This is a genomic window from Eubacterium ventriosum (assembly GCF_025150745.1).
Classification (GTDB): Bacteria; Bacillota; Clostridia; order Lachnospirales; family Lachnospiraceae; genus Eubacterium_G; species Eubacterium_G ventriosum.
On record NZ_CP102282.1, the window covers coordinates 1949285 to 2179970 of the forward strand.

Annotated in this window: 192 protein-coding genes, 4 tRNA genes, 2 other RNA genes, 3 pseudogenes and 1 other annotated feature (2 of these 202 cut by a window edge); of the genes and pseudogenes, 28 read left to right on the top strand and 173 right to left on the bottom strand. The window is 34.3% G+C overall.

Features of this window, described 5'->3' with window-relative positions; translation table 11 throughout:
- The 37 genes from NQ558_RS08795 to rsxC form a co-directional block, all read right to left on the bottom strand.
- Positions 1 to 346: the 5' portion of a RidA family protein gene (locus NQ558_RS08795; RefSeq protein WP_005358504.1), read on the bottom strand. The gene continues 26 nt to the left of window position 1, outside the view; only the first 346 of its 372 coding nucleotides appear in the window; its start codon is at positions 344 to 346; its stop codon lies off the left edge, out of view.
- A 135-nt stretch (positions 347 to 481) separates the two neighbouring features.
- A complete protein-coding gene (locus tag NQ558_RS08800) occupies positions 482 to 1288 on the bottom strand; it encodes a M23 family metallopeptidase (protein ID WP_005358507.1) in 807 nt (268 codons plus the stop codon).
- A gap of 113 nt (positions 1289 to 1401) precedes the next feature.
- Positions 1402 to 3327 (bottom strand): ABC transporter ATP-binding protein, encoded by a 1926-nt coding sequence (locus NQ558_RS08805; protein WP_005358508.1) that lies wholly within the window; start codon positions 3325 to 3327, stop codon positions 1402 to 1404.
- On the bottom strand, positions 3327 to 5093 hold the full coding sequence (locus tag NQ558_RS08810) for an ABC transporter ATP-binding protein (protein ID WP_005358510.1): 1767 nt from the start codon (positions 5091 to 5093) through the stop codon (positions 3327 to 3329). Before NQ558_RS08810 ends, NQ558_RS08805 begins: the two co-directional genes overlap by 1 nt.
- Positions 5086 to 5565: a MarR family winged helix-turn-helix transcriptional regulator gene (locus NQ558_RS08815; protein ID WP_005358512.1), complete on the bottom strand. Its 480-nt coding sequence runs from the start codon at positions 5563 to 5565 to the stop codon at positions 5086 to 5088. Before NQ558_RS08815 ends, NQ558_RS08810 begins: the two co-directional genes overlap by 8 nt.
- A gap of 119 nt (positions 5566 to 5684) precedes the next feature.
- Positions 5685 to 6263 (bottom strand): dephospho-CoA kinase, encoded by a 579-nt coding sequence (gene coaE, locus NQ558_RS08820; RefSeq protein WP_005358514.1) that lies wholly within the window; start codon positions 6261 to 6263, stop codon positions 5685 to 5687.
- A gap of 15 nt (positions 6264 to 6278) precedes the next feature.
- On the bottom strand, positions 6279 to 8912 hold the full coding sequence (polA, locus tag NQ558_RS08825) for a DNA polymerase I (protein WP_005358516.1): 2634 nt from the start codon (positions 8910 to 8912) through the stop codon (positions 6279 to 6281).
- A gap of 31 nt (positions 8913 to 8943) precedes the next feature.
- Positions 8944 to 9297, bottom strand: coding sequence for a hypothetical protein (locus tag NQ558_RS08830; RefSeq protein WP_005358518.1), 354 nt, complete (start codon positions 9295 to 9297; stop codon positions 8944 to 8946).
- A gap of 21 nt (positions 9298 to 9318) precedes the next feature.
- Entirely contained in the window at positions 9319 to 11901 is a 2583-nt protein-coding gene (locus NQ558_RS08835; RefSeq protein WP_005358519.1) for a heavy metal translocating P-type ATPase, read from the bottom strand.
- A gap of 235 nt (positions 11902 to 12136) precedes the next feature.
- Complete coding sequence (locus tag NQ558_RS08840) at positions 12137 to 12439, bottom strand: metal-sensing transcriptional repressor (protein ID WP_005358521.1); 303 nt, start codon at positions 12437 to 12439, stop codon at positions 12137 to 12139.
- Positions 12440 to 12634: 195 nt separating this feature from the next.
- Positions 12635 to 12850 (bottom strand): hypothetical protein, encoded by a 216-nt coding sequence (locus tag NQ558_RS08845; protein ID WP_005358523.1) that lies wholly within the window; start codon positions 12848 to 12850, stop codon positions 12635 to 12637.
- A gap of 307 nt (positions 12851 to 13157) precedes the next feature.
- On the bottom strand, positions 13158 to 14213 hold the full coding sequence (locus tag NQ558_RS08850) for a DUF5692 family protein (RefSeq protein WP_005358525.1): 1056 nt from the start codon (positions 14211 to 14213) through the stop codon (positions 13158 to 13160).
- Positions 14214 to 14254: 41 nt separating this feature from the next.
- On the bottom strand, positions 14255 to 14602 hold the full coding sequence (locus tag NQ558_RS08855; protein ID WP_005358527.1) for a hydrogenase maturation nickel metallochaperone HypA: 348 nt from the start codon (positions 14600 to 14602) through the stop codon (positions 14255 to 14257).
- A 99-nt stretch (positions 14603 to 14701) separates the two neighbouring features.
- Positions 14702 to 17470 (bottom strand): FAD-dependent oxidoreductase, encoded by a 2769-nt coding sequence (locus NQ558_RS08860; RefSeq protein WP_005358529.1) that lies wholly within the window; start codon positions 17468 to 17470, stop codon positions 14702 to 14704.
- An 18-nt stretch (positions 17471 to 17488) separates the two neighbouring features.
- On the bottom strand, positions 17489 to 18160 hold the full coding sequence (gene hypB, locus NQ558_RS08865; protein ID WP_005358531.1) for a hydrogenase nickel incorporation protein HypB: 672 nt from the start codon (positions 18158 to 18160) through the stop codon (positions 17489 to 17491).
- Positions 18161 to 18208: 48 nt separating this feature from the next.
- Complete coding sequence (locus NQ558_RS08870) at positions 18209 to 18844, bottom strand: DUF5052 family protein (RefSeq protein ID WP_117970083.1); 636 nt, start codon at positions 18842 to 18844, stop codon at positions 18209 to 18211.
- 80 nt (positions 18845 to 18924) lie between these two features.
- A tRNA-Leu gene (locus NQ558_RS08875) sits at positions 18925 to 19006 on the bottom strand.
- Between the two features lie 102 nt (positions 19007 to 19108).
- Complete coding sequence (locus NQ558_RS08880) at positions 19109 to 19480, bottom strand: hypothetical protein (protein WP_040445751.1); 372 nt, start codon at positions 19478 to 19480, stop codon at positions 19109 to 19111.
- Positions 19481 to 19609: 129 nt separating this feature from the next.
- Complete coding sequence (locus NQ558_RS08885; RefSeq protein ID WP_005358537.1) at positions 19610 to 21241, bottom strand: chitobiase/beta-hexosaminidase C-terminal domain-containing protein; 1632 nt, start codon at positions 21239 to 21241, stop codon at positions 19610 to 19612.
- Between the two features lie 150 nt (positions 21242 to 21391).
- Positions 21392 to 22006: an epoxyqueuosine reductase QueH gene (locus tag NQ558_RS08890; RefSeq protein ID WP_005358540.1), complete on the bottom strand. Its 615-nt coding sequence runs from the start codon at positions 22004 to 22006 to the stop codon at positions 21392 to 21394.
- 44 nt (positions 22007 to 22050) lie between these two features.
- On the bottom strand, positions 22051 to 22491 hold the full coding sequence (locus NQ558_RS08895) for an NUDIX hydrolase (RefSeq protein ID WP_005358541.1): 441 nt from the start codon (positions 22489 to 22491) through the stop codon (positions 22051 to 22053).
- A gap of 138 nt (positions 22492 to 22629) precedes the next feature.
- Entirely contained in the window at positions 22630 to 24141 is a 1512-nt protein-coding gene (locus NQ558_RS08900; protein ID WP_040445753.1) for a peptidoglycan D,D-transpeptidase FtsI family protein, read from the bottom strand.
- The gene (locus tag NQ558_RS08905; protein ID WP_005358546.1) at positions 24050 to 25498 is read right to left on the bottom strand and encodes an FtsW/RodA/SpoVE family cell cycle protein; all 1449 of its coding nucleotides are present in this window, start codon (positions 25496 to 25498) and stop codon (positions 24050 to 24052) included. The genes NQ558_RS08900 and NQ558_RS08905 overlap by 92 nt, the downstream gene beginning before the upstream one ends.
- A gap of 18 nt (positions 25499 to 25516) precedes the next feature.
- A complete protein-coding gene (locus tag NQ558_RS08910; protein WP_005358549.1) occupies positions 25517 to 27721 on the bottom strand; it encodes a peptidase U32 family protein in 2205 nt (734 codons plus the stop codon).
- Between the two features lie 83 nt (positions 27722 to 27804).
- The gene (locus NQ558_RS08915; protein WP_207738897.1) at positions 27805 to 28203 is read right to left on the bottom strand and encodes a cell division protein ZapA; all 399 of its coding nucleotides are present in this window, start codon (positions 28201 to 28203) and stop codon (positions 27805 to 27807) included.
- A 75-nt stretch (positions 28204 to 28278) separates the two neighbouring features.
- Positions 28279 to 29280 carry a Holliday junction branch migration DNA helicase RuvB gene (gene ruvB, locus NQ558_RS08920; protein WP_005358561.1) on the bottom strand — a complete coding sequence of 334 codons (1002 nt, stop codon included), beginning with the start codon at positions 29278 to 29280 and terminating at the stop codon, positions 28279 to 28281.
- Between the two features lie 9 nt (positions 29281 to 29289).
- Positions 29290 to 29883 (bottom strand): Holliday junction branch migration protein RuvA, encoded by a 594-nt coding sequence (gene ruvA, locus NQ558_RS08925; RefSeq protein WP_005358563.1) that lies wholly within the window; start codon positions 29881 to 29883, stop codon positions 29290 to 29292.
- A gap of 30 nt (positions 29884 to 29913) precedes the next feature.
- A complete protein-coding gene (locus NQ558_RS08930; protein WP_242652071.1) occupies positions 29914 to 30384 on the bottom strand; it encodes a Gx transporter family protein in 471 nt (156 codons plus the stop codon).
- 65 nt (positions 30385 to 30449) lie between these two features.
- A complete protein-coding gene (locus tag NQ558_RS08935) occupies positions 30450 to 30824 on the bottom strand; it encodes a NusG domain II-containing protein (protein ID WP_005358566.1) in 375 nt (124 codons plus the stop codon).
- 296 nt (positions 30825 to 31120) lie between these two features.
- Positions 31121 to 32242, bottom strand: a complete 1122-nt coding sequence (locus tag NQ558_RS08940; RefSeq protein WP_005358568.1) for a DUF6273 domain-containing protein — start codon at positions 32240 to 32242, stop codon at positions 31121 to 31123.
- 110 nt (positions 32243 to 32352) lie between these two features.
- The gene (locus tag NQ558_RS08945; RefSeq protein WP_005358571.1) at positions 32353 to 33813 is read right to left on the bottom strand and encodes a spore germination protein; all 1461 of its coding nucleotides are present in this window, start codon (positions 33811 to 33813) and stop codon (positions 32353 to 32355) included.
- A 245-nt stretch (positions 33814 to 34058) separates the two neighbouring features.
- Complete coding sequence (locus tag NQ558_RS08950; protein ID WP_005358577.1) at positions 34059 to 34877, bottom strand: RnfABCDGE type electron transport complex subunit B; 819 nt, start codon at positions 34875 to 34877, stop codon at positions 34059 to 34061.
- An 11-nt stretch (positions 34878 to 34888) separates the two neighbouring features.
- Positions 34889 to 35464, bottom strand: coding sequence for an electron transport complex protein RnfA (locus NQ558_RS08955; RefSeq protein WP_005358598.1), 576 nt, complete (start codon positions 35462 to 35464; stop codon positions 34889 to 34891).
- Positions 35465 to 36154 carry an electron transport complex subunit RsxE gene (gene rsxE / locus NQ558_RS08960; protein WP_005358599.1) on the bottom strand — a complete coding sequence of 230 codons (690 nt, stop codon included), beginning with the start codon at positions 36152 to 36154 and terminating at the stop codon, positions 35465 to 35467.
- Positions 36154 to 36789, bottom strand: coding sequence for an RnfABCDGE type electron transport complex subunit G (locus NQ558_RS08965; protein ID WP_005358600.1), 636 nt, complete (start codon positions 36787 to 36789; stop codon positions 36154 to 36156). The genes rsxE and NQ558_RS08965 overlap by 1 nt, the downstream gene beginning before the upstream one ends.
- Position 36790: 1 nt before the next feature.
- Complete coding sequence (locus NQ558_RS08970) at positions 36791 to 37768, bottom strand: RnfABCDGE type electron transport complex subunit D (RefSeq protein WP_040445756.1); 978 nt, start codon at positions 37766 to 37768, stop codon at positions 36791 to 36793.
- Between the two features lie 13 nt (positions 37769 to 37781).
- Positions 37782 to 39095 carry an electron transport complex subunit RsxC gene (gene rsxC / locus NQ558_RS08975; protein WP_005358602.1) on the bottom strand — a complete coding sequence of 438 codons (1314 nt, stop codon included), beginning with the start codon at positions 39093 to 39095 and terminating at the stop codon, positions 37782 to 37784.
- Between the two features lie 198 nt (positions 39096 to 39293).
- Between rsxC and NQ558_RS08980 the strand changes: the two genes are divergently transcribed.
- On the top strand, positions 39294 to 40403 hold the full coding sequence (locus NQ558_RS08980; protein WP_005358603.1) for a ribonuclease H-like domain-containing protein: 1110 nt from the start codon (positions 39294 to 39296) through the stop codon (positions 40401 to 40403).
- 153 nt (positions 40404 to 40556) lie between these two features.
- The gene (locus NQ558_RS08985; RefSeq protein WP_005358604.1) at positions 40557 to 40757 is read left to right on the top strand and encodes an alpha/beta-type small acid-soluble spore protein; all 201 of its coding nucleotides are present in this window, start codon (positions 40557 to 40559) and stop codon (positions 40755 to 40757) included.
- A gap of 127 nt (positions 40758 to 40884) precedes the next feature.
- On the opposite strand, the gene NQ558_RS08990 is transcribed toward NQ558_RS08985, so the two are convergent.
- The 8 genes from NQ558_RS08990 to NQ558_RS09025 form a co-directional block, all read right to left on the bottom strand.
- Positions 40885 to 42243, bottom strand: coding sequence for a UDP-N-acetylmuramoyl-tripeptide--D-alanyl-D-alanine ligase (locus tag NQ558_RS08990; RefSeq protein WP_005358605.1), 1359 nt, complete (start codon positions 42241 to 42243; stop codon positions 40885 to 40887).
- A gap of 48 nt (positions 42244 to 42291) precedes the next feature.
- Complete coding sequence (locus NQ558_RS08995; protein WP_040445758.1) at positions 42292 to 43311, bottom strand: D-alanine--D-alanine ligase family protein; 1020 nt, start codon at positions 43309 to 43311, stop codon at positions 42292 to 42294.
- 40 nt (positions 43312 to 43351) lie between these two features.
- Entirely contained in the window at positions 43352 to 45376 is a 2025-nt protein-coding gene (gene recG / locus NQ558_RS09000) for an ATP-dependent DNA helicase RecG (RefSeq protein ID WP_005358617.1), read from the bottom strand.
- A gap of 153 nt (positions 45377 to 45529) precedes the next feature.
- The gene (locus NQ558_RS09005; RefSeq protein WP_050750922.1) at positions 45530 to 48109 is read right to left on the bottom strand and encodes a hypothetical protein; all 2580 of its coding nucleotides are present in this window, start codon (positions 48107 to 48109) and stop codon (positions 45530 to 45532) included.
- Between the two features lie 320 nt (positions 48110 to 48429).
- Complete coding sequence (groL, locus tag NQ558_RS09010) at positions 48430 to 50049, bottom strand: chaperonin GroEL (protein ID WP_005358621.1); 1620 nt, start codon at positions 50047 to 50049, stop codon at positions 48430 to 48432.
- A 49-nt stretch (positions 50050 to 50098) separates the two neighbouring features.
- Positions 50099 to 50386 carry a co-chaperone GroES gene (locus NQ558_RS09015; RefSeq protein ID WP_005358622.1) on the bottom strand — a complete coding sequence of 96 codons (288 nt, stop codon included), beginning with the start codon at positions 50384 to 50386 and terminating at the stop codon, positions 50099 to 50101.
- 189 nt (positions 50387 to 50575) lie between these two features.
- Positions 50576 to 51496 carry a DNA-3-methyladenine glycosylase family protein gene (locus tag NQ558_RS09020; RefSeq protein ID WP_005358624.1) on the bottom strand — a complete coding sequence of 307 codons (921 nt, stop codon included), beginning with the start codon at positions 51494 to 51496 and terminating at the stop codon, positions 50576 to 50578.
- A 26-nt stretch (positions 51497 to 51522) separates the two neighbouring features.
- Positions 51523 to 52314 carry a Cof-type HAD-IIB family hydrolase gene (locus NQ558_RS09025; RefSeq protein WP_005358625.1) on the bottom strand — a complete coding sequence of 264 codons (792 nt, stop codon included), beginning with the start codon at positions 52312 to 52314 and terminating at the stop codon, positions 51523 to 51525.
- Positions 52315 to 52590: 276 nt separating this feature from the next.
- On the opposite strand from NQ558_RS09025, the gene NQ558_RS09030 reads away from it, so the two are divergent.
- Positions 52591 to 53190: a hypothetical protein gene (locus tag NQ558_RS09030; protein ID WP_040445759.1), complete on the top strand. Its 600-nt coding sequence runs from the start codon at positions 52591 to 52593 to the stop codon at positions 53188 to 53190.
- Positions 53191 to 53350: 160 nt separating this feature from the next.
- On the opposite strand, the gene NQ558_RS09035 is transcribed toward NQ558_RS09030, so the two are convergent.
- The 5 genes from NQ558_RS09035 to NQ558_RS09055 all read right to left on the bottom strand — a co-directional run bounded on the left by NQ558_RS09035 (position 53351) and on the right by NQ558_RS09055 (position 61271).
- Positions 53351 to 55024: a glutamine--tRNA ligase/YqeY domain fusion protein gene (locus NQ558_RS09035; protein WP_005358629.1), complete on the bottom strand. Its 1674-nt coding sequence runs from the start codon at positions 55022 to 55024 to the stop codon at positions 53351 to 53353.
- A 226-nt stretch (positions 55025 to 55250) separates the two neighbouring features.
- The gene (locus NQ558_RS09040; protein ID WP_005358632.1) at positions 55251 to 55979 is read right to left on the bottom strand and encodes a 3D domain-containing protein; all 729 of its coding nucleotides are present in this window, start codon (positions 55977 to 55979) and stop codon (positions 55251 to 55253) included.
- A 140-nt stretch (positions 55980 to 56119) separates the two neighbouring features.
- The gene (locus NQ558_RS09045) at positions 56120 to 56419 is read right to left on the bottom strand and encodes a hypothetical protein (RefSeq protein WP_005358634.1); all 300 of its coding nucleotides are present in this window, start codon (positions 56417 to 56419) and stop codon (positions 56120 to 56122) included.
- Between the two features lie 108 nt (positions 56420 to 56527).
- Positions 56528 to 59602, bottom strand: a complete 3075-nt coding sequence (locus tag NQ558_RS09050; protein ID WP_050750923.1) for a gamma-glutamyl-gamma-aminobutyrate hydrolase family protein — start codon at positions 59600 to 59602, stop codon at positions 56528 to 56530.
- Positions 59603 to 59723: 121 nt separating this feature from the next.
- Positions 59724 to 61271, bottom strand: a complete 1548-nt coding sequence (locus tag NQ558_RS09055) for an LCP family protein (RefSeq protein WP_198006722.1) — start codon at positions 61269 to 61271, stop codon at positions 59724 to 59726.
- 160 nt (positions 61272 to 61431) lie between these two features.
- On the opposite strand from NQ558_RS09055, the gene NQ558_RS09060 reads away from it, so the two are divergent.
- The 3 genes from NQ558_RS09060 to asnB are packed head-to-tail and all read left to right on the top strand — an operon-like array spanning position 61432 to position 64818.
- Positions 61432 to 62262, top strand: a complete 831-nt coding sequence (locus NQ558_RS09060; RefSeq protein WP_005358640.1) for an NAD(P)-dependent oxidoreductase — start codon at positions 61432 to 61434, stop codon at positions 62260 to 62262.
- A complete protein-coding gene (locus NQ558_RS09065; RefSeq protein ID WP_005358642.1) occupies positions 62246 to 62851 on the top strand; it encodes a dipicolinate synthase subunit B in 606 nt (201 codons plus the stop codon). The genes NQ558_RS09060 and NQ558_RS09065 overlap by 17 nt, the downstream gene beginning before the upstream one ends.
- A gap of 50 nt (positions 62852 to 62901) precedes the next feature.
- Entirely contained in the window at positions 62902 to 64818 is a 1917-nt protein-coding gene (gene asnB, locus NQ558_RS09070) for an asparagine synthase (glutamine-hydrolyzing) (RefSeq protein WP_005358644.1), read from the top strand.
- Between the two features lie 76 nt (positions 64819 to 64894).
- Here the strand turns inward: asnB and NQ558_RS09075 are convergent, their stop codons facing one another.
- The 7 genes from NQ558_RS09075 to NQ558_RS09105 all read right to left on the bottom strand — a co-directional run bounded on the left by NQ558_RS09075 (position 64895) and on the right by NQ558_RS09105 (position 83237).
- Positions 64895 to 67480 carry a translation factor GTPase family protein gene (locus NQ558_RS09075; RefSeq protein ID WP_005358645.1) on the bottom strand — a complete coding sequence of 862 codons (2586 nt, stop codon included), beginning with the start codon at positions 67478 to 67480 and terminating at the stop codon, positions 64895 to 64897.
- 428 nt (positions 67481 to 67908) lie between these two features.
- On the bottom strand, positions 67909 to 69402 hold the full coding sequence (locus NQ558_RS09080) for an ISLre2 family transposase (protein ID WP_005359497.1): 1494 nt from the start codon (positions 69400 to 69402) through the stop codon (positions 67909 to 67911).
- A 176-nt stretch (positions 69403 to 69578) separates the two neighbouring features.
- Complete coding sequence (locus NQ558_RS09085) at positions 69579 to 69710, bottom strand: hypothetical protein (protein ID WP_005361622.1); 132 nt, start codon at positions 69708 to 69710, stop codon at positions 69579 to 69581.
- A 145-nt stretch (positions 69711 to 69855) separates the two neighbouring features.
- Positions 69856 to 70590 (bottom strand): diacylglycerol/lipid kinase family protein, encoded by a 735-nt coding sequence (locus NQ558_RS09090; RefSeq protein ID WP_084812555.1) that lies wholly within the window; start codon positions 70588 to 70590, stop codon positions 69856 to 69858.
- 347 nt (positions 70591 to 70937) lie between these two features.
- Positions 70938 to 75092, bottom strand: a complete 4155-nt coding sequence (locus tag NQ558_RS09095; protein WP_005361619.1) for a glycoside hydrolase family 76 protein — start codon at positions 75090 to 75092, stop codon at positions 70938 to 70940.
- A 325-nt stretch (positions 75093 to 75417) separates the two neighbouring features.
- Positions 75418 to 81651 carry a GH92 family glycosyl hydrolase gene (locus tag NQ558_RS09100; RefSeq protein WP_005361618.1) on the bottom strand — a complete coding sequence of 2078 codons (6234 nt, stop codon included), beginning with the start codon at positions 81649 to 81651 and terminating at the stop codon, positions 75418 to 75420.
- A gap of 269 nt (positions 81652 to 81920) precedes the next feature.
- Entirely contained in the window at positions 81921 to 83237 is a 1317-nt protein-coding gene (locus NQ558_RS09105) for an ISLre2 family transposase (RefSeq protein ID WP_259907415.1), read from the bottom strand.
- A 284-nt stretch (positions 83238 to 83521) separates the two neighbouring features.
- Here NQ558_RS09105 and NQ558_RS09110 point away from each other — a divergent pair, with 284 nt between their 5' ends.
- Positions 83522 to 83713 (top strand): helix-turn-helix domain-containing protein, encoded by a 192-nt coding sequence (locus NQ558_RS09110; RefSeq protein ID WP_242652082.1) that lies wholly within the window; start codon positions 83522 to 83524, stop codon positions 83711 to 83713.
- A gap of 52 nt (positions 83714 to 83765) precedes the next feature.
- Here the strand turns inward: NQ558_RS09110 and NQ558_RS09115 are convergent, their stop codons facing one another.
- From NQ558_RS09115 to NQ558_RS09180, 14 genes are all read right to left on the bottom strand, one after another.
- Complete coding sequence (locus NQ558_RS09115) at positions 83766 to 83909, bottom strand: hypothetical protein (protein ID WP_156774943.1); 144 nt, start codon at positions 83907 to 83909, stop codon at positions 83766 to 83768.
- A 316-nt stretch (positions 83910 to 84225) separates the two neighbouring features.
- On the bottom strand, positions 84226 to 87774 hold the full coding sequence (locus NQ558_RS09120) for a cellulase family glycosylhydrolase (RefSeq protein ID WP_005359492.1): 3549 nt from the start codon (positions 87772 to 87774) through the stop codon (positions 84226 to 84228).
- Positions 87775 to 88077: 303 nt separating this feature from the next.
- Positions 88078 to 89613 carry a YfhO family protein gene (locus NQ558_RS09125; RefSeq protein ID WP_278183932.1) on the bottom strand — a complete coding sequence of 512 codons (1536 nt, stop codon included), beginning with the start codon at positions 89611 to 89613 and terminating at the stop codon, positions 88078 to 88080.
- 33 nt (positions 89614 to 89646) lie between these two features.
- On the bottom strand, positions 89647 to 90657 hold the full coding sequence (locus NQ558_RS09130; protein ID WP_005359488.1) for a GGGtGRT protein: 1011 nt from the start codon (positions 90655 to 90657) through the stop codon (positions 89647 to 89649).
- A gap of 12 nt (positions 90658 to 90669) precedes the next feature.
- Positions 90670 to 91362 carry an iron-sulfur cluster assembly scaffold protein gene (locus tag NQ558_RS09135; RefSeq protein WP_005359486.1) on the bottom strand — a complete coding sequence of 231 codons (693 nt, stop codon included), beginning with the start codon at positions 91360 to 91362 and terminating at the stop codon, positions 90670 to 90672.
- A gap of 203 nt (positions 91363 to 91565) precedes the next feature.
- The gene (locus NQ558_RS09140) at positions 91566 to 92645 is read right to left on the bottom strand and encodes a C39 family peptidase (RefSeq protein WP_005359481.1); all 1080 of its coding nucleotides are present in this window, start codon (positions 92643 to 92645) and stop codon (positions 91566 to 91568) included.
- Between the two features lie 230 nt (positions 92646 to 92875).
- Positions 92876 to 95098, bottom strand: a complete 2223-nt coding sequence (locus NQ558_RS09145) for a beta-propeller domain-containing protein (protein WP_259907420.1) — start codon at positions 95096 to 95098, stop codon at positions 92876 to 92878.
- Positions 95098 to 95634: an RNA polymerase sigma factor gene (locus NQ558_RS09150; RefSeq protein WP_005359477.1), complete on the bottom strand. Its 537-nt coding sequence runs from the start codon at positions 95632 to 95634 to the stop codon at positions 95098 to 95100. The genes NQ558_RS09145 and NQ558_RS09150 overlap by 1 nt, the downstream gene beginning before the upstream one ends.
- A 160-nt stretch (positions 95635 to 95794) precedes the next feature.
- A complete protein-coding gene (locus NQ558_RS09155) occupies positions 95795 to 97297 on the bottom strand; it encodes a PH domain-containing protein (protein ID WP_040446039.1) in 1503 nt (500 codons plus the stop codon).
- 5 nt (positions 97298 to 97302) lie between these two features.
- Complete coding sequence (locus tag NQ558_RS09160) at positions 97303 to 97839, bottom strand: PH domain-containing protein (protein ID WP_005359474.1); 537 nt, start codon at positions 97837 to 97839, stop codon at positions 97303 to 97305.
- A 97-nt stretch (positions 97840 to 97936) separates the two neighbouring features.
- Positions 97937 to 99031, bottom strand: a complete 1095-nt coding sequence (gene asd / locus NQ558_RS09165) for an aspartate-semialdehyde dehydrogenase (RefSeq protein ID WP_005359472.1) — start codon at positions 99029 to 99031, stop codon at positions 97937 to 97939.
- Between the two features lie 54 nt (positions 99032 to 99085).
- Positions 99086 to 99622 carry a hypothetical protein gene (locus tag NQ558_RS09170; protein ID WP_005359470.1) on the bottom strand — a complete coding sequence of 179 codons (537 nt, stop codon included), beginning with the start codon at positions 99620 to 99622 and terminating at the stop codon, positions 99086 to 99088.
- A gap of 1 nt (position 99623) precedes the next feature.
- On the bottom strand, positions 99624 to 100199 hold the full coding sequence (locus NQ558_RS09175; protein WP_005359468.1) for a hypothetical protein: 576 nt from the start codon (positions 100197 to 100199) through the stop codon (positions 99624 to 99626).
- A 79-nt stretch (positions 100200 to 100278) separates the two neighbouring features.
- A tRNA-Thr gene (locus tag NQ558_RS09180) sits at positions 100279 to 100351 on the bottom strand.
- A 112-nt stretch (positions 100352 to 100463) separates the two neighbouring features.
- On the opposite strand from NQ558_RS09180, the gene NQ558_RS09185 reads away from it, so the two are divergent.
- Complete coding sequence (locus tag NQ558_RS09185) at positions 100464 to 100955, top strand: DUF5721 family protein (RefSeq protein ID WP_005359466.1); 492 nt, start codon at positions 100464 to 100466, stop codon at positions 100953 to 100955.
- A gap of 131 nt (positions 100956 to 101086) precedes the next feature.
- Positions 101087 to 103084: a molecular chaperone HtpG gene (htpG, locus tag NQ558_RS09190; protein ID WP_040446037.1), complete on the top strand. Its 1998-nt coding sequence runs from the start codon at positions 101087 to 101089 to the stop codon at positions 103082 to 103084.
- 240 nt (positions 103085 to 103324) lie between these two features.
- On the opposite strand, the gene NQ558_RS09195 is transcribed toward htpG, so the two are convergent.
- Positions 103325 to 104305, bottom strand: coding sequence for a tRNA dihydrouridine synthase (locus NQ558_RS09195; RefSeq protein WP_005359460.1), 981 nt, complete (start codon positions 104303 to 104305; stop codon positions 103325 to 103327).
- 160 nt (positions 104306 to 104465) lie between these two features.
- Between NQ558_RS09195 and argH the strand changes: the two genes are divergently transcribed.
- Positions 104466 to 105836 carry an argininosuccinate lyase gene (gene argH, locus NQ558_RS09200; RefSeq protein WP_040446035.1) on the top strand — a complete coding sequence of 457 codons (1371 nt, stop codon included), beginning with the start codon at positions 104466 to 104468 and terminating at the stop codon, positions 105834 to 105836.
- A gap of 159 nt (positions 105837 to 105995) precedes the next feature.
- Here argH and NQ558_RS09205 read toward each other — a convergent pair whose 3' ends face one another.
- The 10 genes from NQ558_RS09205 to tgt form a co-directional block, all read right to left on the bottom strand.
- The gene (locus tag NQ558_RS09205) at positions 105996 to 107156 is read right to left on the bottom strand and encodes a DNA/RNA non-specific endonuclease (protein WP_242652080.1); all 1161 of its coding nucleotides are present in this window, start codon (positions 107154 to 107156) and stop codon (positions 105996 to 105998) included.
- 16 nt (positions 107157 to 107172) lie between these two features.
- Positions 107173 to 107568 carry a hypothetical protein gene (locus NQ558_RS09210; RefSeq protein ID WP_005359456.1) on the bottom strand — a complete coding sequence of 132 codons (396 nt, stop codon included), beginning with the start codon at positions 107566 to 107568 and terminating at the stop codon, positions 107173 to 107175.
- A gap of 17 nt (positions 107569 to 107585) precedes the next feature.
- Positions 107586 to 108470, bottom strand: coding sequence for a mechanosensitive ion channel family protein (locus NQ558_RS09215; protein ID WP_005359453.1), 885 nt, complete (start codon positions 108468 to 108470; stop codon positions 107586 to 107588).
- Between the two features lie 224 nt (positions 108471 to 108694).
- Positions 108695 to 109858: a phosphoglycerate dehydrogenase gene (locus NQ558_RS09220; RefSeq protein WP_005359451.1), complete on the bottom strand. Its 1164-nt coding sequence runs from the start codon at positions 109856 to 109858 to the stop codon at positions 108695 to 108697.
- A 65-nt stretch (positions 109859 to 109923) separates the two neighbouring features.
- Positions 109924 to 111006 (bottom strand): 3-phosphoserine/phosphohydroxythreonine transaminase, encoded by a 1083-nt coding sequence (gene serC, locus NQ558_RS09225; protein WP_040446032.1) that lies wholly within the window; start codon positions 111004 to 111006, stop codon positions 109924 to 109926.
- Between the two features lie 83 nt (positions 111007 to 111089).
- A complete protein-coding gene (gene ilvB / locus NQ558_RS09230) occupies positions 111090 to 112781 on the bottom strand; it encodes a biosynthetic-type acetolactate synthase large subunit (protein ID WP_005359445.1) in 1692 nt (563 codons plus the stop codon).
- Positions 112782 to 112802: 21 nt separating this feature from the next.
- Positions 112803 to 114470, bottom strand: a complete 1668-nt coding sequence (gene ilvD, locus NQ558_RS09235) for a dihydroxy-acid dehydratase (protein ID WP_005359444.1) — start codon at positions 114468 to 114470, stop codon at positions 112803 to 112805.
- Between the two features lie 69 nt (positions 114471 to 114539).
- On the bottom strand, positions 114540 to 115622 hold the full coding sequence (leuB, locus tag NQ558_RS09240; RefSeq protein WP_040446029.1) for a 3-isopropylmalate dehydrogenase: 1083 nt from the start codon (positions 115620 to 115622) through the stop codon (positions 114540 to 114542).
- Positions 115623 to 116099: 477 nt separating this feature from the next.
- Complete coding sequence (gene yajC / locus NQ558_RS09245; protein ID WP_005359440.1) at positions 116100 to 116399, bottom strand: preprotein translocase subunit YajC; 300 nt, start codon at positions 116397 to 116399, stop codon at positions 116100 to 116102.
- Between the two features lie 12 nt (positions 116400 to 116411).
- Positions 116412 to 117548: a tRNA guanosine(34) transglycosylase Tgt gene (gene tgt, locus NQ558_RS09250; protein WP_005359438.1), complete on the bottom strand. Its 1137-nt coding sequence runs from the start codon at positions 117546 to 117548 to the stop codon at positions 116412 to 116414.
- Positions 117549 to 117706: 158 nt separating this feature from the next.
- Here tgt and aroC point away from each other — a divergent pair, with 158 nt between their 5' ends.
- The gene (gene aroC / locus NQ558_RS09255) at positions 117707 to 118804 is read left to right on the top strand and encodes a chorismate synthase (protein WP_005359435.1); all 1098 of its coding nucleotides are present in this window, start codon (positions 117707 to 117709) and stop codon (positions 118802 to 118804) included.
- Between the two features lie 76 nt (positions 118805 to 118880).
- Here the strand turns inward: aroC and NQ558_RS09260 are convergent, their stop codons facing one another.
- Both NQ558_RS09260 and NQ558_RS09265 read right to left on the bottom strand, forming a co-directional pair.
- Positions 118881 to 119282 carry a putative ABC transporter permease gene (locus NQ558_RS09260; protein WP_005359432.1) on the bottom strand — a complete coding sequence of 134 codons (402 nt, stop codon included), beginning with the start codon at positions 119280 to 119282 and terminating at the stop codon, positions 118881 to 118883.
- Positions 119283 to 119466: 184 nt separating this feature from the next.
- Positions 119467 to 120708, bottom strand: coding sequence for a serine hydroxymethyltransferase (locus tag NQ558_RS09265; RefSeq protein WP_005359429.1), 1242 nt, complete (start codon positions 120706 to 120708; stop codon positions 119467 to 119469).
- Positions 120709 to 120989: 281 nt separating this feature from the next.
- On the opposite strand from NQ558_RS09265, the gene NQ558_RS09270 reads away from it, so the two are divergent.
- Entirely contained in the window at positions 120990 to 121643 is a 654-nt protein-coding gene (locus NQ558_RS09270; RefSeq protein WP_005359426.1) for an HAD family hydrolase, read from the top strand.
- Between the two features lie 158 nt (positions 121644 to 121801).
- A complete protein-coding gene (locus tag NQ558_RS09275; RefSeq protein WP_005359423.1) occupies positions 121802 to 122623 on the top strand; it encodes a hypothetical protein in 822 nt (273 codons plus the stop codon).
- A 116-nt stretch (positions 122624 to 122739) separates the two neighbouring features.
- Here NQ558_RS09275 and aspS read toward each other — a convergent pair whose 3' ends face one another.
- From aspS to pyrB, 14 genes are all read right to left on the bottom strand, one after another.
- Complete coding sequence (gene aspS, locus NQ558_RS09280) at positions 122740 to 124530, bottom strand: aspartate--tRNA ligase (protein ID WP_005359420.1); 1791 nt, start codon at positions 124528 to 124530, stop codon at positions 122740 to 122742.
- Between the two features lie 40 nt (positions 124531 to 124570).
- Entirely contained in the window at positions 124571 to 125830 is a 1260-nt protein-coding gene (hisS, locus tag NQ558_RS09285) for a histidine--tRNA ligase (protein WP_005359417.1), read from the bottom strand.
- A 59-nt stretch (positions 125831 to 125889) separates the two neighbouring features.
- Complete coding sequence (hemZ, locus tag NQ558_RS09290; RefSeq protein WP_005359415.1) at positions 125890 to 127371, bottom strand: coproporphyrinogen dehydrogenase HemZ; 1482 nt, start codon at positions 127369 to 127371, stop codon at positions 125890 to 125892.
- Entirely contained in the window at positions 127371 to 127994 is a 624-nt protein-coding gene (locus tag NQ558_RS09295; RefSeq protein WP_005359413.1) for an MBL fold metallo-hydrolase, read from the bottom strand. The genes hemZ and NQ558_RS09295 overlap by 1 nt, the downstream gene beginning before the upstream one ends.
- Positions 127995 to 128050: 56 nt before the next feature.
- Entirely contained in the window at positions 128051 to 130330 is a 2280-nt protein-coding gene (locus NQ558_RS09300) for a RelA/SpoT family protein (RefSeq protein ID WP_005359411.1), read from the bottom strand.
- Positions 130331 to 130350: 20 nt separating this feature from the next.
- Positions 130351 to 130875: an adenine phosphoribosyltransferase gene (locus NQ558_RS09305; protein ID WP_005359408.1), complete on the bottom strand. Its 525-nt coding sequence runs from the start codon at positions 130873 to 130875 to the stop codon at positions 130351 to 130353.
- Between the two features lie 98 nt (positions 130876 to 130973).
- The gene (gene recJ, locus NQ558_RS09310) at positions 130974 to 132728 is read right to left on the bottom strand and encodes a single-stranded-DNA-specific exonuclease RecJ (RefSeq protein ID WP_005359407.1); all 1755 of its coding nucleotides are present in this window, start codon (positions 132726 to 132728) and stop codon (positions 130974 to 130976) included.
- Between the two features lie 67 nt (positions 132729 to 132795).
- The gene (gene secD, locus NQ558_RS09315) at positions 132796 to 135030 is read right to left on the bottom strand and encodes a protein translocase subunit SecD (RefSeq protein WP_242652078.1); all 2235 of its coding nucleotides are present in this window, start codon (positions 135028 to 135030) and stop codon (positions 132796 to 132798) included.
- A 4-nt stretch (positions 135031 to 135034) separates the two neighbouring features.
- Positions 135035 to 136408 carry a thioether cross-link-forming SCIFF peptide maturase gene (gene scfB, locus NQ558_RS09320; RefSeq protein ID WP_040446026.1) on the bottom strand — a complete coding sequence of 458 codons (1374 nt, stop codon included), beginning with the start codon at positions 136406 to 136408 and terminating at the stop codon, positions 135035 to 135037.
- Between the two features lie 74 nt (positions 136409 to 136482).
- Entirely contained in the window at positions 136483 to 136623 is a 141-nt protein-coding gene (scfA, locus tag NQ558_RS09325; RefSeq protein ID WP_040446024.1) for a six-cysteine ranthipeptide SCIFF, read from the bottom strand.
- A gap of 125 nt (positions 136624 to 136748) precedes the next feature.
- Entirely contained in the window at positions 136749 to 137105 is a 357-nt protein-coding gene (locus tag NQ558_RS09330; RefSeq protein WP_005359394.1) for a TIGR04086 family membrane protein, read from the bottom strand.
- A gap of 178 nt (positions 137106 to 137283) precedes the next feature.
- A complete protein-coding gene (locus NQ558_RS09335) occupies positions 137284 to 138594 on the bottom strand; it encodes an HlyC/CorC family transporter (RefSeq protein WP_040446022.1) in 1311 nt (436 codons plus the stop codon).
- Positions 138595 to 138810: 216 nt separating this feature from the next.
- Positions 138811 to 139251, bottom strand: coding sequence for an aspartate carbamoyltransferase regulatory subunit (locus NQ558_RS09340; protein ID WP_005359391.1), 441 nt, complete (start codon positions 139249 to 139251; stop codon positions 138811 to 138813).
- A complete protein-coding gene (gene pyrB, locus NQ558_RS09345) occupies positions 139248 to 140162 on the bottom strand; it encodes an aspartate carbamoyltransferase (RefSeq protein WP_040446019.1) in 915 nt (304 codons plus the stop codon). Before pyrB ends, NQ558_RS09340 begins: the two co-directional genes overlap by 4 nt.
- Before the next feature lie 311 nt (positions 140163 to 140473).
- Between pyrB and NQ558_RS09350 the strand changes: the two genes are divergently transcribed.
- Entirely contained in the window at positions 140474 to 141322 is an 849-nt protein-coding gene (locus tag NQ558_RS09350) for a purine-nucleoside phosphorylase (RefSeq protein WP_005359388.1), read from the top strand.
- Positions 141323 to 142343: 1021 nt separating this feature from the next.
- Here NQ558_RS09350 and pdxT read toward each other — a convergent pair.
- The 8 genes from pdxT to NQ558_RS09390 form a co-directional block, all read right to left on the bottom strand.
- Complete coding sequence (gene pdxT, locus NQ558_RS09355) at positions 142344 to 142910, bottom strand: pyridoxal 5'-phosphate synthase glutaminase subunit PdxT (RefSeq protein WP_005359386.1); 567 nt, start codon at positions 142908 to 142910, stop codon at positions 142344 to 142346.
- A gap of 1 nt (position 142911) precedes the next feature.
- The gene (pdxS, locus tag NQ558_RS09360; protein ID WP_005359385.1) at positions 142912 to 143787 is read right to left on the bottom strand and encodes a pyridoxal 5'-phosphate synthase lyase subunit PdxS; all 876 of its coding nucleotides are present in this window, start codon (positions 143785 to 143787) and stop codon (positions 142912 to 142914) included.
- 149 nt (positions 143788 to 143936) lie between these two features.
- Complete coding sequence (locus NQ558_RS09365) at positions 143937 to 144143, bottom strand: DUF1858 domain-containing protein (RefSeq protein WP_005359383.1); 207 nt, start codon at positions 144141 to 144143, stop codon at positions 143937 to 143939.
- A 64-nt stretch (positions 144144 to 144207) separates the two neighbouring features.
- An RNA gene (gene rnpB, locus NQ558_RS09370) (RNase P RNA component class A) lies at positions 144208 to 144554 on the bottom strand.
- Between the two features lie 116 nt (positions 144555 to 144670).
- Entirely contained in the window at positions 144671 to 146329 is a 1659-nt protein-coding gene (locus NQ558_RS09375) for a nucleoside kinase (protein WP_005359379.1), read from the bottom strand.
- Positions 146322 to 147014 (bottom strand): tRNA (adenine(22)-N(1))-methyltransferase, encoded by a 693-nt coding sequence (locus NQ558_RS09380; protein WP_005359377.1) that lies wholly within the window; start codon positions 147012 to 147014, stop codon positions 146322 to 146324. Before NQ558_RS09380 ends, NQ558_RS09375 begins: the two co-directional genes overlap by 8 nt.
- Positions 147015 to 147040: 26 nt before the next feature.
- Complete coding sequence (gene dnaG / locus NQ558_RS09385) at positions 147041 to 148804, bottom strand: DNA primase (RefSeq protein WP_005359375.1); 1764 nt, start codon at positions 148802 to 148804, stop codon at positions 147041 to 147043.
- A 26-nt stretch (positions 148805 to 148830) separates the two neighbouring features.
- On the bottom strand, positions 148831 to 149841 hold the full coding sequence (locus tag NQ558_RS09390) for a deoxyguanosinetriphosphate triphosphohydrolase (protein ID WP_005359373.1): 1011 nt from the start codon (positions 149839 to 149841) through the stop codon (positions 148831 to 148833).
- 427 nt (positions 149842 to 150268) lie between these two features.
- Here NQ558_RS09390 and NQ558_RS09395 point away from each other — a divergent pair.
- Together NQ558_RS09395 and NQ558_RS09400 are read left to right on the top strand one after the other, a co-directional pair.
- A tRNA-Leu gene (locus NQ558_RS09395) sits at positions 150269 to 150352 on the top strand.
- A gap of 147 nt (positions 150353 to 150499) precedes the next feature.
- Positions 150500 to 150584, top strand: a tRNA-Leu gene (locus NQ558_RS09400).
- A gap of 167 nt (positions 150585 to 150751) precedes the next feature.
- Here NQ558_RS09400 and NQ558_RS09405 read toward each other — a convergent pair.
- The 29 genes and pseudogenes from NQ558_RS09405 to NQ558_RS09545 form a co-directional block, all read right to left on the bottom strand.
- On the bottom strand, positions 150752 to 151393 hold the full coding sequence (locus tag NQ558_RS09405) for a DUF4340 domain-containing protein (RefSeq protein WP_005359370.1): 642 nt from the start codon (positions 151391 to 151393) through the stop codon (positions 150752 to 150754).
- The gene (locus NQ558_RS09410) at positions 151393 to 153639 is read right to left on the bottom strand and encodes a Gldg family protein (RefSeq protein WP_005359368.1); all 2247 of its coding nucleotides are present in this window, start codon (positions 153637 to 153639) and stop codon (positions 151393 to 151395) included. The genes NQ558_RS09405 and NQ558_RS09410 overlap by 1 nt, the downstream gene beginning before the upstream one ends.
- On the bottom strand, positions 153623 to 154639 hold the full coding sequence (locus NQ558_RS09415; RefSeq protein ID WP_005359366.1) for an ABC transporter ATP-binding protein: 1017 nt from the start codon (positions 154637 to 154639) through the stop codon (positions 153623 to 153625). Before NQ558_RS09415 ends, NQ558_RS09410 begins: the two co-directional genes overlap by 17 nt.
- A 290-nt stretch (positions 154640 to 154929) precedes the next feature.
- Positions 154930 to 156303, bottom strand: a complete 1374-nt coding sequence (locus NQ558_RS09420; RefSeq protein ID WP_040446017.1) for a sodium-dependent transporter — start codon at positions 156301 to 156303, stop codon at positions 154930 to 154932.
- 76 nt (positions 156304 to 156379) lie between these two features.
- Positions 156380 to 156736: a 50S ribosomal protein L20 gene (rplT, locus tag NQ558_RS09425; RefSeq protein WP_005359363.1), complete on the bottom strand. Its 357-nt coding sequence runs from the start codon at positions 156734 to 156736 to the stop codon at positions 156380 to 156382.
- Positions 156737 to 156758: 22 nt separating this feature from the next.
- Positions 156759 to 156956: a 50S ribosomal protein L35 gene (gene rpmI / locus NQ558_RS09430; RefSeq protein WP_005359362.1), complete on the bottom strand. Its 198-nt coding sequence runs from the start codon at positions 156954 to 156956 to the stop codon at positions 156759 to 156761.
- A gap of 30 nt (positions 156957 to 156986) precedes the next feature.
- On the bottom strand, positions 156987 to 157481 hold the full coding sequence (gene infC / locus NQ558_RS09435; RefSeq protein ID WP_005359358.1) for a translation initiation factor IF-3: 495 nt from the start codon (positions 157479 to 157481) through the stop codon (positions 156987 to 156989).
- Between the two features lie 403 nt (positions 157482 to 157884).
- A complete protein-coding gene (locus NQ558_RS09440; RefSeq protein ID WP_005359355.1) occupies positions 157885 to 158214 on the bottom strand; it encodes a DUF1540 domain-containing protein in 330 nt (109 codons plus the stop codon).
- Between the two features lie 134 nt (positions 158215 to 158348).
- Positions 158349 to 160310 carry a threonine--tRNA ligase gene (gene thrS, locus NQ558_RS09445; protein WP_040446015.1) on the bottom strand — a complete coding sequence of 654 codons (1962 nt, stop codon included), beginning with the start codon at positions 160308 to 160310 and terminating at the stop codon, positions 158349 to 158351.
- Positions 160311 to 160407: 97 nt separating this feature from the next.
- Positions 160408 to 160618 (bottom strand) — a binding site (T-box leader).
- A 39-nt stretch (positions 160619 to 160657) separates the two neighbouring features.
- Positions 160658 to 161896: a trigger factor gene (locus NQ558_RS09450; protein WP_005359352.1), complete on the bottom strand. Its 1239-nt coding sequence runs from the start codon at positions 161894 to 161896 to the stop codon at positions 160658 to 160660.
- 199 nt (positions 161897 to 162095) lie between these two features.
- Complete coding sequence (guaB, locus tag NQ558_RS09455) at positions 162096 to 163550, bottom strand: IMP dehydrogenase (protein ID WP_005359350.1); 1455 nt, start codon at positions 163548 to 163550, stop codon at positions 162096 to 162098.
- A gap of 223 nt (positions 163551 to 163773) precedes the next feature.
- Positions 163774 to 164268 (bottom strand): DUF6106 family protein, encoded by a 495-nt coding sequence (locus NQ558_RS09460; RefSeq protein ID WP_005359349.1) that lies wholly within the window; start codon positions 164266 to 164268, stop codon positions 163774 to 163776.
- Positions 164269 to 164283: 15 nt separating this feature from the next.
- Positions 164284 to 165933, bottom strand: a complete 1650-nt coding sequence (locus NQ558_RS09465; RefSeq protein WP_005359347.1) for a DAK2 domain-containing protein — start codon at positions 165931 to 165933, stop codon at positions 164284 to 164286.
- A gap of 26 nt (positions 165934 to 165959) precedes the next feature.
- Complete coding sequence (locus NQ558_RS09470) at positions 165960 to 166319, bottom strand: Asp23/Gls24 family envelope stress response protein (RefSeq protein ID WP_005359345.1); 360 nt, start codon at positions 166317 to 166319, stop codon at positions 165960 to 165962.
- A gap of 140 nt (positions 166320 to 166459) precedes the next feature.
- On the bottom strand, positions 166460 to 166645 hold the full coding sequence (gene rpmB / locus NQ558_RS09475) for a 50S ribosomal protein L28 (protein ID WP_005361840.1): 186 nt from the start codon (positions 166643 to 166645) through the stop codon (positions 166460 to 166462).
- Positions 166646 to 166843: 198 nt separating this feature from the next.
- The gene (locus tag NQ558_RS09480) at positions 166844 to 171940 is read right to left on the bottom strand and encodes a discoidin domain-containing protein (RefSeq protein ID WP_040446840.1); all 5097 of its coding nucleotides are present in this window, start codon (positions 171938 to 171940) and stop codon (positions 166844 to 166846) included.
- A gap of 278 nt (positions 171941 to 172218) precedes the next feature.
- A pseudogene (locus NQ558_RS09485) lies at positions 172219 to 173010 on the bottom strand (discoidin domain-containing protein); the annotation flags it as partial.
- 22 nt (positions 173011 to 173032) lie between these two features.
- Complete coding sequence (locus tag NQ558_RS09490) at positions 173033 to 173653, bottom strand: glycosyl hydrolase family 28-related protein (protein WP_005361838.1); 621 nt, start codon at positions 173651 to 173653, stop codon at positions 173033 to 173035.
- Complete coding sequence (locus NQ558_RS09495; protein WP_005361837.1) at positions 173653 to 173916, bottom strand: hypothetical protein; 264 nt, start codon at positions 173914 to 173916, stop codon at positions 173653 to 173655. The genes NQ558_RS09490 and NQ558_RS09495 overlap by 1 nt, the downstream gene beginning before the upstream one ends.
- Positions 173917 to 173957: 41 nt before the next feature.
- Entirely contained in the window at positions 173958 to 174389 is a 432-nt protein-coding gene (locus tag NQ558_RS09500; RefSeq protein ID WP_005361831.1) for a glycosyl hydrolase family 28-related protein, read from the bottom strand.
- Between the two features lie 115 nt (positions 174390 to 174504).
- Positions 174505 to 176925 carry a homocysteine S-methyltransferase family protein gene (locus NQ558_RS09505; RefSeq protein ID WP_040446852.1) on the bottom strand — a complete coding sequence of 807 codons (2421 nt, stop codon included), beginning with the start codon at positions 176923 to 176925 and terminating at the stop codon, positions 174505 to 174507.
- Positions 176903 to 177580: a hypothetical protein gene (locus NQ558_RS09510; protein WP_005361829.1), complete on the bottom strand. Its 678-nt coding sequence runs from the start codon at positions 177578 to 177580 to the stop codon at positions 176903 to 176905. The genes NQ558_RS09505 and NQ558_RS09510 overlap by 23 nt, the downstream gene beginning before the upstream one ends.
- A 1-nt stretch (position 177581) precedes the next feature.
- Entirely contained in the window at positions 177582 to 178460 is an 879-nt protein-coding gene (metF, locus tag NQ558_RS09515; RefSeq protein ID WP_005361827.1) for a methylenetetrahydrofolate reductase [NAD(P)H], read from the bottom strand.
- A gap of 223 nt (positions 178461 to 178683) precedes the next feature.
- On the bottom strand, positions 178684 to 179061 hold the full coding sequence (locus NQ558_RS09520) for a GerW family sporulation protein (RefSeq protein WP_005361824.1): 378 nt from the start codon (positions 179059 to 179061) through the stop codon (positions 178684 to 178686).
- 12 nt (positions 179062 to 179073) lie between these two features.
- Positions 179074 to 179760 (bottom strand): DUF2953 domain-containing protein, encoded by a 687-nt coding sequence (locus NQ558_RS09525; protein WP_198006742.1) that lies wholly within the window; start codon positions 179758 to 179760, stop codon positions 179074 to 179076.
- Between the two features lie 345 nt (positions 179761 to 180105).
- Positions 180106 to 180447: a hypothetical protein gene (locus NQ558_RS09530; protein ID WP_005361818.1), complete on the bottom strand. Its 342-nt coding sequence runs from the start codon at positions 180445 to 180447 to the stop codon at positions 180106 to 180108.
- A gap of 41 nt (positions 180448 to 180488) precedes the next feature.
- The gene (locus NQ558_RS09535) at positions 180489 to 181877 is read right to left on the bottom strand and encodes a hypothetical protein (protein WP_040446833.1); all 1389 of its coding nucleotides are present in this window, start codon (positions 181875 to 181877) and stop codon (positions 180489 to 180491) included.
- Between the two features lie 49 nt (positions 181878 to 181926).
- The gene (locus NQ558_RS09540; protein ID WP_005361811.1) at positions 181927 to 183183 is read right to left on the bottom strand and encodes a diaminopimelate decarboxylase; all 1257 of its coding nucleotides are present in this window, start codon (positions 183181 to 183183) and stop codon (positions 181927 to 181929) included.
- Positions 183184 to 183235: 52 nt separating this feature from the next.
- Positions 183236 to 184135, bottom strand: coding sequence for a rhomboid family intramembrane serine protease (locus tag NQ558_RS09545; RefSeq protein WP_005361810.1), 900 nt, complete (start codon positions 184133 to 184135; stop codon positions 183236 to 183238).
- A 435-nt stretch (positions 184136 to 184570) separates the two neighbouring features.
- Between NQ558_RS09545 and NQ558_RS09550 the strand changes: the two genes are divergently transcribed.
- The gene (locus NQ558_RS09550; protein ID WP_005361807.1) at positions 184571 to 188806 is read left to right on the top strand and encodes a 2-hydroxyacyl-CoA dehydratase; all 4236 of its coding nucleotides are present in this window, start codon (positions 184571 to 184573) and stop codon (positions 188804 to 188806) included.
- 88 nt (positions 188807 to 188894) lie between these two features.
- On the opposite strand, the pseudogene NQ558_RS09555 reads toward NQ558_RS09550, so the two are convergent.
- From NQ558_RS09555 to gloA2, 15 genes and pseudogenes are all read right to left on the bottom strand, one after another.
- Positions 188895 to 189104: pseudogene (locus NQ558_RS09555) on the bottom strand (P-loop NTPase family protein); the annotation flags it as partial.
- 47 nt (positions 189105 to 189151) lie between these two features.
- Positions 189152 to 189826: a uracil-DNA glycosylase gene (locus NQ558_RS09560; protein ID WP_040446831.1), complete on the bottom strand. Its 675-nt coding sequence runs from the start codon at positions 189824 to 189826 to the stop codon at positions 189152 to 189154.
- A 113-nt stretch (positions 189827 to 189939) separates the two neighbouring features.
- Positions 189940 to 190818, bottom strand: a complete 879-nt coding sequence (locus NQ558_RS09565; protein ID WP_005361799.1) for a diacylglycerol/lipid kinase family protein — start codon at positions 190816 to 190818, stop codon at positions 189940 to 189942.
- An 18-nt stretch (positions 190819 to 190836) separates the two neighbouring features.
- On the bottom strand, positions 190837 to 191598 hold the full coding sequence (gene hisF / locus NQ558_RS09570) for an imidazole glycerol phosphate synthase subunit HisF (protein WP_005361796.1): 762 nt from the start codon (positions 191596 to 191598) through the stop codon (positions 190837 to 190839).
- 20 nt (positions 191599 to 191618) lie between these two features.
- Positions 191619 to 192224, bottom strand: a complete 606-nt coding sequence (gene hisH / locus NQ558_RS09575; RefSeq protein WP_005361795.1) for an imidazole glycerol phosphate synthase subunit HisH — start codon at positions 192222 to 192224, stop codon at positions 191619 to 191621.
- Positions 192225 to 193745, bottom strand: a complete 1521-nt coding sequence (locus NQ558_RS09580; protein ID WP_005361794.1) for a sensor histidine kinase — start codon at positions 193743 to 193745, stop codon at positions 192225 to 192227. It lies immediately after the preceding gene.
- Positions 193745 to 194422: a response regulator transcription factor gene (locus NQ558_RS09585; protein WP_040446829.1), complete on the bottom strand. Its 678-nt coding sequence runs from the start codon at positions 194420 to 194422 to the stop codon at positions 193745 to 193747. Before NQ558_RS09585 ends, NQ558_RS09580 begins: the two co-directional genes overlap by 1 nt.
- A gap of 177 nt (positions 194423 to 194599) precedes the next feature.
- Positions 194600 to 195520: a hypothetical protein gene (locus NQ558_RS09590; RefSeq protein ID WP_005361792.1), complete on the bottom strand. Its 921-nt coding sequence runs from the start codon at positions 195518 to 195520 to the stop codon at positions 194600 to 194602.
- The gene (locus tag NQ558_RS09595) at positions 195487 to 195636 is read right to left on the bottom strand and encodes a hypothetical protein (protein ID WP_259907474.1); all 150 of its coding nucleotides are present in this window, start codon (positions 195634 to 195636) and stop codon (positions 195487 to 195489) included. Before NQ558_RS09595 ends, NQ558_RS09590 begins: the two co-directional genes overlap by 34 nt.
- Positions 195637 to 195829: 193 nt before the next feature.
- Complete coding sequence (locus NQ558_RS09600; RefSeq protein WP_242652132.1) at positions 195830 to 196072, bottom strand: type II toxin-antitoxin system PemK/MazF family toxin; 243 nt, start codon at positions 196070 to 196072, stop codon at positions 195830 to 195832.
- Between the two features lie 78 nt (positions 196073 to 196150).
- On the bottom strand, positions 196151 to 196453 hold the full coding sequence (locus NQ558_RS09605) for an AbrB/MazE/SpoVT family DNA-binding domain-containing protein (RefSeq protein WP_005361787.1): 303 nt from the start codon (positions 196451 to 196453) through the stop codon (positions 196151 to 196153).
- Between the two features lie 216 nt (positions 196454 to 196669).
- On the bottom strand, positions 196670 to 196894 hold the full coding sequence (locus NQ558_RS09610; protein ID WP_156774976.1) for a hypothetical protein: 225 nt from the start codon (positions 196892 to 196894) through the stop codon (positions 196670 to 196672).
- Positions 196895 to 196900: 6 nt separating this feature from the next.
- On the bottom strand, positions 196901 to 199228 hold the full coding sequence (locus NQ558_RS09615) for a transglutaminase-like domain-containing protein (protein WP_005361785.1): 2328 nt from the start codon (positions 199226 to 199228) through the stop codon (positions 196901 to 196903).
- Between the two features lie 146 nt (positions 199229 to 199374).
- On the bottom strand, positions 199375 to 199638 hold the full coding sequence (locus NQ558_RS09620; protein ID WP_040446827.1) for a hypothetical protein: 264 nt from the start codon (positions 199636 to 199638) through the stop codon (positions 199375 to 199377).
- Between the two features lie 91 nt (positions 199639 to 199729).
- The gene (gloA2, locus tag NQ558_RS09625; protein WP_005361784.1) at positions 199730 to 200107 is read right to left on the bottom strand and encodes an SMU1112c/YaeR family gloxylase I-like metalloprotein; all 378 of its coding nucleotides are present in this window, start codon (positions 200105 to 200107) and stop codon (positions 199730 to 199732) included.
- A 124-nt stretch (positions 200108 to 200231) separates the two neighbouring features.
- Here gloA2 and NQ558_RS09630 point away from each other — a divergent pair, with 124 nt between their 5' ends.
- Positions 200232 to 200318 (top strand): ATP-binding protein, encoded by an 87-nt coding sequence (locus tag NQ558_RS09630; protein WP_278183938.1) that lies wholly within the window; start codon positions 200232 to 200234, stop codon positions 200316 to 200318.
- 210 nt (positions 200319 to 200528) lie between these two features.
- On the opposite strand, the gene NQ558_RS09635 is transcribed toward NQ558_RS09630, so the two are convergent.
- The 3 genes from NQ558_RS09635 to NQ558_RS09645 all read right to left on the bottom strand — a co-directional run bounded on the left by NQ558_RS09635 (position 200529) and on the right by NQ558_RS09645 (position 201845).
- Complete coding sequence (locus tag NQ558_RS09635) at positions 200529 to 200732, bottom strand: hypothetical protein (protein WP_005361778.1); 204 nt, start codon at positions 200730 to 200732, stop codon at positions 200529 to 200531.
- A gap of 244 nt (positions 200733 to 200976) precedes the next feature.
- Positions 200977 to 201102 carry a hypothetical protein gene (locus NQ558_RS09640; protein ID WP_259907481.1) on the bottom strand — a complete coding sequence of 42 codons (126 nt, stop codon included), beginning with the start codon at positions 201100 to 201102 and terminating at the stop codon, positions 200977 to 200979.
- A 218-nt stretch (positions 201103 to 201320) separates the two neighbouring features.
- Positions 201321 to 201845, bottom strand: a complete 525-nt coding sequence (locus tag NQ558_RS09645; protein WP_040446824.1) for a hypothetical protein — start codon at positions 201843 to 201845, stop codon at positions 201321 to 201323.
- A 266-nt stretch (positions 201846 to 202111) separates the two neighbouring features.
- Between NQ558_RS09645 and NQ558_RS09650 the strand changes: the two genes are divergently transcribed.
- On the top strand, positions 202112 to 202231 hold the full coding sequence (locus tag NQ558_RS09650) for an IS3 family transposase (RefSeq protein WP_412098420.1): 120 nt from the start codon (positions 202112 to 202114) through the stop codon (positions 202229 to 202231).
- Positions 202232 to 202498: 267 nt separating this feature from the next.
- Here the strand turns inward: NQ558_RS09650 and NQ558_RS09655 are convergent.
- The 4 genes and pseudogenes from NQ558_RS09655 to NQ558_RS09670 all read right to left on the bottom strand — a co-directional run.
- Positions 202499 to 202717: pseudogene (locus NQ558_RS09655) on the bottom strand (radical SAM mobile pair protein B); the annotation flags it as partial.
- 41 nt (positions 202718 to 202758) lie between these two features.
- Positions 202759 to 203391: an ABC-2 transporter permease gene (locus NQ558_RS09660; protein WP_005360922.1), complete on the bottom strand. Its 633-nt coding sequence runs from the start codon at positions 203389 to 203391 to the stop codon at positions 202759 to 202761.
- Positions 203379 to 204242, bottom strand: coding sequence for an ABC transporter ATP-binding protein (locus NQ558_RS09665; RefSeq protein ID WP_005360920.1), 864 nt, complete (start codon positions 204240 to 204242; stop codon positions 203379 to 203381). Before NQ558_RS09665 ends, NQ558_RS09660 begins: the two co-directional genes overlap by 13 nt.
- A gap of 15 nt (positions 204243 to 204257) precedes the next feature.
- Positions 204258 to 204629 (bottom strand): GntR family transcriptional regulator, encoded by a 372-nt coding sequence (locus NQ558_RS09670; RefSeq protein ID WP_040446415.1) that lies wholly within the window; start codon positions 204627 to 204629, stop codon positions 204258 to 204260.
- A gap of 541 nt (positions 204630 to 205170) precedes the next feature.
- Between NQ558_RS09670 and NQ558_RS09675 the strand changes: the two genes are divergently transcribed.
- From NQ558_RS09675 to NQ558_RS09700, 6 genes are all read left to right on the top strand, one after another.
- Positions 205171 to 205551 (top strand): TnpV protein, encoded by a 381-nt coding sequence (locus NQ558_RS09675; RefSeq protein WP_005360916.1) that lies wholly within the window; start codon positions 205171 to 205173, stop codon positions 205549 to 205551.
- 324 nt (positions 205552 to 205875) lie between these two features.
- A complete protein-coding gene (locus NQ558_RS09680) occupies positions 205876 to 206604 on the top strand; it encodes a MerR family transcriptional regulator (protein ID WP_005360914.1) in 729 nt (242 codons plus the stop codon).
- Positions 206601 to 206801 (top strand): PLDc N-terminal domain-containing protein, encoded by a 201-nt coding sequence (locus NQ558_RS09685; protein ID WP_005360913.1) that lies wholly within the window; start codon positions 206601 to 206603, stop codon positions 206799 to 206801. The genes NQ558_RS09680 and NQ558_RS09685 overlap by 4 nt, the downstream gene beginning before the upstream one ends.
- 1 nt (position 206802) lies before the next feature.
- Positions 206803 to 207699 (top strand): ABC transporter ATP-binding protein, encoded by an 897-nt coding sequence (locus NQ558_RS09690; protein WP_005360910.1) that lies wholly within the window; start codon positions 206803 to 206805, stop codon positions 207697 to 207699.
- A complete protein-coding gene (locus NQ558_RS09695) occupies positions 207696 to 208466 on the top strand; it encodes an ABC transporter permease subunit (RefSeq protein ID WP_005360908.1) in 771 nt (256 codons plus the stop codon). The genes NQ558_RS09690 and NQ558_RS09695 overlap by 4 nt, the downstream gene beginning before the upstream one ends.
- A 57-nt stretch (positions 208467 to 208523) precedes the next feature.
- Positions 208524 to 208637 carry a cysteine-rich KTR domain-containing protein gene (locus NQ558_RS09700; RefSeq protein ID WP_228775907.1) on the top strand — a complete coding sequence of 38 codons (114 nt, stop codon included), beginning with the start codon at positions 208524 to 208526 and terminating at the stop codon, positions 208635 to 208637.
- A gap of 50 nt (positions 208638 to 208687) precedes the next feature.
- On the opposite strand, the gene NQ558_RS09705 is transcribed toward NQ558_RS09700, so the two are convergent.
- A complete protein-coding gene (locus NQ558_RS09705) occupies positions 208688 to 210124 on the bottom strand; it encodes a MobA/MobL family protein (protein ID WP_005360905.1) in 1437 nt (478 codons plus the stop codon).
- A 248-nt stretch (positions 210125 to 210372) separates the two neighbouring features.
- Complete coding sequence (locus NQ558_RS09710) at positions 210373 to 210588, bottom strand: helix-turn-helix domain-containing protein (protein ID WP_004612412.1); 216 nt, start codon at positions 210586 to 210588, stop codon at positions 210373 to 210375.
- A gap of 171 nt (positions 210589 to 210759) precedes the next feature.
- Here NQ558_RS09710 and NQ558_RS09715 point away from each other — a divergent pair, with 171 nt between their 5' ends.
- Together NQ558_RS09715 and NQ558_RS09720 are read left to right on the top strand one after the other, a co-directional pair.
- The gene (locus tag NQ558_RS09715; protein WP_434470676.1) at positions 210760 to 211455 is read left to right on the top strand and encodes a helix-turn-helix domain-containing protein; all 696 of its coding nucleotides are present in this window, start codon (positions 210760 to 210762) and stop codon (positions 211453 to 211455) included.
- 87 nt (positions 211456 to 211542) lie between these two features.
- On the top strand, positions 211543 to 212841 hold the full coding sequence (locus tag NQ558_RS09720) for a tyrosine-type recombinase/integrase (protein WP_005360896.1): 1299 nt from the start codon (positions 211543 to 211545) through the stop codon (positions 212839 to 212841).
- Positions 212842 to 212965: 124 nt separating this feature from the next.
- Here the strand turns inward: NQ558_RS09720 and NQ558_RS09725 are convergent, their stop codons facing one another.
- The 6 genes from NQ558_RS09725 to ssrA form a co-directional block, all read right to left on the bottom strand.
- Positions 212966 to 213178 carry a PF20097 family protein gene (locus tag NQ558_RS09725; protein WP_005360889.1) on the bottom strand — a complete coding sequence of 71 codons (213 nt, stop codon included), beginning with the start codon at positions 213176 to 213178 and terminating at the stop codon, positions 212966 to 212968.
- 93 nt (positions 213179 to 213271) lie between these two features.
- Entirely contained in the window at positions 213272 to 214180 is a 909-nt protein-coding gene (locus tag NQ558_RS09730; RefSeq protein WP_005360881.1) for a radical SAM mobile pair protein B, read from the bottom strand.
- Positions 214168 to 214857: a radical SAM mobile pair protein A gene (locus NQ558_RS09735; protein WP_040446408.1), complete on the bottom strand. Its 690-nt coding sequence runs from the start codon at positions 214855 to 214857 to the stop codon at positions 214168 to 214170. The genes NQ558_RS09730 and NQ558_RS09735 overlap by 13 nt, the downstream gene beginning before the upstream one ends.
- A complete protein-coding gene (locus NQ558_RS09740) occupies positions 214854 to 215291 on the bottom strand; it encodes a radical SAM mobile pair system MarR family transcriptional regulator (protein WP_259907491.1) in 438 nt (145 codons plus the stop codon). The genes NQ558_RS09735 and NQ558_RS09740 overlap by 4 nt, the downstream gene beginning before the upstream one ends.
- Positions 215292 to 215434: 143 nt before the next feature.
- Complete coding sequence (locus NQ558_RS09745) at positions 215435 to 215785, bottom strand: hypothetical protein (RefSeq protein WP_005360878.1); 351 nt, start codon at positions 215783 to 215785, stop codon at positions 215435 to 215437.
- Between the two features lie 216 nt (positions 215786 to 216001).
- Positions 216002 to 216345: a transfer-messenger RNA gene (gene ssrA, locus NQ558_RS09750) on the bottom strand.
- Positions 216346 to 216658: 313 nt separating this feature from the next.
- Here ssrA and NQ558_RS09755 point away from each other — a divergent pair.
- Positions 216659 to 217165, top strand: coding sequence for a DUF6512 family protein (locus NQ558_RS09755; RefSeq protein WP_005360872.1), 507 nt, complete (start codon positions 216659 to 216661; stop codon positions 217163 to 217165).
- On the opposite strand, the gene NQ558_RS09760 is transcribed toward NQ558_RS09755, so the two are convergent.
- The 8 genes from NQ558_RS09760 to NQ558_RS13160 form a co-directional block, all read right to left on the bottom strand.
- Complete coding sequence (locus NQ558_RS09760; protein ID WP_005360869.1) at positions 217162 to 217956, bottom strand: formate/nitrite transporter family protein; 795 nt, start codon at positions 217954 to 217956, stop codon at positions 217162 to 217164. The genes NQ558_RS09755 and NQ558_RS09760 overlap by 4 nt on opposite strands.
- A gap of 110 nt (positions 217957 to 218066) precedes the next feature.
- Positions 218067 to 219002 (bottom strand): thioredoxin-disulfide reductase, encoded by a 936-nt coding sequence (gene trxB, locus NQ558_RS09765; RefSeq protein ID WP_005360867.1) that lies wholly within the window; start codon positions 219000 to 219002, stop codon positions 218067 to 218069.
- A gap of 33 nt (positions 219003 to 219035) precedes the next feature.
- Positions 219036 to 219344 carry a thioredoxin gene (gene trxA, locus NQ558_RS09770; protein WP_005360864.1) on the bottom strand — a complete coding sequence of 103 codons (309 nt, stop codon included), beginning with the start codon at positions 219342 to 219344 and terminating at the stop codon, positions 219036 to 219038.
- 503 nt (positions 219345 to 219847) lie between these two features.
- Positions 219848 to 222511 (bottom strand): cation-translocating P-type ATPase, encoded by a 2664-nt coding sequence (locus tag NQ558_RS09775; RefSeq protein ID WP_040446405.1) that lies wholly within the window; start codon positions 222509 to 222511, stop codon positions 219848 to 219850.
- Positions 222512 to 222812: 301 nt separating this feature from the next.
- A complete protein-coding gene (locus NQ558_RS09780; protein ID WP_005360849.1) occupies positions 222813 to 226772 on the bottom strand; it encodes an efflux RND transporter permease subunit in 3960 nt (1319 codons plus the stop codon).
- Between the two features lie 132 nt (positions 226773 to 226904).
- Positions 226905 to 228647, bottom strand: a complete 1743-nt coding sequence (locus tag NQ558_RS09785) for a vWA domain-containing protein (protein WP_259907494.1) — start codon at positions 228645 to 228647, stop codon at positions 226905 to 226907.
- A 114-nt stretch (positions 228648 to 228761) separates the two neighbouring features.
- Entirely contained in the window at positions 228762 to 229712 is a 951-nt protein-coding gene (locus tag NQ558_RS09790; protein WP_005360845.1) for an AAA family ATPase, read from the bottom strand.
- A 120-nt stretch (positions 229713 to 229832) separates the two neighbouring features.
- Positions 229833 to 230686, bottom strand: the 3' portion of a protein-coding gene (locus NQ558_RS13160; protein ID WP_040446402.1) for a S8 family peptidase. The gene runs 949 nt beyond the window's last position; only the last 854 of its 1803 coding nucleotides appear in the window; its start codon lies beyond the right edge, outside the window — the gene reads right to left on this strand; its stop codon occupies positions 229833 to 229835.

Below are 230686 nucleotides of genomic sequence, written 5' to 3' on the forward strand. Positions count from 1 at the left end.
CGCATAAAACATTCTTTGGAAGTTCTTTAACAGCTACGCAGCTTCTTGCCGGTTTTTCTGTGAAATATTTTCCATATACTTCATTAAATGCTCCAAAGTCTCCCATGTCAGCAAGGAAGCATACTGTCTTAATTGTTTTTTCATAGCTTGAACCTGCTTCTTCAAGGATTGCTCCCAAATTTTTCATAACCTGTTCAGCCTGTTCTTCAATAGTTGAGCCAACAATTTCTCCTGTTGCAGGATCTAATGCAATCTGTCCGGATGAGAATAATGTATTGTTTACAACAACTCCCTGTGAATATGGTCCGATTGCTGCAGGTGCTTTTTCTGTACTAATCTTTTTCATGTCAAATACCTCACTTGTTTCTAAATTTATTTTCTCCGTTTTATTTTACTCCTTTGCCTAAGTTATGGCAAGTTTCTATTTTATTAATTGCTAATTAATTATTGATTTATAGCCCACTAATTACTGCTTTTATTTTTAATAACTTGCAAGTATTACATTGTTTTCCAAATATTTTAAAATACAATATGGGTTATAACTTAGCTCATAATAATTTTTAGTCTTAGCATATATGCCAAAATGAAGATGAACGTCAAAGCAACCGGTTGTACCCTCAGTCCCATATCCTGTGTTACCCATGTAACCTAAAAGAGTTCCGGCTTTAATTTTGTCACCTTTTTTTATGTCCGAATAACTGCTTAAATGAGCATAATAAAAATAGCCCCCTTGACTACTTCTTATGCCAACACGATAACCACCTTTTTCAAGCCAGCCTATATTTTCAACTGTTCCGTCAGACACACTTACAATGGGATAATAACCACTTACATTATTTTCAGCCATAATATCACAACCTTCGTGAGGATAACTTCCATTGTAATTTCTCTCAGCGCCAAAAGAATCTTCATAAGAAACCCACTTGCCACTGGTTGTGCTTTTTGCAACAGGAAAATAAACAATGTCGTCAAAAATGGCAGCAATGTTTTTTGATACATTATTATATTCATTAGCACTTTTCTTTTTGTAACAACCTTTTAAATCAGAATAGCGCTCCCTTGTATAATTTACTTTAGTTAAGTTTAAATTGCTGTTCAAAAACATTACCGATAATAAATCTGAAAAGTCACACTTATCTTTTGAGGATATTTTATTTATAGTCTGCAAACATTCAGGCTTGATATTTAAGGTGCGGTAATCATAGCTTTCCACAATGTTTTTTTTGATTTTATATTTGTGATAATCGATTTCTTCGGTAATTTTTATTGTAACTGTTGAAAAGAACATTAAAGCCAGGATATAAATAAATTTTTTAATAAAAAACACCTCTTTAGATGAATATAGTTAAGTATATTCTTCCGAAGAGATGTTTATAATAAAGAGATTTAATATTTAAATTCTTAGTTAGGTGAACTTCCTGTTTGAAGACGATAGTAAGTTCCTTTCTGTTTCATCAAGTCGTCGTGATTTCCACGTTCAATAATTCGTCCCTGCTCAAGAACCATAATACAGTCACTATTTCTGATAGTTGATAATCTATGAGCAATTACAAAAGTTGTTCTGCCCTTCATTAAAGCATCCATACCTTCCTGAACAAGTCTTTCAGTTCTTGTATCAATTGAAGATGTTGCTTCATCCAAAATAAGTGCCGGTGGATTTGCAACTGCTGCTCTGGCAATTGAAAGCAACTGTCTCTGTCCCTGACTTAAGTTACCGCCGTTTCCTGTTAACATAGTGTTATAACCGTCAGGAAGTCTTCTAATAAAACTGTCAGCATTGGCAAGCTTAGCTGCTGCAATAACTTCTTCATCTGTAGCATCCAATTTACCATATCTGATATTTTCCATTACTGTAGCTGAGAAAAGATTTGTTTCCTGTAAAACTATACCAAGAGAACGTCTAAGGTCAGCCTTTTTAATCTTATTAATATTAATACCATCATATCGGATTTTTCCATCCTGAATGTCATAGAAACGGTTAATAAGGTTTGTAATAGTAGTTTTTCCTGCACCTGTTGAGCCAACGAAAGCAAGCTTTTCGCCCGGATTAGCGTAAAGTTTTACATCATGTAAAACAATCTTGTCATCAGTATATCCGAAGTCAACACCGTTAAATACGATTTCGCCCTTCATTTCAACATAAGTAGTTGTATCTGTATCCTTGTGGTAATGTTTCCAAGCCCACATTCCTGTTCTGTTTTCACATTCAACAATATTACCGTCAACCTTTTTAGCTCTTACAAGTGTAACATATCCGTCGTCAACTTCAGGTTTCTCATCTAATAATTTGAAGATTCGCTCGCCACCTGCAATAGCCATAACAATACTGTTCATCTGCATTGTAATCTGGTTAATTGGCTGTGCAAACTGTTTATTATAAGTTAAGAAACTAATTAAACTTCCCGGTGTCATTGTAAAACCGGCAATACCTTTAATGGCAATAATGGCACCAATGCAGGCACAAAGAACGTAACTTACATTACCAACCTGTGCATTAAAAGGTCCCATAACATTGGCAAATTTGTTAGCATTATTAGCTGATTCAAAAAGGTGGTCGTTTAACTTGTTAAATTCTTCCATTGATTTTTCTTCGTGACAGAATACTTTAACAACTTTCTGACCTTCCATCATTTCTTCAATGTAACCGTTAACAGCACCAATATCTTTCTGCTGAGCAATAAAGTACTTACCTGATAAAAATGTAAGTTTCTTTGAACCTAGTGTAATTACACCAATCATAATTAAAGTTAAAAGTGTAAGGGGGATGCTTAAAGCAACCATACATGCAAATACACTGACAATAGTCATTGCACTATTAAACATCTGAGGCATTGACTGGCTTATCATCTGTCTTAATGTATCAATATCATTAGTGTACATAGACATAATATCGCCATGAGAATGTGTGTCAAAATACTTAATTGGAAGGCCCTGCATATGATTAAACATATCATCTCTTAAATGCTTTAAAGTTCCCTGAGTAACAAAAACCATGATTTCAGCCTGAATCAATGAAGCAATAACACCTGCTCCATAGAAACCGCCTACTCGAATCATTGCTTTAAGAAGTGGTCCGAAATCATTACTGCCTTCTTTAATCATTGGTAAAATATATTCGTCAACTAATGCCTTCATGAACCATGTTCCGTTAACACTGGCAAATACATTGGCAATAATACATAAAACTACAATAACCATATGTATGCCATAATATTTTCCCATATACTTAATAAGACGTGAAAGAGTTTTTAATGGATTATTAAGTCTTGGTCTTGGTCCCATATTACGTCTGTTTCCCGGACCTTTTACTGTTTTAGCTTTTTCCATTACTGTTCTCCTCCTTTCTTATCAAAGTCAGCATTATCATTCATCTGCTGATTATATACTTCTCTATAAATGCTATTGTTTTTAAGTAATTCTTCATGTGTTCCAACGCCATCTATCTTACCGTCATCAAATACAATAATTCTGTCAGCGTCCTTAACACTGGAAATTCTCTGTGCAATAATAATTTTTGTAGTATCAGGAATTTCTTCTCTGAAAGCTTTCCTAATTTTTGCATCAGTTACTGTATCTACGGCACTTGTACTATCATCAAGAATAAGAATCTTAGGTTTTTTAAGTAATGCTCTTGCAATACATAATCGCTGTTTCTGTCCACCTGATACGTTAGAACCACCCTGTTCAATATATGTATTATATTTGTCAGGCATTCTTTCAATAAATTCATCAGCACAGGCAAGCTTACATGCTCTAATACATTCTTCATCAGTTGCGTTTTCATCTCCCCAACGAAGGTTTTCAAGAATTGTTCCTGAGAACAATACGTTCTTCTGAAGAACAACGCTAACTTCTTTTCTTAATACATCAAGGTCGTATTCTCTAACATCCTTTCCACCAACAATTACTCTGCCCTTTTCTACATCATAAAGTCGACTTAAAAGATTAACAAAACTTGATTTTGCACTACCGGTACCACCCATAATACCGATTGTTTCACCTGATTTAATTGAAATATTAATATTTTCGAGAACAGGTTTTTCGCTTGTCTTGTTATACCTGAAATCAACATTTTCAAAACGAATGCTTCCGTTGGCAACTTCATATTCAGGGTTTTCAGGATTAGTAATATCAGCTTTTTCATTTATAACTTCAGCAATTCTCTCAGCACTTGCCATACTCATTGTAACCATAACGAATACCATTGAAAGCATCATGAGGCTCATAAGAATATTCATACAATATGCAAGAAGTGAAGTTAAGTTACCTGTTGTAAGACCTACGGCAGGATTATTTCCGCTGGCAATAATCATATGTGCACTAAGCCAGCTTATAAATAAAATACAACTGTATATGGCAAGCATCATTGAAGGTGCATTTAATGAAACAATACCTTCTGCCTTAATAAACATCTTGTAAATATTGTAACTTGCCTTTCCAAATTTACCACGTTCGTAATCTTCACGAACATAAGCCTTAACTACTCGCATTGCACTTACATTTTCCTGTACGCTTTCATTAAGTTTATCGTATTTCTTAAATACCTGTGTAAAATACTTATGGGCATTAAGTGTAATAATTGCAAGTACAATTCCAAGAATAATAACAGTTATTAAATATACACTTGCAACTCTTGGTGAAACTGAGAATGCCATAATCATTGCAACAAGTAAACTGAAAGGTGCTCTTACGCACATTCTAAGAATCATCTGATATGCGTTTTGAATATTAGTAACGTCTGTTGTTAAACGTGTAACAAGTCCTGCTGTGCTAAATTTGTCAATGTTTGAAAATGAAAATGTCTGAATATTTTCATACATTGCCTTTCTTAAGTTTCTTGCAAAACCTGTAGAAGCCTTAGCTCCCCATACACCACCCATATATCCGGCAATTAAACCTGACAATGCAAGTAAAAGCATTATAAAGGATGTTTTGTAAATTGTACTTAAGTCATTTTTTCCAATTGAATCAATTATAACGGCCATTTGAAGTGGAATAAAGTTTTCAACAATTACTTCCGCCAACATACCTAAAGGTGTAAGCAAAGAAACAAGTTTAAATTCTTTAACCTGACCTAATAATGTTTTAATCATTTTCCATAAATCTCCTCTCTATTAAGTCTTTCTCTTCCGGTGATAATGAAGAATCGTTTAATAAGTTATGAAAAACCTTAAATAATGTTTTTTCAAAGTATTCTTTTTCATCAGGTGTAAAGTCCTTTATTATAACAGATTCCGTATACTCACGATATGCTGAGGCTTTATCCTGAAGACTTTTAGCTTTTTCCGTAAGGAATATATTTTTAAATTTCTTATTGTCAGGATTTGGTCTTATTTCAAGAAGATCTTTTTCAACCATTCTTTGAAGTATGCCTGCCATTGTAGAATGCTTCACATTAAAAGCTTCAGATAATTGTTTCTGGGTTACATTTCTTTCAGTGTGATGTTCCATATAACATAATACATTCATCTGTGCCGTTGTAATGCCAAGATTCTCAAGATTCTTATCCATACGGCTTCTAAACTGTCTGTCAATAAGCTTGATTTTGTGACCTAAATGTCCCATAATTCCTCCTTTCAAAAAAATCTAAACACAAAAAGAACCACAATATGTAGCGTGCTACCTATTGTAGTTCTTTTTAAAAATATTGTCAATACGATTTTAGTAAAAAATCATTTTATTTTTTAGCATTCTTTGTTGCTTAAAATCATATCTATTTGTTCTCTTGTTTTTTCCACACTAAAAGTATTGTCAATAAACTCATCTGCAAAGTGGTTATATTCTTCATCACTTGGTTGATTAGAAATAATCTCCTCAGACTTTTCTACTGAATAGCCTCTGTTTTCAACAAGACGGTTTACTCTCTCATTATGTTCACAGTATACATACCATAATTCATCACAATGGGATTCAAGGCCTGAACCTAAAAGTAAGGCTGATTCCACAACAATAATTGAATTATTACTTTGCTCTATTCTATTAAGAATTTCTTCTATTGTTCCCGGATGAGTAATGGAATTAAGAGTGTCAAGCTTATCCTTATCATTAAAAACTATTGAGGCAAGCTTCTTGCTGTTAATCTTTCCATTTTCAATAACTTCTGGAAAAGCTTTTGAAAGTTTATCAAAAACCTTAAAGCCGGGAGTCATGATTTCCTTTGCCACATGGTCTGACTGAATAATATATGCGCCATAATTTTCTTCTAAATAATCAAGTACTGTAGACTTTCCGCTGCCTACGCCACCCATTAATCCTATAACCATAATAACACCGCCTTTTTAATGTGCTTCATCCCAGTTATTTCCGACCTGAACATCAACATCCAAAGGAACATTAAGATGAGCTGCCTGTTCCATGTTGCGTTTCAGAATATCCTTAACCTGTTCAACTTCATTTTCGTACGCTTCAATTAAAAGTTCATCGTGTACCTGCAAAACAATTTTAGATTTTAAATCTTTCTCTTTTAACTCTTTTGCAACATTAATCATTGCTATTTTCATAATATCTGCAGCAGAACCCTGAATAGGAGAGTTCATTGCCACACGTTCACCGAACTGTCTTTGCATAAAGTTGCCTGATGTTAATTCAGGGATAGGTCTTCTTCTGCCAAACATTGTAACAGAGTATCCTTTTTCCTTAGCTTCTTTTACTGAATTATCAAGATAATTCTTAATACCCGGATAACTGATAAAATAATCCTTTATATACTGTTCAGCTTCCTTTCTGCTAATCGAAAGGTCATTACTTAAACCAAATGAACTGATTCCGTATACGATTCCAAAGTTTACAGCCTTGGCATTACTTCTCTGTTCCTTAGTAACCTCTTCAAGTGGAACATGGAAAACCAAAGAAGCTGTTGCAGCATGAATATCTTTAGAATGATTATATGCATCAATTAAATTCTTGTCATCAGACATATGAGCTAAAATTCTTAATTCAATCTGAGAATAATCTGCATCAATAAACACACAACCTTCTTTTGGAATAAAGACTTTCCTAATCTCTCTTCCAAGAGGCATACGTACAGGAATATTCTGAAGGTTTGGCTCAGTACTGCTTATTCTGCCTGTTGCGGTAATTGTTTGGTTAAACTTACCGTGTATTCTGTTATCTTCGCCTATATAAACAGCCAATCCATCAGCGTATGTTGACTTTAATTTTGCAAGCTGCCTGTACTCTAATATCTTACTTACAAAAGGATAATCAGGTTCAAGTTTCTCTAATACAGAAGCAGATGTTGAATATCCTGTTTTAGTTTTTTTGCCACCGGGAAGCTGCATTTCACCAAATAAAATCTCGCCTAACTGCTTAGGTGAATTAATATTAAATTCGTGACCTGCTTCAGCAAAAATATCTTTCTCTAATGCATCAATGCCAGTTTTAAGTCTTTCACCATATTCTTTAAGCTTGTCGCCTGCAACCATAATTCCTGCCTGCTCCATATCATATAAAGCATAAGTTAAAGGAATTTCCACATTGTTGTAAATATCAAGCATTTCTGTTTCTTTTAACTTTTCAGTTAAAGCATCTTTTGCCTTGTAAGCCACATAAGCATTATAGCAGGCATATTTTAATATGTTTTCAGGTATTTCATCTGATGGAGTTTCGTTTTTCTTAGTTTTTGGGAAAATCTCATCAAAAGCCGGCACATTCATTCCTAAATATTCTCTTGCAATATCGTCATAATCGTAAGTATTCTGCAATGGATTTAATAGATATGCAGCAATAGAAATATCGAAAATACTTTCCGCGTCATCATTTTCCAAAATATCATTATTTTCTTTAATATTTAAAATTGTAAGTTCAGCCTTGGCATTTACAAGGTCTCTAACTTTTTCGATTATATAATCTTCTGTTACAAAACCTTCTTTTCCAATGTAATAAACATTGTCATTGTTAAAACACAAAGAAACACCAAAATTGTCTTTGTTTCTATAAATAAAAACACCTATATTGTCAGCATTTTTAGCCTGCTCAAAAATAGGATCAGCATCAAAAGGATTATTAATATACTTAAATCCTCCCTCACAATCATTAGTTGAAGTAACTGAGCCGAATCTTTGAATCATACTTTTAAATTCCAAACGTTTAATCATTTCAAGAGCATCTTCTGTGTAAATATCTTCTAACTTACACTGTTCAGGTGTTACTTCTACAGGTGACTGAATATTAATTGTGGCAAGAGTTTTACTCATCTGTGCCATTTCGTAATTATTTAAAAGTGCATTTCTGTTACGTGTATTGGAAATTTCTTCTGCGTGATCGTAGGCATTTTCAATTGAACCAAACTGAGAAATAATGGCTGTTGCACCTTTCTCTCCAATTCCCGGAACCCCCGGAATATTGTCAGATGAGTCACCCATTAAAGCTTTAACATCAATAAACTCAGTTGGGGTAACTTTATATAATTTCCTAACACCTTCTGTATTGTATTCTTCAACTGTAGTCTGACCTTTTTTAGTTTTTGGAATACAGATTGTAATATGGTCACTTGCAAGCTGAAGTAAATCTCTGTCACCTGAAATAACATCTACTTCCATGCCTGCTTTTTCACCTTTCTTAGACAAAGTACCAATAACATCGTCTGCTTCGTATCCCGGCAATTCTACAGTTGTAATGTTCATTTTCTGCAATAATTCCTTAATTACAGGCACCTGTTCCCTTAATTCTTCCATCATAGGCTTTCTTGTACCTTTGTAATCCTTAAACATTTCGTGTCTGAATGTAGGCTGATGAACGTCAAAAGCAACAGCCATGTAATCCGGCTGTTTTGAATCTATTATTTTAAACATAATATTCAGAAAACCAAAAACAGCATTTGTATGTAGTCCCTCACTGTTAGTAAAAATAGGAACTCCATAAAATGCTCTGTTTAAAATACTATGTCCGTCTATTAACACAAATTTACTCATTAAAATATAGTCCTTTCCAAAGTAATACACTTTATATAATACCAATGGTATTTAAATATAAACATACAATTACAAATATAATCATTAACATTGCTATTATAACAGAAATAATGGCTGCTTTCTTTCTTTTTCTTTGTTTTTCAAAATATTCATCATAAAAATTAATAATATTTTCCAATTCCTGTGTAGCATCAACACTTTCCTCACTGCCATCAGGGGCCTTGACATCGCCAAGTCCCCTTCTGATAGTGTAGTAAAGTTCTAATTCTTCTCCACAGTTTTTGCATGTTTTTGCGTGATTCAAAAATTCCTTTAAATCTTCAGAATATTCAATTTTGTCGAAAATAAAATCATTTATTAATTTTTGAAAATCCTTACATTCCATACTTAACACCTAAATAATAAACTAACCGATAATATCGTTTACTGTGTAATCCTTATCTTCTACTGTTTTCTTAAGAACATCATTTGAGATGTCGCTGTTTAATTTTACAACAGCTGTTCCTTCTTCATGACTTACAATTGCCTCGTCAACCTGTTCTAATGCTTCTAAAGCCTTCTTAACAGTTGCTTCACAATGTCCACACATCATACCTGTTATTTTCATTGTCTTTTCCATAGTGTTAGTCTCCTTTTCTGATTCTTTATTGTCTAAATTATTTGATAAGTCATTATTTCCTATTACTTCTGTAATGCTATTTTTAATCTTTCTGTCTTTCTTGTTATTATAAATATTTACAAGATTTAATCTTAATGCATTAGTTACAACGCAGAAACTTGATAAGCTCATGGCTGCTGCACCAAACATCGGATTTAGTTTCCAGCCAAATATAGGATACCATATTCCGGCTGCAAGTGGAATGCCTATTATGTTGTAAATAAATGCCCAGAAAAGATTTTCGTGAATGTTTCGAAGAACTGCCTTACTTAATCTGATTGCAGCAGGAACATCCTTTAAATTACTTTTCATAAGAACCACGTCAGCGGCATCAATTGCCACATCAGTTCCGGCGCCGATTGCCATTCCTATATTAGCTCTTGTAAGTGCAGGAGCATCGTTTATTCCATCACCTACCATAACAGTGTTACCGTATTCAGTTAGTTCTCTGATAGTAGATTCCTTCCCCTGTGGAAGCACTCCGGCAATAACCTGATCAACACCTGCTTTATTGCCAATGGCTTTGGCAGTTTTCTCGTTATCTCCTGTAAGCATTATAACTTTTATTCCCATATTTTCAAGTTCAAAAATAGCTTCCCTGCTGTCCTCTTTAATAACATCGGCAACAGCAATTATGCCAAGAACCTTATTATCTTTGGTAAAAAACAAAGGTGTCATACCTTTTTCTGATAACTTCTCAGTTTTATTAATTAAATTAGTTGAAATAGTACAGTTCTTTTCAATAAACTTTCTATTTCCCGTAAAAACTTTTGAGCCATTATATTCGCCAACTAAACCATTACCAACTTCTGACTTAAAATTAACAATTTCATATGGCTTAATGTTGTTTTCTTTTGCATAAATGGTAATTGCTTTTGCAAGAGGATGTTCGCTTTTACTTTCAAGACCTATTGCAATTCCAAGCAATTCTTTTTCATCTGTTTCTTTTTCAGTAATAATAGCAGTAACCTTAGGCTTTCCAACTGTAATAGTTCCTGTTTTATCAAGTGCAACAATCTGGGTTTTACCTGTAGTTTCAAGGGATGTTGCATTCTTAAAAAGAATACCTTTTTTTGCCCCTACTCCGTTACCAACCATAATTGCAACAGGTGTGGCAAGTCCTAATGCACAAGGGCAACTGATTACAAGAACTGAAATGCCTCTTGCTAAGGCAAAACCAACTGTTTCACCTGCAATAAGCCAGGCAAAAATAGTTACAAGTGCAATACATATTACAACAGGAACAAATATTCCTGAAACCTTATCTGCAACCTTTGCTATTGGTGCTTTTGTGGCAGATGCATCACTAACCATCTGAATAATCTGAGCTAAAGTTGTATCTTCACCAACTCTTGTGGCCTTACATTTTAAGTAACCTGACTGGTTAACGCCTGCTGATGAAACCTTAGATCCTATAGTCTTATCAACCGGAATACTTTCTCCTGTAATAGCAGATTCATCAACTGCACCGAAGCCATCTATAACTATACCATCTACCGGTATATTTTCGCCCGGTTTTACAACAAATACATCATTTATATTTATATCTTCAATGGAAACTATTTTTTCCTTTTCGTTTCCGGTTAAATCCTTTTCGATAATTGTAGCAGTCTTTGGAACCATCTTCATAAGACTTTTTAGTGCATCTGTTGTCTTGCCCTTAGAATAAGATTCAAGCATCTTTCCTAATGTAATAAGAGTTACAATCATTGCAGCAGATTCAAAATAAAAATCATGCATGTATTCCATAACCTTATCACTATTGCCCGAAACCTGAGCATCTGTCATTGCAAATAAAACATAAGTACTATATGCAAAAGCCGCACCTGCTCCCATTGCCACCAAAGTATCCATATTAGGTGCCTTATTTAAAACACCTTTAATACCACTAATAAAGAACTTCTGATTAATTACAAGAATAGCAATTGTAAAAAGCATCTGAATTAATCCCATTGCGATGTGGTTGCCGATTAAAAACGCCGGTAAAGGCCAATCCCACATCATATGTCCCATGGAAATATACATAAGTGGAATTAATAATACTAAAGACACAATTAAACGTTTTCTTAAAATAGGTGTCTGAGTATCCTTTAACTGGTCTTCCTCCATTGATGCTGTATCTTTCTTAGAACCTCCGGCTGTTTTTGCACCATAACCTGCCTTCTCCACAGTCTGAATTATTTCACTGTCGCTGGCGGAGCCTTCAACCTGCATGCTGTTAGTCAACAGACTTACAACTGCTGAATCAACATTTGGCAGGGCGTTAACTGCTTTTTCTACACGGCTTTGACAGGCGGCACAACTCATGCCGGAAATTGTGTATTTTTTCATTTTAAAGTCTCCTTTACTTTTTAGTCTCCCCTGCGCCCTGAAAAATTTCCAGTACAAACACGTTGATTTTTTTATTTTGCTCCGTCGTCTATTGTAAAGCGAAAACTTAAACTCGCCTTACGGCTCAGACAGAAAGTTTTGCGCTTTACACTATACTCGCAAAATTGCAAAAATCTGCCTATTGTTTGTTACTGGAGATTTTTCAGGGCGCAAGGTAGTAAAATGTTGTGTTTTTTTATTTCATTGACTTCTTTAGCATTGTTATTAGTTCGTCTACTACTTCGTCGTTGCCTTCTCTTATGTTGTCGACTACGCATGTCTTGATGTGGTTGGATAGTAGGACTTTGTTGAAGCTGTTTAGTGCAGCAGCTACAGCTGATGCCTGTGTAATGATGTCCATGCAGTAGGCATCGTTTTCAACCATGTTTTTTACGCCTCGCACTTGTCCTTCTATTCTGTTTAGTCTGTTTATCAGGTCTTTGTATTCTTTTTCTGTTCGTTCTTTCTTTTTGGCACAGTGTGCACATTTATATTCCATATATTTTTGCTCCTTTTTGTTTATTACAGTTGGTATTATATACCCTATGGGGGTATATTTCAATAGTGTTTTATATTATTATGAATTTATTATTTTGTTTGTTTTATGTAATTATGCATTTGTGGGAGATTAATTTGGTTTTGGAATCAAAAAAGAAGCTATACGATTTTGTACAGCCTCTTTTAAAATTAAAGTTTATTTAATTTTGTTTAAAATCTTTCTTGCATAGTAAGTTATATATGCAATTAGCATTGGAAAACCTATTAATAATAATTCTTCGGTATTTTCGCCTTCAGTCATTTGATTTGGAAATATTATGTAACTTAATGCGATTAACACAGCTAGAAATATAATTCCCATTGCAAATGCAAGTAAAACTTCCTTAATTATGTTTGAACTATTTTTGTTCATAAACTTCCTCCCTATCTAATCATTAAGATGTTATCAATAATTATATACACATAAGACTTTTTTTCAACAATGTTAAATATTATTTTTTGGTTATTTAAACAAATTTTTTAACCACTTATATATGTGAAAATACAAAGTATATTCCTTTCCACACGTGTTAAATAAATTGTTCGAACACCATATATAATACTTTTTTATTTATATAAGAAAATAGAAATTGCAAATTCGGGAGAAAATCCGCATAATAGGGCAAAAAAAGACTAGCCATTTCTGACTAGCCCATTTCTTTATAGATATTTTAATGTCTTTATTCTGCTCTTTCCATTGCTTCAACGAAGTCTTTTGTTCCTGCAAAGATTTCTTCTTTGTATGGATTCTTCTTCTGTTCAATGGCACGCTTAATTATTACTGAAAGACATACAACATTGGCTGCAAGTGCAAGTATTGCACATACTCCCATTGCTGTTGTGTTTGGTGTAATTGTAGACATTGTTGCGCTGTCAATTGCAGCAAGGTCAAGACCTGTTTTTGCACCTGTTACGTTGTTGTAAAGTGATGGTATTACTGAGAATACACCACTAATCTGGAATAATGGTAATACCTGTGCGAACATACACCATGTTGCAAGTGTGTTGGCACGATTCTGAATCCATCCACCTTTGTTCCATAATGCGTTAGCAAATGTTGGAGCCAAAAGTAAAGCTACACCACAGTACCAGCTATGTGTTGGTAAATTACAGTATGTGTATGTAAAGTTCCAAATATCATATGCTACGATAAACCATATTGTCATATCAGGCCACAACATATCCTGATGATTTTTGTCTTTTGATGAGTAAATTCCCCACCAGCCTGTCATACAGAAAATATTAAGGATTCCGGCAATACCGTTTACCCAGTTCCACCAGCCACCGTTAAGCCATACTTTTTCATTTGAGAACCACCAGCCGTTAACGGCATCAGCACCTTTGATTGCTGATTCAAAGTCTGAACCTACTGCAATAAGAATGTTAATTGCTACAATTATGAATGGGAAACATTTAAACCACTGTTTGTTACCAAGACCTGTTTTGTACTTTAATAACATGAAACCGATACATCCGGCAACTGCAGCATAAAGTTTTGCATAATGAAACCAACCATTCATATATTTATAAGTCTGGCTGTTTAATGCCCATGATGCTCCTATGTTTGCACCAATCTGAATAGCTACAAAGTATACTGTTAATGCTGCTAAAACTATTCCAAAGAAAAAGATACCGCCTTTCTTAGTACGACGTTCAATTTCATTTGTAATAATTAATCCGGCAAATACTAAAACCCAGCCTAATATCTGCCACATACTGTTAATTTGAAATAACATAATTTTACCTCCGTGTATTTTATTAATTTGCTATGCAAATTTTAACATCCCTCAATTTCCTTTATGTTAAACTCGTTACCCTGTAAAAGATAAGTATGAGTGCTGTTACATTTAGGACAAGTTTTGCCATATGTGACAGTCTCATATTTGTTTCCACAGTCCTGACAATAGGTAATTGCAGGAATTTTTTCAACGTGTAATTTACAATTATGCATAATGTCTGATTTCTTTTCTACAGACCACTTCCAGCAGTTCTGAAGATATGATTCTATAACTGTTGAAACTTCTCCAATTTCCACAGTTACACTTTCTATTTCAGTAAGATTATTTTCCTTGGCTACTTCTTCTACGATTTTTATAGCCTGAAAAACAACACCTAATTCATGCATAATTTTCCCCTTTTATCTTATTAGTTGTTTAATAAATTTATAACTTAATAGTTTTAATTAAAATTTCTAATAAATAGTCTTAACAAATATTTTTAATAATTATTTTTTCTTAGAAAATTTAATTTTAATTGCCTGTTTTGCACCGTTTGGCAAAATGTATTTAAGCTTGTCTTCACTCTTTCTCATAACACTTGCACCCGGCAAGTCTCTTTCTAAGTGAATTGCTTCAAACTCACATTTAGTTGTACAAATACCGCAACCGATACATTTGTTTTCGTCAACGATTGTTGCACCACATCCAAGACAACGGGCTGTTTCCTTTTTAACCTGTTCTTCGGTAAAAGGAAGTTTGGCATCTCTGAAAGGATTATTTTTGCTAATGTTTTCATCCTTCATTGGAACCTGTCTGCTTGAATTGTCATAGTTTTCAATGTTTATGTCATCCTTATTAAGTTCAACGAAATAATGAGGATCACGTCCAATTGTAAGACTGCTGTGTGGCTGTACAAATCTGTGAATTGAAATAGCCCCCTGCTTTCCTGCAGCTATGGCATCAATGGCAAATTTTGGACCTGTATAAACATCGCCACCAACAAATACATCAGGTTCGTCAGTCTGGAATGTAAATGAGTCAGCGATTGCTCTGTTGCCTCTATCTAGTTTTACATTTAAGCCATCTAAAAGGTTGTCCCAAACAATAGCCTGTCCTACTGACAATACTACGTGCTTGCAAGACAATGTAATTGTTTCATTTTCATCATATGTTGGGTTAAATCTTCCATCATAGTCCATAACAGAAAGGCATTTCTTAAGAACAATGCCATCAACTTTTCCGTCTCTGACAATGATTTCCTTTGGTCCCCAACCACAATTAATTTTAATTCCTTCTTCTGTGGCTTCTTCAATTTCTTCTTCCGAAGCAGGCATGTGCTCTCTGTCTTCAAGACAGAACATTGATACATTAACATCACCACAACGTTTGCTATTTCTTGCTACGTCAATGGCTACGTTACCACCACCGATTACAACAACGTCTCCTTCAATAGGATATTCTTCCTTGTCATTTACTTCTCTTAAGAAATCTACGGCTGTCATTACACCTTCTGCATCTTCTCCAGGAATACCGGCTTTTCTTCCACCCTGACATCCGATTGCAATGTAGAATGCTTTGTAGCCCTGTTTTCTTAATTCTTCAATTGTTATGTCCTTACCTACTTCAACGCCTGTTTTAATAGTAACACCCATAGCTTTTATTACATCAATCTCAGCCTGAACTACATCTTTTTCTAACTTGTATGATGGGATTCCGTATACAAGCATTCCTCCGGCATTTTCATGTTTTTCAAAAACTGTAGGTGCATATCCTTTTTCTGCCAAATAGAATGCACAGGATAAACCGGCAGGCCCACCACCAATTATGGCAATCTTTTCGTCAAACTGTCCCTTAAGTGATGGAACAACTTTCTTTGGAATGTAACGTGTTTCTGCTTCCAAATCTTTAGCAGCAATAAACTTCTTTACTTCATCAATTGCCACTGCCTGATCAATATTTCCTCTTGTGCAGGCATCTTCACATCTTCTGTTACAAATATGTCCGCAAACTGCAGGGAATGGATTTTCCTTCTTAATCAACGCAAGAGCTTCCTTATATCTTCCCTGTGAAGCCATTTTCAAATATCCCTGAACTGCTATATGTGCAGGGCAGGCTGTTTTACAAGGTGCGGTTCCTGTTTTATGAGTATTAATACGGTTTTTGTCTCTGTAATCCTCAGTCCACATTTCAGGTCCCCACTTCTTTTCAGAAGGTAAAGGCATCTTTGGATATTCAACCTGACTTCCATCTTTTTTGCAAAGTTTCTGACCAAGCTTCACGGCTCCGGCAGGACAGAACTCAACGCAACGTCCACAGGCAACACATTTATCCTTTTCAACATGGGCAACATAAGCCGAACGAGACATGTTTGGTGTATTAAATAACTGTGATGTACGAAGTGCATAACATACGTTAACATTACAGTTACATATTGCAAAAATCTTATTTTCACCGTCAATGTTTGTAATCTGGTGAACAAAACCGTTTTCTTCTGCCTGTTCAAGGATTTCGTATACTTCTTCTCTTGTTATGTAACGTCCACCTTTGTTAGTTTCAACAACATAATCTGCCATATCACCTACAGCAATACACCAGCCTTCAGGATCATCGGCACAGCCTTCGTCATATGTAACTCTTGAGCGACGGCACGAACAAGGACTTGCAGCATATTTTCCTTCATACTTATCAAGCCAATGTGAAATATGTTCAACTGAAACTGAATGGTTTTCCATTTCAATTGCTTTCTCTACAGGAATAACATGCATTCCGATTCCTGCTCCGCCAAGTGGAACCATTGGTGTAACCTTTTCAAGCGGAAGACGACTCATTCTTTCAAAAAATCTACCCATTTCAGGATGATCTCTTAAAACATCTGCATTCATATTGGTAAATTCTGCACTTCCAGGAACATACATAGGTAAAACGTACTGTTTCTCGTGCTGTGGATTCTCCCAATTGTATTCAATTAAACCATTGTTAGACATTTCGTCTAACTGCTTTTGCAAATATTCATCGTCATTAATCTTTGTTAATTTCTTAATCTGTGCAAAAGTTCTAGGTTTTCTCTTTCCCATTTTTATGGCAATAAGAGCCTGTTCGTCAGTACATATAGGTGCAAGGCCCCAGTACTCAGGTGACTCTTTTGTAATTTTTTCTTTGCCAAGCATAACTTCCATTCTGTCGGAAATCATTTTGCCTAAACGCGCAATGGGCTCACGGATAGGTTCATCGTTTTTTACGGTATCCGGTACATAACCTCCTAATGGATCTGCCATAAAACTTCCTCCTTAGCATTATTTAGAATATATTTTTAATTCGTTTTTCAACCAATCTGTCCACTGTTCAAAGCCTTCTCCTGTCTTTGCAGACACAAAGAATACCTTAGCATTTGGATTTAAATTATGTATTCTTTCCTCAACGTCTTTCTTTGAAAAATCGTCAAAAACGCTTAATGTATCACACTTGTTAATTAATACTACATCGCTTATTGTAAACATAAGCGGATATTTAAGGGGTTTGTCATCTCCTTCAGGAACTGACAAAATCATTGCATTCTTAGTACTGCCTGTATCAAATTCCGCAGGGCAAACAAGATTGCCTACGTTTTCTAAAAATACAAGGTCTAAATCCTTTGTTCCAAATTCGTTAATTCCCTGTCTTGTCATGTCAGCATCTAAGTGACACATTCCACCTGTATGAATCTGAATGGCTCTAACACCTGTATCAGTTATTGCCTGTGCATCTACATCCGAATCAATATCTGCTTCCATAACACCAATGTTTATTTCGTCTTTAAGCATATTAATTGTTCTCTTTAATGTTGTTGTCTTTCCGGCACCCGGTGAAGACATTAAATTAAGCAGAAATGTTCCCTCTGACTTTAACTGTTCTCTTAGTCTGTCAGCGTCTGCATTATTGTCTTCAAAAATACTTCTTTTAACTTCAATAACTTTAAAATCTTTCATATATAGCCTTTGTATTTATAACCCTTTCATAATATTCTTAAGTTAATTTTAGTCAATAAGTGCTTTGTCAATTATCTGGAAGTTAGCTCTGTGAATATACAATGCCTTTCCATCAATCATAAGCTTAGTTGTCTTAGGCAAGTCGTCTCTTACTTCCCAATAAACCTTTTCACCGCTGTAAGCACAAATAGGTACACCAAGCTGACTCTGAATTACTACTACCTGGGCTTTTCCAAATGCATTTTTATATTTATTAATAACATTTGAAACAATAGCATTCTCGCTTAGTTTTCCTGTGGATTTGCTGTTAATATCTTCTGTTGTAAACTCAGCATCAGGCTGCAAACCTGTCTGTTCAAAGATAATTGTATCACCACAGCTTTCTAACTGCTTTCCGTCAATGTTTAATGTAATGATAGATGACAAACCATAACTCTTGCTATATGTACCGTCATCTGAATCAACATGACCTTCTTCCACAACGTTGCTTGTAAGCCCTATTTTGTCTCCTTTTGCAGTCATAAATTTGTTTCCACTGTTGTCATAAAAATAGCATGAATATGAATTACCTGTAAGCTTACCTTTAATGTCATTAACTCCACTACTAAAAAGGGCGCAACCGGTAAATATACCTATGCTTGTAATAACAGCAATAGCCAAAAATACTTTCTTTAGTTTTTTCATTTTAATCTCCTTTTTCTTTATTTTACAGTAAAAAAAATGCACCTTCAAGGTGCAGTATCTACAAAATGCAAAAAAAATAGTGCGGATGGCGGGACTTGAACCCGCACGCTTTGAGGGCGGCAGATTTTGAGTCTGCTGCGTCTGCCATTCCGCCACATCCGCATAACAACGATATGTTATCATTTTTCTTTACAAATGTCAAATCCTTTTTCGATTTTATTTGTATTTATATTACTATTACATTTATCAGGTTAATCTGTTTTCTTAGTTTCTTGCTATGTACCTGTAATATTCTGTTTTGGTTGCTACTTCTATTTTTACAATGTCCCCTGCATATTCTCTTATAGTAAATAATAAATCATTATCATCATTATATGCCATAAAGACTCCTTCGGCGCTACCTTTTGGAATTGTATAACATGGTTTAAAGTAACCATACTTGTATAATGATAAATGTTTAATACTATTTTCGCCCTTTGCATTTTCCATTTTTGTCACTTCAATATATTGACACCCGGTTGCATCATAAAAAGAATATCTGACATAATTCTCTCTTGTCATAAATAAAAAAGATATAACCACAACAATTAGAATTATAACAATTGTTGCAAAGATTCTGCTTTTCCTGTCACTCACCGTATCCCCTCTTTCCTGTTTAGTCTATATTTATTATAACGTTTTTATTGCAAAAAACAAGAAAAACTCCTACTTTTGTTTACACATTGGTAATAAATGTGCAAACAAAAGTAGGAGTTTTCTTATTAATTAGTCATCGTTTGATGTTGATATTGAATAATTTCCATCAGAACCATAACTAGCCTTGTAACATATTGCATCATCACATGATACAGCATATGTTGTTGACTTAGTTTTGTTTTTCTTAGTTGTCATTTCACAGGAAATAATATAGTAATACTTGTCACTTATTTCTGCAATCTCTCTGTATTCAAAATTGTAAATATCACCATCGTCATTATCGTTAAATATGATGTCCATTCCACCAATGCTTCTCTTTAATGATTCAAGTGCCTCATCATAAGTCTTAGAATATTCCGGTGTAAAATTATAGACTCTTGTTGTAACATCACTTACAACACCTTCAGCGTTAACTGCTATAAAGTAATATATGCTGTCACCCTTTGGCATGTCTATTGCACCTTTATATTTCTTTGACTTAGTTGTAGGTGTTGTGCCGTCTGTTGTGTAGTAAATTATAGTGTCACTGGCTGCAGTTGCTTCAATCTTTTGATTTGATGTGTATTTTCCACTATCAGGCTTAATAATTGGAGCGTCTACTTTAATAAATTCAAGTGTATATTTTATTGTCATTTCTTTACTTGCTTTTCCGTTTTTGTCTACTGAATAAGCTCGTATAGTATATATTCCTTCCTTCTTTAATTTAATTGGAGAAGAATATTCCGTCTTAGTTTCACTTTCAATGGCATTGCTTCCGTCTGTTGTGTAATAAATAGTTACATCATTACTTGATGAAAGTTCAACATTAATAGGGTTACGGTAAACCCCTTCTTTATAATTTGCAACCGGAATTGTACCGTTGTAATTAGTTAATTCTTCCTTCATGTTAGAAGGTGCACCTGCAATTAAAGGTTCAATCTTTGAGTTCATATCGTTATTCTGATATAAAACAATAAGCTCTTTGTAATAATCAATGTTAGAATTGTCAATTGCAATAAGAGCTTCAAGAAATTCAATTTCTTCCTTTTCATAACCACCAATAATTGAGTCTACCTTATAAACCATTACATAAGATTTAACTCTCTGCTCATTAGTAACTGCATTGTTAGATGCTGTATAGAACTGAGTTCTTGCATCCTTATAATTCTGCTGGTTGTAGTAAACTGTTCCATTGTTATAGTACTGGTTAAACTTCTTAGTCATGGAAGCTTTTTTAATTGAAATAGTTATTGCAACTGTTGCAACCACTGCCACAATGGCAATTAAAGCTACAATGGCAACATTTTTGCCTGACTTCTTAGGGTTAACGTTCTTATTTGATGGAACATTATATTTATCATTTTTGTATTTAGCTTTCGTCTTCTTTGAAGCAAAACCTGCATCTGTTATATTATCATTATCCAGTAATTCTGATTCCAAACGTCTGCTATTCTTTTTAGGCTTTTTATTTTCCTTATTTAAAGCATTATCATTCTTGCCTTTATTTTCCTTATTTAAAAAATTATCATTCTTGCCTTTATTTCCGGTATTAATAGCCGCTGTTCTTGATTCTTCCCGGTGTATATTAGAAGTAGGTCTTGTTCTGTCAGGCACCACAATTTCTTCCTGATCGGTAGGGACGAAATTCTTAAGTTTTGTGCCACAGGCATTACAAAACATCTGATTATCATCACATTCATTTCCACATTTTGGACAAATCATATTAAATATCCTTTCAAATATATGTATTAAAAATACTAGCTAACTAAATGTAACTTCGTTCTATGAATATATCACAATATTATATCCCTTGCAAATATTAACTTGCAAATTTTATTTTACAAAATAACTGTTTAAGTTTTCTACTAAAATTTAATCGTTTGGCTTTGAAAATTCACAACCACAGAAATTCTGTCTGTACAAATTGTATTCTTTGGAAAGTTCAATGGAACGCTTATATCCGTTCTTCTTCTTAAAATCGGAATATAAATATTTAACTCCATATTCCTTTTCCAAAGCTTGTCCTATTTCGTTAAGCTTTTGAGAATCCTTTAAAGGACTAATTGAAAGTGTTGTTGTAAAATAATCAAACTGCTCTTCTTTTGCCATTTTTGCTGTTTGTTCAAGTCTTAATCGATAACATTTGAAACAACGGGCACCACCTTCAGGACAATCTTCCAATCCTTTAGCCATATCATAAAATTCCTGCGGAATATAATCACTTATAACTATTTTAATGGGATTTTCAAAATCTTTCTCATTTATGAAACGTATAAGTTCCTTTGCCCTATGATTATATTCTTCATCTGTTGATATATTAGGATTATAAAATAAAGCAGTAATATTAAAATACTTATTTAAATATTCTAATACATAACTGCTACATGGTGCACAGCATACATGTAGTAAAAGTGATGGCTTAATATCACTTTTTGTTATGTTTTCTAATGTCTTTTCCAATTCTTTCTGATAATTTATTTTATTCATTTCTCCTCTACAAAAGAGACAGGATAAATTCCTGTCTCTTTGTCCTATCTTTTTTTGTTTTTTGATCTTTCCATTTTAAGGTAAAGTTTGTATGCCTTTTCAAGCATATTACGCTCATTAGGAAATTTTAACAGATGATACGCTTCAATATATCTGTAATAACCTGAATGGGTAAAAAACTCTTCCCTTTGTGGTCTGCTAAAATAGCTGTCAGAAGTCATTAAATACCAATGAACCTCTTTTTCTACAATATCATGGGGAATGTTGAATGTATATTCACTCTTTCCAAGGTATTCAATTATTGTTGCTTTCACTCCTGTTTCTTCATGAACCTCTCTTAATGCTGTCTGTTCATGCGTTTCGCCATTTTCAACAGTGCCCTTTGGTAAAACCCATCCTTCATACCTATTGTGATAATTCTTGTAAAGCAATAATATCTTTCCTCGAAAAATAACCACACCACCACAGCTGACTGCGTTCTCCATGGGAAGCCTCCTGTTTTTAAGCGTGATTTTGACTTCTTTAACGTCAAACTTAAATTACCTTTAGTATACAAGAATAAGTTTATAATTTCAATATTACCATATTAGTATTTCAATTTTTTTGTATTTATTGACAACAATTTATTTAAAATAATCATCAAAAATCTCTTTTGCACATTCCTTGGCTGAAATTGTTCCGTCTTTTATATTTTCGTAAACAACTGCAATGGCAAGCTGCTTTTTGCCCTTCTTTGCATAGCCCACAAACCAAGAGTTAACGTTGTTATTCTTATCAAGCTCTGCTGTACCTGTCTTACCATATACTTCATAAGAAGAACTTGAAAAAATTCTTGCAGTACCATAATCACATACTGCAGACATATATTCCTGCAACTGCTTTGCCTGTGCCTTAGTCATAAGCTTCTTGCATTCAGTCTGTTCTGCCTGACTCACTATAGTTCCATTGCTGTTCTCAACTTTATCAATCATATATGGCTTCATAAGAACACCCTTGTTTGCAATTGCAGCTGCAAGCATAGCCATGTGAGCTGGTGTAACTAATGTTTCACCCTGTCCTATACTTGTCTGAGCTACTTCTGCCTGAGTTGAATTTTCATTCAAGACAAAACGACTCTTTTTGCAATAGTTTGAATCCCTTGTATTAAAGTTATCAAAAGGAATAATCTCATTAAACAATAATCCATTAACAGTCTTTATATATTTCTTAAGATTAAGTTCATCACCCATTGTTGAAAAAGCACTGTTACATGAGTTGGCAAATGCGTGTTCAAAATCTTCACTGCCGTGAGCATGACCATCAAAACAGTTAATCTTAAAATTATGGAAAAGCGCACGTCCCTGACAATAATATGAGAAATTATTGTAATCATTCTTATGCTGGTTCATATAAGCAAGTGTTGTGACAATCTTAAATGTTGAGCCTGGTGTATACAAACCTAAAGTTGCTCTGTTAAGCAATGGTGAATTTTCATTATCCGTTGAAATATCATCCCATATCTTGTCTAACTTTTCAGGATTAAATGAAGGTTTTGAAGCAGTAGTTAAAACAGCTCCAGTTGAAGGATCCATTATAAAAACAGCACCTTTATCTGAACCGATTGACTCATAAGCTTTCTTCTGCAACTTAACATTTAAAGTTGTATATACGTTACAGCCACTTACTGTTGTATTCGAAAAATCATTGGCAATCTTTTCTATCTCAGTAGTTCCTTCAGTTGAAAGATCTGAGTTACATCTCTGTTCAAGTCCTGTAAAGCCCTTTGTTGAATAGCCAATTACCTGAGCAAAAGTTTTACCATAAGGATATTTTCTTGTGTCATCCGTTAAATCTTCTTCTGTTGAGTTTGTGTCTGTGTAGGCAAGTTTTTCACCGCCTTCAGCATAAATAGTTCCTCTTATAATGGTTTTCGCTTTTTCGGCAACTCTTTCATTATGAGTATCTTTTATAATATCCTGACTTTTATTTACAATAAAGTTTAAGTAAAATCCTGCCATAAATACAAAAATTATGCAAAATATTACTGAAGTAACCATTGCCTGTCTATTTAATTTTCGTCTTTCTTTTTGTTCCGACTTGTATCTCCTGCGTCTTGCGGAGTCCTTTGACATTTGATGTTGTTCTCGTCGTGACATTTCCTGTTCCCTCCGTTGGTACTTTTCTTCTAACTGAATTCATGTTAGCCGTACCTACAATTGCAAGTCCCTGTATAATTGCAAAGACAATTAATGTACTTAAAATTGAACTACCACCACTACTTATAAGTGGTAAAGTTACGCCTGTAGACGGAATCATGTTAATTGCACCACCTACAGTCAAAATAATCTGTATTGCATAGCCTACACCTAAGCCTACGCAAACCAGTCTGTTAAACATACTGTTCTGTTCCATTGCCGTATTTAAGAATGAAATAAAACAGCTTAAACATACAAGAATCAGAAGTATTCCGAATATTGCTCCAAATTCTTCTCCAATAGCTGAAAAAACAAAGTCATTATCAACAATTGGTATCTTGTTAGGATATCCCTGATAAAGTCCAGTTCCCATTAAGCCACCACTTCCCAAAGCAAAAAGTGACTGTGAAACCTGATATCCTGAATTATTTATAATATCGGCAGCAAAAGGATTTTTCCATACAAGCACTCTGACCTGAACATGGGAAAATAGCTTGTATGCTATCACCGAAGCCGTCGATATACCTGCCATTCCGATAAAAAGGTATCGAACCTTCTTTGTTCCAACATATACCATAAACAGATACATCATAAAGAATATTAATGCACTACCAAGGTCTGTTGAAATCACAAGAACAATAACATAAAGCCCTGCAAAAACAGCCGATAAAATTAAGTGGCCAAATTCTGCTGACTTACTTAGCATTCCTGCTATAAAAAATACAAATATTATTTTTACAAATTCTGATGGTTGGAAAGTGAATCCGCTAATCTTAATATAAAGTTTAGCTCCTCTTGAAAGGGTTCCCACTACAAGAACCGCAACTAACAGACCAAGACCTACAAAGCAATAAATCCATGTTAAGGATTTCCACATATTAAACCTGCTCATTAAATACGGTACAATTAATGAGAGCATGGTTACAACAGCTACAATAATAAACTGTTTTACGCTTTTTTCAAAACTAAGTCTTGCCAGAATAATAAAACCGATAGTCAAAAGCATACACATATTACTTAGTATGCCTTTGTTAATGTTAGGATAAATAATAGGGAATATGCCTAAAACCACTATTAAAAAGCACATTTGCAACCCACCTAAAATAATAACATTAACATCTGTTGTATCTTTCTGGTTCATAAAAATAGTAACTATACCCAGAATATAGGTCACAAAAATAATCGCATTCTGACGTTGAAATATACCTGCCGCCTGATAGCGCTTAGTATGAATAAGCGCGCTAAAAGACTCCCATGTATAAAACAACATAAGCAAAATAAATAAATATTTAGTTACAATAACAATAAAAGTATCCATATCAGTCTCCAATTTTTTCTAAAGAACCCCACGTTTAAAGTGTCCTCTTGTAGATTGATCATCTTCCTGTATATTTTTTTCGTATATAAAAGCCTGTTGTGCCTTATTTAATATCTGTTCAGTAATATTTCCGCTTTCTGTTGTAAATGAAAGTCTTACTGAATCAGGTGTCATGGAAATAATTTCCTTTGAAAACTTAAAAAGGGATAATGGCTTACAATTATACATTACATTATAGCAATACCTACATACACACTTTGTTACAAATCTGTTTCGATGTTTATCCACAACTTCATAAGTACTATTATCTGATTTACAACTATTGCAGGTTTTTAAACCACAACCTGCTGAAATCATTGCCGGCATATATCCATAAACAATCATTTCATCTCCTGCCAAACCTCTAAATTCAATTTCTTTATAATTTAGTTCCAAAGGAACTGTTGTCTGTACACCACCAAAATTCAGATAAAAATCTTTGGCTATCCTATTGTAAGTATACACATTATAATCAAAAATGCAATTTTTTGCCATATTTATTTTTCTTAAATCCAGATATTCCTCAAAACTTCTTATAAGAGATCCATCTGCTTTTTCAATGATTTTCACATAATTTCTGTGAAAATTATTCTTGTCAGCCATTCTGTAAACATAAGGCATTGCAATATATATTTCTTTGTCAGCCTTGTGTCCTTCTTCGATTATTTCAAGAATTTTATTTTCTGAAAAGTCAGAGCTTTCAACATATATTCTTTTAACGAAATCCTTGTTCATTGAAACTTTAAACTGCTCGTTTGTACTTACAAGTACATTAACATTAACGGATATTGTTGTATTTTTATTGCATAAATCAACAATATACTTATTATTGGTATTACTCTTATCACTTTGAATGTTTGAATCTTCTACACTCTTTCTTGTGTACTGTGATATTAAATATTGTCTTACCTTTTCAAGAAAATCTCTTCTCGCCTGATTAATTGCACCTATTGGTAAAAATCCATCTTCATCACAGATAATCTCAATATTAGTAAAATCAAAGTCACTGTTACCTGTTTTTTTCATTTGCTTTAATAAAATTTCTTTGTCAATAGGCTTATTTAAAGCTTTTGATACAGGATTTCCTTCATAAATTATTTCAGTCCCATTAACCATTGTTGAAATTGTAAATGGCTGCTCTTTTATAAAAGTTACTTTAATATTAAGATTCTTTTTTAAGGTGAAACCTATATATTTTTCTTTTAAATACTGATTAAATTCTCTATTTTCTTTTCTAAACTCTGGTTTCTTTAATGAAATCATATTTCTGCCGTTATGTTGCTTATAATAACTTTCATTAAAACCATTTCTGTTAAATAAATCAGCAAGTTTCTTTATATCATTTTCATCAACATTATACTTATCAGGTATGTTTAAATACATATCAAGATATTTTCTATAAATACTTACAACACCTGTAATATATTCGGTCTTCTTCATTCGTCCTTCAATCTTTAAGGAGTATACACCTGATTTAATGATTTCGGGAAGAATCTTTAATGTGCAAATGTCTTTTGGACTTAAAACATATTTGTTATTTCCGGGATTTAAGACCTTGCCATCTTTTAATACATCATATTCCATTCTACAAGGCTGGGCGCATCTTCCTCTGTTACCACTTCTTCCTCCAATGTAGCTACTCATAAAACACTGACCTGAATAGCAATAACACAATGCACCGTGTACAAAGCTTTCTATCTCCATATCCTTAAGCCTAGTGTCATTCTTTATGTCTTCTATCTCTTTTAAAGAAAGCTCTCTTGGAGTTACAATTCGTGAAGCACCTAAATCTTTAAGAAATGCAACTGTATCTTTTCCAAATATTGTCATCTGGGTACTTGCATGTATATGCATTAGTGGAAAATTATCTCTTATAAATTTGAAAACTCCAATATCCTGCACAATAACTGCATCTAAGCCATTTTCATAAAGAGGAAGCAGGTAATCATATAATTCCGTCTCTATCTCCTTATCTTTAAGCAAGGTATTTACTGTAAGATATAGCTTTCTGTCGTGAACATGTGCATATTCTAAGGCTTCAATTAATTCTTCAGTTGTAAGATTATTGGCTCCGGCTCTGGCTCCAAACATTAATCCTCCTGTATAAACAGCATCAGCACCTGCATTATATGCTGCTATAACACTTTCAAAGGAACCACCAGGGGCTAAAAGTTCAACTTTCATAAATCCTCCACTTACGTTTTTCTATGACCGTACATATTAAACACTAAACGATCAGGCAAAACCTGACCGTTTCTTTCAAGTTATTATTTTTCTAATTCTGTCTGTAATTTAATGATTTCTTTTTCTAATGATTCAATCTTTTCTAAGGCTTCATTTAATTCTTTTGTTGCTGTTTCAGCTTTTGAGTCTGAAACAATAAGTTCGTGTTTTAAATCATATACTTCCTTCTCTTTCAATTCAATATCATTCTGAAGTAAATCAGCCTGCTTCTTTGCTTTAAAATAATCATTTGCAATGTTGATTTCAAGAAGAATCCTCTGCATATCAACTTTTTGAACTCTGTAATTCTCGTTCTGCTTAAACTCAGCAATCATATTGTTAATGTATGATGCTACTTTCTGAAGATAAGCTTCGCTTTCAAAACCGCCAATATTGTAAATCTTTCCATCTATTATAACGTCTATGTAATTCTTTGATGACATAATTCTCTCCTTGTCCTTGGTTAAACTACCACGTATTCTATCACAAAACATATAAAATGTAAATTTAGGAGTAAGTTAATCTTCTAGAAAGGGAACTCCCAAATGTTCATATGCAAGTCTTGTTGCAATTCTTCCTCTTGGTGTACGCTGTAAAAGTCCATTTTGAATAAGATATGGTTCATAAACATCTTCCAATGTTCCGGAATCTTCTCCAAGGGCTGCAGCCAATGTATCAAGACCTACAGGGCCACCATCAAACTTATCAATCATGGTTTCAAGAATTGATCTGTCGCCCTTATCAAGTCCTAACTTATCCACTTCTAAAAGGTCTAAAGCCAGATTTGCCACATCTTCAGTTATGACACCATCATATTTAACCTGTGCAAAATCTCTTACACGCTTTAACAGTCTGTTGGCAAGTCGCGGTGTTCCTCTAGAACGGCGTGCAAGTTCTGTAGCACCTTTCTCGTCAATTTCTACATTAAGTAATCCTGCTGACCTTATAATAATCTGCTTAAGTTCGTCAACTGTATAAAATTCAAGCTTATTAATTACACCAAATCTATCCCTTAAAGGTGCTGTAAGAAGTCCGGCTCTTGTAGTTGCCCCTACTAAAGTAAATTTAGGCAAATCAAGTCTGATACTTCTTGCCCCCTGACCTTTTCCAATCATAATATCAATGGAATAATCTTCCATTGCAGGATACAGGACTTCTTCAACCTGTCTGTTTAAACGATGAATTTCATCAATGAATAAAATATCATTCTCTGCAAGATTATTTAATATTGCTGCCATTTCTCCCGGTTTTTCAATTGCAGGGCCTGAAGTCACTTTAATATGAACTCCCATTTCATGAGCAATAATCGTTGCAAGTGTTGTTTTACCAAGCCCCGGTGGACCATAAAACAAAACATGATCAAGTGGCTCATTTCTCGATTTTGCCGCCTCTATAAATATTTTCAAATTATTTTTTGCTTTGCTCTGACCTACATATTGATCTAATGATTCGGGTCTTAAACCTTTCTCAATAACAATATCTTCTCCTGCCAAATCTGTCTGTATAATTCTTTTTGCCATAATACTATCCTAAAATATATTTTTTAAAGCTTTCTTTAAAATTTCCTCAACATCCATTCCGTCAACATTTTCGATGGATTTAATTGCCTGATACGCCATAGTCTGGGAATAACCCAGTGCAGTAAGTGCCTCAACGGCATCTCCAACAACACCACTTGCCTTAGTCATAGGTTTGCTAATTGTCTCTCCTGCAATCATATCTTCTATATCAATCTTATCTTTTAATTCGATAATAATCTTTTGAGCTGTCTTTGCTCCAATTCCGGGTGCCTTTGAAATAGCTTTGGCATCATCTGCCAAAACAGCCATTGACAAGCTGTCTCCCGGACAAGTTGACAATATTGCAAGTCCACCTTTTGGCCCTACACCACTTACTCCTATCAGCAGCTTAAATAATTGTAATTCCTGCCTAGAAAGGAAACCGTACAATTGCATTGCATCCTCCCTAACACTAAAATATGTATAAATTTTAACCTGCTCACCAATTCCAATCTGCTCTAATGTAGACTGGGAAGCAAATATTCCATAACCTATACCATTATTATCTACTACAACTTTATCTTTTTCAATCTCTTCAACTACTCCTGATATATAGGATATCATAATAAAAATCTCCTTGTAAAACCATGTTGTCTATAGTTTAATATACTCTCTTGTTCTTTTATAAAGAATATTGGACAGAATTCCAATAACTGTCCCTGTAATTATTCCCGCAATCATAAGTATAGGTACATAAGTAAAAATACCTACATTTTTCAAAATAACAGAAGCTATTATAATCTGTCCTACATTATGTAGAACACCACCTATAATAGCTACTGTAATCATAGAAATTCTCTTTGTACTTTTTAACAAGACCATACCTATAAAGCTTACCAAAGCCCCGGCAATACTGTAACAAATGCTAAACATATTACCGAAAAATAATCCTATTATTATAATTCGTATAACATTAATAAAAAAAGCTTCTTTGTTTCCAACAGCATACATAACCATTATAACCGCAAAATTAGCCAGACCAAGTTTCGCTCCAGGAATGCCGACTGTAGGAATAAAAGTTTCAATATAACTTAGAATCACTGCAAAAGCCGTAAATAAAGCCATTAATGAAATCTTCTTACTTACCATTAATTCTTATTAATCCTTTCCCTTGTCATTTTCCAATAACGTTAGTCTACATTAGAATCAACTTCAGGATACTCCTCTGACGCAATTCTGATTACCAACTTATGCGGCAGACAGATAATCGACTCACCCTGTTTCTTAATCTTACCCTGTTTAACACAAATCTGATCAGGACAGTCGGAGCTTTTCATGTATACTTCTCTGTTCTTTATAGTAATAATATTACTATATTCACCATCATCAACCTGATATTCGCCGTCATCATTAAGGGAAATAACCTTCTGAACGTGATTGTCCACAATGACTTCAACATAGTCTCCGTTAACATCAAATAATACCGTTACTGCTATCCAACTGCCAATGGCAATTACAATAAGTACAATTAAAATAATAATGTCAAGTCTGCGTTTTTTTACCATCGACAAAACCACCTTTCCGTATCGTTTAGCTTTAAAAACCAAACGAATGTTTACCTATCTTTATAATACCATATCCCCCTAATTTATACAATTATATTTACCAAAAAATTCAGAAAACTCCGTGCGAAAAATAATTATCGAAAGCACGCTACCGCTACTCTCAGCTAGTAGCGATCCTTAGAAGCTATGGTAGCTTTGCTACCCCATTTTCTTCGAACCGACGGCTTCGAAGTACTTTCTTACAATTATTTTTCGCACGGAGTTTTAATATAATTTGCAAATCTTAGAGTGGTTTTTTACTTAATTGATACCCACAATGCAGGACGAATATGGATATTTGTGTCTGTAACAATGTATCCATAATCCATCACTTTGCCGTATGATACATACTGTGCTGTATTTTCGCTATTTCCCGGACCGATTAACCACCAGTCTCTTAAATAGTTGCTTAAGATTTCTTCATACTGTTCTGCCTGACTTCCATTAAGCATAAATATTTTATCTACTGTATCTTTTCCGGCTTTTGTACCATATGTACTATTATTTTCAACCTTAATATTTGTATCTAAAATTTTCTTTTGCATATTTAGACTAAAAGTTCCATCTAAAAATGAACCATTTAAGTATTCTCTTAAAGTACATTCACTCCATGTTGTAGCTTTATCTCTTTCATTATAGGCTAATCCGTTAATTGGTTCAGATTTTACAAGAAGTACTTTATCTCCATCATTTTCTAATATAAGCCAATGAAAATTACCAAATATAACATTTGTGCCGATTTTCTGCTTTTTAATGTATTCAATTTCTAAATCAGCAAGTTTTTCTTCACTGTCACCATATTCAGACTCAACTAATTCCCTAAACATCTTAATTGCAGGCTCATAGTCTTCATCTTTCCAGCACTGAAGTGCAAACTGATACTTACAGTCTCTCTTTCTTTCCTTGCTGTCTTTGTAATTCTTTAAGTTCTTAAACATCTTATAAGACTTCTCGTAATTGCCCTTGTTTTCATAAAAAGTTGCTCTCTGGTACCTTCCGGGTTTAGTCTTTAGATATACAATTCCACCGGCTGCGGCAATAACAAGTACAATAACAAGGCCTATAATAACTTTTCCAATAATTCCATTGCTCTTGCTTTTGTTCTCATTAAAATCTTCTTCCTTAGGCTGAATTTCTTTCACTATCTTGGACTGTTCCTTATAATATTTGTGCTTCTTTAAGCATTCTTCATATTTATCTTTTGAATCCTCATATTCTCCTAAGTCTTTATATCTATCAGCAAGATTTTTAAAAAACTCTGCCTTTTCTTTATCTCTTGTTAAGCATTCAGTAGCTTTTAAAAGTCTTTCTGCATCTAAGTACATTTCTTCCTGAGTCTTAACCACTACGGTTTCCTTTTCTTTAGTTTTAGCTGCCATATAAACCTCCCTTAACTGTATATATTATTATACTCATTTAGACAAACTTTGCAACGACAGTTATTTCATTAACGTTTTTTTGATTATAAAACCAATTCATTTTAGTTTTTTTATTTCTTGTTTTTAGCCTTTAATGATACTCTGTAAAATCTTTGCAAAAATACTTTAAAATCAAGGGGCATCAAAGGATAAACATAGCTTGTTCCTGCAATTGTTTTGTTTAATCCTACTACTGCCAATGTAAAAATTATCCCACCAATAAATCCGTATAATCCGAAAATCTGAGTAAAAATAAGCATAATTATTCTTAAAAATTTAACTGAGTATGCCAGTTCATAATTTTCGTGAGTAAAGTTTGCAATGGCAACAACAGCCATATATAACATAGTCTGCTGGTTAAACCACCCTGTATTAACAGAAAACTCGCCAATTACAATTGCTGCAATTAAACTTAAAGGTGTATTTAAAGTGCTTGGAGTGTTAATTGCTGCCAACTTTAATCCGTCAACAGCCAACTCCAAAATCAATAGTTGCCAAAAAATCGGCACATATTCAGGCTGTTCTATTTTAGTGAACATTAACCAATCCGGTAAAATTTCAGGATTATTTGCATAAAGTAAAAACAACGGTGTCAGCAATAATGACATAACTGTAACGATCATTCTTGCAAGTCTTAAATAAGTTCCGGTAACCGGTGGGAAATAATAGTCGTCCGCCTCTTCTATCACATCAAAAATAGTTGTGGGAAGAAGCATTGCCGCAGGGGAATTGTCAACAAGAATGGCAATCTGTCCCTCTAAAACAGATGCAGCAACCGTATCAGGTCTTTCAGTATAGCGAAACTTTGGAAATGGATTAAACCACTTGCCTTTATAAACCGCCTCCGAAAGACTTTCCTGATTCATAGTTAATGCATCAACATCTATTTTTTCAATATTACTAATAATACGGTCAAGCAATTTTCTGTCAACCCTGTCATTCATATAACAAATAGCAATGTCCGTTCTTGAACTTTTTCCTGCACGCATAACTTTGCAAATATACTCAGGATTTCTAATTCTTCTTCTAATAAGGGCTGTATTAAGAATTAAAGTCTCAACGAAACCATCTCTTGAACCTCTAAGGACCTTGTACTTCTCTGGCTCCTGAACATTTCTTGCGGGATACTCCCTAGCATCAATCAAAATAGCCTTATTAAAGCCATCAATAAGCAAACAGGAAACCCCGGACAAAAGCATGGTAACCACGTTATACTTATCCCCATACAAATTAATTTCCAAATAAGGAATCTGATTATTGGCAAAATCTATTACAGAGCTCTCCACATCAGACACATCAATCCCCAAAAAAAACTCCTGAATCTTCTGCAGCATATCATCTTTACAAAAACCATTAATGTAATAAATAACAGCCCTCTTATCTCCAATATCAAACTCTCTTTTAAGTAAATCAAAATTTTCCTCTAAATGCAACAACTGGTCCAATTTTTGTTCATCCAATTCGATATTACCCTTAATGAAACTATATTCAGAATTTTTTTCATAGTTTTCTCTCTTCTCTTTATTTAACATAAAAAACCTCACACTTTCCGGATTCGAATTTCTAAAAAATTGTACAGGTTTGCCATTGCTAAAGCACGCTTCCGCTGCCCTCGGCTCGTAGCGGTACTAAGAAGCTGTAGCAGTTTCACTGCCCCACCTCCTAAGGACCGACGGCCTCAGAGCACTTTCGGCAAAAGGCAAACCCGTACAATTTTAAAATCTTCGTATCTATAATAGTGTGAGGTTTTTTATTAATATTATGCATAGAAAGAAAACTATGATAATTTTTCTATAACTTTCTTAGGGCATTTTGCAGCACAAATGCCACAGTTTTTGCATTTGTCCTGATTTATTGTTGCAAGATTATATTCAAAATCGATTGCATCATTTGGACAGTTCTTTGCACATAGTCCACATCCGATACATCCTGCTGTACATGCCTGCATTACATCACGTCCTTTGTCTTTTGATCGACATTTTACCATGTATTGATGATCTGCAGGAATTATTGAAATAAGTCCTTTTGGACATGCTGCAACACATTTTCCACAGGCTTTACATTTTTCTCTGTCTACAAGTGCTTTTCCGTTTACTATATGGATTGCGTCAAATTCGCAAGCTTTTACACATGAGCCAAGTCCTAAACAACCATAGCTACATGCTTTTGCACCGCCACCGGGAATGTTTGCCGCATCCTGGCATGACATGTTTCCATAATAGTTGTATTTGTCTTTTGCCTTGTCACAGTCTCCTGAACATGAAACATAAGCTACTTTTGGAACTACTTCTGCTTCAACTCCAAGAATGTCTGCAATTTTTTTGGCTACAGGTGCGCCACCAACAGGACAAGCTGAAGGTTCACTTTCACCACTTGCTATTGCTGCAGCAAGTCCGTCACATCCCGGATATCCGCAACCACCACAGTTATTGCCCGGAAGTGCTTCTCTTATTGCAACTTCTTTTTCATCCACTTCTACTGAAAGGAATTTTCCTGCTATTCCAAGTGCAATACCTATAAATAAGCCTACACCACCTACGATTAATACGGCATATAAGATACTGTTAACTGATATACTAACTGCTAATAAACTCATATCTTACCTCCTTAAATAACTCCGGTAAAACCGGTAAATGCTATAGCCATTAATCCTGCTGAAACAAGAACAATAGGTGTTCCCTGGAAAGGCTTTGGAATATTATTGTGTTCTGATTTTTCTCTAATTCCTGCAAGGATAACAATTGAAATTAAGAAACCGAATGATGTTCCGAATGAACATGCAAGACTTTCTGCAAAATTGTATCCATTGTCAATGTTAGAAATAGCTACACCTAAAACTGCACAGTTTGTTGTAATAAGTGGAAGGTATACACCAAGCGCTTCATATAAAGGTTTAATGAACTTCTTCAAAATCATTTCAACAAGCTGAACTAATGCGGCAATTACAAGAATAAATACAATAGTCTGTAAATATTCAAGATTAAGTGGTGTAAGAATTGCATAATATACACCATATGTAACTGCTGATGCAATCATTATAACAAAGATAACAGCTGCTCCCATACCTGCCGCTGTATCTGTCTTTTTTGATACTCCAAGGAATGGGCATAATCCTAAGAACTGACTTAATACTACATTATTAACTAAAGCAGCACCTACTGCTATTAACATACATTCTGCCATTTATGCTTCCTCCTTTTCTTCTTTATTACACTGTGAATAATCACTGCCACAGCCTGTACAACCTGCACAGCCCTGTTCGCACTGAAGCTTTCTAGGCTTTTTGCCATGACTTATTCTAATCTGGTTCTGTATTGCAATTAAAGCAGCAAGAACAAAGAATGCTCCCGGTGCCATAACAAAGATTCCAATACCGTCCCAATGTGGAATATTAATTCCAAGAATTGTACCTGCACCTAAGATTTCTCTGAAACCGCCTAATAAAGATAAGGCAATTGTAAATCCAAGTCCCATTCCAAGTCCGTCAAAAATTGATGGTAAAACAGGATTCTTTGATGCATAACTTTCTGCTCTTCCTAAAATAATACAGTTAACAACAATTAAAGGAATATAAATACCAAGGGCACTGTTAAGTGATGGTAAATATGCCTCTAATAAAAACTGCAAAATTGTAACAAAGCTGGCTACAATTACAATAAATGCAGGAACTCTCACTCCGTTAGGAATAATATTTCTAAGCATTGAAATAACCATGTTAGACAATACCAAAACTGCCATTGTACTAAGTCCCATTCCCGCACCGTTAACTAATGATGAAGTAACGGCAAGTGTAGGACACATACCGAGAATTAATACAAAAGTAGGATTTTCTTTTATAATACCGTTATATAAACGTTCAATACATTTGTTCATTATTTGCCACCTCCTGTAATAAAGTCTACACAGTAAATAGCACCGTTTACACCATGTGTTACGGCATTAGATGTTATTGTGGCACTGCTTATTGCATTAATTTCATTGTCAGCTTTTGCTCCTGACTTAGTATATTTGAAGAAATCTACTTTCTTTTTGGAAAACTGACTCATAAAATCATCATCTTTGGCTTTCATTCCAAGCCCAGGTGTTTCACTTAAAGAAAGGAATGAAATACCCATAACAGTTCCGTCATCTTTTATACCTACAGTCATCTGTAATGAACCACCATAAGCTTCATTATCTGTAACTGTAATAATGTATCCTAAATCATTACCACTTTTGTCTTTAGCCTTAATAACCTCATCAATTGTGGCATTGTAAGATTTAATTGTTTTTTCTGTTTCATTTTTGTTAATCTGCTCTTTAATATATTTGTCGGCAGCCACGCTGTCAAAACTTACATTATCGAAACTTCCAAGCCCCGGCATAACTGTATTGTATGCTTCAGTCTTAGTCTTTTCTTCCTGCATTGCTCTTGAATTAGCTGTAACATTATATACAAGACCTAATCCAAGTCCTGCTACCAAAGTGATAGCAAATAATATAAGAGTATCTTTAATTATATTTTTCATATTATTTGCCCTCCTTTTTTGCCTTAACAATTCCAAAAGCTCTTGGAATTGTCCATTTTTCAATTAATGGAACTAAAAGATTGCAGAATATAATTGCATATGAAACGCCTTCTGCAGTATTTCCAAATGTTCTGAAAATAGCTGTCAAAAGACCTAAACATATACCAAAAATATATCTTCCTGTTTTTGTAATAGGAGATGTCGTATAATCAGTTGCCATAAAGAAGGCCCCAAAAATCAAACCACCACCGCAAAGATGTTTTGCAAGGAAAACAGGATCTGTACTCTGGTTAAAAAGCATAATACAAACAGCAAATACTGCTATGTATGTAAGAGGGATACGCAAATCAATAATCTTTCTTACAACAAGATATACAGCACCGATTAACAATGCAATAATGCATGTTTCACCGATTGTACCTGAATGATTACCAATAAACATATCTGCAAGACTTGCAACACTGTCCCCTGTATTCTTTAATGAAGTTAAAGGTGTTGCACTTGTAGCCGCATCTACTCCACTAACATCTGTAGGATAGAATGCAGTCATGTTTCCTGCAAATGACAAAACAAGAAAACATCTTGCACCTAAAGCAGGGTTCATAAAGTTCTGGCCTAAACCGCCAAATAACTGTTTTACAATTACAATTGCAAAAAATCCGCCAAGCATTGCTTTCCAATAAGGGAAAGTACAAGGAAGATTCAATGCAAGAATCATACCTGTAACTACTGCACTTAAATCATCAAGTGTGCTTTCTCTCTTAGTAATCTTTTCAAAAACATATTCAGATAATACACATGCAACTACCGTTAAAATAATAAGTAATGCACTTCTTAATCCGTACTTTGCTCCGAAGAGATGACTATAATTATATATACCAAAAATTGTAGCCGGCATTAAAGCGATAATTACATCTCTCATTATGCTCTGAGTTGTAACCTTGCTTTTTACATGAGGGCTGGATGATACGTTATACATTTTTTATTCACTCTTACCCTTTCCTACGTGCTGCCTGCACTTTTCTTTTCATTGTTCTTACGCTTTGTGTAATGTTTCTGTTAGCAGGGCAATTGTAATTGCATGTACCACATTCAATACATTCCATTCCATGCATTTTTACGAAAGCCTCCATATCATCTGCATCTGCCGCATGAGCAAGTTTTGCACAAATTAAACCTTCCGGGCAAACCTGAGCACATTTTCCACAGTTAAGACAGTTAGTTGTCTTAGCATGGGCAACCTGATCGTTTTTAAATGCTAAAAGTGCAGACGAACCTTTTATAACAGGAACATCCAAAGTAAACATTGCCTGACCCATCATAGGACCACCTGACAAAATCTTTTCAACAGATTCATCCATACCGCCTGCTTCTTCCACAAGCTGGCTGTGACTTGTTCCAAAAGGAACTAACAGGTTACAAGGATTCTTTATACCGTTACCTGAAACAGTAACAATTCTTTCTGTTAACGGTTTGTGGAATTTTACAGCCTGATAAATGTTGTAAATTGTGTCAACATTATCAACTATACAGCCACCATCTGCCGGCAACATTGAAGAATTGATTTTTCTCTTTGTAACAGCATAAATAATATGTCTTTCTGATCCCTGAGGATACTTAGTCTTTAATTCTGCTACCTGTATCCTATCTTCATTTTCAGTAAGTTTCTTTAAGTTTTCAATAACATCAGGCTTATTATTTTCTACTGCAATAACACCTTTTGCATTCTCAAATAAAGATAAAACAATCTTTAATCCTTCGATTACTTCCTGTGGCTGTTCAACCAATCTTCTGTAATCGGATGTTATGTATGGCTCACATTCAGCAGCGTTAACAATAACATAATCGATTGCATTATCGTCCTTAGGTGTAAGTTTTACGTTAGTTGGGAAGCATGCGCCACCTAAACCTACAACCCCACAGTCCTTAACAGCCTCTCTAATATATTCCTTTGACCATGGCTGTTCTTTGGCTTCATATTGAAACTCTTCATATTGTTCATCATTTTCAATTACTATTGAAAGAACCTTGCTTCCGTTAGGAACAACTCTCTGTTCTATCTTCTTTACAGTTCCTGAAACTGATGAGTGAATGTTAGCTGAAATAAATCCTGCCGCTTCTGCTATAAGCTGTCCCTTTAATACTCTCTGTCCCACTTCAACAACCGGTTTTGCCGGTGCCCCTATATGCTGTGCAACAGGAATAACAACTTCTCCTTTTGGAAGCACTTTTCTAACAGCAACATCCTTGGATAGTTCTTTTCCATCGTATGGATGAACTCCACCCTTAAATGTTAGAATAGACATAACTCTACCTCTCTTCGTAATTTTTTACATCTATTCTATAATAATACTTTTGTCCAATTTCTTCAATGTAAATAACATCCAATTGATACTCTTTTTTCACTAATTAGGCATTAACTTAATATTGTAAAAGAATTTTTAATTTTCCAAAAAAATCAAAAAATCTTGTTGTGTTTTTATTAATTTGATAAAATAAGATTTATGTTAGTATTTAGAAATAAAGTGGATATAGAAATTAACTATCCAATAGAGAATTTTTCAAAAAAAGAGAAAATAATATATTTTGATATTGAAACAACAGGTTTTTCAAGAAAGTACTGTATTGTCTACTTAATCGGCTGTATGTACTATTCAGGAGATGAACTTTGTTATACTCAATGGCTTGCAGAAAATTTTAATGATGAAGCCAATGTTCTTATGGCATTTAATAAGTTTATAAAGGATTTCGATACTGTTATTCATTTTAATGGTAACAGTTTTGACATACCGTTTGTAACAGAAAGGGGTAAAAAATACAATTTAGAATTTGACTTTGATAATTACCAAAGTATTGATATTTACAAACCGGTTTCAAAGCTTAATCACATTCTTAAAATGGAAAACAATAAACAGAAATCTTTTGAGAAACTTCTTGGAATTAACAGAAGTGATCCTTTTTCAGGTGGAGATTTAATTGAAGTCTTTAAGCATTATGTGGAATCTAAAGATGAACGTTTACTATTCCCACTTCTTTTACATAATAAAGAAGATGTTTGGAATATGGGTGTCTTAACGGATTTACTTTCCATATCTGATATTTTTGAATATAAGTATAAGGTTAATTCTTACGAAATTCATGAATATAAGAATTTTGACGGGGATATTCAACAGGAATTACTTGTTAGTATAACTTTAAACAATGCTGTGCCTGTTAATATTTCACATAACTTTAATGGCATTCACTTAAATATTCAGAATAACACTTTAAACATTTCAATTAATTTATGTAACGGCACATTTAAGTATTTCTTTAAAAATTATAAGGATTATTATTTTCTTCCATTGGAAGACCGTGCTATTCACAAAAGTATCGGAGAATTTATGGATAAAAAGTTTCGAAAGGCTGCCACTGCTTCCACATGTTATGAAAAGTTTTCAGGAAGTTTTCTTCCTATATTTGATTCAAAGTCTAAGAATTTTGAAAATTGTTTTAAATTAGAATATAAGGATAAGAATCAATATATTAAGGCTGACAGTATTAACGATAATACTATTACTGAATATAGCCACATTATATTAGATTATTTGAAAAATAATAAATCTGAATATTGATTTGACGTCTTATTTTTTTATGAAAGATGGATTTTTTTGTCATATTAGCAACAAGTTACCAGTTTATAAAAATAAAACTTCCACATAATATTAGTGTAACAACTTCATATGAACTTAGTTACTAAATAATTTAATTGTTGGAGGTAATGAGTAATGAGTAACACTAACAAAGTTAATGTTCCTGAAGCAAAGGGTGCTATGAACAGATTCAAAATGGAATGTGCATCAGAGGTAGGCGTTCAGCTTACAGATGGTTATAACGGAAACTTAACATCAGCCCAGGCAGGTTCTGTGGGTGGACAGATGGTTAAGAAGATGATTGAAGCTCAGGAAAGACAGATGAGCGGTAAATAATCATGATTTAATTATTTAATAGGATTTTTACTTAATAGAAATTCCAAAGGAATTTCTTATTAAGTAAATAAAGGGGCCGCCGCTTTTGCGACAGCCCCTAACTTTATGTCTAATCTCTTGTCTATAATTAACCTTTTAATTTTTCAACTATTGTTTTAAACTTCATACCATTGGAAGCTTTAATTAAAACAGTATCTCCTTCTTTAATGTATGCAGAAAGATTATCCTCGAAATCTGCTTTATTAGGGAAATACAATGTATTACATCCGCCTTCTATTGCCGCTTCTGCAATGTCTTTTGAAAGATTTCCAATACATACAAGTATGTCTACTTTTCCAACAGCAGCCTGTCCAACTTCTTTATGTAATTTTTTTGAGTTTTCGCCTAATTCAAACATATCACCTAAAATAGCAACTTTTCTGCCATTAGCCTGTGATAAAACATTAATTGAAGCTTTCATTGACATTGGATTTGCATTATAACAATCATCTATTACAGTTATTCCGTTTGTTGTAAAAATATTATTTCTACCACCAATTGCTTTAAGATTTCTGATTCCTGAATCTATTTCATCTAAAGTCATTCCAAAATAAGAGCCAATGCAAACTGCGGCCATTGCATTATAAATCATATGATAGCCTGGAATAGGGATTACTGTATCTAATTCCTTATCAAAATATTTAATTTTAACCTTTGTTCCCTGGATACCAAGACTTTCGTATTTTATTGCCATAACATCTCTGTCCGTGTCAATTCCAAAAAAAACAGGAGCATGTCCATTAACTTCCTTAACATTAGATAACTTATCGTCATCACCATTAAGTACAACAAAGCAATCTTTAGATGCATAATCAAACATTTCTGTCTTTGCCTTAAATACACCATCTCTATCTCCTAAGTTTTCAAGATGACATGTTCCAATATTGGTAATTACACAAACATCAGGTCTTGAAACTTTAGCTAATCTGTGCATTTCCTCAAAATCACTAATGCCCATTTCTATAACAGCAACTTCATGTTCATCTCTTATTTTTAAAATTGTAAGAGGTTCACCAATTTCGTTATTGTAATTGCCCTCAGTTTTTAAAACTTTAAATTTTTCTTCCAAAACAGACGCAATAATCTCTTTTGTGCTTGTTTTTCCAACACTTCCTGTTATTCCGATAATCTTACAGCTAAGTTGTTTTCTATAGAATTCAGCAATATCTTTAAGGGCTGTTGCAACTGATTCTACCTTAATATAAGGTCCCTTAGGATTATTCAAATCCTTTTCTGATAAAGTACACAAAGCCCCTTTATCAAAAACCTGTGGTATAAAATCGTGACCATCCACTCTTGCTCCCACAAAAGGAAGATACAAATAACCGTCTTCAATAAGTCGGCTATCTTTTTCCACACCTGTTATTTCTTTTGATTTTAAATCTTCATCTCCAACATAAATACCATTGCAGGCTTTCGCAATGTTTTCCAAAGTCATATTTTTCATAAAAGTATATTCCTTATTTTCAGTTCAAAATTGTTTAATTAAAATATTTTAGTTATTCTTTTTTAATGATAACTCTACAAGATAATCACACAATGTAGGGAAATCCATACCTACTGCCTTTGCTTCCTGTGGTACAAGTGATGTTGCTGTCATTCCCGGCAAGGTATTAACTTCAAGACAGAACATATTGCCATCAGCATCCATCATAACATCTGCTCTTGCATAAGGTTCACAGCCAATAGCATTACATGCATCCTCAGCTACCTTTTGAATCTTCTTTGTTAATTCATCATTAAGATTGGCAGGACAGACTTCTTCTGTAGCTCCGTTATATTTATTCTTGTAATCATACCATCCATCTCTTGGAATAATTTCAACTACAGGAAGGGCTTTTTTATTAATAACTCCAATGGAAAACTCTCTGCCTTTAATAAAGTCTTCCACAAGGATCTGATTATCTAATTCAAAACAGGTTTTTACTGCATCTTCATATTCACTTTCTTGGTGAACAAGAACAACGCCAACGCTTGAACCTCCATTACATGCTTTAACTACAACAGGAACTTTCATTCCATAGTCTTTAAGGTCTGTGCTTTCGCCTTTTTTAATCCACACACTCTTAGCTGTTGGAACACCTTTTGACATAAAAATCTGTTTTGTAACGCCTTTGTCCATTCCTATTGCACTTGCAAGATGGCCTGAACCTGTATATTTAATACCATATAAATCAAAAGCTGCCTGACACTTTCCGTCTTCACCATTCTTTCCGTGAAGAGCCATAAAAACAATATCAGCTTTCTGGCAAATTTCAATAACATTATTACCAAAGAAACTTCTTCTGTCTTCGCTAACCTTATCTGATAATGACTGAATGTTCTTCTTTACACTTTCAACATCATATTTGCTAGCTGATTTTTCAAAAATATCTATATCTTCAAGTCCAAAGTATACATCCATCAGAATAGCATTATGATTCTTCTTTCTTAAAGCTTCACAAACCATTGATCCTGAATTTATTGATACTTCTCTTTCTGTGCTGTTTCCACCACAAAGAACTACTATATTCATTTTAAACTCCATTCCGTTACTTTATGTAACACCAAATATTTTATATATTGATAGAATCGTTTTCATATTCTATGATTATTTTACGCTGTTTGTCAGAAATTTCAACCTCTTCATTTAAAATTAATTCGACAGCCTCTGATGCCTGCTTTAATATATTTGCATCGTTCATTATATCTCCTAGTCTAAACTCAAAATCACCACTTTGTCTTACACCGAAGAAGTCTCCGGGGCCTCGCAATTTTAAGTCCTCATTGGCTATTAAGAAGCCATCATTTGACTTGCAAAGAATATTTAGTCTTTCTAATGCTTCTTTCTTTCCTGAGCCATTAATAAAAATGCAGTAAGACTGATATTTTCCTCGACCTACACGTCCTCTAAGCTGATGAAGTTGGGCAAGACCGAATCGTTCAGCATTTTCCACCATCATTACAGTTGCATTAGGCACATTAACCCCTACTTCAACTACCGTTGTAGAAACAAGTATTTGAATCTGATTATTGGCAAATCTATCCATAATCTCATTTTTTTCTGCCGGTTTCATTCTTCCGTGAAGGAATTCAATGTTTACTGATACAGGCATTATTCTTTTTAATTTTTCTGCATATTCAATAACATTCTCACCTTCAACAGCTTCACTATATTCAACAGTAGGACAGATAACATAAACCTGTCGGCCCTTTGCTATCTGCTTAGTCATAAAATCATATGCGTTAGGTCTGTAATCTGTTCCAACAACACAGTTAGCTATAGGAAGTCTGTTAGCCGGAAGTTCATCAATTACGGAAATATCCAAATCACCATACATTATTATTGCTAATGTTCTTGGAATTGGAGTTGCGCTCATTACCATAATGTGTGGGTGTTCACCTTTTTCAGAAATGGCTTCTCTTTGTCTTACACCAAACCTGTGCTGTTCGTCTGTAACAACCATTGTCAAATTATTGTAATTAACTTTTTCCTGAATTAAGGCATGAGTTCCAATTATTATATCTGCATCTCCTGATTCGATAACTTTATAAGCTTCTCTTTTTTCTTTTGCTGTCATTGATCCTACAAGAACTACCGGATTCACATTAATGTTATGTTCCTTAATCAATTCTATAAGGTTATCATAGTGCTGTCTTGCAAGAACTTCAGTTGGAGCCATCATCGCCCCCTGACCATTATTTAATGCAGCAGTTATTAATGCAAAAAAAGCTATAATTGTTTTTCCTGAACCTACATCTCCCTGTATTAATCGGTTCATAACCTTAGTTGAAGATATATCTCTTTTAATCTCTTCCCAGGTACGTTTTTGCGCATTTGTAAGTTCATATGGAAGATTATTTATTAAAGTTTTAACTTCTTTTGGTTCCACCAATATATGTCGGTTATGAATTTCAGTGTTTTTATCCTTTAAATTACGAATGTTATAAATAAACATAAAGAACTCATCAAAAATCAGTCTTTTTCTTGCACTGTATAACTGATTTTTGTCTGTAGGATAATGAATATGCTCTATTGCCTGCTGTAAACCCTCCAAGCCATATTTATTCCTGATTTTCTCTGGAAGAAATTCTTCTGTTTCAACTAGTTTAAGCGCCTGCTTAACAGCTTTTTGAACCATATTATTTGTTAACCCTGAAACTAATGGATATACAGGTTGCATTTCACCTTTTTTCTTATTGTATTCTGCAATGCCAAAGATTTTAGGTTGCTCAATAGAAAAGTTGCTATAGTTTTCTTTTACAAATCCTCTAAAAATAAAAGTACTTCCAATTGTAAGCTTTCCCTTTAAATAAGGTGAGTTAAACCATGTGGCCTTAATGGCGTCCCCTCTTTCATCTCTAAGATACCCTGTAACAACCTGAAGATTTCGCACACGTTTAACAGAAACTTCTCTTACGACAGTTCCCTTAATTGCCTGAGTTCTGTCACATTCCAAATCTCTTATTAAAACAGGCTCTTCAAAAACATCATAATATCTTGGATAGTATCTTAAAAGGTCATTAACCTTTTCAACACCTGCCTTATAAAATAATTTTTCAGTTTTTTCTCCAATACCTTTCAAATTATTTAAATCCATTTTATTCTCCAAAGCTAATCATTATGTAAAGCTACAGGTTATTTTATCATAGAAAAAGTCCTATTGCCATATAAAAAGGACTATTTGCATAATCTTAATACGTAAATAGTCCTTTTCTTAAAAAATCAAATTGAAAACTTTTTGACAGCTTCTTTATTTAATTGTTATTCTCTTTGTATAATTTCCATATACATATTTCTTACCAATTTTTTTGTAAGCTCTAACCTTTACATAATACTTACCTGATTTCTTTCTCTTAATAACAACAGTTCTCTTCTTTGTGTTAATGTTTTTCTTACCCTTAAAGTTCTTTTTAAGAGAATACACAACCTGATAGCCTGTTGCACCTTTAACTTTTTTAAGTTTTAAAGTGATTTTTTTCTTTGTAGCTTTCTTCTTTGTTATCTTTGTCTTAGCTGGAATAATTTTCATCTTATATGTATTGCTGTCTTTAAAATTATTAAGACCAATTACATAAATCTTTGCTGTGCCGATTTTTTTGTTGTTCTTGTAAACAACTTTATAGTCAATGCCTTCTCTTAAAGTAATGTTTTTATATTTTACTGTTACCTTAGGGGTAATGTTCTTACCTGTATATGTTGCTTTAAATGTATCTGAGAATAAATCTGTCTTCCCTTTAATGTCAACTGTTGTACCCCAAATATATTTTCTGGCATTTTCATATGTCTTGTCCTGTGCTGCATTGCCATTGTTGTATGACATTACTTTACACATTTCACCGTTTGCCATAACGGCGTAACCACTGTTATTAATGGCATAATCTATACCACCATTTCCACTTAAACTATATGTACATACATTTGTAAACTTAACATTTGGTGTGTCAGGACATTCAATTGCTGACTTAAGGAAACATGTTCCTGCCTGATAACATGAGTAAATGCCTATTCCATATCCTTCATGACTTGTTACATTATCGGCAACCTTATAGTCTGTATATCCATAACTTCCAGATGCATTCCATGAACTCTGATTAGGAATATCGTACGGAAGTTCGCTCTGATACATATAACATTTTCCACCGTTACCATTCCACATTGTCTGGTATTTCTGGAAATGTTCAACCATTAAACCGTATGTTGTAACATTATCACCGTTAATAATTACACCGTGATCTGCTGTATTCTTTGTCCATGCTACACCTTTACCGTGGTCTGCTCTCCATACCCAGAAGTTATCTCCAATTACATCACTACTATTAATTATGACGCAAGTTGTTGCCTTACCCGGAGTTTCATCTGCTCCACCTACTCTATAGAATGTATCGCAAAGAGTAATAGGATTATCCTTGTGGCTTGTCTTATTTCCTGCTGTACCAACAGTTAAAAGTGTTGATGAATTAACCTGTCCGGCATCAAATAAAACACCTGCAATAGAAACGCCACCAACATCAGCAACTTTCATACATTCATTGCCATTTGTTGGCTTTAATGTTGCATATCCAAGTCCTAAAACTATTGTGTCTTCATTCTTGATTTCAATAGGTGCATCTAATGAATAGATACCAGGTGTTAAGATTAAATTCTTTCCTGCATTAAGCTGACTATTAATCTTTGCAACACTATCGCCAGGTTTTGCAACATAAAATTTATCTAAATCAATAAACTCACCGTCAACCTTATCCCCTGACCATGAAACACCTACTGTATTGTTTTTTACTTTAGGAACAAAAACACTGTATTTACCGTCATTTACTGTAAGAAATGGCTTTTCTACTTCTTCAGGAGTTTTTTCTACTACTGTGTTAGCTGCATATGGCCAGCCTTTTTCCACTCCTTTAACGTTGCTGCCACACCCAACTAAAACATTGTTCCAAACAACACCTTCAAATTTACTCATTTCAGAGTTTCTTGTAAGCCACTGTTGCTGTGAACCACCTGAAACTGTTCCTGCCACCTTTGTATCTGCAAGGAAACCACCGCTGGCATAACCTCCATCCTGATGTAAATATAAATTTCCTTTTATATTCATTCTTCTCATTGATGTTGCCTGAGAAACAGCCCAAATTGTAGACTTAGATGTTGTTGTTAAGTTTTCTACTGAACGCCAGAAGTTACATAATGCATTATAGTTTACACCACCATCATACTTTCTGCCTTTCATCCATTCAGCCTTAGAACGAACATTTCCAACTGTTGTTTCTGTTGGAGTTAATCCAAGTCCTGCAACCTGAGTATAAAATCCAATTTCAACATTTAAGCTGTCAGAATATGTTCCAGGTGCAAAAAGAAATGCATATCTGTCACTACCAAACTGACCTGATTCTGTTGTCTTATAAACATTGTTTATGTAACTTTGAATTTCTGAATTGTTATCTGTTGGTTCAAAAATATTAGTATTATAACCAAATGTTTCAATTTCATATGATGTTGCAAGTGACATAGACGATTCTGTACCATTAACTACAGATGTAACCTTATAATATTCACCATCATATGCTGTGTCAGTGTATGAGTTAGTGTCTACTGTAGCAACCTTGTTATATGTTGCATAACGGCTTTTAGCCTTGTAAACATTATAAGTTGCTCCCTGAACACTACTCCACTTGATTGTGCATGTACTATCATCCTGTTCTACAAAAGATAATACACTTGGAGCAACAGCAGTTGCCGCATTAACTGTTGTAACCGGCAGATTTATGCCTGAAAAAGTAACTGCTGTCACTAATGTTACAACCAAAAATTTCTTTTTAAAATCTTTTAATCCTTTCATTATTTTCTCCTTTTTCATTCCCATAAAATAATTTAAATCGTTTCAATTATTTTACCATAGTATAAACCCTATTCCAAATAATTAACGGTAAAAAAATGTTTTTAAACTAAATGTACAATATTAGGCAATGGTTTTTGGCTATTTTTACCATTAAATTGGTATATTTATATATTTTTTATCCATATTTTATAAATATTTGATTAAATTAGATTTTTCTCACTTTTTTAGATAATAAGTCTTTCAAAATTCCAGTTATTCAAAAAAATAAAGGCCTACAGATTTCATTCTGTAGACCTTTAAATTATTTATCAGAATATATATTACATTCCCATGCCTGGATTCATTTGTGGCATGGCTGGTGTATCTTCTTTAATATTAGCTACAACTGATTCTGTTGTAAGTAATGTACTTGCAACACTTGTAGCATTCTGTAATGCACTTCTTGTAACCTTAGCCGGATCAAGAATACCTGCATCAACCATTTTTACATATTCTCCGTGTAATGCATCGAATCCTGTACCAGGTTCTGATTCACGAACTTTGTTTACAATAACTGAACCTTCAAGTCCTGCATTGTGTGAAATAGTAAATAATGGTGCTTCAAGTGCTTTAAGGATAATAGAAGCACCTGTCTTCTCATCTCCTTCTAAACTTTCTACTAATTCAGCAACCTTCTTAGAAGCATGGATATATGCTGAACCACCACCTGCAATAATACCTTCTTCGACTGCAGCTCTTGTAGCATTTAAAGCATCTTCCATTCTAAGTTTATTTTCCTGCATTTCAGGTTCTGTTGCTGCACCAACTCTGATAACTGCAACACCACCTGCTAACTTAGCAAGTCTTTCCTGTAATTTTTCTTTGTCAAATTCAGATGTTGTTTCTTCCAACTGTGCCTTAATCTGTGCAACTCTGCCTGCAATTTCTTCTGAATTGCCAAGACCGTCAACAATGATTGTATTTTCTTTTGCAACCTTAACTGATTTAGCTCTACCTAAATCTTCAATCTTAGTATCTGCAAGTGAAAGACCTAATTCTTCTGAAATAACCTGACCACCTGTAAGGATTGCAATGTCCTTTAACATCTCTTTACGTCTGTCACCATATCCAGGTGCCTTAACAGCTACAACATTAAATGTTCCTCTTAACTTGTTAACGATTAATGTTGTTAATGCTTCACCTTCAACATCTTCAGCAATTATAAGAAGCTTAGCTCCTGACTGAACAATCTGTTCAAGAACAGGAAGGATTTCCTGAATATTTGAAATCTTCTTATCTGTAATAAGAATATATGGATCATCAAGTGTAGCTTCCATCTTTTCCATATCTGTTGCCATATATGCTGAAATATATCCTCTGTCAAACTGCATACCTTCTACAAGGTCAAGTTCAGTCTTCATCGTCTTTGATTCTTCAATAGTAATAACACCGTCGTTAGAAACCTTTTCCATTGCATCTGCAACCATGTTACCAACTTCTTCATCACCTGCTGAAATAGCTGCAACCTTGGCAATCTGTTCTTTTCCTGTTACAACACTGCTCATGTCAGCAATTGCTTCTACAGCACAATCTGTAGCCTTCTTCATACCTTTTCTTAAGATAATAGGATTAGCTCCTGCAGCAAGGTTCTTCATACCTGCATTAATCATTGCCTGAGCCAAAACTGTGGCTGTTGTTGTACCGTCACCTGCTACATCGTTAGTCTTTGTAGCAACTTCTTTTACAAGCTGTGCGCCCATGTTTTCAAAAGAATCTTCTAATTCGATTTCCTTTGCAATTGTAACACCATCATTTGTAATTAAAGGTGCACCAAAAGATTTATCCAATACTACATTTCTTCCTTTAGGTCCTAATGTAACCTTTACTGTATCTGCCAACTGATTTACGCCGGCTTCTAAAGCCTTTCTGGCTTCTGCTCCATATTTAATTTCCTTAGCCATTTTAAATTACCTCCAAACTGGTTATATAATTTAGGGCTTTAACCCTTTATTAGTCTTCAACAACAGCAAGAATGTCAGACTGTTTTACAATAATAAATTCTTCTTCGTCTAGCTTAACTTCATTTCCTGCATATTTTGAAAAGATAACCTTATCTCCAACCTTAACTGTCATTGTTACTTCTTTTCCATCAATTACTCCACCGGGACCTACTGCAACAACTTCTGCCTGTTGTGGTTTTTCCTGTGTCTGACTTGTTAAAATTATTCCTGACTTTGTTTTTTCTTCAGGAGTGCTCTGCTTTAATACTACTCTGTCTGCTAATGGTACTAATTTCATTTTAAAACCTCCATCTATTCTGTCTCATTTCTTTGTTAGCACTCATCTTCTTTGAGTGCCAATCAACTATGAACTATATTAACACTTTTTGGAATTAATGCAATAGTAAATCTGATTTTTTACAATTATTTAATATTTTGTCATCAAAACTTTATAAATTATTCTGTTGCTGATTATATTTTTTGCTAATTATTTCTTCGTTCCAACCTTGTTTTCTCTTCCAAAACAAAAGAGATATTGCTGTGCATAACCGCCATATTCTCCATACTGTTCTTTTGCAAAAAGCTGAATTTTGTCTTTTGGTGTATCCTCTCCATTAAAATAAACGCTTTCCATTATTCTCTTTATCCAAACATCTACTGGGAATGCTTCTCGAAAGCCTAAAGAAAACAACATTACACAGTTGGCCACTTTTTCGCCTACGCCCTTTATGCTAATTAGTTTATCTCTGGTTTCATTTTCATTTAATCCTTTTAATGTTTCCATGGAAATCACACCTGTTGCAAGTTTCTGTGCCGCATCGTAAAGATATGGTGCCCTGAACCCTGTTTTCATCTCTCTAAAAGCTTCCTCAGTTATTGTTCCAAGAGTTTTCACATCAGGAAAAGAATAATATCTCTCACCGTTTACTTCTCCTAAATACTCACCGTATTCCTCACTTATTCTTCTAACCAACTGCTTAATATGTGGTATTTGTTTATTTTGGGAAATAATAAAAGATATTAATGTCTCGTAAAATTCCTGATTAAGAATACGTATTCCCCACTTTTCCTTAATAGCTTCTTCTAATTTACTATCTTTTTTTAAAAGGAAAGATTTAATTTCATTATAATCTCTTTCAAGGTCAAAATATGGAATCCATATGTTTTCCACATCAGGCTTTTCAGTATTAAAAAAAATTAATTGATTACCACTTTGTTTAATATGAAGCAACTTATTAAAAGCAACCACAACATAATCTTCTTCATCCTGCTTGTAAAATCTAAAGCACTGGCCACATTCTAAAGTCTGCTCCAAGTCAAAATCTGTAATCTCTTTTATAATTGTATTTTTGTTTTCTATTTCTATTCTAAAATTTTGTCTGCTTTTTTCTCCAAATGTATTATCCATTATTTTTTTCGTTTACCATTTCTTTTCTAAATTAATTCAAACTTCTTTAAGCCGTTATAAATTCCACCTTCATCAAATCTGTCTGTTTTGTATTCTACTTTATTTTTAAGTTCCTGATTACCATTGCCCATTAAGCAACCGTATTCAACATAGTTAAGCATATCAATGTCATTAAAGCTGTCTCCGAAGGCATATGTGTCCTCTTTTGGAATGCCTATTTCTTTAATAAGTCTGTCAATTCCAACTGCTTTATTGTATCCCTTTGGAATAAATTCAAGAAGCATATTGTTATGGTTAATAATCGAGTAGTCGTTCTTAAACTTTTCACTAAAAGCTTTCATATCACTATCATTCTGAAAGCCACCGGTTACCTTGGAAATTTCAATATGTTTTTCTTCTACTGTTTTAATTGAATTAGGATTTTTCTCATAATGTACGTCCATATACTGTACGTTTGCATGAATAAGATTAGAAGTATCAGTTCCAACATAAATATATTCTTTTCCTTCTGCCAATGGAAAAAATCCATATTCAAGGAAACCGTCAATAACTCTTCTTGCTTCAGCATCCTCAAGCTTCTTATAGTAAAGTTCTTTTCCATTTGTCTCGCAGTAAGTTCCTGCACCTGCAATTATGTTATCAAATCCTAAGTTTATAAAATCAGGGTAAATCATGCATTTTGTTCTTCCTGTGCAAATAACCGGTATGTGCCCATTAGCCTTCAAAAGCTCAATGGCCTTTGCCGTATCTTTTGGAATCCCCTTTTCATAGCTGTAAATCGTACCGTCAATGTCAAAAAATACAATCTTTGTATCCATACATTCTTCATCCTTTCTTATTTTTATCTAATTTACTTTTATTCTCACTTTTATAATAAAATTCAATTTATGATTTTTTATAAAAGAGTTGATTTTTCTCTGAAAAATTTCTTTTTTACTTGTTTTTATTCACCATTTAGTAGACTAACATTTTTGTCCTGCTATTTCAACAATTTGTGGCAATGTTTTTTTCTAAAATTGTGTATTATTGCTTTATTTTAGTTAAAAATAGTATTATAATTATCTTAACAATTTACCGAAATGGAGGATATAGCTATGGGATTCTTTAAGAAAATAATAGGTGCGGCAGCAGTTGCCGGTGCTGCAGTTGGTGGAGCTTTATATGTAAAAAATAAAAAAGACGAAAATGAAGGCTTTGAAGATTTTGATGACGAAAAAATCTTTCAGGTAAACACCGGCAATGACAATGATGGCAACAAGAAAGTCACAATTACCTTTAACAGAAGAAAAGCTAAAGATGTAACTGATAAAGCTGTTGACAAGGTTGCAGATGTAACTGATAAGGTTAAAGACATTGTTACTGAAAAAGTTGGTGAAGAAAATATCGAAAAGGTAATGGATAAGGTAGACGAAGCCAAAGATAAAGCAATGGATGCCAAAGACGTTTTTGTAGAAAAAGTTGGTGAAGAAAACATTCAGATGGCAAAGGACAAAGTTAAAAATGTTGTAAATCAGGCAAAAGACATTGTTTCGGAATTTGTTGGAAAAGATGACTACGAAGAAGTTTACACACATGATTTTAATGAAGATGATTTCGTAGACGAAGACGCTGTAAATGAAGATGTTGAAACAGAAGATGACGTAGACCTTGGCGAAGGTGATGACCTACTTAAAGACGAGGTTGAAGATTTATAGAAATACACTTATTTGATGAGAATTAAATAACTACTCTTAATTGGATGCTTTATTTTTTTTCATACGTTTCTTTTATTTGAAAAGGAGCTACACCTCGGTGTGGCTCCTTTTCAAAATTCACAGTACTGTTTACAATTTACTCTGGTTTTGTCCAAGCTTTTTATTTAGGTAGCTTAAATGAACTTTTAAGTGAAACAATTCTGTTAAATACAGGTTTCTCTTTTGTATAATCTTTTAAGTCTGCACAGAAGTATCCCTGTCTTACAAACTGGAATTTGTCTTCCGGCTTAACATCTGCAATATTTGGCTCTACATAGCAGTCTTTTAATACAGTTAATGAATTAGGATTTAAGTTAAGTGTTCCATCTTCATTTAACTTGCCTTTTTCTTCATCAACAATATTTTCATATAATCTGACTTCTGACTTAACACCATGTCTTGCTGATACCCAATGGATTGTTCCCTTAACTTTACGTCCTGTAAAGCCACTTCCACTTCTTGTTTCAGGATCATAAGTACAATGAATCTCTGTAACATTTCCATTTTCGTCTTTCTTATAATCTACACATTTAACAAAATATGCATTCATAAGTCTTACTTCGTTACCAGGGAATAATCTAAAGTATTTCTTTGGTGGTTCTTCCATAAAATCTTCTCTATCAATGTAAATCTCCTTACAGAAAGGAACCTTTCTTGTTCCAAGTTCAGGACATTCTACATTGTTAACCACATCAAACCATTCAACCTGATCTTCAGGATAGTTGTCAATTATAACCTTAATTGGATCAAGAACAGCCATAAGTCTTGGTTTCTTAGCCTTCAAGTCTTCTCTAATACAATATTCAAGCATTGCATAGTCAACTGAACTCTGGCTCTTTGAAATTCCACATAAGTCAACAAACATCTTAATTGACTCAGGAGTAAATCCACGTCTTCTCAATGCTGCAATAGAAACAAGTCTTGGGTCATCCCATCCGTCAACTATTCCGTCTTCAACTAATTTCTTAATATATCTTTTTCCTGTAACAACATTTGTTACATATAACTTAGCAAACTCAATCTGTCTAGGTGGATTAGGATATTCCAATTCTCTAACTACCCAGTCATACAAAGGTCTATGATCTTCAAACTCTAATGTACAAATAGAATGTGTTACCCCCTCAATAGCATCTTCTATTGGATGAGCAAAATCGTACATTGGATAGATGCACCATTTATCTCCTGTTTTATGATGTGTCATATGAGCAACTCTATAGATAATTGGATCTCTCATGTTAATGTTAGGTGATGTCATATCAATCTTAGCTCTTAATACTTTTTCACCGTCTTTATAAACACCCTTTTTCATGTTATCAAATAACTCTAAGTTCTCTTCTACAGATCTGTTTCTGTATGGACTATCCTTACCCGGCTCAGTTAATGTACCACGGTATTCTCTGATTTCTTCAGGAGAAAGGTCACAAACATATGCTTTACCTTTCTTAATTAACTTAATAGCTGCTTCATACATCTGCTCAAAATAATTTGAAGCAAAGAATAATCTGTCTTCCCAATCAGCACCAAGCCACTTAATATCTTTTAAAATTGATTCCACGAACTCTTCCTTCTCTTTAGTAGGATTAGTATCATCAAATCTCATATTAAACTTTCCATTGTACTTCTTTGCTAAACCATAGTTTAAAAGAATAGATTTAGCATGTCCTATATGAAGATAACCGTTAGGCTCTGGTGGAAATCTAGTCTGCACATGGTCAAATCTTCCTTCCTCTAAATCTTTATCAATTATTAATTCTATAAAATTTTTTGATTCAATCTTTTCGTTTTCTAATTCCATTTTAGCCTCCGGGTTAATTATATTTTTTCACAATTATTGAATTATACAATAAATATGCTGTTTTTTCAATATGTTTGCCTGAAATAATAATGTAATGCAAAAAGAAGCTTTACCCAAAGCCAAACTCACTTTAAAGTAAAACCTCTTTTATTAACTTTTAATTCTCTTTAATTTTAACTTTATACGAATATTACATCTTATAAAAGTTTATCTTTTAACTACTAATTTATTTTTCTACTAAAACTTCCATATATCTTACACCCCAGGCAAGAGCTTCACTATGTGAACTGAAATAAAGGTCAATTCTGTTTCCTCTAATTGCTCCACCTCTGTCTTCAACTGTGTAAGTGTTTCCATTGAACTTCAACTTTGTTCCAAAAGGAAATCTTGAAGTGTCAGCAGCAATTGTTCTGCCTGCTGTTGCTCTTGTTCCTGATGCCGTAATACCTGTTGTCTTCCCACAGCATGCTGCACATGAGCAATAACCTGTTATTTTAAAAGTTCCAAGACTTTTATATTTTGATTTAGATTTTGAAGAAGATTTCTTCTTAGACTTCTTCTTTTTAGATTTCTTTCCGTCTTTCTTAGACTTTTTATTGTTTGCATCCTTATTATTGGATTTGTTTTCATTCTCAAGTTTGTTTGTTTCTTCTGAAGTTTCATTCGCATCATCTTCAGATGCTTTCAAAATAAATGCTGAACCTCCAATTGTTTCTTTTACAATCTCTGTATTAACCTGATCATTATCAAGACCTTTAAGTTTAAGAGAATTAGTAGTATCTTCTGATTGTAAGATTGGTATCACATTTGCTGATTTAAGTACCGGTGTCTGACTAGCTTCTGCTACAGTTTCCACTACCATACTGTCATTCTTCTCAACTGACGTTACAACAGGTGTAATTGTCATTGATGTGATTAGACAAACAGCCTCAGCAATGAGTCTTATTTTTCTCATATCTATACTCCTTTTCTTTCCACTTTTGTGGCTTGCGAGTATAAATATACACCAACTGTTACAGAATGTCAAGAGAATGTTACAAATATGTTACATTCATATGTCTTATGCAATATTTTTTTAACCTTTTTGTCGATTTTCTATCCAAATAATTTTTCAAGAATAACATCTAAAACATATTCATGACCACATATTACAATAGTATCTTCATTAACAAGTAAAAAAGCAGTTCTTCTAAGGTTAAATGCTACACCAAGTCTTACTCCACCTTTCATTTCAGCGCTTCGCAAAACTTTATTAATCTCATATTTTGACATATGTGGAACACTCATATCCTCTTCTCTTTTAAACTGTATCATAGGATATCCTCCCTGATATCCACATATTACTAAATCTTTTAATTTATATCTTTTACTCCAGTATTTTAATTTTTCTTCCATAAATTCTCCAATCTTTCATTTTTAATCGCTTTTATGTAAATATATTACAAAAGCCCCACTTTTTCAAATGGAGCTTTAAAAATATCAAAATATAATCTGAATAAAATACTATTTAATGTGTTTCTGAATAAAATTAACAACTAACTTTCTTGTTTCTTCCAAAGCATTTGCTGTTTCAAATTTTCTTTCAGGATGCCACTGCAATGCCAAAACTTTCATCTCATCAGAACCGAAAGCTTCAATTGTCTGATTTTCCCTGTCAATTGCAAGTGGTTTAAAACAAGATGCCAGCCCATCTATCGGAATAACATCTTTATGGAAATTATTAACCCATATTGTTCTGTCTTCTTCAACAAGATAAACCTCATGGTCTACTGAACGTGGTCTCTCAACCTTTAATTCAGGATGATACAATAATTTTCCTCCAAACAAAACATTCATATACTGCATTCCCCTACAGGTTGCAATAATAGGAATACCTTCCCCAATACAATGTTTTATAAGTTTTTCTTCCATTACATCTCTGTATGGCTGTAGTTCTTCATTATGAGGTCTGTCATAATATTTCACAGGAAGAGCACCTCCACCGGCTACAATTAATAAATCACACTGACGTTCAAATAGCTTGCCGACGTTTTTAACGTGGTTAGAAGCAGGCTGTGGAATAAAACCAAGTAGCTCATAGAACCTTATATATGCTGCTTCCAATACATCTGTAGGATCTCCATACTGATTTACACCTTCACGCTGGGTAATAAGTGCTCTTAAATCCTCACATTGTAAACCTTCTTTAATTATACCGTTAGCACAATCAAGTTCCATATAGTTGATTTTTGACGCATAATCGTAAATCTTCTCACCACATCCAATTGCTGCGGGAATTTCAAATTCAGCGCAACGTATTGCCATGTGTGATGCCACACCGCCATACTTTGTAATAAAGCCTTTGATTCCCTTTGTAAAAATCCATTCATATCCCGGATCAGCTTTAGGAATCATAACAATCTTGTCCATAAGGTCTTCATCTGTTTCAAGTTCAAGATTAACAACTTCACCTTCAACCTTTTTAGAGGTAATAAAGTTAGGACGTGCCTCATTAACAGGAATAACAGAAACACTTGTAATATCAAGAATAACATCAGGCAAAATAGCATTTAAATATTTATCATAATGCTTTTTATTATTAACAATAATAGCATTTAACTTTTTACCCATTTGTTCATTGTTCAAGTAAAAACATTCTTTAAAATCATAAGCTGAAATCCATGATAAATCTTTTCTGTCAATGTCAAGGAGTTTCCCTAACATCTGTATTAAATCAAGTACTAAACTTAGTGACTTAGTAAATTCAAACTTAAAGAATTCTCTGCCTTCAATTGAAGTTCTTAAAAACAGATTAAAATCTTTAGGTGTAACATCTAAACCTATTGATTTTAAAGCTTCTTCAAGTTTTTCGCTGTTAAGTCCTTCAAATTCTTCTTTAACTTTTTGAACTTTATTATGACCTACTGCCGGTCTGAAAACCATCTGGTTATAACTATCTGTTCTAATATCATAAGTGCCGCTTCTTAAATGTCCGTATTTATTGTTAAATTCATTTCGGCTCATTTTCCCAACTGAGAACTTCTGATAATCCTGTTCAAACTTAGAAGATACAGTTGCAATAGATTTCATAAACTGATCTATTTCATTCTTTGTAAACCATCCTGAATCAACTAATGAACTGCAAAAAGCTCTTGCAATAAATGCCATTCTTGCCTGTCTTGTAAACTGAGGTGTTCCATAAATTCTAATATCTTCCAAAAGTTCCAGAATATCTTCAACTATCTTGTTAACATCCTCTGATTCCATATCGTTTTCAACAATGTGTTTACGGGTTTTTTCTAAGTGTTTAATGTCTTCATTATCACTTTCTGAAATCTGTTTATGATTCTTAATGTTTGTTACCGTAAGTTCTTTTAATGACTCTAAAATCTGCTGTCTTTCTTCTTTTGAAAAACCGTTATCCAGCAATTCTTTTGTTCTGTTTTCAGTGTTAAAATCAAAGTTTGAATAAACAATTTCAAACTCAATTTTATCATGTGCCGTTGTATCCTTTTTCAGCTTCTTCTTATAGAATTCCACAAGTTTTGTGGCAAGTTTTTCGTCTATCTTTGAAGGTGTTAATGAATAAAAAGAATAATCAAGACTAATATATGGCTTAATTCCTATCTGATACATTAACTCATCATTAAGCTGTCTATATCCCATCGGAACAAGTCCCTGGTTCCAAGCTTCTGAAGTAATAATATATCTGTACAATGAATAGTCCAAAGTACGGGGACTTGTACCTATAATCTCAGAAGGATTCCAAAAAGCCATATCGGAAAACATCATATTTTTACCATCAATTACGCTTTTTATATCTTTATATTCACATTTTAAATCTTCTATTTTTCCATAAAAATTCTTAATAGTTCCCTGAACATTCTTAATATTCGAGAAATTGGCAACCAAAGGTCTTGCCTGAAAAATGATAACTTCATTATTCTTATTTACCGCAAACTCAATATCAAGGGGAATCTTAAAAATATTCTCAATTTCATCTATTGCAACAATAAGATTTCTCCACTGCTCTTCAAGCTGTGAAAGTTCAATATTTCTGGCAATCCATAATGTCTTTCCACCCCTACCACTTGTTACTAAATCTGTGGAACCGGTGTCATCATAATTAATAAGATAATATGGTCTTTGTCCCTGAATATCATAGGTAAACAAAACACCACAATATGCCACGTCAACTGCCTGGTGCTGTATTAAAACCTGCTGTTCTGATATATCATCCATATCAGAAAAATAAGATTCCAACACAATATCAATAGCGCTTATTATATTTGAAGTATCAGATGAATCCACATCCAATACACTTGTATAATGGCCTGCATTAGATTTTTTCAGACAGTCTTCATTGGTTGATGAACTTCTGATAACTATCTTTTCGCCTTTGAAAGTCTTACTGATTTCGTTTGCCATCTCGCTTTTATTCATACGATAATCCCGGGCAATAATAATTAGCATAGGCTCAACTTTAGCCTTAGTAATTCTTTCTTCCAAAACTTTAAGTGTATTAGCTTTAGTTGAAATCAATTTGATTTCTTCTTTATCACTAAAATCGTCAAAGTTTTCAATGTAATCCTTATTCATATTTTTCCTCCTGCGCTATGTTTCTAGCAAAACATAAATCTTAAGATTAAATCTATAGTACCTTTATAAATCAAATATTATAAAAAGGGGGGCTAATATTTGATTACAAAAACAACTTTTATTATTCAGTTGTTGTTTTAACTTTTATTTTTTTGTTATTCTGAATCTTCTGTAATAACTTCTTTGCTTCATTTACAGAATTTTCATCAGGATCCATTACATATGCTCTTGAATTTGGAACTGAATATGTTACATCTGATCTTCCTGTTCCTGTAACACTTGTAGAAACAACTTTCCAATTAGGTGTTTCATTAAGCTGATATTTTACAAGAGCCTTAATGTCTTTCTTAGGCATATTAGTTTGGAAACTCTTGCTTATATTTGCAAAAATCTCATCATAATTGTTAAGTAACGCTGATGACTGGGCTTTCTTAATAACTGCCTCAATAACTTTCATCTGATCACGTCCTCTTTGTTTATCGCCCTCTGCAAACGCATGTCTTTCTCTTGCAAACCACAATGCCTGAATACCACTTAAATTACTGTTTAATCCTTCACTATAGCTATATCCATGTGTTGAGAAAGAATAATCTGACACAACATCAATGCCTCCAAGAGCATCAATAATATCTACAAAGCCTGTAAAGTTTAATCGAATAAAATAATCCAGCTTAATATCATAAAGCATTTCAAGAGTATCCATTGAGACATTTATTCCATAATTTCCTGCATGAGTAAGTTTGTCCTTTACTCCATTAGAAATGGATAATGGCACATAATAATCTCTAGGTGTCGAAAGTAACAATACCTGATGTGTAACAGGATTAATTGACATTATAATATTAACATCACTTCTACTCTTTGCTGTTACATCCCCTTCTGTGTCTATACCGCTAATATACACATTAAAGCATTCTTTTGTAACATTCTTATCTCCACCATATTCCTTTACGGCAGTTTTTACATTTACTACATAAATACATTTAATCTTGTTGGTAAAGTTTTTATAAATTCCATTATTCTTACCATCATTTGTATCATCGCCTGCATTTTCAATAAGATCTAACATTGCCTGATTAAAAATAAATGCAGTTTTTTCAGTATTCAAAAGTTCATCTGCCATTTTAAGTAAATCGTCATATTCATTGGCAATAAGCTTATTGTTAGCTTTTGCGAGAACGTTTTTTAATACTGAATCTGTTTCGTCTTTTGCATAAGATAGGTTATATCCTAAATTATAATTTTCAATATCCTTTAGTTCTTCTGCCTCATCACTCTTTAGAATATATACACCATATTCCTCAGTTGAAAGTTTAGAGTTTTCTACCACATCATCTATGGTCTGATCTGCCTTGTTTAAAACATTTTTAATATCCTTATCATAAACCACTCCCAAAATTGAAGTTGCAAATAACACTATTGCCATTAATATAGATATAACCATAGAAATAATTGATGTTTTCTTTCCCTTTCTTATTAGAAAAGGAATAATAGTTATTGCCACAAGAACAACTTCTAAGATTATAAAATATTTAGCAGGTACATAATCTAATATTAGTTTATTTTTGTATGATACAAGTCTGAAAAGCACTACCTCAAATACTGCAAGTGCAATTACCTGTAAAATATTAAAAATTAACGCTATTTTTTTGATTTTATTTTTTTCCATATTTTCCTCCATTTTTTTTTTGCAAAATTTCTTCTGATTTTCTGCCTTATCTTTCGCAAAAATAATAACATCTACAAGTATATCATTTCTCTTAAAAAATAAAAAGAAGTAAGTCACAATTTCTTCTGCAATGCATATTTTATTGTAAGAGGAGGCGATTATGAAAAATATAGCTGTATTATCCGGTGACAAAAGACAAATATATGCAAATTCCTACTTAAATAATAATGGATTTTGTTCCTATATAAAAAACAATTTTGATTTTAATGAAGATGCTTACATTTTATGTGGCACTCCTTTTTCCAAAGATAGTTTGTATTTAAACTGTGATTTATATTCCAGTTTTCCAATAAGCACTTTTATTGCTTTATTAAAGCCGGGGCAAACAGTTTTTGCCGGAAATATTTCAAACGATGTAACAACTTCTCTTAAAAAGAAAAATATTAACTATTTTGATTTTCTTAAAGATGAAAAAGTTGTCTGGTCCAACGCAATGCTAACGGCTGAAGGATTAATTAGCAATATAATAAATAATACCCCTTTTGCACTTGATACAGCTAAAGCTTTGATTATAGGTTTTGGCAGGTGTGGCATAAACACTGCACTTAAATTAAAGGCGTTAAACGTGTGTGTAACTATTTATGACCACACTCCAATTCATTTATGCCAGGCCTCTTCTTACGGATTAAATACTTCCACTTTTGATAATCTGATTGAATGTATTAGTGACTTTGACATAATAATTAACACTGTTCCTTGTGAAGTTTTGACTGAGAATCTTTTAAGCTTAGTAAAAAAAGACTGTGTTCTTTTTGAAGTTGCTTCAAAACCTTATGGAATAAACAATGAACTTGTTAAAAAATATAGATTATCCCTTGTTACATGCCCCGGACTTCCCGGGAAAACTGCTCCTAAAAGTGCCGGGGAATTAATTGCAAAAAGTATTATTTCTTATTTAGAAAGGACTGGGGAAAATGGCACACAACTTTAAGGATAAAAACATTGGCGTAGGCATTACAGGTTCATACTGTACCTACAAAAAAGTTTTTGAAGAATTAAGACGGCTTGCCGATACACAGGCTAATCTGTTTACTATTTTTTCAGACAACGCCTCTTCTACTGACAGCCGTTTTGGTAAATGTAAAGATTTTCTGAAACTTGCTGAAGAAATAAGTGGAAAACCGCCTATAACCACAATTCCCGATGCAGAACCTATAGGTCCAAAATCTATGCTAGACCTTCTTATTATTGCACCGTGTACAGGAAATACCCTGTCTAAACTCGCCAATGGCATTTCTGACACTCCTGTGCTTATGGCTGCCAAGGCTCATTTAAGAAACAACCGACCTTTGGTTATTTTTTTAAGTACCAATGATGCATTAGGTATGAATTTGAAAAATATCGGTATTCTACTTAATACCAAAAATATATTTTTTGTTCCTTTCGGTCAGGATAATTATTTATCCAAACCTAATTCAATGATTGCTCATGTGGACTTAATTGAAGATACAATTGAAAAGGCCCTTGGGGGCAGACAGATTCAACCGGTAATTAAAAGTCCACACGTAACAATATTGTGATTTTTTATAAGTATTCTTACAAATATTATTTACCCTAATTAAATTGTAGAATGGAGTTTTTTATGTGCGGAATTGCAGGTTTTTTTCAGACTAAATATAACATTTCAAACGAACAGACTTACTATTTTCTCAAAAACAAACTAGAAAAAATGAAAAATGCCATAAAACACAGGGGGCCTGATGATGACGATATTTATCTTTCAGGTTTTCTTAACAACAATGGGTTCTCTGATAAAACAGAGTTTCCAAATAATATTATTGGTGGTTTTGTAGGTTTTGCCCATTCAAGGCTTTCAATCCGTGACATTAAAGGCGGACATCAGCCAATGACACGGGCTTACAAAAATCACAAAGCTACAATTGTTTATAATGGCGAAATATACAATACTGATTATTTACGTAAAATGTTATCTTCTTTTAATATTAGTTTTGAAACAACCGGTGACACAGAAATAATCCTATACTGCTATTTAGTTTTTGGAACAGATATTTTCAAGGAATTAAATGGTATTTTCTCCTTTGTAATCTATGACAATGACACAGCGATTGTTGTTAGAGATCACATTGGAGTAAAACCATTGTTCTACTACCATAATAATAGGGAATTCGTTTTTTCATCTGAGCCTAAAGGAATTTTCGCTTATGGTATTAAACCTATGATAAATTCCGATAGTTGGTGTGAAATAATCGGGTTAGGTCCTGCTCATACTCTTGGAAACGGAGTTTTTAAAGATATTAAGGAAGTTCTGCCGGGACATTATCTAACTGTAACAACTGACTACCATCATAATGTTAAAGTTAAAGATTTATGTTATTGGAAACTTAAAGCAAAGCCACATATTGACGACTATAATACTACTGTAGATAAATGCAGCTACCTCATAACTGACAGCATACAAAAGCAAATGGTTTCAGATATTCCTATTTGTACTTTTTTATCAGGTGGATTAGATTCAAGTCTTGTTTCTGCCATTGTGCAGGATAACCTTCCTGATAAGAATTTAAATACTTACTCTTTTGACTTTGTAGACAATGATATTAATTTTAAGTCTAATGCTTTTCAAATTTCAAGGGATAAACCTTTCGTGGATATTATGGTTAACCACATAAATAGTAAACATAAATATTTAGAATGCAATAATTCTAATCAAATTGATTGTCTTTTTAAAGCAGTTGATGCAAGAGATATTCCAAATATGGCTGATGTTGAATCATCCATGCTTTATTTCTGTAATCTTGTTTCTAAAGAATGCCGTGTAACTTTAACCGGAGAATGTGCCGATGAAATATTCGGTGGCTATCCGTGGTTTCACAGGAAAGAAATGTATATGCAAAACACATTTCCATGGTCTTACGATTTAAGCCCTAGAATTGTTTTGTTTAAAGATGATTTCATTAATTCACTGCCATTAAAAGAATATGTAGATGACGCTTATAAGACTTCAATTAACCAATGCCCTCATACAGACGGCGAAACCATAACTGAATACAACCATAGAAAGATTTCCTGGTTAAACATCCGTTGGTTTATGATGACTCTTTTAAATAGGATGGACAGATGCAGTATGTATTCAGGACTTGAAGCAAGAGTTCCTTTCGCAGATTACCGCATACTGGAATATGTTTTTAATGTTCCATGGGAATACAAATGTTATAATAATCAGGTAAAAAGTCTTCTTGTTGAATGTGGAAAAAAATATCTTCCACCTGAAATTCTTTACCGAAAAAAAAGCCCATATCCTAAAACCTATGATCCGACTTACGAAAAACTTCTCGGAACTATGGTTATTGAAGAATATAAATCTAATAATAAATTACAGAAATATATTGATTACAACAAACTAATTAAATTTATAAACAGTCCAAAAGACTATGGAAAGCCATGGTATGGCCAGCTAATGGCTGGTCCACAAATGCTTGCATATGTGCTACAAATCAGTTATATGTTACGTAAATACAATCTTTAAAATAAGAGGCTTTAGCACTACTGACATAACAATCCTTTTGTTATCATAATTAGTGATAAAGCCTCTTATTTTTTAATTATTTTAAAACATAATTTTCCAATCGACTGGTTTTATTTATTTGTTCTGAAATTGCTTTATTTACGTTGTCCACTTCTTCCTTAAAGTTAGACGCCGACATTCTAAGTGCCCCATGTCCCATTATTATGAGCTGTTCTAAAGCATCTGACGTTGCAACTGTAACCTGAAACTTATTGGCAAGTTTGTGAGTTGTTTTTGCTATATACATATCTGCTGTTTCAGCCTCTTTAGTATATACTACATAGATATTATGATATTTCGAAACAGTTTCTGCATGTTTTTTTACATTATAAGCATCAAAAACAACAATAACTGTATTACCTTTATACCCCTGATAATTACACATTATATCTAAAAGTCTGTCTCTTGCTCCATCAATGTTTGTTTTTGCAATTTCCTTTAATTCATCCCATGCAAAAACAATATTATAACCATCTACTAAAAGACACTGAGGTAAGACTTTTTTATGTGTGGCTTTTTGTTTATTTTCACTATACTGTCTTACTTTTTTCTCAGTATACTTCTTTCTTTTTATTGGTCCGAATGTTTTTTCAAAGATTTCTTCTAATTCCTTATCTGTTGCATAGGAATCTCTGTATGTATTGCTTGCGCTTCTTATTACAGGTACATTTTCAATATCATACATTTCACCATTTTTAGAATCTGTTTTCACATGCATATATTGTTCAACCTGATCCCACGGAACAACAAATCCTGCACCATGCGAACAAAAAACCGAACCTGTAGGATTTGCAATATCTGCCTCACTGTCATAGGCTTTTTCAGCTATTATTTCCTCACTGTTGTGGCACGGGCCATATCCTTTGTAATCAAGAGACAATGTCCCGGTTCCATGAGTATATTCATTAACAGTATTAATGTAATCCCCAATTGTTGCAGCAGGTGCAAAGCCTGTTATTACACTCATTTCTCCTTCTGTTTCAGGCTGATTAATATTGCCACTCATTTGATCAATGTCTGTCATTGCCCTGCCTATATTTTCTGAAGGAATTTTCAAAGTAAAATTATAATACGGTTCAAGCAATACTGACTCTGCCTTCTTTAATCCCTGCCTTATAGCTCTATATGTAGCCTCTCTAAAATCTCCACCTTCCGTATGCTTAAGATGAGCCTTTCCTGCTACAAGAGTAAAATGAATGTCTGTTATAGGCGAACCTGTTAAAACACCTTTATGTTCCTTCTCTGCCAAATGTGTCATAATAAGTCTCTGCCAGTTACGACTTAAAAGACTTTCATTTAAATTAGATTCAAATGTAATTCCACTTCCAAGCTGTCCCGGTTCCATTAATAAATGAACTTCCGCATAATGTTTAAGCGGCTCAAAATGTCCTACACCTTCCACTATGTTATTTATAGTTTCTTTGTACAAAATAGAGCCTGTTCCAAACTCAACATCCATATTGAAACGTTCTTTTATAATATGTTTTAGCACCTGAATCTGAATAGGCCCCATAACGTTGGCTATTATTTCTTTAGTTTCTTCATTCCATTTTAAACTTAAAGTAGGATCCTCTTCTTCTAACTCTTTTAACATTTTATAAGCCTGATTAATATTTACATTTTCAGGTATAATAATCTGGTATGAAAGTACAGGCTGAAGATTGGGACTCTCAGACTGCATTTCAAAGCCAAGTCCCTGTCCCGGATATGTATTATTAAGACCTGAAATTGCACAGATACATCCGGCATCTGCCTCACTAATACTCTTAAACTTTTCTCCTGAATAAACTCTTATGTCATTAATCTTTTCAGACCACTGATTTCCATCTGTAATTCCACTAAGTATATCCTTAACTTTTATGAAGCCACCTGTTATTTTCATATAAGTTAATCTTATGCCGTTTTCTTTAACTATCTTAAAAACCTTTGCCCCGAATTCTTCATGATAAACAGGTTCAAAAGAATATCTGTTAATTCCATCAAGTAACTTATCAATACCTTCATTCTTTAATGCTGAACCAAAATAACATGGGAAAAGCTTTCTTTCATAAACTAAGTCAGCAATAGTTTCATCTGAAATTTCGCCTGATTCCATATACATTTCAAGTACATCCTCGTCACAAACTGCAATGGCTTCCATATCTTTTTCTTCCACTGAAAGATCAATCACACCATCCCCAAATTTGTTCCTTATATTGGTTAAGGCAAACTCCTTGTTAGTTCCCGGCATATCCATCTTATTTACAAAAATAAATGTTGGAATATTATACTTATTTAATAATTTCCATAACGTTTCAGTATGCCCCTGAACACCTTCACTTCCGCTTACAACCAAAACCGCGTAATCCAAAACCTGTAAAGTTCTTTCCATTTCAGCAGAAAAGTCCACATGTCCCGGTGTATCTAATAATGTGATTTTTGTGTCTGCATATTCAAGTTCAGCCTGTTTAGAAAAAATAGTTATTCCTCTTTGTTTTTCTAAATCAAAGTTGTCTAAAAAAGCATCTTTATGGTCCACACGGCCTAACTTTCTTATTTTTCCTGTTGCATATAAAAAAGCTTCCGATAAAGTAGTTTTACCACTATCAACGTGTGCTAAAATTCCTAAAGTGATTTTTTTCATATTTATATATATCCTCTGTTCTATTTATATCTAAGTTTTTTAATTTGATTTTTTGTCTGTATTTCCCAAATTATGATTACAAAGTATTTTTCCCACCTTTGTGCAAGCGCAAGTGGTTAGGATTTTGGAACACTGTAATCATATTTTACTGTAATATTCTAACTGTTTCAAGAATATATTAATTCGTCGGTCGCGTAAATTTGTTGTCGGAAAATACATGATAGAGAATTCCCCATGTTTGTATCGAAGTACTAGAACACTATCTATGATAATCCAACTGACATTTATTGTCAAAAATATCTTTTTGTTCTGCTTGGCTGTATTTTATCTGACTTGCTGACGCAGTCAAGGACACAGCCTCCGGTGCAAAGCATCCTTGACTGCGTCAACAAGTCAGATATACTTTAATCAAGCAGGAACAAGAAGATTTATATCCATCGATTTACGTATATACTTAATTGTTTTTTTGTTTTTAATCCTAATGTTGTATTCATTATCTCTTCATATTTTCCTGAGATTGTTTCTGCTTTTGTTCTCCTGTTAATTTCACTGCTTATTATGTCGCTTGCACTCATAATCAATTCTTCTGCTCCGGCAACCATAGGCAGTTCTGCTTTCTGACTTCTTACAAGTTCCAGCATACTGTTCTTGTTATAATGCCACTCTCTGAGTCTTGCCATTTTTGATGTACCCAGTCTGCTCCAACCCAGAGCAAGTGTACTCATTCGCGATGACAATACATGACTTACATGCCCTTCGGCACTGCATGCACACACGCCATTTCTTCTCCAAAGTCGTCTTTTGGCCGCTGTCCAGTTATTTTTGATATACTTTGCAGCTTCCTGAATTCTTTTGAGCTGACTCTCTGTTTTTGCGCATCCTTCTAATCTTTCTACTATTTCATCGAATTCTTTCTTTGTTCCATCTCTTATGATTTTGCATACTCCGACTCTTGCATCTTCTTTGCTGTCCAACATATGTGATGTCATTTTTAACACATATTTGCTTAGATGAAATTCATCCAATACATACTCTATGCTTCCGAGCTGGTTCATTCCCTCTTTAATCCATGCTCCACCATCTGAATTAATATAAATTTTCTTTATGCCTTCCATATCATATGCTGTATAAACATAGCGTCTTATCCTTGCCCAGAATTCTTTGTTTGATTCATCACATCCACTGCAAAAATATTTTGTGTTTATCAACTTATTTCGTTTGCTTCCCGGTGCTTCAGGCGCAACTCCCTCATACACATATACGAGTTTTGTTATTGCTCCATTCTTTTTTCTTCCATTTTCACTTACTTCCAGGTCGCCTTTTTTCTCTTGGAATTGCAGAGCGTAGTGGTCCTCATCTGCATCAATATAAAGATAATCCACTTTCTTTTTCTCCGGCTCTTCCGGTATTATTTCAGGAAATTTTGTTTTGTGAAGCATATCTTTTACCGCGGTTTTGCTTATACTGTCCGATTCGTTTACAGACTCACCTCCACGTCTATAAGAAGTCTGTACAGCTTCTTCGTATACTTTTACCATTGCATCTTCTGTAAGCCGTTGATTTTCTTCAAATCCCATTACCTTATCTAGAAGATAGCACATCTCAAACTTCCCATCTTCATTCTTTTCTTTTGATACATAAAGTGTTTTCATAAAAGATACAGTACCAAGAGTTGTAATTAAATCTTTCTCGCAATCTTTCTTCTCAACATGCCAGTTCATCTTTCTTTTTACACTGTTTTTTATTGCCATATCCATCTCTTCGAGAGTTTCTTTGATAATCTCTACTCCGAGTTTATTTAATGTTTCTTTTAGTTCTTCAATGTATTCAGCAAACTTGCTTGGATCTCTGTATAAATTTTCGGAAACTTTTAATAATTCATTGATGCAAACTTCGTTAAAATACTGTATAATTTCTTTCATAAGAGGATACCTTTCTTTTAAAGTTTTTTGTAGTAATTAATACTTTATCACAAAGTAAGGGGTTCCTCTTATTTTTTTGTTTTATTTTCCGACTAAAAATTTACGCTAGCCCAAAACTGCTTTTTTAAATTAGTAAAATCGGTTTTATTTTTATCATGTCCCACACTGTTTGTTCATTATCTACCTAACTCACAATATGCTTCCGCAAAGAAATATTCCTGTGAATTCAGCGGTTTGGCATCCGTTACTTTTTTATGATATTCTCCATTATAATCCATAACTCTCGCTTTTACATTATCATTTAACATAATTTGCCTGATGTGCTCTAACAGTCAAAACTGTGTTTAGTAATAAAACTCCCTCTTGTACTAATTTATATACCAATCTGTTGGTACTCATTTATAAACCGAATCATTTATAAACTAAATTATTTGTACTCATTTATCTGATAAACTATTTTTTCTCTTCCTTCTGCAAAATTTCATCAATAAAATTCCTGTCGTTATATACTTTTATGCCACCTGAAATATTAATGATTTCAAAATGATTTGACGTCATTTTTTCTCCATCAACATTAAAAGTACATAACTCATCAGTATCTATTATAATCTTATTTCCTGAAAATCTTGTAACGTACTCTGAATTTTCGTGTTTTCCTCTTAACAGTTTAATTAAAATTGGAATAATCTTAGGTTTAGGCAATTTTTCAACAAAATATATGTCAAACATACCATCTTCCAATAAAGCATGAGGTGCAATTCTAAAACCGCCACCATAATACTGTCCATTTCCAACTGCAAGAATTGTGCATGAATTTTCTACCTGAGTTTCTCCCATTGTTATTTTTAAGTCCTTAAACTTATATTTAAAATAAGAGTATACAAGACTTGCATTGTATCTTTGAGAAACCGGAATCCATTTTTTCTTTCTTATAAATGATATGTTATTTGCCACATCTGCATCCAGTCCAAGACACGCCACATTTATAAAAAATCTGTTATTGATTTTTCCTAAGTCAATATTCAGTATCCCATTTTGATACTGCTTTAGGGTTTTATCAAAATCATTTCCACTGCCTGTTGGAATATTTCCAAGAATCTTGTTTTCAGATTTTGCAATTCCGTTAAGCACTTCGTTTAAATTGCCGTCACCACCAACGGAAAAAACTACACATTCCTCATCAGGTATTTTTTTGCCAGATACTGTGCATCACCTGTTTTCTTTGTGTACATAAACCTGTCTTTTAAGACATGCCTCTCTTATATTCTTTTCTAATAATTGTTTGTTAATTTTTCCACTTATAGGATTAATTATAAAATAATACTCCATTTGTATCACTCTCTTCTGTAATTAACTATTTTTCTACCTATAACTATAAATAATATAATATTATACTTGTGACACTTTTTATATTACTTTTTTATTTTACACCAATTTCAATTATTTTTTTGAAACACAAAAATACCTCCAAAGCATACTCCGGTTATTTACCATTTCTACCTTGGAGGTATTATAATTGATTTTTATTTTATATTTTATTTAACTGTAACTTTCACTTGTTTATATACACCATTCTGTGCATAAACATAAACTGAACATGTGCCTTTCTTCTTTGCTGTAATTATACCTTTCTTAGATACAACAGCCACATCCTGATTATCTGATTCGAAGGCAACCTTTCTATGTTTCTTTAATTTAACCTTCTTTGATTCAGCAATCTGTTTAACTTTTAACTTAAACTTCTTACCCTGCTTTAAGTTAACCTTTGACTTGTTCACTTTAAGCTTCTTACAGTTACCTACTTTTCCACCCTTTGTTGCCACATGAATTAACTTGGATATTGCTACCACTTCGCCCTTTTCATTTAATGCAACAACCATGTACTTATAATAAGTACCTTTCTTTAGCTTCTTATTAGTAAATGTCTTTCTGTGAACAGTTGCAATCTTCTTATATGAAGTTCCACATTTTGCACCATATATAACATATGTCTTAGCAACCTGTATTTTCTTCCATGTAAGACTGATAGCTTTCTTCTTGCTCTTCTTAACCTTTACACAAAGTTTTCCGAAAGTAGATCCTGCTAAATCCTTATCATTCCTGCAGTTAAGTATTTCGCTGTCAACCTTACCTGCATTGCTTCCTTCTCCAATTGCTACTGTTGAAGTTTCACTCTGTGTTGTAGGCGCCATTGTTGTCGGTGCCTCTGTTGTAGGTGCTACCGTTGTTGGTACCTCTGTTGTAGGCGCTACTGTCGTTGGTGTCACTGTTGTTGGTGCTACCGTTGTTGGTGCTACCGTTGTAGGTGCTACTGTTGTTGTTGGTGCCACTATTGTGGTAGGTGCTACCGTTGTTGTCACATCATCCTTAAAGCTATATGTAATTGATGTTGCTTCTGATTCCTTACCATTTTTAACAGATTTTACTGATATTGTATAATCCTTTTTTCCATCCTTAAATACATCTGCTGTTAAATTAATAGCTGCTATATTTGATGTTGCTGCTAGTCTTCCATCAACATATACATTATAGCTGTCTATGTCACTTGTAGGTGCCTGCCATGCAAAGTAGTATGGAAGTGTTTCATTTCCTGCGTATGTTAATCCTATTGGAGCAGGAACTGCATCCTCATCAACTGTTGTTGTAGGAACTACCTTTGTTGTTGGTGCCACTGTGGTTGGCGCTACTGTTGTGGTTGGTGCCACTGTTGTAGTTGGTGCAACCGTCGTAGTAGGTGCCACTGTTGTGGTTGGCGCTACTGTTGTTGGTGCTACTGTTGTTGATGCTACTGTTGTTGGTTCTTCATATGCCTCTTCACTAAATAAGAAATAATCGATATTTCCAACATATGTCTTTCCGCTGTCAGGGGTAAATTTAAGATATACATTATGAACTCCTGCACTTATCTCTTTTTCCAAAGCAAACTGTTTTTCTACATATGTATCCCAACTGTCTTCAGCAGTTTCAGTCAGATACAATTCTCCAACAGGTGTCGTATCCAAACTATCTAAATACAATGATACTTTTCCTGTGGCAATCTTACCTCTTACAGAGTAATTCATTATAATACTCTTTGCGGTTTTGGTAAATCTTACACTATCATATCTTGCCCATTCACCATCATTGGTATTTCCTAGGTATGTATCATAATTAATTGTTCCATTAAAGTCATCTGTGCTCTCTGCTTCAATTTTTGAAAATGCATCTCTATATGCACTATCCGCAAGAACAGTTCCGTCAGGCACTATCCATTCTCCATTTACGGTTTCCATATGGAAAGTTTCCCATAAGCCACCTATCGTAGTTGAAGTTGAAAGAACCGCCTTGTCGCCACTTGGATCAACGCACAAATACTTTCCATTTGCAATTGACCTAATAGCAAACTGTTTATTTTTACTTGTATCTTCCGCGTATCTTTCTATAACAAATTTTTCTCCGTTATATATTGCGGAGGTGCTTGCTGTAAGATATGCTCCTTCACTTACCATACATATATATTTTCCTGATACTAATGATTTGAAAGAAACTGTTCCATCATCATTTTTAATTATTTTAAACTGTTCCCACTCATCTCTATTATCACTTGTTGCAACAATTGTTGTATCACTGCTTCCGTTTTTACACTTTGCATACTGATTTGATGCATCTGACTTTAGGAAAAAGTATCCCTGATCGTCCTTTGTTGCCTTAGTAAATTTAAAGTAATCAAAATTACATACATGTGATGTATCTGACTTAAACACTATGTATACGTTCTGCACTCCGGTAATGCGGGCTGTATCAATTGTAACTTCCTTCCAGTTCTGCCATGTTCCTGTATTTTCAATGCTTGCCTTTGCAATAAGTGGTCCTGTTGTGCTTCCAAGTCTAAATTCCAATGTTCCATTTGCATCTTCTTTTTCAGTACTTCTTGAATATTTAAATGTGAGTTTTGATGCACCTGTCTCACCAAAATCAATATTGTAGTAAGCAGCATAATTTCCGTTCTTTACACCACCAAGACTTCTGCCACCACTGGTTCCGCCGGAATTTTCCGAAATAAGCCCTTTACAATAATCTAAATCTTCTGCTTCAATATTTGAATAAGCATCCCTTTGTAAATTATTCGCATATGTCGGCATGTTCGCCATAAGTGAAATGGCGTTATAAGCCGCAAATGAATCCCATGTTGCGTCTTCAGATGCTTTTTTCTGCCATGAACATTGCATAATTCCTTTTGAATTACTATTCATCCATGCAACTCTTGCATTATCTTTAAAGAATGAAAGATACTCACCCTTATTAAAATCTACAATGAATTTTCTCATATACCTCATGAGAATTCCTCTCATACCTGAAAGGTCACCTGAATTTGTATTCTCTTCTTTTAAAATATTGTTATAGCATAAGTGTTTTACTGTATTTGCCATAACATTGCATGCATCATCATAATACTGCTGTGTTCCATACTTTTCATAAAGCATGATTGCTGCTCCAAGGAAAGTTCCCTGATTATAAGTAGAACGCCAGTTATTTCCTGCACTATCCCACACATGTCCTGCATCGTCACCTTCTCTTACATACAGTGAACTGTTTCTCCATGCGTCAAATACACTTTTAGCTTTTGTATAATAACTGTCATCGCCTGTGGCAATTGCCAGATAACATGCACCTACTGTTGCAGGTCCGTTAATACATGACGTTGTTCCATCGCCTCTACCATTTTCATGAGACCATCTAATCAGTCCGTCTGTTCTTCCTTCTGTTCCTCTTTTATACATAAAGTCCCAGTTTTTCTTGGCAATGTCTAAGTAACTCTGATCACCAAACAACAAATATGCTCTTACGGAATCAAGCACTGCCCAGGCTATATCATCATTAAAATCATTATTTGACCAATAATCTCCATTTCTTGCTATAAAATCCTTATATGTATTTTGAAACATATCCCTGTAAATTGGTTTTCCTGTTGTTTCATATCCATCAAGCATAGCCTCCATAACTTCTGCAATTCCCCAGAATCCACCACCCAGGCTGTCATATCCTGTTGTTGAATTTTTAACATAATACTTGTTCTTAAATGCTTCTAAAGCCTTGTCCGCCATTGCTTCAGTAAATGATAAATTCTCAGCATCACTCTTTTGTATTCTCCAAATCTGACGAGGCTCATAATCTACACTTTTTGCCTTTGTCCATAATCTGACCTGTGCGCCATCCTTATCTTTTTTGTCATCATCACTGATAATTTCAGCATATTCTTCTTCACCATTATCATTTTTTACAGCTGAAACAATATAGTAACATCCGGAATATGTTCCTGATGTAATTGGCACTAACTTCCATCTGTAATTATTGGAATTATCATTACCATTTAAGTCCATATTATCACCACTGTTTTTACCGGTTATTTTTATACTCTTACCCGATACTACATTGGTGATATTATAATAATCCCCTGTTTCCTTTAATGTCCATCTTGCCAAATCGCTCATTGCATCTGTGTTCCAAACCACACAATTTGCATAAAATGTCGAAAGGTCGGTCTGTGTTATTGCCTTACCATTATATGCCGATACAATTGTATAAGTTGCACCATTAGTTATCCCTGCAGTTGCAGCTTTTACTTCAACATTTTGACCAATATTCATACCGCCCCCCAACGTGCTAACCATAACTACTGTTAGCAAAATTGAAATAAATCTTTTTAGCATGTTTCCCTCCTATTTACACTCTTTTTTATAGGCTATCACCTTACAAATTAAGGCTCAATAAAATATAAAATTTGGTTACTATTTCTGAAAAATGCACACCATTTTTCAGTTGGGACAGATAATACTTTTAGCCCTTATTTAATTGTTTTTGTAAACACTTACGGCAAAATTTTTAAATGTATAATCCATCACGTTCTTCAACTTCCAGCAAACAATATATATATATATGCTACCACACTAACTATTATTAGTGTGATAGCATCCCTTTTAGTTTTATTATTTAACAGAGAACATTTTTCCAGACTAATAGTCCTTTACTATGTTTCTAGTTAACTCTAATTTTTATTTTTTTATATACACCATTCTGTGCATAAACATAAACTGAACATTTGCCTTTCTTCTTTGCTGTAATTATACCTTTCTTAGATACAACAGCCACATCCTGATTATCTGATTCGAAGGCTATCTTTCTATGTTTCTTTAATTTAACCTTCTTTGATTCAGCAATCTGTTTAACTTTTAACTTAAACTTCTTACCCTGCTTTAAGTTAACCTTTGACTTGTTCACTTTAAGCTTCTTACAGTTACCTACTTTTCCACCCTTTGTTGCCACATGAATTAACTTGGATATTGCTACCACTTCGCCCTTTTCATTTAATGCTACAACCATGTACTTATAGTAAGTACCTTTCCTGAGCTTCTTATCTGTAAATGTCTTGCTGTGAACAGTTGCAATCTTCTTATATGAAGTTCCACATTTTGCACCATAGATAACATATGTCTTAGCAACCTGTATGTTCTTCCATGTAAGACTGATAGCTTTCTTCTTGCTCTTCTTAACCTTTACACAAAGTTTTCCGAAAGTAGATCCTGCTAAATCCTTATCATTCCTGCAGTTAAGTATTTCGCTGTCAACCTTACCTGCATTGCTTCCTTCTCCAATTGCTGCTGTTGAAGTTTCACTCTGTGTTGTAGGTGCTACTGTTGTTGGCTTATCTACTGTTCCACCTGTATATGTGTAAGTAATTGATGTTGCCTTTGATTCCTTACCATTTCTAACTGATTTTACTGATACTGTATAGTCACCGTTTCCACTTGCAAAAGCGTCTGCTGTTAAATTGATAGATGGTGTGCCTGATGCTGCAACAAGTTTTCCATCAACGTACACATTGTAACTTTCTATATCACTTGCCGGTGCCTGCCATATAAAGTAGTATGGCAGTGTTTCATTTCCTGCATATATTAATCCTATTGGAGTAGGAACTGCATCCTCATCAACTGTTGTTGTAGGGGCTACTGTTGTGATTGGTGCCTCTGTTGTTGGTGCCACTGTTGTTGGTGCTGCCGTAGTAGGTGCCACTGTTGTAGGTGCCACTGTTGTTGGTGCCACTGTTGTAGGTGCTACCGTTGTTGGCGCTACTGTTGTTGGCGCTGCTGTAGTAGGTACTACCGTTGTTGGTGCTACCGTTGTTGGTGCTACTGTTGTTGTAGGTACTACTGTTGTTGGTCCAATTGCAGTCGGTGCCTCTGTTGTCGGTGCTACTGTTGTTGGCGTTGGTTCCTTTGTTGTTTCAACTGTTAAATCTTCAATCTTAATATTTTTAAAGTTAATATTTGTTCCTGCATCAACATTCTGTCCTAACTCAAACATTACTTTTATCTGGTTATTTGTTACTGTGTATGTTCCTGTTAAAGTTCTTGTTCCTTTTGCCGGTATATCTGTATATACCTGTGGCTCCTTTTCATTTGAAAGATCTTCTTTTATACCAATTGAACATGCTTTTGATGCAGTAACATCTACTGTTACTTTATATGTATGTCCGTTTGTTACGTTATCTGTATAACTTCCCTGTACTAACCATGCTGTTCCTTTGTTTGCCTTATCAACATAAATATTATAGTCTGCGTCTGATGCCCACTTATATGATCCTGAAGCCGTTCCACTCCAGTTTCCAAAGTAACATCCCCATTTACCTGATGGTGTCCACTGATTAACTGTTGCTTCTGTATATCCTGATGGAATATTATCCTTTTCCTCAACACTTTTTACATCAAAAGCAATATTGTCAACATTTGCCACATATTTATGCGATCCATCGTTCTTAAATACAATATATATATCATGAAGACCACTTATGGATTTTTCAAGCTGCTGACTTACAGTAGTATATGTACTCCAATTATCTCCGGTAACCGGAAGATTAATAGTTGCTACAGGTTCTCCTACCTTGCTGTCTATATACACCTGTGCATATCCGCCTGCATCACTCTTTTGTCCCGAATAGTTAAAGCTTACCTGAGATGCCAAACCGTTAAAGTACACACTGTCATATCTTACCCATGTATTCTTTTCCACTCCACCAATGTTTTTGCCATCATTAACTATATGGTCGGACTTTGCATCAAACTCTTCTGCTTCTACTTGGCTTGCATCATGTATTTTAATTGTCTTCTTCTCAATGTCCACAATTCTACCCAATGACTGATAAGCTTTTAGAATTTCATCATCTGATGCTTCTTCATTATCATACACACTGCATGCCTCTTTTAAATTGTTTTTCAAGCGCTTCACAATCTGCGGATATTCACCTGTAGTGTCTATTGATTTTGCTACATCAATGGCATTTTTTAAATCACTCTTTAATATTCCGTTATCCTTATATCCCAGCATCTCAACTTCTGACAAATAAGCATCTGTTCCTGTAAGAACAACTTTATATCTTGAGTATTTGCCCACTTTGTCTGCACTTATTATAAATGGTCTTGTATACTTGCCCCAAACATTAAAGAACAAGCTGCCACTGTCATGGTAGTCTCCCAGTAAAACCCAGTTATCATCTTCATTATCGCCATACACCTGTGCCCTATCCGGTGTTCTTCCTGATTTTGATGATGTAAGAGTCAACATTCTTACAGCTTTTTTATCGGTAAACTTAAACATAAGTGTAGTTGTATTATCAACCTTTGTCTCTGTATCTGAATTATCATCAAATAAGTTATCCAATGTAGTCACTCCTGTACTTGAAGACTTATTGGCATCCTTTGAATAGTCCGTATATACTTGCGGCTTATTGTCATCTTTAGTTATGGATGTAAGGCTATCCTGTTCAAGTCCGCGCTCTTTATTAGGTGTTGAGGACATATTAAATTCAATTGTTCCACCTTTAATTAAATCCTCGTATTTTATAAATGTTTTATCATACTTTTCTCCATTAACGTACATACTATCTACATACACATTTTTCTTACTATTGTTATTTGCCTTAATTACCAGTTTTTTATTTCCTTCCAAATTAACAGTTACCTCTTCAAACTGTGGTGAACCGATAGCAAATTCATCATTTCCCATTGACAATGGATAAAAGCCGATGGAAGACAATACATACCATGCTGACATTTCACCATTATCTTCATCACCAATATAACCCTGCCCAAAGGTACTTCCTGCATAACATCTTGCAAGAATATCTCTTACATACTTCTGTGTCTCCCACGGACGGGATGAGTACAGATACATATATGGAATATGATGGGACGGCTGATTGCTGTGTCCATACTGACCCAGTTTTACTTCTCTTGCTTCCCTCTGTTCATGAATACCACCAACACCATCCATGCCGCCATATCCAATATATCCTCCATCAGTTGTAAAGATTGTATCAAGCTTGTCTGCAAGCTGGTCGCGACCGCCATATAAGTTTGCAAGTCCAATTCCATCCTGTGGTACAGAAACTGCCATGTTAAATGCATTGGTTTCTGTATAATCTGCCCCCCACCAGAATGGATTAAATCCCGTATTATTGTCACTGTTTCCTAAATTCAAAGAACCGTCAGTTTTTCTTCCTCTCAACCATTTTGACGTGACATCCTGACCAGAATCGTCAAATAAGAGTGAATAGTTCTTTGCTCTGTTTAGATAGTAGTAATATTCAGACATATAGTTTGCTTTCTTTGTTGCATCGTTCGTCTGATCTGCCAATTTCTTTGCCATCTGAGCAATTCCGTAATCGTTAATATATCCTTCCATGGACCATGAGAAATTTTCATTTTCATCAGCAGGTACATATCCGATAAAGTTCGAAATATTTAATTTCTTTCTTCCTCCATTTGTAAGGTTATCGGATACAGTAGCTGCATTTCTCAATGCGGACCTGTATGCATTTTCATAATCAAATGATATGCCCTTTACCATTGCATCGGCAAAAATAGCATCACTGCTTGTTCCCACCATACTGTTGGTTCCACCCGGTGCAATCCATCTTGGCAGCCATCCTTGATCTTTATAATGCTGTACCAAACCGTTTAACAACTCTGTTGCTTTGGACGGTGTAAACAGTCCATACCCTGACCATGCAGTACGATATGTATCCCAGAAACCATTATTAATATAAATCTTTCCCTCCACAGGATCTGCATTAGCATCTTTGTAAGGGCTCTTGTATTTCCAAACCGGATTACTGTTTGACCCTGTATTTTCTGACATAAGATTTGGATAACAATACATACGGTAAATACAAGAATACAATGTAACTAACTGTTCATAATTTGCGCCTTTAACATCTGTGATAATTCCAAGCTGATTATCCCATTTAGACTGTGCCTTGTTATAAATCGTTTCAAAACTGTCTCTCCCAATTTCAAGCTCCAAATTTTTCTTTGCCTGATCATAGCTGATGTATGATGTGGCAAGTTTCATTGTAACTGTATTGGAATTAAAGGATGCAATACTTTTCCTGTCATTTATTTTAGTTCCCTTAGGAGTCTCACTAAATTCTCCGTAAATGTACATACGCTTCGAACCATTCCCTGTATGGTCAGAATATGTTTTAAATGTATTTCCGCTATATTCGGTCCTACTTCCACCATTGGCACAATCAAAGATAACACTCTTGTTTGCCGTGTTATTATAAGTAAACCGTACCGCTGCGCCATGAGATGTCGGTGTCAGCTCTATCTGTGAATTTGCTGCATCGCCTCCATTGCCATCAAAAGAAACTTTATAATAATGCGCTTTTGCTACCTCATTATTATGACTAAAGTTTGCTTTTAACGTTCCCAATCCATAATCGTCATTTGTATTATAATCTTTGCTGGTATTTACCATAAATTGCCAGGTTCCTCTATCACCAACCCATATAGACGGTTCATGGCTTATTCTCATACAACGAAATTCATCTGTTTTCTGATATTCATAAGCCGAATTACTGCTTGCGCTGGTTGCAGGAATCCAAAAGTTGAATCCGTTTGGCACTGTTACTGCCGGAATTGTCAACCCTCTGGAGAAGTTTCCTGTATTGTTCGTTCCTCTTAGAATATTTACATAATCTGATAAGTGAGAATATACTGGATAATCCTGATTATATATTTCAATGTCATCAAAATATGTCTGGAATTTTGCTAAAGCCCTCGCATTATGAGCTTTCATATCGTACACAACCAAAATCTTTTCAATGACTTTTCCCTTTGCCACATCACCAATTTTGCTGTAAATTTCATTCCATTGTTGTGCCACCAGTGTACGACTATCTCCCTGAGACTGTGCATCCACCTTATTCCCATTTTGATCAATTGCACCTAACTCACTTAAATAAGTTCCATCCTTAAACTTTAAATCCACCGCCATATGCATCTGTGTATATTCATAGTCATATTCGTCTCCATTAGACATGGAAGGAAAAATTACATATCTTAAATTTGTATTATCACTTACTTTAAGATTCAAGTTGTCATAAATAACATTATAAGAATATGCATGACCAGTTCCTACATGAACTCCCTTGCATACAAGAGAGTGGTTTCCTGTCCAACCCACATTGGATTTTTGATTCCATGCATCGCTCGGTCCGGAAGTAATCTCACTATTCATTTTGCTAATAGAAGCACCAACTTCCTGACACTTGCCTGTTGCAAGAATAAACTCTGAAAATTGTGTCATGGAACCACCATTTTTATTTGCTGTAATCCGCAATCTATACTGTCTATATGCTGTGCTGTTATCCAATTCAAAATAATTTTGTTTATATCTGGCATTAAACACCTGATTTGTTTTATTGTCGATGGTTACCCAGCTTTCATTATCCGAATTTCTACCCTGAAGACTCCAATTCTTAGGGTCTCTTCCGGAAGCATCATTCGCAGAAGTTATCACATACGATTTTATAACCTGTTGACTCTTTAGTTTTACAATAACTTCCGACGGCTTTGCCTCAGTTAAATATTTTGTTCCAGAGTCTCCGTCAAACAAATTTTTCAAAACTTCATTATCATTTTTCGCGGCACTTCCCGAGTAACTCTCGATTTCACCGGATAAATTTCCATTTATCTGATACCTTAGTTCATTTGTTGTAATATTGGCGGTACCCTTCTTATCATCTACTGTAGAAGTTTTAAATCTATCTGCTGATTCAAAGGATGTAGACCATAATTCTCTTTTTGTTATATCTGCATCTATCACTTTTCCATGCACAGTTTCGCTTTTCGTAACAAATCCCACAGGGAGAGCCATACATACTGCAAGTAGAATACTGATACCCTTTCTTAATTTTCCTTTCTTTGTCATAATGTTCTCCTTTCAACTACAACATAACTGTACCTAACATAAAAATGCCATATCACTTATGCCATATAATCATTAAAATACATTTTAATTATACATAAAATGTTGTTTGTTGTATATACTTTCTAAAATTCAGGGTCGCGTAAATTTGTTGTCGGAAAATACATGATAGAGAATTCCCCATGTTTGTATCGAAGTACTAGAACACTATCTATGATAATCCAACTGACATTTATTGTCAAAAATATCTTTTTGTTCTGCTTGGCTGTATTTTATCTGACTTGCTGACTTCTTACAAGTTCCAGCATACTGTTCTTGTTATAATGCCACTCTCTGAGTCTTGCCATTTTTGATGCACCCAGTCTGCTCCAACCCAGAGCAAGTGTACTCATTCGCGATGACAATACATGACTTACATGCCCTTCGGCACTGCATGCACACACGCCATTTCTTCTCCAAAGTCGTCTTTTGGCCGCTGTCCAGTTATTTTTGATATACTTTGCAGCTTCCTGAATTCTTTTGAGCTGACTCTCTGTTTTTGCGCATCCTTCTAATCTTTCTACTATTTCATCGAATTCTTTCTTTGTTCCATCTCTTATGATTTTGCATACTCCGACTCTTGCATCTTCTTTGCTGTCCAACATATGTGATGTCATTTTTAACACATATTTGCTTAGATGAAATTCATCCAATACATACTCTATGCTTCCGAGCTGGTTCATTCCCTCTTTAATCCATGCTCCACCATCTGAATTAATATAAATTTTCTTTATGCCTTCCATATCATATGCTGTATAAACATAGCGTCTTATCCTTGCCCAGAATTCTTTGTTTGATTCATCACATCCACTGCAAAAATATTTTGTGTTTATCAACTTATTTCGTTTGCTTCCCGGTGCTTCAGGCGCAACTCCCTCATACACATATACGAGTTTTGTTATTGCTCCATTCTTTTTTCTTCCATTTTCACTTACTTCCAGGTCGCCTTTTTTCTCTTGGAATTGCAGAGCGTAGTGGTCCTCATCTGCATCAATATAAAGATAATCCACTTTCTTTTTCTCCGGCTCTTCCGGTATTATTTCAGGAAATTTTGTTTTGTGAAGCATATCTTTTACCGCGGTTTTGCTTATACTGTCCGATTCGTTTACAGACTCACCTCCACGTCTATAAGAAGTCTGTACAGCTTCTTCGTATACTTTTACCATTGCATCTTCTGTAAGCCGTTGATTTTCTTCAAATCCCATTACCTTATCTAGAAGATAGCACATCTCAAACTTCCCATCTTCATTCTTTTCTTTTGATACATAAAGTGTTTTCATAAAAGATACAGTACCAAGAGTTGTAATTAAATCTTTCTCGCAATCTTTCTTCTCAACATGCCAGTTCATCTTTCTTTTTACACTGTTTTTTATTGCCATATCCATCTCTTCGAGAGTTTCTTTGATAATCTCTACTCCGAGTTTATTTAATGTTTCTTTTAGTTCTTCAATGTATTCAGCAAACTTGCTTGGATCTCTGTATAAATTTTCGGAAACTTTTAATAATTCATTGATGCAAACTTCGTTAAAATACTGTATAATTTCTTTCATAAGAGGATACCTTTCTTTTAAAGTTTTTTGTAGTAATTAATACTTTATCACAAAGTAAGGGGTTCCTCTTATTTTTTTGTTTTATTTTCCGACTAAAAATTTACGCTAGCTACTTTAAAAGATGTGTATTTTATTACACCTTTGCAGAAACAATATTTAGTACACTATTTGTGAAAAGAGGTGCTACTGATGGTGAATTTTGTAGAAAAAATCAAAAAACTTAGAAAAGAAAAAAACTCACTCAAACACAACTGGCAGATTTAGCCGACGTTGCAATAAGTGTAATTTCTGCTTATGAATCAGGCAATCGTTATCCCTCATATGAAGTATTAATTAATCTTTCCCATATTTTTCATGTATCAATTGACTATTTACTTGGAATTAGTACTATAAAATCCATTGATGTCACCGGACTGAATGACAATGAAATTGATGTCATTATGCAAATGGTAGAAATCCTAAAATCGAACATATAACTGTCTATCTGTTTCACTCAGCAAAGAAGTTAATTAAACCTGCATTGCTCCACTACCTTCTTCTTTCATTCATATCTCTATTTACTTCTATTTCCTCTTCCCTTACAGCCACTTTTCCTTCCAGTAACTTATCCGTTTCTTCCATAGCATCCTCAAACAGATAACCATCAAACTCTTTGCCATACATATCTTTCAATTCTTCTTTTGCCTGTTGCTCCTTCTCCGGTCTGATTTTATAACGTTCTTCTGAAACTTTGTCTGCATCCTCCGGATTAACTTTATACTTTGCAATATCGTATTCCAGATATGCGATGGTCTTATTCGTTTCAATCCTTATGACTTCTGCTTAAAAGAGAAAACACAGTTGTGAACAATGGTTCACAACTGTGTCAAAAATCTTTTTACCCCCACTCTTGACAAAGAGCCAATAGAAAAAGGACTTAGGAAAAAAATCCCTTACGAACCATTACAGTTCATAAGGGACTCTGTTAGATTAAAATATGTAATTTTAATTATTTCTTTACTTTAATTTTAACAACCTTTGACCACTTCTTAGCGCCAACTGCTTTTACTCTTACATATAATTTCTTCTTGTTCTTTAATTTCTTGCTTGAAAGAGTAACTTTTTTCTTCTTAACTGTCTTCTTGTAAAGAACTTTCTTAAACTTCTTGCTTTTTGATACCTGTACTGTGTACTTCTTAGCACCCATAACTTTCTTGAATGTTAATTTAACTTTCTTTGAGCTAAGTTTCTTTGTTATTTTCTTAGTAATCTTTGTTTTCTTAAGTGAAGCCTTCTTTGTTACTTTCTTTGTTACTTTCTTTGTTGTTGCCTTTGGCTTAGCTGTTGTTGATGTGTCTGTTGTTGTTCCATCTGGTGTTGATGCATCTGTTGTTGATGCATCTGGTGTTGATGCATCTGGTGTTGGTGCAACCGTTGTAGGTGCTGCTGTCGTAGGGGCTACTGTCGTTGGGACTACCGTTGTTGGCACTTCATCCCTGAAGCTGTATGTAACTGATGTTGCTTCTGATTCCCTGCCACCTCTAACTGATTTTACTGATATTGTATAATCCTTTTTTCCATCCTTAAATGCATCTATAGAAAGATTTATATTTGGCACATTTGATGTTCCTGCTAATCTTCCATCAACATATACGTTGTAACTTTCTATGTCACTTGTAGGTGCCTGCCATGCAAAGCAATATGGAAGTGTTTCATCTCCTGCATATATTAATCCTATTGGTGCAGGAACTGCATCCTCATCAACTGTTGTTGTCGGAACTACTGTTGTGGTTGGTGCTACTGTCGTAGTTGGGGCTACTGTTGTTGTAGGTGCCACCGTCGTAGTTGGGGCTACTGTTGTTGTAGGTGCCACCGTCGTAGTTGGTGCAACTGTTGTTGTTGGTGCTACTGTTGTTGGCTTATCTACTGTTCCACCTATATATGTGTAAGTAATTGATGTCGCCTTTGATTCCTTGCCATTTCTAACTGATTTTACAGACACTACATAATCACCGTTTCCGTTTGCAAAGGCATCTGCTGTTAAATTAATAGCTGCTGTATTTGATGTTGCTACTAATCTTCCATCAACATATACATTGTAACTTTCTATATCACTTGTAGGTGCCTGCCATGCAAAGTAATATGGAAGTGTTTCATTTCCTGCGTATGTTAATCCTATCGGTGCAGGAATTGTATCATCTTCAACAGCTGTAGTAGGTGCTACCGTCGTTGTAACTACTGCTGTTCCCTTTGTTGTCGGTGCTACTGTTGTTGGTGTTGTTGATTCCTTTGTTGTTGAGGCAGTCGTATCCTCAATCTTAATATTTTTAAAGTTAATATTTGTTCCTGCATCAACATTCTGTCCTAACTCAAACATTACTTTTATCTGGTTGTTTGTTACTGTGTATGTTCCTGTTAAAGTCCTTGTACCATTTGCCGGTATATCTGTATATACCTGTAGATCCTTTTCGTTTGAAAGATCTTCTTTTATACCAATTGAACATGCTTTTGATGCAGTAACATCTACTGTTACTTTATATGTATGTCCGTTTGTTACGTTATCTGTATAACTTCCCTGTACTAACCATGCTGATCCTTTGTTTGCCTTATCAACATAAATATTATAGTCTGCGTCTGATACCCACTTATATGCACCTGACGCTGTTCCACTCCAGTTTCCAAAGTAACATCCCCATTTACCTGATGGTGTCCACTGATTAACTGTTGCTTCTGTATATCCTTCCGGAACTGTTTCAGCCGACTTAGTTGTCGGTGCCACTGTTGTTTCAGGAACAGATGGATTATCAGTTTGTCCCGGCATTTCAGTTTTATCTGATGCAGGCTCTAATAAAAACTTTTCCCATGTTCCTACTGACGCTCCATAAGCATGTAGTATTCCTGATGTTGCGTCGTCAATGTCTGCCTGGACATAATAATTGTCTACATATGTCTTAAGGGCATATGTTCCATCTGACTGCTTTTCAGCATAGAATTTTTCCCATGTTCCAATAGCATTACTTCTTGCTATAACAGGATTCTCTTTATCAGTATCATCAAATACTGCACATAAATACTTGTTGTTTGCTCTTGACTGGAACGACACCGTTCCATCGCTGTTGTTTATTACTCTAAACTGCTCCCAGCCTCCGGCTGAAGTTCTGTTAGCAACCAGATTCGACTGTCCGTTATTGTCAGCGCAGACATATTTATTCGAAATCTGTGCTTTTATGGCAATATAATCATCATCCGTCAAAGCCTTATTTGCAAAAACGATTGTTCCCGGCATTGCTTTTTTTATAGAGTTATAAATCATACCGTTGCTACTCTGATTTCCTGTTCCAATAGAATTTGCTCCCCAGTTATTTTTAATTGTATCTATCGAGTCTGATGTAGGATTTACTTTATTTGTATTCTTCTCATTGTAAATTCCCCAGGAACCTGAATTGTTGGTTTTATACGACCACGAAGTATAATTAATTCCCTCTTCATTAAATCTGTTCATTACGTAATTCCATGCATCCTCAAGTCCAAAGCATGTAAACTCGCCAATATATGTAGGCACGCCGTAATTTGCGTTGTTAATACTATTAATTATATTATCGCAGGATTTTTTCTGACCATCTAAATCACTTATGTAATCCCATGTGTAATGATGGTATTCATACATTACATTTGTCCAACCATATTTTTGAGGGTTAGGAAGATTTGACGTTCCCCAACAGGATTCCATTATAATAATGTGGTTCGGATCTACAGAACGAATTGTATTGTACATTTCATTGTAAAAATTCCAATGCTTCTCTCCCGTTGTACCTGCCTTTTCTCCCGGTTCATTTAATGTATCATATGCAGCTACTGCCGGATTATTTGCAAAGTGAGCTGCAACTGTTTTCCATAATTCCAGAGTCTTGTTTTTGTTGTATGAATTTGAAAAAAATGTCACATCTGACACATTATCAATAACTTCACCTGAATGATCCTGTCCGTTTTGTGAACCAAATGCTCCGTGTAGATCTAATATTACATAAATTCCTCTTTGACTGCACTGTTCTACAAACCAGTCAAGTTTTCTGAATGCATTGTCTCTTAATGCCCAATCATTTTTTGAAGAATCATATCTATATAAATTCATGTATGTGAATGGTACCCTTATAACACTCATTCCCAAATTTTTGCAATTATCAAAGTCTGACTCTGTCCAGTAATTATCTTCATAGTAATCAAGAAGACTGTACATTTGGTTTTCCCCGAATCTATCCTTTAAATTAGACATTAATGTCTTTTGATCCCTTACATTAGTGGAACACATCCAACTTTCCTGTACAAATAATCCTCCTGCATTTGTACCTCTCAAATGAACTGTGTTTCCATTTCCGTAATTATTTCTTATTGATGTTCCATAACATTTTAGAAAATCATTTGATGTGAAGCCTGTAATCGCTCCACTTACCTGTTCGGCAGTGCCTGAAGTAAATGTACCTGCTAACATTCCTACTGTTAAACATGCTGTCAATATTCCTGCAGACATTTTTCTGCCTATAGCCTGTAATTTTTTCACAATAGTTTCTTCCCTTCTCTTATAATATTCGTTGTTTAACCTTAAACTACTAAAAAAATTATAGTCTTTTAATATGTGTTTTTCTATATGATAAAACTATTTTTATTATTTTTTGCATTTTCTTAAAATTTGCACTTAAATGGGACGCTGTTTTTGTGCGAAATGCTCTCTTGATCCTGTTTTAAATCTCTTTTTTAGGCAAATTTTCATATTTTCATTACTAAAAATATTTCAAAATAAAAATCGACCTTAAAAAGTCATATTATAATTCTGACCTTTTAAAATCGATTCTTCTACACTTTATTAATTCGTGTTTTTCTTTCTCCTAAATATTATAAATAACGATATTGTAACAAGCCACCCTGCCAGAGATAAAGCACTTCCAAGCCCCAGTCCCGGAGTTACATAAGAGTATTCTATTTTATGATTTCCTTTCGGTGCAACTACACCCATGTACATTCCGTTTGTTTTTATTATTTTTGCCGGCTTTCCATCAATTTTTGCTGACCAGCCTTTTGAATAAGGAACTGCGGTACAAATAAGTTTTTTGTTGTTAAGCTTTGCATTATAAGATATTTTATTATGTTCAATTTCCAAATTCTTAATATTTAATTTTAATTTCTTAACATACTTTTTATAGTTGTCCATAGGCTGACACACAATCTTTATATCATCAAAGGTATACACGCCCGGCGACGACATATAGAAATATGCTTCTTTAAGAGAATTTTTATTATAGCCATAATTGCACAATGTCGATTTTGCTCCATTATAAATATAATACTTAGTGCAATAGTTAAATCCGGCATACTTGTCATTAATTATCCCGCCAAGATAAAAATTATCCACACGCTTATTATATATAACATCACTTCTTTCATCCTGTGAAATGTCAGATGCTTTAAGCTTTTCTTTTACATATTCGTCACTGAAATGATTGTAATCAATTCCCTTAATATTTAGGTATGTTTCACTGTTTGCAATACCTTTAAAAGAAATAGGTATTTTCACCATACCGCTTTTTACGGTAATTTTATCGCCTTTTACTTTCATATTAGGAAGTTTCATTTTCTTTAGCTTAGACATGAATTTCTTCTTATTAACAACTACTACTGAATTGCAGGAAGGTGTTCTTTCCTTCAACTCGCCATTCATGTCATCCTGAACAACCGCAATCTGAAGCATGGCATTTTCTTTATCATAAGAGTCTAAGCTGTCCCAATCGCTTTTTTTCATATAGTTATCATAGCCATAAACAAGAGGAAGTGCCAAAGAATTTTCATAAAGGTAAACATTATCATTATTTTCGTCTTCCGCCTTTGTCTCCAAAGTATCCTTTAATTTATATCCATATGGTACGCTGGTTAAATCTATCCCACTGCCTCTTTTCAAGTAGTATTTCACTCCGGCAAGTTCCATAAGACCGGTTCTTCTTGACAAATCTTTTGTCCACACTGCCGTAAAAATATCTGAATTTTCCAAACTTTCCATTGTTTCAGATATATTACCGGAAGTTATACTGTAATAGGAGGAAACTGTCGGGACGTCATTTACCAGAGAATAATTTGAACTGCCTTCATATATGCTCTCAACTCTATATAAAGATTTATCATCATCCTTAACTTTACTTATTCCGGAATTAGTCATTACATCATTAACCTTACCGGCTTTTATAAACTGTCCCATTATGCCGCCATTATCAATAACAAACTGTGTCATCATCTTTGTTCCGCACTCAAATGCAAACAACATAAAAGTGTAATAAAAAACGTGATTTAAAGCAAAAAAGAGGTATCCGAAGACACCTCTCTTAACATCTCTTTTCCGATTGCTAAATATTCCGCAATCCCTTTATTTATAGGCTTTTTCTAATTAGAACTTGCCAGCGTTAGCTGCTTCTTCAACAGAAACGGCAACTGCTACTGTAGCACCAACCATTGGGTTATTACCCATTCCGATAAGACCCATCATTTCAACGTGAGCTGGAACTGATGAAGAACCTGCGAACTGAGCATCTGAATGCATACGTCCTAATGTATCTGTCATACCATATGAAGCTGGACCTGCAGCCATGTTATCTGGATGAAGTGTACGTCCTGTACCACCACCTGATGCTACTGAGAAGTACTTCTTACCCTGTTCGATACATTCTTTCTTGTATGTACCTGCAACAGGATGCTGGAATCTAGTTGGGTTTGTTGAGTTACCTGTAATAGATACACCAACATTTTCGTGATGCATGATTGCAACACCTTCCTGAACATCGTCAGCACCGTAACATTTTACAGTTGCACGAAGTCCATCAGAATAAGCTTTTTCGTAAACGATGTTTAACTTAGCTTCTTTATAATCATATTTTGTTTCAACATATGTGAAACCATTAATTCTTGAAATAATCTGAGCTGCATCTTTTCCAAGACCATTTAAGATAACTCTTAAAGGTTTCTTACGAACCTTGTTAGCCTTTTCTGCGATACCGATAGCACCTTCAGCAGCTGCGAATGATTCGTGTCCTGCAAGGAATGCGAAACATTCTGTTTCTTCTTCAAGTAACATCTTTCCTAAGTTACCATGTCCAAGACCTACTTTTCTGTGGTCAGCAACAGAACCTGGAATACAGAAAGCCTGAAGACCTTCACCGATTGCTGCAGCAGCATCAGCAGCTCTTCTACAACCTTTCTTAATAGCGATAGCTGCACCTACTGTGTAAGCCCAGCATGCATTTTCAAAACAAATTGGCTGAATCTTTTTAACCTGTTCGTAAACATCTAATCCAGCGTCCTTTGTAATCTTTTCAGCTTCTTCGATAGAAGCGATTCCATAACTATTTAAAACAGAATTAATCTGGTCAATTCTTCTTTCATATGATTCAAATAATGCCATTGTTGTTACCTCCTATTCCTTTCTTGGATCGATAATCTTAACAGCGTCATCAACACGACCATACTGGCCTTTTGCTTTTTCCCAAGCTGTTGTAGGATCATCACCATTTTTGATAAAGTCTGTCATCTTTCCTAAGCTAACAAACTGGTAACCAATAACTTCATTATCAGCATCAAGAGCGATACCTGTTACATAGCCTTCTGCCATTTCAAGATATCTAACACCTTTAGCCTTTGTAGCGTACATTGTACCAACCTGTGAACGAAGTCCTTTTCCTAAATCTTCAAGTCCGGCACCAACTACAAGACCGTCATCTGAGAAAGCACTCTGAGTTCTACCATATACGATCTGTAAGAATAATTCTCTCATAGCTGTATTGATAGCATCACAAACTAAGTCAGTATTTAAAGCTTCAAGAATTGTCTTTCCCTGAAGAATTTCAGCTGCCATAGCTGCTGAATGTGTCATACCTGAACATCCGATTGTTTCGATTAATGCTTCTTCAATGATACCTTCTTTAACATTTAATGTAAGCTTACAAGCACCCTGCTGTGGAGCACACCAGCCAACACCATGTGTAAAACCTGAAATATCTTTGATTTCTTTTGAGTGAACCCATTTTCCTTCTTCTGGAATTGGAGCAGGTTCATGCTTTGCGCCCTTAGCTACAGGACACATCATTTCAACTTCTTTTGAATAAATCATCTGAATAAATACTCCTTTCGAAATATAAACTATGGATTAAAATCCATGTTAATGCAGTATAGATAACATAATAAATTATTACTGCTCTATCTGTGAGTTTTCATTATCGCCCACACTCGCATTGTATTTTCTCATAAAATGACAAAATAGTCCATAGTTTAATCGAAAGTTTTTTATTTTTAAGTAATTATTTCTGCTTTTTACTAATAACTATATCTCCAAATTGTTTTTATTTGATCTTTTATTCTGTCAAAACTCCATTTTTTTGTACTTCTTACTTTACAATATGGATCATTAACAAGAAATCCTTCATCTGTGTAACCGTATATTACAATAAAGTGTCCCTGTGTTGTAAAATCTCCTGCACCAACAGAGCAAATCAGCATATTTCCGTTATCAAGTGCATTTTCCATCTCAATCTGTGAAACAGCCATCTGATTAACAGTTATTCCGTAGTTCTTAGCCACCTGCGACATTAAAAGCCATGATGTTCCCTGTCCATTAACATAATATCCACTCTCTTCGCTGTGTCTGGCTATTTCTGCCGGTGTAGCTTCTGAATTATGCGTAAGTCCTACAATAACCATTGACATACATGTGGGACCGCAGCCTGCCATACCGATATTTTCATCACCATAAGGGATATAAGCCCATCTTTCATCCCACTGAATAAATAAAGGATGTGCACTTTTTCTTTCTTTTTCTGTAATTTTAATATCACTTAAATCTATTTCCTCATTAGAATCCTGTGCTGTTGTTTCCTGCACTGTTTCTGCCTCTGTTAAAGTTGTTTCTTCTGATTCGTCTGACTGTGTTTTTAAATATTTTAAAGTGTACTGATTGTCAGGATATCCAATAAGAAAATCCTGCATTTCAGGATTGTTCAAAACTGCATTAAGCATTCCCTTTGGATATTCATCTATTCTGTCATAAATCTTTTTATATTTTTCATCGTGTTTTGATCGTTCTTTAAGCTCTGCAACGATTTTTTCTGTTGTTCTTGTTTTAGGCTTAATTGTTTTATATACTTTTGTATTCTTGTTTGTTGTAGTTTCAGTTTCCTTCTGTGCTGTTTTATTTTTATTTTCAGTAATAGATGCTGTTACTTCTTTTTTCGCCTCTCTTGACTTTTCAGCAGGTAATATTACAACAATCGAAAAAATAATAATTACAACTAATGCTATGGGATAAATATTTCTTTTTAGTATAATCAAGAGTTTTTCTCTTGGTGTAAGTTCTCTCCTTCTTCTACTTCTTCGTGTGTAATCTCTGTTATTTTCCATTATTTATACCCATATCCTTCTATTTTTTCTATGCTTCTCATTAAATTAATTGACAACTAATTCAATTTTTATGTGCCAATATTTAATTACACAATTATTATCATATCCTTATTTGTATCATTTTTGCATACTTTTTTATTCTACTAATTCAAGGCAAAAAAAACAATATCAAAAACTACTTAAATTTCACTTTTTTCGTCTTTGATATTGTTTAGATTGTGATAAGATGCTTATTTTAATTTTTTTACCACTTTATAATTGTTTAAATCCAGTACTTTTACGTCTTTTCCCAGAGTGACGATGTAGAAATAGTTATCTATATAAAGTCCTCTCACAGCATAAGACTCCCCTGATAATGAAATTTCTGCAAGCTTTTTAAATTTATTATTTTCAAACCTGTATAAAACATAAACATCATCGTAGTTACCATTTGAAAGTGTTGCATTAAATCCGATTAAGTTCTTTTCTTTATCTACTATAATTGATTTATAATCATGTAAGGCATCTGAATCCATATATCTTTTCAACACCTTCTTAGAAATCTGTTTTGCCTTTCCATTAGATACATTATACATTTCAAGTTTCAGATATTCATCATTTTCCATTCCAAGTCCTAACATTGAATTTTCATCATAGAAATGAAGATAATCTGAGTAGCCCGGAAGTTTCAACTTTCCTACGATTTTAGGATTTTTCATATCTGAAAAGTCTACTGTAAATAATGGATCAGTATTTTTGTATGTTACAAAATATCCATAGTTGCCCAAGTATCTTACTGCATAAACACTTTCATTCTTTGCAAGTCCTTTAATACTTGCCACCTCTTTAAGATTTTCATCAAGTACATATACATTATTGTCTAAAACTTTTTCATCATAATATTTTTCATAATCGTTAGTGTTCACAATATTTTCGGAAATCATTTTACCTTTTCCATCTTTAAGAACTGTTCTTTCTCCCACATATGATGAGGTACTATTACTTGAAACAAATCTTAAGCATCCGGCTTTTTCATCAAAAGACAGATTGCTATCTACATATCCTTCTACACTGTTTTCGTTTACAAAGTTTAATTTTCCGTCTTTATATGAATACTTTACAATATTTGTTTTTACCTGACTTTTAAAATATCCTATTTTTCTTGTTTCTGTAACCTTTGACCAGTCATATTCTCCACCATATGCCTTTTTGACCTTTTTTATTTCCTTGGCTGACAGATTTTTTTGGGATTCCTGCAATTTTCCAATATTTTTCTTTTTTAGTATATTCTTGCCTTTTTTTGTGTCAGAAATATCTATTTCCTCATATTCATCATCAATTAAATATATGTTGTTTTCACTGACATATACGTTTTGAACATTTCCTGCAATTGCTGTCTGGTCATAGAATTTATCGGGGTTATTGATATCCATAACTGTTATAACAGTATAACTGCCGCCATCTATTTTGTTTGGCAAATAGATTTTTGAATAATCCATTGGCTTTTCATTAATTTCAGGTACACAGGAGTCTTTTTTGTCAGTTATGTTTACATTTGCCTCAGATATTGTATAAACATAATTACCACTTAATTTTGATGAATCAAAATCTCCCTGCTGAGTGTTCTGTTTTATTAATTTAGGATTACTTCTGTCTGTTATATCATAAACAGATATTATTGTTATGGATTTTCCGTTGTTTACTCCACAACCTTTAGACGTAACCGAATCTTCTATGCCATACAGAACATCATCTTCATATACACCTGAAATTACTATTAATTTATTATCTGCATAATATATCTCTTTTACATTTAAATCTTCTTTGTTATATTTAATCTTTATTTTTGCTATTTTTTTAGTCTCTTTGCCCTGTGCCTTCACAATATTTACTACCGACTTTTTGTCATTTACAATATAAATATATTCACCATCAGTTTTTACAACATCACCTTCATCCACACCTTCTGTCTGGATATTTGTTGTTGAATATGCTTTTGAATCTGATTTTTTCTTTACGCCATCACTGGATATGGTGCTGTCAGAACTACTACTTTTTGCTGTTGCCTTAGTTCTATATGTATCGCTCTGATCTGTAGCTTTTTCTGACATTATTTTGTATATTTCATCATAAGAAGATGCCATTCTTGATTCATTGTTTTTTGCTACATGGACTGTTCTTGAAGCCAGTTTTCTTGCTTTGTTTTCAGTGTTTGTTCTATACCAGAAAACTATTCCAACAACCAGTACAAGACAGGCTGCAAACCCTGTGCAAAGTCTGATTATCATCTTATTTTTGTTTTTTCTGCCTGTGGTTCTAATCTGATTAATCACATTAATATCTGTAGAAATCTTTGGAATATCTTCGCTGTCCTTTTTTATAAGATTTGCTATTTCCATGTTTTCCACATCAATTTCATCGTTTAGTTTATTTTTCATTTTTTCATTCCCAACCTTTTTGCTCGATTTATTCATTACTCTACCTCCAAATACTCTTTCATCTTCTTAAGACTTCTGTTAAGCCTTGACCTTACAGTTGAAGGATTCATTGATAGAATTTCTGCTACCTCATTGCTTTTATAGCCTTCCACTACGCATAAAGAAACAATCATTCTATCTTCCGTATTTAGTTTTGATAACGCTATCTTCACATCTGTTTTTTCGGCATTGCCAATGTTACTGTTGCTTTCAACTTTTTCCATATGACTTTCGTCTTTTATGTTAGGATTAAAAACATTAAATTTATTGTATTTATAATTAAGTTTCTGCTTGCACTTATTAGTTAGGATTTTTAAAATCCAACTTTCAAATGCATCTGCTGACTTTAACTTTTTAATACCTTTTAACGCATCAATAATTGTTTCACTTACTATGTCTTTTGCAAGCTCACTATTTCCTAATATGTACAAAGCCATTTTGTATAAATCATTGTTTATATCAATGTATATTTGTTCGAAAGCATGCATATTGCCTTTGGTTGCCGCCAAAACATCTTTCCTGTTAAAATTCATACCGGGTACCCTCTTCCTACTTTTAACTTTTTGCGTTTACATTTATATAGTGTAATAAATTTCTCAAACTGTTGCATTAAATTTAAAATAATTTTCTTATTAAAGAAAAATATCTTTTTGGCATATGTCTTTTCATACGCAAAAAGATATTTTCAAATTATTATTTGATTATATTATTATAAATAGAACTGATTTCATTCTCATCCATATAAGGTATTAAGTAGTCATCGCACAACATTGATGCAAGGATATGCAGACCACCTTTAGCAATTCTTAATTTCTCTTCCAATATGTTCTGATTAATTGTTATGTACTGTATATTACAATATTTAATTAATGAATATCTGGTTCCCATAGTACCTTCCCTTATTCCAACCAATTCGTCACCAATGAAAACACCACAGGTAATGAAACTTAAAATCTTTGCTATAAACATATAAAAAAGTATAAATGCTGAACCTGCAACAATTGCCATTTCAAACACTTTTGAAGGATTTACATAATAAATTATGCTTGCTGCAACAATCAAAGCAATAACAGAATTAATTAAGTAATCCACAATATATTTTATTTTGACTTTATCAGGTTGTTTCTTTATATTCCCATTAATTCCTTCGCTAAATTCCGGCAATAACTTATCAATATATGATTTTAACTGTTTCCTGCTACAATAAAATGTAAAATAGGCACTGGCCTTATCATCATCATTTAAGCCTACATTTACTATTTCAGCTGAATATTTTCTAAAAATTCTTGCAATAAATGTCTGATGAACTACAATGGCATTAATCTTGTCTATGGGAATGGCAAAATCTACTTTATTGTAAAGACCATATTTTATATAAAGCTTGTTCTTTCCACGTCTTGCCTTAAAATCATACATTTTAAGAAAACTTTTTGCCATAGAATAAAGAGAACCTATAATCAAAATGATTAAAGTAATTGCACCACCTAATGAAGCAATAATTGTTTTTCCATCGTTTATGTCCGAAACAATTCCTGCTATAAAACCGGCTAAAGAACCTAAAAATAAAAGTATTGTTCCAACACTTAGAGAATAAAAACCATTTGTAATAATGTCTTTTGATGTTACTTCAATGTCATATTTCACGTAAGGATTAACTTCTTCCTCTTTTTCAAGAATTATTCCTGTGTTAATTTCTTCAACACGTCTATTTATATAATTTCGAAGTTCTTCTCCATGTTGCTTTTTTAGTATAAGCTTAATATCTGTACTATCTGCAGTGGATAAGCTATTAGTATCCAGTTTCAAATTGCAAGTTCCAATAATCATTTCAAAAATATTCTGATTAATATTAACATTAGAAATATTCTTTATTCCAACAGTATTCTTTACACTTCTTAATGTATTTCTCTCAACTGTTATTGTGTCGTTGCCAATTATTATCCAGGTTTTATACCATCTTCTAACCTTAAAGCCTACAATAAGACCTAGTACTGCCAGAATTGTAATCACAACAATAATCACAATCATTGTATATTTAGGATTATCTATCAAAGCTACTACATCATTGCTATCTCCATCAGTATCACTTAATATGTCCGGGATTGACTGAACCCCAACAATAAACAGAAATATTAACAACCCACCCAGCTGTTCAATAACATCGGAGAAATGATTTCTAAATCTTTTTGTTTCCATACTCATTACTCCTGTGTTTCATTCAGCTTTTTCTGTTCTTCTTCATTTCGTTTTTTCTGCTCTTTGGCAATTTGATTCTTCTGTTCTACTGCAATCTGGTTTATTTTCTGTTTTAGGCTTTCAGTTATTTTTTCTGCTTTTTCATTTTCAAGAAATCTTATTTCCACATCACCACCTGCAGTTGTAACCTTAACTCTTGCCACATTGCAAAGCTTGTCGAATGGTCCCTGACTAATCTGTAGTTTATGTAATCTTTCAATTGGAACTATATTTCTTTGTGTAAAAACATATCCCTCGATAATATCAATCGATTCCTCATCTATCTTATATCTGTATCTGTGAAATCTAAAAACAGGACTAATGATAGCGTTAAAAACCAATATTATTGCAATTATCAATCCCAAAATAACTAATATTCCAATATTATTTGGAATAACAAACAATAATTCCAGTACAAATATAATAGCAAGTATCGCTATTGTTCCCGTAATTGTCCCAAAGTACATATTCAAAAGTGCGTTTTTTGATAATTTTTCGTACATTTTCTCCCTCTTTCTACTTTTTATAAAATCATAATTAAAGGCTGTCAATATGACAGCCTTTAAACATAAGCTTAACAACTATCAACATTTAAGATAATTATTTAGCTTCAATATATCCCTTTGCAACAAGAAGTTCTGCTGAAAGAACAGCTCCGCCTGCAGCACCTCTTAATGTGTTATGTGATAAACCTACAAACTTGTAGTCATATACTGTATCTTCTCTTAAACGTCCAACTGAAATTCCCATACCTTTTTCAAAGTTAACATCTAACTGAACCTGTGGTCTGTTATCTTCTTCAAGATACTGGATGAACTGCTTTGGAGCACTTGGAAGATCAAGCTTCTGTGGTTCTCCACTAAACTTAGTCATAGCTTCAATAAGCTGTTCCTTAGTTGGTTTCTTAGCAAACTTAACAAATACTGCTGCTGTATGTCCGTCTAATACAGGTACTCGGATACACTGTGTTGTGATAACAGGACTTGTTGCTTTTTTAATAACACCATCTTCAATCTTGCCCCATAATCTAAGTGGTTCCTGTTCTGACTTTTCTTCTTCACCGCCAATGAAAGGAATAATATTTCCTAGCATTTCAGGCCAATCCTTAAATGTCTTTCCTGCACCTGAAATAGCCTGGTATGTTGTTGCTACAACTTCTGTTGGCTCAAATTCTTTCCATGCTGTAAGTACAGGAGCATAACTCTGAATTGAACAGTTAGGTTTAACAGCGACAAAACCTCTCTTTGTACCAAGTCTTTCCTTCTGATACTTAATCACTTCATAATGTTCCGGGTTGATTTCAGGAACAACCATAGGAACATCAGGAGTCCATCTATGTGCGCTATTGTTTGAAACTACAGGAGTTTCTGTCTTAGCATAATCTTCTTCAATCTTCTTAATTTCTTCCTTAGTCATATCAACTGCACTAAATACAAAATCAACTGTTGAAGCAACAGCTTCTACTTCGTTAACATTATGTACAATCATCTTTTTAACAGATTCAGGCATTGGAGCTTCCATTTTCCATCTGTCACCTACAGCATCTTCATAAGTCTTTCCTGCTGAACGTGGGCTTGCAGCCAAAGTTGTAACTTCAAACCATGGATGGTCTGCTAACAAAGTAATAAATCTCTGTCCAACCATACCTGTTGCACCTAAAATGCCTACTTTAAGTTTTTTGTCTAATTTCATCATCTTTGTGTTCTCCCTTATGCTTTTAATTTTATTTAAATGAATTAGTTTACCATATTAATAGAAATCTGACCAACCATCGTCATTCTTATTGGAATTTCCTGAATTATTCTTCTTTGAAGTTGTTGTTTTTTCTGTTTTAGATGAGTTCTTCTTTGTCGTTTCAGACTCATTACCAAATATATCCACAGCATAATTATCTCCAGGTCCATAACTTCCATATGTATCGTCTGAAGGTTTGCTGTTCTTACTATTGTTATTCTTTGTTGCCTTCTTTGTTGATTTATTTGTTTTCTTACCTGATTTCTTAGTTGTTGCCTTTTCATCAGTCTTTGAACTACTGCTTCCATTCTTGTTGGTAACAACTGTGTTTTTACTATTATCTGCAACTGTTCCCTTTTCACCGGCTACTGTTGCTTTCTGAACTGATTCCGTATTAGTTTCTGTTGTAGTCTCTATCACTGTTGTTTCAACTGTGGTTGTGTTATTTTCATCTTTGACAGTCTGTTTTCCTGTTTTATCTTTAATAAAAACTACTGCAATTATTATAACTATAATTCCTACAACAATTCCAAAAATCTTCTTATTCTTCATCTTATGCCTCCCCTAAATATACTTTATTATTATTCACATCATAAGTTATTCCATTAAATGAAACACTTTCTGGCTCTGTATTCTGTTGTTTCTTTTCTCGCTGTTCCTTAAGATAACTATCATATGCCGTTACTGATTTCTTATAAGTGTCTGACATACATTCCTTATAAACCATAGTCATAAATGAACAGAAAAGACTTATAATAATTATTCCAATAATTGATGAACCGGCATCATGTTTCTTAAATAATGGCAACGATTCCCTGTATTTAAAATTGGATAAAAATATTGCCGGGCTGAAAAACCATACTATAAAGAAAATATATTTCAATACGGTTATTACATAGTCCATTGGTTCAAATTTATAGTAACTAAGTTCACCGTAAATACCTGTTCCTATATAGAAAATCATAAATGCATAATATAAAATAGCCGGAACCATCTTATATACTGCACCTGACCTGAAACCAAACAGTTTCACGCTTCCACTATCGTAATTGTTGGCTTTAATATTCTTTCCATCATACCTAGCATATATATCTTTTTCTTTCTTGGGTTTGTATGGTTTATATGCCATCTCTGCTCCTTAAAATTCTGATTAAGTAGAATATTCCGTACATCAGACTTTCATAATTCTACTAAAATCGTTAATTTAAAGCTCCCGGCGTGACTCGAACACGTGACCTGCTCATTACGAGTGAGCTGCTCTACCAACTGAGCTACGGAAGCCTGTTTACATAATTTAACTATTTATTGTAATAAAGTATACAATGACATTATTATAACTATAAGAAGAAAAAAAGTAAAGACAAAAACACCATATTTTGATATAATCTAGTTTATGATTTCAATTAAAATAAACGATATAAATAATTTTATGCAAAACCTTCTTGTAAAGGATACTTTTGATTCTTTTTTAATATGTAGCGGAGAAATAATAACAGGTTCTTCCTTCTCCTTTGACGGCCATATTAACAAAGCTTTTTTTGATAAGGATGAAATTGAAAACTTTACCGAAGATTTTGCCACCTGGAAAAACTTAAGAAATATTTGTTTTGAAATAATTAAAGGAAAAAAAGTTCCTACCCGACTTAAGTTGGTTATGGCTTTTCCTAAAGTTAATTATTCAAAAATCGTAAGGGAACTTGGCTCTTCTATTGCTGAAGAGAATATTAGTGGTCTTTATTTTAATATTATATACGAAAGCAATCAGATACATATTATAACCAGTTCTTCCCTTAATCTTTTTACAATGGATAAATCTCTTGATAATTACTGGGATAAATTAATTTCAAAGTTTCTTGAATCCCATTTTGATACAGAGATTTTATAGAAATTGTTAACTAATTGTAAACTTTTAGCACTCACCTTGATTGAGTGCTAATTTTCTCTTGACTTTTCTTTTTTACGTGTCTACAATATCCTTTAGAATTGAAAATGAACAATAACAAAGGAGTGATTTTTATGTCAGAGAAAAAGGGTAGTCTTTCAATTAACAGTGAAAATATTTTCCCTATTATTAAGAAATGGTTGTATTCAGACCATGACATTTTTTTCAGAGAATTAGTATCTAATGGTTGTGATGCCATTACAAAATTAAAGAAACTTGAAATGATGGGTGAAGCTGAAATAGCTGATGATGAAGAATTTAAGATTCAGATTCTTGCAAACCCTAAAGAGAAAACTCTTACTTTCATCGATAATGGTCTTGGTATGACTGCTGATGAAGTAGACGAATACATTAACCAGATTGCTTTTTCGGGTGCAGAAGCTTTCCTTGAACAGTATAAGGATAAAACTTCTGAAGACCAGATTATCGGTCATTTCGGTTTAGGTTTTTATTCAGCATTTATGGTTGCTGATAGAGTAACTATTGAAACTTTATCTTATAAGAAAGATGCCAAAGCAGTTCTTTGGGACTGTGAAGATGGTATGGACTTTACAATGTCTGACTCAGACAAGGCTGATCGTGGTACAAAGATTACTTTATATTTAAATGACGACAGCGTTGAATTTGCTAACATTTTCAAAGCTAAAGAGATTCTTGATAAGTACTGCTCTTTTATGCCTGTTGAAATTTTTGTATCTGACCCTTCTGCTGAACCTGAATATCAGACAATTATGGAAGAAGAATTAACAGATAAAGATACTGTTATTGAGCATATTGTTGAGCCAGCTAAAACTGAAGAAAAAGAAAAGGAAGACGGAACTAAGGAAACTGTTGAAGTTGAACCAGAAAAGAAAAAAGTAAAAATTTTAAAAAGACCTATAAGTATCAGTGATACTACTCCTCTTTGGACTAAACATCCTAATGAATGTACTGAAGAAGAATACAGAGAATTCTATCACAAAGTATTCTTAGATTACAAAGAGCCTTTATTCTGGATTCATCTAAATATGGATTATCCATTTAACTTAAAGGGTATTTTGTACTTCCCTAAGATTAATACAGAATATGAATCAATTGAAGGCACAATTAAGCTTTATAACAATCAGGTATTTATTGCAGATAATATTAAGGAAGTTATCCCTGAATTCTTAATGCTTTTAAAGGGTGTTATTGATTGTCCTGATTTACCACTTAATGTTTCACGTTCTGCTCTTCAGAATGACGGTTTTGTCAAAAAGATTTCTGATTACATTACTAAGAAAGTTGCTGACAAACTTTCCGGTATGTGTAAAACAGATAAAGAAGAATACGAAAAATACTGGGATGATATTAGCCCATTCATTAAATTCGGTTGTTTAAAAGACACTAAGTTCTGCGAAAAGATGTCTGATTATGTTTTATTCAAGAATCTTGATGACAAATATCTTACATTTAAGGAATGTCTTGAAGAAAATAAAGATAAACATGAAAATACTATTTTCTACACAAACGATCCTGTTCAGCAGAGCCAGTATGTAAATATGTTTAAGGCTGAAGGAATTGATGCTGTTGTATTAAAAGATGCAATAGACCAGCCTTTCATTTCACAGCTCGAGCAGAAAAATGAAAATGTTAAGTTTGTAAGAATTGATGCTGACTTAAATGATTCATTTACTGAAGAAATAAGTGAAGATGAGCTTAAAGATGCTACTGAAAAATTAACAGAAACATTTAAGAAAGCTTTAAATCGTGATAAGTTAGATGTTAAGGTTCAGAAAATTAAAGACGAAAAAGTTTCTTCAATGATTACCGTTTCAGAAGAAAGCCGTCGTATGCAGGATATGATGAAGATGTATGGTATGTCCGGTATGGACCCTGCAATGTTTGGTGGTTCAGGTGAGACATTAGTATTAAATGCCAACAATGCTCTTGTTAAATACATTTTAGCTAACCCTGAAGGAGAAAACACTGATATTATGTGTAAGCAGTTATATGACCTTGCAGTAATTAGTCATACTCCGCTTAATCCTGAATCAATGACAGCATTCATTGAAAGAAGTAATAAGATACTTGAAATCTTGTCAGAAAAATAGGGAAGATGGTTTAAAGTCCGGTTATAACTGATAGTTTGAAGTCTGGTTATAATTAATGGTTTAAGCCACTTCAAATTACAAAATAAGAATGTAGGAATTATGGCATATAACAATGTCGTAAACCTACATTCTTATTTTTTATTTTATGACATGTTGGTACACTTTTCCACGGAGGTGTCCACTCCCAACTCTCAAATATATTGGACGATTTACAGTACAAGAGAACATTTTTATTCCACTTTACTTCAACTCATATTTTTCAAATATTTCATATACTGCCAGGTTATACTTATATAGGTTCTGGGCTTTTCTAATTAGTTTCGCACACTTATGTGAATCATCAAAGTTAAGTGACATATACGTCCACATTTCTTTCATTTTAAACAGCAAATGCTTATCTGCTTTCATTATTTTTTCAAAATCATTATATAGTCTGTCATGATATACCTCTAGCATTTTTTTAGTCAACTTTTTTCCACCTTTGATTTCATTAACAAGATTTGGGTTTCCAATAAGCCCTCTGCCTATCATGATGCTTCCAATTTTCATTTCTGAATCATCATTTATTTTCTCAATAATTCTATGATAATTCTCCACTGTGTTTATATCTCCGTTATAACAAACTGGATTCTTACTGTTTTCCAAAGCATACTTAAAGGCTTCCATATTTGGAGTTCCCTTGTATAGTTGCTCTCTTGTTCTTGGATGTACTATCAACTGGCTAATTGGATATTTATTGTAAACTTCTAGTATATTTTCAAACTCATCCGGCTCATACATTCCTATTCTTGTTTTTACAGATATTGATAAATTATGACCTTCACTGTTCTTCTTCTCTAACCAGTTGAATGTTTCATCAAAAAATCTGTCCATTGCTTCCGTATCTTTTAGGAAACCTGCCCCTTTGTTTTTAGACACAACAGTGCCTGAAGGGCAGCCGGCATTCAAATTAATTTCTTTATCATAGCCCAATTCAATTAACTGATTTGCTGCCTTTATAAAGTAATCTGCCCGATTTGCCAGAATTTGTGGCACCAAATTAATCCCTTTATTATTGTTTTCCGGCAAAAGATCTCTTATTTCTTTTCCTTTTAATCTATCGTTAATCGATGGGGATATGAAAGGTGCATAGTACTTATCCATGTCATCAAACAAATCATTATATGCGTTTCTATATGTAAATCCTGTTACACCTTCAAGTGGTGCAAAATAAAATTCCATGTCATTCTCCTTACTTATCTATTAATCCTTGCACAGTATATCAAAAGTATGTTTCAAAAACCAGTAGTATGTGGTATAATTTTATAGGTTTTATGCGAATTTATTTATATTTATGCACAAAACCGCTTTAACAAAAATAATTAAAAGCGAGGTTATACATATGAAATTATGGGGTGGTCGATTTACTAAGGAAGAAAATCAGTTAGTTCACAACTTTAACGAATCCCTTTCTTTTGATCAGAAATTTTATAAGCAGGATATTCAGGGAAGTTTAGCACATGTTAAAATGCTTGGCAAACAGGGAATTATTACTACTGATGAAATGAATGATATTATTAAAGGGCTTGAAAGCATTAGAGTTGATCTTGACAACGGAACTCTTCAGTTTGATAACAGTGAGGATATTCACAGTTTTGTAGAAGCACATCTTATTGAAAGAATTGGCGATGCCGGCAAGAAACTTCACACAGGACGTAGCCGTAATGATCAGGTTGCTCTTGACATGAAACTTTACACAAGACATGAAGTTGAAGAAATTAATGATTTGTTAAAAACACTTCTTAATTCTTTGTTGAAGGTTATGGAGGAAAACACAGAAACTTTTATGCCCGGCTTTACTCATTTACAGAAAGCACAGCCTATTACTTTGGCTCATCACTTTGGTGCTTATTTCGAAATGTTCAAGCGTGACCGTAGCAGATTAGATGATATACATAAGAGAATGAATCTTTGTCCACTAGGTTCAGGTGCTTTAGCAGGAACTACTTATCCTTTAGATAGAGAATATACTGCAAATCTTCTTGGTTTTGATGGTCCAACTCTTAACAGTATGGATTCAGTATCAGATAGAGATTATTTAATTGAATTTTTAAGTGCTCTTTCTACTATTATGATGCACTTAAGCAGATTCTGTGAAGAAATTTGTATTTGGAATTCTAACGAATACCGTTTTGTTAATATTGATGATTCATACAGCACAGGTTCAAGCATTATGCCTCAGAAGAAAAATCCTGATATTGCAGAGTTAATCAGAGGAAAAACAGGACGTGTTTACGGTGCTCTTGCTTCTATCCTTACAACAATGAAAGGTATTCCTCTTGCTTATAACAAAGATATGCAGGAAGACAAAGAGTTATCTTTTGATGCAATTGATACAGTTAAAGGATGCATCGTTTTATTTACAGGTATGATTGATACAATGACATTTAACAAAGATATTATGGAAGCAAGTACAAAGAACGGCTTTACTAATGCTACTGATGCTGCTGATTACCTTGTAAACCACGGAGTACCATTTAGAGATGCTCACGGAATCGTTGGTCAGTTAGTTCTTTTCTGTGAAGAAAAAGGAATCGCCCTTGATGATATGACTTTAGATGAATATAAAGCTATCAGTCCTGTGTTTGAAGATGACATTTATGATGCTATAAGCTTAGAAACATGCGTTGATAAGCGTACAACAATTGGTGCTCCGGGACCTGATGCTATGAAGAAAGTTATTGAAATCTATAAAGAATATTTATCAAAATAAAATTGATTTTTCTAATACGTTTGCAAAATAATAATATTAGAAAATTTTCTAATATTTTAACAAAATAGTTTTCAGATTTTTTGTTAATATTTTTAATAAAAAACCTCACTAAGAATCATAATTAAATCTTAGTGAGGTTTTATTAAATTCCCAAAATTTCTATGGATTACAGATTTTACAAGGATCATATCCCTGATTTATTAAATCCTGCCTTGTTCCTTTGTATACACTTTTATTAGAATTGCTCATCTGTTTTACACTTCTGCAAGATGGAGTGTGGAATTTGTGAGTATTCATATTGAGAATATATTCTGTAGTAGCTGATGAACTGCTTGTATTTTTCTTTGATGAACTACTATTTGAATTACTCTTGTAGCTACTGCTTGAACTTCCGTTTGTATTCTTATTTGAACTGCCTGTTGAAGTTGACTTCTTGCTGTCCGAACTAATTTCAACTTTTCCATTGCCTATACTGTCTCCGGTTGCATAATCAATAGTTACACCCGGTTGAACATTATAGCAAAAAACATTAAAGCTAATTCCTTCGCCTTTATCCTCAACAGAATATCCTTCCATCTTTACACCTTTTGCAACAAGATTGTTACCTTCAAAAATAGGTGTGACTCTATACATTACGTGATTGGATGTTTCTTTTACATAATCCGCAACCATATCTTCAAAAGGAAGCATCCCTGTTACGTTAAGATATCTTGTTCCTGTTATAAGATTTTTCCCGTTGGCATTTTCGCCTGTCAACTGATACCCAATAAGATGACATCTATTGTACAAATATTTTCCGTCAACAAAATCATATTTAACAGTGCGCCAACCTGTAGGTTTTACCATTCCAATTTCACCACGTTTTTCCGTTGGCATAATTTCTTTTCCAACACTTGCCACACATACAGTACATCTTCCAAGACTATCAAGACTTCCATACTTTTCAAAAGATTTATCTGTTATCTCTTTTGATTTAAATTCCGGATTATTTCCATTAAGTTCTACATATGCTTTTCCGTTATATTCCGGAATTTTTGTAGACTTAGAGCTTTTTGTTGCCTTGCTTTTGTTTGATTCATTTTTCGAAGAGTTTGCACTTTTATTAGATTTTTGTGCTTTAGTTGTAATATTAGCACTGTCATCATTGTCTACAACTTGTGTTTTGTTATTCAAACTGTCATCCTGTGTTTGTGTATCAGTAGCTAATATTACCTTAGTTTTTCCTGAATCTGATGAATTAATACTTGTATTATCGCACCCTGAAAGCATTCCAACTGCCAACATTAATGCCATTAAAAGTGCACTTATTCTTTTTTTCATAACCTGCTCCATGTACCTATTCATAAATCTCTCTAACTATCTTTTCGTGGGAATATCCCTGAAACTCTAAAGTTTCTGTAAGATTGAGTTTAATTATATTCATACCAAAACTTACATCTGCCGGATAAATCTTGTCCCATCTATAGACAATCAGCTTATTTATTTGTTCCGTATTAATATGCTGCTTTTCAACAAAACAAAAATCAGAATCTTCAGCATTAGAAAAATTATCACATACAACAATATTGTCTGCCTTATCTTCCGAAAACTGCTTAAAAGAATACTCATCCATATATAATTTTGCACCATTAATATATTCTAAAATATTCTTTCTTACAATTCTATCCCTGCTTTGTCTTCTATTGTTAAACAGCATTCCATTATTTTGATCTAAACATATAATTACATTCATTATAAATACCTTTTCTTTTATTGAACATTTTTAAGGTTTACATCCAACTGATTAAACGGAATTGAAATATTGTTTTCATCAAACTTATATTTTACATTTTCATTTAAGTAAAACTTAGCATTCCAATAGTCTTCAGTTTTAACCCACATTCTCATTTCCAAAATAATGCTGCTATCTGCAAGTTCCTTAACCACAACAACTTCTTCTTCCGGTTTAATCCCATATTCTGACTTCTTCATAACATCAGCCATAATCTTCTTAGCTTTTTTAATATCATCATCATATCCTATACCAACTTCAACATCTAGTCTTCTTTCTTCCTGATGTGTAACATTGGTCAAAACACTATCTGCTAATTTACCATTAGGAAGTTTAATGCTTTTGTTATCAATAGACTGCAATGTTGTATAAATAATGTCAATCTTTGTAACATTACCCTCAACACCTTCTGCAATAATATAGTCACCTAACACAAAAGGTTTAGTTATAAGTATAAGTATACCTCCTGCAAAGTTTGCAAGACTTCCCTGTAATGCCAAACCTATGGAAACTCCTGCTGTACCTAAAAGAGTGATAAATGAGGTTGTCTGAATACCAATCTGACCACATATTGTAATAATAATCACAATATAACCAAATACCTTAATCATTGAATCTAAGAATTTAACAACTCCTTCATCGATATTGGATTTATTCATAATCTTCTTAAATAATTTTCTTACAAGAGAAAGAACAATCCTTCCAATAATAAATATTACTATTGCAAGAAACAAATCGAATCCAAAATCAATAGCTTTGTTAATTCCGTCATCTATTACTGTCGAAAATCTGCTTACTTTCTTATCCAATTCTTCTACATTTTGTTCAATATTTTGTTGAACCTCCGTGGCTAAAATAAACATTCCTTTACTCCTTATTATTTGTCTAATTACACTTTCAAAAAGTCTTATTCCTTCTATGCATGTAAAATTGCATAATAATCTTGATTAGAAAAACCGGTGAAATAAAATTATATATTTATAACACCGGTTCATCTTAAATATTGCACTATTTCAGATAAATACATTCTTACATAAATGTTTATCCATCTAAAATAAAATTATGTTTTATTTATAGTATTATCGTATTATTTAATAACTCTTACCTTAATAACACCTTCAACTGCCTGTAATTTTGATACAAGCTGTTCTGTTGCAGGATCATCACAATCGATAATGGCATATGCATAATCACCTTTAGACTTATCAACCATATCTGATACGTTAATTCCTTCAGCAGCAACTACTGATGTAAGCTGTCCAATCATATTTGGAATATTCTTATGACAAACTGTAATTCTTGTAGTCTTGTCGCAAACACCCAAATCACATTTTGGATAGTTAACTGAGTTAACAATATTACCATTTTCTACGAAATCCATAATTTCCTTAACCGCCATAACTGCACAGTTATCTTCTGATTCAGCAGTTGAAGCTCCAAGATGAGGTGTTGCAATAACGCCTTCAACTCCTGCCACATTTGGGTTAGGAAAATCTGTTACGTATTTCTTAACCTTTCCTGATGCTAAAGCTTCACACATTGCCTCATCATCTACTAATAAATCTCTTGCAAAATTAAGAACAACAACTCCGTCTTTCATCATTGCAATAGTTTCTTTATTAATCATCTTCTTAGTATCATCTACTAATGGTGTATGTACTGTAATGAAATCACATTCTTTAAAGATTTCTTCTCTTGTCTTTACAAGATGAACGTCCCTCTTAAGGCTTAATGCACCTTCGACTGAAATAAATGGATCATTTCCGTATACTTCCATTCCCATTGATTCAGCAGCGTTGGCTACTAATCTTCCGATAGCTCCAAGACCGATTACGCCAAGCTTTTTGCCTTTAATTTCATTTCCGGCAAAATTCTTTTTAGCCTTTTCCATATCTTTGCTGATATTTTCATTGTCCGTATTATTAGCAACCCACTTGTTACCGCCAATAATATCTCTTGATGCAAGAAGCATGCCACAAAGCACTAATTCTTTTACTCCGTTAGCATTTGCACCTGGTGTGTTAAATACAACAACACCCTTATCTGCACATTTATCCAATGGGATATTGTTAACACCTGCTCCTGCTCTTGCAATTGCCAAAAGGCTTTCAGGTAAATCTAAGTCATGCATTGCTGCACTTCTTACTAATGCTACATCTGCATCAGCAAAATTATCTGTCATTTTGTAATTATTATTAAATAATCCTGTTCCAAGTTCAGAAATAGGATTTAAGCAATTAACTTTAGTCATCTCTATTCTCCTTCATATAAGTGGTTCTAATTAATTCAAACTAACTTATTTAACCACAAATATATTTATGCGTTTTCTTTTTCAAATTTTTCCATAAACTCTACTAATGCCTTAACACCTTCAATTGGCATAGCATTATAAATGCTGGCTCTCATACCACCAACTGTTCTATGACCTTTAAGGTTTTCAAGTCCTGCAGCCTTAGCTTCTGCAACAAACTTAGCATCTAATTCTTCGTTACCTGTTACAAAAGGTACATTCATAAGCGAACGGTCCTTAGGAACTACAGTACCCTTAAATAATTTGCTGTTATCAAGGAAATCATAAAGAATCTTAGCCTTTTCTTCGTTACGCTTTTTCATTGCATCAAGACCACCCATCTTTTTAATCCACTTAAATACCTTACCACAAATATAAATTCCGTAGCATGGAGGTGTATTGTAAAGTGAACCTGCGTCTGCCTGTGTCTTCCACTGAAGCATTGTAGGAACTGTGCTGTCAACTTCTTCAGGAATCAAATCTTCTCTAATAATTGCAATAACAACACCTGCCGGTCCAACATTCTTCTGAACACCACCATAAATCACACCGTATTTTGATACATCAACAGGTTCTGATAAGAAACATGAAGATACATCAGCTACTAATGTATGTCCCTTAGTATTAGGTAATTCATGATACTTTGTACCATAAATAGTATTGTTTTCACAAATGTATACATAATCTACATCATCATCAATATCTAAGTCACTACAATCAGGAATATATGAGAATGTCTTATCTGCTGATGAAGCTACTCTCTGTACCTCAAGATACTTTTCTGCTTCTGCAGCTGCTTTCTTAGCCCACTGTCCTGTTACAATATAAGCAGCCTTACCATTCTTCTTTAAGTTCATTGGTACTGCAGCGAACTGCTGTGAAGCACCACCCTGAAGGAATAATACTTTATAATTATCAGGAATATTCATTAAATCTCTAATATCCTGTTCTGCTTCATCAATAATCTGCTGGAACATTTTTGAACGATGACTCATTTCCATTACGCTCATACCGCATCCCTTGTAATCAAGCATTTCTTCTGCTGCTTCCTTTAATACTTCTTCCGGTAATACTGCCGGTCCTGCTGAGAAATTATATACTCTAGCCATTTGAAACCTCCCTTTTATGTCATAGGAAAATGCCTGCATAACAGGCATTTTCCGTATTTTTAGTAAATACTAATATATCTATATTAGCAGTCATATCCTTTTTCTGCAAGGTCTTCTTCTGAAAAAACTTCACTAATTGCTGTATTAGCAGGAACCATAGGGAATACCTTTTCATCCTGATCTATCTGACAATCAATAACACATGGTATATTGAGAGCTATAGCATCTTTTAATGCATTTTCAAATTCTTCAACTGTTGTTGCTCTGTAAGCCTTAGCTCCCATTCCTTCTGCAATCTTTACGAAATCAACGCTATCGTCAAGAACAGTATTTGAATATCTCTTGCCATAGAATAATGTCTGCCACTGTCTAACCATACCAAGAACGTGGTTATTAATAACAATCTGAATAATTGGAATATTGTAACGTGTTGCTGTTGCAATTTCATTCATGTTCATTCTGAAACATCCATCACCTGCAACATTTACACATACTCTGTCTTTATTGCCCATCTTAGCACCAATACATGCGCCAACACCATAGCCCATTGTACCAAGTCCACCTGATGTAATAAGCTGTCTAGGTTCTTTAAACTTATAGAACTGTGCAGCCCACATCTGATGCTGTCCAACATCTGTTGTAATGATAGCATCACCATTTGTAATGTTATATAAAGAATCAATAACAGCAGGTCCTGTAAGAACATCTTTATTAAGAGCTAAAGGATATTTTTCCTTCATTTCTTTAATTTTCTGCATCCAATCTGCATGATCCTGTTTTGTAAGAGCACTATTAAGTCTAATAAGAACCTCTTTCATATCTCCGATGATGCTTGCGTCAGCCTTAATATTCTTATTAATTTCTGATGGATCAACATCAATATGTACAATCTTTGCATTGTTAGCAAAAGCCTTAGCCTTACCGATTACACGGTCACTAAATCTTGCTCCAAGAACTAATAATAAATCACACATTGTAACACCATAGTTTGATGTTTTTGTTCCGTGCATACCGATCATTCCTGTATATCTTTCGCTGTTACCATCCATTGCACCTTTACCCATAAGTGAATCACAAACAGGTGCGTCAACTAATTCTGCAAGTTCTCTTACTTCCTTAGCTGCATCTGAAATAACTGCGCCACCACCAACTAAAATAAATGGTTTCTTTGATGACTTAATCATCTCTACCACTATATCAATGTCTTCTTTTTTAATTGTGTCAGAAATTCTTTCCACTTTAACAGGTTCCTGTTTTTCGTAGTTGTACTTAGCTGCTGTAACGTCTTTTGTTATATCAACAAGTACAGGTCCCGGTCTTCCTGTCTTGGCAATACGGAAAGCCTTTCTAAGTGTATCTGCAAGATTTTCAATATCTTTCACAATAAAATTATGTTTTGTAATTGGCATTGTTGCACCAACAATATCAATTTCCTGAAACGAATCTTTTCCAAGTCCTGACTTGGCAACATTAGCTGTAATAGCAACCAATGGAACTGAATCCATATATGCTGTTGCAATACCTGTAACCAAGTTAGTTGCACCAGGTCCTGATGTTGCCATACAAACTCCAACTTTCCCTGTTGAACGGGCATATCCGTCGGCTGCATGAGCTGCCCCCTGTTCATGGGATACTAATATATGTGTAATTTCATCTGAGTGCTTATACATTTCATCATAGATGTTAAGGATTGTTCCACCCGGATAACCAAATACTGTATCAACACCCTGTTCTTTTAAACATTCTATTACTATTTGTGAACCGTTTAATTCCATAATCTTGTCCTCTCCCTTGTCTTATTTATCGATTGCAAGAATTGCTCCTCTGTTACCTGATGTAACCATAGATGCATATCTTGCCAAATAACCTGTTGTAACCTTTGGTTCTCTTGGTGTCCAGTTCTTTCTTCTTTCTGCAAGAACTTCATCAGAAACATCAAGTTCAAGAGTCATTTCAGGAATATTAATCTTAATAATGTCTCCTTCTTCTACTAAAGCAATAGGTCCACCTACTGCAGCTTCAGGAGATACATGTCCGATAGAAGCTCCTCTTGAAGCACCAGAGAAACGTCCGTCAGTAATAAGAGCCACTGATGAACCAAGTCCCATACCTGCAATTGCTGATGTAGGATTTAACATTTCTCTCATTCCAGGGCCACCCTTAGGTCCTTCATATCTGATAACTACAACATCACCAGGTACAATCTTTCCGCCCTTTATTGCTACAATAGCATCTTCTTCGCATTCAAATACTCTTGCAGGTCCTTTATGAACCATCATTTCATCTACAACTGCTGAACGTTTTACAACGCTACCATCAGGTGCAAGATTTCCTTTTAATACTGCAAGACCACCTGTTTTACTATATGGGTTATCAAGAGGTCTGATAACCTGTGGATTCTTGTTTTCACAATCTTTAATATTTTCTCCAATTGTATTTCCTGTTACAGTAATACAATCTTCATGTAAAAGACCAAGTTCTCTTAATTCATTCATTACCGCATAAACACCGCCTGCTTCATTAAGGTCTTCCATATATGTAGGACCTGCCGGAGCTAAATGGCAAAGGTTAGGTGTTTTTTCACTGATTTCGTTAGCAAATGAAATATCAAAATCAAATCCAACTTCATGTGCAATAGCAGGTAAATGAAGCATACTGTTTGTTGAACAACCAAGTGCCATATCTACTGTTAATGCATTTAAAATAGCATCTTTTGTCATAATGTCACGAGGTCTGATATTCTTTCTGTATAATTCCATTACTGCCATACCTGCATGCTTAGCAAGTTTTAACCTTTCTGAATATACAGCAGGGATTGTTCCGTTACCCTTAAGTCCCATACCCAATGCTTCTGTAAGACAGTTCATTGAGTTAGCTGTGTACATACCTGAACATGAACCACATGTTGGACAAGCCTTACATTCATATTCATTTAATTCTTCAAGAGACATCTTGCCGGCAGCATTGGCACCTACTGCTTCAAACATTGATGAAAGACTGGTCTTATGTCCTCCAACATGTCCTGCAAGCATTGGTCCTCCTGAAACAAATACTGTTGGCACATTTACTCTTGCTGCAGCCATTAATAATCCCGGTACATTCTTATCACAGTTAGGAATCATAACTAAAGCATCAAACTGGTGAGCCTTAGCCATACATTCTGTTGAATCTGCAATCAAATCTCTTGTTACAAGAGAATATTTCATTCCTTCATGTCCCATTGCAATACCGTCACATACGGCAATAGCTGGGAACATAATTGGTGTACCACCTGCCATGGCAACACCCATCTTTACTGCGTTAGCAATCTTATCAAGGTTCATATGTCCCGGAACGATTTCATTATATGAACATACAATACCAACTAATGGTCTTTCCATTTCTTCTTCTGTCATACCCAGAGCATTAAACAATGATCTGTGTGGAGCCTGCTGAAGTCCTTTCTTTACTGCATCACTCTTCATCTTATTTCCTCCTAAAATCGGTCTATCTATTATAGTCTATAAAATCTAAAATCATATGAAGTGACTTTATTAAAGTCTGTTTACTATCTCGTCACCCATCTCTTTACAGCCAACAAGTGTCATTCCGTCTGACATAATATCAACTGTTCTGATATTGTCTTCTAACACTTTCTCAACTGCCTTTTCAACTGCATCTGCTTCCTTATCAAGATCAAATGAGTATCTCAGCATCATAGCTGCTGAAAGAATTGTTGCTATAGGGTTAGCCTTGTTCTGACCTGCAATATCAGGTGCAGCACCGTGGCTTGGTTCATAAAGTCCAAACTTATCTTCTCTAAGACTGGCTGATGATAACATTCCAATTGATCCTGTAATCATACTAGCTTCATCTGAAAGGATATCCCCAAACATATTCTCTGTTACAACAACATCAAACTGTGCCGGATCCTTAACTAACTGCATTGCACAGTTATCTACTAACATATGTGTTAATGTAACCTCAGGATAATCCTTTGCCACTTCATTTACAACCTTATCCCATAATCTTGAAGAGTCAAGCACGTTAGACTTGTCAACGCTTATTACGTTCTTTCTTCTCTTCATTGCAATTTCAAAAGCTTTCTTTGCAATACGTCTAATTTCGTTCTCATTATATGTTAAAGTATCTGTTGCTGTAAGCACGCCGTCAACTTCTTCAGTCTTTCTTTCTCCAAAATAAAGACCACCTGTTAACTCTCTAACAATAATCATGTCAAAACCGGCATCTGCTACCTCTTCCTTCAATGGACAGGCACCCTTTAATTCTTTGTAAAGATATGCAGGTCTAAGGTTAGCAAAAAGATTAAGTCCTTTTCTTATGGCAAGTAGTCCTGCCTCTGGTCTAAGGTTAGGTGGAAGTTCGTACCAACTGTCTTTTCCGACGACACCACCTACGGCACCAAGAAGGACTGCGTCACTTTTCTGTGCTGTGGCTAATGCTTCATCTGTAAGTGGAACTCCGTGCTTGTCAATTGACACCCCGCCCATATCCACTTCTGTGTAGTTGAAGACATGACCAAACTTAGTTCCAACAGCATCAAGAACCTTCTGTGCTTCTCTTACAATCTCTGGTCCAATTCCATCACCGGGAATTACTGCAACATTAAAATTCATCATGTATCCTCTTTTCTATCGTGATTAATAAGAAGTAGCTTCTGCATAATTAAGTACAAAAGTCTACGCTAATTCTTAAATTATATCGTAAATGATATATTTTATCAACCTACATATATAATATATTTCTTGATTAAATTTAACCTGGTTCATAATTTATAATAAACATTCTACTTTATTTTTTCTATTTTTCATACTTGTTTTCTTTCTTAAATAATGTTTCCGTAACAGTTTTGCTAAAAGAATAAACTAAAAGAAGGCAACAGCCTTGCCTTTACAAGTTCACCATTGCCTTCTTTTTATAATATAACACTATATTATCGCTTGATTTTTCTTATTGAGAAGAATGCCATTCCAAGTGACATCATCAGCATAGCCATCAACATAGCCAAAACAGAAAAAAGGTGTTTATAGACCTTAAATCTCATAAACACCTTTACTTCAAGCTTTAATATTATTGTATTTATATCATAGTAACTATTCAGCTTTTTCTACATCTACAATAGCTGATTTCTGCATTGGAATACGGCAGTTCTTGTTTCCACCAAATTCAACGATAACTGTATCATCTGTTACATCAATAACCATTCCGTAAAATCCACTTGTTGTTAAAATGCTATCGCCTACTGCAACTGCATCCATAACTTCTTTCTGTTTCTTTTCCTGTTTCTTCTGTGGCTTAATAGCAAGGAAATACATAAATCCAATAATTAATACTACATAAAGGACCATTATTCCCCAGCTTGCTGCCTGAGAACCTGCTGCTAAAATTGGCATTGTTCGTTCCTCCTATTTCTTGTCATTTTCTTTAAAGCCTTCTAATTTCTTAGCTTTATATTCGGCATAGTTTCCTGCCTCAATGGCATCTCTTATTTCCTCCATCATTGTATTATAAAAATACAAATTATGCAAGACGCATAAGCGCATGCCTAACATCTCCTTAGCTTTAAGAAGATGTCTGATATATGCTCTTGAGTGATACTTACATACAGGACACTCACAACCTTCTTCTATTGGTCTTGAATCTGTTTCATACTTTGCATTAAACAAATTCAACTTACCGGCATTAGTATATACATGTCCATGACGACCGTTTCTTGATGGGTAAACACAATCAAAGAAATCCACACCACGTTCTACTGCTTCAAGTATATTAGCCGGAGTACCTACTCCCATTAAATATATTGGCTTATCCTTTGGAAGATGAGGTTCAACACTTTCAATAATTCTATACATTTCCTCGTGGCTTTCACCTACAGCCAGACCACCTATGGCATATCCATCCAAATCCATATCAGCTATAGCCTTGGCCTGTTCAATACGGATATCAGCATAAATACCACCCTGATTAATACCAAACAATAATTGATTCTTATTAATCGTATCTTCCAAACCGTTAAGTCTGTTCATTTCTTTCTTACATCTTTCAAGCCATCTTGTAGTTCTTGCAACAGAATTTTCAATATACTGTCTTGATGCAACACTTGAAGGACATTCATCAAAAGCCATAGCTATAGTTGAAGCTAAGTTTGACTGAATCTGCATACTTTCCTCAGGCCCCATAAAAATCTTTCTTCCGTCTACATGTGAATTAAAGTATACACCTTCTTCTTTTATTTTTCTAAGTCCTGCAAGAGAGAACACCTGAAATCCGCCTGAATCCGTAAGAATGGGTCTGTCCCAATTCATAAATTTATGAAGACCGCCTAACTTCTTAACAATCTTATCACCCGGTCTAACATGAAGGTGATATGTATTAGATAATTCTACCTGTGTCTTAATTGTCTTTAAGTCTTCTGCAGCTACTGCACCTTTAATTGCAGCCGCTGTTCCTACATTCATAAAAACCGGTGTCTGAATCTTGCCATGAACTGTTGTAAATTCGCCTCGTTTTGCATTTCCATCTTTTGCTAAAACCTTAAACATAAAACACCTCATTGATTTCATTTTTTTAACGCATTGTATTATTATATTATTTTATTAGTATTAACGCAAGCAGATATTTTCAATTTGCTATTATCCCTATTCCTTGTTATAATCGTGAAAGGCAAAAATTTTTACGGATTTTATTTACGGAGGTTAAAATGGCTGGTTCAACATATGGTAACATTTTTAAAATAACAACTTGGGGAGAATCTCATGGAAAGGCTGTTGGCGTTGTAGTTGACGGTTGCCCTGCAGGAGTTCCTCTTTGTGAAGAAGACATTCAGTTTTTTCTTGACAGAAGAAAGCCGGGACAGTCTGCATACACTACACAGCGTAACGAAGATGACAAGGTCGAGATTTTGTCTGGTATTTTTGAAGGAAAAACTACCGGCACTCCTATTTCTTTGTTTGTACACAATAAAGATCATCATTCTGCTGATTACTCACAGATTGCAGAATGCTACAGGCCGGGACACGCTGATTACACTTTTGATGAAAAATATGGTTTCAGAGATTATCGCGGTGGCGGACGTTCATCAGGTCGCGAAACTATAGGAAGAGTTGCCGCAGGCGCCATTGCTTCTAAGATTTTAGAATCACTTAATATTTCCATTATGACTTATTCTAAATCTATCGGTAACGTATCTATAAATTACAATAATTTTAGTAAAGACGAAATTCAGAAGAATCCTATGTATATGCCTGATAGCAACGCTGCTAAACTTGCAGGTGATATGCTTAAAGAGAAAATGGCTGAAATGGATTCCGTTGGTGGTATTATCGAATGTGTTGTAGCCGGAATGCCAACAGGTGTAGGTGAACCTGTTTTTGATAAGTTAGATGCTAACCTTGCAAAAGCAATTATGTCCATCGGTGCTGTTAAAGGTATTGAGATTGGTGATGGTTTTGCAGTTGCCACATCTACCGGTTCTAAAGATAATGATGGTTTTAAAGTTGAAAATGGTCATATTTCAAAAACATCAAACCATGCCGGAGGGGTTCTTGGTGGCATAAGCGACGGCTCACCTATTGTTCTTAGAGCCGCAATCAAGCCTACTCCTTCTATTGCAATGACACAGCAGACAGTAAATAAATCTATGGAAAATATTGATATCAATATAAAAGGTCGTCACGATCCTATTATTGTTCCTAGAGCTGTAATTGTTGTTGAATCAATGGTTGCCATTACTATTGTTGATTTACTATTCCAGTCAATGACTTCCAGAATGGACAATATTATAAAATTCTTTAAATAATAAATTTATATAATCTTCCAAGCATGTTTAAATATACTGTTTGGAAGATTTTTATTTTCTATTTTTTTGCTTTGCTCTATTTCCTGCACTCTTTTGAGTTAAGCATTTTTTCAAAAATAACACCTACAATGCACCACAGCGGTGCATAATCAATTCTAATCACACCGTTTATGTTGTACTTTTTATCGCTATAATCCCACGGACAATTATTTGTTTTCTTAAGAATACTTCCTGTAATTAATTCTACCATAAAAATTCCTATTGAATAAACTATCCCCCTGATTATTGTAGGCATTTTCATTTTCTTTAACTTAAGGCTTATTGGCTTTATAACTGATGCCAAGCCATATATGGGGAACATAATTATTGACGTATAACCAATGAATTTATTATTTTTGCTTTTTATTCCATGAAAGGCTGTCCATATAATTTCAATACACCAACCTAAAATACCACATTTTACAAAATCACTTTTCATATCTCCCCCTGTAAATCTAATCCATTACATTATTTCCAAAAATTGGGGAATTATGCAGGAAACATATTCCATAAAAAACAAAATCCTTACAGCTCGCAAGACCAATCAGTCCTTTTACTGTAAGGATTTTACAACACTATTGATTCTACTTTCTAATCAACAGTCATATTAATATTTTGTTTCTTTATGCATATAAAGGATATTTGTCTGTTAATGCCTTTACTTTTGCCTTTACTGCTTCATTGTTTCCTTCCGGATCAGCAGCGATTAATGCCATGCATTCTGCTATTACATCCATATCTGCTTCATTAAGTCCTCTTGTTGTAACTGCAGGTGTACCAATTCTTACACCACTTGTAATTCCCGGTTTCTGTGGGTCATTAGGAATTGCGTTCTTGTTACATGTAATGTTTGCTTTATCAAGAGCAATTTCAAATTCCTTACCTGTAATGTTTTTGCTTCTTAAGTCTACTAACATTAAGTGATTGTCTGTACCGCCTGATACAAGGTCAAAACCTCTGTCTGTAAGACCTTTTGCAAGTGCCTGCGCATTTGCCACAATGTTCTTGCCATACTGCTGGAATTCAGGTGATAAAGCTTCTTTGAAACAAACAGCCTTAGATGCGATAACGTGCATTAATGGTCCACCCTGGATTCCTGGGAAAACTGCCTTATTAAGCTTATGTTCCAAAGCAAATTCTTCACTTGAAAGAATAAGTCCACCTCTTGGTCCTCTTAATGTCTTATGAGTTGTAGTTGTTGTTACATGCGCATATGGAATTGGGCTCATATGCTGTCCTGTAGCTACAAGGCCTGCAATATGTGCCATATCTACCATAAGGTAAGCACCTACTTCGTCAGCGATTTCTCTGAATTTCTTAAAATCAATCTTTCTTGGGTAAGCACTTGCACCAGCTACGATAAGTTTAGGCTTGTTAGCTTTTGCAACTTCCAACACCTGATCGTAATCTATATAACCGTCTTCATTTACTCCATAAGAAACAATATTAAAATATGTACCTGAAATATTAACTTTTGAACCATGTGTTAAATGTCCACCTGCATCAAGGCTCATTCCCATAACTGTATCTCCCGGTTTAACCAAAGCGAAAAATACTGCTAAGTTAGCCTGTGCACCTGAATGTGGCTGTACATTAGCATATGTGCATCCAAATAATTTCTTTGCTCTTTCTCTTGCAAGTTCTTCTACAACGTCAACATATTCACATCCGCCGTAGTATCTCTTTCCCGGATAACCTTCTGCATATTTATTTGTTAAATGACTTCCCATAGCTGCCATTACCGCTTTGCTTACTATATTTTCAGATGCAATAAGCTCCAAATGGCTCTGCTGTCTGTCCATTTCGTCCTGCATAGCTTCTGCTATTTCAATATCTGCATTCTTAATTTCGTCAAATGAAAACATTTTGTACCTCCTGTATATTGTCAAATACTTATCAAACATAAGTTTACCACAATTATTTCTATTAAGAAAGTCAAAAAATAAGCTTTTTACTTATATTTATTCATTTATTTCTTTCAAAATTAAATTTTTATAAAATATTCTCTTTTTCCCCTCTTGATTTTTCAAACATATATGATATTTTAAACTAGTAATTAATAGTTGCTATGCACAGCACTATTATTATTTTTTATAAGCAATTTTATTAAATAGCCTTAAAGTCAAATACTAAGGAGAATTTTATTATGAACATTCCAAAAGTTGCAATTTTTGATATGGATGGATTGATTTTTAATACTGAGCGTCAGTTTTTCAAGTTTGAAAGCATGGTTCATAAGAAATATGGCTATCCTTCAAGAATTGAAGATTTTACCCAAACATTAGGGCTCTCATTTGCTTCTGTTAAAGAAGTTCACAAGAAAATCTTTGGCGAAGATTTTTCTACCGAACAGATATTTAAGGAAACTCGTGAATTAGTTGCAAAGGATGTTGAAGAAAACGGTTTGGAAATTATGAAAGGCATTCCCGAATTATTGGAGTTTTTTAAGGAAAACGGAACAATTTGTTGTGTTGCCTCTTCAACAGTAACTCCTATGGTTGAAAAATATTTAAATATAGCCGGTATTCGTGATTATTTTAAACATATTATTGGCGGAGACCAGGTAAAAAATTCAAAACCTAATCCGGAAATTTTCTTAAAAGCCCTTGGGAAGACACCTTTTAACAAAGATGAAGCTGTTATTTTTGAGGATTCAGAAAACGGAATCCGAGCCGCACACGCAGCCGGCATTCCTGTTATCTGCATTCCTGATTTAAAATATCCAAATGATTCTTTAAAGGATATTCCTATTCATATTGTGGATAGCGCTTTAGATGTAATTGATTTGTATAGCGAATAATACTTTAAATCTAATCCTTTTATAATAAATAGCTCTTTAGGTTTAATTCATTTTGTACATATAATAGTGCTTTAAACCTAACGTTTTATGAAATAATTTTTAAACCTCCTGCATATTTTGTTATATGATTTATATAGCAACTAATATGGGAGGTTTTTATGTATCATATTATAGAATTAGAAAACGGCCAACCAATGATTTTCGAACAGTCAGCACGGCAAATCAAATCTTACCTGATAGCCAACGGTCGTGTTTTTTCAAAGGGCTATGTTTTTAAAAATTTCAAAAAAGACTTTAATGTTTATTCAGTCAATTCTCCACTTGTTTCCTACTACTCTGTAGATAATTCGTTCGTCCTTACCCAAGTAACACAAAATAGTTTTCAAGAAGTTCTTTGCCTTAAAACATCTTGTGCAACACTTGTTTTTAACAATAAATTATATGTTTTTTATTTGGATAATTCACTTATGGGAGTTTGTTCAGACAATCTTACCGAGAAACATTGTATTGTCGAAAACATATCCGGCTCGAATCATATCTCTGCTTTTGTACATAATAATTGCATTTTTGTTACAACTGACAATACACTTTATGAAATCGACTTGAATTTTAATGTGGTTTGTAAGCAGGAAATTAATCTTTCTCTGAATAATATGACTAATGCTACTTCCGGGAGTGAAAATTCTTTAAGAAATAATTCTACAAACTATAACACTTCAAGCTACAATGTATCAAATAATAATATCTCAAATAACAATACTTCAATTCCTAATACTCCTAGAAATAATCTGCCTAAAAACAACACTACTAACAATTATAAAGCTTATAACGCCTCATATAATTCAAATTCATACAAAGAACTTGTATACAACTACAATATCTTAAAAAGAGATGTTGAAAAATTAAACAACAAATACAATGAGCTTTCAAACTACGTTGGCAGTATGCAAGAGCAAATAAGACGACTAAGATTAAACTAGCATCACAAAAGGCTGCCCAACTGAGCAGCCTTTTATCTTTGTATTAAGCTATGTGAATCCTTGCCAACTATTATATATTCCTATAATCGTTTCTATTTCTTTACATCTCTCATTATTTATTTTTCTTCTTCAACATCAATTGTTTCAATTGATAATTCTTCTAACTGTTTTGCATCTACAGCTGTTGGTGCTTCTGTCATTAAGCATGATGCATCTTTAACCTTAGGGAATGCAATTACTTCACGAATGTTGTCTTCACCTGTCATATGCATTACAAGTCTGTCAAGTCCGTATGCAAGTCCTGCGTGTGGTGGAACACCATACTTAAATGCATCTAATAAGAATCCAAACTGTTCGTGAGCTGCTTCTGTTGTAAAACCTAATGCTTTAAGCATTCTTTCCTGAACGTCTGCCTGATGGATTCTAACACTGCCGCCACCGATTTCTGAACCATTAAGTACGATATCGTAAGCCTTTGCCCTAACTCTGCCCGGATCAGATTCAATATAATCCAAGTCTTCATCCATAGGCATTGTAAATGGATGATGCATTGCAAGAAATCTGTTCTGTTCATCTGACCATTCAAACTGTGGGAATTCTACCACCCATAAGAAGTTAAATTTGCTCTTATCAATTAAATCTAACTGTTCAGCTAATTCTAATCTAAGTGCACCAAGAACGTTCCAAACAATCTTATTTTTGTCAGCAGCAAATACTAATAAATCGCCTGGCTGACCATCCATAGCCTTAATAAGGTTATCCATTTCCTCATCTGTCATAAACTTAGCAAATGATGACTTAATTGTTCCATCTTCATGCATTGCAATATATGCAAGACCTTTTGCTCCGTTGCCCTTTGCAGAATCAACTAACTTATCAATCTTCTTTCTTGGCATTGCGCCCTGTCCCTTAACATTAAGACCTCTTACAGAACCGCCGTTTTCGATTGTTCCTGTAAATACACCAAAGCCACAACCTTTAACAACGTCTGTTACGTCAATAAGTTCCATTCCAAAACGTGTATCAGGCTTATCTGAACCATATCTGTTCATAGCTTCAATCCATGTCATTCTCTGAATTGGTAACTGAACATCAACATCAAGAATTTCTTTAAATAATGCCTTTAATAATCTTTCATTAACATCGATTACATCATCAACATCTACAAAAGAAAGTTCCATATCAACCTGTGTAAATTCAGGCTGTCTGTCAGCTCTTAAATCTTCATCTCTGTAACATTTTGCAATCTGAATATATCTGTCAAAACCTGAGCACATAAGCAACTGCTTATATAACTGTGGAGACTGTGGTAATGCATAGAAGCATCCCGGATGTACTCTACTAGGTACTAAATAATCTCTCGCACCTTCAGGTGTACTCTTACATAATGTTGGAGTTTCAATTTCAATAAATCCTTCATTTGACATAAACTTTCTAATAAAAGTTGTAATATCACTTCTCATCTTAAGATTTCTCTGAAGATGAGGCTTTCTTAAATCAAGGTATCTATATTTTAATCTTAACTCTTCTCTAGTATTAGCATCTTCTTCAACAGGGAATGGAGGTGTTTCAGCTTCTGATAAAATTCTAAGTGTGTTTACAGTTACTTCAATATCACCTGTTGCCATATTTTCATTAACTGCACCACTACGCTGTCTAACAACACCTTCTGCTGCAATAACAAATTCGCTTCTAAGATTTTTAGCTTTTTCAAAAACTTCACCATTGTTTTCATCAAAAACTAACTGTAAAAGACCTGAACGATCTCTTAAATCTATAAAAATCAAGCTTCCTAAATTTCTTCTTTTCTGGACCCATCCCATTACAGTTACAGTTTCACCAATATTCTTATTAGATACTTCTGTACATCTGTGACTTCTATGAAGTCCCTGCATTGACTCTGCCATAATTCTTCCTCCTAATTCATCCACTGTGAAATAAAATATATTATTTTAATGGGTTCTTATAGAATTCTTTGAATTCTTCATAACCCTGCTCTTTTAACTGTTCTTTCTGGAACTTTTTATTCTTATTCATTCTTGTTACAAGAACCTGAGTACCATTCTTTCTTTCTTCCTGAGCCTGTGCAATAACATCACAAAGTGCATCTTCCTTAACACCTTTTTCAATAAGATAAGCAACCTTATTGTATTCTTCAGGAATCTTAAAGCCCTGTTCCATTAATAATAAAACAATACGTTCAAAACCAATTGAAAAACCACAGGCTGGAACATCATGTCCAATGAATTTTCCAACCATCTTATTGTATCTTCCGCCACCACCGCAGCTTCCACCAAATTCAGGAATTGCAATTTCAAAAATTGTTCCTGTATAATATGACATACCTCTAACTAAAGTAGGATCAAATACAATTTCAAAATCAGATGACTTCGTAGCCTTAACACTTTCAATAATCTCGTTCATCCACTGCTTAACATCATCTTCCATATAATCACCAAACTTTTCAGCCAAATAATCAATAGGATTAGCCTGCTGTTCAATTTCTTTAAATAAAGAAACGTACTTATTTACTGATTCTTCAGAAAATTCATATTTAATAAGTTCTTCCTTAACTCCTTCAAGACCAATCTTGTCCATCTTGTCAAGAATAATAAATACGCTGTCATAACTTTCTTCAGGGAAGCCACTGTAAGCAGCCATAGCCTTTAATATTCTTCTCTCGTTAATTCTAATCTGGAAATTCTTAAATCCAAGCTTTCCAAGTGTTGTTGTAGTTGCAAGAATCAATTCGATTTCTGCCAGGTTACTTGGGTCTCCAAGAATATCAATATCACACTGCATAAACTGACGGTAACGACCTCTCTGTGGTCTGTCAGCTCTCCAAACACTCCCCATCTGTAAAGCCTTAAAAGGTGATGGCAAGTTATTGGCATTATTTGAATAATATCTTACAAGAGGAACTGTTAAGTCATATCTTAACCCGTTGTCAACAACATCCATATCTGTCTGTGCTGTTTCAAGATTAAGCTTCTCGCCTCTTTTTAAAATCTTAAAAATTAACTTTTCGTTTTCTCCACCCTGCTTATTAGTAAGGTTAGAAATATTTTCTACACAAGGTGTTTCAATCTGTGTAAAACCGAAAGCCTTATATGTATCTTTAATTACGTTCTGCACATAATTTCTTATTTTCATCTCTTCAGGAAGAATATCTTTCATTCCTGTAACAGGTTTCTTGCTTAATGCCATTTTCTATGTCTCCTTATTATTTTTCTCACAACCATAAATTTTACTATTGTTTTTTATTTTTAACAACCCATAGATTGAAAGTATTTTCTTTTTCTTTCAATCATTTCGTCAATTCTTTCAATATATTGGTCTACATTCTTTACAGTATCTATTCTTTTGCCCTCTTTTCTATCCGGTGACAAAAGCTTAGTAACCGCTCCTGCTCCAACGGCCCATACATCCTGAAAGTCACCCATCATAAGAATATTGTAAAGGCCTTCACAACCTTCAATAGAATATCCTACATTTTCCTGATTACCTGCCATATTCTTCTGTCTATATAGATAATAAGGTTTCATATTCATCTCTTCTGAATACTTTTCTGTAACTTTCATAAGTTCAGAACTATTTTCCATATGCATGTCAGAATATTTATCTTTCATAATATTTAAACGTGCTGCTCTCTTTAACGCAAGAGAATGTACGGTTATTCCTTCCGGACTAAGTTTCTTTGCCTCTTCCATAGAATATCTTACCATTTTTTCATCTTCTTGTGGAAGTCCAAGAATAAAGTCCATATTTATATTATTAAAGCCACACTGTCTTGCAAGCTTAAACGCTTCCTTAATCTGTTCTACAGTATGTCGTCTTCCAATAATATCTAAAGTTTCCTGATTCATCGTCTGGGGATTAATTGAAATTCTTGAAACATTATGTTTCTTTAATGTTTTAAGCTTTTCTTCAGTAATACTGTCAGGTCGTCCCGCTTCAACAGTAAACTCTCTTACTGTGCTAAAATCAAAATTCTCCTTAAGACTTGTAATCAACCTATCCATCTGATCAGGTTCCAATGTTGTAGGAGTTCCTCCTCCAATATATACCGTGTTAAGTTCACGACCTTTTAATTGCTCACCTAAGAATTTAATCTCTTTTATGACGCTGTCTACATAACTGTCAACCTTATCCTTGTACATTGATATAGGATAAGATGTAAACGAACAATAAAGGCATGTAGTTGGACAAAAAGGAATTCCAACATAAAGACTGTATCCTTCTTTATAATTAATATCTGATAATATTCTGCTTTCCCTTCTTGAAATGTCAATTGCAAGGTTAAGCTTTTCATCAGAAATCAAATAAGTTTCCTTCATTGTCTTTCGGACCTGCTCTTCTCTCATTCCCTGTTCAAACAACATTCCTGGAATTTTGGCAGGTCGTATTCCCGTTAGATTGCCCCAAGGCAATTCCTTGCCTGTATCCTTTGACATAACACTGTACAAAAGCTTTTTTAAAACATTCTTTAACTCTGTTCTATGAGTTTTAGATAAATCGCAGTGGTTAACAATACCACTGCAGTCTATTTCATAATGTTCTTCAAAAAGCTTTTTTTCATTGTCTGACAATATTATATTTATTCTGTTTTCTTCATAAACAACTTTTAAAATTCTATAGTAATCCTGAACCTGACTGTTAATCTTAAATGGATGTCCCATATAAAAAGCCTGAACCATGGATTGTACATCATATTGAAATTCTTCCGGTACTATCTGAATATCAATCATTAATAATATACCTTCTCTGTTCCTATTGTTGTGCTGTCATTATGTCCCGGTAAAACTGCTGTTTCATCAGGAAGTTTCTTTAATAATTTTTCTCTAATTGATTTCATTATTTCAGATTCGCTTCCACCCGGAAAATCTGTTCTTCCTCTGCTTCCGTGGAATAATGTATCACCGCTAAATAAGATTTCATTGTCTTCCAAATAATAACATCCGCTGCCTGGTGTATGTCCTGGTGTTGCAATAAATGTCATATTAATTCCTGCCAATGTAATCTTCTGTCCGTCTTTTAAGAACTCATCTGCTTCAATTGTCATTGGTGAATCAAAATATGAAGAAAGATTCATTTTTTTATTTCCAATTAACTCTTTTTCAGCTTCTGATACATAAACCTTAATTCCGTATCTTTCCTTTAAAGCATTTACGGCACCAATGTGGTCATAATGACCGTGTGTTAAAATAATTGCTACAGGTTTCATTTCCATCTTTGAAATATTTACGGAAATTTTAAGTTCGTTTTCACCCGGATCAACTATAAATCCTTCGCCTGTTTCTTTATTTTTACATAAATAACAATTAGTGTAGCACTCGCTAACTAAAAGATTTCTAATTTCAATCTTTCCCATATATTCTCCATTTCAATTTTATTTCTGTTAATGTTTTGACTTTTTATTTAAAATTGTCAGCCTGTTGTTCTTTCAATATCAATAATGCTGTCAATCTGTCTTATTCTTGAAATAAGACTGTTAAGTTCTTCAGTTCCCTGAATTGCAAATGACATAGATATTGTGGCTATTTCAGACTTACTTGTTCTACTGTTAATACTGTTAACATCAATGTTTTTCTCTGTAAATATTTTAGAAAGGTCTGTTAAAATACCTACTCTGTTGTGAGCATATATGACAATCTCTGTCATATACTTGCCGTCCTGCTTTCCTTCATCAGCAGCCCAGCTTGCCTCAATAAGTCTTCCTCTTTCAAAATCAGGAAGATTAATTATATTAATACAATCTGTTCTATGAATTGACACACCACGTCCTCTTGTAACAAAACCAATAATTTCATCACCGGGAACAGGGCTACAGCATTTAGAAAATCTAACTGCCACATCATCCATACCTTCGACAATAATTCCACTCTTTGATGTATGTGTCTTATTTTCAGCCTTTTCACCTATTGTTGAATTAAGAACATCCTGATCTGTTATTTCTTTTCTATGGGTCTTGTTGTATTCCTCAACAAGCTTATTTACAATCTGTCCTTCTTTAAGCCCACCGTGACCTACGGATGCAACTAAAGAGTTCCAATCCTTATAGCTATATTTAAGTCTTACTTTCTCCATATATTCAGGTTTTAAAATATCCTGCAATACAATGCCTTTAGACTTACAATATTTATCTATAAGTTCCTTACCTTTAATAATGTTTTCTTCTTTATTCTGTAACTTAAACCATTGATTAATCTTGTTCTTTGCCTGTGTACTTTTAACAATCTTAAGCCAGTCCATACTTGGTCCGTTAGAATTGTTAGATGTTACAACTTCTACCTGATCACCGTTCTGAATCTTATAATCAATATTTACCATCTTTCCGTTTACTCTGGCACCAACCATCTTGTTACCTACTGCACTATGAATACTGTAAGCAAAATCAATTGGTGTTGAACCATTAGGTAGACTCTTAAGGTCTCCATTAGGTGTGAAGCAATATACATTTTCAGAGAACATATTAAGGTCATCTTTGAGAAGGTTAAGAAACTCGTGATTATCAGACAAGTCTCTCTGCCATTCAAGAATCTGTCTTAACCAACTAATCTTCTGTTCCTCATTGTCACCTTCACCTGTTATGTTTTCTTTGTATTTCCAATGGGCAGCGATACCATATTCTGCTGTTTTGTGCATTTCCATTGTACGAATCTGGATTTCAAACGGCTGACCGTTAGGTCCGATTAATGTTGTATGAAGTGACTGGTACATATTCTGCTTAGGCATCGCAATATAATCCTTAAATCTTCCCGGTACAGGAGTATATTTCTCGTGGATAACGCCCAATGCACCATAACATTCCATTACTGTGTCAACAATAATACGAATGGCAAAAACATCATAAATCTGGTCTAATGTTTTGTGCTGGTTAACCATCTTCTTATAAATACTGAAATAATGTTTTACACGTCCATCTATTGTAGCTTTAATTCCTGCCTTCTCAATATATCCGGCAACTTCAGCTATAAGCTGGCTCATAAATTCTTCTCTATGTTCAAGTCTTAAATGAACACCATCTACCAAATCTTTATATTTCTCAGGTTCTAAATATCTAAGGGCCAAATCGTCTAACTCTATCTTAATCTTAGAAATACCAAGACGGTCTGCAATTGGAGCATAAATCTCCATTGTTTCCTTTGACTTTTCTTTCTGCTTTTCAGGTGTCATATACTGCAAAGTTCTCATATTATGAAGTCTGTCGGCAAGTTTTATAAGAATTACACGAATATCCTTTGCCATGGCAAGAAACATCTTTCTAAGATTTTCTGCCTGCTTTTCTACTTTGTCAGCATCATAGTCTAATTTTGTAAGTTTTGTAACACCATCAACTAAGTCTGTTACTTCCTCTCCAAACTCGCTAATCATCTGCTCCCTTGTAACTTTTGTATCTTCCATTACATCGTGAAGCAATCCTGCCATAATTGATTCTTTATCCAATTCAAGATCAGCAAGAATCAGTGCAGTGTGAATGGGGTGAATTATATAAGGCTCACCTGATTTACGTTTCTGGTCACCGTGAGATTTCTTTGCGAAATTGTAAGCTTTGTCAATTGCACTCAAATCACCTGCTGAAGGATGATATCTTTTAATCTTGTCTATAAGTCTGCTATATAATTCCTCCGGTGTAGCATGTTCTTCTTCTTTCGGTATAACACCATGATTTTCAATTTTTACGTTAATGTTGTTTTTTTCGCCCATAGAGTATCTCCATCAAAAAATTATTTACCTTCGTAAACTACAACTGACTCTACATTATATCCTTCAAGAGCCTTTCTTCCGTTAAGTCCTGCCAATTCAGTTAAGAATAAACATGAAACAACTTCTCCGCCTAAACGCTCAACTAAGTTAATTGCTGCCTTAACTGTTCCACCTGTAGCTATTAAATCATCTACTATAACTACTTTCTGTCCTTCTTTAATGGCATCAGTATGAATTTCTATTTCAGCACTTCCATATTCCAAATCATATGATTCTGAAATTGTTTTCCATGGAAGCTTTCCTTTCTTTCTAATTGGAACAAATGCCTTTTTCATGTCAAATGCAATAGGTGTACCAAACATAAATCCTCTTGCTTCAAGACCAACTATAACATCAAAATCTTTGTCCTTAATCTTATCTTCCATACTTTTAATGGCTAACTGTAATCCTTCAGGATCCTGTGTTACTGTTGTAATGTCTCTGAAAATAATTCCCTGTTTTGGAAAATCAGGAATGCTTCTAATGTACTTTTCTACTGTGCTCATTTTTTCCTCCTAATGTATATGGCTTCTTTAATTATTATATATTTTAAAAAAAGTATGTTTTATACACACTTTAGGTATATAGAAGTATTTTACCCTTATTAGCAAAATCTATCAATAACTATTTGTAAATCTATGTTACCTCTAAACTCATTTATTGTAGGATAAAAGGTTGCCATAAATGTAATTGCATTATTTTGACCAAGTAAAGCTTTATTAATCTCTTCCTGTCCAAATTTTTCCTTAATAAATCCCATAAATTCTTGAGTTCTGTCAAACATTATAGCCGTCATTCTGTAATTTGTACTGTTTTCAATTGTCAATTTCAGCACATTTCCGGCTTTTCCCAATATTTGAAGTTTTTTAATTTTTAAGTTTTTGTCTGCAAAAATAGGCTTCTCGTTTCCTTTTCCAAAAGGTGCAAGTGTTTTTAATTCTTCAACAAGATTCATTGAAATATACTCAATTGGAAGCTGCATGTCTATCCAGACTTTAAGGCATAAATCATCTTCCGTCAAAGTACTGTTCTCGTTTAATCTTTTTCTAAGAAGTTCTATGTTTTCTTTTGGAAGAGACACACCTGCAGCCATTTTGTGGCCACCAAACTTAAGAAACAAATCCTTAACCTTGCAAAGTTCTTCATACATATCATATTCCTCAATAGATCTTCCTGAGCCTTTCACACAATCTTTGGCATCCGTCAGAACTATTACCGGCTTATTACACCTTTCTCTAACTCTTCCTGCAATAATTCCGGCTATACTTTCGTGACAATCTTTTAAATATATTACCAAAACATTATCATCATAGTCTTTTGCTATTTCAATTGCTTTTTTTGTTCCTTCTTCAGTCATAGCTTTTCTTTCGTCATTTAATTCTTTTAATGACGTGGCAAGAATATCAGCTTTTTCCCTATTCGTTTCACTTAAAAGTTCCATGGCTTTCTTAGCTGTATCAAGTCGTCCACTGGCATTTATGCACGGTCCCAAAACAAACCCTATATGGTATGAGTCAATGTTGTTCTTGTCTATTTTGCAGGCATCTATTAATGCATTTAAGCCAACATCTTTGCAGTTCTTTATCATTTTAAGCCCATATTGAACAACCATTCTGTTTTCGCCCTGAAGTTCAACTACGTCACATATAGTTGCCAAAGCAGCATATGGAAGTAACCGGTAAACGTCTCTTTTTGATATGCCATAGGACTCTGTCAGTGCTGAAATTAGTTGAAAGGCAACCATTGCCCCACACAATTCCTTAAAAGGGTATCCACAATCTTTCTGTTTGTGATTAATTACTGCATCAGCTTTTGGAATAATATATTCTCGCCCCTGTTCTGTTTCCGTATATGGAACTTCGTGATGGTCTGTTACAATTATTGTCATTCCAAGGCTTTTAGCATATTCAACCTGATCGTATGCGGCAATTCCGTTGTCACAGGTCAAAATTGTATCTATTCCCTGGTCGAAAGCTTTTTTTATAAGATTCTCGTTAATACCATAGCCATCTTCTATTCTGTGAGGTACAACAACATCAACTACTGCTCCAAGCTTTTTAAGTGATCTATACAAAATATACCCTGAGCAGACACCATCCACATCATAATCACAAATAACTCTTATTCTGTTTCCGGCAGCAATTTTGATTTTTAAAATATCAACTGCTTTATCCATATCTTTAAACATCCATGGTGAACTTAGTCTTTCAATGTCGGGAGAAAGATATTTTTTAATATTTTCATCACCTATAACATTCCTGTTTCTAAGTAATCTTGCCAGAATGGGACTAATGTTAAATTTTCTGCTTATTTCATTGAAATCTGCTTTTTTAGTTTGCAGATACCATCTTTCTTTCATAGTTTCTCCATAAGATTAAGAAACGGTATCACCAATGGCAATACCGTTTTCTAAAATCTAACAATTATTATTTATCAGATTTCTTTCCTTTTAAAACATACCATAATGAACCTGTAATGAATACAGATGAGAATGCACCGGCAATCATACCTGTCATAAGTGGTAATGTAAATTCTCTAATTGATGAAACACCCATGATGAAAATCATAAATACCATTACGAATGTTGTTAAAGTTGTATAGATACTTCTTGTAAGTGTCTGTGTAATACTTCTGTCAACTATTTCAATCATCTTGTCATCACGCTTCATAGCTGCCTTGTTTTCTCTAATTCTGTCAAAGATTACGATTGTAGCATTAATTGAGTAACCTACGATTGTAAGCATACATGCAATAAATGTTGTACCAACTGTAACTCTTGATAATGCATAGAATCCGATAACTATAAGTACGTCGTGGATTAATGCCATAACAGCTGCAAGAGCGAAATGGATGTTCTTAAATCTAATCCAAATGTAGAATAACATACAGATTGTGGCAAGAACTGTTGCGACTACTGCATCACTTCTCATTTCCTTACTTACTGTATCTGAAATCTTAGTATTAGTAAAGTTCTGTTTGTCATCTACTGCCTTGTAATCTTTTACAAGCATATCTTTCATTTCTTCAAATTCATTGTCTTTGAAGTTTCTAGTCTTAATTGTGAAAAGTCCGTCTTTGTTAGTATCTTTCTGTGCCTGAATATCAGTTGAATTTAATAATTTTTCAATTGCAGGTTTAACATTGCTGTTAAATTCATCCATTGTATAGTTTTCACTAAACTGAATTTCTGTAGATGTACCACCCTTAAATTCAATACTATAGTTAAATGCACCACCGTTGTTAGCTGAGTTAAAGATTAATCCACCAATACCAATTGCGATACAAACAATAGCGATTCCAAAGAATACTTTTCTCTTTTCAACAAAATTGATATTCTTTCTTGTCTTTTCTTTTCCGTAGAACTTAGGTGCCTGGAATCCCATATAGTAAAGAATCCATACAAATATTCTTGAAATAACAAGTGATGTGAACAACTGAATTAAAATACCAATTCCTAATGTTGTTGCAAATCCCTGTACTGTACCTGACCCCTTCCAAAGAAGAACCAAAGCTGCGATTAATGTTGTAATGTTACCATCGATAATAGCTGAGGCTGCTTTCTTGAAACCTGTCTTAATAGCTGTTTCTGTTCTTCTGCCGGCAGCAATTTCCTCTCTGATACGTGCGTAAATAATAACGTTAGCATCAACTGCCATACCAATGTTAAGGATAATACCTGCAATACCTGGTAATGTAAGTGTTAAATCAAATCCATTTAATGCAAGTAACATTAATTCTACATATGTAAGTAATGCAAGTCCTGCAGCAAGTCCCGGAATTCTATAAACTATTAACAGGAACAAAATAATGATAATGAAACCAATGATTCCAGCTTTAATACTCTTTGATAATGCATCACTACCAAGCTGAGCACTCTGAACCTTATGACTGATTTCCTTTAATTCTACCTTTAAAGCACCAATTCTAATGTTTGAAGCTAATTCTTCAGCTTCCTTAAGACTCTTCTGTCCGTTAATTTCAGCCTGTCCACCTGTAATAGCTGACTGAATTGTTAGTGCACTTAAAATCTCATCATTATAGATAATGTATGATGACTGTCCAACATACTGAGTTGTCATTTCACCGAAAGCTGTTGTTCCTTTCGAATTAAATTCAAGATTTACAACATATTCTGTCTTTCCTGTATCCTTGTTTTTTGAAGCAACACCCTTAGCGTCTGCCACTTCATTACCTGATAACCAAACTTTGTAATAGTTGTTTCCAACCTTAACATATTCGTGATTATCAATCTGTTCATCTGTTGGTTTGTCTGTTGTTGCTGTACAGAAGTATAAAGCACCCGGCTTACCAAGTTCTTCTACTACTGCATCTGCATCATATTCACCCGGAATATCAACAGTGATTCTATCGTCACCTTCTTTGTAAGCTGTTGCTTCACTACTGAAAGTATGAACTCTGTTTTCAAGTTTCAATCTTGTGTCTTCTAAATCAGTTGCTGTAAAACTTTTAGTCTTGCTATCATCAACCTGATAACTAACGCTTGTACCACCCATTAAGTCCAAGCCCTGTGTTACGTTCTGTGCACTACCTGTATGACGTCCGCCTACACCGAACATAACAACGTAGCCTAAAAATAAGACTACTGCAATAGAGATTATAAAACATATAATACTCTTTGTTTTGTTCATTTTCATTTTCATTTTTTTAATAAACCTCTTTCTCATTATCAGCTAACGCTGCCTTAATCATAATTGAACATTCTACTCTCTTTCTTTCCATTTCACATCCAATCTCATATGCATCATTGATTGTTCCATGAAAATTAAATGAGTTGGCTGCACAACCGCCACTGCAATAAAATCTTGCAAAGCAGTTTTTGCATTTCTCTTTTGAGTATACGTTACAGTTTCCAAATGTTTTTACAAGGTCAGTTCTCTTTATGCCCTCATCAACATTGCCCATTAAAAACTCTTCATTTCCAACGAACTGGTGACATGGATAAAAATCACCCCAAGGTGTTACTGCCAAATACTCTGTACCTGAACCACATCCTGATAATCTCTTGTAAACACAAGGTCCCTGATTTAAATCAATCATAAAGTGGAAGAAATTAAAGCCTCTTCCTTCTTTCTCGCGTTTAATATATTCCAAAGCTAACTTGTCATATTCTTCCATTATCTTTGGCAAATCCTCTTCTCTAATTGAATAAGGATCTTCTTCCGGTCCTACAACCGGCTCGATTGACATCTGCTTAAATCCCAAATCCGCAAAGTGCTTTACATCTTCTGAGAAATCTAAATTGTCTCTTGTAAATGTACCTCTGACATAATAATTGCTCTGATTTCTGCTTTCTGCAAGTTTTTGGAATTTAGGAACTATTAAATCATAGCTTCCCTTTCCTGTTCTAAATGGTCTCATTCTGTCATTAACTTCTTTACGACCATCAAGACTCAAAACAACATTAGACATTTCCTTATTAAGGTATTCCATTATTTCGTCATTTAAAAGCACTCCATTAGTTGTCAAAGTAAATCTAAATTTCTTATGGTTAGATTCTTCAAGTGAACGGCCATATTCTACTAACTGCTTTACAACGTCCCAGTTCATTAATGGTTCGCCACCAAAGAAGTCAACCTCAAGATTTACTCTGCTTCCTGAATTTGCCACAAGGAAATCTAAAGCCTTCTTTCCGACTTCAAAGCTCATCATGGCTCTTCTGCCATGATATTCACCTTCTTCTGCAAAACAATATTTGCAGGCAAGGTTACAGTCGTGGGCAATATGTAAGCATAACGCTTTTACAACTGTCTGTCTCTTATCTTTGAATTCTTCAATAAAAGGCTGATAAATATCTTGAGTAAACAGCTGTCCATCTTCCTTTAATTGATTAACCTCACTAATTGCTTCTTCAATGTCTGCCTTGTCATACTTATCTGACAACTGCTCAACAATCTTTGAGGTTTCTGTATCTTCAAATAATGCAATAACATCATATGTAACATCATCTACTACGTGAACCGCTCCACTTTCAACATCCATTACAATATTGTATCCATTACTCTTATACTGATGAATCACTGTAATATCCTCCTACCATAACGCAGAAAGTGCGCCCATGGCGCTCTTTCCGGTTAAAATTATTTAATTTTTAATTATTTATTTTCGCAAGTCTGGTTTCCTACTGTACATGATGTCTTACATGCTGACTGACATGATGTCTGGCATTCACCACAACCGCCTTTTTTCATAGTTTCCTTTAAAGTCTTTCCTGTTAAAGTTTTAATATGTTTCATAGTTATCCTCCAAAATTAATATACTTTTATGCCTATCTGCACAATTCTTACGCTATTATAACACAATATGGTACAAATTCAAACGTTTTTTTACTATATTCTGTGGTCTGTTTTCCTCATTGAATTTACCCAAGCATTCCACCAAAAGTTCCAAAGCCTAAAGCTACTGCTACTCCTGTGCCAAGTCCAATTGCTCCACCTCCTGTTTCGTCCCTTATTATAAAGGAAATACCCATAATTAGCCCTATATAAATTGCTCCCGCAACAAGCCCCCACAAAAACTTTCTCTTTTGTATATTTTTTCCAAGGATTAAACCTCCTACCAATGAACAAATCCCATAAATTGCTAAAATCATAATTCTGATTATTCCATCTCCTAAAGAAAGTTCAAAAACAATAAATGCAAGAATCACCACAAGCACTGTGCTTAAAATAATTTGAACTAATAATTCTTTTAAAATCAAGCCTGCTATTTTCTTCATAAAAACCTGCAAAATACACTTTCATTCTATATTATTCAGTAATTTCAAAATTAATTACGATTGTTTTTTAATTCTCATTCAACATTTTTATATATATAAAAAGTTTTTCTATCAAAATAAAAAGGAACTGCATCAGCAATAACCAATGCAGTTTCCTGTCAGAACTTTTTTAATTTTTCTATTTTTGCTCTTTGTCCTCATCTTCAGATTTTTCTTCATCTTCCGTTTTTTCCACTTCCGGATCAATCTGAACTTTTACAAGGTCAATTCTCTTTTCATCCATCTTAATTACTGTAAGTTTGCAATTTGATATCTTAACACTATCTCCCTTGTTAGGCAATCTATCAAGATGTTCAATTATCAATCCTCCTAGTGATTCATAATCTTCTGAATCTATGTCTGTTCCCAATTCATCATTGAAATCATCTAAGTTAATTGAACCTTCAACAATATATTCATTGTCTCCGATTTTTCTAACTGCCAATTCTTCCGCCTGGTCAAACTCGTCATGAATATCGCCGATTATTTCTTCGACAATATCTTCCAAAGTTATAAGGCCTTCTGCCTGACCATACTCATCAAGAACGATACACATTCCCGGTTCATTATTTCTCATTTCAATAAGAAGATCATTTAATTCTTCTTTCTCGTGAGTATAATATGGTTCACGCATCAGCTTCTTAATATCAAAATTAGATGCATCCACCTGATTAATAATCATATCTTTTATATTTATAATTCCAACAATATTGTCCGTGTCTTCCTTATAAACAGGAATTCTTGTATATTTGTCTGTTTTGATTACATCTAATAACTGTTCAAAAGTTGTATCAATTGGCACCATGGTTATGTCAACCTTAGGTATCATTATATCCTTTGCGCAGGCATCTCCAAAATCGAACACATTAGTAATCATATCGTATTCATCGTCTTCTATAATGCCCTCTTCCTGACTAACACCAACAATAGTTCTTAATTCATCTTCTGTAATTGATTTTGAGTTTAAGTTTACTTTTACCCTAAAAAGCTTAAGTATTATGTTTGAAAACATATTCAAAATAAAAATAACCGGTGTAAGCACAAACATCAAAATACTAATTGGTTTGGCATATTTTAATGCCATTTCATCTGCGTGCATTGATGCAACTGTTTTTGGAACAATCTCACCAAATATAATAATTAACAAAGTAAGTATTCCAACTCCTACACTGATAAATATGTCACTTAAAAGACTTTGTGTAAAAATAGTCGCAATTGATGAAGCGGCAATATTTACAATGTTATTTCCAATAAGTACCGTGCTAAGCATCTTTCTTGAATTGTTTAGCACATTGTTTAAAACAATAGCTTTCTTATTTTCTTCCTCAACAAGAGTTCTAAGTCTAATCTTGTTAACTGTTGTCAAAGCTGTCTCGGCAGATGAAAAAAATGCCGAAAATAAAAGTAACACTACTAATACACATAGCAATGCTATGTCACTGGGTCCCATATAAATCTCCTTATTGATAATATTTTTCAGGCAAAAGCCTATTTGCATAATTGTACAAAAACATAATATTAAAGTCAAGAATACATAGTAAAGAATATATTAGAATTTTGCAAAATGTTAAGAGTAAAATTTCACTTGTAAGCTCTATTTCAAAGTGTATATTTTGAAATAGCCACCATGCTCCTGCACAGTGGCTTTATTCTCATTCTAAATGTTCTATAATTTTTCCCACAACTTGCCCTGCTTTTCTTCGCAGTACTGGCAACTGTATGTTCCGTTTTCTTTATCTGTTAATACGAAAACATGTTCCAGTTCCTGTTCAATTGAAGTGATACAACGTGGGTTCTTGCAGTGAAGTACGTTTACAATCTTCTTAGGAAGTTTAAGTTCTCTCTTCTCAATTAATTTTCCATCTTTAATAATATCAACTGTAATATTATGATCAATGAAACCTAAAACATCAAAGTCAACAATATCAAGAGGTCCTTCTACTTTGATTATGTCCTTTCTTCCCATTTTTCCGCTTCTGGCATTTTTGATAATTGCCACCTGACAGTCAAGTTCATCAAGGTTAAGGTAATGGTAAATAGCCATTGAACGTCCTGCCTGAATATGATCTAACACAAAACCGTTAAAAATTTCATCTACATTAATCATACCTCTACCTCCAACAATTTTAATATTAATGCCATTCTAACGTAAACGCCATATTGTACCTGTTTAAAGTATGCTGCTCTTGGATCCTTGTCCACTTCTACTGAAATCTCATTTACTCTAGGCAATGGATGAAGCACAAGCATATCATCTTTTGCCATTGACATTTTCTTCTTGTCTAAAATAAAACTATCTTTTAATCTAATATAATCTTCTTCGTTAAAGAAACGTTCTCTCTGAACTCTTGTCATATATAAAATATCAAGTTCACCGATTACATCCTCTAACTTATTTACTTCTTTATATTCAGCTCCAGCCTTCTGTATATTTTCAATGATATATTCCGGAACTTTTAATTCATTAGGCGAAATAAGAACAAATTTAACATTGTCATATCTTAAAAGAGCATTTATAAGTGAATGTACTGTTCTTCCGAATTTCAAATCTCCACATAAACCAATTGTAATGTTATCCAATCTTCCTTTCAAAGATTTAATTGTCATCAAATCAGCTAATGTCTGAGTTGGATGTTGGTGACCACCATCTCCGGCATTAATAACCGGAATTGAAGAATTGTTAGCTGCTACAAGTGCTGCACCTTCCTTCGGGTGACGCATAGCACATATATCTGCATAACATGATATAATTCTAATAGTATCAGCAACACTTTCCCCTTTAGAAGCTGAGCTTGATGATGCCTCCGAAAAACCTAAAACCTGGCCTCCTAAGTTAATCATTGCCGCTTCAAAACTAAGTCGTGTTCTTGTACTTGGCTCATAAAATAATGTTGCTATCTTCTTGCCCTTACAGGCATCCTGATATTTTGTAGGATTCTTTTCGATATCACTTGCAGTTTCAAGCAACTGATCAAGTTCTTCTACCGTAAAATCCAACGGACTAATTAAATGTCTCATTTCATCCTCCATTCTGCTTATGTAAAATTTCAAGGCTTATAATAGAGTCTTGAGCAAATCTGTTTGGTGCAAGTTCTGTTATTACTTTTTTAACAGCAGAACTCCGCCACTGATTTTTGCTATTAGAAATGATACATTATTATAATCAAATATTCAATAGAAAATAACATATAAAATTCACTTTTTTCGAATATTTTTTCTTCTAAAAACTACTTTTTCATAAAATGGTTTTTTATACTTATTTTTTATTTTTTCATATCTGAAAATATGATATACTTATATTGATTTTCTTTTTTTAAAGGAGGTACTCCATGGAAAATATTCAAAAAACAAATGTAGAAACTTCTGCTTATAATAAGCTTAATTTTTATTTAAGACAAATACGATCAAAAACAGATTTCATTCCTGAAACTGCCATAGTTCTTGGTTCAGGTCTTGGAAATTTTTCAGACAAAGTCAAAAAAGTTTGTATCATAAATTATTCTGATATTGAAGACTTCCCTATTAGCACTAACAAAATGCATGCTGGACGTTTTATTTTCGGATATATTGAAAGTAAACCTGTAGTTTTAATGGACGGAAGAATTCACTACTATGAAGGTTATTCAATGGAGCAGGTTGTAACTCCGATTAGAATTATGAAAATGCTTGGTGCAAAGAACCTTATTCTTACTAATGCTGCCGGTGGCATTGACAGCGATTTTAAACCTGGTGACTTAATGGTAATCACAGACCAAATTACTTCTTTTGTTCCATCACCTTTAGTGGGACCAAACATCGAAGAATTAGGCACAAGATTTCCTGACATGACACATGTTTATGCATCCGATTTAATTAATAAGCTTGAATCAATCGGCAAAAAATATAATCTTAATTTAAAGAAAGGCGTTTACTTACAGACAACAGGTCCAAACTATGAAACGCCTTCTGAGATTAGAGCCTATAAAATTCTTGGAGCGAATGCCGTTGGTATGAGCACAGCTTGTGAGGCTATGGTAGCTGTACACTGTGGGATGAAAGTTTGTGGAATAAGTTGTATTACAAACATGGCTGCCGGAATAACAGGCCAACCTTTAGATGATAAAGAAGTTGTTGAAGTTGCCGTTACTGTTGCAGACAAGTTGGAAGCAATTTTGTATAACCTTGTGATTGAAATGTAATAAGTGCGTGATTAGTTTATAATTGAAATGTAATGGAGTATATGATTAATTTGTAATTATTATAATGATTATTGTCTAATCATTATGGATAGCATAAGCAGGTTATAATGTGATTGATATGTTTGATATGACTATTCTATGTTGTACTAGCGCTTTATAAAAATTGTTGTTATTCATTTTATATACGAATAATACGTGTGCTACGACATATTTGTTGTAGCACACGTATTTTTTGTATTTCTTATATTTTTTTCATTTATTTAATTTGGGATTACATGTCATATAACAAAAATTTTATACGGCAAGTATTTTCTCTTGTTTTTAGCGTCATTTATTCTGGAATTACGTGTCACAGGACAAAAATCTTATACGACAAGTATTTTCTCTTGTTTTTAGCGTCATTTATTCTGGAATTACGTGTCACAGGACAAAAATCTTATACGGCAAGTATTTTCTCTTGTTTTTAGCGTCATTTATTCTGGAATTACGTGTCACAGGACAAAAATCTTATACGACAAGTAATTTTTTAATCTTTTATTATAATTTGATTGAAAATTACGTGTCATACAAAAGTAATGACAAATGACACGTAATCACTTGTTATAAAGTCTTATTCTTTCAATAAATTACGTGTCATATAGAAAACCCACTGTGTCACATGTAATTTACATCTATTACAGATTTCTGAATACCAAAACGTTATATCTTCCGTAAATATTTGATTTAAGCTTGTCCTTTCGTTAGCCATTACGAATTTCCTAATCAAAAATATTATAGTTTCCGTAATATAATATATTGAAATATTCTTGTTCTATCGTTGCCCATTACGGAACATAGAAACAAAAATGTTGTAACTTCCGTAATCTACAAATATTCTTGTCATTTTCGAACCAAATTACGGTTTTTACAACAACAAATATCATATTATCCGTAAATAACTAAATAATGTTGCCTATACCAAACCCGGAGCGTGGACACCACCCAGAACAACTTTGTATAAAAAACGAAGGAAGAAATCTTCTTACTTACATATTTCTTCCACGAAATATTTGTGTACCAGCAGGCTGTCATTTAATTCCGGATGAAATGATGTTACCATTTGGTTGTCCTGTACTGCGGCAACTATGTTGCCGTTGCAGGTTGCTATGGCCCTGGCTTTAGGACCGCACTCTGTTATGTACGGTGCTCTGATAAATGTCATCGGAACTTTTCCTATGTTGTCGAAGTTTTCTTCAGAATAGAAACTTCCAAGCTGTCTTCCGTATGCATTTCTTTTGACAGTTATGTCCATTGTTCCAATATGAACTTTTTCATCATTTTCTATTTTGTCAGCCAAAATTATCATTCCGGCACAAGTTCCAAAAACAGGCATTCCATCATTAATCATGTTTTTCAAATCTTCAAGAATATCCAGTTCTCTTAATAGTTTGCCTATTACTGTACTTTCTCCTCCCGGAATAATTATTCCATCCATTTGACCTTCAATATCCTTTTTTTGACGTATTTCAAAAGATTCCACTCCTAATTTTTCAAGGATTTTTTCATGTTCTACGAATGCTCCCTGTAATGCAAGTATACCAATTCGCATATTATTTACCTCTCTCAGCCATAAGAAGTTCAATTTCCTGCTCATTTATTCCAACCATGGCTTCGCCTAAGTCTTCTGATAATTCAGCAAGGATTTTTGCATCGTTAAAGTTTGTTACAGCTTTTACTATAGCTGCTGCTCTCTTCTTAGGATTTCCTGATTTAAAAATACCTGAGCCAACGAATACACCTTCTGCGCCAAGTTGCATCATAAGTGCTGCATCAGCAGGTGTAGCAACTCCGCCCGCTGCAAAGTTAACTACAGGAAGCTTTCCGTTTTCTGCAACATATTTAACCAATTCATAATCTACCTGAAGGTCTTTAGCTGCCTGATATAATTCATCTTTTGAAAGACTTGTAAGTCTTCTGATTTCACTCTGCATACTACGCATATGTGTAACTGCCTGGATTACATCCCCTGTTCCGGGTTCACCTTTTGTACGAATCATTGAAGCTCCTTCGCTGATTCTTCTTAATGCTTCTCCTAAATCTTTTGCTCCACATACGAATGGTACCTGAAATTTAGTTTTATCAATGTGGTATTTACCGTCTGCCGGTGAAAGCACTTCACTTTCATCTATGTAATCTATTTCAATAGCTTCAAGAATCTGTGCTTCTGCAAAATGTCCAATTCTACATTTAGCCATAACAGGAATTGAAACAGCTTCCTGAATACCTTTAATCATCTTTGGATCACTCATTCTTGAAACGCCACCTGCTGCACGAATGTCAGCCGGTATTCTTTCAAGTGCCATAACTGCACAAGCCCCTGCTTCTTCTGCGATTCTTGCCTGTTCAGGTGTTGTAACGTCCATAATAACGCCACCTTTTAACATCTGTGCTAAGTTTTTGTTTAATTCATAACGATTTTCTGCCATAATAAAAAGCCTCCTAAAAATTTGTTTTTCTCAGTATATATTCATAGTGACTATATAGGAATAACCATTTTAGGAGACTTTTATAATACCAGATTTATTTCTTACAAAACCAATCCAGCAAGAGAGTTTGCAATTAAACTCTTTATTATTTATTTGTTAGCAAAATATTCATTGATGTTCTTTAATAATTCATCTACTTCAATTCCGTGAACCATACATGCTTCTTCAAGTGATTCACCGATAGATGAAGGACATCCGATACAGTGCATTCCTGCATTCATTAATACAACTGCAACACCTCTGTCGATGCTAAGCAATTCGCCCATTGTCATTTCCTTAGTAATATTAACTGCCATAACTTCCTCCTTGACCGTTTAAAAATTTTATACTCTTTTAGTATAAACCTATTATATATTTTTATGAATGAGTAAAGCTGTAAGCCGGGTTATGTCGTGGATGATCATCTATCTAGACATATCGTTACCAATATGTTCAAGCAACCTACCCGAAAGCTGGCGGGCAACCATATGCTTTCTGCTCGGTCTTGCTTCAAGTGGGGTTTACACTGACCCTCGATGTTACCACCGAAGCGGTAGTCTCTTACACTACCATTTCATCCTTACCAGCAAGCTGGCGGTTTTATTTCTGTTGCACTTTCCTGGGAGTCACCTCCACCGGCCGTTAGCCGGCACCCTGCCCTATGAAGCCCGGACTTTCCTCACCTGCGTCCTTTCGGCAATAGCAGCTGCGATCATCTGCTCTACTCACAATTAATTAAAATAGCATATTAAATATATTTTTGCAACTTATTTATATAAATCAAATATAGTATACAAAAGTTCATATTTCCACTTTTGCTTACACAATGGTATAAAAAAGTTATTTATCCCACAGGGAAAATACTTCCACCTACGAACTCTCTAACAAGAGAATTATGTGGAATTGTATCCTTAGGCATTCCGAGTACATAATCAAGACATTTCAAAAGCCGCTTAGCTTCAAGATATTCAGATGTTCCCTCCGGCACGCTAAACAAAGCAGATTCTGCATATGTTTTAAGTACCGAAAGTTCATACACCATTGCCGTATCAAACACTACATCGGCTGTATCCTGGTAAGGGAAAATATTTTTTTCCTCACCTCTTCTTACCCGTTGCCACATCTCTATTGTTCTTTCTGCAGAAGAACCTCTAGTTCTAACGTCCCTTACTATTCTTCTAAGTAATCTAAGATCAGATGTTGAAACTCTATTATGTTCATCTACATTAATTGGAGTTAATGCACTAACATAAATTTTATATTTTTTATCATCCGGCAAACTATAAGACATCTTGTCATTAAGACAATGTATTCCTTCAATAACAAGAACATCATCTTCTCCCAGTTTTAGATAATCTCCGTTAAACTTTCTCTTTCCTGACACAAAATCAAATACAGGTAGTTCTACCTCTTTTCCTGCAAGAAGATCTGTCATCTGCTCATTGAAGAATTTTACATCTAATGCTTCAATTACTTCATAATCAAGTTTTCCATCTGCATCTCTTGGTGTATCTTCCCTATTCACACAGTAATTATCTACTGAAATAGGATGAGGTTTCAAACCCTGAGCCATTAATTGAATAGATAATCTATGAGAAAAAGATGTTTTTCCTGATGAAGAAGGTCCTGCAATCATTACAACCTTAACATTTTCTCTTGAAGCAATATCTGCTGCCACATCACCTATTCTCTTTTCCTGCAATGCTTCCTGAACCATCATTATATTGTTCATTGACCCATCAGTTATTTTGTCATTTAGATATCCGATTGTAGGCACACCAATCATTTCAGCCCAATCTGTTGATTTTTTTATAACATTGTAAACCTTATTTCTAGGTACAAACTCTGGCACAACTTCCGGTTCTTCTTTTGTAGGCAACTGTAATACAAAACCTTCATCATATTTAATCAAGTCAAAATATTTAAGAATACCTGTTGAATACGCCATATATCCATAGAAATAATCTTCAAAACCTTCTATTCTGTAAATATTAACTGCTGAAGATCTTCGATATTTAAGCAAATGAACTTTATCCTTCATTCCATATCTTTCAAACTTCTTAATCGCTTTAGCTGTAGGTATTGATTCTTTCTGAATAAGTATATCTCTTTTGCATAACTTAATCATTTCGTTCCTAACATTTTTTAAAAGTTTATCATCTACTTCAACATTTCCAAAAACCTGACAATAATAGCCTTTGCTAACTGAGCAGTGAACAGAAATTTTTTCTATGTTATTTCTGCCTGCCACTGCATAAAATGCCTTAAGCATAAGGAATGTTGCGCTTCTTCTATAGCACTCATTTCCAACAAAACTTGCCGTTGTAACAAATGCAATATTACAGTTTTCAACTAATACTTTAGATAATTCAGATAAAGTTCCATTGCATTTTGCAAGAATAATCTGATGCTTATATTCACTTTGGTGCTCTCTTGCTATTTCATAAAGTGTTGTTCCATCCTCATATTCGTATGTTTTCTGTCCTATAGTTACTTTAATCATATGATTCCCTCCCAACTCTGTTATATTCTAAAATCTTTTCAACTTCTAAAAGATCTTTGCTTTGATTCTCAATCATTTTCTGTTTGATTTTTTGAAATTTAGCATTCTCTTTATCCAGATATTTTTTTAAAGTTGCATCTTGTCTATCAAGTAATATTCTACCATATAATAATTCTGTTTCTGAATAAGGATAAGATTCCTGTCCTTTTTCGGCCTTTATTATCGTGTAAAACTTATTCATGTCAATAAGCATTTTTTCGTCCGTTATGTGCCACTTATGTTCTTCTAAATACTTGCGCACCAAGTCTCCCCTTTTATGAGGTGATAAAACAAGTTCTTTAACCGGTCTACTACAGTTTTCTAACTTTGCCAAACCATTCTCAAGAATGTTAACAATAAGCTCTCCGCCCATTCCAGCAATTATTATAGTATCTGCTTTTTCAGGTTCAAGTTTTTCTAATCCATTTGATTTAATTGCCTGAATTTTTTCACTTAAACCATAGTTTTCTATATTCTTAATTGCACTTTCTATGGGGCCTTGATTAATATCCATTGCATAAGCTTTGGGACATATTCCTTTTTCTACAAGATAAATAGGCACATATCCATGATCTGTGCCTATATCTGCTATAATATTTCCTTTTGTAACCATTGAGGCTACCTGTTCCAGTCTTTTTGATAACATATATATTACCTACTTTTAGTCTATTTTTAATCCAATGTTACATGAATCTTTTGTAACTGATTCTGTTCTTTTATTATATTCTGTAAGTCCTGAATATCCGTAGCCTTTGAAGCTCTATAGTCAAGACTTGATTTTTTTATCTTAATAACTGCATCATTTATGGCTCTTTCCTGCTCTGCAAGACTTAAATTAGCCCTTATTGGAGAAACAAAAAGTTCAGCCACTTTCTTGTGTTCCTCCTCATCGGAATAACTGTCCATAATCTGTGCAGGATTTCCTTTTCCTGATTCCATTTGTTCCCAAAATCTTACTGCTACATCGTGATAAAACGGATCAATAAAATCCTCCGGTGAAATAACCTGAGCAACTTTCTTAAACCAGTTGTCTCTGTCTATAAGATATGCCAACAATATTCGCTGTGTCTTTATTGCCGCATCTTCTTTAGTACTCTTCTTATTTTCAACCTGCTGTCTTTCCTGAACTGTTTCTTCCTTGCCTACATAATTCAGGGCTTTCTTTTTTACAAGCCTTGAAAGACCGTCTTTTGAAATGTTAAAAGTCTGACAAACTGAATCTATATAATTCTCTCTTTCCAGTTCATCTTTAAAAACAAGCAACATTTCTGCAACTTTGTTCTGAAAAGCTGTTTTCTCCTGAGGATCATTCAAATCATAATTCTTTCGCTCATTGTCAACCTGGAAAATAAAGAAGTTCGTTGCTGTCTTTATTCTTTCCTCGTAAGCTTCTCTTCCCATATTCTTAATAAATTCATCAGGATCTTTGTAAGGTTTCATGTTAAGAACCTTAATTGCAAGACCGGATTCCCTAAGATATGGAATGGCACGTAATGCAGCTTTAATTCCTGCTTCATCACTGTCAAAAGTTAATACTGCTTCCTTTGCGTATCTTTTTATAAGTGATGCGTGACGTGAAGTAAAAGCTGTTCCAAGGGCAGCTACCGCATTATTAAAGCCTGCCTGATGAAGACTTATAACATCCATATAGCCCTCACATATAAGCATATAATCCTTCCTTGCACTTCTTGCCACGTTTAGTCCGTAAAGATTTCTGCTTTTATCAAAAACCTTAGTTTCAGGAGAATTTAAATACTTAGGCTTACCATCCCCCATTACTCTTCCACCGAAAGCTATAACTCTGTTATTTGCATCCATAATTGGGAACATTACACGATTCCAAAACTTGTCATTTACGCCTCTTACTTCATCAAAAGTAAAAAGTCCTGTTTCCTTTAGCTCTGTATCGTTATACCCCTTACTTCTTAAATACTGATACAAGTTGTTGCTATATTTGTCTGAATAGCCAAGTCCGAATTTCACAATTGTTTTATCTGATAACTCTCTGCCTTTTAAATAATGATATGCTGTTTTTCCTCTGTCTGAACGTAACAAATAATGATAATACTTGGCTGCTTCTGTATTTATCTCTATTATCTTAGATTTAAGGTCCTTCTCCTGTCTTGCTTCTTTTGAATATTCCATCTTTGGAAGTTCAATTCCTGCACGGTTTGCAAGTACCTCTAAAGCCTCAACAAAAGTATAATTTTCATATTTCATAAGAAAAGATATAACATTTCCCCCTTCTCCACATCCAAAACAGTAATACATCTGCTTGTGTGGTGACACAGAAAATGAAGGTGATTTTTCGTTGTGGAAAGGACAAAGTCCAAAATATGAACTTCCCTTCTTCTGTAACTTAACATAATCACCAATTACATCTACTATATTATTTTCTGTTCTAACCTGTTCTATAATATCTTCTGAATAAAACATTTGTGCCTCTCTATTTTAGTTTCTTATTACCACATTTTCCAAAAACCCGGTTCATATATCTGCTGGAACTTTGCCACTGAATACTGGTCGCTCATTCCTGCAATGTAATCGCAAACTACTCTTTCCTCATCCTGACCTTTTTCTTCAATCAGATATATAAACTCTTCAGGCATTAATTCTACATTTCTCATATAATACTCAAACAGCATTTTAAGCATTGCCTTGGCTTTTGTTTCTTCACTTTTGGCCAACGGATTAGTATATACGTTCTTAAACATATATTTTCTAAGACCCATCATAGCATTCTCAACTTCCGGTGACATTAAAATATCATTCTTATCAATGCTATGAGATACAACATCATGTATTAAAGTATCCAATCTAACCTTTGTAGTATCTCCCAATATATCTGCATATTCTTTTGGAATATCTTTCTCTGTGATTATCTTTCCTCTTATGGCATCATCAATATCATGATTAATATAGGCTATCTTATCTGATAGCCTTACGACCTTTCCTTCCAAAGTTGATGGATTACCGCTTGTTCTGTGGTTAACTATGCCGTCTCTTACTTCTTTTGTAAGGTTAAGCCCCTTACCGTTATTCTCCAATATTTCAACTACTCTTATGCTCTGTTTGAAATGTTCAAAGCCCTGACTGCAAACATCATTAAGTGCCGACTCTCCTGCGTGGCCAAATGGTGTATGCCCCAAGTCATGTCCCAAAGCTATGGCTTCTGTCAAATCCTCATTAAGCCGCAATGCCTTGGCAATTGTTCTTGCAATCTGCGCAACTTCCAGTGTATGTGTAAGTCTTGTTCTATAATGGTCACCCATAGGTGCAAGAAAAACCTGTGTCTTATGCTTCATTCTTCTAAACGCTTTACAATGTATAATTCGATCCCTGTCTCTCTGATAAACTGTCCTAATGTCACATTGTTCTTCTTCCCTGTCTCTACCCTGACTTTCACAACTTAATGATGCATAAGGGCTTAGGTATTTTCTTTCTAATTTCTCACTTTGTTCTCTAATATTCATAAGGCTTCACCTCCACTAATATATGTGGTTACAAATATGTAGTCGAAAATATGTTCATAGTATTTATTTAGATTTTAACACATTTTTTACTTTTTTCATATAGGATTTGGGTGTTAAAACACCTAAATCCTACTAAATCTGCCAAAAACCAAAAAAGCATTACCAAAGTCCTGATACAATATTGCCACTTGTTAAATCCCGTTCTTTTTTCATTTATTCCGCTCCGTATTTTTACTATTTCATTTAACTAGTTTACTTTTTTTAAGAAATTAATGCAATGACTGTCACCGAAAACTTCAATTACAGCTTTAATTACAGCTTTAATTACATCTTTGATTACAGAACTTTTGTCACCTGAAAAATATTGCTTGCTATTTTATTCAAAATGTAGTAAAACTTTTAGGTAACGCAAATTACTAAGTTACATGCAGTTGTGGCGGAATTGGCATACGCGCATGATTCAGGTTCATGTTCTCGCAAGGGAGTGTGGGTTCAAGTCCCATCAACTGCATTTAAGTAGAAAATATGTGTTTGGTTGTCAAATTTCACTTACATAATTCTACTAAAAAACAACTTTTTAAAAAATTTAAACTTTTTAAAAAAGTTGTTGACACATAGCTAAGTTGATGGTATTATCTTACTTGCGTGTGAAACGTACGCGGAAGTGTCGGAACTGGCAGACGAGCAAGACTAAGGATCTTGTGATCAATGCGATCGTGTGGGTTCAAGTCCCATCTTCCGCATATTGAAAGCTTTGGAAGTTATTCCAAAGCTTTTTTTATTTTTTCACATCTTAATTTTCCACACTTTTCACAACACTTATAAAATCCCCGAAAAGCAGGCTCATCGCCTACTCATTCGGGGATTTCTACAATTCTGTAATCTTATGAAAATTTCTGCTTGTACTTTCCTATTCTGCAGTTGTTTCCTGTGCTGTTGTCTCGCTTACAGTAGTTGTTTCTTCTGTTGTCTCTTCCACTGTTGTTGTTTCTTCTTCCAATTCTTCAACATCTTTTGAAAAGGCATCATTTACTGTACTATCTACCACATATACGTTAGTGTCATCATTTACCATCATATAGTATTTTGTAGAATCATATGGATTAGTACTACCAATATATATTTTATTTACTTTTCCATCATTATCTGTAACAGTTATTGAATTTGTTTCACCTGTTATATTCCCATCAGAATCCTTTGTGAATCCGTACTGTGAAATATCTTCAGGGCTATCAATCTTGGTTGATGCATCTATTTCAACCAGTGTTGAAAGCATTTCACTATTTATATTATTTGAATCAAGACTTTTTGATGTGTCACTTTCATCTTTCCACTTGTCATCTTTTTTCACAAGATTAATTGTGGCATCTTCATAATTATAAGAAACTTTAGTAAGGTCCTTATAATTTTCTATTTCTAAAACTTTTATAGTTGAAGCTTCTTTTTCATTTGACTCTTTATTTTTGTAATAAGATGTGATTCCAAAATATCCACCTATGCAAACAATAAGTATCACTGCCAACACTATAAATTGAATTTTTTGTTTTCTCATTATCTCTTTCTCCTTCTAACCCAAACCACAATTCCTGCTAACAGGATAATTACAGGTACTACTACTGAAATTAAAATTCCAAATAATCTGCTTCCTGATTCTGTTACTGTTAACTGTTCACTTGAAAGACTCTTTGCGGGTACCGATACTGTTTCAACTTCTGTATCAATGTAATCTTTCAATGCGTTATTTACTATCTGAGTGTTTGACTGAGAAACACTATTATCCATTGTGTCTGATAATGAGTATACTGAACCAAATACAAGTAAACTTGCTGTGTTAGTTGTTGTTTCATCTGTAGAGTCACTATTTTCCTCTGATGAATTACTTGTATCTGATGATTTATTTGAATCATCATTTGTTTTAGTTGTTGTTACAGTTTTTTCTACTGAAACTACTATATCAAATGGTCCATCCACATCCCCACTCTCTTTCTTGTATGTTGTTGCTTTAGAAGCATTCGTCTTAAGAACTGAATCTGATGATGTGGAAGCAAGTGCTGTATAAGTAATTGAATCATCACTATTTTTAACCTGCTTTAATCCTGATGTATAAGGTGCAAATACATAACTTGAAAGCCCTGATGCGTAACCTGTTATTCCATCTGCAAAAGCAAACCATGGGCCATACTGGGTTGAATAATATGAAGTATTATTTTCTGCCACTACACCTGACTGAACATTAATGCCAAACTCTTTAAGAATAGAATTAAAGTTTGGCTTGTCAACGCCCTGACTTGTAAGATTTTCCAAACCTATAATTGCTTTTCCGCCATTATTTAAATAATTAATTACTATTTTTGCTTCATCTTCTGTATAGTCCTTTTCAGGTCCCAAAATAAGAAGTGCTGCACACTCGTCCGTTGTAATTTCTGTTCTATTTACTAATTTAATAGATTCTATTTCTGCATTATATTTTGAAACAATATCTTTTAAATTACTGTCTGAGCCAAAATTTGTTGTGTCCGTTACAGCTTCGTCATGACCTTCAATCTGATATATTTTATACGTTGTATTTGATCTGACATATGAAATCGCACTGTCTAGCTGCCCTTCACAATCATATGAAGATGCATTGTTTGAACCGGATGTGTAGTAAGAATAGGAATCCGAAACATAAATATCGTTGTAATCTACTACCTTTGATTTACTTGTTTTCTCATTTACAACTATTAAACTGTTTGATGTAGGTGCTGTATCAGTATATTTCTGATAGAAATTTGGATATAAAGTTGTATCCTTATATTCAACTTTAATATGCTTTGACGTAGACTGATACCTTTCAAGAGTTTTCTTTATTGTTGAATCTGCACTTGTTTTTGGTGCCATTACGTAGATAGTTATATCCGAATCTAATTTTTTAAGCATCTTCTTTGTATCACTAGAGATTGAGAACAGTGCTGTTGATGTCATATCAATTGTTGCGCTGCTGACTTTTGATGTAACAGTTGTGGCAATCATATTTGCAAAAACAGTTACTGCTACAACAATGGCAATAAATCCCATGCTGAAAACTCCTGTACCGATAGTTTTCTTTGATACATTCCATCTTCTTTTTTGAATTGACTGACATGTAAGGAAAAGGAATAGCACTGTAATTGAAATGTAATAAACAACTGCAGAAAGACTAATTACTCCATTTAAAAAATCCTGTACCGGTGTATACAAATCAAAACATCCAAGAATCTTTGTTAAAATGTTCCCATTAGATGAAATCATATTTTCCAACGACTGCATCATATATCCCATAAGAAGCACTACAATGCTTAAAATTGCCGAAATAACCTGACTTTCTGTTATTGATGAAATAAATATGCCTATTGCTATAAAAGCTGTACCATAAAGAAATAATCCAAAAATATTTGTGTATGATGTCTTAAATGATACTGTTCCAAAACTTGAAAGAATTAAAGGATACAGACACATTACAAAAACAGGTACTGCATAAATAGTTTCAAGTGCAAAAAACTTTCCTACAACTATTTTTCCAACAGATACCGGTGCTGTAAGTATTAACTGGTCAGTTTTCTGTCTACGTTCATCAGCTATTACTTTCATAGTCAAAATCGGCACTGTAAATACTAAAATCAATAAGCACTGATATACGGAATACATTTCTGAAACTCCGTAACTCAAATTATAATATACAAAAAATATTCCTGCTATTAACGTTGTAACTGCAATAAACAGGCACGCTATTACTGAAGTAAAATAGGATTTTAACTCCCTTCTATAAATCGCTAACATTGTCTTCTTCCTCCTGTTTATCTTTTTTCTTCTTAAATCTGCTCTTCTTTTCAGGCGTGGCATAATCTTTTGTTAATTCAATAAATATATCTTCCAAAGTTTTCTGCTTAAAACTCATTTCCATAATAGGTAAATCATTTTCAGCACATATATAAAATATTTTTTCTCTTAAATCAACATCTCTGTCACTTTTAATTTTCAACCTTACAATATTTTCTGCCTCCGATTCAGCAAATTCATATTCAAAAACATCTTCAAGGCTTTCTATCATCTCCTTAACTTTGTCTTTATCACCTTTTATTTCAAGTTCAAGATTATTCTCTCCTGCCATTTGTTCAACAAGCTGTTTTTCTGTTCCTTCAGCAGCTAATTGTCCTCTTGAAATAATAAAAATGTATTCACAAACTTCACTTATTTCTGATAAAATATGAGAACTTAAAATTACTGTGTGATTCTTGCCAAGTTCTTTAATTAGTTGTCTTATTTCAATAATCTGCTTTGGATCAAGTCCTACTGTAGGTTCATCTAAAATAATTATTTCAGGCATTCCAATTAACGCCTGGGCTATTCCAACTCTTTGTTTATATCCTTTTGACAAGTTCTTTATAAGTCTGTTTTCAACCTGTGTAGTTTTAGTCATTTCAAGAACTTCTTTAATATTTTTCATTTTTTCTTTTGCCGGAATCTTCTTTAATTCAGCCACAAAAACAAGATATTCTTTTACTGTCATATCCTGATAAAGCGGTGGAATTTCAGGAAGATATCCTACACATTTCTTTGCCTTTTCAGGCTCTTTAAAGATATCATATCCATCAATTTTTACCGTTCCGCTTGTTGCTCCAATATAGCCTGTAATGATGTTCATTGTAGTTGATTTGCCTGCTCCGTTTGGTCCTAAAAATCCATAGACCTTCCCCTTTTCAAGATTTAAATTCAACCCATTTACGGCAATATTATCGCCATATTTTTTAACTAGATTTTCTATTTGTATGCCACTCATTAACACACCTCCCTGTTTTTCTAACTATTAAAAATTATAGTTTTCATTTGTGTTTTTTATTAGTTAAAATTGTGATTTTTATAGGTATAAAGTGTGTTTTTATTTTGTTGAAAATGTGAATTATCCTGCAAAGTATTTTTATATATTGAAAGTTATGAGAACTTTCCTATATAATAAAAACTCCACGCCAACCTGTGTCAGCGCGAAGTTTCATGTAATTATCTTTTAATATTAAATTATACTCCGATGTTCATAATCTTTCTTCAATCAATACCTATTTATGATATAGTCTATTTTGCCCAAAACTTGTCATATATTCCAAAAGCAAATATAAACAATACAATTAAAGGCAATATATATGTAAGATATACTCGCATCCAATTATGAATCTTTATACCTTTTCCTGTATTTGCCTCTTCTTTATAATTCTTCCAGCCCCAACCGAACTTACTTGTACAGAAAAGTAAGTATATTAATGAACCAAGTGGCAACCATATATTACTTACAAGAAAATCTTCAAAATCTAGGAATGAACCACCGAATACTCCAAGCCAGTCAAATGACCAAAGATTAAATCCTAATACACATGGCATTGAAAGTAATGCCACAAGAATCATATTAACTATACTTGATTTCTTTCTGTTAAATCCTGTAAGTTCCATACCACACGATACAATATTTTCAAATACCGCAAGTACTGTTGAAAAAGCTGCAAATGTCATAAACACAAAGAACAAACTTCCCCAAACTCTACCAAAAGGTATGTTATTAAAAATATTTGGTAATGTAATAAAAACAAGACTTGGTCCTTGTGTCTGATCTACACCAAATGTAAAACATGCAGGAAAAATAATTAAACCTGATGTTATTGCAACAAAAGTATCAAGAGCTGCAATTGTTACAGATTCACCTAAAAGTGAACGATCTTTTCCAATATAGCTTCCAAAAATTGCCATAGCACCTATTCCAATACTAAGTGTAAAAAATGCCTGATTCATAGCTCCTACTGCTGTATTGCCAATACCTGCCGCTTTTGCTCTTTCAATGCTTGGAATTAGATAAAAACTTAAACCTTCCTTTGCTCCCTTCATGAAGAAACTGTTAATTGCAAGGATAACCATAATTGCAAGCAATGCAACCATCATAACCTTTGTAACCTTTTCAAGTCCATTTTGAAGTCCAATGGAGCAAATAAAAAATCCCACCACTACTATAATAAGCATACAAATAGTCATTGTTACAGGTTTTTGCAACATTTCCGAAAATACATTTGCTACTCCATCTGTATTAAGTCCAACGAATTTTCCTGTGCTTGTAAGATAAAAATAGTAAAGCATCCAACCTGCAACCGTTGTGTAAAACATCATTAGTAAATAATTGCCTATTAAAGCAATATATCCGTGAATATGCCATTTTTGTCCCGCTTTTTCAAGAGCTTTGTATGCCTGAGCCGGACTTTTCTGGCTTGCACGTCCCACAGCAAACTCCATTGACATGATAGGAATTCCAAGCATTACCAAAAATAATAAATAAAGTAATACAAAAAATCCTCCACCACCTTGGCCTGCCATATAAGCGAATTTCCATACATTCCCTATTCCAATTGCACATCCGGCTGAAATTAAAATAAAGCCCAAACGTGATTTCAACTTTTCTCTTTCCACAATTTTTTCCTTTCAAGAAAAAAGGAACTACTCATCTGAATAGTTCCTATTTTTGTATGTTAATGTATTTAATAAACTATGCTAATTTTGCTTTAGCAACTTCTACTAACTTAGCAAATCCTTCAGCATCGTTAACTGCCATTTCAGCTAACATCTTTCTGTTCATTTCTACACCAGCTAACTTAAGACCATACATAAACTTGCTGTATGAAAGTCCATTGATTCTAGCTGCAGCATTGATTCTTGCAATCCATAACTGTCTGAACTGTCTCTTCTTCTGCTTTCTGCCAGCATATGAACTTGTTAAAGCTCTCATAACTGACTGCTTTGCTACTCTATACTGTTTTGATCTAGCTCCTCTATAACCTTTAGCTAGTTTTAATACTCTATTATGTTTCTTCTTAGCGTTCATTCCGCCTTTAATTCTTGCCATTTCTTCTTCCTCCTACTATAGATTATAAATAAGGTAAAATCTTCTTCATATTCTTTACATTTGTAGCATCAGTTGTTGTTGCTTTTCTAAGATTTCTTTTTCTCTTAGCTGATTTCTTTGTTAAGATATGTGATTTGTAAGCTTTATTTCTTTTAAGCTTTCCTGTACCTGTTTTTTTGAAACGTTTTGCAGCTGCTCTGCTTGTCTTAATTTTTGGCATGTTTGTGTCCTCCTTAAATATCTTAAAAGCTTAACGCTTTTTTTCTAAAAACATTGTCATGTTTCTGCCTTCTAATTTCGGTGCTTTCACAACTGATGCAATATCTTCAAGCATCTTTGCAAAGTCATCAAGCACATGTGCATTACTACTAATGTGCGCCATTTCTCTTCCTCTGAATCGAAGAGTTACTTTAACCTTATCACCTTTTTCAATAAACTTTCTGGCATTGTTAGCCTTTGTTTTTAAGTCATTAATTTCAACGTTTGGTGATAATCTAATTTCTTTTACTTCGACAATATGTTGTTTCTTCTTTGCTTCCTTTTCACGCTTCTGCTGTTCATATCTGAACTTGCCATAGTCCATAATCTTACAAACCGGTGGCTTAGCCTTAGGTGAAATCTTAATCAAATCAAGTTCTGCTTCATCTGCTAACTTCTGAGCATCTCTTGAAGACATAACTCCCAACTGTTGTCCGTCTGTTCCAATAACACGAACTTCTCTATCTCTAATCTGTTCGTTAATCATTAAATCGCTAATAGTATTGCACCTCCAAATTATTTCTTCAAAAAGAAAAGTGGATAACCCACAGATTACCCACTATTATTTCTACACAATAAAATCGTTATAAAAATATTAACCTGGAATCACTTAAAAAGTGTCTTGGTGAGAGCGGATACTCTGCTTTCTTTTTTCACATCAGTGTTTATATTACCATCTTCTCATCCATATGTCAACATTTTTTATAACTTTTTTTGATTACAGTGTTCCAAATGAGCATAAAAGCGAAGCTCTTGCTTTGCGATATGCGAATTTGGTGGTGGATTGCGGCAGTGCGTAGCACGTAACAATCCGTGTAATCAATATATTTACATTCTACAACTCTATTTTTTCGTATGTGCTTGCACAATTGCAGAAAAATAAGTTGATTCTACTTACAACCACATTCAAAGCTTCCACATTCTGTCTGGCTTTCATGCTTTGCTCCATTACCTGAAATTGTAATTTTGTCCGCATGGCACTTAGAATTATCATTAAATACACAATTCTTAGCTTCACATGATACATCTAATGTATCCTCCGGACCTGCGTTGCAATGACATGCTTGTGCTGTTGTGCCCTCAGTCTTCTCTTTAAAATCCCCACAATAAGTCGCATCAATAACAGTTGCATCCTGTCCTTCTACATTTATGCCGTCACGACAACATTTTGATGACTTATTGTAATAACAGTTTTTTACATTACATTCTAAATTAGTCATAATAACACTCCACCTAAATTTATTTCGGATTTTATCCGATACATTTAGTGTGGAGTGTTTTTTATTTTTTATTCATTTAGTTTTTGTAAAAATAATTTTAAACTAAAGTATGCTTATTTACTTTTAATTAAACATTACTTGTTTTCTTCTACTTCAACTTTACGGATTTCTTTTGTTCTGATTTCCTTACAAATCTGTTCAATAAATTCATCCAAAGGCTTAACACCTTCATCTCCTGCAAAACGGCTTCTAACTGATACTGTTTCGTCAGCTTCTTCCTGCTGTCCTACAACAAGCATGTATGGAAGTTTATCAAGTCTTGCCTCCCTAATCTTGTAGCCAATCTTTTCTGAACGTGAATCAACTGTAACATCAATACCATTCTTCTTTAATTCAGCCGCAACTTTGTCAGCATATTCAACATATTTGTCTGAAATAGGAAGTACTCTAACCTGTTCAGGACATAACCATGTTGGGAACTTTCCTGCATATTTTTCAATAAGCCATGCAAGTGTTCTTTCGTAGCATCCAATACTTGTTCTGTGGATGATGTATGGACGTTTCTTTTCACCATTTTCATCAATATAATACATATCAAACTGTTCAGCTAAAAGAGCATCCCACTGAATTGTAATCATTGTATCTTCTTTTCCATAAACATTTTTTGCATTAATATCAACCTTTGGTCCATAGAAAGCTGCTTCTCCAATATCCTCTACAAAAGGAATATTTAATTCATTTAAAACGTTTCTGATATCCTGTTCTGTTTCATTCCAAACTTCAGGTTCTCCGATATATTTTTCTCTATTTTCAGGATCCCATTTTGAAAGATGATATGTTACATCTTCTTCTAAGCCTAAAGTCTGTAAGCAATACTGAGCTAAAGCAATACAATTCTTAAATTCTTCAACCATCTGGTCAGGTCTTACAATAAGATGTCCTTCTGAAATTGTAAACTGACGAACTCTTGTAAGCCCGTGCATTTCACCTGAATCTTCATTTCTGAAAAGTGTTGATGTTTCACCATATCTGCAAGGTAAATCTCTGTAGCTCTTCTGGCTTGCTTTGTATACATAATACTGGAACGGACATGTCATTGGACGAAGTGCAAATACTTCTTTGTCTTTTTCTTCATCTCCCAAAACAAACATTCCATCTTTATAATGATCCCAATGTCCTGAAATCTTATACAAATCACTCTTTGCCATTAAAGGCGTCTTTGTACGTACATAGCCCCATTCATTATCTTCAAGGTCTTCAATCCATCTCTGTAATTTCTGAATCATTCTCTGTCCCTTTGGCATTAATAATGGAAGTCCCTGTCCGATAACATCAACCGTTGTGAAAAGTTCCATTTCCCTACCAAGTTTATTATGATCTCTGTTCTTTGCATCTTCTAATTCTTCAAGATATTTATTCAATTCATCTTTGCTATCAAAAGCTGTAGCGTATATTCTCTGCAATCTTGCTTTTGAAGAATCACCTCTCCAATAAGCCATTGATGATGAAATAATTTTAAATGCCTTAATTGATTTTGTGTTCATAAGATGTGGTCCTGCACATAAGTCTACAAATTCACCCTGGCTGTAAAATGAAATTGTTGAACCTTCAGGTAAATCTTTAATTAATTCAACTTTGTAAGGTTCATTTCTGTCTTCCATATATTTGATTGCATCTTCTCTTGGAAGTGTAAATCTTTCAAGTCTGGCACCCTTTTTAATGATTTTCTTCATTTCAGCTTCGATTTTATCTAAATCCTCTCTTGAAAAAGGTTCATGCTCAAAATCATAGTAAAATCCTGTATCAATTGAAGGTCCAATTGCTAATTTTGCTTCTGGGAATAAATTTTTAACAGCTTCAGCCATAACATGTGATGCTGTATGTCTATATGCAGCCTTACCTGCTTCATCCTTAAATGTAAGAATGTTTAATGTACAATCCTTGTCAATTGTTGTTCTAAGGTCTACAACCTCTCCATCAACTTCGCCTGCACACGCAGCTCTTCCTAAACCTCCTGCAATGTCAAATGCAATATCATTTACTGACATTGGTTCTGAATATTCTTTTACTGAACCATCTTTTAAAGTAACTTTCATAGTGTTTTCTCCTTTACTTCTACAATGTTTATTCTGAAACATACAGGTTTCTTCTTTTGTTTTTTGTATTAAAAAAGTCCCTGTTTATGTTTCCATAAACAGGGACGTAAAATACGCGGTTCCACCCTGATTGTTTCTGTCAAAATCTATTCTGACAAAAGCCTCTCATTCTGATTATAACGGAATCACCGGACTTGATTAGAGTCGCTCAGAGGTAGTCTTCAATTATCCTTCTGTAAAATGCTCTCAGCTATGCATCTCTCTCTGTGACCCTCCGGATAACCTACTCGTCTCGTCAACGCTTTGTTCACCACTCATTATATCATTGCTTTTTTTGTTGTCAAATACTATTTTGAAATCTTATAAGAAAATTTAACTTTGGCATGATCATATACCCAATCTACCGCCTTATCCATTAATGCTCCCTGACGGATTTCCTCGTCTGTATACTGTGACTTCATATCTTCTTCTGATTCAAAATCACCTTCCTGATATAACTCATCCCACTTATTCTGAATATCTTCATCTGTAATCTTGTTAGCAAGACCTTCTTTTTCAACAATTGCCCACATAACCATTTCAGACTTAAGTGCATTCATGTATTCATCTTCCATATCATCTTCTGTCATACCATTTATTTCCAGATATTCATCAGTTGTCATACCGAAAAATTCAGCATTATAATTGTAATCACCATCCACTTCTTCAATAACTCTCTGATATGCTGTCTCTGAATATTTATTTACGACAGAACTTTCAAGGACTTTTGACCATAACTCAGCTTTTGCATCTTCTATAAGACTCTGTTTACACCATTTATAAAAATCATCAGCATTTTCCAAGCCATAATCATCATAGTAGTTCTCTTTAACCCACTTGTCAGTTACCTTTTCTACGTATAATTTTCTAACTGATTTTATTTTTGCTACAAACTTAACATTCTTACCTGAATAGTCGCTGCCATCTGTTGCAAAATCTGAAGCATTTAAACCTTCAATAGTAATTTCTTCACCTGATTTATGTCCCTTTAGGGCATCTGAAATAATTTTTAATGCTCCTTTTGAATTTTCACCAATAATAACTTCCTGATCTTTATGTGTAATGTTGCTGTCTTTCTTATCATCAACATATCCTGTTAAATTATACTCAACCTGATCAGTATCTTCTGCAACTTTCTTTGCTGTATTATATTCATTAGTTTCATCTGAAACACTTTCATCCCACATATCCTGTGTTATCTCATAAGTTAATCCCTTATAATTTCCTAAAGAAATATAATTGCTAAAGTAATCCTTCATACTGCTAACACCATAATTCATCTCTTTAAGCAACTCTTTCTCAGGTTCTACTTTTTTCTGATAATAAACAACACCTGCAAAAACAGCCAAAATTATAATTATTAATCCCGGAACAACAATTTTTCCGAATTTAAAACCGTTCTTTTCGTTTTTATTATCTGACGGATTCCCGTTTTTTCCATTTGTTTCAATTGTTTCTTCCTTTGTAGTTTCTTCAACTGTTTCAATTTTTTCAACACTTTCATTTGCATCTGTCTGTGTTTCTAAGTCCTTGTTTGTTTCTTCCATAACCTCTCCTTGGCACTTTATTTTTTAGTTTTGCAACATTAAACTCTTTCAATTTTCCTATTCTACAATTTTAATTTATAGAAAAAGGACCTTATTACAAGGTCCTTCTTATTCTAACATAAATTAGTTAATTAATATATGTTTTTTTATATTTTTCATATAATTTTAACAATTAATGTTGCTATTTATTTTAACCAAATTAGTTTTCAACTGTGTAGTTTGGTGCTTCTTTTGTAATATGAATGTCATGTGGATGACTTTCTTTTAAAGATGCTGCTGAAATCTTAACAAACTTACCTGTTTCCTTAAGTGTTTCAATATCTTTTGCTCCACAATATCCCATACCTGATCTAAGACCACCCATTAACTGGAATACTGTATCTTCTAATGTTCCCTTGTATGCAACTCGCCCTTCAACACCTTCAGGTACAAGCTTCTTAGCACCACTCTGGAAGTATCTGTCTTTGCTACCATTTTCCATAGCTGCAATTGAACCCATTCCACGATATACTTTGTATTTACGTCCCTGGAATAATTCGAAATCTCCAGGTGCTTCATCACATCCTGCAAACATTGAACCCATCATACATACGTTTCCACCTGCAGCAATGGCTTTTACAATATCACCTGAGAATTTAATACCACCATCTGCAATAATTGGAACACCATATTCCTTAGCAACTTCATAACAATCCATAATAGCTGAAACCTGTGGTACACCAATACCTGCAACAACTCGTGTTGTACAGATTGAACCAGGTCCAATACCTACTTTAACTGCATCTGCTCCTGCTTCAATTAAATCTCTTGTAGCATCTCCTGTTGCAACGTTACCTGCAATAACCTGAAGGTCAGGATATGCTGCCTTAATCTGCTTTAATGTATTGAAAATATTCTGTGAATGTCCATGAGCTGAGTCAATAACAATAACGTCAACCTTAGCTTCAACTAAGGCCTTAACTCTTTCCATAACATTAGCTGTAATACCTACAGCAGCACCACATAAAAGTCTTCCCTGTGAATCCTTTGCTGAAAGTGGATACTTAATCTGTTTTTCAATATCTTTAATTGTAATGAGTCCTTTAAGATTAAAGTCATCATCTACGATTGGAAGTTTTTCTTTTCTTGATTTTGCAAGAATTGCTTTTGCTTCTTCAAGTGTTACTCCTTCTTTTGCTGTAATAAGTCCTTCTGAAGTCATTGAATCCTTAATAAGTTTTGTTTCATCTGTTTCAAACTTAAGATCTCTGTTTGTAATAATACCAACTAACTTCTTTCCTACAACAATAGGTACACCTGAAATACGGAATTTTGCCATTAAATCATTGGCATCTTTAATTGTATGTTCTGGAGATAAGTAGAAAGGATCAGTGATAACACCATTTTCTGAACGTTTTACTTTATCTACTTCGTCGGCCTGCTGTTCGATTGTCATATTCTTGTGAATAATTCCAATACCACCCTGTCTTGCCATAGCAATTGCCATTCTGTATTCTGTAACTGTGTCCATTCCGGCGCTCATCATCGGAATATTTAATTTGATCTTCTTTGTAAGGTGTGTTGATAAGTCAACCATATTAGGTGTAACTGTTGAGTACTGTGGCACTAATAAAACATCATCAAATGTAATTCCTTCACCAATAATTTTTCCCATTGGTTCTTTCCTCTCTTTCTCTTTTTATTCTTAATGTATTGTCTGCATTGCAGAGAAAGTGCCATCCCGTATATCTATCTTTCAAGATACGTTAAGACGACACTTTTATTTGTATTTTCAACATACTAACAAAAAACAATAGTATTGTCAATATTTTTTCAAGAGACAAACCTGATTTATTTTAACGCAAGCACTTTATAATTGCTTATTTAAAAATATTATTTTATCTCTTTACTATTGATGGTCTCATATGACGCATTGCCTCAATAAGCTTTTCATCAGCATTAAATAAGACCTGTACTGCTCCCTTGTCAGTATTTGTTATCATAGAATAAAGATCACTACTTCCATATCCTGTTGAATAATCAAGCGTCACTATATTTCCTGCTCTGCTCTTAATTTCGTCAGATACAGCAGGTGCTATAATTTCAGCCTGTTTTATATCAAACTCATCAACATGTTTTCTTTTTCTTTGTCCCATGATTTTTTCAATTGTTAACTCTGTGTTTAGAAAAGAATATTCATATTCTACACTAGTGTAAGCCCACACAAGATATGTTAAATATGCGAATAATATAGTTAATGTCAACCCAAGCATTCCTAAGAATAAAATTGTGCATAATGACAAAACTGTCAATACAACAGCTAACACTCTTAATAACATTCCCTTTATATCTACTTTTCTTTTTACTATTCTTTCTATAAAAATTTCATCCATACGTTAAGTCTCCTACTATTCTACTGAAGCAATATAGTAGTAAATAGGCTGTCCACCCGGATATACTTCTACTTCAATTTCAGGCAAAGCTTCTGCAATCTTATCTGCCAGCTTATTTGCTGCTTCCTCTGTAACTTCAGCACCATAATATAAACTTACGATTTCTGATTCTTCATCCTGCATCTCTTTAATCATATTAATTGTTGTATCGTCGATTTCTTCTCCTACTGCAAGGATTCCTTCATCGCCAATACCCATAATGTTGCCTTCTTTGATTTCCTTGTCATCAATAACTGTGTCTCTTACAGCGTAAGTAACCTCACCTGTCTTAACATATGACATACTATCAATCATGGCTTCTTTATTGTCTTCAGGACTATTATCCGGAATAAATCCTATCATTGCTGAAATTCCCTGTGGAATAGTCTTAGATGGAATAACAATAATATTTTTGTCTTCAACAAGGCTTTCCGCCTGCTGAGCCGCAAGAATAATATTCTTGTTGTTAGGCAATACATAAATATTGTCTGCATTAATCTTATCAATTGCGTTTAAAATATCTTCTGTACTTGGATTCATTGTCTGCCCACCTGAAATAATATGGTCAACATTTAATCCCTTGAATATTTCATCTAATCCTTCTCCTACTGATACAGCTACAAAACCATATTTCTTTCTTGGTTCGTCAGCTTTCTGCTGTTCAGCCATCTTTTCTGCATTCTTGATTAAGCGTTCCTGATGCTCTTCTCTCATATTGTCAATCTTCATTCTTGACAATGAACCATATGTTAAAGCTTTTGTAATCGCTACACCAGGCTCGTTAGTATGAACATGCACCTTTACTATTTCATCATCAGCAACAAGAACAATTGAATCACCAATTGATTCTAAAAATTCTTTAAATGCCTTTTCTTCTGACTTAGGCATTTCTTTATCAAGATTAATAATAAACTCTGTACAGTAACCGAATTTAATTTCAACATCATCCATAGGAACTTCTTCTGTAACCTTAGTTCCTGCTGTCTGTACAGGTTCTAATGTGTAATCTATCTCTTTTCCTAAAAGAGCATCAAAAGCCCCCTTGATAACTGTCATCAATCCCTGTCCACCTGAGTCAACTACTCCTGCCTGTTTCAAAACCGGAAGCATTTCGGGTGTCTGACTTAAAACATAATCACCATGCTTAATTATTTCATCAATTACATGCACAAGGTCATCACTTTCGCCTACAAGCTCGCATGACTTATCAGCCATTCCTTTAGCAACTGTAAGGATTGTTCCTTCCTTAGGCTTCATAACTGCCTTATAAGCAGTTTCTACTGCTTTTACACAAGCTCTTGACAAAACATCTACGTCAATCTGATCTACCTTCTTAATCTCTCTTGTAAATCCTCTAAAAAGCTGTGATAAAATAACACCTGAGTTACCTCTTGCACCTCTTAAAGAACCAGTTGAGATAGCCTTGGCAATCGTTTCCATTGTCGGTTCTGTAATTGCGCCTACTTCTTTAGCAGCGGACATAATTGTTAAAGTCATATTTGTTCCTGTATCCCCATCTGGTACAGGGAAAACATTCAACTCATTTATCCATTCTTTTTTTGCTTCTAAATTCTTAGCACCTGCAATAAACATTTTTTGTAATGTTTCTGCATTAATTGTTGTCATTTCCAAAATAATATCCTCCTGGGGTACTAATCAATGTTTCTTACGCCTTCAACGTACACATTAACTTTCTTAACTGACATACCCGTAAATTCTTCTACTTTGTATTTTACATTTGAAATAATATTGTCTGCTATTGTTGCAATATTAACACCGTAAGATACAATAATATGAAAATCTATAGTGATTTCATTATCTTCATCAATTATTACATTAATTCCCTTAGTTGAGCTATCTCTTTTAAGAAGTCTTACAAGACCATCTTTCATGCTTACCATTGCCATACCAACAATACCAAAGCATTCATATGCTGTTTCTGATGCGTATTTTGCAACAACTTCAGGGCTAATCAATACCTGACCTAAATCAGTGTTTAACTTACCTTTCATATATGTTCCTCCTAAAATCGAACTTCTAATAATTATACTATCTTTTTTAGAAAAAGGAAAGAGTTACATTTATATACTAAAAAAAGTTATCATTCATAAATGATAACTTTTTTTATTTCGTGCATACATGCTCTAACAAACTATGCTCTTTCAACTTTACCAGATTTTAAGCAAGAAGTACAAACGTACATCTTCTTTGATCCGCCTTCAGTCTTAACTCTAACAGATTTAATATTTGATTTCCACATTTTATTAGAACGTCTATGAGAATGGCTCACAGCGTTTCCAAAGTGAGCACCCTTACCGCAAATACTACATTTAGCCATAATAGCACCTCCTTTAATAAATTAGGTCGAACTCTCAATCGACCTGACACAAAGAGCATTCTATCAGATACAGACAAATTTTGCAAGTACTTTTTTCCAGTATATTGTTATATATTTTTCATACGGAAAAAAGCACCTGCATTTTTGTCTTTAATCTTTGGTCCAAAAACAATTATTATACAATATTTTTGTTAATCATTATTTCTTTTTGTATTTTTTGATTGTTTTCTTCTTGCTCCACTTACCATAGTATCTGTTTCCATCCTTAACCATGTAAGCTCGTACCTTGATATAATACTTATTATTTGCCTTTAGTTTTTTGATTGTAAAGTTAATCTTTTTAACATTTACAGTCTTTGTGTATTTTTTCTTAAAAGATTTCTTTGTAGAGTATTTTGCCTGATAATTAGTTATTCCTGAAATCTTCTTAAGACTAATTTTTGCCTTTTTATTTCCAGTACGTTTGACTTTCTTTATTACAGTTCTTCCAATACCTGCTACAAAGTTAACATCATCTGACGGTGCTGAAACAGTTCCTCTTACAGTTGTTTCTTTGTTGTCAGACTTATTATTACCTGATGTTACCTGTGGTTTTGTAACAGGTGTTGTTGTGGTCTGTTCATTACTTGTCGTAACTTTCTCTGGCTTTGTTGTTACCTGCTCTGGTTTGGTTGTTGTTTTTTCATTATTTGTTGTAACATTTTCAGGTGTTGTTACGTTTGGTTTAGTAGTTACAACAGGTGTTGTTGTTTCCGGAACATCTACCTGGTCCTTGCCTCTTCCATATAGTTTAATTTCATATACCGAATCACCATATCCTGTTAAACGTTCACTGCAATAAATTCTTACATATTTTGCAGTTGTAACCTTATCAAATGATACCGACTCTAATCCTGAACTTTTATTGCCATCACCGTTTTTCTGACCGCCATTTCCATTTACTCTTGTAAATACATTAGTCCAGTTTTCATTATCAATTGATGTTTCTATTGTGTAATTCTTTGCAGCCGCTGCTTCCCAATAGATTTTAATACCACCTATTTCTTCGTTTCTTCCTAATTCAATAGTAAAATACTGTGGATCTTCAGACTTTGATTCCCATCTTGAGTCAAAATTACCATCAATAATCTTGTCACCTGTATTGTCACCTGTTTCTGATGAAACATCTATAACTTTTGCTCCGCTTAAATCAATTTCAGGATATCCTGATAAATCAGCTAATGTTAAATCATCTGATTCTGCTGTTGGTGGTTTAGTTCCTGCTTTATATATCTTTATATAATTAAGATTAAATCCGCCATCAACCATTAACAATTTCATCTGATACTGACCTTGTTTTAAATGTACTGTATTTGCAGTCTTAACATTTTTCCACTCAGTTGTAGAATTATCCAGCAATGTTGTAAGTACATAATCAGAATCATTATCTGTTTTTAATTTAATTGCACTGTTCTTGTTTGTATCCGTGCACTGTACTCTGTAATCAACAATATAGTCTCCTTCTTCTTTTACATCTAATGTATAAATAAGAGAATCTCCGTTATCAATCCATCCAACATATCCTCCTTCTGAATCGCCTGTTGTAGGTTCACATCCAAAGTTGGTATCATAATTTTCTGCCTCAACTACACCTGGTACTGTACAGACCTTATCCCTACTTTCATGTGGTACATATGTTGTATCTTTAGTCTTATCTTCATTCTTAGTTGGATCTACAGAAACAAGTGAGTGTGCCGGGATTTTTGCGCTACCAAGGTTACCGCTTTTGTTTACAAAATTAACTGTTATAGTGTCATTTCCCGGATTCCATACCTGTGCAGAATACGTTGTTTTTCCGCTTTCTGTTTTTGCAAATACCTGATAGCTTGTATAGTTACTTGCCCATACGTCTGTACAAATATTTCCTTTTGCACACATATTCTGAATAAACCAATATGAGTTAAACATTTCATCTGTTGATAATACGCCACCAACATAATCTCCATTTTCATTTAAATGAGATTTATATTCATTAGCCCAACAGCTTGCTGCTCCCTCAGCATCACTCAATGCCATAAACGGCCACAAAATATGATACCAGCCCTCTGGATCAATTTCACCATTTGCCTGAAGTTTCTTCTGGTAAGCCTCCTGAACTTTTTCATAATCATTCCATATTTTTCCTGCTGTTTCCTTATTGTACCCCATATAAGTAATTGCAGGTGAAACAGGAAGAAGATGGATTCCCATTATACAGCATGGATTTCCTGAAAAATATGTACCGTTAGTATATCCAAGTCCCCAAATCATTCCAATATAAGGAATATTGTTTACATTACTGTCTCCATATACATTTGTTCCATAATCAGAAGCCCAGTTATGGCTGTCTCTGTCTGTTCCCTTGTCCACATTAAACCAATACTGTTCAATTGCGTTAACTTCTGAAGTGTAACCCCAAATTCCCGCTTTTTCATATTTTTTATTTCCTGTTACAAGTCCCCAAAGATATAATCCTGCCCAGCCAAATGTTGCTTCTGAAGCCGATTCCTGATTGTTACCACTATTATTGTCTCCATAGCCTCCTGCCCATGAATGTCCTTCATAAACATCAAAGTTTCTCATAAATGGAAGCATATCGTCATTTTTGTCAGGATTCATACAATCTCTAATTAGTAATTCAATCATTTCGCCATAATCGTCAACGAAAGTTGAATCATATGAGGCCAATACTGCTGCCGGGAATATAAAATATGCCCAAAGGAAATGATGGTCCGATAAGTTAATTGCCATTCCATGGTCGCCGCCATCACCACTTACAGCTCCCCAACTTGTATGATAATACATATAATATGGATAGTCTTCATCTCCATCGTATGTAAGCCAGTTTGCCATAATTTTTTTTAATACGTCAATAAGTTTATCTCTTGTTTCATATTCTCCAAGTTGGTCTGCTATAAGAATTCCCATTGCTATAGGATGCGATTTTTTACCCTCCCAATAAGGATCTGCAACCCAATATGATTTAAGAGCACTATCTGTAAACTGTTTCAAATACGCATACATCCACTCCTTATCATAGCCATTTGATTCGCTAGGAGTCGTATACTGCGGAATAATTCCGTTAAACTTCTGACTATAAGAAAATTCATTTCCTTCATGGATTCTCAAATCACCTCTACTTGAAGTATAAATAAGTGCTTCACCATTTGTCGTTTCATATGTTGCATCTGAATATTTCCACTGATGAGGCATCATACATAATAATGTACTGTTAGAAATACCACTTCCTGTTCTCTTCTGTGAAACAGATACTTTGTATGTTGTTGTACATATGCTCTTTGCATCATCGTAACTGTAATCCACAACTGTATCTGTTACGTATGAATATGCATATTTGTACATATATTCTAACTGCTTTACTGCATCTCCATCTCTTAATAATGAAGGTTTTGAAATGCTATCCACTTCACTTTGTGATGCCAAAAGTTTTATTGGTTCTTCTACTGCTAAAGCACCAATAACTACATAATTGTCATTATTGCCAAGTTTAATTTTTAATTTACTGCCAACTTTTGTTGCCTTGGAATTTTCAGGTAAATAAATACCATAATAATGATACTGTTTCTTATTGCCATCTCCAGGCGCTTCACTTTCGTTTTCTGTTTCAACAAGAAAATGGTCAATTGTAACTTCCTTACCATCTTCTGTAATAATTTCACTTCCGTTTTTATCTAAAAACTTTACAAGATTATTTACATTTAGTTCTACAGAATCTCTATTGGCAAATGTTGTATATGCAAAAGGTGAGCCTTTAATTAAAGTACTCTCCATTTTTTCTGTGTCATCATCACTATATTTAACGTTAACTGACCAATCACCATAACCATCTAATTTAGCACTTGCCTTTCCTGTAATGTCTGATGAATTAAGTGTCAAATCATAATACTTGCTGTCTACACCCATTCCACCATTATCTGCTCTATTATACAATCCATCTGCATAATACATTGATAATCCTGTTGAGGAATATTTGTATGACATTGGAAGTGCTGGCATTGCATCACTGTACTGTGTGTAAACAATTGATGTCCACCAGTCATTTGATGGTATTGGCGTACTTATTTTTGAAGAAACATATTTAGGTTCTCTTGGCTGTAAAAGGTTAGCATCATCAATTACATAACTTCCTTTTCCTAAAGTTACTACTTTCTTTTTTGGTATTTCAGGTATAGTATTATTAACCTTTTCATCGCCTTGCTGATATTCAAAAACCTGTAATTCTCGAATTGAATATCCTGAACCTCTTCCCATTAAAATCCCCTGCATTCTAACATATCTTACATTTTCAGCATAGAATTTTATATCTTCATCCTCACCATTTCCCTGAAGCTGTCTGTAAACTGTTTTAAAATTAGTTCCATCTTCTGAAACCTGCAAATCCCATATGTTACCATATTCAACCTGCCATTGTAAAAATACTCTTCCTAAAGTATACTTCTTTCCTAAATCAACCGTAAGACTCTGATTACATTTGCTTTGTACATTGTCTTCACCTTCTGACAACCAGTATGTATCGTAATTTCCATCCACTGCATTAGATCCTGCCAATGGTGTAGATGCCCACCATGGTTTAGAATAAGATGTTGCCTCTACTTTCTTTCCCAATGCAATATTAGGTGCATCTGACTTAGGCTCATTACATTTATTGTCACCTATACCATATACTTCAAGTTCTCTAATTGCAGCGCCCCAACCTGATTTCTTATCAGCTGATTCTGACTGAGACTTACTATAATTAATTAAAACTCTTACATATCTTCCGTTTTTTTCTGTTAACTTGTAGTCATCTGTTGAATCAGAACTTAAGGTATCCTGATAATATGTGTAATCAACAGTTCCGTCATCTTTTAATACCTGTTTTTCAGAACCGCCATTTCCTTTTGTTGTCTCATAAATTTTAGTCCAGTTAATCTCATCATCTGAAACAAGTATCTGGTATGCAACACCATAGCTTGCACTATTTTGCCAATTAATAACAACCTTACTTACATCTGCCTTTCCACCAAGGTCAATGTCTAACCACTGGTCAGCTTTATTGGCTACAGCTTCCCACTGAGTTCCAATTTTTTCATCCGTTGCATAGGTTGGAAGATTTCCTCCATTGGTTGAAGATGCATATGCAGGTCTTCCATCTGACAAAAGCCACGGTGCACTTCTGTCGGCAGCCTGAGTATTTACTTTAGTATAATTAATTCCCGTAACACACAAAGCCGCACTAAGTGTTAATGCCAAAAATCTCTTAAATTTTCTTCTCATATAAACTCTCCTTCTTTCCTTATTTCCGGTACCATCTTTCGTGATTGAAACGTTTTCTATTTGAAACATAGCACACCAAAATACATAAATCCACAAATTCAGATTAACTTTCTTAAATTTGTGGATTTTCGATAAAAAAAACATTTCAATTTATTCAATTTTACTTTTTAATTTTTTTGACAGATTTTCATTATTTTTAAGTTTTTCAATTTGATTTTTATGTTTATATAAAGGATTTTTCAACGTTTTAAGATAATTTTATAAAAATATTTTTATTTTTAAAAAACATTGTTTGTTTTTAGTCGTTTTTTCTTACTCCATTTTCCATAAATCTTTACTTCATCTTTTTCAATATATCCTCTCACTTTAATGTAGTACTTTTTATTTGCCTTTAATTTTTTAATAACAACATTAAGCTTTCTAACATTAATTGTTTTAGTATATTTTTTCTTAAAAGATTTATTTGTAGAATATTTTACCTGATAGTTTTTTACACCTTCTATCTTTTTAATTTTAATCTTTGCTTTTTTGCCACTAATTCGTTTTGCCTTTTTAATTTTCCCACGTTTAACAGTTATTTTTTGACCGTCATTTTTTACTATATTCAACTGTGGTGTTGTTGTATCTGGAACTTTCGTTGTTATGATTTTTGGTGTTGTATCCGGAACTTTCGTCGTCGACTCAGGTGTTGTTGTATCTGGTTTTATTACTTCTCCTGCACCAACATCATATGAACTGCTCTTTAATACATAAAATTCATATATTGCCCACCAGTGTGATTCTGTTCCTGTCTGTTCTATTCTCACATATCTTGCATTCTGATTTCCTACATAATATATGTTGTTGTTTTCTCCCGATGCAACTTCCCGCCAGTTATTTCCATTATTTGATATTTTTACGACATATCCCCTTGGAACATCTCCTGTCTTTCCAAGATTTGTCACAATAAGATCAAAATTCTGATTCTCCTTCAGATCCACCTGATACCACTGTCCCGGTTCCTGCTGTCCCATGATTGTCCACTGCGTGCCAAGATTTCCGTCAAGGGAAAGTCCTGCATTCTCATTATGGACACTTGCCGTTGCACTCCAATTACTTCTGTTCCAGGTAGTTTACTATCACTCCACGAATGCCACTGTTTGCCGAAATTCTGATGAAAGGTGTTCCATCATTTTTTCCCTTATTGGCATAAGATTCAAGAATTGCTCCTGAGCCGTGTGGAACAGTACTTAAATCAGTAGCCCCTCTAAGCTCCACGTTTGATGGAATAACTATTGTTCCATCCATTCTGTAATGTCCTGAAGGAAGAAAAATTATTCCACCTCCATTTGATGAAGCATCATTTAAGGCTTTCTGAATAGCTTTTGTACAGTCACTTCCTCCACCGTGATTCTTACTGTTTTCTGCATTGTAAGGTGCCCTTGTCACATCATATAATGTAAAATTTGAAGGCATGTGACTTTGAAATGCCACCTTGTCATCCGGAAATTCAGATACCGGTGTAACGTCAACACTTGCATTAAAATCATCTGACCTGTATATTGAATTGTTAATTATTGTTTTTGCGTTCTTAAAAGTATTTCCACTTAAGCTTATTCTGCCAAGGCTTCCCACAGCTATCTGAGGTGTTTTGTTATTAAATTCTGAACCTACACTTACGAACGTTCCACCGTCAACTTTTACTAATCCGTGATTAATTGTGTTGTTGTACATTAAAATCTTAGTTGTTGATGTTTTGTTGCGGAAATTTTTGTTTTTGAAAACTGAACAACATCACCTGTGTTGTAGCCACTTATGTTTACGTAACATGTGTATGACCAGTCATTTCTCTTCATGAGGATTCCTGTTGCATTGTTATAAATGTAATTCTCAAATGTGCTTCCCTTAATAGGTGCATTGCTAACCCCTGATCCTGACCAGTAATCAGGTGAAAAATTTATATTTTCAATTCTTCCAACATCCGCAAGTCTGTCCATATCTATTTCCTTGTAGAGAGGTGTTCCGTACACTCCGTTAATTACAGGTGATGCACCACCGTTTCCGTAATGGGCTTCCTAGTCTCAGGCTTTCTCCAATCTCCTCTAAGCGTCACACCCTTTGGTATCTTAAGACTTCCTGTAACCTTGTATTTTCCTGCAGGAACATACACTATCCCACCACCAAGCTCATAAGTTTTGTTTAAAAGCTTTTGGAATATTTCTGTGTTATCCCTGTTTCCACTTCCGTCTGCGCCATAATCCTCTACATTGTATGCATATACAAAGGCATCTGTCTGTTCCATATTTTTCTGTACCCTGTAGGTAGGATTTCCAATGTTGTTAATGTCTGCTGCTTTAATATTTTGTCCATAAAAAAGCATAAGGCTAACACCGACTACAAATGTAGTCAGCATTAGCCTTGTAATTAAATTAATTCTCTCAAAATAACTTTCACTTTCCCTGTTTTTCATGATTTTTCTTTCCTCTGCTTTTTATATTTTAGCTTAGGAACATATTCAAATCTAACCCTTTTAATCCATTCATTTTAACTTTCAGATGACAAAGCACCCAACTTTTGATAAAGTTTTATCCCAAAACTTTCTTTGCTATGTCTGCACTCATTTTTGCATCCTTAGCATAATAATCTGCACCAATCTTCATAGCATAATCTTCAGTAAGAACTGCACCACCTACCATAATCTTACAATCAACATTGTGTTCTCTTAAAAGCTTAATTGTTTCTTCCATTGAACCTAGTGTTGTTGTCATAAGTGCAGAAAGTCCAACTAAATGAACATCATTTTCAATTGCCGCATTAACTACTTCCATGCAATCCACGTCTCTACCTAAGTCAATAACGTTATATCCGTAGTTTTCAAGAATAACTTTTACAATATTCTTTCCAATGTCATGTATGTCACCTTTAACTGTAGCAACAATAATCTTCCCCTTTGATTCAGAAGAATCTCCACTATCTGCAAGATAATTCTTTATTTCATCAAAACATTCTTTTGCAACATCCGCCGCCAAAATCAACTGTGGAAGGAATATTGTACCTTTTTCAAACTTATCTCCAACAACATCCAATGCCGGAATCAAAATCTGATTTATAATCTCCATAGCTTCTTTTTCTTTAAGCAATTGAGATGTGTAACTTCTTCCATCATCTTTCATTCCTGTTTCCATCGCCTTAAGAATTTTGTCTGCCAGTTCTGAACCAAGGCTTACTGTGGAATCATTTGATTTTACGACTTCTGTCTTAGTTGTTGTAACTTCAGGCTGAACTTTGCTTGAATAATCAATAAAATCCATTGAATTTTCATCAATTGCAGCCAATACTTTATATGCCTTAACTGCCCATACCATTGACGGTACATTTGGATTGATAATCGGAAGATCAAGTCCATTAGCCATAGCTATTGTTAAGAATGTTTTATTAATTATTTCTCTGTTAGGCAAACCAAAAGAAATATTTGAAACACCAAGTACTGTTCTTAAGCCTAATTCATTTTTTACAATGTTCATAGCTTTAAGTGTTTCTGCAGCAGCTTTTTGTTCTGCTGAAACTGTAAGTGTAAGGCAGTCAATAATAATGTCCTCTTTTGGGATTCCATAAGACATTGCCTTATCTCTAATACGTTTTGCTATTTCAACTCGTCCTTCTGCTGTTGGTGGAATACCATTTTCATCAAGAGCAAGTCCAATGACTGCCCCACCATATTTTGCAACAATAGGAAGGATTGTATCAAGAACTTCTTCTTCTCCGTTAACTGAGTTAACAATAGGCTTACCATTATAAACCCTTAGAGCCGCTTCAAGAACTTCCGGTTTAGTTGAGTCAATCTGTAAAGGTACATCTACTATTGCCTGCAAAGCCTTAATAACCTTTACCATCATTTCTTTTTCATCAATGTCAGGTGAACCTACATTTACGTCCAAAATGTCTGCCCCCGCGTCTATCTGTTCAATTGCCTGTGACAAAATATAATTCATATCATTGTCTCTTAATGCCTGTTTAAATCTTTTCTTTCCTGTAGGGTTAATTCTTTCACCTACAATTCTTGGCTGGTCAACAACTACAGTCTTTAAAGGTGTACATACTGCAAGCTGTCTTGGTTTCTTTTTCACAACACTTGCGTTTACTGTTGCAACCATTTCTTTTAGTTTGGCTACATAAGCCGGTGTTGTACCACAACATCCACCAAGAACTTTTGCTCCGTATTTTACCATTTCCTTACATGTATCTGCAAATTCATCAGGTAAAACATTATATGTATTTGTAACAGGATCAGGCAAACCTGCATTAGCCTTTACTACAATTGGAACAGTTGTCCACTTAGAAATTTCTTCTACAATTGGCATTAATTCTTTAGGTCCAAGTGAACAGTTTACACCAAGTGCGTCTACTCCAAGCCCCTGTACTGTAAGACACATTGCTGAAACTGAACAGCCTGTAAATGTTCTTTTGTTGTCTTCAAATGTCATTGTACACATAACCTGAAGGTCTGAATTCTCTTTTGCGGCAAGAATTGCTGCCTTAGTTTCCATTAAGTCTGTCATAGTTTCAATAACTATAATATCAGCTCCTGCATTTCTTCCTGCAATAACTTCTTCTTTAAAAATATCATACGCTTCCTCAAAAGAAAGACTTCCTGTAGGCTCTAGTAATTGACCTATAGGTCCCATATCTAAAGCAACAAGTGTTTCTGTTCCTTTGGCTGCTTCTTTTGCATTATTAATGGCTGCACCAATTAATTCATCAACTGAATATCCCGTATTAGCCATTTTGTATCGATTTGCACCAAAAGTATTGGCGTAAACAACATCCGAACCTGCATCTATGTATTGTTTATGTATATCTATAATCCAATCCGGCTTTGTTATGTTTAATGTTTCAGGTACAGTTCCAAGCTCCATTCCTTTTTGCTGAAGCATTGTTCCCATTGCACCATCCAACAATATAAAATCTTTGTCAAATATATTTTTATTTGCCACAGTTTTTTCCATCCTTTCTAAAGGTACATTTTTCTCTAAAATTACATAAGTCACAGCTTTTAACATTAGATACTTCTAAATTGTGACCAAGTCCTATTATGCATGTTACCGACTTAGTAGGCACAAGAGTCATTCCACTGTTTACGCATACGCCTATTCTTCTTCCTGCATCTAATATATCAAGAAACTGTTTCTGACCTGTCAAAGGAAAATCTCCATATCCCAAGCCAAATCTCCATGTATGTTCATATTCCTTAAAATCTTCAAGAATTTCATCTTCCGCTTTGTTGCATACCTGTTCTATTACAGCAGATGCAAGACTGTCAGTAAACATGGCATCAGCCATTCCCCTAATCTGCATCTTTCTTATAAGTCCGTCAACTCCTGCTGAAAGAGTAGCACACATAAATATTACCTTTTCACAATTTTTCAAATGGTTGGCAATAGACTTTCCTTCCAATGTAAAATTAATCCCCGGAACCTGTCCATCTACCAAATCAAAAACTTTATATGTATATTTGCCTTCCATTACTGACTTAAGCTGGTCTGCACAATTATACAAAATCTCTTTCGTTTTCTCATCAGGAGTGCTGTTTCCATAGCCTAAATATCTTAAAGCTTCACTAAAATCTATATTGTCTATAATAATATTTCTCTGCTCTGACATTTTATTTTCCGCTCTTTAATATATTTTTTACACCTTCAGAAATTCTTCTTGCAACATATGGATCATTCATTGTATAAATATGAACTCCGTCAACTCCATGAGCTGCCAATTCAATAATCTGGTCAATTGCATATGAAATACCTGCATCACGCATGGCTTCATGATTATCTCCAAATCTCTGAAGAACTTTTGAAAGTTTTGCCGGAATACTTGCGCCACACATTGAAACCATTCTCTCAATCTGCTTTTTGTTTGTTACAGGCATAATTCCTGCTTCAATAGGAACATTAATTCCTGCTATTCTTGCTTTCTCCTGAAAATCAAAGAATACCTGATCATCAAAAAATAACTGTGAAATCAAATGGTCTGCCCCTGAATCAACTTTCTTCTTTAAATTCTGAATATCTTCAATCATATTCGCTGCTTCCTGATGAACTTCAGGATAGCATGCGCCTGAAATATTAAAACCTCTGTTTTTTGACATAATATACTCTGTTAAGTCTGATGCATATTTGAAATCTTTTTCAATAGCAAAATCAGGATTTACATCGCCTCTTAAAGCTAATATATTCTTTACACCTTTTTCATCTAATTCATCTAAAATTCTATCAATGCTTTCTTTAGTATTATATAAACATGAAAGATGGGCTATTGTTTCAGTTCCTAATTCATTTTTAATATATGAGCATAAGTCAATTGTTGTCGCATTTGCAACGCCTTTTCCACCTGCTCCATAAGTTACACTGATAAAATCAGGGTTTAAGTTTTTTAACTCATTTAATGTTGAATATATTGTTTCTATACCACTTTCCTTTTTTGGTGGAAAAACCTCAAAAGAAAATACTGTGTGTTCTTTTTTAAATAAATCTGCAATGTTCATTAATCTCTGTCTCCTCTTCTTTTGTTTTTATGGTTTGCAGCAAAACAGATTAAATCCTACCAAAAGACATATTACTATTATGCACACCACAAAAAATGTACTCTCTATTAACAATGAAAGCGTCATTCCAACTGCAAGCCAAAATAACGCAAATCCACATAGTTTATGCATAACTCTTCCTAATTTATTTTTTATAATATTAGCATATGCATATAATTAGTTTTTAGTCGTTAATATCTTCATCCATTTCCTCAAAGTCACTAAAATCATCTTTTACATCATTCTTTGAAGTGAACTTGTTTACCACATCAGGTACCATATCAATAATCCTTGATAATCCATCCTGATCTTTAATGCTGATAAGCTTAGATGAACCATCCTTAATAACCAAAACAGCGCTTGGTACTATCTTTCCCCCAACTCCGCCTGATCCTGTTTCTCCTTTTGAAAAAGTACCTATTCCCATTCCAAAAGAAACATCAGCCATAGGAAGGATTATTGTATCTCCTACCACAACCGGTTCTCCAACAACAGACTTTGTTGTAATAAATTTTTCCATTGCCTTTAATAAATCATCTGTAGGTTTTTTGTTATCTGCCATAATAATGCCTCCCTAAATAAATTTCTTTATAATTCTCTTTATATTTTCATTAAAATAAAATTTCAAACAATATACTATAACCACGCCTAAGTAAATATGTCCCTTAAAAATAATGTCACCTTTAAACACTTTATTTTCAAAATCAGGATAAACCTTAAACCTTTTAGGATTAATATTAAATATTCCATATATCATTCCAAGAGCGCCTAATGCCTCTCCCGTTAAATAACTTTCTTCAAATCCCATATATAGATTGCCTTTTATCCTGTTAGGAGCTAAATGCTTTAGAAGTTTTAGAACCATTTTTTTGCCATAGGCATAAGCCTCTTTTGTTGTCTTTGAAGTTATAAATTGCTTAACGGTTTTAACCTGATTTATTATTTCATCTATACTGTTCTTTTTATTTTTTGCATTTTCTTTTATATTATGAATTTTATCTTTTATATTTTCTACAATTTTCTTTATTCTTTGTTTTAATTTTTTAAAGGAAATCTGCATTCTTGTTATAAAAGACTTCTTTTCTTTTTTTCTATTATTTGTTTCTGTAGTTTTCTTTGAATCTTCACTTTTTATATTCTCATTATTTTGATTTTTTACATCAGTCTCTTCCAAATTGGAATTTTGAATTTCCTGCTCTTTTTCATTTTCGGAAGTTCCAATTTGTTTAATGTCAGTTTTTTTAACACTATCCTCTTTCAATTCATCCTGTGATTTTTCTTCTTCATTCTTCGGTGATTGCTTCTCAGACTGATTTTTTCTTTTTTCTTTTTTCTTTTTTTCTTTTGTTTCAGAAGATTTTATTTTTATTCCTAATAGTCGGATATTATAATGTATCTCTGTGTTCTCAATCCATAATCTGCAATGTAGCAGATGAAAAAGCCATCCGGCTCTTATATTACCGGTTATTTTTTTCTCTTCAATATTTCCATTTGCTTTTCCTACATATGTTATAGGAAAAAACAAAATAAGTAAAGCAAGCCCCAGAATAGATAATACAATAATACCAATTATTTTTAAAATAAGTAATAATATATGTACCATAGGCTACTCTTCTCTCTTGCTTCTTTCTTCATTCATAAGATTCAATATATAGTCTTTCACTTTGCATCCTCCCGTGGAATTTAGACAATCCATTATTATTAATTGTACCATATCCATTGCCTCTTCCCTACCTTCGGCAATTCCAACAATTACAATATCTGAATCCTTATACCATTTCTGAGTAAGTACATTAGATGGATAGATGTCAAGTACATCATAATCATTAAAAGGCAATGTAATAACATATTTATTAAACTGTTGTTTACCCCTTTTAATTTTCCACATAACCTGTCTCTTTTTGTCTAACAGATTATATCCAACATACAAATCATCATACCATCTCATACTTATCTCCAATAATCAATCTGCAAATATATTACAACTGATTATTCTTCCATTATTCCATTTAAAATTTCAATACAAGCTAGTTTTTCAGCCTTATCATTACATACTGACAATGTATTATAAATATAATCCTGTAATTCACTAATATTATTGAAAAATACAGGAAGTTCTGCAATTGAAGCTGACATTACGGCTCTGTTAATCAATTTCTCGTTGTCTGCAAACAACTCAGTATATTCCTTGTAAAGCTCTTCTTCCTTAGCCTTTACATATTCTTCGTCGGCTGTAGTATTGTCCTCATCAACTGTAAGTTCCATAAACATACTGTCTGAATTAAGCCTTGGAAGTTTGTATACCACATCATATACATCCTTTAAACCAAGTTTTTCAATGTTTTCACTATAACTTTCCATAATCTGGTCTGTTATATCATAGGAAGATAACTTAGGATATAATTCTTCCTGAGTCCCCTCAAGCATTACAAACATATCCTCTATTTCTTCTAATGATTTAGGACTAAACTTGCCTAAGAATAAAAGATTTGTATCTTTTATAATCTCTGTACACCCCTTAACAATATTATCATCTAACTGATTTTCATAAGTATATAAGACAATAAGCAAATCATTTAAGATTTCCTGAATCATCATATTTGAGTTCATTAAATCTTCCATATATTCTGAAACTTTAGCAATATTAGCCATCATTTCATCATACTGCTCTTTTGTTATTTTCTTAAATTTAACCTCTTTAAATTCTTTAAAGAAATCGTCTAAGTAAGGGTAATTAACAGTCATTGTTTCTGTATTTTCAAGCATTGCTGTTGTTTTTAACATATATAAGAAATTCTTAAGACTTTCCTTAGTTCCACCCTTATAAATGCTAAGGCCGTTAGATAACATTTCGAAAAACTTATTTTTTGTAAGTCTAACAGGAAGCTGTCCTATTACCTGACTTATCTTTCTGTTAATTGCCATATTATCTTCATCTTCAAGAATAAACTGCATTAATCTTCTTGTAATGTTCTCATCACTATATCCTGACGGATAATCGTCATCTCTGAATCTGTATTCAACTCTGTTTAATGCATGTTCATAGATGTTAAACTTGTCAACATAACAGGTAAGATCCTGAACCTTCTCAATAATTCCATCTCTAAGTTTTTCTAACTTTTCAATGTTTTCAGAAATCTTCTCACTTTCCCCATTCATTAATTCTTCAATAATTAAATTAATTGTAGCAAGACCATACATATTCTCTGTACTTAAAAGACTTTCATCTTCTAAAGTCATTGTGTAATATGTGTAATAATTCATTGCCAAACGGATATTTGCATATTTGTTATTTATTTCCATAAATGGTCCACAATATGCTTTTAAGTTTTCATCTACGTGTTTGTTCTTTAATAATTCGCCTACTATCTTTTTCACTTTTTTTTCCCTTATTTTTTGTTACTTTTTGTATTACACGGATTGCTCCTTACTTCATTATGTCTGAAAAATCGAATGTAGCAAAATAATCTGCAGGTGTTTCTGCTCTACGAATCATTTCTACACTTCCATCTTCCTTTAATAATAATTCTGCTGAACGAAGTCTTCCGTTGTAGTTATATCCCATTGAGAAGCCATGTGCTCCCGTGTCATGAATATAAATGAAATCTCCCATGTCAATCTTTGGAAGTTCTCTGTCAACTGCAAATTTGTCATTATTTTCACAAAGACTACCCACCACGTCATATACATGGTCTTTTGGCTGGTCTTCCTTACCCATTACTGTAATATGGTGATATGCACCATACATTGCAGGTCTCATTAAGTTTACTGCACAGGCATCAACACCAATATATTCTTTATAGATATGTTTCTCATGTACTGCCTTAGTAACCAATGCACCGTAAGGTCCCATCATAAAACGTCCCATTTCTGTGTAAATAGCAATATCATCCATTCCTTCAGGTTTAAGAATTTCTTCGTATACCTTTCTTACACCTTCACCAATTGCCATAATGTCATTTGGTTCCTGATCAGGTCTGTAAGGGATACCAACACCACCTGAAAGGTTAATAAACTTAATGTCTGCTCCTGTTTCTTTTTCAAGTTTAACTGCAAGTTCAAAAATTGTTCTTGCAAGCATTGGGTAATATTCATTAGTTACTGTGTTGCTGGCAAGGAATGCATGAATGCCAAAGTTCTTAACTCCCTTAGCCTTTAAAATCTTAAATGCTTCAACTATCTGTTCAGGGGTCATTCCGTACTTAGCATCTCCAGGGTTATCCATAATACCGTTACATACTTCAAAAACTCCACCTGGATTATATCTACAGCTTACTGTTTCAGGAATTCCACATTCTGCTTCCATATAATCAATCATTGTAATGTCATCAAGGTTGATAATTCCCCCTAAATCATTACAATATTTAAATTCTCCTGCAGGTGTTTCGTTTGATGAAAACATAATTTCATCATTTCTAAATCCAAGCTTATCAGCTATCATTAATTCTGTGTATGATGAACAGTCAACACCACATCCTGCTTCTTTAAGTTTTTTAATAATAAATGGATTTGGTTCAGCCTTTACTGCAAAATATTCTCTAAAACCCTTATTCCATGAAAACGCTTCGTTTACTTTTCTTGCATTCTCCATAAATCCTTTTTCATCATAAATATGAAAAGGTGTTGGGTATGTCTTTTCAATCTCCTTTAACTGTTCAAGTGTTACAAATGGTTTCTTTTCCATGTTTTTTCAGTCCTCCTATTATTGTGTATATTATAATGATTACAAAAATCAATTACATATGCTTATGTGTAAACAAATGATCCTGGCAATATTCTTTGTTGCCTGAGCATTTAGAACAATATCTAAATGTTAAATTAGGATCATCTAATTCCGTTCTGCCACAGACTGCACACTTATGTCTTGCGCCATTCTGGTAAGTCTGATTCTGTCTTGCTCTGTTAACCTGCTGCCTGTACTGTCTCTTACGCTTTGCCTGAGCCACACTAAAGGCTCCGCCATTCTTTTTAAGAGAAATAAAATATAATATAAAGTTAAGCAACGACATAACAATAAGTACCGTTGTAATAATTGCAAGCACATATGTCCCAATCTGTCTTGCATAACTAAAAGCGTTGTAAATGTCAATTAAGATATATGCTCCATACAATACTCCAAACCACTTAATCTTAATAGGTATAATGAAGTACAACATAAGTTGTTCTTCCGGATAAGTTGCCGCAAAAGCTAAGAATATGGACATATTAATGTAATAAGTACTTACATAAGCACCAATGTAGCTTCCTAATGTTTGACTTGAAAATGTATCTTTATAAACAAATGTCAAAACTACGTATAAAACAATTGCACCTACAACTGTAAATATGAGACCTGATATAAGATAAACATTATATCTGTACGTTCCCCATGTTCTTTCCAAAGTCTGTCCCAACTGATAATAAAGAATCAGCATAATTATTGTGAAGATACTTAATTCCTCCGGCATTGTTAAAACCCATGTTACTATACGCCATATCTGTCCGTGCAAAATCATATACGGATTAAATGTTAAAAGACCATACAATGTAGGATTTATCAAACTAAGCATATATCCAATAACATATCCTGCTATTAAATATAAGGTAAGATTCTTTATAGCATACTTGCCGTATTTTCTTTCAAAATTAGAAATCATAAATTCTCCTCTGCCTTTCACCAAAAAGATATTGCAAAAAATATGTAATCTGCAACTTCTCTTCAAATAATAAACCAATTTACAGTATAATTTCCAAACCACTGTTTGTCAAACTACTTTCAATGTTTTTAATGGGATTTTCAACATATTTTCCATACATTTCTTTTTATTTGTTTTAATGTCTAAATAATATTACATTTTATTCATTTTTAGACATAGGCTTTTTACATTTTGTCTATTTTTGTTGGGTTGTTTTTTCTTATTAATTATATTATAATATAGAAATTCGCGTAAACACTTTTATTAAATATGAAAAAGATACGTTATTGAACTAAAATTTTTAATTAAAATCATTGTAATAACTTTACTGATTTTAATGATTAGATTTCAATTATAAGTGCTTTAATGGCTTATTAAGGCATTAGGAGGAAAAAAATGAATGAATTAGAATATTACAGTCTTGGTATTGACATCGGTTCTACCACAGTAAAAATTGCAATCCTTGACAAGAATAATGATGTTGTTTTTTCTGATTACAAAAGACATTATGCAAACATTCAGGAAACTTTGGCTTCTCTTCTTAAAGAAGCTAAAGACAAATTAGGAAATATAGAATTATCACCAATGATTACAGGTTCAGGTGGACTTGCCCTTTCAAATCATTTGAAAGTACCTTTCGTTCAGGAAGTTGTTGCCGTAGCTTCAGCCCTTGAAGATTATGCACCTCAGACTGACGTTGCCATCGAACTTGGTGGTGAAGATGCAAAGATTATTTATTTCACTAACGGTATTGAACAGCGTATGAATGGTATTTGTGCCGGTGGTACAGGTTCTTTCATAGATCAGATGGCTTCTCTTTTACAGACAGATGCCAGCGGTTTAAATGAATATGCCAAGAATTATCAGGCTATTTATCCTATTGCTGCCCGTTGTGGTGTTTTTGCAAAAACAGATATTCAGCCTTTAATTAACGAAGGTGCTACTAAAGAAGATTTAGCCGCTTCTATTTTTCAGGCTGTTGTTAACCAGACTATTTCAGGTCTTGCCTGTGGTAAACCTATCCGTGGAACAGTTGCTTTCCTTGGTGGACCACTTCACTTTTTACCTGAATTAAAGAATGCATTTATCAGAACTTTAAAATTAGATGATGAGCATATTGTTGCACCTGAACATTCTCATTTGTTTGCTGCAATCGGTTCTGCTCTTAACCATTCTGAAAATGTAAAAGTTAACATTTCTGATTTATATGAACAGTTATCTAAAGGTATAAAGATGTCTATGGAAATTAAACGTCTTGATCCTTTATTTAATAACGAAAGAGAATATAAGGAATTTACTGAAAGACACAATAAGGACTGTGTAAAAAAGGGAGATCTTGCTACATACAAAGGCAATTGCTATTTAGGTATTGATTCAGGTTCTACTACAACTAAAGCTGCTTTGGTTGCCGAGGATGGAACTCTTCTTTACTCATACTATAGTGGTAACAACGGTAATCCTTTACAGACTATTATTGATGCCGTTAAGGATATTTATAAGAAACTTCCTTCTGACGCACACATTGTACGTTCATGTTCAACAGGTTATGGTGAAGCTCTTATTAAGAATGCCTTATTGCTTGATGAAGGTGAAGTTGAAACGGTAGCCCACTATCATGCAGCAGCTTTCTTTGAGCCACAGGTTGATTGTATTCTTGATATTGGCGGACAGGATATGAAATGTATTAAAATCAAAAACAATTCTGTAGACAGCGTTCAGCTTAATGAAGCCTGCTCTTCAGGTTGTGGTTCTTTCATTGAAACTTTTGCCAAATCATTAAATTACTCTGTTCAGGATTTTGCTAAGGAAGCTTTATTTGCAAGTAACCCTACTGACCTTGGTACAAGATGTACTGTATTTATGAACTCTAATGTTAAGCAGGCACAGAAAGAAGGCGCTACTGTTGCAGATATTTCTTCAGGTCTTGCTTATTCAGTTATAAAAAATGCTTTATACAAAGTTATTAAAATTTCTGACGCAAAGGATTTAGGACGTAAGGTTGTTGTTCAGGGTGGTACATTCTACAACGATGCAGTTCTTAGAAGTTTTGAAAAAATTGCAGGTTGCCAAGCTATTCGCCCGGATATTGCAGGTATTATGGGTGCTTTCGGTGCTGCTCTTATTGCAAAAGAAAGATATAAAGGACAGGAAACTACTATCCTTTCATTGGAACAGTTAGAATCTTTTGATTACACTACTTCAATGACAAGATGTAAGGGATGTACTAACGCATGTCTTCTTACAATTAATAAATTCTCTGACGGACGTAGATTTATTAGTGGTAACAGATGTGAGAAAGGTATTGGTGGTGTTAAGAACAAAGACCACATTCCAAACCTTTTTGAATATAAATATCATAGAATGTTTGATTATGAACCTTTGGCTCCTGAAAACGCTCCACGAGGTGTTGTTGGTATTCCAAGAGTTCTAAATATGTACGAAAACTTCCCATTTTGGGCAACATTCTTTAAAGAATTAGGATACAGTGTAATGCTTTCTCCTAAATCATCACATAAGATTTACGAAATGGGTATTGAATCAATTCCAAGTGAATCTGAATGTTATCCTGCTAAGATTTCTCATGGACATATTGAGTGGTTATTACAAAACGGTGCAAAATTTATTTTCTATCCATGTATTCCATATGAGAGAAATGAAACACCTGATGCTAACAACCATTACAACTGTCCTATTGTTACATCTTATGCTGAAAATATTAAGAACAACGTTGAAGCTTTAGAAGATTCTTCAATTAATTTTATGAATCCTTTTATGGCATTTACAAATGAAGAAATTCTTACAAAACGACTTGTTGAAGAATTTACAGCTCTTGGCATTAAAGAAGATGAAATTAAGAGTGCTTCTCACAAAGCATGGGATGAACTTATTGCTTCACGTAATGACATGATGAAAAAGGGTGAAGAAACTCTTAAATATATGGAAGAAACAGGACGTAGAGGTATTGTTCTTGCCGGTCGTCCATACCACGTTGATCCTGAAATCAACCACGGAATTCCTGAAATGATTAACTCATATGGTCTTGCTGTTCTTACAGAAGATTCAGTTTCACATCTTGCTGATGTTGAAAGACCTTTAATTGTTTCTGACCAGTGGATGTATCACTCACGTCTTTACAAAGCCGCAAACTTTGTTAAAACAAGAGATGATCTTGATTTGATTCAGTTAAACTCTTTTGGTTGTGGTTTGGATGCAGTTACAACAGACTGTGTAAGTGATATTCTTACAAAATCAGGAAAGATTTACACAGTATTAAAGATTGATGAAGTTAACAACCTTGGTGCTGCAAGAATCAGAGTTCGTTCTTTACTTGCTGCAATTAGGGAACGTAGCGAAAATCATTTTGAACGTTACATTCAGCCTTCATCATTTAATAAAGTTGAATTTACTAAGCAGATGCGTGATGACAATTATACTATTCTTTGTCCTCAGATGAGTCCAATTCATTTCACAATGTTACAGGCTGCATTTAATGCTTGCGGATATAATTTTGAGGTAATGGAAAGTAACAAATCATGTATTGACACAGGTTTAAAATATGTTAACAATGATGCATGTTATCCTTCTCTTATAGTTGTTGGTCAGATAATGAATGCTCTTCTTTCCGGCAAATATGATTTGAACAAAACTGCCGTAGTTATTTCTCAGACAGGTGGTGGATGTCGTGCTACTAACTATATTGGATTTATAAGAAGAGCTTTGGAAAAAGCCGGTATGTCCCAAATTCCTGTATTGTCATTAAGTTTAAGTGGACTTGAACATCATAGCGGTTTCAAAATCACTCCAAAGCTTGCACTAAAAGCTGTTGAAGCCTGCCTCTATGGTGACTTGTTTATGCGTGTTGTTTACAGAACAAGACCTTACGAAGTTAATCCTGGAGAAACTAATGCTTTACATAAAAAATGGGAATACAAGCTTTGCAAAGAGCTTTCAGATAATAGTTTTGGAATTCATCGTTTCAAGAAGAATATGAAGAAGATTGTTGAAGAATTCGATGCTATTCCTGTAAAAGACATTAAGAAACCTAGAGTTGGTATTGTAGGTGAAATTCTTGTTAAGTTCTCTCCTACAGCTAACAATAACTTAGTTGAATTGCTTGAATCAGAAGGTGCCGAGGCTGTTATGCCTGACCTTGTTGACTTCTTCCTTTATGGATTTAGAAATGCAACATTTAAGGTTGAAAAATTAGGTTTTGACAAGAGTATTATTAGAATGAATAACCTTGGAATTAAAGCTATTGAATGGATGAGAGGTTCTGCAAAGAAAGCTCTTATAGAAAGTAAGCACTTTACTCCTACTGCTGATATTTGGGAAATGAGTAAAATGGCTGAAGATGTTGTTTCAATAGGTAACCAGACTGGTGAAGGATGGTTCTTAACAGGTGAAATGCTTCACTTAATCCACGACGGTGTTCCAAACATTGTTTGTACACAGCCTTTCGCTTGTCTTCCTAACCACATCGTTGGTAAGGGTGTTATTAAGAAACTTCGTGCACAGCATCCTGAAGCAAACATCGTAGCCGTTGACTACGATCCTGGTGCCAGTGAAGTTAACCAACTTAACCGTATCAAGTTAATGCTTGCAACAGCAAACAAAAAGATTGGGAAGAAATAGGCTTTATAGGTTTAGAATTGAATAAATTGATATATTAGTATTTTAATATTTTATAAAAGGGCTACCGCGATGGATAGCCCTTTTATTTTTACATATCTATTTTTGTTGTCCACTTGCTTACATCCCAGATGTCTGTTGCCCATTCTTCATAGAAGTCCGGTTCGTGACACACCATTAAAACACTGCCTTTATATGTCATAAGAGCACGCTTTAATTCCTCCTTTGCATCTACGTCAAGGTGGTTTGTCGGCTCGTCAAGAAGAAGGATGTTGCTTTCTCTGTTTATTAGCTTGCACAGATAGTTTCTACTTATGCAATGATGATATTTATTTAATATCTTTTCAACTATATATTTTCAATCTGCCAGTCAATAGGTTCAACACCGTTAGCCTTTAAAAATTCGTTTGCCTTGCTGAAATGTTTGCAGCCAAAGAATCCCCTATATGCTGACAATGGACTTGGATGTGGTGCTTTCAAGACCAAATGCTTAGGATTAGTTAACATCTTAGCTTTTCTGCCGGCAGGTGCGCCCCACAAAAAGATAACTATAGGTCTGTCCTGAGCATTTACAGCTTCAATTACTGCATCTGTAAACTGTTCCCATCCTTTTCCCTGATGAGAGTTAGCCTGATGGGCTCTTACAGTAAGAACTGTGTTAAGCAACAACACTCCCTGGTCTGCCCATTTCTTTAAATATCCATTATTAGGAATATAACAACCTAAGTCATCATGCAATTCCTGATAAATATTTTTAAGTGAAGGAGGTATGTCGTTACCCGGCAAAACAGAAAAACTCAAACCATGAGCCTGATGCACATTATGATATGGATCCTGTCCCAAAAGCAAAACTTTTACATCTTTAAGAGGTGTAAAATGAAATGCATTAAAAATATCATCTGCAGGCGGATATACCACTGTAGTACTGTATTCATTTTTTACAAACTCGAATAAATCTTTATAATATGGCTTTGAAAACTCCTTCTTTAAAGGCACAAGCCAATCGTTATCTATCATTGACATTTTCTATTCCTCGTTTCAATATTACCTTCATTATTGATAATTGGTATTATTTTTCATATTATCTTTGTTAAATTACACCCTAACCAGTGTATCTACATTAAAACTTTGTTCTGTTACTTTCCTATTATTCTTTCCACAAATTCCTTATTGCAGAAAACCTTTACTGCATTTTTTCTCATTTCTATTTCAAAATGAGTATCCGTTACCATTTCTCCGTCAACATTAAAAGTGTATCTCTTATCGCTGTCAATAACCACTTTTTCCCCTTGATATTTCTTAATCTTCGGAGATTTTTCATGCTTTGCGCTTAGCAGTTTTACAAACAATGGTAAAACCTTAACCTTTGGCATTTTTTCCACAAAATATACATCAAATAATCCATCGTCAAGTGTAGCGTGGGGTGCCATTCTAAAACCTCCACCATAATATTGACCATTGCATATGGCAAGTATTGTGCATTGGTTTTCAAAACTTTGATTATCGTCTATCTGTACTTTTACTTTTTTAAATTTATATTTAATAAAAGTATACAAAATGCTGGCATTGTAGCGCTGGCTTACCGGAATCCATTTCTTCTTCCTAATCCATGAAATATTGTTAGCCACATCAGCATCAAGTCCTACACAGGCAACATTAATAAAATGTCTTCCATTAATAATTCCAAAATCAAAATCATGTATTCCGTCATCATATTGGCTAAGTGTTCTTTCAAAATCATTTCCACTGCCTGTTGGAATATTTCCAAGAATCTTGTTCTTAGAACCTGCCAACCCGTTTAGAACTGCATTTAAATTGCCATCTCCACCGACAGAAAAAACAACACATTCTTCATCAGGTATTTTTTTTGCAAACTTCTTTGCATCCCCTGCATTATGTGTATAAAATATTTTGTATTTAATTTTTTCTTTTGAACATTCCTTTAAAATTCTCTGTTCAAACTGATTTGTGTCTATTTTTCCACTGTTAGGATTAATAATAAAATAATATTTCATCTTTAAGTATCTACGTTTCTACAAACGTACCGGCACTCCCTTACCATCTAAATAATGTTTTAAATCATTAATTTCTAATTCTTTGTAATGGAATAATGAAGCTGCAAGAGCTGCGTCAGCCTTTCCCTCTGTTAATGCATCATAAAAATGCTCCATAGTTCCGGCTCCACCTGAAGCAATAACAGGAACAGAAACATTTTCAGCTATAATCTTTGTAAGTTCAATGTCATAGCCCTGCTTCACTCCGTCACAATCCATACTTGTAAGCAAAATCTCTCCTGCTCCAAGTTTATCAACCTTCATTGCCCATTCAACAGCATCCATGCCCATATCGACACGTCCACCGTTCTTGTATATATTCCAGCCGCTACCATCTTCACGTCTCTTAGCGTCAATGGCAACTACAACGCACTGACTTCCAAACTTGTCAGCCGCTTCACTTATAAGATTAGGATTCATAATAGCTGATGAATTAATTGAAATCTTGTCAGCACCCTCTCTTAAAAGTTCCTTAAAATCATCTACAGTTCTAATTCCTCCGCCAACAGTAAACGGAATAAAAACCTGTTCTGCCACTCTTCTTACCAAATCCGTAACAGTATGTCTATGGTCAGAAGACGCAGTAATATCTAAAAATACAAGTTCATCCGCTCCTGCCTTGTTATAAGCTTTTGCAACTTCAACAGGATCACCTGCATCTCTTAAATTCACAAAATTAGTACCTTTTACAACTCTATTGTTATTTACATCCAAACATGGAATAATTCTCTTTGTATGCATATTTCTCTCCCAAATCTATATTATAATGCCGCAAAATTCTTTAAAATCTGAAGTCCTACATCACCACTCTTTTCAGGGTGAAACTGGCATGCAAAAACATTACCACTTTCAACAGATGCATGAATATGTGTAATATAATCTGTTGAAGCCTTAACTATCTGCTCATCTTCTGCTTCCAAATAATATGAATGTACAAAATAAACATAAGACTGTTCTTCAATGCCTTTAAATAATCTTCCGTTATTAGTAAGTTCCAAAGAGTTCCATCCAATATGTGGAATCTTAAATCCCGGCTTGTCAGGTATTCTAAGAATCTTTCCTTTTAAAATTCCAAGTCCTTCCACTCCCGGAGTTTCATCACTGCTTTCGAATAAAAGCTGAAGTCCTAAGCATATTCCAAGAAAAGGTGTGTTATTTTCCACAACCTTATTGATTGTATCAATAAGATCATAATCTCTCAATTTCTCCATTGCATCTCCGAAAGAACCAACTCCCGGAAGAACTACCTTATCTGCTGAAAGAATAACCTCCTTGTCTCTTGATACTACAGTATCTTCTCCTATATACTGAAATGCCTTCTCCACGCTTTTAATGTTGCCTGCATCATAGTCAATAATTGCTATCATTTATTCAGTCCCTTTCTCTAATGATTTGCAATCAAGCTCAAACCAAAATTCAACACCATCCGGTCTGTTAATTGCTCCACATTTCTTTTCGTGTCTGTCCATAATGGCTTTAACTATAGATAATCCTATACCGTTGCCACCATAAGCTCTTGTTCTTGCTTTGTCAACTTTATAGAACTTGATCCAAATATTATCAAGCTCATTTTCAGGAATATTTTTTCCTGTGTTAAACACAGACACTCTTACTATACCATTTTTTTCCTGAATTTTCACTTTAATTATTCTATTTTCGTCAACATGATTTAAAGCATTACTTAAATAATTAGTAATAACCTCTTCAATCTGGAACTCATCTGCCCAAACGTAAATAGGTTCCATTTGATTAAATTCAATATTAACCTGCTTTTCATTGGCCTTAATTTGCATAGAATGAATTACTCCTGCAATCACAGATATAATATCAAATCTTTCCATATTTACACTTCCGTCACCGAACTCCAGCTGGTTTAATGTAAGAAGATTCTTAACCATCTTATTCATCTTGCCAGCTTCATCAATAATAACATCGCAGTAGTAATCCATATCCTCCGGATTATCACTTATACTTTCCTGAAGTCCCTCTGCATAACCCTGAATAAGTGCAATAGGTGTTTTTAATTCGTGAGAAACATTTGAAATAAATTCTTTTCTCATCTCATCTACTTCTTCCTTCTTTGCAATATCCTTGTGAAGCTGCAAGTTGGCAGACTTTAGTTCCGAAATAGCTGTTTCAAGCTTGTCAGACATTTCATTCATGCTCTCTCCAAGAATACCGATTTCATCATCACGGTCATCTTCATACTTAACATTAAAATCAAGTTCTGACATTCTTTTGGAAATATCAGCCAATTGTAATAAAGGTTGTGTATATTTTCTTGTAATCCAAATAATAATTAAAGTTGTAACAAGAATAAGTGATATTCCAACACCTAAATAAAACTTGTTGGCAATGGCAATACTCTCCCTAAAGCTTTCAACTGACATTCTTATAACTACATAATTGCCTGATGCCAGTCCTCCTGACAATTCATAATATTGATTGGCCGAAAATCTGTCTACCGTAGACTGAATTGTATATTTGTCGTTCTTTTCAATAACCCTTGGTTCCTCTTTCTGCTTAATATTACTACCAAAAATCATATCACGCCAACGGTCTGCAAGCATTTTTCCTGCACCATAGTCATAAACAGAATCTCCCGCACTATCTACAACAATCATTGTGGCACCGGCTTTTTCACAAATATTATTCAGCGTTGAAATATTGTCGCTATCCTTAAGATTTTCATCATCTTGGATTATTTTTATAAACTCATTGTAAACTTTCTTAATAGAATCTTGCTTTGTTTTCTTATAATACTTGCTTAAGAAAAAGCTGCTAAATATACTAGCAGCAATCAGGGATAATCCCATGATTGCCACTATAATTACGGTCATCTTGTAACCGATGGTATGTTTCATTTTATTCTTATCTATATCCTTCATTAGTTAACCTCGAATTTGTATCCCATGCCCCAAATTGTAACTATGTATTTGCCACATTCTCCAAGCTTATTTCTTAGTTTTTTAACGTGGGTATCAATAGTTCTTGCATCTCCAAAATAATCATAATTCCATACATTATTAAGAATATTCTCTCTTGATAAAGCAATTCCTTTATTTTGTATGAAATATGATAACAATTCAAATTCCTTAAAACTAAGTTCAATAGGTTCACCCTTTACTGTAACAATATGAGCCGCCTTGTTTATTTCAATATCTCCGGCCTGTTCAATCTGATCCTGACCTATATTATTAGTTCTTCTAAGGATTGCATCAACTCTTGCCACAAGAATTCTTGGGCTGAAAGGCTTGGATATATATTCATCAACTCCAAGTTCAAAACCAAGTAACTCATCACTTTCCTCGCTCTTTGCTGTCAGCATAATAATTGGAACCTTAGAAATCTTTCTAATCTCCCTGCAGGCTTCCCATCCATCCATCTTAGGCATCATAACATCCAAAATAATAAGATCAATATCATTACTCTCCACGAACACATCTACGGCTTCTTCACCGTTGGATGCTTCCACTACTTCATATTGTTTTCTTACAAGAAAGTCTCTTACAAGCTTTCTCATTCTATCTTCATCATCTACAACAAGAATCTTTAATTGTTTCATAATATTCCTCCACAGCATTTTTAGATAATTGGCAAAACCTAATCCCCTGAGAAAAATTTATTGCAAACACGTTGATTTTTTTCTCTGGGTGATTGTATTAATTATCTCTTATACATATATTAAATCAATAATCTGTGTATATTTAATGAACTACTCTGAATCTTTTTTGTATTACATTTAAAATAAATCAAGCATATTATCCAGATATATTTCTTCCCTAACATTTATATGATATTCAGGCTTTGTCATATAATACAATAAAAATTCTAATATCAGCGCACTTCCAAGACTTCTGCCTTCAATTTTAAAGTTAGAAAATCCCATAGGAACATATTTATTTTCAATGTCACCTATGCTTATAAATCCCGGATTTTTCATTGCTTCTGAAAAGCGATACCCCTTTTCAGCGGTAGGTGACTTACATATATGCTCCTTTTGATTTTCTCCTAAGTTTTTTCGGCTTACAGCTTCGTAACAGTTCTTCCTATCCTTACATCCAAACCAACAACATTCGTTGCACAAAAACTCTACTTTATTTTTCTGAGTCTGAGTTAATCCTTCTAAATTTTCAAAGTCTTTATTTAATCGAAAATCCGGTACAACATAACTAAATTCTTTCCTATCAGCTTCGCTTTTAAACTCTTCAAAATCCGTTATTACTTTTGTGGTTGATGATACAAAATAAAAATTCGGATATTTATTTTTCAAATAATTCAAAAGTAAATCCGAATGTACAATTATGCCACTCTGCACTTTGCTTTCTTTATAAAACATTTCACATAAATCGTTGCACCTCTTGTCTGAAAGATGCTCTTCTCTTAACAATGAATTGCTAAATGTAAGCCTTGGAGAAATGTTGTATTCATTCATAAGTTTTAATACAACTTTAGCATTGCACTCTCCAAAACCTGCACGACCACCGCCCCAAAGACAGTCTGCCGGGGCACCGTATATCGAACCAATTTCACACCAATCATAAAAATATTCTCTATGTTCTCTAAACAAGGGCAAAAACACACTATAAAAATCATAAAATTCAAACAAGCCCGGAAGATGAAAATATATCATTTTTCTATAACCTTCTTCACTAATTGCCATGCCACACTTCCTTCATCTCCGATTTCTTTTCCAATAAGTTTTGAGCCACAATACGGGCAATAACTAAAATGCAATTTATGTTGCCTCCATTCTTTAACTAAATTTAAATATATCATACCACACTTTCCACTAAACAACATATTTCCTTCGCTTAAATATATTACTTACAGCACTATCCTTAGTCTTCCAATTAAACTTTGCAAAAGTTGTTGATAAGTTTACTTGGCAACATTATTTAATTACATTGAAAGAGAAAGGCGCTAGTTAAAACTAACGCCTTGTAAAGTCTGGGATTACTCATTATCTTTTTTAAAGAAAATTTTTAATAATTTCTATTGCTTCCATCCAGATATATTCTAGACATTTTTCAACGAATCTTGCATCCCTTGCTCTTACGTTTAACATCTTTGCCTGATCCGCTAATATCACACCTTTTACACTTGTGGAATCGTCAAGATTCACATGAAAAGGATGTGATTTATCAGTGTTTGTAATAGGACAAACCATAATTAATGAGCTATGCTCATTTAATAAAGTGTTGCTGACGACCAATGCTGGTCGTCTTCCATTTTGTTTTATGACCCTGCTAAGGGTTAAAATTCATAATAATAATATCACCTTGTTCAAAAGTTACCAATATTCATCACCTTTAGGAGCTCCTACATCTACTTCTTGTGTACTTTCTACATAGATTTCATCAATTGGTTTTTGATAGAAAGCTTCTAACCTTTCTTGTAAATTAGTATATTTTGGATATTTAATTTTCTTAATAACCATTTCCCCATTGTATATGTTAATCTCCACATTGTCATTTTCTCTTAAATGCATTAAATTAGTTATTTCTTTTGATAATCGTAATCCTTGACTATTTCCCCATTTTTTTACAGCTGTTTGAGTAGTAAAGCTTTTTTGTTCCATAGCATTTGACATCATATTAAATTCCTCCGTTTTTTTAAAAAAGTATATACATTGTCAATAAAAAATTCATAACCTTATTTTTAGTATTTTTATAACGAGAAAATCTAGTTGAACAATACTAGCAATATGCTATAATGAACTTAAACAAGGAACTGAAAGTTAGATAAAACCTAACTGCCGGTTATGTTTGAGTTAAAAATAACGTCCTACACTTTGAACACGGCAAGGGCGTTATTTTTTTGCATTAATGATAACTAATACAAGTGTAAATACCATTTGCTCAGTATCGTTTTCACTAAACATTGCTGTTAGTGTTCCGTCAGCATCATTATCCCATTTTACTTCAAGGATAACTGTATTATCTGACCTGACAAAAACATTTACGTTATATAATATAAAATCTTTTGTGTTGTCTCTCCTAATCTGGCAACAGAAAGAGGGTGAGTTGTTTGTCATACACATTTATTTGTTAACTTTAACTTTTTTTGCATTGCTCCATTTGCCATATCCTGATTTGTTATATGCTCTCACATAAATTTTGTATGTTTTCTTTCTTTTGAGCTTTTTAATGGTATATGAAGTCTTTGTGGTTGTTTTTGTTATTGCTTTACTTCCAAGTACTGCCTTGACCTGGTACTTCGTGGCTTTCTTCACCTTTTTCCATTTTATAGCGATTTTCTTACCCTTTAAGTTTTTTGCAGAACTTACTTTTACTTTTGCCGGTACCTTTGAAACAGACTTTGTTGTGTCTTCAACATCCGTGTAGTCACCTGTTTCATAAATTGTGGGACTTATTGATGGTCTTGAAGTTGGTTGTGTTACACTGTGGTCTATCTTCTTCGGCACAAGGTTACCATTCTTGTCCGTTACGTACTCATATTCATATCCGTCTTCCTTGCTGACTTCTGTTCCGTCTGCAAGTATCCAGCACACAAGTTTGCTTTCTGTTTGTCCATCAATCATTTCAAAATCACACTTCTTGCATGTTACTCTGTCTATTACATATGCATACTTATATGTAAGTCCCATTGACATATCTGTTTCATAGACAGTTTCAAGTGTGTCAACATATGAATGACCCGTGGCATAAGTTTTCTTTCCCTTGGAAATTACCTTTCCACAGTTAATGCAGGTTTCATCACCTGTATATCCATCCTCAGTACAGGTTGCAGCCTTATAGTTTCTAAGCTCTGTTTCATGCGCTACCATTGGAACTTCCCTTGTTTCCGTCTTTCCACAGATTGTGCAGGTATACAGGTCCTCTCCCTTTTCAGTACAGGTTGCAACCTTACTGTGACTTGTAAACTCATAATCATGAGCTGAATAATACATCTTCTTTGATGTTCCAATTACCTCACCACATTCACTGCACTTATGAACTTTGTAAACACTCTTGTCTTCACAGGTGTCTGAAGTTGTTTTAACCGTAATGTATGAATGCCCAGTCTTAGGTGTGCTTTCAGTCCAGGTATAACCACATATTTCGCATGTCTTTTCAATTACTCCTTCTTCAGAGCAGGTGGCTTTCTTTACCGTCTTAATGTCACTGTCCCTTACCACATGATTACATTCTCCATCAATCTCTGTATGCTCTGATGTGTAGGTCTTTCCGTCGACCGTAACTGTTGCCTCATACTTTGTAACTGTGGCATCACCACACTTCTTTTCTGAAACCTTTGTTACATCACAATCAGTGCCAATGTATTCTCGGTCTACCAAATGATAGAAATATGGCTTTGATGAAGTCATTACAAAACCATCATTTTCATATTCCCCGCATTCACTGCATGTTCTGTAGAATGTTGCCTTGTCTCCATTCCACTTGATGACGTGACTTGTAAACGTGTGGCCCTTGTAGTCCATGTAATCAATTTTGCTTACAGGAAGTATGTCTCTTTTATCCCCTTCCTGATGAGCTCTGTCTATGTTTGACATGTATTCTGAGCCTCTGAGTACTTTAGTCATGTTTATGTTTCGTGTGGCATCATTTACAGAAGAATTGTTTTTGCTCTGTGGTTCAACCTCAAACCAGTTTCCACAAACCTTTACTCCATTCCACGAATGTACTCCCGGGTTTCCAATTTCCACGGATTCCATGTTTATGCAGCTTGCAAGGAAGTTAAATGCCTCTGCAAAACCTGTACACGTAGCCTTTCCCTTTACCAGTGCAGTGTATGCGTCATTGATTGTTCTGCCATTTTCATCCTTGCCATACTTGATGTAATGCATGAACTCTAATATTTTCAGTACTTTTTCATACTCGCTCATCTCGTCAAGGTTTGGTACTGTTGCAAGAAATTTCTTCTTCACTTCCTGCATTTCTGTAAAATAAGTTATAAACTTGTCAACTTTGTAATTCTCCAAGTTTAAAACAATATATTTCTTTCCATTTCCGTCTATAATTAATTCATTTTCAGAAGAATTGTTTCTAACGCCACCACCGCTAGTATTACAGTAGAAACCTATTCCGTTATCAATTTTATCTCTAAATGCATTATTTGCAAAAAAATCTATACTTTCATGATAGGCATCATATTCTAACCAGTTCTCATAATATTTTGCATCAATTGTTATTTTATATGGTCCTGAAATGTTATTTAAGAAGTAGTATTCTTGAAGTTTTTGTGCTTCCTCTGGTGAAGAAACGTAGTTTTCCAAAGTGTAAGAATCACCATTTTTTTGTAAAATATTTACTTTCGTTAATTTACTATCGGCATATGTTGTTGTGCTGTTGATTCCCCCTAAAGCTATGCTTATGGATAATGCCACTGCAATAAGTTTTTTTCTCATTTTTTCTACCTCCGATATTCTTTTTCTATTTATATTTTAACAGTTACATATAAAAAAACAGTAACTTTTGTAAACATATAAGAGTGTAAACAGGAATGAACTTCTTCACCCTGTTTACACTCTTTAATGAAATGTTTTAGTATTGACTATTTTTCCACAAAAAAGTCTTCATCTGAGGCTACTATGTCCTTATTCTTGGCATAGACCTTCTGTGCATCATCTTTATCGATTTCTGCATATTTAGTTATCGTCCTTGTTTTTGAGAGAATAGAAAATGTCGCTTCTCTTCCTAACTTCTCTAGATATGTTGCAAGATTCCAGTAAATTTCATCATCATATGGATTGGCTATGTTTTCTGCATACTCCCATGCCTTGTAAGTGTTCTTGATGTTTTCAAGTTGGTCTGTCACTGCCTTCTTTGCCGCAGCATATGCACTCGTCTCATCAGTGTAAGAATATTAAATTACATGCTTGAAGCAAGAATATTTTACTCACTATTTTCTACTCATGAATTTCCAGTGGAAGTCCATCCGGATCATGGAAAAATGTCATTTTATTTCCGGTATAATCATCCAGACGGACCGGCTCAGTTTCAATTCCTTTCCCATTCAATTCTTTTACTGTATCATCTACACTCTCCACTTTAAATGCCAGATGGCGTAATCCCAATGCTTCTGGATAATTTACACGAGCTGGAGCATTTTTTATGATAAAAAGTTCTATTTCCTGCAGCCCACATGCCATATCAATCTTGTAATCATCACGTTCTTTTCGATAATTCTCTCTAATTATTTTAAATCCAAGCAGATCCACATAAAAATGTTTTGATTGTTCATAATCGCTTCCAATGATTGCAATATGATGAATGGTATCGAACATAACTCTCTTCCTCCGTTTTTTATATGTTGATATATATTTTTCTCACATTTTATCACAGTAACGTATAGTGGTTCAGTTGTCAAGACAAAAACATAAGCATTTTATAATGAACTGATATATGTAACTGGATAGGGTTCTACATCATACCCATGTGGTAACAATATCCGGACGTTCATACAGACTTAAGAATCATATCAAAGGAAATGATTAATTGTACCTTTTTATATAATATTTTTTGTACATTAATCCTTGACACTTTATATTTGAATATGATGTTGCAAGACTGTTTTGCTGAAATCCATTGTACGTTGAAAATTTCAAAAGATACTTTTCGCCTTTATATATTATCGTTTTTTTCTTGTCTGCTCCCAGATAATTATTTGGAACTGTCAGGGCTTCTTTCGAAAAATCAATTAGCGTTTTACCACTCCCTTACATAATAATAATCACGCAACAATTTAATTTGTTCATCTGTAAGTGTACCGTCACAGCAATTTAAGTCTGCTCTTATGGTATCCTGCCAACAGTCCACTATGCTTTCCTTGTTATTCACTGACTTAACCATGGATTCAATGTCCTCTTCCAAAAAATCAGGGATTTCAAAATCTAGCTTAAGCTTTTCCATAATAAACACCTCTTTTACAAAAAGGGCGACTATTAATAGTCACCCTTTCCTCTGTTATGCTAGCCATATCGCCCGTCGGCGAATCCTTCTGAAATAAGTCTGTCTTCAATTCAGACAGCTACAATTCGAGCCTATCAAATTAAGGCTCTACTCACAACATTTCCCTTCAACTTCGGGAAATCAATAAAAAAAATACACTCATATATTAGCATTTCTTTTTTGTTTTTGCAATTGTTTTTATTTTTTAAATCAGGTTACGCCAATAATAAGAAGTTGTTACATATATTATTACCTCTTCCTTTAAAACAAAGGATTCGATTAAAACTGAGTCACCTTCTAATTCAAGTGTGACACCTTCCTTTATTTTCATTCTTTTTTTTATGGAATTTCGCCAGTTTTCTTTCTTATCTCATAAAATAATATGTTGATTCCTTTCTGCATTTGACACTAAAATTTCATTTGTAAATTGTACACTTTTTTTGCTGTTGCAAAAAAAATAAGAGCATAAAGCTCTTTATTTATAGTGCTTTATGCTCTTAATTGTACAATTTACGTTATACTTTAACCATTTTTCTAGTAGTGCTTTTTCTAATAACATCTTTTATAATCATTAATCAACTCAAAAAAATAGTTAACACTCTCAGAATTTCCTATAAATATTTTTTTACATTGTTTTAGAAGATTTTCTTCTATAACTTCTTTTTTTTCGAACTCATTTAAAAACATTGCAAAGCAATTATTCTTTTTCTCCTCTCTTATCAACTGATTTCCATATTTTTCTATCACACAATAGTCTCCTTCTAAGAAATCAAAAACCAATGGTGTAGAAGAAATACAATATCCCATAATTGTCTTTCCTAATGTATTATTTTTAGCATTCAAAATTACATCATATGCTTTTTTTAAATTTTGTGAGAATATATACATATGATTGTTTTCTACTGCTATAAAACAATCCCAATTCGATAAAACATACCAACATTCTATAAATATTCTTATATTAACATCTAAAAAATTTGTTTCATCAACTAAAGATGTTAAATAGGATATACATTTCCCCCATTTTTGTTTTTGCTCGTATTGTTGTAAAATTTCATCATCATACACACTCATAATATTACCTCGTCTTAATCCACGCATCTGCAATTTTTATTATTCCATTAACAACTGCATATCTTACTACTAATTTCCATTGATTATTTTTTTGCAATATTTAATTTTTTTGCAGTCTTATAACCGTATATACTTCCTACTGTTGCACCAATGACTGCACCAACACCTATTCCAATTAGTACGATTCAGGCAATTACGAATCCGAAGTACAAAGGGAATGGCTTAACCGTTTTAACATTTAGAATTACAGACACGCATACAACCTGATTTTTGAATACATCGAAACCTTTTATAACACTGTCAGAATTCATAGTCACTGTGATTACATGTCACCTGACGAATTTGAAAAATTGTATGAGAGGGTTAAATCTCTGCTGGCTGCTTAGCTGACAGAACTTCTCATTTTATTTTGTGCTAAATCTTGACATAGCACCACTTTGTGTTTCATAAATCTTCTCCTCCCATTTAATTAAATTTTTTCGTTCTATAAAACAAACGCACCAAACTTCTATTCCTGCTTCAGAAGTTTGATGCATTATGCTTTCTAATTATGTATTTTTCATCCCTTTTTCGTCCGCCCCACATTTATCTTCAGTTTATTATCTTTTTATCTTCTTTTCAATACCTACTTCCAAATTTTTTAAATATTAACTTTTGAAACCGCCTCGAAGATTGAGATTTTCGAGCCAGAACAGATTGCACTGATCCTTTACCCGCTCAAAGATTGCTTCAAAATTCGTGATACCTGGGAATACCGGGGATACGAAACATACTGTACGGATACCTGCCTCATATACCTGCTTCATAGCAGCGATACGGTGCTCAATGCTCGAAGCAGAATCCATATCGTTCTTGAAATTTTCATCTAGTGTGGCTCGGCTGGGTTTGCTATTTTTGAATGGTAATTGCAGATTTAATTCTTGCGACTATATCCAATGGTGCTTATTATGAGGGAAATTCCAAAAATCAAAATTGCCGCTATCCCTGTGATTAGCACATATGAATGAACAGAATTTACCATAGCAGCCATTCCCGGCCCATCTTCAAAATATTTTACAAAGTAAAACATTGGAATTACCACAATCAATCCCATAGTTTGCGCAGAACGAAAACCAAACCAATAAGTTAATGGCAAGCAAATTCCTGTCCATAACAACGGAATAATAGCTGCTGCTCCAATCGAAAATAACCAGATAAGCATATCAAAGTTTTGAAAAATTATGCTGGATAAACTATTGAACGCAATGCTTCCCAAAATGCTGATTGCAACAGTATATATTACGGAAACATATTTACTTGCAACAACAGTAAAATTGCTTATCGGCATAGCTAATTGATATTTTTTCCAGCTTGCCTTTTCATCACTTGCGAAACTCATAATATTTTGCATACCGATTGTCATGGCAAACATAACAGAAGCAAATAAGCCAGCATAAATTCCAGCATTGAAAATAAGCAGAACAATAGCTGCTGCTGCAATCAGAATAAGTCTCTTATCAATACTCTTGAAGAAAACGGATATGTCTTTATATATCAATCCTCGCATGATGTACCTCCTTTAACATAGAAAAGCATAATATCTTCTAATGTGGCATTATCCACAATGATGTTTTTGTATTTTCGTTTGAATGCTTCCTTGTCATGAACAAGACACTCCACGCTCATATTTGTAGTTCGGTGTATGATATAATCATCAGAGGAAAGCTGTGCAAATTTTTCTTTTCCGCACTTTGCTACGCCATAATTATAAACAAGATTATCTTTCGGTTCCTCGAAAATGATTTTTCCCTGATGAATTAAAATCACATAGTCTGCAATTTTTTGTATGTCCGAAGTAATATGCGACGAAAAGAAGATAGAGCAATCTTCATCTTGGATAAATTCCAAAAATAGGTCTAATACTTCATCACGCACAACGGGGTCAAGACCTGTTGTTGCTTCGTCCAAAATCAACAGTTTAGGTCTATGTGCCATAGCACAAATGATAGACAACTTCATTTTCATGCCTTTAGAAAATGTGTCAATCGTTTTCTTGGTCGGGATTTTGAATTTTTTCAAGTATTGTGAAAAAAGGTTACTATCCCATGTCTTATAAACTCCTTTCAAGATTTTTTCAATATCTGCGGCTGTAAACACATCATGAAAATTACATTCATCAAAAACGACGCCAATGTTTTCTTTGACAGTTGGAATTGTATGGTCTATTCCAAAGACTTGTATCTGTCCGCTATCTTTGCTTAGTTCATTTAATATCAGATTGATAGTAGTGCTTTTTCCTGCACCATTTTCGCCAATAAAACCTACAATCCTGCCTTTAGGGACTTTGAACGAAACATTGTCCAAAGAAAATCCCTCAAATTGCTTGCATAAATTCTGCACCAAAATGTTATTATCCATGCCTGTCACCTCTCGTTATTCCTCGTAAAATAGTTTTAGAATATTCGTCATTTGCCCAAGACTAATGCCATGTGCTCGACCAATTTCTGCGACCTTTTGTAAAAGTTCTTCAGCAATTCGTAACTGTTCCTCTTGAATAAATTCCTTATTCTGTGATGCTACAAAACTGCCTTTTCCAGATACAGTTTCTATAAATCCATCTCTCGTTAAATCTTCATATGCTCTCTGAACGGTAATAACACTGATATGTAAATCTTTTGCTAAAGCTCTCATAGAAGGGAGGGCTTCGCCAGCAGATAATTTGCCGTCCATAATAAAACTTTTTACTTGCATACAGATTTGTTCGTAAATAGGCTTATCACTGCTATTACTTATGATAATCTCCACTTTCTCACCTCACCATGCGTACTTATCGTAATAAGTGTACTTATTCGATAAGCACAGTATAGGCAATTTGTGTGAACCTGTCAAGAGAAAAGATGTAAATACATTAGGAAAAGTGAGTGGCTGTCTATCAAATAATAGATTTTGTTGTCTTTCCAGTAACAAAATGTCAATAGTTTTTTAATCACTTTTTTCAAAAAAGCAAAAAAAATAGAACGTATAGATTATTTCCATACGCTCTATCTCACATTTCATATTAAATTTTTGAATTCTACAAACTTGAATTTGAAAACTATAAAATTATGAATGATTATTGCTCTCCATAGGTTATCAATAAAATTCTCCAAAAGCCTTGAAAATAAAGGATTTATCGCAATATGTTCGCCTTATTCCTTTATATGATTTCACACAAGTTTACTCTTTCCCTGACTGCTTATAAGGGCAAAATCAAGGGCAAGAAAATCTCATAACAAGATATAACAGAGTGTGGCAATCGGAGAACTGTGATGTATGTGCGAATATATTATACTGGAGGATTAATTATATGGACAAGTACATTTTTGATAAAAAGAATGGTTTATGGTATGAGTTGCAGGGAGATTATTATATCCCTTGCCTTACTTTACCAACCGAAAAAGAACACAAACCTATCGGCTTATGGGGGCAGCGGCACAAACGCTACTTACAGGAACATAAACGGGCGGTTTACACCACGCTACTCACAAGCGGAAAATTGAACCGTTATCTTGCTGATATTGACGAACAGGCAGCGGAAATGATGTTTCGATTGGTCGAGCAAATGGCTGGCAAGGAGGGGGTAACCGAACAACTCAAAGCAGAAAACTCGATGTTGTGGGTTGGAAGAATGAACGAGATACAAGCAAGGGCAAGAGAAATCGTCAATATGGAAATTATTTACGCATAAAACAAAGGCGGCAGAGATTTCTTTCTGTCGCCTTTATTTGTAAAATTGTATTGAGTGATGTCGTATTACAAAGTTGATATTCTTTGTTTAAGCGAATAAAATATATATAATCTGCAATAAGGGGTATTATACTTGAATATAATTCGAGAGTGTCCTGTTCTTAAAAATTCAAAAAATATTGCACAGAAGGCTGAAAGCAAACAAAAACAGATTAGAAGAACTGAAAATGAATAAATTTTGAAATTTGTAAAAATCCCCCTGCGTAACATATTGCTTATGACGCTGCGTAATGAAATAAGATAGTGATGAAAGGAGGTGGAGGCTATGTCAAAATATACAACTGGAGAAATTGCAAAGCTCTGCGGTGTATCTGTCAGAACGGTACAGTATTATGATACCCGTAACATTCTAACACCCAGCGAGTTAACAGAGGGCGGAAGGAGACTTTATTCAGAAGAGGATTTAAAACGGATGAAGATTATCTGCTTTCTTCGTGATGCTGGCATTTCAATAAACAGCATAGGAGAGTTGTTGTCTGAACATGACCCTGGTAGTGTTATTTCCGTTTTGCTTGAACAACAAGAAAATATTCTGAAAGAAGAAATACATGAAAGACAAGTAAAACTTGATATGCTCGATGGTATTAAACAAGAACTAAAAACCATAGAAAATTTCTCCATTGAATCTATTGGTGATATAGCTTATGCGATGGAAAACAAAAAGAAAATGAGGAAACTACATGCTACCTTGTTGATTACAGGTCTTCCTATTAACATAATCCAATGGACATCTATTATTCTTTGGATAATTACAGGAATTTGGTGGCCGTTTGCTCTTTATGTTTTGGTAGCCATCCTATATGGAATTTGGGTCACTAAATTCTATTTCAAAAAAGTAGCATATATCTGTCCGCAATGCCATGAGGTTTTTAAGCCGAAGCTAAAGGAGGCTATTTTCGCAAGGCATACTCCTACTCTTAGAAACCTGACATGTACTTGCTGTGGGTATAAAGGCTTGTGTGTGGAAACCTATGGAGAGGAGGAAAAAGAATGAGTGAATTTATGGAATTACTTCCGTTTTTGCTTCCGTTGGCAATCGCAGAAATTGTTTTGTTGGGGTATACAATCTATCACATTTTAACCCATAAGAACTATAAAAGAGGCAATCGCACTTTGTGGCTTATTGTTGTGATTATTGGTATGCAGTTTATCGGACCAATTCTCTATTTCTTGCTTGGCAAGGAGGAATAAGATGAATGTACTAACAATACAAAACCTAATTAAGAGTTTTGGCAGTAAAAAAGTGCTTTGCGGACTTGAATTATCTGTTCAGGAACACAGCATTTTTGGGTTTATCGGTAAAAACGGAGCTGGAAAAACGACAACAATGAAAGCAATCCTTGGTCTTACAAAATGTGATAGTGGTGCAATCTATGTTATGGGAGAAAAAGTGCATTTTGGACAGACTAACACCAATAGGTATATCGGCTATTTGCCTGATGTTCCAGAATTTTATTCCTATATGACAGCGACAGAATATTTAACTCTCTGCGGTAATTTATGTGGAATGGATAAAGCAGATATTACAGCGAGAAGTACAGAGCTGTTGAAACTAGTTGGTCTTGGTCAGGAAAAACGGCGCATAAAAGGATTTTCAAGAGGAATGAAACAACGCTTGGGAATTGCACAAGCACTCCTAAATCGTCCAAAACTTTTAATCTGCGATGAACCGACATCAGCACTTGATCCAGCAGGGCGCAAGGAGATTTTGGATATACTTCTTGCAGCCAAAGAACAGACGACAATACTTTTTTCCACGCATATTCTTTCTGATGTAGAGCGTATCTGCACTGAGGTAGCTTTTTTGAATGACGGAAAAATTGCTATGCAAGGAACTATTGCAGAACTACGAAACAAGCAATCATCTAACGGATTTATTATTGAAATAGAGAAAAAAGAAGTTGCTGATATGCTTGCAGAGGCATTTAATGAACTTCAACATGCAGAGGAAAATGCGCTTATTTTTCAGGGAAACGAGAATCGTTTTTTTGATATGATGCAATATATTTCTGAAAACAGAATTCCTATACAAAAAATTGAACGATTAGAGCCTACGCTTGAAACTCTGTTTTTGGAGGTGACAAAATGAAATCTCTGTTAGCTCTTATGAGAAAAGAATATATGGAAGCTACACGAACGGGTAAAATTATGATTATTATATTACTATTTGTACTGTTCGGTATTATGAGTCCTGCGGTTGCGAAGCTAACACCATGGATGATGAAAATGCTATCTGACTCAATGGCAGAAAGTGGGTTGATTGTCACAAATGTTCAAGTGGATGCTTTGACTTCATGGACACAATTTTTTAAGAACATTCCGATTGCGCTGATTGCTTTTGTACTTATATTTAGCGATATATTTACTAAAGAATACAAATCTGGAACATTATTACTTGTGCTGACAAAAGGCTTGTCACGATATAAAGTTGTACTTGCAAAAACTGTGCTGTTGCTGTCAATTTGGACAGTTGGATATGAGATATGTTTTACCATTACTTATGGATACAATGAGTATTTTTGGGATAACAGTATTGCGAATAACTTATTTTTTTCAGCAACTATGTGGTGGATATTTGGCGTGTGGGTTATATGCCTTATTACTCTATTTTCATCATTGTTGAAGAATAACACAGGCGTTTCTTTGTGTATCGGAGGGACAGTACTATTGGCATATTTATTGAGTATCATACCGAAAGCAAAGTGGTATTCTCCTACTATATTGATGAATACCAACTCACTTTTGATGGGTGTAGAGGAAATAGACGCATATATAAAAGCTATAGTTATCACTGTTTTCTTGTGTATAGTATGCGTTGCTGTAAGTATTCCGATTATAAACAAGAGGCAGCTTTAAGTATGTGTATGAAGTATATGGATGCTTTGTCCTGTCTGCGGCAATAAAACCTGAACAATGATACAAGAAAATACTGAGATGAAAAACTTTCCTCTCTACTGTCCGAAGTGCAAGAAAGAAACAATCATCAATGTTCAAGATATGAAAATCACGCTTGCAGTCAGTAAATAATTATGTATGCCGCCGCTATGGGTAACGCCATAACGGCGGTTTTTTAATGCCTATCTGCTATCTCTATCAATGGATTTCTTACGCTGTTTTTGCGTAGGTTTCTGCTTGTTGCGTTCCTGTATCTCACGCAGATGTTTTAACACGCTCTGCTTTTCAGGCGGTCTGTGCTGTTCTTTAGCGGTGGCTGTTGGTTTCCTGCTGACTTGATATTCCCACTGGGCAAGGTCATGGTTATACTGTTCCACAACGCTTTCCATTTCTCGGAAAGTCCGCATAAATACCTGCACATCGGGATAACCGTCCCCTTTGAGCGTATCGGGGATTTTATCCAGCCTGTCGGCAATCTCCACTTCGGTTTCTTTGATTTTTACCTCCAACGCTTTTCGTTCTTTGCCTTTGAAAATTCCCTTTGTATTGGCAAGCTGCTGTTTCAACTGCGGCAAAACTTTATCCTGCAAGGTTTTGATTTCCCTTGCCCTATCCTGTACTTTTATCATCAGGTTTCTCATATGGCAAAACTCTGCCATATCAATGTCAAGCGTAGGCTTGGGTGGCATATCTTTCTCCCGAATAAGGTTTTGCAGAAAATCTTTTGCCTTTGCCACAATCCCACGGAACAGATTAGGCAGCCAACCTTTACTCTTGATGGATTGGCTTGCTTTTTCGTGTATCTCGGTCTGCTTGACTTCTAAAATCTTTGCTTCGGAAATACCTGATAACAACGCCATATCCGCTGTCCTGTTCCATTCCTGCCTTGCAGTGTTATCCGCTTCAATCTCGGCGGCTTTGGGATTGTTCTTGCCGATTTTCTTTGTGGGAAGATAAACGCTGTTCTTATCAAAGACCTTTAACTGCTGTTCGGGATCGGAAATATGGCGATTGATAAGGTCGGTGTAAATCTCCTTTACCTCCCGAAGAAAAGGCTCGCTTTTGAATTTATCATCTTTTACGGTAAAGAGGTGGCTTTCATAAATTTCTCCCTTTTTTATGACGGTGCAGCCTTTTCGTATCTGCCCGTCCTCCCCTGTGATTTCTTTCTTGGTGCGTACCCTTTTGCCTGTTTCATCATAGAACACGCTGCGTGTGGCTATCTTGATGTCAGGTTCAGGAAGCAGTTTTCTTTCGCTGAAGATAAGGTGGATATGATAGTTTGTCTTGCGTTTGTTGTGGTGGAGGGCTGACACGCACTCCACACCATACCGCCTGTGGAACTCCTCCGTAAAATCTTCAAGGACTTCCTGCGGCTCATATCTTATATATACTTCAGGCAGGGCGATAATTAATTCCCTTGCTTCAATACATTTGCCCTCTGTACCGCTTCGCTTAAATTCCTGCTGGCTTTCCCTTGCAAGGTTACTCCAAAATTCATTGTCGGCGGTGCGGTAGGTGGCATAGAGATTTTCCTGTCTTGCGTGGCTTGTGATATAGGATATTCTTCCCTTGACATTGGGTAGCTTCGACATCTGTATAAATGAATGTCTTGCCATATACTCCTTCCTCCCGTGACGGGCATACTCTTTTTGCAACCGAGAAATCGGTTGCCGCTGTTTCGGCGGCGTAAGCAGACGGACAGCGAAGAAAACAGTGTGCTGTTTTCTTCTGTATCATAGCGGCGGTGCATTGTCCGAAGCTGTGATACATAGCCCCCCTGCAAGGGCGAAATACCCAGAGTACAAATCGAAGATTTGTGCGAGGGGTGTATTTCGCTCTCAAACGCCGAGGGCTTGGAGAATGCTTATTCTACTTTGCGGACATCGTTTTCATTGAGCAGGTTTCTTCCCTGATTGACGCTCATAAATCGCTCTAAAGTATCTCTGCGGATAATCGCTTTTCTTCCGACCTTGAGGACGGGAAGTTTGCCCCAGTCTACCAACTTACGCATTGTATTTCTTCCGATACCCGTACATTCTGCGGCTTCTTCTATGGTTAAACCCATTTTGATGTTGCTCATTTTATCAACCTCCTTTCAAAATACGCATTTTGCAACTGTGTATCTGTAATTATACTTATTTTGCTATCTCTTGTCAACTTGTTTTGCAACTTATTAAGAAATATTTTTGTCTATTATTAAAATTCTAGTTGCAAAATAGGTTTTTCTATGTTATACTATCAGCAATAGGAGGTGAAAACCTTGAAAAAAGAAATTACATTCACCGCAAAACAGGTCGGTGAACGAGTGAAAGAACGCCGAACAGAATTAAACTTAACAATGCCCGAACTTGGTAAGCGTGTCGGGGTAAACAAATCTACCATTCAGAGATATGAAGCGGACGGAGTAGACCCGAAGCGTACAATGATTATCAACGGGCTGGCAGAAGCACTCCTGACCACTCCCGAATGGCTAACAGGACTTTCCGAAGATAAGGAATATGACAGCCGCACTTTATGTGCAAGGGATATGGAGGAACATATCAAAAATTATCTTGATACTGTTTCTTCTGTGGTAAAGGGAGAACCGCACCAACAACTGCTCACCACATTCCTCGGAAAGATGATTGACCTCTATACGGTTATGACTTATCACTTTGCAGACGCTATGTCTGAGGTTGACCGTGTAGCGGAGGACGAGGGCTTAAAGCAGTCCTTACGCCGCTATGCGATTGAGTCAGGGGCGATTATGGAAAGAGTTTACCGTAAAGAAATGGAACTTCCTATCGAGGATATGAAGCAGTTTTTAGATGGGATTTTACATATCTACGATGAGGGACGCACCGCTGTAAAGATGGGCGACCTGTTCGGGATAGTGACAGCAGCCGAGGAAAGGGTTGCTGAAAAAGAAAAATTCCGTGGCACTTTGACAAGTGAAAATGCCGATTGACATTCATCGGCATAAGTGACACTATTACTTTACGCACACCATATGTCACAGTCCCGATTGCCACGGATAGAAAGGAGAAATTTATCTATGGCAAAAGGTTCTGTAAGAAAAAAAGGTAAAAAGTGGTACGCACGCTTCTATATCGAAGATGAAAGCGGCAGAAAAGTACAGAAAGAGTTTGTGGGAACAGAAAGCAAGTCTGAAACCGAAGCCCTGCTCAGAAAAGCAATCGCTGACTATGAGGAAAAGAAATTCGTTGCGAAGTCTGAAAACATCACAGTTGGTATGCTGCTCGATCTGTGGGTGGAGGAAGAACTGAAACCCGGCAATCTCAGCAATGGTACGGTAATGTCCTATCAAGGAACGGTCAACCGTATCAAACAGCACCCGATAGGAAACCGAAAGCTGAAAACCGTAACCGCCGACCATTTACAGGCGTATATAGACTTTCTCAGCTTTGGCGGTACAAATCCTGACGGTACAACCGCAAAGGCACTCAGCAAAGGGTATCTCCGATTGTTTTCGGCTGTTTTACAAGGGGCGTTCCGTTTTGCGGTATTCCCGAAAAGACTGATAACCTTTAACCCGATGCAGTATGTGGTATGGCGAGGAAAGAAAGAAGAATACGAACTGTTCTCGGACGAGGACGGAGAAACTGCCTCCACACCAACGCTCAGCTACGAACAGTATCAGAGATTAGAGGACTTCCTGAAAAAGAAAAACAATCCTGCACTTCTTCCTATACAGATAGCCTATTATACAGGCTTGCGTATTGGAGAGGTCTGTGGTCTGACTTGGCAGGACATCAACCTTGAAGAACAATATCTGACAGTACGCCGCAGTATGCGTTACAACGGGGCAAGGCACAAAACAGAAATAGGGGCAACAAAGCGTAAAAAAATCCGCACCGTGGACTTTTGCGATACGCTTGCCGCAATCCTGAAATCTGCGAAAACAGAACAGCACAAAAACCGTTTCCGATACGGGGAACTGTATAGCCTTAATTACTATTTGGAGGTCAAAGAAAAAGACCGCACCTACTATGAGGTTTACAGTCTGCCGAGGTCGGAAGAAGTCCCAGAGGGGTACAAGGAATTATCCTTTGTCTGCCTTAGACCTGACGGGGCATTTGAAGCACCAAGTACGGTGGGGATTATGTGCAGGACAGCGAGAAAAAAGGTGGAGGGATTGGAGGACTTCCACTTCCATATGCTCAGACACACCTATACAAGCAATCTGCTTTCAAACGGTGCAGCACCTAAAGATGTGCAGGAACTTCTCGGACACGCTGATGTCAGTACCACAATGAATATTTACGCTCACGCTACAAGGGAAGCAAAGCGTACTTCCGCAAGGTTGCTGGATAAGGTAATCGGCGGAGAATAAAAATTTCCCTTGTTTCGGCTCATAAGGGCAAAAACAAGGGAAAATACATTAGGTTTGAACATTTAGTAGGCGATATGCCTTGAAAATACAGGGGTTATAGAGGATTGAATAGATAAACTGGAATTTATCTATTCGCATAATCAATCAAAATCTTTTTGCAACTACTGCAACGATAAGCTTCACAATGAGGGATTCCGCCTGAACCTTTACTCAATTCCAAATCGTCCGATTGTTTAATACGAAAAACTTTTGTCACATTATCAACTGCAAAAGTAATGTCTCGTGAGCTCATAAGGTATCCTCTTATCATTTCTTCACCACAATATGGACATTTCATACTGCTTTACCTCCTATAAATATCGATTTGCAGGGAACAATTCCTTGTCCCCTACACCATAATTACTATGTATTTGCATCTACAAACTTGAAGTTAGCGATTTCTTTTTCCGGTATTCTCTGTCCCACGGATTTCCTCATGATAGAAATAATCTACGATCACCGGATGTCCCTGCGGGACTCTGCCATAAGGCATTTCATTATCCACAAAGGCACAATCATACTTCTTAGCCATTTTCTCAGCTTTTACTTCAAGTGCTTCAAAGTAGCTGCGGTTATGCTTGTTATAGATCTCGTCGTAAAGTGGTACAAGATCAGGATATTTTCCGGCGATATAATCCATAATTGTCTTTTTGAAACCGCCTCGAAGATTGAGATTTTCGAGCCAGAACAGATCGCACTGATCCTTTACCCGCTCAAAGATTGCTTCAAAATCCGTGATACCGGGGAATACCGGGGATACGAAACAGACTGTACGGATACCTGCCTCATATACCTGCTTCATAGCAGAGATACGGCGCTCAATGCTCGAAGCAGAGTCCATATCGTTCTTGAAATTTTCATCCAGTGTGTTGATCGACCATGAAACGGTTACACGTCCAAGCTTCTTCAGCAGATCAATATCCCGTACCACAAGATCCGACTTTGTGCAGATCAGAATATTTGCGTCAATGCCGATCAGCTGCTCCAGAAGTTTTCTGGTATTCCCGAATTGCTCCTCCTGTGGATTGTAGCCATCTGTCACAGAACCGATGACCACCCGCTGTCCAGCATATTTCTTCGGATTTTTAATTTCCGGCCAATGCTTCACATCAAGGAAAGTGCCCCATTCCTCCTTGTGCCCGGTAAAGCGCTTCATAAAAGAAGCATAGCAATACTTGCAGGCATGTGTACAGCCCACATAGGGATTGACCGAGTAACCGCCTACCGGCAGACTAGACTTAGTCATGATGTTCTTTGTTTCCACCTCTCGAATGAGGATTCCATTTATTACTTCTTCCATGATTTCTGTACCTCTAACACTTTATTAAATTCTTCCGGCATTTCCTGAATCATATTTTCATCCCCTATGATAGGGACAAGGTCTTCCTTCATAAACACCGGAATGCCGAGCTTATGTGCCTGGTCCGCCAGAGACCATGCCCATTCCGGCTCCGTATGAATCTTCCTGCTCTGAGCTCCGGTCATGGTGCCCACAACGATCCAATTGATTCCGGAAAGGTCAACTGTGCCGGGATCGTCGAATAACGGCTCAAAGGTAACATGGTAATGTTTTGCTCTGACGTTTTTCCGAAGGGCGTCGATACGCCACAGTTCTGCTTTCCTCGTCACCGTAACGCCAAACCATGCGTTTTCCAGATCGGTATCAAAATCCAGCAAATCAGGTCGCTTGGTAAGGAACAGGAACTGATGCTGTGGATTTTCACGGATCTTTGCAAATACCTCGTCTCTCCATTCCGGCTTCCATCCGGAGAGATCGCTCATCCCGGTAAGAAGAAAATTCTGCGGACGTTTCTTTTCCATCATCTTGAGCTTACCCGGAAAGAATTCAGGGTCAGCGAAGTCATCAATCATATGCCAGCGTTTCACGTTGTTGCGGGCATAGCAATATGCACACCCCACTGTGCAGCCAATGACGATATTCATGTTCTGAATCTGATCTTTGATACAAATACTCATGACTTCTGCCACTCCTCAAGATTCTTTCTGATGCGGTCGAGGCATTCCTCAAACCTGGTAATTTCTTTCTCTGAAAAACCTTTGTAGTAAATACTGCCCATCTCATCAGATACAGAATCGTACTCGCCCTTTAAGGCATGTGCTTTCTCAGTCAGAAACAGGAGTGTTTTCCTTTTGTCCGTTTCAGACTGAACACGGCTTATCAGCCCTTGATTTTCCATTCTTTCCAGCATCGTAGTAAGAGATGTTATCGCTAATCCGCATTTAGTCGAGAGTGACCTGATTGAGATACCATCCTCCTGCCACAGCACATAAAGAATACGTCCCTGAGCTCCATTAAACGCATCAATATTCTTTTCACTGAGAATCTTCTCGAAAATCCGGTCTCCAAGCTGTTTTATTTTGGTGACAAGAAATCCTCCATTCATTTCCATACAAAAGCTCCTATATAGTAGTTTATTAAAAAAATACTATATAGGAGCTTTATTGTCAACAGTTTATATGTATTAATAGGTAAATTCCGTTTTTTTCAATTCTCCAAACTGGAATTTGATAAGCTCCTCTAAGAGATTATGTTTCAATTTTCTTCTATGTATTTCACTACTCTATCTATATTTCCGCTTTCATATTCATCATGTGTTAATTTGAAACACTCATCCTTACTAACACTGCTGTAGTCTATATACCTAGCAATATCTTCTGGAATTAAAAATAAGTTTACTCCTTCTCGTTTCAGCGATTGTAAATCTCCGTGATTGACATCAACAATTACTTCCGCTTCCCAATTTTTTGCTTTAATTACAGACTGTAAATTTTCTTTTAATACAGCACTTCTCTTTTTTTTAAAAATATTAAAATGTCCATCATATCCAACCTGTGAATTTCTCCCATTAGTTACATAGGGTACAATGGCTATTTTTTTTATCATTAACTTTTCCTCCTTTTCCACTTCTTATAACTTCAGATTTGATAAATTCATATCCACATTATAGCATAAAAATAACGACACTGTATATCACTCTAATAACATACAATGCCGTTGCTTTTATCTCAAAAGACACCTTACAAACTTTCGTTTGCAAGTGTCTTTTTCGTGTCATAAGGTATCCTCCCACTCTTCGAGCAGGTCCCTCCTTATGACTAAGAGTGGACTAGACGGGAGTCGAACCCGTGTCCAAAAACCTTTCCCCTGTTCTTCTACTATCATAGTCAGTTGTTTGAATTTCCCGCAAGTTATCGAAAACTAACATCCTATAACTCTTGGTAGCTTCATAGTACTCCTAAATACGCAAAGCTTAATATTTAGGGTTCCCTACTAAAGTCGATGCCAATGTCCGGACCGTAGGCCTTCCAGGATTGACAGCTGCCTTTAATTAGGCAGCGTAAGCTAAATTATCTTCAGCGTTTAATTTTAAGTTGTGATTTAACGCATCTCCCTGCGGATAGCTTCACCAGATTCCAAGCCCCTGTCGAAACCAGTACTAGCCCTTACTGGATTATTTGTATAATAATTGTTTATTATCTTTATAATTATGAAGTATCTTTCTCCTGATGTCAAGTCCTATTCGTAAACTATTTTAACTCACGAAACTATTTTAACCATTCCAATTCAAATATCATACTTTTTTATAACATATTTTTTCTCCAGCCATATTGTGTATTATTATTTATAACATAATTCTTTTTCACATATATATCTTCCTATTATTTAAATACATTCCTCTTCCCTGCATATTTTTCCATTTTCTGCATATGATTATTAAGAAGATTAAAAATATTATATGATTAGATTGGAGTTTTTATGTACAGGCGTTTAAATATTTATCTTATTATTGGTGCTGTTTTCACTATTATTACAGGCACTCTGTTGCACTTTGTTTATGAATGGTCAGGGGAAAGTCTGTTTGTTGGGATTTTTTCTCCCATCAACGAAAGTGTATGGGAGCATTTGAAGTTGTTGTTTTTCCCTATGTCTGTTTGGATTCTTATTGGGTATTTTATTTTTGGAAAAAAATTCAAAACTTACATTCCTTCTGCAGTTATTGGCATTCTTTCAGGCATGATTCTTATTCCAATGTGGTTTTACACTTATACTGTGTTTACCGGCAAACCGATTCTTTTTCTTGATATTTTATCTTTTATTATTAGTGTTTGTGTTGCCTTTTTTATAACAGCACATTTAATTGAAAATTATAATATCCCATACCTTACTCCAAAACTTGGATTTCTGATATGGGATATTATCTTTGCTTTATTTATTATTTTTACACTTTATCAGCCTGATTTTCCGCTGTTTATAAGTTATTAGTCCTGCTTGCGATAGTATGAGAACCAATATGCAATACCTGTTGCGCAACCACCGATAATATTACCGATTGTTACAACTAAAAGGTTCTTTACAATAAAATTAAACCATGTAAGTCCTGCTGTTTCCAAGCCAAGGTTTCCATATGCCATCTTTGAAAAAAGACCACCTGAAATGTAACTCATATTGGCTACACTATGCTCAAATCCGCAGATTACGAATACCATAATTGGAAGGAATAGACCTATAATCTTTCCTCCTACTGTCTTGGATGTCGCTGCCATCATTACTGCAACGCATACAAGGATGTTACACAAAATTGCCCTAAAAAACATTTCCTGAATACTTAAATTACACTTTGTTGTTGCAATTGAAATTACGCTTTTTGCAACACTGCTATTAAACATTGAATAAATGTTTCCTAATGTAAAAAATCCTGTAACAAAAATTGAACCTACAAAGTTTCCAATGTAAACTACTATCCAGTTCTTTAACATCTGTCCTACTGTAATGTTCTTAGACAATACAGACATAATCAATAAGTTGTTTCCTGTAAATAATTCTGTTCCATTAATAATTACCATGGCAAGTCCTGCCGGGAATACTAATGATGTTATAACTTTTGCAACTGATGAATTAGTGACCGTTGATGAAGCTATTGTTGCTGCTGTTCCGGCTAAAGCAATAAACATACCTGCCAAAAATGCTAATACAAACATTCTTCCAAGTGGCATTGTTGTTTTTCCTTTTCCGCCATTAATGTAGTTTTTTGTTGCTTCTTTTACTGATATCATTCTTCCGTACCTTTCAAAATTATTTTTTACCCGAAGAATAATGATACTACTTTTTCAGTTGCCCGTAAACTGTTATTTTTATGAATCTAATTCCATTTTTTCACTAATTATTATTTAGTGTTTTTAGTGTCTAATTCACTATCAATGTATTCACAGGCACCTATTGCTGCAACTGCTCCATCGCTGGCTGCAGTTGTAAGCTGACGGACGTTCTTTGTTCTACAATCACCCGCCGTAAAAATTCCTCTTGATTCTGTTTTGCAATCCTCACCTGCAACAACATAACCTTTGTCGTCAAGTTCCACAACTTCTTCAAAATCATAATTGTCCGGTTCCTGACCTACTGCAATAAAAAGACCTGAAACCTGAATATCTTTTTCTGAACCATCAACTGAATTTTTTACAGTGATTCCTTCAACCTTATCGTCGCCTATTAATTTTACAACATTGCTGTTCCAAACCATTTCAATATTATCTTTTTCAGATATTGCTTTTGCAATTTTTTCTTCACCACGAAGCTTGTCCCTTCTGTGAATAATATATACCTTATTGCAATAGTTTGAGAGAAACATTGCATCTTCCAATGCTGTATTTCCACCACCTACTACTGCAACATCTCTACCTCTAAAAAACATACCATCGCAAGTTGCACAATATGAAACACCTGAACCAATAAGTTCTTTTTCTTTATCAAGTTTTAATGATCTGTTTTTTGCACCTGTGGCAATAATTATAGCTTTTGTTTCGTAAGTTTCTTTATTTGTAACAACTTCTTTCAAAACTCCATTATTTTTAATTTCCACAGCTTTTTCATACTTAATTTCGGCACCAAGACTTTTTGCCTGATTAAAAAGATTTGTGGCAAACTCAAAACCTGATGTCTTAATTATTCCCGGATAATTCTCAACTTCAGGAGTGTTCACAATCTGACCACCATAATTCTTCTCTTCTAAAAGCAAAACCTTCTTGCCTGAACGCACACCGTAAATCGCTGCTGACATTCCGGCTGTACCTGCTCCTATAATTACAATATCGTACATAAGCATAATGAAATCCTTCCTTACTAAATCGTTATCAAATTATTTTAATAAATCTAAAATTTCATCCTTTGTGCAGGCACCAATAGTCTTGTTTGCTATCTCACCATTTTCAAAAACAATTAATGTAGGAATAGACATAATATTATACTGAATAGAAATTTCAGGTTCCTTGTCTACATCAACCTTGCAAACCTTAACATCAGTTAATTCCTCTCCTAACTCTTCAATAATAGGAGAAACCATCTGACATGGTCCACACCAAGTTGCCCAAAAATCAACCAAAACTTTTTTATCAGATTTTAAAACTTCGCTTTCAAAGTTTTCTTTTGTTAAATGTAATACTGCCATAAAATGACCTCCTTTCAAATCATGCCTTTCTCCTTGCGGAAAAACTTTTGTTGCAAACACGTTGATTCATCTCATTTTGCTCCGTCGTCTATTGCAAAATTTCGAGAATCCGCCTATTGTTTGCGTCCAAAAGTTTTTCTGCAAGATCTGAAAAGACATACCTTTTGTACAAGTAATAGTATACCCTTTTTTCTCTACTTAACCAATAGGATTTTAACTCTTTTTTTGCACTATTGTATTTCACCCCACGGCTGAAAATTCTAATAGAAAGTGCTCTGAAGCCGTCGGTCCTTAGAAGGTAGGGTAGCGAAGCTGCCATAGCTTCTTAGTACCGCTACGAGCTGAAGGCAGCGGGAGCGTGCTTTCGTTAGAATTTTCAGCCGAGGGGTGGGAAATTCAACTCTGCCAATAGCCCTTAGTACCGCTACGAGCTGAAGGCAGCGGGAGCGTGCTTTCGTTAGAATTTTCAGCCGTGGGGTTGGAAGTACAACTCTGCCAAAAGCCTAAATTTCCTTCACTATTTGGATTATCAGTGTCGGCACAAACGCAATCCCCAGTATTTCCAATATGTTTACTGCCGTAAAGTCTGCTATTTCAAATAACCCGTGTAATTGTGGTACAAACAATACTATTGATATGAATGCTATTCCTGCCACAAATGCCATTATTTGATATGGATTTGTTTTCAGTTTTAATTTTCTTATGCTTTCTTTTCCTCTGCAGTTAAATCCGTGGAATAGTCTGGCTATAGTTAGTGTTGCAAATGCCATTGTGGTAGCAAGGGCTGTATTTGTTTTCAATCCAATGTAGTATGCTGACATTGTTGCTATTCCTATCAATGCTCCCTGCAATATTATTTTTATTATAAAGTATTTTGTTAGGATTCCTTCTTTTGGATTACGTGGTTTTTCTTTTAATAACGAATCATCTGAAGGCTCCATTCCTATTGCTATTGCCGGAAGTGAGTCTGTTAGAAGATTTATAAACAAAAGGTGTATTGCTGTAAATGGCATTGACAGTCCTACAATTGATGCATATAAAACACACAATATTCCTGCCATATTTCCTGATAATAAAAACATTATGGCATTTTTTATGTTTCTATATACATTTCTTCCGTTTGCCACTGCTTTTATTATTGTTGCAAAATTATCATCTGCTAATATCATTGATGAGGCGTCTTTTGAAACTTCCGTTCCGGTTATACCCATTGCCACACCTATGTCTGCTTTCTTTAGTGCCGGTGCATCGTTTACACCGTCTCCTGTCATTGAAACAACATTGCCGTGTTTCTGCCAGGCTTCAACTATTCGTATTTTATTTTCAGGAGAGACTCTGGCATAAACTGATATTCTATTAATTTTTTCATATAATTCCTCATTTGACATTTCATCAAGTTCCAAACCTGTTACTGCCAAATCCCCATCATTATAAATTCCTATTTTCTTTGCTATTGCTATGGCTGTGATTTTGTGGTCGCCTGTTATCATAACGGTTTTTATACCTGCTTCTTTTGCCTTTTGTACAGCTTCAACTGACTCCTCTCTTGGTGGATCAATCATAGCAATTAAGCCTAAGAAAATAAAATCTTTCTCATTTTCAATTGTCAAATCCTCATCTGTTTCTTTGTAAGCAAAAGAAAGAACTCTTAATCCCTGATTTGAAAATTTCTCATTAACTTTTAAGATTTCTTCTATGTCACTTTGAGAAATTTCTCTAACCTGATTGTTTTTTCTTATTTTTATGCATCTATTAAGCAAAACATCCAAAGCACCTTTTGTAAGAACTGTTTCCTTGTCGTGTAATTTACATTTTACACTCATTAATTTTCTATCTGAGTCAAAAGGAATCTCCTGCAATCTTGGAATTGCTCTTCTTACATCTTCTTCATTTAACATTTTTTCGTTAAAATCATTATTTTCAACTGTACTATCTTCAAATTTCTTATATCCATCATTTCCAATTCTAAAATTTTCGACTTTTATATTTCTGAACATTTCAAGTAAAGCATATTCTGTAGGATCACCTATACCTTTTCCGTCCACTATTGATGAATCATTACTTAATATTGCATTATATACAAGGTCTCTGTGTAATTGATTTTTCAAATCAAGCTGGTTAGGACTTATAATATCTCCGTCCACATAAACCTTTTCAACTGTCATTTTGTTCTGTGTTAATGTACCTGTTTTATCCGAGCAAATAACAGATACACAGCCCAGACTTTCAACTGCTTTCAGGTCCTTTATTATGGCATTTTCAGAAGCCATCCTACCTGTTCCTATAGCCTGCACTATTGTTACTATTGAGCCTAATGCCTCCGGTATTGCTGCAACTGCAAGTGCCACTGCAAACATTAATGAATCTATAAGGCTAACATTTCTAATTAAGCATAAAACAAAAACTACCGCAGAAATAATCATAATTCCAATTGCCAGTCTTCCGCTAAACTGATCAAGGCTTTTTTGAAGCGGTGTTTTTCTTTCTTTAGCTTTATTCATTAAGCCGGCTATTTTTCCTATTTCTGTATTCATTCCTGTTTCCGTAACAAGAACTTCCGCCCTGCCATAAACTACAAGACTTCCTGAATAAACCATGTTAACTCTGTCTGCCAGTGGAATATCACCTTCTAATGCTTTGTCTGTTTTCTCCACATTGGTTGATTCCCCTGTAAGTGAGCTTTCATTAACCTGCAAAGAATAATTATTGATTATTCTTCCATCTGCAACTATTAAATCTCCTGCTTCCAACACTAAAATGTCACCCGGCACAACTTCCTTAGAAGGTATTTGAATTTTAATACCATTTCTCATTATCTTTGCACTTGGAGAAGATAGTTGTTTAAGACTTTCTAAAGACTTCTCAGCTTTAATATGCTGTACTGTTCCAAGAATGCTATTCATTATAAGCACTGCAATTATTACAATTGTACTTTCAGGGTTTTCAGAAAATGCAGATATAACTGCCGCAATAATAAGAATAATAACAAGTAAATCACAGAACTGGCTTAAAAATACCTGTAGCACACTTTTCTTCTTTGCTTCCTCTAATAAGTTTTCTCCAACCTTTTCTCTTATTTGTAAAACCTGCTCATCGCTTAATCCTTTCTCTGTAACGTTCATTTTTTTCATAAGTTCGTTAGAATCAACTTTCCAACTTTCAATCATTTTGGCACCTCCATTTTTCATTTTGAACCTATTTTTTCTTTGGTGCTATTTTTACACGATTTTTAATATCGTATAATTATCTCAAATGCTTTTCAATTTTTTGATAAGCAAAAAAAGAACGAGACTTTTTTCGCACCAAAATAATGCGATAAAAGTCTCGTTCCTATTTCAATATACTTCCCGGTTGTTAAACGTGATGACGAAAAGTATAACAACTGCTTAAGTTGTGAACTACTCCCTAATATCTTGTGACTATGCTAACATATTGTATTCTACATTTCAACCCTTTATTTCTGATTTTTTACTGATTATCTTCTATTTCTGAATCCTTAGCATTTTCTTTACTCTCTAAGTATTCTGAAGTTTCATCAGGAATTTCATCTAAGTCACTTCCTACATCAATTTCCTTTGGTTGTTTTCTGTAGAGAATGTCATACATTACAGGAACTATGAACAATGTCATAAGTGTTGCATATAGAAGACCGAAGGCTACAACTATTGCCATACTCTTCTGCATTGCATTTCCCGCATCCTGTGAAAATACCATAACACTCATTGAAAGAATTGTTGTTAATGCTGTCATAAGAATTGGACGCATTCTTGTTTTTCCTGTTACAATAAGTGCTGTTCTCTTATCAAGTCCCTGAATACGAAGCTTATTAGTGTAGTCAACGAATACAATACCGTTGTTTACTACAGTTCCCATAAGGATCATAAATCCCATTAATGCCATGGCTGAAATAGTCTGGCCAAAGATTATTAATCCTATCATTCCTCCTGTAAATGCCAAAGGAATTGTAAAGAATATAATAAACGGTGACAATAAGCTTTGGAACTGTGCAACCATAATAAGGTAAACTAAAATAGCTCCTAAAAGTATAGCCTGTAGCATCTGCCAAATCATATCCATAACCTGATCTGATTCACCTCCGATTTCAATTGTGTAACCGTCAGGTACATTGTATTCATTTATTTTCTTTTCAAGTTCTCTGGACATTAATGTTGCATTATATCCATCCTCAACTTCTGCAGTTACTGATAAATACTGTGTGAGATTTTTTCTCTTGATTGTATTTACACTGTCTTCAATATTCATAGTTGCAAAATCAGATAACTCGTAATTCTTCTTTACTTCTTTTCCGGTATCATCATAAGTTGTTGCTGTAATCTTTGACTTCATAAGATTTTCGTAAGTAAGCTTATCTGTTTCATCAACTACTTTTACTGCCACATCATCATCGCCTACATTAAGTGTTATGGAATCTTTGTCAGTTGTTGTACGTGCTACAAGTTGCTGATATATCTGTGCAACTGTAAGTCCCTTGGCTGCTGCCTTGTTCTTGTCAATCTGAAGATGTATCTGCTTATCCTTCTCGTCAATACCGTTAGTAACTTCTTTTGCTCCCTTAATGCTCTTGACCATATCCATTACGTCTTCACTAATGGAAATTAATTTGTCCTGGTCTTTTCCATAAATATTTACTGCAAGACCACCTGATAGCATACTTGACATATCCCCCATTGCAGAAGAACTTACCTTAAATTCCTTGCACTTTATGTCTTTAGTATTAGTTTCAATCTCTTTTATAATCTTTCTAAACTGCTTAGTTGTTTTAATACTATCATCTGTTAAAACACTGAATGTGAAGTTTGTATAGTTATTAGATGAACTTCCCATGGACATTACTGCCGCCCCTGTGTTTCCATCCATTGCACCTACTTTTGATACTCCGTCTACTTTTTGGATTTTTTCCATAACCTGACTTGCAGTATCATAAGCTGTATCTTTATCAATTGTCTTGTCAAAAGTTAATGTTGCGGAAATCTGATTACTTTCCATATCATCCATTAATACAAGTCCTGTACTAAACACTTTTGCAACACAGATTGCCAACAATACAATTGAAATTCCAATGGGCACTATCTTGTGATTTAAGCAAAATTCCAATGCCACTTCATACTTCTCTTTAACCTTGTCAAAGAATCTATGGTTCTGTTTCTTAGTCTTTCTAAGTACTACTGAAGAAATTGTCGGTACAACTGTAAGTGCTACTATTAATGATGCAATAAGTGCATATGAAATAGTAAATGCAAAAGGTATCATTAACTGGCTAACTGTTCCTGATGTATAAACCATTGGAAGGAATACACAGATTGTTGTAAGCGTTGATGCAATAATTGCTCCTGCAACCTGTTTTGCTCCCTGAACTGCTGCTCTAGGTGCTGAAATTCCCCTGTTTCTAAGTCTATAAACGTTCTCTATAACAACAATGGAGTTATCTACCAACATACCTATGCCAAGACAAAGTCCTGCCAATGACATTACATTTAATGTTATATTTGTAAAATACATTATGATAATTGCAAAAAGTACACTAAAAGGAATACTGAAAGCAACTACCAATGTAGGCTTAACATCTTTTAAGAATAATGCAAGAACTATAATTGCAAGAATTGCACCCAAAAGAATACTTGATAAAATACTCTTAACTATAATGTCTATGTATTCACCCTGATCCATTAATGGAGTAATTGTAAGTCCATCATACTTTTTTTCTAACTCTTTAAATGAGCTTTTCAAATTAGTTGAAACAGTACTTGTGCTTGCTGTACTTGCCTTAAATGCTGATAACAATAAAGCGTCCTCACCATTTAACTTAGCATATGACTCGCCTTCATTATCAATTGTAACAATGTCTGCAACATCACTTAATTTGATTTTTCCAATGCCTTTTACCCTTGTAAGAACCATCTTTTTAAGCTGTTTTGCATTGGTATAATTTTCACCTACTTTTACAAGCCACTGATTGTCTTTCTTATCATCAATATAACCTGCAGGCATTGAGAAATTCTGTGCAGTAATTAACTGTGATAATGTATCAAGTGTTAAAAGTGAATCAATATTTGAATTTTCAATTGCTGCCTTTCTTGAATTTTCTAAATCCTGTTCTGATTTTTCAAGTTCTTCTTTTGCAGAATTAATCTTTGACTGTCCTGCTTCCATCTGGGCATCACCTGAGCCAAATCCTGCTGCAGCTTCAAGACTTCCTTCCTGAACACTAACATAATTCTTGTCAATGTCCTTCATCTTACTATTGATAGTCTCTACCATCTTTTCTGCTGCTAAAATTTTAGTTTTAAGATTGGCAAGTTCTGTATCAATCTGAGGTATTCTAACTTCAACAATGTTGTAAATCTGTTTTAAGTTATCCAATGTAATAAGTTCAGCTTTATCTTTCTGTCCCATATTTGTAAGCCATTTCTTAAAGCCTTCCAATTCATCAGGATTATCAATTGCATCCTTAACGCTTTTTGGAATTGTAACATTCATAGTCTTTGCTACACTTCCATACTGCTTGTTAAGATTGGCAAGTGTGTTGTTAATCTCTTTATAATTCTTTTCTATTTTGTTATCTTCATATATTTTCTTTTCGGCTTCTAAGGCACTCTGACTTGCTTTCATACTGTTAAGAGATGATTCATATGCAATCTTTGTTGCCTTTGCATCTGTTAACTTAGAATCGGCCTCAGCAAGCTGTTTGTTAGTGCTTGACTGCTTATCTTTTAAAGCTTTCTTCTGGTCAGCAAGTTCACTTTCTGCCTTATTTAATTTAGACTTGGCAGAACTAATCTTCTTGTCTGCATCTGCTAATTTGCTGTTAGTCTTTTCAAGAATCTTGTTATTAATCTTGTCTATTTTATTCTGATTAAGTCTTACTTCAACTGTATCCTCAACTCCACCAACTACTGAAACACTGGCAACTCCGTCCTGTCTTTCAATATATGGTTCTACAACCTCTTTTGAAAATGTAGTAAGGCCTTTAATGTTCTTTCCGTCGTAATTTATGCTGGCATACATTGTTGCCATCATATCCATACTTAATTCCATGGTGTTAGGTTTTCCACATCCGTCAGGAAAATCTACACTGTCAAGTGCATTTGATACTTTTACAAGAGCTGAATCCATATCTGTATCGTCTGCAAATTCAAGCATTACAATACCATAATTCTCTGATGATGTACTTGTTACATTCTTTACGCCACTAATTACGCCAAGAGCATTTTCCATTGGCTTAGTTACATCTGTTTCTACTTTTTCAGGTGACGCACCGGGTTCTGTTGTAACAACAATCAAATAGGGTACTTCCATATCCGGCAAAAGGTCTGTCTGCATTTTGCTTAAGCTGACTCCACCTATTATTAAAACTACGATTACAGCCACTAATACGAAAAATGGCTTTTTAACACAAAACTTACTCATTTATCTTATCCTCTTCTGTTTTTAACTTGCAACACACTACCGACTTAATTATTTTAGTGATTACATATTATGATAATTTATTCTAATTGTAAATATTTAATGAACAACCTAATTAATAATCTAATTTATAATCTAATTTATATTTCTTATTTTTTCCTGCAATATTCTTCCAACTGCATCTGAAAACTGATGAATGGTCTCAATTTTCACAAAATCTTTTCCAAAAATTTCTTTGGCTGCAATTGTCCCCCTCTCACTTCCCATAAAAATTCCTATAACCTGAATGTTATTACTTTTTAGATTATGAATTTCCTTTTCCGTGTCCTTTATTGCCAATTCATCTGTGTATTCATTGTTCTTGTAAAAAGCACCTTCCGTTGCACTTTGGTCATCCTGGGGGCTTGCATCCGTAAGAACTACAAGTATTCTTTTTTCCTTAGGTGAATGTTCCATTAAATGACCTGCTCCCTTTAAAGCCAAACCATCTCTGTTATTTCCTGCGGCAACATACTTAAATATTTCCTTGCCTGCTTTCTGTTCACTATAATCTTTGAAAATCCTTAGCACAGTATAGCCTCTAATACTACAATAAGAATATATCTGACAAGGTATATTGCATCTTTCAAGACTTTTTGCAAGAACATAAACCTGTGCGGCAATAAATTCCTGACTATTCTTTCTTGATGATGAACCGTCAATCATTATATCAACGGAAAAACCTGACTTATCCTCTTGCTCTTTTTTCTCAAAAACTCTTGGATTATCAACATACAATGCCTGCCAAATTTTGCCACCGTTAATCTTTCCGTGATTAGACATTGAAGGAAAAATCTCTCTTTCGCTGTCTAAAGTTATCCTTAACTGTTCTGAAAGTCTGTTAATGCTATTCTTATATACAGGTCTGTTTTTTTCAAAATATTCTTTGTTCTTTTCGTACTGATTCTTGCATTCTCTTCTAAATTCCAAAATTTCTTTTATTTCTTTTTTAGGCAATTCTCTGCTTTGTTCTTTTAAATTATATTTTTCGCCCTTTGTAAACAAGAGATGGCTTTCTTTGTGCTTTCCTGTACATAATTTTTTTTCAATTCTTTGATTTTCAAAATCATTATACATATTTTTACCAAAAGTTGACTGAACATATTCCAAGGCATATTTAGGATTTCCATTTAATGAAAACTGTAAAAGATAGTTTTTCCCTTTTTTCAGAACTCCTGTTTTTCCTTCGTTAAAGCCGGTTGGATCATCGTACTTCTTTGTTCTTACATATGTGGCACTTACTTTTCCAACTGACCGAAATGGTGACAACACTTTTTGAAGAAAATATACTCCTTCCTTATTTTTCTTTAGTGACGGTTTATAAGAGAATTTCTCAGACAATATCTTTTTAGTTTTACCTATTATCTGCTCTGTTGTCATATCGTTTGAAAAATCAAATTCACTTAACAACTCTTCCTCTTCAGCCGACAAATTGGATTCTTTTCCTAAAATCTGTCTGCAATAACCGTATCTTATTTTTTCAATTAGTGAATTATCAGTATATTTCTTAAATCGCCTAACAGTTTCCTTTGCATATTCAACACGCAAATCTGTTAATGCCATACGATAGTCTTTTTCTTTATTAAACAGTACCTTTTCAAGTCCAATCCAAAACAAACCCTCAAAAAGCTCCTTGTCCTTTCCACCAAGCATATTGAAAAATTCTTCTAATTGAGCGCCATCGTACCATTTATAGCTTAACCCAATTATGATATTTAAATATGTATCCGCCTTGCCATCAGGTGAAAAAGCCAAATATAACGGATTAAGTTCGTAATCTTCTGCCGATGCCCATATGAAGTTTTTTGCACGTTTTATTTCTCTTACATCTGCTTCCATTTTTGTTCAAATCTTCTCTCTAAGTAAACTTTCTTTAATAAACTTATTTTTTTAATAAATCTGCTTTTAAATAGATTTCAGTTAATTATTCTTTTAATAAATCTTTTTTATAATTTACTTTTTAAACAAATCCTCTGTTTTAATCTTCTTTGAAATTCTTGCCCCTATAGTGTCCTTTATAAGTGTCTGTTCGTACATATCAAAAGACTTATTAGTTATTCCCATATTAAGTGCTGTATGAACTTCAAGTCCTTTTTCCATTAATGCTATGGAATCAAGCAATCCTCTAATATCCAATGCCTTAGATGATATCTCTGAATTTTCACACTTCTTCTGTAAATCAAGAAAAACATTGGCAAATTCTTCTGCCGCCTGCTCACTTATCGTTTCAAATTTGTCCTGTATAAGTTTTATAAGATTATCTTTAGAAATCATTGGCATTTTTATAACTGCAAATCTTGAAACCAACGCTTCATTTAATTCTTTTGTTCCTGAATATCCATAGTTCATAGTTGCAATAAACCTTGTTGCCGGATGCAAATCTATTCTGTCATATCCTGGAACATCAATAGTTCTTCTAAAATCAAGAGTTGCATGTAGTACCGCCATTGCTTCACTTTTCGCCATATTTATTTCATCAAGAATGGCAAAACCGCCTGACTTAGCTGCACTGTAAACAGGTCCCGGTCTGAAAGTTACCTCTCCATTTCTAAAAGTATCCATACCTATTAAAGATGCTGCATCCATATTTACGTGAAAAGAAATATCCCACTTAGGTCTTCCAAAAGCTGCTGCCAGATTTTCCGCAAAAATATTTTTTCCTGTAGCCTTATGCCCCACAAGCAAAATATTCTCCCCGCAAAGTAATGCCGTAACCGCCTGATTCCAAATTTCATCTCCGTAATAAAGATTATCTGGCTTAGGGATTCTGTATAACAACTCCTGACTAACAGGATAATTCTCCCTGTATAAATTTATTTCTTTTTTTAGGTTTTCGTTAATGTTAAGTTTCTGTAAATAATTGTTCATTTTGTTCACTTCTTTCTTAGTGTAAATAAGCTTCATTTTTTTGCAATTTTAATTTGTTCACTACATTTCTTTGGTTTTATATTATATAACACCTTTTTCTCTTTTACTCAATATGTTGTGAGAAAAAATCTCACGTCAGTCGTTAAATATATTTTTTCACACCAAACTATCCCTTAAACACAGCGCTCCCCACCCTGCCTGTTTATTAGGCCACTGCTCATATCCCGGCAGATGCTTTGCACCACGTATCAGATACGCTTTTATTTTTTCTCCATAAAGATAGGGATCATTGCCTCTTACTATTCCCCATTCCATCATTAAAGCAGCACTGCCTGTTACAAAAGGTGTTGCCATTGATGTTCCGCTTAAAACTGTTGTTCCACCACCTGTAGCCGCCGACCTTATGTTTACCCCCGGTGCAACTATGTCAGGTTTTATCTGGTTGTTCTCTCTTGTAAAACCTCTTCCTGAGAAAGTTGCCACCTTGTCTGTACTTGTATCATAGGCTCCTACACTAATTGCCTTGTCAGTTGCCGATGGTATTGTCAAAGTAATTTCCGGATCAGGTTTTAAAAATCCCGTAAAAGTATTAATCGACTGATTTCCCGGCAACCACATATCATACCTTCCCACAACACTTACTTCAGGAATAATTCTTATAATCCATATTCCTGAATCTATGTATTGATTGACAGGTATTAAATCCATATAAATTTCCTGATACCTGGTATATGGTTTCGGTGAGCCGTACAATATGAAAACATTAGTATTTCCTAATGTGTAACTGCTAATTGAATTGCCCCTTCTATTTTCTACATTATCTGATATACTTCTTCCTATTTCATTACTTGTTTCATTACTTGTTTCATCACTTATTCCATTATTTAGCCTATTACTTTCTCTATTGTTCTCCCTTATCACCGATGTTCTCTCTCCTGTAGGTGCCTCAATCTGAATTGCAAATGTATCCACATAATCTTTCCACAACTGTATACTTATGGATTTCTGAT

Excerpts from the sequence above, each read along its gene's own strand:
- NQ558_RS09775 (WP_040446405.1), bottom strand. The coding sequence starts at position 222,511 with ATGATTGAAAGTTGGAAAGTTGATTCTAACGAACTTATGAAAAAAATG.
- NQ558_RS09260 (WP_005359432.1), bottom strand. The coding sequence starts at position 119,282 with ATGAAAAGTGATTTTGTAAAATGTGGTATTTTAGGTTGGTGTATTGAA.
- NQ558_RS09470 (WP_005359345.1), bottom strand. The coding sequence starts at position 166,319 with ATGAAAGGTAAGTTAAACACTGATTTAGGTCAGGTATTGATTAGCCCT.
- NQ558_RS09450 (WP_005359352.1), bottom strand. The coding sequence starts at position 161,896 with ATGGAAGAAACAAACAAGGACTTAGAAACACAGACAGATGCAAATGAA.
- ilvD (WP_005359444.1), bottom strand. The coding sequence starts at position 114,470 with ATGAAGAGTGATGCAGTAAAGAAAGGACTTCAGCAGGCTCCACACAGA.
- NQ558_RS08905 (WP_005358546.1), bottom strand. The coding sequence starts at position 25,498 with ATGGATACTTTTATTGTTATTGTAACTAAATATTTATTTATTTTGCTT.
- pyrB (WP_040446019.1), bottom strand. The coding sequence starts at position 140,162 with ATGAGACATTTAATTAGTCCGTTGGATTTTACGGTAGAAGAACTTGAT.
- NQ558_RS09215 (WP_005359453.1), bottom strand. The coding sequence starts at position 108,470 with ATGTTTATTTTAGCCACGGAGGTTCAACAAAATATTGAACAAAATGTA.
- NQ558_RS09175 (WP_005359468.1), bottom strand. The coding sequence starts at position 100,199 with ATGGCATATAAACCATACAAACCCAAGAAAGAAAAAGATATATATGCT.
- rpmB (WP_005361840.1), bottom strand. The coding sequence starts at position 166,645 with ATGGCTAAATGTAGTATTTGCGGTAAGGGTGCTCACTTTGGAAACGCT.
- gloA2 (WP_005361784.1), bottom strand. The coding sequence starts at position 200,107 with ATGTTCGATACCATTCATCATATTGCAATCATTGGAAGCGATTATGAA.
- NQ558_RS09495 (WP_005361837.1), bottom strand. The coding sequence starts at position 173,916 with ATGGACAGACTTGCGGATGTTGGAAGAATTGAAAATATAAATTTTTCA.
- NQ558_RS09105 (WP_259907415.1), bottom strand. The coding sequence starts at position 83,237 with ATGAAAGAAATTATACAGTATTTTAACGAAGTTTGCATCAATGAATTA.
- hypB (WP_005358531.1), bottom strand. The coding sequence starts at position 18,160 with ATGAAAGATTTTAAAGTTATTGAAGTTAAAAGAAGTATTTTTGAAGAC.
- NQ558_RS09305 (WP_005359408.1), bottom strand. The coding sequence starts at position 130,875 with ATGAGCACAGTAGAAAAGTACATTAGAAGCATTCCTGATTTTCCAAAA.
- argH (WP_040446035.1), top strand. The coding sequence starts at position 104,466 with ATGAAATTATGGGGTGGTCGATTTACTAAGGAAGAAAATCAGTTAGTT.
- NQ558_RS09460 (WP_005359349.1), bottom strand. The coding sequence starts at position 164,268 with ATGGATGAAATTTTTATAGAAAGAATAGTAAAAAGAAAAGTAGATATA.
- NQ558_RS08815 (WP_005358512.1), bottom strand. The coding sequence starts at position 5,565 with ATGGGACATTTAGGTCACAAAATCAAGCTTATTGACAGACAGTTTAGA.
- NQ558_RS09210 (WP_005359456.1), bottom strand. The coding sequence starts at position 107,568 with ATGAATGTAATTATATGTTTAGATCAAAATAATGGAATGCTGTTTAAC.
- hisF (WP_005361796.1), bottom strand. The coding sequence starts at position 191,598 with ATGCATACAAAGAGAATTATTCCATGTTTGGATGTAAATAACAATAGA.
- NQ558_RS09645 (WP_040446824.1), bottom strand. The coding sequence starts at position 201,845 with ATGAGTGTGTATGATGATGAAATTTTACAACAATACGAGCAAAAACAA.
- NQ558_RS09150 (WP_005359477.1), bottom strand. The coding sequence starts at position 95,634 with ATGAATTTTAACAGGAAAGATGTTTTGGCGGCAACCAAAGGCAATATG.
- NQ558_RS09690 (WP_005360910.1), top strand. The coding sequence starts at position 206,803 with ATGAATGTACTAACAATACAAAACCTAATTAAGAGTTTTGGCAGTAAA.
- NQ558_RS09275 (WP_005359423.1), top strand. The coding sequence starts at position 121,802 with ATGTATCATATTATAGAATTAGAAAACGGCCAACCAATGATTTTCGAA.
- NQ558_RS09100 (WP_005361618.1), bottom strand. The coding sequence starts at position 81,651 with ATGACAAAGAAAGGAAAATTAAGAAAGGGTATCAGTATTCTACTTGCA.
- NQ558_RS09405 (WP_005359370.1), bottom strand. The coding sequence starts at position 151,393 with ATGAGAAAACAAAAAATTCAATTTATAGTGTTGGCAGTGATACTTATT.
- yajC (WP_005359440.1), bottom strand. The coding sequence starts at position 116,399 with ATGCCAATTTTAGCAGCAGGTTCTCAGGCAGCAAGCTGGGGAATAATG.
- NQ558_RS09170 (WP_005359470.1), bottom strand. The coding sequence starts at position 99,622 with ATGAAGAATAAGAAGATTTTTGGAATTGTTGTAGGAATTATAGTTATA.
- NQ558_RS09040 (WP_005358632.1), bottom strand. The coding sequence starts at position 55,979 with ATGAGAAAAATAAGACTCATTGCTGAGGCTGTTTGTCTAATCACATCA.
- NQ558_RS09380 (WP_005359377.1), bottom strand. The coding sequence starts at position 147,014 with ATGTTATCAAAAAGACTGGAACAGGTAGCCTCAATGGTTACAAAAGGA.
- NQ558_RS09760 (WP_005360869.1), bottom strand. The coding sequence starts at position 217,956 with ATGATATCAGTAAAAGAAGCAACAAAAAACTACATTAATGGCGGAAAA.
- NQ558_RS08830 (WP_005358518.1), bottom strand. The coding sequence starts at position 9,297 with ATGGAATGTAAGGATTTTCAAAAATTAATAAATGATTTTATTTTCGAC.
- NQ558_RS08980 (WP_005358603.1), top strand. The coding sequence starts at position 39,294 with ATGTTAGTATTTAGAAATAAAGTGGATATAGAAATTAACTATCCAATA.
- leuB (WP_040446029.1), bottom strand. The coding sequence starts at position 115,622 with ATGAATTTTAATGTTGCAGTAATTCCCGGTGATGGAATTGGACCAGAG.
- tgt (WP_005359438.1), bottom strand. The coding sequence starts at position 117,548 with ATGTTTAAGGTTTTAGCAAAAGATGGAAATGCAAAACGAGGCGAATTT.
- NQ558_RS09365 (WP_005359383.1), bottom strand. The coding sequence starts at position 144,143 with ATGGCAGTTAATATTACTAAGGAAATGACAATGGGCGAATTGCTTAGC.
- NQ558_RS09735 (WP_040446408.1), bottom strand. The coding sequence starts at position 214,857 with ATGAGTATTTGTATCAAAGATCAGATTCAGAACATGAATATCGTCATT.
- htpG (WP_040446037.1), top strand. The coding sequence starts at position 101,087 with ATGTCAGAGAAAAAGGGTAGTCTTTCAATTAACAGTGAAAATATTTTC.
- NQ558_RS09060 (WP_005358640.1), top strand. The coding sequence starts at position 61,432 with ATGAAAAATATAGCTGTATTATCCGGTGACAAAAGACAAATATATGCA.
- NQ558_RS09300 (WP_005359411.1), bottom strand. The coding sequence starts at position 130,330 with ATGGGCGAAAAAAACAACATTAACGTAAAAATTGAAAATCATGGTGTT.
- NQ558_RS09135 (WP_005359486.1), bottom strand. The coding sequence starts at position 91,362 with ATGATTTATTCAAAAGAAGTTGAAATGATGTGTCCTGTAGCTAAGGGC.
- NQ558_RS08845 (WP_005358523.1), bottom strand. The coding sequence starts at position 12,850 with ATGAACAAAAATAGTTCAAACATAATTAAGGAAGTTTTACTTGCATTT.
- trxA (WP_005360864.1), bottom strand. The coding sequence starts at position 219,344 with ATGGCAGTATTACATTTAACAAAAGAAAACTTTGAAAGCGAAGTTTTA.
- NQ558_RS09085 (WP_005361622.1), bottom strand. The coding sequence starts at position 69,710 with ATGTTAAATGATAATGTAAAAGCGAGAGTTATGGATTATAATGGAGAA.
- NQ558_RS08840 (WP_005358521.1), bottom strand. The coding sequence starts at position 12,439 with ATGGAATATAAATGTGCACACTGTGCCAAAAAGAAAGAACGAACAGAA.
- hisS (WP_005359417.1), bottom strand. The coding sequence starts at position 125,830 with ATGGCATTAAGCAAGAAACCTGTTACAGGAATGAAAGATATTCTTCCT.
- NQ558_RS09055 (WP_198006722.1), bottom strand. The coding sequence starts at position 61,271 with ATGGAAAAAAATAAAATCAAAAAAATAGCGTTAATTTTTAATATTTTA.
- NQ558_RS08970 (WP_040445756.1), bottom strand. The coding sequence starts at position 37,768 with ATGTATAACGTATCATCCAGCCCTCATGTAAAAAGCAAGGTTACAACT.
- NQ558_RS09700 (WP_228775907.1), top strand. The coding sequence starts at position 208,524 with ATGATACAAGAAAATACTGAGATGAAAAACTTTCCTCTCTACTGTCCG.
- NQ558_RS09415 (WP_005359366.1), bottom strand. The coding sequence starts at position 154,639 with ATGAGTGGCATACAAATAGAAAATCTAGTTAAAAAATATGGCGATAAT.
- NQ558_RS08800 (WP_005358507.1), bottom strand. The coding sequence starts at position 1,288 with ATGTTCTTTTCAACAGTTACAATAAAAATTACCGAAGAAATCGATTAT.
- scfA (WP_040446024.1), bottom strand. The coding sequence starts at position 136,623 with ATGAAACATATTAAAACTTTAACAGGAAAGACTTTAAAGGAAACTATG.
- NQ558_RS09005 (WP_050750922.1), bottom strand. The coding sequence starts at position 48,109 with ATGAAAGGATTAAAAGATTTTAAAAAGAAATTTTTGGTTGTAACATTA.
- NQ558_RS09660 (WP_005360922.1), bottom strand. The coding sequence starts at position 203,391 with ATGCGAGGATTGATATATAAAGACATATCCGTTTTCTTCAAGAGTATT.
- pdxS (WP_005359385.1), bottom strand. The coding sequence starts at position 143,787 with ATGGCAGAAAATCGTTATGAATTAAACAAAAACTTAGCACAGATGTTA.
- NQ558_RS08985 (WP_005358604.1), top strand. The coding sequence starts at position 40,557 with ATGAGTAACACTAACAAAGTTAATGTTCCTGAAGCAAAGGGTGCTATG.
- NQ558_RS09665 (WP_005360920.1), bottom strand. The coding sequence starts at position 204,242 with ATGGATAATAACATTTTGGTGCAGAATTTATGCAAGCAATTTGAGGGA.
- NQ558_RS09030 (WP_040445759.1), top strand. The coding sequence starts at position 52,591 with ATGGGATTCTTTAAGAAAATAATAGGTGCGGCAGCAGTTGCCGGTGCT.
- NQ558_RS09015 (WP_005358622.1), bottom strand. The coding sequence starts at position 50,386 with ATGAAATTAGTACCATTAGCAGACAGAGTAGTATTAAAGCAGAGCACT.
- NQ558_RS09710 (WP_004612412.1), bottom strand. The coding sequence starts at position 210,588 with ATGAGCAACATCAAAATGGGTTTAACCATAGAAGAAGCCGCAGAATGT.
- NQ558_RS09685 (WP_005360913.1), top strand. The coding sequence starts at position 206,601 with ATGAGTGAATTTATGGAATTACTTCCGTTTTTGCTTCCGTTGGCAATC.
- rsxE (WP_005358599.1), bottom strand. The coding sequence starts at position 36,154 with ATGAACAAATGTATTGAACGTTTATATAACGGTATTATAAAAGAAAAT.
- NQ558_RS08935 (WP_005358566.1), bottom strand. The coding sequence starts at position 30,824 with ATGGTAAAAAAACGCAGACTTGACATTATTATTTTAATTGTACTTATT.
- NQ558_RS09020 (WP_005358624.1), bottom strand. The coding sequence starts at position 51,496 with ATGGATAATACATTTGGAGAAAAAAGCAGACAAAATTTTAGAATAGAA.
- NQ558_RS09480 (WP_040446840.1), bottom strand. The coding sequence starts at position 171,940 with ATGAGAAGAAAATTTAAGAGATTTTTGGCATTAACACTTAGTGCGGCT.
- NQ558_RS09130 (WP_005359488.1), bottom strand. The coding sequence starts at position 90,657 with ATGGCATTATTTGAATCATATGAAAGAAGAATTGACCAGATTAATTCT.
- NQ558_RS08910 (WP_005358549.1), bottom strand. The coding sequence starts at position 27,721 with ATGAAAGTTGAACTTTTAGCCCCTGGTGGTTCCTTTGAAAGTGTTATA.
- recJ (WP_005359407.1), bottom strand. The coding sequence starts at position 132,728 with ATGAAAGAAAGATGGTATCTGCAAACTAAAAAAGCAGATTTCAATGAA.
- ruvB (WP_005358561.1), bottom strand. The coding sequence starts at position 29,280 with ATGGCAAAAAGAATTATACAGACAGATTTGGCAGGAGAAGATATTGTT.
- NQ558_RS09295 (WP_005359413.1), bottom strand. The coding sequence starts at position 127,994 with ATGGGAAAGATTGAAATTAGAAATCTTTTAGTTAGCGAGTGCTACACT.
- NQ558_RS09695 (WP_005360908.1), top strand. The coding sequence starts at position 207,696 with ATGAAATCTCTGTTAGCTCTTATGAGAAAAGAATATATGGAAGCTACA.
- NQ558_RS09755 (WP_005360872.1), top strand. The coding sequence starts at position 216,659 with ATGTACAGGCGTTTAAATATTTATCTTATTATTGGTGCTGTTTTCACT.
- NQ558_RS08890 (WP_005358540.1), bottom strand. The coding sequence starts at position 22,006 with ATGAATAAAATAAATTATCAGAAAGAATTGGAAAAGACATTAGAAAAC.
- NQ558_RS09545 (WP_005361810.1), bottom strand. The coding sequence starts at position 184,135 with ATGATTTCTAATTTTGAAAGAAAATACGGCAAGTATGCTATAAAGAAT.
- hemZ (WP_005359415.1), bottom strand. The coding sequence starts at position 127,371 with ATGATTGATATTCAGATAGTACCGGAAGAATTTCAATATGATGTACAA.
- NQ558_RS09520 (WP_005361824.1), bottom strand. The coding sequence starts at position 179,061 with ATGGCAGATAACAAAAAACCTACAGATGATTTATTAAAGGCAATGGAA.
- NQ558_RS09075 (WP_005358645.1), bottom strand. The coding sequence starts at position 67,480 with ATGAAAAAAATCACTTTAGGAATTTTAGCACACGTTGATAGTGGTAAA.
- NQ558_RS09050 (WP_050750923.1), bottom strand. The coding sequence starts at position 59,602 with ATGAATAAGGATTACATTGAAAACTTTGACGATTTTAGTGATAAAGAA.
- NQ558_RS09185 (WP_005359466.1), top strand. The coding sequence starts at position 100,464 with ATGATTTCAATTAAAATAAACGATATAAATAATTTTATGCAAAACCTT.
- NQ558_RS09785 (WP_259907494.1), bottom strand. The coding sequence starts at position 228,647 with ATGGAAGCAGATGTAAGAGAAATAAAACGTGCAAAAAACTTCATATGG.
- NQ558_RS09220 (WP_005359451.1), bottom strand. The coding sequence starts at position 109,858 with ATGACTAAAGTTAATTGCTTAAATCCTATTTCTGAACTTGGAACAGGA.
- metF (WP_005361827.1), bottom strand. The coding sequence starts at position 178,460 with ATGAACATTGCAGATTTATTTAAAAAAGAACACACAGTATTTTCTTTT.
- NQ558_RS08855 (WP_005358527.1), bottom strand. The coding sequence starts at position 14,602 with ATGCATGAATTAGGTGTTGTTTTTCAGGCTATAAAAATCGTAGAAGAA.
- NQ558_RS08915 (WP_207738897.1), bottom strand. The coding sequence starts at position 28,203 with ATGTCATCAAAGAATTACATAGACGTTATAATAGATGGAAAGATTTAC.
- NQ558_RS09680 (WP_005360914.1), top strand. The coding sequence starts at position 205,876 with ATGTCAAAATATACAACTGGAGAAATTGCAAAGCTCTGCGGTGTATCT.
- NQ558_RS09615 (WP_005361785.1), bottom strand. The coding sequence starts at position 199,228 with ATGAGAAAAAAACTTATTGCAGTGGCATTATCCATAAGCATAGCTTTA.
- guaB (WP_005359350.1), bottom strand. The coding sequence starts at position 163,550 with ATGGGAAAAATTATTGGTGAAGGAATTACATTTGATGATGTTTTATTA.
- NQ558_RS08895 (WP_005358541.1), bottom strand. The coding sequence starts at position 22,491 with ATGGAGAACGCAGTCAGCTGTGGTGGTGTGGTTATTTTTCGAGGAAAG.
- NQ558_RS09080 (WP_005359497.1), bottom strand. The coding sequence starts at position 69,402 with ATGAAAGAAATTATACAGTATTTTAACGAAGTTTGCATCAATGAATTA.
- NQ558_RS09560 (WP_040446831.1), bottom strand. The coding sequence starts at position 189,826 with ATGTCAATGATAGATAACGATTGGCTTGTGCCTTTAAAGAAGGAGTTT.
- NQ558_RS09540 (WP_005361811.1), bottom strand. The coding sequence starts at position 183,183 with ATGGAAAAGAAACCATTTGTAACACTTGAACAGTTAAAGGAGATTGAA.
- NQ558_RS08940 (WP_005358568.1), bottom strand. The coding sequence starts at position 32,242 with ATGGCAGCTAAAACTAAAGAAAAGGAAACCGTAGTGGTTAAGACTCAG.
- NQ558_RS09160 (WP_005359474.1), bottom strand. The coding sequence starts at position 97,839 with ATGTACGAAAAATTATCAAAAAACGCACTTTTGAATATGTACTTTGGG.
- NQ558_RS09705 (WP_005360905.1), bottom strand. The coding sequence starts at position 210,124 with ATGGCAAGACATTCATTTATACAGATGTCGAAGCTACCCAATGTCAAG.
- NQ558_RS09605 (WP_005361787.1), bottom strand. The coding sequence starts at position 196,453 with ATGATGTCAAATGCTATGGAACAAAAAAGCTTTACTACTCAAACAGCT.
- NQ558_RS08835 (WP_005358519.1), bottom strand. The coding sequence starts at position 11,901 with ATGAAAAAATACACAATTTCCGGCATGAGTTGTGCCGCCTGTCAAAGC.
- NQ558_RS09505 (WP_040446852.1), bottom strand. The coding sequence starts at position 176,925 with ATGGAAAAAACTGTGGCAAATAAAAATATATTTGACAAAGATTTTATA.
- recG (WP_005358617.1), bottom strand. The coding sequence starts at position 45,376 with ATGGATTTAAATAATTTGAAAGGTATTGGAGAAAAAACTGAAAAATTA.
- NQ558_RS09490 (WP_005361838.1), bottom strand. The coding sequence starts at position 173,653 with ATGTACAACAACACAATTAATCACGGATTAGTAAAAGTTGACGGTGGA.
- NQ558_RS09035 (WP_005358629.1), bottom strand. The coding sequence starts at position 55,024 with ATGGAATTAGAAAACGAAAAGATTGAATCAAAAAATTTTATAGAATTA.
- serC (WP_040446032.1), bottom strand. The coding sequence starts at position 111,006 with ATGGCTAGAGTATATAATTTCTCAGCAGGACCGGCAGTATTACCGGAA.
- NQ558_RS09095 (WP_005361619.1), bottom strand. The coding sequence starts at position 75,092 with ATGCTAAAAAGATTTATTTCAATTTTGCTAACAGTAGTTATGGTTAGC.
- NQ558_RS09465 (WP_005359347.1), bottom strand. The coding sequence starts at position 165,933 with ATGACAACAATTAATGCAGAAACATTACAAAAAATGTTTATTGCAGGT.
- NQ558_RS08945 (WP_005358571.1), bottom strand. The coding sequence starts at position 33,813 with ATGTTAAATAAAGAGAAGAGAGAAAACTATGAAAAAAATTCTGAATAT.
- NQ558_RS09330 (WP_005359394.1), bottom strand. The coding sequence starts at position 137,105 with ATGAAGAAAATAGCAGGCTTGATTTTAAAAGAATTATTAGTTCAAATT.
- rplT (WP_005359363.1), bottom strand. The coding sequence starts at position 156,736 with ATGGCAAGAATTAAAGGCGGAATGAACGCTAAGAAGAAACATAATAGA.
- NQ558_RS09530 (WP_005361818.1), bottom strand. The coding sequence starts at position 180,447 with ATGAGATGGTATGATGATTTGTATGTTGGATATAATCTGTTAGACAAA.
- NQ558_RS09335 (WP_040446022.1), bottom strand. The coding sequence starts at position 138,594 with ATGGGACCCAGTGACATAGCATTGCTATGTGTATTAGTAGTGTTACTT.
- NQ558_RS09610 (WP_156774976.1), bottom strand. The coding sequence starts at position 196,894 with ATGACAAACAACTCACCCTCTTTCTGTTGCCAGATTAGGAGAGACAAC.
- NQ558_RS09340 (WP_005359391.1), bottom strand. The coding sequence starts at position 139,251 with ATGATTAATGTAGATGAAATTTTTAACGGTTTTGTGTTAGATCATATT.
- NQ558_RS09410 (WP_005359368.1), bottom strand. The coding sequence starts at position 153,639 with ATGTTAGCGATTTATAGAAGGGAGTTAAAATCCTATTTTACTTCAGTA.
- coaE (WP_005358514.1), bottom strand. The coding sequence starts at position 6,263 with ATGGTTATAGGATTAATGGGTGGCGTAGGCAGCGGAAAGTCTACAGTA.
- thrS (WP_040446015.1), bottom strand. The coding sequence starts at position 160,310 with ATGAAAGTTACTTTAAAAGATGGTTCAGTAAAAGAATATTCAGAACCA.
- ilvB (WP_005359445.1), bottom strand. The coding sequence starts at position 112,781 with ATGGAATTAAACGGTTCACAAATAGTAATAGAATGTTTAAAAGAACAG.
- NQ558_RS09580 (WP_005361794.1), bottom strand. The coding sequence starts at position 193,745 with ATGAAGGATATAGATAAGAATAAAATGAAACATACCATCGGTTACAAG.
- NQ558_RS09640 (WP_259907481.1), bottom strand. The coding sequence starts at position 201,102 with ATGAAAATAAAGGAAGGTGTCACACTTGAATTAGAAGGTGACTCAGTT.
- NQ558_RS09145 (WP_259907420.1), bottom strand. The coding sequence starts at position 95,098 with ATGAATAAATCGAGCAAAAAGGTTGGGAATGAAAAAATGAAAAATAAA.
- ruvA (WP_005358563.1), bottom strand. The coding sequence starts at position 29,883 with ATGATATCCTATATATCAGGAGTAGTTGAAGAGATTGAAAAAGATAAA.
- NQ558_RS09720 (WP_005360896.1), top strand. The coding sequence starts at position 211,543 with ATGGCAAAAGGTTCTGTAAGAAAAAAAGGTAAAAAGTGGTACGCACGC.
- NQ558_RS09270 (WP_005359426.1), top strand. The coding sequence starts at position 120,990 with ATGAACATTCCAAAAGTTGCAATTTTTGATATGGATGGATTGATTTTT.
- NQ558_RS09635 (WP_005361778.1), bottom strand. The coding sequence starts at position 200,732 with ATGGAAAAGCTTAAGCTAGATTTTGAAATCCCTGATTTTTTGGAAGAG.
- asnB (WP_005358644.1), top strand. The coding sequence starts at position 62,902 with ATGGAGTTTTTTATGTGCGGAATTGCAGGTTTTTTTCAGACTAAATAT.
- groL (WP_005358621.1), bottom strand. The coding sequence starts at position 50,049 with ATGGCTAAGGAAATTAAATATGGAGCAGAAGCCAGAAAGGCTTTAGAA.
- dnaG (WP_005359375.1), bottom strand. The coding sequence starts at position 148,804 with ATGTTTTATTCAGAAGATATTATAGAACAGGTTAGAACAGAAAATAAT.
- rsxC (WP_005358602.1), bottom strand. The coding sequence starts at position 39,095 with ATGTCTATTCTAACATTTAAGGGTGGAGTTCATCCATACGATGGAAAA.
- NQ558_RS09725 (WP_005360889.1), bottom strand. The coding sequence starts at position 213,178 with ATGAAATGTCCATATTGTGGTGAAGAAATGATAAGAGGATACCTTATG.
- NQ558_RS09140 (WP_005359481.1), bottom strand. The coding sequence starts at position 92,645 with ATGGAAAATAACAGAGATTACACACGAAGAAGTAGAAGAAGGAGAGAA.
- pdxT (WP_005359386.1), bottom strand. The coding sequence starts at position 142,910 with ATGCGAATTGGTATACTTGCATTACAGGGAGCATTCGTAGAACATGAA.
- NQ558_RS09065 (WP_005358642.1), top strand. The coding sequence starts at position 62,246 with ATGGCACACAACTTTAAGGATAAAAACATTGGCGTAGGCATTACAGGT.
- infC (WP_005359358.1), bottom strand. The coding sequence starts at position 157,481 with ATGATTAACGAACAGATTAGAGATAGAGAAGTTCGTGTTATTGGAACA.
- NQ558_RS09045 (WP_005358634.1), bottom strand. The coding sequence starts at position 56,419 with ATGGAAGAAAAATTAAAATACTGGAGTAAAAGATATAAATTAAAAGAT.
- NQ558_RS09550 (WP_005361807.1), top strand. The coding sequence starts at position 184,571 with ATGAATGAATTAGAATATTACAGTCTTGGTATTGACATCGGTTCTACC.
- NQ558_RS08870 (WP_117970083.1), bottom strand. The coding sequence starts at position 18,844 with ATGAAAAAACTAAAGAAAGTATTTTTGGCTATTGCTGTTATTACAAGC.
- trxB (WP_005360867.1), bottom strand. The coding sequence starts at position 219,002 with ATGCTTATGTACGATATTGTAATTATAGGAGCAGGTACAGCCGGAATG.
- polA (WP_005358516.1), bottom strand. The coding sequence starts at position 8,912 with ATGAGTAAATTTGTGTTAATAGACGGACATAGTATTTTAAACAGAGCA.
- hisH (WP_005361795.1), bottom strand. The coding sequence starts at position 192,224 with ATGATAGCAATTATTGACTATGATGCAGGCAACATTAAAAGCGTGGAG.
- NQ558_RS09350 (WP_005359388.1), top strand. The coding sequence starts at position 140,474 with ATGGAAAATATTCAAAAAACAAATGTAGAAACTTCTGCTTATAATAAG.
- NQ558_RS09025 (WP_005358625.1), bottom strand. The coding sequence starts at position 52,314 with ATGGATACAAAGATTGTATTTTTTGACATTGACGGTACGATTTACAGC.
- NQ558_RS09780 (WP_005360849.1), bottom strand. The coding sequence starts at position 226,772 with ATGAGTAAGTTTTGTGTTAAAAAGCCATTTTTCGTATTAGTGGCTGTA.
- NQ558_RS09265 (WP_005359429.1), bottom strand. The coding sequence starts at position 120,708 with ATGTTTTCATTTGACGAAATTAAGAATGCAGATATTGAAATAGCAGAA.
- NQ558_RS09790 (WP_005360845.1), bottom strand. The coding sequence starts at position 229,712 with ATGAAGCTTATTTACACTAAGAAAGAAGTGAACAAAATGAACAATTAT.
- NQ558_RS09740 (WP_259907491.1), bottom strand. The coding sequence starts at position 215,291 with ATGGAAATGAATGGAGGATTTCTTGTCACCAAAATAAAACAGCTTGGA.
- aroC (WP_005359435.1), top strand. The coding sequence starts at position 117,707 with ATGGCTGGTTCAACATATGGTAACATTTTTAAAATAACAACTTGGGGA.
- asd (WP_005359472.1), bottom strand. The coding sequence starts at position 99,031 with ATGATGAAATTAGACAAAAAACTTAAAGTAGGCATTTTAGGTGCAACA.
- NQ558_RS09595 (WP_259907474.1), bottom strand. The coding sequence starts at position 195,636 with ATGATATATTTAAATTTAGTTAAAGAATGGAGGCAACATAAATTGCAT.
- aspS (WP_005359420.1), bottom strand. The coding sequence starts at position 124,530 with ATGGCAGAGTCAATGCAGGGACTTCATAGAAGTCACAGATGTACAGAA.
- NQ558_RS08805 (WP_005358508.1), bottom strand. The coding sequence starts at position 3,327 with ATGGAAAAAGCTAAAACAGTAAAAGGTCCGGGAAACAGACGTAATATG.
- NQ558_RS09390 (WP_005359373.1), bottom strand. The coding sequence starts at position 149,841 with ATGAATATTAGAGAACAAAGTGAGAAATTAGAAAGAAAATACCTAAGC.
- NQ558_RS09675 (WP_005360916.1), top strand. The coding sequence starts at position 205,171 with ATGGACAAGTACATTTTTGATAAAAAGAATGGTTTATGGTATGAGTTG.
- NQ558_RS09585 (WP_040446829.1), bottom strand. The coding sequence starts at position 194,422 with ATGAAACAATTAAAGATTCTTGTTGTAGATGATGAAGATAGAATGAGA.
- NQ558_RS08990 (WP_005358605.1), bottom strand. The coding sequence starts at position 42,243 with ATGAAAAATATGACTTTGGAAAACATTGCGAAAGCCTGCAATGGTATT.
- NQ558_RS08900 (WP_040445753.1), bottom strand. The coding sequence starts at position 24,141 with ATGTCACGACGAGAACAACATCAAATGTCAAAGGACTCCGCAAGACGC.
- NQ558_RS09590 (WP_005361792.1), bottom strand. The coding sequence starts at position 195,520 with ATGGCAATTAGTGAAGAAGGTTATAGAAAAATGATATATTTTCATCTT.
- NQ558_RS09565 (WP_005361799.1), bottom strand. The coding sequence starts at position 190,818 with ATGAAATATTATTTTATTATTAATCCTAACAGTGGAAAAATAGACACA.
- NQ558_RS08850 (WP_005358525.1), bottom strand. The coding sequence starts at position 14,213 with ATGTTATTTCAAATTAACAGTATGTGGCAGATATTAGGCTGGGTTTTA.
- NQ558_RS09510 (WP_005361829.1), bottom strand. The coding sequence starts at position 177,580 with ATGTCAGAGCAGAGAAATATTATTATAGACAATATAGATTTTAGTGAA.
- NQ558_RS08810 (WP_005358510.1), bottom strand. The coding sequence starts at position 5,093 with ATGATTAAAACATTATTAGGTCAGGTTAAAGAATTTAAACTTGTTTCT.
- NQ558_RS09155 (WP_040446039.1), bottom strand. The coding sequence starts at position 97,297 with ATGGAAACAAAAAGATTTAGAAATCATTTCTCCGATGTTATTGAACAG.
- NQ558_RS09375 (WP_005359379.1), bottom strand. The coding sequence starts at position 146,329 with ATGATTAAAGTAACTATAGGACAGAAAACATACGAATATGAGGATGGA.
- NQ558_RS09745 (WP_005360878.1), bottom strand. The coding sequence starts at position 215,785 with ATGATAAAAAAAATAGCCATTGTACCCTATGTAACTAATGGGAGAAAT.
- NQ558_RS08860 (WP_005358529.1), bottom strand. The coding sequence starts at position 17,470 with ATGGCAGATCCATTAGGAGGTTATGTACCGGATACCGTAAAAAACGAT.
- NQ558_RS08965 (WP_005358600.1), bottom strand. The coding sequence starts at position 36,789 with ATGAAAAATATAATTAAAGATACTCTTATATTATTTGCTATCACTTTG.
- NQ558_RS09730 (WP_005360881.1), bottom strand. The coding sequence starts at position 214,180 with ATGGAAGAAGTAATAAATGGAATCCTCATTCGAGAGGTGGAAACAAAG.
- NQ558_RS09195 (WP_005359460.1), bottom strand. The coding sequence starts at position 104,305 with ATGGAATTTTATTTTGCACCACTTGAAGGTGTAACAGGATTTACATAT.
- rpmI (WP_005359362.1), bottom strand. The coding sequence starts at position 156,956 with ATGCCAAAAATTAAGACAAGCAGAGCAGCTGCAAAACGTTTCAAAAAA.
- NQ558_RS09500 (WP_005361831.1), bottom strand. The coding sequence starts at position 174,389 with ATGAAAAACAGGGAAAGTGAAAGTTATTTTGAGAGAATTAATTTAATT.
- NQ558_RS09205 (WP_242652080.1), bottom strand. The coding sequence starts at position 107,156 with ATGAAAAAAAGAATAAGTGCACTTTTAATGGCATTAATGTTGGCAGTT.
- NQ558_RS08930 (WP_242652071.1), bottom strand. The coding sequence starts at position 30,384 with ATGGCTTTATTTACGGCTTTTGCAGTGATTCTAAGTTATATTGAAACT.
- NQ558_RS08955 (WP_005358598.1), bottom strand. The coding sequence starts at position 35,464 with ATGGCAGAATGTATGTTAATAGCAGTAGGTGCTGCTTTAGTTAATAAT.
- secD (WP_242652078.1), bottom strand. The coding sequence starts at position 135,030 with ATGAAAATGAAAATGAACAAAACAAAGAGTATTATATGTTTTATAATC.
- NQ558_RS09440 (WP_005359355.1), bottom strand. The coding sequence starts at position 158,214 with ATGACTAATTTAGAATGTAATGTAAAAAACTGTTATTACAATAAGTCA.
- NQ558_RS08885 (WP_005358537.1), bottom strand. The coding sequence starts at position 21,241 with ATGATTTGTCCAAAATGTGGAAATGAATGTGATGATAATCAGATGTTT.
- NQ558_RS08950 (WP_005358577.1), bottom strand. The coding sequence starts at position 34,877 with ATGAGTTTATTAGCAGTTAGTATATCAGTTAACAGTATCTTATATGCC.
- NQ558_RS08995 (WP_040445758.1), bottom strand. The coding sequence starts at position 43,311 with ATGAATATAGTAGTTCTTTGTGGTGGAAACAGCACAGAAAGAGAAGTA.